General features: G+C 36.3%; 252 protein-coding genes, 6 tRNA genes and 4 pseudogenes (1 of these 262 only partly in view). 172 read left to right on the top strand and 90 right to left on the bottom strand.

Going from position 1 to position 227,836, the window contains the following annotated elements; all coding sequences use genetic code 11:
* The 4 genes in view from rsmB to BN1208_RS00595 are tightly spaced (at most 25 nt apart) and all read left to right on the top strand, a layout consistent with a single transcriptional unit that may run on beyond the window.
* A protein-coding gene (rsmB, locus tag BN1208_RS00580; RefSeq protein WP_046486738.1) for a 16S rRNA (cytosine(967)-C(5))-methyltransferase RsmB crosses the window boundary here: on the top strand, positions 1-476 show its 3' portion. Its footprint begins 805 nt before the window's first position; 476 of the gene's 1,281 nt are visible here — the last part of the coding sequence; its start codon lies beyond the left edge, outside the window; its stop codon occupies positions 474-476.
* A gap of 25 nt (positions 477-501) precedes the next feature.
* Complete coding sequence (locus tag BN1208_RS00585; RefSeq protein WP_162197749.1) at positions 502-1,032, top strand: DUF4390 domain-containing protein; 531 nt, start codon at positions 502-504, stop codon at positions 1,030-1,032.
* Entirely contained in the window at positions 1,029-3,164 is a 2,136-nt protein-coding gene (locus tag BN1208_RS00590; RefSeq protein ID WP_046486740.1) for a sensor histidine kinase, read from the top strand. Before BN1208_RS00585 ends, BN1208_RS00590 begins: the two co-directional genes overlap by 4 nt.
* 2 nt (positions 3,165-3,166) lie before the next feature.
* Positions 3,167-4,453 (top strand): sigma-54-dependent transcriptional regulator, encoded by a 1,287-nt coding sequence (locus tag BN1208_RS00595; protein ID WP_046486743.1) that lies wholly within the window; start codon positions 3,167-3,169, stop codon positions 4,451-4,453.
* A gap of 1 nt (position 4,454) precedes the next feature.
* Here BN1208_RS00595 and xth read toward each other — a convergent pair whose 3' ends face one another.
* Genes xth through BN1208_RS00665 form a run of 14 tightly spaced genes read right to left on the bottom strand, consistent with a single transcriptional unit; the run spans position 4,455 to position 16,315 of the window.
* On the bottom strand, positions 4,455-5,228 hold the full coding sequence (gene xth / locus BN1208_RS00600) for an exodeoxyribonuclease III (protein ID WP_046486745.1): 774 nt from the start codon (positions 5,226-5,228) through the stop codon (positions 4,455-4,457).
* A 5-nt stretch (positions 5,229-5,233) separates the two neighbouring features.
* Entirely contained in the window at positions 5,234-7,258 is a 2,025-nt protein-coding gene (locus BN1208_RS00605) for a M3 family metallopeptidase (protein WP_173424749.1), read from the bottom strand.
* 23 nt (positions 7,259-7,281) lie between these two features.
* Positions 7,282-9,012, bottom strand: a complete 1,731-nt coding sequence (gene ptsP, locus BN1208_RS00610) for a phosphoenolpyruvate--protein phosphotransferase (RefSeq protein ID WP_046486750.1) — start codon at positions 9,010-9,012, stop codon at positions 7,282-7,284.
* Positions 9,013-9,018: 6 nt separating this feature from the next.
* Entirely contained in the window at positions 9,019-9,288 is a 270-nt protein-coding gene (locus BN1208_RS00615) for an HPr family phosphocarrier protein (protein WP_046486752.1), read from the bottom strand.
* A complete protein-coding gene (locus BN1208_RS00620; RefSeq protein WP_046486754.1) occupies positions 9,282-9,680 on the bottom strand; it encodes a PTS sugar transporter subunit IIA in 399 nt (132 codons plus the stop codon). Before BN1208_RS00620 ends, BN1208_RS00615 begins: the two co-directional genes overlap by 7 nt.
* 8 nt (positions 9,681-9,688) lie before the next feature.
* The gene (gene rapZ / locus BN1208_RS00625) at positions 9,689-10,528 is read right to left on the bottom strand and encodes an RNase adapter RapZ (protein WP_046486755.1); all 840 of its coding nucleotides are present in this window, start codon (positions 10,526-10,528) and stop codon (positions 9,689-9,691) included.
* Between the two features lie 2 nt (positions 10,529-10,530).
* Positions 10,531-11,112 (bottom strand): phosphoenolpyruvate carboxykinase (ATP), encoded by a 582-nt coding sequence (locus BN1208_RS00630; RefSeq protein WP_052734591.1) that lies wholly within the window; start codon positions 11,110-11,112, stop codon positions 10,531-10,533.
* Positions 11,112-11,438 carry a ribosome hibernation-promoting factor, HPF/YfiA family gene (gene hpf, locus BN1208_RS00635; RefSeq protein ID WP_046486759.1) on the bottom strand — a complete coding sequence of 109 codons (327 nt, stop codon included), beginning with the start codon at positions 11,436-11,438 and terminating at the stop codon, positions 11,112-11,114. The genes BN1208_RS00630 and hpf overlap by 1 nt, the downstream gene beginning before the upstream one ends.
* Positions 11,439-11,459: 21 nt before the next feature.
* Entirely contained in the window at positions 11,460-12,869 is a 1,410-nt protein-coding gene (rpoN, locus tag BN1208_RS00640; RefSeq protein WP_046486762.1) for an RNA polymerase factor sigma-54, read from the bottom strand.
* Positions 12,870-12,895: 26 nt separating this feature from the next.
* The gene (gene lptB, locus BN1208_RS00645; RefSeq protein ID WP_046486763.1) at positions 12,896-13,618 is read right to left on the bottom strand and encodes an LPS export ABC transporter ATP-binding protein; all 723 of its coding nucleotides are present in this window, start codon (positions 13,616-13,618) and stop codon (positions 12,896-12,898) included.
* A 9-nt stretch (positions 13,619-13,627) separates the two neighbouring features.
* A complete protein-coding gene (lptA, locus tag BN1208_RS00650) occupies positions 13,628-14,182 on the bottom strand; it encodes a lipopolysaccharide transport periplasmic protein LptA (RefSeq protein ID WP_052734592.1) in 555 nt (184 codons plus the stop codon).
* Positions 14,182-14,811 (bottom strand): LPS export ABC transporter periplasmic protein LptC, encoded by a 630-nt coding sequence (gene lptC / locus BN1208_RS00655; RefSeq protein WP_046486766.1) that lies wholly within the window; start codon positions 14,809-14,811, stop codon positions 14,182-14,184. The genes lptA and lptC overlap by 1 nt, the downstream gene beginning before the upstream one ends.
* On the bottom strand, positions 14,808-15,335 hold the full coding sequence (locus tag BN1208_RS00660) for a KdsC family phosphatase (RefSeq protein WP_046486768.1): 528 nt from the start codon (positions 15,333-15,335) through the stop codon (positions 14,808-14,810). The genes lptC and BN1208_RS00660 overlap by 4 nt, the downstream gene beginning before the upstream one ends.
* Positions 15,335-16,315 (bottom strand): KpsF/GutQ family sugar-phosphate isomerase, encoded by a 981-nt coding sequence (locus BN1208_RS00665; protein WP_046486771.1) that lies wholly within the window; start codon positions 16,313-16,315, stop codon positions 15,335-15,337. The genes BN1208_RS00660 and BN1208_RS00665 overlap by 1 nt, the downstream gene beginning before the upstream one ends.
* 90 nt (positions 16,316-16,405) lie before the next feature.
* Here BN1208_RS00665 and BN1208_RS00670 point away from each other — a divergent pair, with 90 nt between their 5' ends.
* Genes BN1208_RS00670 through BN1208_RS00680 form a run of 3 tightly spaced genes read left to right on the top strand, consistent with a single transcriptional unit; the run spans position 16,406 to position 20,016 of the window.
* Positions 16,406-18,379, top strand: a complete 1,974-nt coding sequence (locus BN1208_RS00670) for a cation:proton antiporter (protein ID WP_046486773.1) — start codon at positions 16,406-16,408, stop codon at positions 18,377-18,379.
* Positions 18,380-18,382: 3 nt separating this feature from the next.
* Positions 18,383-19,396: an NAD(P)/FAD-dependent oxidoreductase gene (locus BN1208_RS00675; protein WP_046486775.1), complete on the top strand. Its 1,014-nt coding sequence runs from the start codon at positions 18,383-18,385 to the stop codon at positions 19,394-19,396.
* 59 nt (positions 19,397-19,455) lie between these two features.
* Entirely contained in the window at positions 19,456-20,016 is a 561-nt protein-coding gene (locus BN1208_RS00680; protein ID WP_082092864.1) for an SOUL family heme-binding protein, read from the top strand.
* A 28-nt stretch (positions 20,017-20,044) separates the two neighbouring features.
* Here the strand turns inward: BN1208_RS00680 and BN1208_RS00685 are convergent.
* The 7 genes and pseudogenes from BN1208_RS00685 to moaC form a co-directional block, all read right to left on the bottom strand.
* A pseudogene (locus tag BN1208_RS00685) lies at positions 20,045-20,230 on the bottom strand (cyclic pyranopterin monophosphate synthase MoaC); the annotation flags it as partial.
* A gap of 327 nt (positions 20,231-20,557) precedes the next feature.
* Positions 20,558-20,872: a hypothetical protein gene (locus BN1208_RS00690; RefSeq protein ID WP_046486782.1), complete on the bottom strand. Its 315-nt coding sequence runs from the start codon at positions 20,870-20,872 to the stop codon at positions 20,558-20,560.
* A gap of 124 nt (positions 20,873-20,996) precedes the next feature.
* Complete coding sequence (locus tag BN1208_RS07100) at positions 20,997-22,856, bottom strand: AAA family ATPase (protein WP_052734593.1); 1,860 nt, start codon at positions 22,854-22,856, stop codon at positions 20,997-20,999.
* On the bottom strand, positions 22,843-23,040 hold the full coding sequence (locus BN1208_RS00700; protein ID WP_046489141.1) for a helix-turn-helix transcriptional regulator: 198 nt from the start codon (positions 23,038-23,040) through the stop codon (positions 22,843-22,845). The genes BN1208_RS07100 and BN1208_RS00700 overlap by 14 nt, the downstream gene beginning before the upstream one ends.
* A gap of 72 nt (positions 23,041-23,112) precedes the next feature.
* Positions 23,113-23,538, bottom strand: coding sequence for a hypothetical protein (locus tag BN1208_RS00705; protein WP_046486784.1), 426 nt, complete (start codon positions 23,536-23,538; stop codon positions 23,113-23,115).
* 12 nt (positions 23,539-23,550) lie between these two features.
* Complete coding sequence (locus BN1208_RS00710) at positions 23,551-24,525, bottom strand: tyrosine-type recombinase/integrase (RefSeq protein WP_046486786.1); 975 nt, start codon at positions 24,523-24,525, stop codon at positions 23,551-23,553.
* A 38-nt stretch (positions 24,526-24,563) separates the two neighbouring features.
* Positions 24,564-25,079, bottom strand: coding sequence for a cyclic pyranopterin monophosphate synthase MoaC (moaC, locus tag BN1208_RS00715; protein WP_046486787.1), 516 nt, complete (start codon positions 25,077-25,079; stop codon positions 24,564-24,566).
* Positions 25,080-25,143: 64 nt separating this feature from the next.
* On the opposite strand from moaC, the gene BN1208_RS00720 reads away from it, so the two are divergent.
* From BN1208_RS00720 to ahpF, 3 genes are all read left to right on the top strand, one after another.
* Positions 25,144-26,580: a beta-barrel assembly-enhancing protease gene (locus BN1208_RS00720; RefSeq protein ID WP_156157759.1), complete on the top strand. Its 1,437-nt coding sequence runs from the start codon at positions 25,144-25,146 to the stop codon at positions 26,578-26,580.
* Between the two features lie 149 nt (positions 26,581-26,729).
* Complete coding sequence (ahpC, locus tag BN1208_RS00725) at positions 26,730-27,296, top strand: alkyl hydroperoxide reductase subunit C (RefSeq protein WP_046486793.1); 567 nt, start codon at positions 26,730-26,732, stop codon at positions 27,294-27,296.
* Between the two features lie 63 nt (positions 27,297-27,359).
* A complete protein-coding gene (ahpF, locus tag BN1208_RS00730) occupies positions 27,360-28,913 on the top strand; it encodes an alkyl hydroperoxide reductase subunit F (protein ID WP_046486795.1) in 1,554 nt (517 codons plus the stop codon).
* A 2-nt stretch (positions 28,914-28,915) separates the two neighbouring features.
* Here ahpF and BN1208_RS00735 read toward each other — a convergent pair whose 3' ends face one another.
* A complete protein-coding gene (locus BN1208_RS00735; protein WP_046486798.1) occupies positions 28,916-29,518 on the bottom strand; it encodes an HdaA/DnaA family protein in 603 nt (200 codons plus the stop codon).
* A gap of 122 nt (positions 29,519-29,640) precedes the next feature.
* Here BN1208_RS00735 and purM point away from each other — a divergent pair, with 122 nt between their 5' ends.
* From purM to BN1208_RS00755, 4 genes are read left to right on the top strand one after another with little or no spacing between them, the layout of a single operon-like run.
* Complete coding sequence (gene purM / locus BN1208_RS00740) at positions 29,641-30,696, top strand: phosphoribosylformylglycinamidine cyclo-ligase (protein ID WP_046486801.1); 1,056 nt, start codon at positions 29,641-29,643, stop codon at positions 30,694-30,696.
* Between the two features lie 19 nt (positions 30,697-30,715).
* Positions 30,716-31,432, top strand: a complete 717-nt coding sequence (locus tag BN1208_RS00745; protein WP_162197750.1) for a DUF3108 domain-containing protein — start codon at positions 30,716-30,718, stop codon at positions 31,430-31,432.
* Entirely contained in the window at positions 31,422-32,435 is a 1,014-nt protein-coding gene (locus tag BN1208_RS00750) for a DUF3108 domain-containing protein (RefSeq protein ID WP_046486806.1), read from the top strand. Before BN1208_RS00745 ends, BN1208_RS00750 begins: the two co-directional genes overlap by 11 nt.
* A 2-nt stretch (positions 32,436-32,437) precedes the next feature.
* Positions 32,438-33,694: an RsmB/NOP family class I SAM-dependent RNA methyltransferase gene (locus tag BN1208_RS00755; protein ID WP_046486809.1), complete on the top strand. Its 1,257-nt coding sequence runs from the start codon at positions 32,438-32,440 to the stop codon at positions 33,692-33,694.
* A gap of 4 nt (positions 33,695-33,698) precedes the next feature.
* Here BN1208_RS00755 and ampD read toward each other — a convergent pair whose 3' ends face one another.
* Positions 33,699-34,265 (bottom strand): 1,6-anhydro-N-acetylmuramyl-L-alanine amidase AmpD, encoded by a 567-nt coding sequence (gene ampD / locus BN1208_RS00760; protein ID WP_046486812.1) that lies wholly within the window; start codon positions 34,263-34,265, stop codon positions 33,699-33,701.
* A 37-nt stretch (positions 34,266-34,302) separates the two neighbouring features.
* On the opposite strand from ampD, the gene BN1208_RS00765 reads away from it, so the two are divergent.
* Positions 34,303-35,304: a sodium:calcium antiporter gene (locus tag BN1208_RS00765; protein ID WP_046486814.1), complete on the top strand. Its 1,002-nt coding sequence runs from the start codon at positions 34,303-34,305 to the stop codon at positions 35,302-35,304.
* Between the two features lie 19 nt (positions 35,305-35,323).
* Positions 35,324-35,770 carry an RDD family protein gene (locus BN1208_RS00770; protein WP_046486815.1) on the top strand — a complete coding sequence of 149 codons (447 nt, stop codon included), beginning with the start codon at positions 35,324-35,326 and terminating at the stop codon, positions 35,768-35,770.
* Here BN1208_RS00770 and lptG read toward each other — a convergent pair.
* Entirely contained in the window at positions 35,718-36,788 is a 1,071-nt protein-coding gene (gene lptG / locus BN1208_RS00775; protein ID WP_046486819.1) for an LPS export ABC transporter permease LptG, read from the bottom strand. The two genes, BN1208_RS00770 and lptG, sit on opposite strands and share 53 nt — an antisense overlap.
* Positions 36,785-37,879, bottom strand: coding sequence for an LPS export ABC transporter permease LptF (lptF, locus tag BN1208_RS00780; protein ID WP_046486822.1), 1,095 nt, complete (start codon positions 37,877-37,879; stop codon positions 36,785-36,787). The genes lptG and lptF overlap by 4 nt, the downstream gene beginning before the upstream one ends.
* A gap of 45 nt (positions 37,880-37,924) precedes the next feature.
* Between lptF and BN1208_RS00785 the strand changes: the two genes are divergently transcribed.
* Together BN1208_RS00785 and BN1208_RS00790 are read left to right on the top strand one after the other, a co-directional pair.
* The gene (locus BN1208_RS00785; RefSeq protein ID WP_046486824.1) at positions 37,925-39,406 is read left to right on the top strand and encodes a leucyl aminopeptidase; all 1,482 of its coding nucleotides are present in this window, start codon (positions 37,925-37,927) and stop codon (positions 39,404-39,406) included.
* Positions 39,407-39,412: 6 nt separating this feature from the next.
* Positions 39,413-39,829: a DNA polymerase III subunit chi gene (locus BN1208_RS00790; RefSeq protein WP_046486827.1), complete on the top strand. Its 417-nt coding sequence runs from the start codon at positions 39,413-39,415 to the stop codon at positions 39,827-39,829.
* Here BN1208_RS00790 and gcvH read toward each other — a convergent pair whose 3' ends face one another.
* Positions 39,830-40,210 (bottom strand): glycine cleavage system protein GcvH, encoded by a 381-nt coding sequence (gene gcvH, locus BN1208_RS00795; RefSeq protein ID WP_046486830.1) that lies wholly within the window; start codon positions 40,208-40,210, stop codon positions 39,830-39,832.
* Positions 40,211-40,317: 107 nt separating this feature from the next.
* Here gcvH and BN1208_RS00800 point away from each other — a divergent pair, with 107 nt between their 5' ends.
* Entirely contained in the window at positions 40,318-41,238 is a 921-nt protein-coding gene (locus BN1208_RS00800; RefSeq protein ID WP_046486833.1) for a serine hydrolase, read from the top strand.
* Here the strand turns inward: BN1208_RS00800 and topA are convergent.
* The 3 genes from topA to BN1208_RS00815 all read right to left on the bottom strand — a co-directional run bounded on the left by topA (position 41,235) and on the right by BN1208_RS00815 (position 45,557).
* On the bottom strand, positions 41,235-43,796 hold the full coding sequence (gene topA, locus BN1208_RS00805; RefSeq protein ID WP_046486836.1) for a type I DNA topoisomerase: 2,562 nt from the start codon (positions 43,794-43,796) through the stop codon (positions 41,235-41,237). The two genes, BN1208_RS00800 and topA, sit on opposite strands and share 4 nt — an antisense overlap.
* A 115-nt stretch (positions 43,797-43,911) precedes the next feature.
* Positions 43,912-44,814, bottom strand: coding sequence for a tRNA 2-thiocytidine(32) synthetase TtcA (ttcA, locus tag BN1208_RS00810; RefSeq protein ID WP_046486838.1), 903 nt, complete (start codon positions 44,812-44,814; stop codon positions 43,912-43,914).
* Positions 44,811-45,557, bottom strand: coding sequence for a pteridine reductase (locus tag BN1208_RS00815; RefSeq protein WP_046489143.1), 747 nt, complete (start codon positions 45,555-45,557; stop codon positions 44,811-44,813). Before BN1208_RS00815 ends, ttcA begins: the two co-directional genes overlap by 4 nt.
* A 52-nt stretch (positions 45,558-45,609) precedes the next feature.
* Here BN1208_RS00815 and BN1208_RS00820 point away from each other — a divergent pair, with 52 nt between their 5' ends.
* Entirely contained in the window at positions 45,610-46,749 is a 1,140-nt protein-coding gene (locus BN1208_RS00820; protein WP_162197751.1) for a class I SAM-dependent methyltransferase, read from the top strand.
* On the top strand, positions 46,746-47,441 hold the full coding sequence (gene trmB / locus BN1208_RS00825; protein ID WP_046486842.1) for a tRNA (guanosine(46)-N7)-methyltransferase TrmB: 696 nt from the start codon (positions 46,746-46,748) through the stop codon (positions 47,439-47,441). Before BN1208_RS00820 ends, trmB begins: the two co-directional genes overlap by 4 nt.
* Here trmB and yihA read toward each other — a convergent pair.
* Positions 47,400-48,038: a ribosome biogenesis GTP-binding protein YihA/YsxC gene (gene yihA, locus BN1208_RS00830; protein WP_046486845.1), complete on the bottom strand. Its 639-nt coding sequence runs from the start codon at positions 48,036-48,038 to the stop codon at positions 47,400-47,402. The two genes, trmB and yihA, sit on opposite strands and share 42 nt — an antisense overlap.
* Before the next feature lie 104 nt (positions 48,039-48,142).
* On the opposite strand from yihA, the gene BN1208_RS00835 reads away from it, so the two are divergent.
* From BN1208_RS00835 to rplQ, 78 genes and pseudogenes are all read left to right on the top strand, one after another.
* On the top strand, positions 48,143-48,757 hold the full coding sequence (locus BN1208_RS00835; protein ID WP_046486849.1) for a c-type cytochrome: 615 nt from the start codon (positions 48,143-48,145) through the stop codon (positions 48,755-48,757).
* Between the two features lie 134 nt (positions 48,758-48,891).
* Positions 48,892-50,778 (top strand): cytochrome c biogenesis protein ResB, encoded by a 1,887-nt coding sequence (locus BN1208_RS00840; protein ID WP_046489145.1) that lies wholly within the window; start codon positions 48,892-48,894, stop codon positions 50,776-50,778.
* 10 nt (positions 50,779-50,788) lie between these two features.
* Positions 50,789-51,922: a c-type cytochrome biogenesis protein CcsB gene (gene ccsB / locus BN1208_RS00845; RefSeq protein WP_046486854.1), complete on the top strand. Its 1,134-nt coding sequence runs from the start codon at positions 50,789-50,791 to the stop codon at positions 51,920-51,922.
* A gap of 40 nt (positions 51,923-51,962) precedes the next feature.
* Complete coding sequence (locus BN1208_RS00850) at positions 51,963-52,766, top strand: ABC transporter ATP-binding protein (protein WP_046486857.1); 804 nt, start codon at positions 51,963-51,965, stop codon at positions 52,764-52,766.
* Between the two features lie 2 nt (positions 52,767-52,768).
* Positions 52,769-53,557 (top strand): lipid asymmetry maintenance ABC transporter permease subunit MlaE, encoded by a 789-nt coding sequence (gene mlaE / locus BN1208_RS00855; RefSeq protein WP_046486859.1) that lies wholly within the window; start codon positions 52,769-52,771, stop codon positions 53,555-53,557.
* 18 nt (positions 53,558-53,575) lie between these two features.
* On the top strand, positions 53,576-54,043 hold the full coding sequence (gene mlaD, locus BN1208_RS00860) for an outer membrane lipid asymmetry maintenance protein MlaD (RefSeq protein ID WP_046486862.1): 468 nt from the start codon (positions 53,576-53,578) through the stop codon (positions 54,041-54,043).
* 27 nt (positions 54,044-54,070) lie between these two features.
* The gene (locus BN1208_RS00865) at positions 54,071-54,682 is read left to right on the top strand and encodes an MlaC/ttg2D family ABC transporter substrate-binding protein (protein WP_046486863.1); all 612 of its coding nucleotides are present in this window, start codon (positions 54,071-54,073) and stop codon (positions 54,680-54,682) included.
* The gene (locus BN1208_RS00870; RefSeq protein ID WP_046486866.1) at positions 54,679-54,963 is read left to right on the top strand and encodes an STAS domain-containing protein; all 285 of its coding nucleotides are present in this window, start codon (positions 54,679-54,681) and stop codon (positions 54,961-54,963) included. Before BN1208_RS00865 ends, BN1208_RS00870 begins: the two co-directional genes overlap by 4 nt.
* Before the next feature lie 48 nt (positions 54,964-55,011).
* A complete protein-coding gene (locus BN1208_RS00875; RefSeq protein ID WP_046486869.1) occupies positions 55,012-55,923 on the top strand; it encodes an ABC transporter ATP-binding protein in 912 nt (303 codons plus the stop codon).
* Positions 55,920-56,696 carry an ABC transporter permease gene (locus BN1208_RS00880; RefSeq protein ID WP_046486871.1) on the top strand — a complete coding sequence of 259 codons (777 nt, stop codon included), beginning with the start codon at positions 55,920-55,922 and terminating at the stop codon, positions 56,694-56,696. The genes BN1208_RS00875 and BN1208_RS00880 overlap by 4 nt, the downstream gene beginning before the upstream one ends.
* A gap of 3 nt (positions 56,697-56,699) precedes the next feature.
* Positions 56,700-56,942: a BolA family protein gene (locus tag BN1208_RS00885; protein ID WP_046486874.1), complete on the top strand. Its 243-nt coding sequence runs from the start codon at positions 56,700-56,702 to the stop codon at positions 56,940-56,942.
* Between the two features lie 16 nt (positions 56,943-56,958).
* The gene (gene grxD / locus BN1208_RS00890) at positions 56,959-57,270 is read left to right on the top strand and encodes a Grx4 family monothiol glutaredoxin (RefSeq protein ID WP_046486876.1); all 312 of its coding nucleotides are present in this window, start codon (positions 56,959-56,961) and stop codon (positions 57,268-57,270) included.
* 1 nt (position 57,271) lies between these two features.
* The gene (murA, locus tag BN1208_RS00895) at positions 57,272-58,537 is read left to right on the top strand and encodes a UDP-N-acetylglucosamine 1-carboxyvinyltransferase (protein ID WP_046486880.1); all 1,266 of its coding nucleotides are present in this window, start codon (positions 57,272-57,274) and stop codon (positions 58,535-58,537) included.
* A gap of 1 nt (position 58,538) precedes the next feature.
* A complete protein-coding gene (hisG, locus tag BN1208_RS00900) occupies positions 58,539-59,180 on the top strand; it encodes an ATP phosphoribosyltransferase (RefSeq protein ID WP_046486883.1) in 642 nt (213 codons plus the stop codon).
* A gap of 8 nt (positions 59,181-59,188) precedes the next feature.
* A complete protein-coding gene (hisD, locus tag BN1208_RS00905; protein ID WP_420885849.1) occupies positions 59,189-60,493 on the top strand; it encodes a histidinol dehydrogenase in 1,305 nt (434 codons plus the stop codon).
* A complete protein-coding gene (hisC, locus tag BN1208_RS00910) occupies positions 60,486-61,550 on the top strand; it encodes a histidinol-phosphate transaminase (protein WP_046486886.1) in 1,065 nt (354 codons plus the stop codon). The genes hisD and hisC overlap by 8 nt, the downstream gene beginning before the upstream one ends.
* A gap of 64 nt (positions 61,551-61,614) precedes the next feature.
* Positions 61,615-62,205, top strand: coding sequence for an imidazoleglycerol-phosphate dehydratase HisB (gene hisB, locus BN1208_RS00915; RefSeq protein ID WP_046486889.1), 591 nt, complete (start codon positions 61,615-61,617; stop codon positions 62,203-62,205).
* Between the two features lie 22 nt (positions 62,206-62,227).
* Entirely contained in the window at positions 62,228-62,860 is a 633-nt protein-coding gene (gene hisH, locus BN1208_RS00920) for an imidazole glycerol phosphate synthase subunit HisH (protein WP_046486892.1), read from the top strand.
* 11 nt (positions 62,861-62,871) lie between these two features.
* Positions 62,872-63,612 (top strand): 1-(5-phosphoribosyl)-5-[(5-phosphoribosylamino)methylideneamino]imidazole-4-carboxamide isomerase, encoded by a 741-nt coding sequence (gene hisA, locus BN1208_RS00925; RefSeq protein WP_046486895.1) that lies wholly within the window; start codon positions 62,872-62,874, stop codon positions 63,610-63,612.
* Positions 63,613-64,383: an imidazole glycerol phosphate synthase subunit HisF gene (gene hisF / locus BN1208_RS00930; RefSeq protein ID WP_046486898.1), complete on the top strand. Its 771-nt coding sequence runs from the start codon at positions 63,613-63,615 to the stop codon at positions 64,381-64,383. It abuts the gene before it with no gap.
* Entirely contained in the window at positions 64,380-64,766 is a 387-nt protein-coding gene (hisI, locus tag BN1208_RS00935) for a phosphoribosyl-AMP cyclohydrolase (protein WP_046486901.1), read from the top strand. The genes hisF and hisI overlap by 4 nt, the downstream gene beginning before the upstream one ends.
* Positions 64,767-64,770: 4 nt before the next feature.
* On the top strand, positions 64,771-65,097 hold the full coding sequence (locus BN1208_RS00940; protein ID WP_046486904.1) for a phosphoribosyl-ATP diphosphatase: 327 nt from the start codon (positions 64,771-64,773) through the stop codon (positions 65,095-65,097).
* Between the two features lies 1 nt (position 65,098).
* Positions 65,099-65,431: a histidine triad nucleotide-binding protein gene (locus BN1208_RS00945; protein WP_046486907.1), complete on the top strand. Its 333-nt coding sequence runs from the start codon at positions 65,099-65,101 to the stop codon at positions 65,429-65,431.
* Positions 65,432-65,445: 14 nt separating this feature from the next.
* Positions 65,446-65,643, top strand: a complete 198-nt coding sequence (gene tatA / locus BN1208_RS00950; RefSeq protein WP_046486910.1) for a Sec-independent protein translocase subunit TatA — start codon at positions 65,446-65,448, stop codon at positions 65,641-65,643.
* Positions 65,644-65,648: 5 nt separating this feature from the next.
* On the top strand, positions 65,649-65,873 hold the full coding sequence (gene tatB, locus BN1208_RS00955; protein WP_052734595.1) for a Sec-independent protein translocase protein TatB: 225 nt from the start codon (positions 65,649-65,651) through the stop codon (positions 65,871-65,873).
* Positions 65,870-66,586, top strand: a complete 717-nt coding sequence (tatC, locus tag BN1208_RS00960) for a twin-arginine translocase subunit TatC (RefSeq protein WP_046486912.1) — start codon at positions 65,870-65,872, stop codon at positions 66,584-66,586. Before tatB ends, tatC begins: the two co-directional genes overlap by 4 nt.
* A 126-nt stretch (positions 66,587-66,712) precedes the next feature.
* A complete protein-coding gene (gene petA / locus BN1208_RS00965) occupies positions 66,713-67,312 on the top strand; it encodes a ubiquinol-cytochrome c reductase iron-sulfur subunit (protein ID WP_046486914.1) in 600 nt (199 codons plus the stop codon).
* Positions 67,313-67,335: 23 nt separating this feature from the next.
* A complete protein-coding gene (locus BN1208_RS00970) occupies positions 67,336-68,628 on the top strand; it encodes a cytochrome b (RefSeq protein ID WP_046486916.1) in 1,293 nt (430 codons plus the stop codon).
* Entirely contained in the window at positions 68,628-69,329 is a 702-nt protein-coding gene (locus BN1208_RS00975) for a cytochrome c1 (RefSeq protein ID WP_046486920.1), read from the top strand. The genes BN1208_RS00970 and BN1208_RS00975 overlap by 1 nt, the downstream gene beginning before the upstream one ends.
* A gap of 2 nt (positions 69,330-69,331) precedes the next feature.
* Entirely contained in the window at positions 69,332-69,931 is a 600-nt protein-coding gene (locus BN1208_RS00980; RefSeq protein ID WP_046486923.1) for a glutathione S-transferase N-terminal domain-containing protein, read from the top strand.
* Positions 69,932-69,941: 10 nt separating this feature from the next.
* A complete protein-coding gene (locus tag BN1208_RS00985; protein WP_046486927.1) occupies positions 69,942-70,328 on the top strand; it encodes a ClpXP protease specificity-enhancing factor in 387 nt (128 codons plus the stop codon).
* A gap of 50 nt (positions 70,329-70,378) precedes the next feature.
* A tRNA-Thr gene (locus BN1208_RS00990) sits at positions 70,379-70,454 on the top strand.
* Positions 70,455-70,541: 87 nt separating this feature from the next.
* Positions 70,542-70,626: transfer RNA gene (locus BN1208_RS00995), tRNA-Tyr, on the top strand.
* A gap of 50 nt (positions 70,627-70,676) precedes the next feature.
* Positions 70,677-70,752, top strand: a tRNA-Gly gene (locus tag BN1208_RS01000).
* A gap of 22 nt (positions 70,753-70,774) precedes the next feature.
* Positions 70,775-70,849 (top strand) — tRNA-Thr (locus BN1208_RS01005).
* A gap of 43 nt (positions 70,850-70,892) precedes the next feature.
* Positions 70,893-72,083 carry an elongation factor Tu gene (gene tuf / locus BN1208_RS01010; protein WP_046486930.1) on the top strand — a complete coding sequence of 397 codons (1,191 nt, stop codon included), beginning with the start codon at positions 70,893-70,895 and terminating at the stop codon, positions 72,081-72,083.
* A gap of 22 nt (positions 72,084-72,105) precedes the next feature.
* Positions 72,106-72,181: transfer RNA gene (locus BN1208_RS01015), tRNA-Trp, on the top strand.
* Positions 72,182-72,200: 19 nt separating this feature from the next.
* Positions 72,201-72,545: a preprotein translocase subunit SecE gene (gene secE / locus BN1208_RS01020; protein WP_046486933.1), complete on the top strand. Its 345-nt coding sequence runs from the start codon at positions 72,201-72,203 to the stop codon at positions 72,543-72,545.
* 2 nt (positions 72,546-72,547) lie between these two features.
* Positions 72,548-73,098 (top strand): annotated as a pseudogene (gene nusG, locus BN1208_RS01025) (transcription termination/antitermination protein NusG).
* A gap of 71 nt (positions 73,099-73,169) precedes the next feature.
* Entirely contained in the window at positions 73,170-73,601 is a 432-nt protein-coding gene (gene rplK / locus BN1208_RS01030) for a 50S ribosomal protein L11 (protein ID WP_046486936.1), read from the top strand.
* A 1-nt stretch (position 73,602) separates the two neighbouring features.
* A complete protein-coding gene (gene rplA, locus BN1208_RS01035) occupies positions 73,603-74,292 on the top strand; it encodes a 50S ribosomal protein L1 (protein ID WP_046486938.1) in 690 nt (229 codons plus the stop codon).
* A 227-nt stretch (positions 74,293-74,519) separates the two neighbouring features.
* Positions 74,520-75,041 carry a 50S ribosomal protein L10 gene (gene rplJ / locus BN1208_RS01040; protein ID WP_046486941.1) on the top strand — a complete coding sequence of 174 codons (522 nt, stop codon included), beginning with the start codon at positions 74,520-74,522 and terminating at the stop codon, positions 75,039-75,041.
* Positions 75,042-75,080: 39 nt separating this feature from the next.
* Positions 75,081-75,461, top strand: coding sequence for a 50S ribosomal protein L7/L12 (gene rplL, locus BN1208_RS01045; RefSeq protein WP_046486942.1), 381 nt, complete (start codon positions 75,081-75,083; stop codon positions 75,459-75,461).
* A gap of 147 nt (positions 75,462-75,608) precedes the next feature.
* Positions 75,609-79,778 (top strand): DNA-directed RNA polymerase subunit beta, encoded by a 4,170-nt coding sequence (rpoB, locus tag BN1208_RS01050; RefSeq protein WP_046486946.1) that lies wholly within the window; start codon positions 75,609-75,611, stop codon positions 79,776-79,778.
* Between the two features lie 11 nt (positions 79,779-79,789).
* Positions 79,790-84,037: a DNA-directed RNA polymerase subunit beta' gene (gene rpoC, locus BN1208_RS01055; protein ID WP_046486947.1), complete on the top strand. Its 4,248-nt coding sequence runs from the start codon at positions 79,790-79,792 to the stop codon at positions 84,035-84,037.
* Positions 84,038-84,155: 118 nt separating this feature from the next.
* Complete coding sequence (gene rpsL, locus BN1208_RS01060; protein WP_046486949.1) at positions 84,156-84,533, top strand: 30S ribosomal protein S12; 378 nt, start codon at positions 84,156-84,158, stop codon at positions 84,531-84,533.
* A 33-nt stretch (positions 84,534-84,566) separates the two neighbouring features.
* A complete protein-coding gene (rpsG, locus tag BN1208_RS01065; RefSeq protein WP_046486951.1) occupies positions 84,567-85,037 on the top strand; it encodes a 30S ribosomal protein S7 in 471 nt (156 codons plus the stop codon).
* 28 nt (positions 85,038-85,065) lie between these two features.
* Positions 85,066-87,155, top strand: a pseudogene (gene fusA / locus BN1208_RS01070) (elongation factor G).
* 23 nt (positions 87,156-87,178) lie between these two features.
* A pseudogene (gene tuf / locus BN1208_RS01075) lies at positions 87,179-88,372 on the top strand (elongation factor Tu).
* Between the two features lie 52 nt (positions 88,373-88,424).
* Positions 88,425-88,733, top strand: a complete 309-nt coding sequence (rpsJ, locus tag BN1208_RS01080) for a 30S ribosomal protein S10 (RefSeq protein WP_046486954.1) — start codon at positions 88,425-88,427, stop codon at positions 88,731-88,733.
* 94 nt (positions 88,734-88,827) lie between these two features.
* Entirely contained in the window at positions 88,828-89,472 is a 645-nt protein-coding gene (rplC, locus tag BN1208_RS01085) for a 50S ribosomal protein L3 (RefSeq protein WP_046486957.1), read from the top strand.
* On the top strand, positions 89,472-90,098 hold the full coding sequence (rplD, locus tag BN1208_RS01090; RefSeq protein ID WP_046486959.1) for a 50S ribosomal protein L4: 627 nt from the start codon (positions 89,472-89,474) through the stop codon (positions 90,096-90,098). Before rplC ends, rplD begins: the two co-directional genes overlap by 1 nt.
* A complete protein-coding gene (rplW, locus tag BN1208_RS01095) occupies positions 90,095-90,406 on the top strand; it encodes a 50S ribosomal protein L23 (RefSeq protein WP_046486961.1) in 312 nt (103 codons plus the stop codon). Before rplD ends, rplW begins: the two co-directional genes overlap by 4 nt.
* Positions 90,407-90,415: 9 nt before the next feature.
* Complete coding sequence (gene rplB / locus BN1208_RS01100) at positions 90,416-91,249, top strand: 50S ribosomal protein L2 (RefSeq protein ID WP_046486966.1); 834 nt, start codon at positions 90,416-90,418, stop codon at positions 91,247-91,249.
* 5 nt (positions 91,250-91,254) lie between these two features.
* Complete coding sequence (gene rpsS / locus BN1208_RS01105; RefSeq protein WP_046486969.1) at positions 91,255-91,530, top strand: 30S ribosomal protein S19; 276 nt, start codon at positions 91,255-91,257, stop codon at positions 91,528-91,530.
* Position 91,531: 1 nt separating this feature from the next.
* The gene (gene rplV / locus BN1208_RS01110; RefSeq protein ID WP_046486970.1) at positions 91,532-91,867 is read left to right on the top strand and encodes a 50S ribosomal protein L22; all 336 of its coding nucleotides are present in this window, start codon (positions 91,532-91,534) and stop codon (positions 91,865-91,867) included.
* A gap of 11 nt (positions 91,868-91,878) precedes the next feature.
* On the top strand, positions 91,879-92,676 hold the full coding sequence (rpsC, locus tag BN1208_RS01115; protein WP_046486972.1) for a 30S ribosomal protein S3: 798 nt from the start codon (positions 91,879-91,881) through the stop codon (positions 92,674-92,676).
* Positions 92,660-93,076: a 50S ribosomal protein L16 gene (rplP, locus tag BN1208_RS01120; RefSeq protein WP_046486979.1), complete on the top strand. Its 417-nt coding sequence runs from the start codon at positions 92,660-92,662 to the stop codon at positions 93,074-93,076. Before rpsC ends, rplP begins: the two co-directional genes overlap by 17 nt.
* A gap of 1 nt (position 93,077) precedes the next feature.
* Positions 93,078-93,272 carry a 50S ribosomal protein L29 gene (gene rpmC / locus BN1208_RS01125; protein ID WP_046486982.1) on the top strand — a complete coding sequence of 65 codons (195 nt, stop codon included), beginning with the start codon at positions 93,078-93,080 and terminating at the stop codon, positions 93,270-93,272.
* A 2-nt stretch (positions 93,273-93,274) separates the two neighbouring features.
* A complete protein-coding gene (gene rpsQ, locus BN1208_RS01130) occupies positions 93,275-93,541 on the top strand; it encodes a 30S ribosomal protein S17 (protein WP_046486984.1) in 267 nt (88 codons plus the stop codon).
* Between the two features lie 163 nt (positions 93,542-93,704).
* Positions 93,705-94,073 (top strand): 50S ribosomal protein L14, encoded by a 369-nt coding sequence (gene rplN, locus BN1208_RS01135; RefSeq protein WP_046486987.1) that lies wholly within the window; start codon positions 93,705-93,707, stop codon positions 94,071-94,073.
* A 10-nt stretch (positions 94,074-94,083) separates the two neighbouring features.
* Positions 94,084-94,401: a 50S ribosomal protein L24 gene (rplX, locus tag BN1208_RS01140; protein WP_046486990.1), complete on the top strand. Its 318-nt coding sequence runs from the start codon at positions 94,084-94,086 to the stop codon at positions 94,399-94,401.
* An 8-nt stretch (positions 94,402-94,409) separates the two neighbouring features.
* Complete coding sequence (gene rplE / locus BN1208_RS01145) at positions 94,410-94,949, top strand: 50S ribosomal protein L5 (protein ID WP_046486993.1); 540 nt, start codon at positions 94,410-94,412, stop codon at positions 94,947-94,949.
* Positions 94,950-94,958: 9 nt separating this feature from the next.
* A complete protein-coding gene (gene rpsN, locus BN1208_RS01150; protein ID WP_046486995.1) occupies positions 94,959-95,264 on the top strand; it encodes a 30S ribosomal protein S14 in 306 nt (101 codons plus the stop codon).
* A 15-nt stretch (positions 95,265-95,279) separates the two neighbouring features.
* Entirely contained in the window at positions 95,280-95,675 is a 396-nt protein-coding gene (gene rpsH / locus BN1208_RS01155) for a 30S ribosomal protein S8 (protein WP_046486996.1), read from the top strand.
* Between the two features lie 11 nt (positions 95,676-95,686).
* Positions 95,687-96,220, top strand: a complete 534-nt coding sequence (gene rplF / locus BN1208_RS01160; RefSeq protein ID WP_046486998.1) for a 50S ribosomal protein L6 — start codon at positions 95,687-95,689, stop codon at positions 96,218-96,220.
* A 10-nt stretch (positions 96,221-96,230) separates the two neighbouring features.
* Positions 96,231-96,584, top strand: a complete 354-nt coding sequence (gene rplR, locus BN1208_RS01165; RefSeq protein WP_046487000.1) for a 50S ribosomal protein L18 — start codon at positions 96,231-96,233, stop codon at positions 96,582-96,584.
* 26 nt (positions 96,585-96,610) lie between these two features.
* Positions 96,611-97,123: a 30S ribosomal protein S5 gene (rpsE, locus tag BN1208_RS01170; RefSeq protein WP_046487002.1), complete on the top strand. Its 513-nt coding sequence runs from the start codon at positions 96,611-96,613 to the stop codon at positions 97,121-97,123.
* A gap of 4 nt (positions 97,124-97,127) precedes the next feature.
* Entirely contained in the window at positions 97,128-97,331 is a 204-nt protein-coding gene (gene rpmD / locus BN1208_RS01175) for a 50S ribosomal protein L30 (protein ID WP_046487004.1), read from the top strand.
* A gap of 9 nt (positions 97,332-97,340) precedes the next feature.
* A complete protein-coding gene (gene rplO / locus BN1208_RS01180) occupies positions 97,341-97,778 on the top strand; it encodes a 50S ribosomal protein L15 (protein ID WP_046487005.1) in 438 nt (145 codons plus the stop codon).
* Between the two features lie 10 nt (positions 97,779-97,788).
* Positions 97,789-99,111 (top strand): preprotein translocase subunit SecY, encoded by a 1,323-nt coding sequence (secY, locus tag BN1208_RS01185; protein ID WP_046487007.1) that lies wholly within the window; start codon positions 97,789-97,791, stop codon positions 99,109-99,111.
* Between the two features lie 10 nt (positions 99,112-99,121).
* Positions 99,122-99,340 carry a translation initiation factor IF-1 gene (gene infA / locus BN1208_RS01190; protein WP_046487009.1) on the top strand — a complete coding sequence of 73 codons (219 nt, stop codon included), beginning with the start codon at positions 99,122-99,124 and terminating at the stop codon, positions 99,338-99,340.
* Positions 99,341-99,373: 33 nt separating this feature from the next.
* The gene (gene rpmJ, locus BN1208_RS07170; RefSeq protein WP_082092808.1) at positions 99,374-99,487 is read left to right on the top strand and encodes a 50S ribosomal protein L36; all 114 of its coding nucleotides are present in this window, start codon (positions 99,374-99,376) and stop codon (positions 99,485-99,487) included.
* Between the two features lie 86 nt (positions 99,488-99,573).
* Positions 99,574-99,936 carry a 30S ribosomal protein S13 gene (rpsM, locus tag BN1208_RS01195; protein ID WP_046487011.1) on the top strand — a complete coding sequence of 121 codons (363 nt, stop codon included), beginning with the start codon at positions 99,574-99,576 and terminating at the stop codon, positions 99,934-99,936.
* Between the two features lie 20 nt (positions 99,937-99,956).
* A complete protein-coding gene (rpsK, locus tag BN1208_RS01200) occupies positions 99,957-100,349 on the top strand; it encodes a 30S ribosomal protein S11 (RefSeq protein WP_046487015.1) in 393 nt (130 codons plus the stop codon).
* 42 nt (positions 100,350-100,391) lie between these two features.
* Complete coding sequence (gene rpsD / locus BN1208_RS01205; RefSeq protein WP_046487017.1) at positions 100,392-101,021, top strand: 30S ribosomal protein S4; 630 nt, start codon at positions 100,392-100,394, stop codon at positions 101,019-101,021.
* A 30-nt stretch (positions 101,022-101,051) separates the two neighbouring features.
* A complete protein-coding gene (locus BN1208_RS01210; protein ID WP_046487018.1) occupies positions 101,052-102,038 on the top strand; it encodes a DNA-directed RNA polymerase subunit alpha in 987 nt (328 codons plus the stop codon).
* A 32-nt stretch (positions 102,039-102,070) separates the two neighbouring features.
* A complete protein-coding gene (gene rplQ / locus BN1208_RS01215) occupies positions 102,071-102,478 on the top strand; it encodes a 50S ribosomal protein L17 (RefSeq protein ID WP_046487020.1) in 408 nt (135 codons plus the stop codon).
* A 68-nt stretch (positions 102,479-102,546) separates the two neighbouring features.
* On the opposite strand, the gene rpmG is transcribed toward rplQ, so the two are convergent.
* The 4 genes from rpmG to coaBC form a co-directional block, all read right to left on the bottom strand.
* On the bottom strand, positions 102,547-102,702 hold the full coding sequence (rpmG, locus tag BN1208_RS01220; RefSeq protein ID WP_046487022.1) for a 50S ribosomal protein L33: 156 nt from the start codon (positions 102,700-102,702) through the stop codon (positions 102,547-102,549).
* Between the two features lie 9 nt (positions 102,703-102,711).
* Positions 102,712-102,948 (bottom strand): 50S ribosomal protein L28, encoded by a 237-nt coding sequence (rpmB, locus tag BN1208_RS01225; RefSeq protein WP_046487024.1) that lies wholly within the window; start codon positions 102,946-102,948, stop codon positions 102,712-102,714.
* 84 nt (positions 102,949-103,032) lie between these two features.
* Positions 103,033-103,485: a dUTP diphosphatase gene (gene dut, locus BN1208_RS01230; RefSeq protein ID WP_046487025.1), complete on the bottom strand. Its 453-nt coding sequence runs from the start codon at positions 103,483-103,485 to the stop codon at positions 103,033-103,035.
* A 1-nt stretch (position 103,486) separates the two neighbouring features.
* Positions 103,487-104,668, bottom strand: a complete 1,182-nt coding sequence (gene coaBC / locus BN1208_RS01235; protein WP_231854582.1) for a bifunctional phosphopantothenoylcysteine decarboxylase/phosphopantothenate--cysteine ligase CoaBC — start codon at positions 104,666-104,668, stop codon at positions 103,487-103,489.
* A gap of 142 nt (positions 104,669-104,810) precedes the next feature.
* Between coaBC and BN1208_RS01240 the strand changes: the two genes are divergently transcribed.
* Positions 104,811-106,808, top strand: coding sequence for a carbon starvation CstA family protein (locus BN1208_RS01240; RefSeq protein WP_046489150.1), 1,998 nt, complete (start codon positions 104,811-104,813; stop codon positions 106,806-106,808).
* A 6-nt stretch (positions 106,809-106,814) separates the two neighbouring features.
* Positions 106,815-106,994: a CstA-like transporter-associated (seleno)protein gene (locus BN1208_RS07440; protein ID WP_046487029.1), complete on the top strand. Its 180-nt coding sequence runs from the start codon at positions 106,815-106,817 to the stop codon at positions 106,992-106,994.
* Here the strand turns inward: BN1208_RS07440 and lgt are convergent.
* Positions 106,991-107,758 carry a prolipoprotein diacylglyceryl transferase gene (lgt, locus tag BN1208_RS01250; protein ID WP_046487031.1) on the bottom strand — a complete coding sequence of 256 codons (768 nt, stop codon included), beginning with the start codon at positions 107,756-107,758 and terminating at the stop codon, positions 106,991-106,993. The genes BN1208_RS07440 and lgt overlap by 4 nt on opposite strands.
* Positions 107,759-107,821: 63 nt before the next feature.
* Here lgt and ilvD point away from each other — a divergent pair, with 63 nt between their 5' ends.
* The 3 genes from ilvD to BN1208_RS01265 all read left to right on the top strand — a co-directional run bounded on the left by ilvD (position 107,822) and on the right by BN1208_RS01265 (position 110,992).
* A complete protein-coding gene (ilvD, locus tag BN1208_RS01255) occupies positions 107,822-109,675 on the top strand; it encodes a dihydroxy-acid dehydratase (protein ID WP_046487033.1) in 1,854 nt (617 codons plus the stop codon).
* Between the two features lie 8 nt (positions 109,676-109,683).
* A complete protein-coding gene (locus BN1208_RS01260) occupies positions 109,684-110,583 on the top strand; it encodes a D-hexose-6-phosphate mutarotase (RefSeq protein ID WP_046487034.1) in 900 nt (299 codons plus the stop codon).
* A gap of 88 nt (positions 110,584-110,671) precedes the next feature.
* The gene (locus tag BN1208_RS01265; protein ID WP_046487036.1) at positions 110,672-110,992 is read left to right on the top strand and encodes a c-type cytochrome; all 321 of its coding nucleotides are present in this window, start codon (positions 110,672-110,674) and stop codon (positions 110,990-110,992) included.
* A gap of 29 nt (positions 110,993-111,021) precedes the next feature.
* On the opposite strand, the gene BN1208_RS01270 is transcribed toward BN1208_RS01265, so the two are convergent.
* The 9 genes from BN1208_RS01270 to polA form a co-directional block, all read right to left on the bottom strand.
* Positions 111,022-112,437 carry an amino acid permease gene (locus BN1208_RS01270; RefSeq protein WP_046487038.1) on the bottom strand — a complete coding sequence of 472 codons (1,416 nt, stop codon included), beginning with the start codon at positions 112,435-112,437 and terminating at the stop codon, positions 111,022-111,024.
* Positions 112,430-113,338 (bottom strand): oxygen-dependent coproporphyrinogen oxidase, encoded by a 909-nt coding sequence (gene hemF / locus BN1208_RS01275; protein ID WP_046487039.1) that lies wholly within the window; start codon positions 113,336-113,338, stop codon positions 112,430-112,432. The genes BN1208_RS01270 and hemF overlap by 8 nt, the downstream gene beginning before the upstream one ends.
* Position 113,339: 1 nt before the next feature.
* Positions 113,340-113,882 (bottom strand): L-threonylcarbamoyladenylate synthase type 1 TsaC, encoded by a 543-nt coding sequence (gene tsaC / locus BN1208_RS01280; RefSeq protein WP_046487042.1) that lies wholly within the window; start codon positions 113,880-113,882, stop codon positions 113,340-113,342.
* A 1-nt stretch (position 113,883) separates the two neighbouring features.
* Positions 113,884-115,155, bottom strand: coding sequence for a phosphoribosylamine--glycine ligase (gene purD / locus BN1208_RS01285; RefSeq protein ID WP_046487045.1), 1,272 nt, complete (start codon positions 115,153-115,155; stop codon positions 113,884-113,886).
* A gap of 3 nt (positions 115,156-115,158) precedes the next feature.
* Positions 115,159-116,718, bottom strand: coding sequence for a bifunctional phosphoribosylaminoimidazolecarboxamide formyltransferase/IMP cyclohydrolase (gene purH / locus BN1208_RS01290; RefSeq protein WP_046487046.1), 1,560 nt, complete (start codon positions 116,716-116,718; stop codon positions 115,159-115,161).
* A 2-nt stretch (positions 116,719-116,720) separates the two neighbouring features.
* Positions 116,721-116,960, bottom strand: coding sequence for a helix-turn-helix domain-containing protein (locus BN1208_RS01295; protein WP_046487049.1), 240 nt, complete (start codon positions 116,958-116,960; stop codon positions 116,721-116,723).
* On the bottom strand, positions 116,960-117,970 hold the full coding sequence (dusB, locus tag BN1208_RS01300) for a tRNA dihydrouridine synthase DusB (RefSeq protein WP_046487051.1): 1,011 nt from the start codon (positions 117,968-117,970) through the stop codon (positions 116,960-116,962). Before dusB ends, BN1208_RS01295 begins: the two co-directional genes overlap by 1 nt.
* Positions 117,971-118,043: 73 nt before the next feature.
* Positions 118,044-118,778 (bottom strand): competence/damage-inducible protein A, encoded by a 735-nt coding sequence (locus tag BN1208_RS01305; protein ID WP_046487055.1) that lies wholly within the window; start codon positions 118,776-118,778, stop codon positions 118,044-118,046.
* 1 nt (position 118,779) lies between these two features.
* Complete coding sequence (gene polA, locus BN1208_RS01310) at positions 118,780-121,509, bottom strand: DNA polymerase I (protein WP_046487058.1); 2,730 nt, start codon at positions 121,507-121,509, stop codon at positions 118,780-118,782.
* Positions 121,510-121,530: 21 nt separating this feature from the next.
* Between polA and BN1208_RS01315 the strand changes: the two genes are divergently transcribed.
* The 4 genes from BN1208_RS01315 to BN1208_RS01330 are packed head-to-tail and all read left to right on the top strand — an operon-like array spanning position 121,531 to position 124,396.
* Positions 121,531-122,259, top strand: a complete 729-nt coding sequence (locus BN1208_RS01315; protein ID WP_046487060.1) for an LOG family protein — start codon at positions 121,531-121,533, stop codon at positions 122,257-122,259.
* A 50-nt stretch (positions 122,260-122,309) separates the two neighbouring features.
* Positions 122,310-122,654, top strand: a complete 345-nt coding sequence (locus BN1208_RS01320) for a DUF2782 domain-containing protein (protein WP_046487062.1) — start codon at positions 122,310-122,312, stop codon at positions 122,652-122,654.
* 32 nt (positions 122,655-122,686) lie between these two features.
* Complete coding sequence (locus BN1208_RS01325) at positions 122,687-123,607, top strand: homoserine kinase (protein ID WP_046487065.1); 921 nt, start codon at positions 122,687-122,689, stop codon at positions 123,605-123,607.
* 18 nt (positions 123,608-123,625) lie between these two features.
* Complete coding sequence (locus tag BN1208_RS01330) at positions 123,626-124,396, top strand: BPSS1780 family membrane protein (RefSeq protein ID WP_046487066.1); 771 nt, start codon at positions 123,626-123,628, stop codon at positions 124,394-124,396.
* Here BN1208_RS01330 and BN1208_RS01335 read toward each other — a convergent pair.
* From BN1208_RS01335 to BN1208_RS01345, 3 genes are all read right to left on the bottom strand, one after another.
* Positions 124,393-126,549 (bottom strand): UvrD-helicase domain-containing protein, encoded by a 2,157-nt coding sequence (locus BN1208_RS01335; protein WP_046487070.1) that lies wholly within the window; start codon positions 126,547-126,549, stop codon positions 124,393-124,395. The genes BN1208_RS01330 and BN1208_RS01335 overlap by 4 nt on opposite strands.
* A 92-nt stretch (positions 126,550-126,641) precedes the next feature.
* The gene (gene groL, locus BN1208_RS01340; protein WP_046487071.1) at positions 126,642-128,294 is read right to left on the bottom strand and encodes a chaperonin GroEL; all 1,653 of its coding nucleotides are present in this window, start codon (positions 128,292-128,294) and stop codon (positions 126,642-126,644) included.
* Between the two features lie 42 nt (positions 128,295-128,336).
* Positions 128,337-128,624 carry a co-chaperone GroES gene (locus BN1208_RS01345; RefSeq protein ID WP_046487076.1) on the bottom strand — a complete coding sequence of 96 codons (288 nt, stop codon included), beginning with the start codon at positions 128,622-128,624 and terminating at the stop codon, positions 128,337-128,339.
* A gap of 156 nt (positions 128,625-128,780) precedes the next feature.
* Between BN1208_RS01345 and BN1208_RS01350 the strand changes: the two genes are divergently transcribed.
* The 5 genes from BN1208_RS01350 to BN1208_RS01370 are packed head-to-tail and all read left to right on the top strand — an operon-like array spanning position 128,781 to position 133,465.
* The gene (locus tag BN1208_RS01350) at positions 128,781-129,857 is read left to right on the top strand and encodes an aldo/keto reductase (protein WP_046487079.1); all 1,077 of its coding nucleotides are present in this window, start codon (positions 128,781-128,783) and stop codon (positions 129,855-129,857) included.
* A gap of 3 nt (positions 129,858-129,860) precedes the next feature.
* Positions 129,861-131,165: an adenosylmethionine--8-amino-7-oxononanoate transaminase gene (bioA, locus tag BN1208_RS01355; protein WP_046487082.1), complete on the top strand. Its 1,305-nt coding sequence runs from the start codon at positions 129,861-129,863 to the stop codon at positions 131,163-131,165.
* Positions 131,166-131,199: 34 nt separating this feature from the next.
* Positions 131,200-132,564, top strand: coding sequence for a D-alanyl-D-alanine carboxypeptidase/D-alanyl-D-alanine endopeptidase (gene dacB, locus BN1208_RS01360; RefSeq protein WP_052734596.1), 1,365 nt, complete (start codon positions 131,200-131,202; stop codon positions 132,562-132,564).
* Positions 132,565-132,590: 26 nt separating this feature from the next.
* Positions 132,591-133,046, top strand: coding sequence for an FKBP-type peptidyl-prolyl cis-trans isomerase (locus BN1208_RS01365; RefSeq protein WP_082092866.1), 456 nt, complete (start codon positions 132,591-132,593; stop codon positions 133,044-133,046).
* On the top strand, positions 133,046-133,465 hold the full coding sequence (locus BN1208_RS01370; protein ID WP_046487084.1) for an OsmC family protein: 420 nt from the start codon (positions 133,046-133,048) through the stop codon (positions 133,463-133,465). Before BN1208_RS01365 ends, BN1208_RS01370 begins: the two co-directional genes overlap by 1 nt.
* A gap of 8 nt (positions 133,466-133,473) precedes the next feature.
* Here the strand turns inward: BN1208_RS01370 and BN1208_RS01375 are convergent, their stop codons facing one another.
* Genes BN1208_RS01375 through BN1208_RS01385 form a run of 3 tightly spaced genes read right to left on the bottom strand, consistent with a single transcriptional unit; the run spans position 133,474 to position 135,818 of the window.
* Positions 133,474-133,788 (bottom strand): DUF2322 family protein, encoded by a 315-nt coding sequence (locus tag BN1208_RS01375; RefSeq protein WP_046487089.1) that lies wholly within the window; start codon positions 133,786-133,788, stop codon positions 133,474-133,476.
* 3 nt (positions 133,789-133,791) lie between these two features.
* Positions 133,792-134,412, bottom strand: a complete 621-nt coding sequence (gene coq7 / locus BN1208_RS01380; protein WP_046487092.1) for a 2-polyprenyl-3-methyl-6-methoxy-1,4-benzoquinone monooxygenase — start codon at positions 134,410-134,412, stop codon at positions 133,792-133,794.
* Positions 134,409-135,818 carry a S41 family peptidase gene (locus BN1208_RS01385; RefSeq protein WP_046487097.1) on the bottom strand — a complete coding sequence of 470 codons (1,410 nt, stop codon included), beginning with the start codon at positions 135,816-135,818 and terminating at the stop codon, positions 134,409-134,411. The genes coq7 and BN1208_RS01385 overlap by 4 nt, the downstream gene beginning before the upstream one ends.
* Positions 135,819-135,936: 118 nt before the next feature.
* Between BN1208_RS01385 and BN1208_RS01390 the strand changes: the two genes are divergently transcribed.
* Positions 135,937-136,224, top strand: coding sequence for an Rdx family protein (locus BN1208_RS01390; RefSeq protein ID WP_046487100.1), 288 nt, complete (start codon positions 135,937-135,939; stop codon positions 136,222-136,224).
* Here BN1208_RS01390 and BN1208_RS01395 read toward each other — a convergent pair.
* On the bottom strand, positions 136,221-136,751 hold the full coding sequence (locus BN1208_RS01395; protein ID WP_046487105.1) for a C40 family peptidase: 531 nt from the start codon (positions 136,749-136,751) through the stop codon (positions 136,221-136,223). The genes BN1208_RS01390 and BN1208_RS01395 overlap by 4 nt on opposite strands.
* A 90-nt stretch (positions 136,752-136,841) precedes the next feature.
* Between BN1208_RS01395 and BN1208_RS01400 the strand changes: the two genes are divergently transcribed.
* The 6 genes from BN1208_RS01400 to BN1208_RS01425 all read left to right on the top strand — a co-directional run bounded on the left by BN1208_RS01400 (position 136,842) and on the right by BN1208_RS01425 (position 142,857).
* Positions 136,842-138,773, top strand: a complete 1,932-nt coding sequence (locus BN1208_RS01400; RefSeq protein ID WP_046487109.1) for a DNA repair helicase YoaA — start codon at positions 136,842-136,844, stop codon at positions 138,771-138,773.
* Positions 138,774-138,776: 3 nt separating this feature from the next.
* Entirely contained in the window at positions 138,777-139,466 is a 690-nt protein-coding gene (gene tsaB, locus BN1208_RS01405; protein ID WP_046487112.1) for a tRNA (adenosine(37)-N6)-threonylcarbamoyltransferase complex dimerization subunit type 1 TsaB, read from the top strand.
* A complete protein-coding gene (rimI, locus tag BN1208_RS01410) occupies positions 139,453-139,890 on the top strand; it encodes a ribosomal protein S18-alanine N-acetyltransferase (RefSeq protein ID WP_046487115.1) in 438 nt (145 codons plus the stop codon). Before tsaB ends, rimI begins: the two co-directional genes overlap by 14 nt.
* Entirely contained in the window at positions 139,890-140,405 is a 516-nt protein-coding gene (locus tag BN1208_RS01415; protein WP_046487118.1) for a hypothetical protein, read from the top strand. Before rimI ends, BN1208_RS01415 begins: the two co-directional genes overlap by 1 nt.
* Before the next feature lie 16 nt (positions 140,406-140,421).
* Positions 140,422-142,146: a proline--tRNA ligase gene (locus BN1208_RS01420; protein WP_046487120.1), complete on the top strand. Its 1,725-nt coding sequence runs from the start codon at positions 140,422-140,424 to the stop codon at positions 142,144-142,146.
* A gap of 228 nt (positions 142,147-142,374) precedes the next feature.
* Positions 142,375-142,857 carry a DUF1097 family protein gene (locus BN1208_RS01425; protein ID WP_046487121.1) on the top strand — a complete coding sequence of 161 codons (483 nt, stop codon included), beginning with the start codon at positions 142,375-142,377 and terminating at the stop codon, positions 142,855-142,857.
* Between the two features lie 44 nt (positions 142,858-142,901).
* On the opposite strand, the gene BN1208_RS01430 is transcribed toward BN1208_RS01425, so the two are convergent.
* From BN1208_RS01430 to BN1208_RS07445, 3 genes are read right to left on the bottom strand one after another with little or no spacing between them, the layout of a single operon-like run.
* Positions 142,902-143,771 carry a hypothetical protein gene (locus BN1208_RS01430; RefSeq protein WP_046487123.1) on the bottom strand — a complete coding sequence of 290 codons (870 nt, stop codon included), beginning with the start codon at positions 143,769-143,771 and terminating at the stop codon, positions 142,902-142,904.
* A gap of 30 nt (positions 143,772-143,801) precedes the next feature.
* On the bottom strand, positions 143,802-144,827 hold the full coding sequence (queA, locus tag BN1208_RS01435) for a tRNA preQ1(34) S-adenosylmethionine ribosyltransferase-isomerase QueA (protein ID WP_046487126.1): 1,026 nt from the start codon (positions 144,825-144,827) through the stop codon (positions 143,802-143,804).
* Positions 144,828-144,885: 58 nt separating this feature from the next.
* Positions 144,886-145,077, bottom strand: a complete 192-nt coding sequence (locus BN1208_RS07445; RefSeq protein ID WP_046487129.1) for a DUF2970 domain-containing protein — start codon at positions 145,075-145,077, stop codon at positions 144,886-144,888.
* A gap of 102 nt (positions 145,078-145,179) precedes the next feature.
* On the opposite strand from BN1208_RS07445, the gene BN1208_RS01445 reads away from it, so the two are divergent.
* The 6 genes from BN1208_RS01445 (at position 145,180) to BN1208_RS01470 (ending at position 150,234) form a co-directional block, all read left to right on the top strand.
* Positions 145,180-145,266, top strand: a tRNA-Leu gene (locus BN1208_RS01445).
* A 51-nt stretch (positions 145,267-145,317) separates the two neighbouring features.
* Positions 145,318-145,776, top strand: coding sequence for a DUF2244 domain-containing protein (locus tag BN1208_RS01450; RefSeq protein WP_046487132.1), 459 nt, complete (start codon positions 145,318-145,320; stop codon positions 145,774-145,776).
* Between the two features lie 111 nt (positions 145,777-145,887).
* Positions 145,888-147,030 carry a cytochrome c oxidase subunit II gene (gene coxB / locus BN1208_RS01455; protein WP_046489155.1) on the top strand — a complete coding sequence of 381 codons (1,143 nt, stop codon included), beginning with the start codon at positions 145,888-145,890 and terminating at the stop codon, positions 147,028-147,030.
* A 37-nt stretch (positions 147,031-147,067) separates the two neighbouring features.
* On the top strand, positions 147,068-148,663 hold the full coding sequence (gene ctaD / locus BN1208_RS01460; RefSeq protein WP_046487135.1) for a cytochrome c oxidase subunit I: 1,596 nt from the start codon (positions 147,068-147,070) through the stop codon (positions 148,661-148,663).
* A 121-nt stretch (positions 148,664-148,784) separates the two neighbouring features.
* Positions 148,785-149,330, top strand: coding sequence for a cytochrome c oxidase assembly protein (locus BN1208_RS01465; protein WP_052734597.1), 546 nt, complete (start codon positions 148,785-148,787; stop codon positions 149,328-149,330).
* Between the two features lie 31 nt (positions 149,331-149,361).
* A complete protein-coding gene (locus BN1208_RS01470) occupies positions 149,362-150,234 on the top strand; it encodes a cytochrome c oxidase subunit 3 (RefSeq protein WP_046487137.1) in 873 nt (290 codons plus the stop codon).
* A 44-nt stretch (positions 150,235-150,278) separates the two neighbouring features.
* Here BN1208_RS01470 and BN1208_RS07175 read toward each other — a convergent pair whose 3' ends face one another.
* Positions 150,279-150,497 (bottom strand): twin transmembrane helix small protein, encoded by a 219-nt coding sequence (locus BN1208_RS07175; protein WP_082092811.1) that lies wholly within the window; start codon positions 150,495-150,497, stop codon positions 150,279-150,281.
* A 27-nt stretch (positions 150,498-150,524) separates the two neighbouring features.
* On the opposite strand from BN1208_RS07175, the gene BN1208_RS01475 reads away from it, so the two are divergent.
* Positions 150,525-151,262: an SURF1 family protein gene (locus tag BN1208_RS01475; RefSeq protein ID WP_046487141.1), complete on the top strand. Its 738-nt coding sequence runs from the start codon at positions 150,525-150,527 to the stop codon at positions 151,260-151,262.
* A complete protein-coding gene (locus BN1208_RS01480) occupies positions 151,259-151,846 on the top strand; it encodes an SCO family protein (protein WP_046487144.1) in 588 nt (195 codons plus the stop codon). Before BN1208_RS01475 ends, BN1208_RS01480 begins: the two co-directional genes overlap by 4 nt.
* Here the strand turns inward: BN1208_RS01480 and BN1208_RS01485 are convergent, their stop codons facing one another.
* Positions 151,847-152,341, bottom strand: a complete 495-nt coding sequence (locus BN1208_RS01485) for a peroxiredoxin family protein (protein WP_052734598.1) — start codon at positions 152,339-152,341, stop codon at positions 151,847-151,849.
* Between the two features lie 90 nt (positions 152,342-152,431).
* Between BN1208_RS01485 and BN1208_RS01490 the strand changes: the two genes are divergently transcribed.
* From BN1208_RS01490 to BN1208_RS01505, 4 genes are read left to right on the top strand one after another with little or no spacing between them, the layout of a single operon-like run.
* Positions 152,432-153,427, top strand: a complete 996-nt coding sequence (locus tag BN1208_RS01490; protein WP_046487149.1) for a COX15/CtaA family protein — start codon at positions 152,432-152,434, stop codon at positions 153,425-153,427.
* Positions 153,411-154,319 (top strand): heme o synthase, encoded by a 909-nt coding sequence (gene cyoE, locus BN1208_RS01495; protein WP_046489159.1) that lies wholly within the window; start codon positions 153,411-153,413, stop codon positions 154,317-154,319. The genes BN1208_RS01490 and cyoE overlap by 17 nt, the downstream gene beginning before the upstream one ends.
* A 20-nt stretch (positions 154,320-154,339) precedes the next feature.
* Complete coding sequence (locus tag BN1208_RS01500; protein ID WP_046487151.1) at positions 154,340-154,813, top strand: c-type cytochrome; 474 nt, start codon at positions 154,340-154,342, stop codon at positions 154,811-154,813.
* 6 nt (positions 154,814-154,819) lie between these two features.
* Positions 154,820-155,632 (top strand): symmetrical bis(5'-nucleosyl)-tetraphosphatase, encoded by an 813-nt coding sequence (locus tag BN1208_RS01505; RefSeq protein WP_046487155.1) that lies wholly within the window; start codon positions 154,820-154,822, stop codon positions 155,630-155,632.
* On the opposite strand, the gene BN1208_RS01510 is transcribed toward BN1208_RS01505, so the two are convergent.
* Positions 155,633-156,568 (bottom strand): carbohydrate kinase family protein, encoded by a 936-nt coding sequence (locus tag BN1208_RS01510; RefSeq protein ID WP_046487157.1) that lies wholly within the window; start codon positions 156,566-156,568, stop codon positions 155,633-155,635. It lies immediately after the preceding gene.
* Positions 156,565-156,978, bottom strand: coding sequence for a CopD family protein (locus BN1208_RS01515; RefSeq protein WP_046487160.1), 414 nt, complete (start codon positions 156,976-156,978; stop codon positions 156,565-156,567). Before BN1208_RS01515 ends, BN1208_RS01510 begins: the two co-directional genes overlap by 4 nt.
* A gap of 203 nt (positions 156,979-157,181) precedes the next feature.
* Here BN1208_RS01515 and BN1208_RS01520 point away from each other — a divergent pair, with 203 nt between their 5' ends.
* The gene (locus tag BN1208_RS01520; RefSeq protein ID WP_046487163.1) at positions 157,182-161,045 is read left to right on the top strand and encodes a DUF3683 domain-containing protein; all 3,864 of its coding nucleotides are present in this window, start codon (positions 157,182-157,184) and stop codon (positions 161,043-161,045) included.
* A 1-nt stretch (position 161,046) separates the two neighbouring features.
* On the opposite strand, the gene BN1208_RS01525 is transcribed toward BN1208_RS01520, so the two are convergent.
* From BN1208_RS01525 to phoB, 3 genes are all read right to left on the bottom strand, one after another.
* Positions 161,047-161,748, bottom strand: a complete 702-nt coding sequence (locus tag BN1208_RS01525; RefSeq protein WP_046489160.1) for a hypothetical protein — start codon at positions 161,746-161,748, stop codon at positions 161,047-161,049.
* 8 nt (positions 161,749-161,756) lie between these two features.
* Positions 161,757-163,058, bottom strand: coding sequence for a phosphate regulon sensor histidine kinase PhoR (gene phoR / locus BN1208_RS01530; RefSeq protein WP_046487166.1), 1,302 nt, complete (start codon positions 163,056-163,058; stop codon positions 161,757-161,759).
* A gap of 66 nt (positions 163,059-163,124) precedes the next feature.
* On the bottom strand, positions 163,125-163,811 hold the full coding sequence (phoB, locus tag BN1208_RS01535; RefSeq protein ID WP_046487169.1) for a phosphate regulon transcriptional regulator PhoB: 687 nt from the start codon (positions 163,809-163,811) through the stop codon (positions 163,125-163,127).
* 137 nt (positions 163,812-163,948) lie between these two features.
* Here phoB and BN1208_RS01540 point away from each other — a divergent pair, with 137 nt between their 5' ends.
* The 3 genes from BN1208_RS01540 (at position 163,949) to nusB (ending at position 166,611) form a co-directional block, all read left to right on the top strand.
* Positions 163,949-165,619 (top strand): OFA family MFS transporter, encoded by a 1,671-nt coding sequence (locus tag BN1208_RS01540; RefSeq protein ID WP_046487171.1) that lies wholly within the window; start codon positions 163,949-163,951, stop codon positions 165,617-165,619.
* A gap of 81 nt (positions 165,620-165,700) precedes the next feature.
* Positions 165,701-166,150, top strand: a complete 450-nt coding sequence (gene ribH / locus BN1208_RS01545; protein WP_046487174.1) for a 6,7-dimethyl-8-ribityllumazine synthase — start codon at positions 165,701-165,703, stop codon at positions 166,148-166,150.
* Positions 166,150-166,611, top strand: coding sequence for a transcription antitermination factor NusB (nusB, locus tag BN1208_RS01550; protein WP_046487178.1), 462 nt, complete (start codon positions 166,150-166,152; stop codon positions 166,609-166,611). Before ribH ends, nusB begins: the two co-directional genes overlap by 1 nt.
* Here nusB and BN1208_RS01555 read toward each other — a convergent pair.
* From BN1208_RS01555 to BN1208_RS01575, 5 genes are all read right to left on the bottom strand, one after another.
* Positions 166,608-167,327: a UDP-2,3-diacylglucosamine diphosphatase gene (locus BN1208_RS01555; RefSeq protein WP_046487181.1), complete on the bottom strand. Its 720-nt coding sequence runs from the start codon at positions 167,325-167,327 to the stop codon at positions 166,608-166,610. The two genes, nusB and BN1208_RS01555, sit on opposite strands and share 4 nt — an antisense overlap.
* A 2-nt stretch (positions 167,328-167,329) precedes the next feature.
* Positions 167,330-167,815 carry a peptidylprolyl isomerase gene (locus tag BN1208_RS01560; RefSeq protein WP_046487183.1) on the bottom strand — a complete coding sequence of 162 codons (486 nt, stop codon included), beginning with the start codon at positions 167,813-167,815 and terminating at the stop codon, positions 167,330-167,332.
* A 20-nt stretch (positions 167,816-167,835) separates the two neighbouring features.
* Positions 167,836-168,408, bottom strand: coding sequence for a peptidylprolyl isomerase (locus tag BN1208_RS01565; RefSeq protein WP_223259366.1), 573 nt, complete (start codon positions 168,406-168,408; stop codon positions 167,836-167,838).
* The gene (locus BN1208_RS01570) at positions 168,392-169,525 is read right to left on the bottom strand and encodes a L,D-transpeptidase family protein (protein ID WP_162197752.1); all 1,134 of its coding nucleotides are present in this window, start codon (positions 169,523-169,525) and stop codon (positions 168,392-168,394) included. The genes BN1208_RS01565 and BN1208_RS01570 overlap by 17 nt, the downstream gene beginning before the upstream one ends.
* A 120-nt stretch (positions 169,526-169,645) precedes the next feature.
* Positions 169,646-170,593: a L,D-transpeptidase Cds6 family protein gene (locus BN1208_RS01575; protein WP_162197753.1), complete on the bottom strand. Its 948-nt coding sequence runs from the start codon at positions 170,591-170,593 to the stop codon at positions 169,646-169,648.
* A 250-nt stretch (positions 170,594-170,843) separates the two neighbouring features.
* Between BN1208_RS01575 and cysS the strand changes: the two genes are divergently transcribed.
* The 3 genes from cysS to BN1208_RS01590 are packed head-to-tail and all read left to right on the top strand — an operon-like array spanning position 170,844 to position 174,368.
* Positions 170,844-172,202: a cysteine--tRNA ligase gene (cysS, locus tag BN1208_RS01580; RefSeq protein ID WP_082092813.1), complete on the top strand. Its 1,359-nt coding sequence runs from the start codon at positions 170,844-170,846 to the stop codon at positions 172,200-172,202.
* A gap of 3 nt (positions 172,203-172,205) precedes the next feature.
* Positions 172,206-173,432 (top strand): bifunctional glutamate N-acetyltransferase/amino-acid acetyltransferase ArgJ, encoded by a 1,227-nt coding sequence (gene argJ, locus BN1208_RS01585; protein WP_046487192.1) that lies wholly within the window; start codon positions 172,206-172,208, stop codon positions 173,430-173,432.
* Between the two features lie 3 nt (positions 173,433-173,435).
* A complete protein-coding gene (locus BN1208_RS01590; protein WP_162197754.1) occupies positions 173,436-174,368 on the top strand; it encodes a Nudix family hydrolase in 933 nt (310 codons plus the stop codon).
* Positions 174,369-174,370: 2 nt separating this feature from the next.
* Here the strand turns inward: BN1208_RS01590 and BN1208_RS01595 are convergent, their stop codons facing one another.
* The 4 genes from BN1208_RS01595 to coaE are packed head-to-tail and all read right to left on the bottom strand — an operon-like array spanning position 174,371 to position 176,380.
* Positions 174,371-174,814 (bottom strand): copper chaperone PCu(A)C, encoded by a 444-nt coding sequence (locus tag BN1208_RS01595; protein WP_082092814.1) that lies wholly within the window; start codon positions 174,812-174,814, stop codon positions 174,371-174,373.
* Entirely contained in the window at positions 174,798-174,986 is a 189-nt protein-coding gene (locus tag BN1208_RS01600) for a DNA gyrase inhibitor YacG (protein ID WP_046487200.1), read from the bottom strand. The genes BN1208_RS01595 and BN1208_RS01600 overlap by 17 nt, the downstream gene beginning before the upstream one ends.
* Positions 174,983-175,750 (bottom strand): cell division protein ZapD, encoded by a 768-nt coding sequence (gene zapD, locus BN1208_RS01605; RefSeq protein WP_046487204.1) that lies wholly within the window; start codon positions 175,748-175,750, stop codon positions 174,983-174,985. Before zapD ends, BN1208_RS01600 begins: the two co-directional genes overlap by 4 nt.
* A gap of 21 nt (positions 175,751-175,771) precedes the next feature.
* A complete protein-coding gene (gene coaE, locus BN1208_RS01610; protein WP_046487207.1) occupies positions 175,772-176,380 on the bottom strand; it encodes a dephospho-CoA kinase in 609 nt (202 codons plus the stop codon).
* 95 nt (positions 176,381-176,475) lie between these two features.
* Between coaE and BN1208_RS01615 the strand changes: the two genes are divergently transcribed.
* The gene (locus BN1208_RS01615) at positions 176,476-176,826 is read left to right on the top strand and encodes a hypothetical protein (protein ID WP_046487210.1); all 351 of its coding nucleotides are present in this window, start codon (positions 176,476-176,478) and stop codon (positions 176,824-176,826) included.
* On the opposite strand, the gene BN1208_RS01620 is transcribed toward BN1208_RS01615, so the two are convergent.
* Positions 176,823-177,791 carry a polyprenyl synthetase family protein gene (locus BN1208_RS01620; RefSeq protein WP_046487212.1) on the bottom strand — a complete coding sequence of 323 codons (969 nt, stop codon included), beginning with the start codon at positions 177,789-177,791 and terminating at the stop codon, positions 176,823-176,825. The two genes, BN1208_RS01615 and BN1208_RS01620, sit on opposite strands and share 4 nt — an antisense overlap.
* A 165-nt stretch (positions 177,792-177,956) precedes the next feature.
* Between BN1208_RS01620 and rplU the strand changes: the two genes are divergently transcribed.
* The 6 genes from rplU to BN1208_RS01650 all read left to right on the top strand — a co-directional run bounded on the left by rplU (position 177,957) and on the right by BN1208_RS01650 (position 182,412).
* Entirely contained in the window at positions 177,957-178,271 is a 315-nt protein-coding gene (rplU, locus tag BN1208_RS01625; protein ID WP_046487215.1) for a 50S ribosomal protein L21, read from the top strand.
* Between the two features lie 14 nt (positions 178,272-178,285).
* The gene (gene rpmA, locus BN1208_RS01630) at positions 178,286-178,543 is read left to right on the top strand and encodes a 50S ribosomal protein L27 (protein ID WP_046487216.1); all 258 of its coding nucleotides are present in this window, start codon (positions 178,286-178,288) and stop codon (positions 178,541-178,543) included.
* A gap of 65 nt (positions 178,544-178,608) precedes the next feature.
* Positions 178,609-179,646: an Obg family GTPase CgtA gene (gene cgtA, locus BN1208_RS01635; RefSeq protein WP_046487220.1), complete on the top strand. Its 1,038-nt coding sequence runs from the start codon at positions 178,609-178,611 to the stop codon at positions 179,644-179,646.
* Positions 179,624-180,742: a glutamate 5-kinase gene (gene proB, locus BN1208_RS01640; RefSeq protein ID WP_046487222.1), complete on the top strand. Its 1,119-nt coding sequence runs from the start codon at positions 179,624-179,626 to the stop codon at positions 180,740-180,742. Before cgtA ends, proB begins: the two co-directional genes overlap by 23 nt.
* Positions 180,743-180,763: 21 nt before the next feature.
* Positions 180,764-181,264, top strand: a complete 501-nt coding sequence (purE, locus tag BN1208_RS01645) for a 5-(carboxyamino)imidazole ribonucleotide mutase (RefSeq protein ID WP_046487225.1) — start codon at positions 180,764-180,766, stop codon at positions 181,262-181,264.
* Positions 181,261-182,412 carry a 5-(carboxyamino)imidazole ribonucleotide synthase gene (locus BN1208_RS01650; protein ID WP_082092815.1) on the top strand — a complete coding sequence of 384 codons (1,152 nt, stop codon included), beginning with the start codon at positions 181,261-181,263 and terminating at the stop codon, positions 182,410-182,412. Before purE ends, BN1208_RS01650 begins: the two co-directional genes overlap by 4 nt.
* Positions 182,413-182,438: 26 nt before the next feature.
* Here the strand turns inward: BN1208_RS01650 and rpsT are convergent, their stop codons facing one another.
* Positions 182,439-182,702, bottom strand: coding sequence for a 30S ribosomal protein S20 (rpsT, locus tag BN1208_RS01655; protein ID WP_046487228.1), 264 nt, complete (start codon positions 182,700-182,702; stop codon positions 182,439-182,441).
* Positions 182,703-182,914: 212 nt separating this feature from the next.
* Here rpsT and murJ point away from each other — a divergent pair, with 212 nt between their 5' ends.
* From murJ to BN1208_RS01690, 7 genes are all read left to right on the top strand, one after another.
* Positions 182,915-184,450: a murein biosynthesis integral membrane protein MurJ gene (gene murJ / locus BN1208_RS01660; protein WP_046487230.1), complete on the top strand. Its 1,536-nt coding sequence runs from the start codon at positions 182,915-182,917 to the stop codon at positions 184,448-184,450.
* 9 nt (positions 184,451-184,459) lie between these two features.
* A complete protein-coding gene (locus tag BN1208_RS01665; protein WP_046487231.1) occupies positions 184,460-185,356 on the top strand; it encodes a bifunctional riboflavin kinase/FAD synthetase in 897 nt (298 codons plus the stop codon).
* Positions 185,357-185,361: 5 nt separating this feature from the next.
* Positions 185,362-188,133 (top strand): isoleucine--tRNA ligase, encoded by a 2,772-nt coding sequence (ileS, locus tag BN1208_RS01670; protein WP_046487234.1) that lies wholly within the window; start codon positions 185,362-185,364, stop codon positions 188,131-188,133.
* Positions 188,126-188,593: a signal peptidase II gene (lspA, locus tag BN1208_RS01675; protein ID WP_046487236.1), complete on the top strand. Its 468-nt coding sequence runs from the start codon at positions 188,126-188,128 to the stop codon at positions 188,591-188,593. The genes ileS and lspA overlap by 8 nt, the downstream gene beginning before the upstream one ends.
* A gap of 54 nt (positions 188,594-188,647) precedes the next feature.
* Positions 188,648-189,889: an exo-alpha-sialidase gene (locus BN1208_RS01680; RefSeq protein ID WP_231854583.1), complete on the top strand. Its 1,242-nt coding sequence runs from the start codon at positions 188,648-188,650 to the stop codon at positions 189,887-189,889.
* 5 nt (positions 189,890-189,894) lie between these two features.
* Positions 189,895-190,356 carry a TlpA family protein disulfide reductase gene (locus BN1208_RS01685; protein ID WP_052734601.1) on the top strand — a complete coding sequence of 154 codons (462 nt, stop codon included), beginning with the start codon at positions 189,895-189,897 and terminating at the stop codon, positions 190,354-190,356.
* A 184-nt stretch (positions 190,357-190,540) separates the two neighbouring features.
* Positions 190,541-190,960 (top strand): secondary thiamine-phosphate synthase enzyme YjbQ, encoded by a 420-nt coding sequence (locus tag BN1208_RS01690; protein WP_046487240.1) that lies wholly within the window; start codon positions 190,541-190,543, stop codon positions 190,958-190,960.
* Between the two features lies 1 nt (position 190,961).
* Here BN1208_RS01690 and BN1208_RS01695 read toward each other — a convergent pair whose 3' ends face one another.
* Together BN1208_RS01695 and gpmI are read right to left on the bottom strand one after the other, a co-directional pair.
* Positions 190,962-192,197 (bottom strand): murein hydrolase activator EnvC family protein, encoded by a 1,236-nt coding sequence (locus BN1208_RS01695; protein ID WP_046487243.1) that lies wholly within the window; start codon positions 192,195-192,197, stop codon positions 190,962-190,964.
* Positions 192,190-193,731 (bottom strand): 2,3-bisphosphoglycerate-independent phosphoglycerate mutase, encoded by a 1,542-nt coding sequence (gene gpmI, locus BN1208_RS01700; protein WP_046489169.1) that lies wholly within the window; start codon positions 193,729-193,731, stop codon positions 192,190-192,192. Before gpmI ends, BN1208_RS01695 begins: the two co-directional genes overlap by 8 nt.
* 86 nt (positions 193,732-193,817) lie before the next feature.
* Here gpmI and grxC point away from each other — a divergent pair, with 86 nt between their 5' ends.
* From grxC to BN1208_RS01720, 4 genes are all read left to right on the top strand, one after another.
* Positions 193,818-194,078, top strand: coding sequence for a glutaredoxin 3 (gene grxC, locus BN1208_RS01705; RefSeq protein WP_046487246.1), 261 nt, complete (start codon positions 193,818-193,820; stop codon positions 194,076-194,078).
* 106 nt (positions 194,079-194,184) lie between these two features.
* Positions 194,185-194,709 (top strand): protein-export chaperone SecB, encoded by a 525-nt coding sequence (gene secB, locus BN1208_RS01710; RefSeq protein ID WP_082092816.1) that lies wholly within the window; start codon positions 194,185-194,187, stop codon positions 194,707-194,709.
* A complete protein-coding gene (locus BN1208_RS01715; RefSeq protein ID WP_052734602.1) occupies positions 194,693-195,151 on the top strand; it encodes an SH3 domain-containing protein in 459 nt (152 codons plus the stop codon). The genes secB and BN1208_RS01715 overlap by 17 nt, the downstream gene beginning before the upstream one ends.
* A gap of 4 nt (positions 195,152-195,155) precedes the next feature.
* Positions 195,156-196,157, top strand: coding sequence for an NAD(P)H-dependent glycerol-3-phosphate dehydrogenase (locus BN1208_RS01720; RefSeq protein WP_082092818.1), 1,002 nt, complete (start codon positions 195,156-195,158; stop codon positions 196,155-196,157).
* A 2-nt stretch (positions 196,158-196,159) separates the two neighbouring features.
* Here BN1208_RS01720 and trmL read toward each other — a convergent pair whose 3' ends face one another.
* Positions 196,160-196,624: a tRNA (uridine(34)/cytosine(34)/5-carboxymethylaminomethyluridine(34)-2'-O)-methyltransferase TrmL gene (gene trmL, locus BN1208_RS01725; protein ID WP_046487248.1), complete on the bottom strand. Its 465-nt coding sequence runs from the start codon at positions 196,622-196,624 to the stop codon at positions 196,160-196,162.
* A gap of 186 nt (positions 196,625-196,810) precedes the next feature.
* On the opposite strand from trmL, the gene bioB reads away from it, so the two are divergent.
* The 5 genes from bioB to bioD are packed head-to-tail and all read left to right on the top strand — an operon-like array spanning position 196,811 to position 201,262.
* Positions 196,811-197,752 carry a biotin synthase BioB gene (gene bioB / locus BN1208_RS01730; protein WP_231854593.1) on the top strand — a complete coding sequence of 314 codons (942 nt, stop codon included), beginning with the start codon at positions 196,811-196,813 and terminating at the stop codon, positions 197,750-197,752.
* A 7-nt stretch (positions 197,753-197,759) separates the two neighbouring features.
* On the top strand, positions 197,760-198,947 hold the full coding sequence (locus BN1208_RS01735) for an aminotransferase class I/II-fold pyridoxal phosphate-dependent enzyme (protein ID WP_046487251.1): 1,188 nt from the start codon (positions 197,760-197,762) through the stop codon (positions 198,945-198,947).
* Positions 198,937-199,698 carry a pimeloyl-ACP methyl ester esterase BioH gene (bioH, locus tag BN1208_RS01740; protein ID WP_046487253.1) on the top strand — a complete coding sequence of 254 codons (762 nt, stop codon included), beginning with the start codon at positions 198,937-198,939 and terminating at the stop codon, positions 199,696-199,698. Before BN1208_RS01735 ends, bioH begins: the two co-directional genes overlap by 11 nt.
* A 2-nt stretch (positions 199,699-199,700) precedes the next feature.
* Complete coding sequence (gene bioC / locus BN1208_RS01745; protein WP_046487255.1) at positions 199,701-200,570, top strand: malonyl-ACP O-methyltransferase BioC; 870 nt, start codon at positions 199,701-199,703, stop codon at positions 200,568-200,570.
* Positions 200,570-201,262 carry a dethiobiotin synthase gene (gene bioD, locus BN1208_RS01750; protein ID WP_046487258.1) on the top strand — a complete coding sequence of 231 codons (693 nt, stop codon included), beginning with the start codon at positions 200,570-200,572 and terminating at the stop codon, positions 201,260-201,262. The genes bioC and bioD overlap by 1 nt, the downstream gene beginning before the upstream one ends.
* Here bioD and nadD read toward each other — a convergent pair.
* The 10 genes from nadD to BN1208_RS01800 all read right to left on the bottom strand — a co-directional run bounded on the left by nadD (position 201,237) and on the right by BN1208_RS01800 (position 213,261).
* Positions 201,237-201,896 carry a nicotinate-nucleotide adenylyltransferase gene (gene nadD, locus BN1208_RS01755; RefSeq protein WP_052734603.1) on the bottom strand — a complete coding sequence of 220 codons (660 nt, stop codon included), beginning with the start codon at positions 201,894-201,896 and terminating at the stop codon, positions 201,237-201,239. The genes bioD and nadD overlap by 26 nt on opposite strands.
* Positions 201,897-201,899: 3 nt before the next feature.
* Positions 201,900-203,159, bottom strand: a complete 1,260-nt coding sequence (locus tag BN1208_RS01760) for a glutamate-5-semialdehyde dehydrogenase (RefSeq protein WP_046487261.1) — start codon at positions 203,157-203,159, stop codon at positions 201,900-201,902.
* 39 nt (positions 203,160-203,198) lie between these two features.
* Complete coding sequence (gene holA / locus BN1208_RS01765; RefSeq protein ID WP_046487264.1) at positions 203,199-204,227, bottom strand: DNA polymerase III subunit delta; 1,029 nt, start codon at positions 204,225-204,227, stop codon at positions 203,199-203,201.
* Between the two features lie 3 nt (positions 204,228-204,230).
* Entirely contained in the window at positions 204,231-204,716 is a 486-nt protein-coding gene (locus BN1208_RS01770; RefSeq protein WP_046487267.1) for an LPS-assembly lipoprotein LptE, read from the bottom strand.
* 3 nt (positions 204,717-204,719) lie between these two features.
* Positions 204,720-207,173, bottom strand: a complete 2,454-nt coding sequence (gene leuS / locus BN1208_RS01775) for a leucine--tRNA ligase (protein ID WP_046487270.1) — start codon at positions 207,171-207,173, stop codon at positions 204,720-204,722.
* A 3-nt stretch (positions 207,174-207,176) separates the two neighbouring features.
* A complete protein-coding gene (adk, locus tag BN1208_RS01780) occupies positions 207,177-207,827 on the bottom strand; it encodes an adenylate kinase (protein ID WP_046487272.1) in 651 nt (216 codons plus the stop codon).
* Positions 207,828-207,894: 67 nt separating this feature from the next.
* Complete coding sequence (rsmA, locus tag BN1208_RS01785) at positions 207,895-208,659, bottom strand: 16S rRNA (adenine(1518)-N(6)/adenine(1519)-N(6))-dimethyltransferase RsmA (RefSeq protein ID WP_046487275.1); 765 nt, start codon at positions 208,657-208,659, stop codon at positions 207,895-207,897.
* The gene (pdxA, locus tag BN1208_RS01790; protein ID WP_046487279.1) at positions 208,656-209,639 is read right to left on the bottom strand and encodes a 4-hydroxythreonine-4-phosphate dehydrogenase PdxA; all 984 of its coding nucleotides are present in this window, start codon (positions 209,637-209,639) and stop codon (positions 208,656-208,658) included. The genes rsmA and pdxA overlap by 4 nt, the downstream gene beginning before the upstream one ends.
* Positions 209,640-209,648: 9 nt before the next feature.
* Positions 209,649-210,965, bottom strand: a complete 1,317-nt coding sequence (locus BN1208_RS07420) for a peptidylprolyl isomerase (RefSeq protein ID WP_082092868.1) — start codon at positions 210,963-210,965, stop codon at positions 209,649-209,651.
* A 7-nt stretch (positions 210,966-210,972) separates the two neighbouring features.
* Positions 210,973-213,261 (bottom strand): LPS-assembly protein LptD, encoded by a 2,289-nt coding sequence (locus BN1208_RS01800; protein ID WP_052734604.1) that lies wholly within the window; start codon positions 213,259-213,261, stop codon positions 210,973-210,975.
* A 192-nt stretch (positions 213,262-213,453) separates the two neighbouring features.
* Here BN1208_RS01800 and BN1208_RS01805 point away from each other — a divergent pair, with 192 nt between their 5' ends.
* From BN1208_RS01805 to BN1208_RS01835, 7 genes are all read left to right on the top strand, one after another.
* On the top strand, positions 213,454-214,434 hold the full coding sequence (locus BN1208_RS01805) for an aminoglycoside phosphotransferase family protein (RefSeq protein ID WP_046487281.1): 981 nt from the start codon (positions 213,454-213,456) through the stop codon (positions 214,432-214,434).
* 4 nt (positions 214,435-214,438) lie between these two features.
* On the top strand, positions 214,439-215,122 hold the full coding sequence (gene murU / locus BN1208_RS01810) for an N-acetylmuramate alpha-1-phosphate uridylyltransferase MurU (RefSeq protein ID WP_046487284.1): 684 nt from the start codon (positions 214,439-214,441) through the stop codon (positions 215,120-215,122).
* A gap of 7 nt (positions 215,123-215,129) precedes the next feature.
* A complete protein-coding gene (locus tag BN1208_RS01815) occupies positions 215,130-216,440 on the top strand; it encodes an aminopeptidase P N-terminal domain-containing protein (RefSeq protein WP_046487288.1) in 1,311 nt (436 codons plus the stop codon).
* On the top strand, positions 216,437-217,597 hold the full coding sequence (locus BN1208_RS01820) for an FAD-dependent monooxygenase (RefSeq protein ID WP_046487292.1): 1,161 nt from the start codon (positions 216,437-216,439) through the stop codon (positions 217,595-217,597). Before BN1208_RS01815 ends, BN1208_RS01820 begins: the two co-directional genes overlap by 4 nt.
* On the top strand, positions 217,594-218,760 hold the full coding sequence (locus BN1208_RS07105) for an FAD-dependent monooxygenase (protein WP_052734605.1): 1,167 nt from the start codon (positions 217,594-217,596) through the stop codon (positions 218,758-218,760). Before BN1208_RS01820 ends, BN1208_RS07105 begins: the two co-directional genes overlap by 4 nt.
* Positions 218,761-218,816: 56 nt before the next feature.
* The gene (locus BN1208_RS01830; RefSeq protein WP_082092819.1) at positions 218,817-219,479 is read left to right on the top strand and encodes a DsbC family protein; all 663 of its coding nucleotides are present in this window, start codon (positions 218,817-218,819) and stop codon (positions 219,477-219,479) included.
* Between the two features lie 173 nt (positions 219,480-219,652).
* Positions 219,653-219,856: a cold-shock protein gene (locus BN1208_RS01835; protein WP_046487297.1), complete on the top strand. Its 204-nt coding sequence runs from the start codon at positions 219,653-219,655 to the stop codon at positions 219,854-219,856.
* Between the two features lie 42 nt (positions 219,857-219,898).
* Here BN1208_RS01835 and icd read toward each other — a convergent pair whose 3' ends face one another.
* On the bottom strand, positions 219,899-221,137 hold the full coding sequence (gene icd, locus BN1208_RS01840; RefSeq protein ID WP_046487301.1) for an NADP-dependent isocitrate dehydrogenase: 1,239 nt from the start codon (positions 221,135-221,137) through the stop codon (positions 219,899-219,901).
* Between the two features lie 20 nt (positions 221,138-221,157).
* Here icd and BN1208_RS01845 point away from each other — a divergent pair, with 20 nt between their 5' ends.
* From BN1208_RS01845 to BN1208_RS01855, 3 genes are all read left to right on the top strand, one after another.
* Entirely contained in the window at positions 221,158-221,694 is a 537-nt protein-coding gene (locus tag BN1208_RS01845) for a pseudouridine synthase (protein ID WP_046487304.1), read from the top strand.
* Positions 221,695-221,802: 108 nt separating this feature from the next.
* Positions 221,803-222,888: a chorismate synthase gene (aroC, locus tag BN1208_RS01850; protein ID WP_046487309.1), complete on the top strand. Its 1,086-nt coding sequence runs from the start codon at positions 221,803-221,805 to the stop codon at positions 222,886-222,888.
* Positions 222,888-224,057 (top strand): MFS transporter, encoded by a 1,170-nt coding sequence (locus BN1208_RS01855; protein WP_046487312.1) that lies wholly within the window; start codon positions 222,888-222,890, stop codon positions 224,055-224,057. Before aroC ends, BN1208_RS01855 begins: the two co-directional genes overlap by 1 nt.
* Before the next feature lie 2 nt (positions 224,058-224,059).
* Here the strand turns inward: BN1208_RS01855 and folE2 are convergent, their stop codons facing one another.
* From folE2 to xseB, 4 genes are read right to left on the bottom strand one after another with little or no spacing between them, the layout of a single operon-like run.
* Entirely contained in the window at positions 224,060-224,851 is a 792-nt protein-coding gene (gene folE2, locus BN1208_RS01860; RefSeq protein WP_046487314.1) for a GTP cyclohydrolase FolE2, read from the bottom strand.
* A 35-nt stretch (positions 224,852-224,886) separates the two neighbouring features.
* Positions 224,887-226,725, bottom strand: a complete 1,839-nt coding sequence (gene dxs / locus BN1208_RS01865; RefSeq protein WP_046487318.1) for a 1-deoxy-D-xylulose-5-phosphate synthase — start codon at positions 226,723-226,725, stop codon at positions 224,887-224,889.
* A 1-nt stretch (position 226,726) separates the two neighbouring features.
* A complete protein-coding gene (locus BN1208_RS01870; RefSeq protein ID WP_046487321.1) occupies positions 226,727-227,614 on the bottom strand; it encodes a polyprenyl synthetase family protein in 888 nt (295 codons plus the stop codon).
* Complete coding sequence (gene xseB / locus BN1208_RS01875; protein ID WP_046487323.1) at positions 227,607-227,825, bottom strand: exodeoxyribonuclease VII small subunit; 219 nt, start codon at positions 227,823-227,825, stop codon at positions 227,607-227,609. Before xseB ends, BN1208_RS01870 begins: the two co-directional genes overlap by 8 nt.
* Between the last annotated feature and the right edge of the window lie 11 nt (positions 227,826-227,836).

Raw genomic sequence — 227,836 nt, forward strand, 5'->3', positions numbered from 1 at the left:
TGTCTATTGACCACCAAAAAGATCGCCTATATAAAGTAAAGGAAAATTTGGAGAGATTGCATCTTCACGCGCATTTAAAATGTTCAGATTTAACCGCAGTAAATACATGGTGGAATGAAAAATTATTTGATCGTATCTTACTAGACGCCCCATGTTCTGCATCCGGCGTAGTAAGGCGTCACGTAGACATTAAATGGTTAAGAAGGCCTCGTAATATTGAAATGTTTGCTAAACAACAAAAGGCTATGCTTGAAGCTATGTGGCAGCTATTAAAAAAGGGTGGTAAATTACTTTACGCGACATGCTCAATCTTTAATGGCGAAAATCAGAAGGTTATTGATCGTTTTATTAAAGACCATATAGACGCAAAAGAAGTAAAATGGTCTGTTGATTCAGAATATAGCAAATATGAGAATCAATTAATACCAAGCGAAAACCATGACGGATTCTTTTATGCATTGCTTGAAAAAAATTAAATTAAGCATTTTCTTTAGCTTTTGGATGATCTTGTTTTTTTCTTCATCTACTATTGCGTCCGACAATAGCTTGATTATCAAAACTGCTGAAATCAATAGCCAATTCGAAGCATATTTTTTAAATGCTGATTTTGATTTATCTTTTAATGATGATTTAGATGAAGCCATAAAAAAAGGTATTCCTATTAATTTTATTATTGAATTTGAGCTAAAGAAGCCCAGAAAATATTGGTTTGATGAGGAAGTCACTAAAAAAACAAAAGAAATTCTATTAACATACCATGCGCTATCAAAACAATTTACTCTTACTGAGTCTGAAAATCGCCTTATTGCTTTTGATAATTTAACTCAGGCAAAAAATGAGCTTAAAAAAATAAAAAATTGGCGTATTTTTGATAAATCACAGATTGATGACACTGAAAAGTACTCGGCTTATCTTCAGGTTAAATTAGATCAGACTAAATTACCAAAACAGCTTCAAGCAGATATAACCAGCAATCAAGAGTGGCAATTAGCTTCTAAACAATTTCAATGGACTTTCGTAAATAAAAAATGAGATATCTGATTGCCATTACTACTTTAGTTGGTGCGTCACTCTTATTTCTTTTGTCAAAAGCAAGTTCAAGTTCTGAATTTATTTCAGGCAGCTCCTATACAGTTGTTCTTATATTAAGTGGCATTTTTATTTTGAGTTTGATTGCAATCATTGCAAATCAGATTAAGAAATTATTTGGAAACATTAAAAAAGACGTAATGGGGAGTCGTTTATCCATGCGTCTTGTTATTTCCTTTACCCTTATGGCAGTAATACCAGGTTTAATTGTCTATTTAGTTTCAGTTAATTTCTTAACACGTTCAATTGAGTCATGGTTTAACGTCAAAGTTGAATCAGCCTTAGATGGTGGTTTGAAGCTAGGGCAGAAAGCATTAGACATTATGTTAGCTGATCTAGAATTAAAGGCAGGGCGCATGGCACTGACACTCTCGTCAATGCCTACGACATCTCAATATGCTGCACTTAGTGACCTTCGAGAAAAAACAGGTGTTCAAGACGCCACAATCATTTCTGACCAAGGAAAAATTATTGCTGTGTCAAGCAATGATGCAGAATCATTTTTACCTGTTTTGCCGACATTAATACAATTGAAGCAGGCAGAAAATAATATCTACGGAAAAATCGAGCCGATAAAAAATAAAGGTCTTTATTTGAGAGTTTTGGCACCAATTAATGGAGCTGCAATCTCGAACGAAAGATTAATTTTACAAATTTTACAACCAGTTCCAGACTCATTGACGACCCTTGCTGAATCAGTACAGGATGTATTCCAAGACTATCAGAAGCTTTCATATAGTCGAGATTCATTGAAAGTCATTTTTTCGATCACCTTAACGCTTGTACTTATGCTTGCTATTTTGACTGCTGTCGCTATCGGTTTTCTGCTTAGTAGAAAACTATCAGAACCACTTGCACTCCTCGCTGAAGGCACTAAAAAGATTGCAAAAGGAAATTTTAAGACCATGCTTCCTGAAAAGGGTAAAGATGAGTTAGGCGTTCTTGTAAGATCCTTTAATAGTATGACAAGACAGTTAGACCAGGCTACCCAAACATCAGAAAATAACCAGATAAGACTCGAGTCTGCTAGGTCATATCTTGAAACTGTATTGGCTCATTTATCTTCGGGCGTAATCATTATTAATGATGATATGGAAATCAAATCATTTAATATTGCCGCCTCTAAAATTTTGCAGATAGATTTATCTAAGAATACAAATCAATTAATAACTTCAATTTCAAATAAAAATAAATTATTAAACGATTTTGTTGTGAGTATTCAAGAAGAAATTAAAGTAGCGAGGAGCAAGAAGCACTTTGAAATCATCAAGCAGTTTGAAATTAAATATGAAAAAAATAATCAAGTACTTTCGCTACAAATTACTCCCCTACCCCAAAATAAGATTAAGAACTATGTCTTAATGATAGATGATATAACTATGATGATTCAGGCCCAAAGAGATGCAGCATGGTCAGAAGTTGCAAGGAGGCTTGCGCACGAAATTAAAAATCCACTTACACCTATTCAACTTTCAGCAGAAAGAATTAAGCATAAATTAGGCTCTAAATTAAACAAAGAGGACACAGATATTCTAGATAAGGCTGTTTCAACTATTGTTAATCAAGTTGATGCAATGAAAACTATGGTAAATGAGTTTAGCGAATATGCACGGGCCCCTAAGTTGAGTCTTGAATTAACAGATATTAACAAAACTATTAAGGAAATTTCTCATTTATTTGAAAATTCAGGGATTAAAATAACAACGACATTATTAAAAGGATTGCCTAAAATAAAAGTAGACGTAAATATGATGAGACAGGTCCTTATAAATCTGATTCAGAATGCACAGGACGCTATGATAAATAATACAAAAAAGCCGAGTATTAAAATTAATACAAATAAATATAAAAACTATCTTATCTTATCCATTGAGGATAATGGCCCAGGCTTTTCAGCAGATATACTTAAAAAAGCATTTGAGCCATACGTCACGTCGAAGTCGCATGGCACTGGGCTTGGTTTGGCCATAGTGAAAAAAATTATTGAAGAGCATGAGGGCACCATTGTTGTAGAAAATATAAAAAATGGTGGTGCTAATATCAATATTCAACTGCCGATATCTAAAAGTAAATAATTATGAGTATAAAAAAAATATTAGTAGTTGATGATGAGCTGGGCATAAGAGAATTGCTCAGGGATATTCTTATCGATGAGGGCTTTGAAATTTTTGTAGCTGAAAGTGCTACAGAAGCTCGCGAGCTTAAAAAAAGTAAAATGCCTGATTTGATCTTACTAGATATATGGATGCCTGATTGTGATGGCATCACACTCCTTAAGGAGTGGGTAAATGAAAAGTTTCTTACCAGTCCAGTTGTCATGATGTCAGGTCATGGAACAATTGATACCGCTTTGGAAGCAACTAAAATCGGTGCTTTTGATTTCCTCGAAAAGCCTATTACACTTCAGAAGCTTTTAAAGACAGTCAATGAAGCTTTAAAGTATGCAAATAATCTTCCAAAAATAGAAATTAACTTACTAAACATTGGCAAGAGTAACGTGATACAAGACCTTAAAAAAAGACTTGATAAACTCGTTTCCTTAAAAACACCACTTCTCCTTATAGGCCCTCAAGGAGGTTGCGCCAAAATTTGTGCGCAATACTTACATCCAAAAAATCAACCCTGGATTGATGTAAAAGATTTTGAAGTTGTTTCGAATGCACCGGCTGATCTTCTTGATCAACATAGAGGTGGATCAATCTTTTTAAATGAAATTTCCCATTTGACTAAATCTCAACAAAAAGGCTTAAATCTACTGATTAGCAAAGCGGTTAATTATGATGTAAGAATTATTTGTGCAACTTCAAAATCACTTACCCAGGCAGAGGATGTTGATTTTGATAAGCGTATTTTAAATGAACTATTACCTGGTTCATTATTGCTTCCTTCAATTAATGAGCATAAAGAAGATATTCCAGAATTGGCTTCATCTATTTTGACAATGCATCTCACAAAATCTGATAAATCTGATTATAAAGTTTTTGATGTTGCTGCTTTAAATATGATGCGAGCTATGAATTGGTTAGGCGATATAGAGGAGTTAGAAAGCTTTGTGTTTAATTTAATGCAAACTAGCTTGCTTGAAAAAATTACCGCAGAAGATGTTAAGCGCGTTGCAAATCAATTTAATTTGTTACATGATAAAAATAAATCATCAAAAAAAAGTAAGGGTACTCATGATCAAGGGTTAGATGAAATTTTTAATAAATCACTAAGAGATGCTCGTGATGAGTTTGAAAGAATGTACTTTAAACACCACCTAAATAATGATGATCAGAGTATGGTAAAACTTTCAGAAGTGTCTGGCGTAGAAAGAACCCATCTTTATAGAAAGTTAAAACAGCTAGGAATCAAGGTAAAGTAAATTAAAGTTCTACAATAACGGGTGTATGGTCCGATGGACGTTCTGACTTTCTTGGTTCCTTGTCAATTAAAGATTGTTTCGTTTTATTTGTTAGATTCTTATTTGTGAGTATGTGATCAATGCGCATACCAAGATTTCTTCTGAATCCAGCCATTCGATAATCCCACCAACTATATTGAATTTCAGTAGGATTCATTGCCCTAAAATTATCTGACAATCCTAAGTCAATAATTTTTTGAAAAGCATCCCTTTCTTTTGGGCTTACAAGAATATTATTCTTCCAGGCCTCTGGATCGTGACAATCGATATCTTGAGGCGCAATGTTAAAATCGCCCGCAATAATAATGTCTGGAAAAGATACCATTTCATTTTTAAGCCATACAGTAAAATGTTTTAACCAGTCGAGCTTATATTGGTATTTGTCTGAATCTACAGATTGCCCATTAGGAACATACACACAAACTATTCTTATTTTTCCATAGTCCGTATTTACAGTTGCAGCAATCAATCTCTTTTGCTCATCTTCGAAGTCGGGCATATTATTTTGAATATCAAAAAGCTCATATTTACTTATAATCGCAACCCCGTTATATGTTTTCTGCCCATTGTGAATAGCATGATAGCCAAGGGCACTTATTGCATCATGAGGGAATTTAGTATTTTCTTGTTTTGTTTCTTGAAGTAGTAGAAGATCAGGCTGCACTTTTTTAACCCAATCTTCGACTTGGCCTAGTCTTACAGTGAGAGAATTCACATTCCACGTTGCGAGCTTCATAACATTTAAGCCATACCGCTATGTCTCAGCAAGGCGTCAACAGTGGGCGCACGACCCCGAAATGCAACAAAAGATTCCATAGCGGATCTAGAGCCACCTTTCGATAAAACCTCTTCTTGAAATTTTTTGCCAGCATTGCTCGACAAAATACCTTCTTCTTCGAATAAACTGAAAGCATCAGAAGCTAAGACTTCAGCCCATTTATAACTGTAGTAACCTGCTGCATACCCACCAGCAAAAATATGAGAAAAGCTATTAGGAAAACGGTTCCAGGCTGGAGGTCTTACAACGGCAATTTCGTCCCGAATAGTTTCGAGTAGTTTTAAGGAGTTAATTTTATTCTGATCGTTATATTGAGTGTGCAATCTTATGTCGAATAAAGAAAACTCAATTTGTCTTAAAGTTTGCATGCCTGACTGGAAGTTTTTAGCTTCAATCATTTTTTTAAACAAAGCTTCAGGTAGGGGGCTCTTGTTGTCCACATGCTCAGTCATATGTTTTACTACATCCCATTCCCAGCAAAAGTTTTCCATAAATTGACTGGGCAATTCAACAGCATCCCATTCAACACCCTTAATTCCTGAAATACTGTATTCATCTACTTTAGTCAGCATGTGATGAAGCCCATGACCGAATTCATGGAACAGAGTAATGACATCATCATGGGAAAATAAAGCTGGTTTATTTTCAGAAGGGGATGAAAAATTACATGTCAGAAAGGCTACTGGATGTGATGATTCGAAAGAGTTTTTATATCGAGATATAGCTTCATCCATCCATGCCCCACCTCGTTTATGATTTCGTGCATATAAATCAAAATAAAATTGACCAACTAACTCATCACCATCATTTTTTATGGAATAAAAACTTACATCTTTATGCCAAGTAGGAGCATCTGTTTTAATAATTTTTAATTTAAAGATAGTTTCAACTACTTTAAATAAACCCTTCAGAACGCGATGTTCAGGAAAGTATTGTTTTACTTCATTTTCCGAAAAACTATATTTGGCTTGTCGAAGTTTTTCAGAAACATAAGCGATATCCCAGGCTTCTAATTTTTCTATACCTAACGTTTTAGAAAAAGCACTAAGCTCTTCCATATCTTTCAAGGCAAAAGGCTTTGCTTTGTTCGCTAAATCCATAAGAAAACTTACAACTTCTTCATTTGATTTCGCCATTTTAGTAACAAGAGACATTTCAGTAAAATGATTGAAGCCAAGTAATTTTGCTGATTCATAACGTAGAGCGAGTATTTCATCTATAAGTTTTGTATTGTCAAACTTAGGGGATGAAAGCTCAGATGCGCGGGTAGCATAACCCCGGTAGAGTTTTTCTCGTAAATTTCTATCCTCAGCATATTGCATCACTGGCAGGTAGGATGGAAAGTGTAGGGTGAATTTGTAACCTTCTTTTTTATCTTCAATAGCTTCACTCTGAGCTTTTTTAATATTTTCTTCAGGAATGCCCTGAAGATCATGAGCGTCACCCACAAAAATAGAAAATTCATTGGTAGCATCTAAGATGTTTTCCTCGAACTGCGTTGAAAGTTTTGCAAGTTTTTCTTGAATAACCTTAAATCGTGCTTTTTCTAATTCATTAAGTTCTGCACCGCCTAATTTAAATTCACGAAGAACATTATCAATAATGCGCTTTTGTGATGGCGTAAGTGATTCGAATATTTCGCCATCTTTAAGAGACTGGTATTTTTTATAAAGCGCCTCGTCTTGAGAAAGGTTTGTATAAAACTCAGTCAGCTTTATCAGATTATCGTTATAGGCTTTTCTTAAATCATCAGAATTGACGACTGCATTAAGATGCTCAATTTGTCCCCATGCTCTTGAAATTTTTTCACTAACCATTTCAATAGGTTCTACAAAATTTTCCCATGAAATAGAGCCGCCCATCACCTTAAGAGAGTGAATCAAACTATTCGCTTCTTTGAGAATGCTCTCAATAGCTGGCGAAATATGGCTAGGTTTAATTTGATCGAAAAGGGGAAGGCTATCGCGGAATAATATAGGGTTAGTCATCATTATTAAAAATTAGTTATCTATTAAGATTGATTAATCTTCTTTAGTAAAGTTTCAATTTTATCGACTTCGCTTAACTTAAGTAACCTAAGAACAGAAGTTTTCATGTTTTTGATCGAGCTATTTAAAACTTGTTGTTTTACACTGAGAATATGTGAAGGGTGCATTGAGAGTTGTTCAACACCCATACCGATCAATAGTTTGGTAAGTTTAGGTTCACCAGCCATTTCACCGCAAATAGCGATAGATTTTTTATATTTATGAGCGGACTTTATTGTAAGAGCAATCAATTTTAGAACAGCAGGATGAAGAGGGTTGTAAAGATGTGACACTGCTTCATCGGTGCGGTCAATCGCAAGCGCATATTGAATTAAATCATTTGTACCGATAGATAAAAAATCGAGTTCTTGAGCAAAAATATCTGCACTGATTGCTGCAGCTGGTATTTCAATCATACCTCCAATAAGAATCTTTTCATTAAACCTTACTTTATCTTTTCTTAAGCTTGCTTTCGCCCTTTCTAGAAGAAGTTTGGTTTGCCGAAGCTCACTGATACTGCTTAGCATAGGAAAAAGAATTTTAATATTTCCAAATTGAGAAGCCCTTAAAATGGCACGAAGTTGCGTTATAAAGATTTTGGGTTCGGACAAGCACAATCGAATCGCTCTTAATCCTAACGCTGGATTCGGGCTTATTTTTTTGTTAACTAGTGCTGTTTGTTTATCAGCACCTGAATCTAAAGTACGAATAGTGACAGGCCTTTTACCCATCGCTTCAGCTACTCTCTTATAGGCTTGAAATTGCTCTTCCTCATCTGGCATATCATGTCTATTCATAAATAAGAACTCTGTTCTAAATAGACCCACTCCGGCAGCACCTGAGGCATTTACAGAGAGAATGTCATTCGGAACTTCAATATTTGCTAAGAGGTTAATTAACGCCCCATCTTTAGTGATTGATTTTTTTGTCTTAATACGCTGAAGCTTTTCTTGTTCCTCACCCCAAGAATCTTGGAGTGTTTTATAGTAGTTTTGAATTTCTTGAGTTGGATTAACAATCACAACACCTTGAGCGCCATCAACAATAATTAAATCGTTGTCACGTATTAAAGTTCTAGCATTCTGCAATGCCACAATTGAGGGTATATTTAAACTTCTTGATAAAATTGCAGTATGGGAAGTTATACCACCACCCTCTGTGATAAAGGCTGCGTATTTGTGATTCTTAAAGTGCAGCGCATCCGCTGGCGAAATGTCATGAGCGACTAAAATTGTTAATTTTTCTTTATTTTTTACAGCAGCTTGATTCGAATGGCCTAAAAGTATTTTAATAACTCTTTCAACAACCTGAATAACATCTTGTCTTCTTTCCCTTAAATATAGATCTTCGATTTGATCAAATTGATTTACTACGCTATCCATTTGCTTTTTGATCGCCCATTCTGCATTGCATTTTTCATTCTCAATAATAGTTTTTGGCAATGAAGACAATGACTTATCTTTTAATATCATTAAGTGTGTATCAATAAATGCACTTAACTCTCCTGGCGAATCAGAGGGTAGTTGAGATTTAATTTTATTGAGATCAATTTTGACGGCAGTAATAGCATCCTCAAATCTTTTGATTTCGTGAGGAATATTTTTTATCTCAATATCATATTGAACAACTTCAAGAAGAGCATTGGAAATCAAATGTGCTTTACCTATAGCGATTCCATTTGAAACACCAGTACCGTGAATGCTAAATGGAGTCATCTTGCTTTATTCTCCCTCACCGAAAAAATCATTGATAAGAGTAACGATAGAATTCAAAGCTTCTTTTTCATCAGGACCTTCTGTCGTAATTATGACATTTGAACCTTGGCTAGCCGCAAGCATCATTACCCCCATAATACTTTTTGCGTTTACTTTTTTATCATTTTTTTCAATCCATATATCTGAGTCAAATTGATTGGCTATCTGCGTAAGTTTTGCAGAGGCTCTTGCATGCAAACCTAGCTTATTAATGATTTTAATAGAAAGTGTTAGCAAGATTGATTGGATTGAATATGAATGATGCCATCTTGAGCGCCTTGGATTGCCTTGGCAATGAGAGCATCGAAAGACTCATGGCGATAACTAATGCTGCGGATAAGCATAGATAAATTTACACCCGCAATTGCACTCACTCTTCCTGGCTTAATTATTTTAGTAATAATGTTACAAGGTGTTGCTCCAAATATATCTGTCAAGATTAAAACGCCATCACCTTGATCTAAGAGATTAATTCTTTCCGATATTTGCTTAAACATATTTTCATGTTCACAATCATTTTCGATTGAGAGAAATTCTAGAAATAATGGCTGATCCCCAAGAACATGTGTTGCGCATTCAATAAGAGATTTTCCGAGTTCGCCGTGCGTGATAAGAAGAATACCAATCATAAGTTCTTTTAATGGTTAATATCTCTGTGACGAATAGTCACTTGAGATTTTGGGTTAGAAAAGTTAGTAAATAATTTATTCGCAATATAAACGGAGCGATGTTTGCCACCAGTACATCCAATAGCTATATTTAGAGAATGTCTTTGTTCTATTTTGAAAGCACTTAGCCATTCCTTTACAAAGTGATTAATATCTTGAAACATCTTATCAACCTCTTTGAAGTTTTCAAAAAAATCTATAACAGGCTTGTCTATCCCGGTTAAATTTTTTAGATTTGATTCGTAGTGTGGATTAGGAAGGCAGCGCACATCAAAGATAAAATCTGCATCAAGTGGGATGCCAAACTTATATCCGAATGAACTAAGTTGTAAGGCCAGACGATCTTCTTTTAGCTGAATTAATTCACTCAATGCTGTCTTCAATACATTGACAGACATATTGCTAGTATCAATTTTGTAACCAATTTCAGCTAAAGGTGCGAGCATGGAACGCTCTTTTTCTATAGCTTCATCAAGGGATAGCTTTTCATTTGCTAATGGATGTCTCCGCCTAGTTTCGCCAAATCGTCTAACTATAGATTCTGTAGAGGATTCTAAATAAATAAGCTTCGTTTTGATAGATAAAGACTCGATTTCTTTAATAACATGAGGTAATTTTTCAATATCTATACTCCTAATATCAACACTTATAGCAACCTTATCTTGATGTTCATGATTAAGATGTTGAGAAATGCTAGATAAAAGCGTGACTGGTAAATTATCAATACAGTAAAAATTATTGTCTTCTAGAGCATTTAGGGCAATGCTTTTACCCGAGCCTGACAATCCTGAAATAATAATGACTTCCATAATTAATGATCTAAACTTAATTGAAGATTAAGCTTCTGTGAAAGATTCTTTGTTGCATTAGATCCCCTATTAAGTAATATGTAGTTTTTAACTACAGTTTCAATTAAAAGGCTTACATGTCTTGTTTTATCTATAGGGAGCTCTATTTTAGGAACAGTAATATCAAAAAGCTTAAAAGAACCTATATCCATATCTAGTCTCGGGTAGAGTATTTTTTTTTGGAATGATTTCAATTCAACCACTAAAAAAAGCTTTTCTTTTTTGATTATGCTTTTATCACCGAATAATTTTTTAATATCAAGTATGCCTAAGCTACGAACCCCCATTACATTGGCAAGGAGTGATGGCGCTTGGCCTATGAGTGTATTTTCATCTTGTTTGAAAAATTCTACACTATCGTCAGCAATAAGCTTATTGCCTCTGTAAATTAAATCAAGTGCAACCTCACTTTTACCAATACCTGATTTGCCAACGATTAATATACCTTTACCTTTAATTACAACAAAAACACCATGTGCATGTTTTGTAGCTTGAGGGACTTTAGATTTTAATGGGTTTAAATTAAAAATTTTTGATAAATACATTATTCTATCGACTGGTGTTTTAAGCCGCCTTCAACTCGGTGGTGATCCTTATGTAATTCTTTATATTTAATGACTTGGCGATCTAATTTACTCGATAGTAAATCAATGGCGGTGTACATACTTTCACCTCTGCATTCAGCATGAATATCGCTCTTTGGAAGATGAATAGTAGCCTCTACAATGTGTTCTAGTTTAATTACTGTGAGTGTGACCTTTGCATCAATTACATGATCAAAATGGTGGAAAATTTTAGCTAATTTAGTTTGAATATATTCCTTTAATGACGGAGTGATTTCTAAATGATGGCCAGTTAAATGAATATTCATATTATTTCCTTAAGGTTAGAGTTATAAAATTTTTCTAAGGTTGGTTGGAGCAATATTTAGTATTTCTCTATATTTCGCCACAGTTCTTCGTGCAATATTAATATCCTGATTCTTTAATAATAAAACAATCTCGCTATCTGAAAGTGGTTTTTTTGGATCTTCTTGTTTAATAACTTCTTTAATTTTAGCCCTAATTGCAGTAGATGCAAGTTCATTACCTGAGCTATTGTCAATTGAACTTCCAAAGAAAAATTTGAGCTCATAAATGCCCCGAGGCGTATTAATATATTTGTTTGATGTAACTCTAGAGATGGTGGATTCATGAAGACCAACTTCTTCAGCAATCTCTCTTAAAATAAGAGGCTTCATCATAGATTCACCATAATCTAAAAAATCTTTTTGATGTTTCATGATGGCTTCTGAAACTTTAAGAATTGTGACAAACCGCTGTTGTATGTTTTTCACAATCCATTTTGCTTCTTGTATTTGACTAGATAAATGATGAGCTGAGTCAGCTTGCGAATTTTTGATTAGGTCTCGATAAATATGATTTAAGCGAAGCTTTGGAATTGCTTGTTCGTTTAATGAAACTTGCCAATTAGCCTTTACTTTTTTTACATTAACTTCATGTTGAACGAAGTGATGACTTTCAATGGTGGAAAATATATTTCCAGGTTTTGGGTTAAGACTTTTAATTACCTTCTGAATTTCTCTTAGCACTTCATCTTCACAGCCTAATATTTTTTTAAGCTTAACAAAGTCACGAGAGGCCAGAAGGTTTAGATGAGATTTAATAACTTTAATGGAAAGTATGTGAATCGGACTTTCTTCCTTACTTTCAAGTTGAAGCGTCAAGCATTCAATAAGATCTCTTGCGCCAATTCCAGGTGGCGCTTGTTTTTGAAGTAATTTTAGTAAGGATTCTATTTCTTCAATACTTACTTCATACTCCTTTGGAATACTTGATAAGAAGTAATCTAGAGGCTCTTCCAAATAGCCATCTTCATTGATTGAATCTATTAGAAGAGAAATAATTGCTTGATCCTTCTCGCCAATTGGAATTAAATGAAAAATATCTTCAAGGTATTGTTTTAGGGTTTGTGCCGCAGACTCTCGATACTCATTTGAATCGATATAATTATTATCTTTTGCGTATTCTTCATCCCAATTAATTTCGTGTTCATAAATAGGATCTTGGATTTCTTGATCGTTTAAAATTTCAAATGAAGTTTCTTCCTGAGGAGTTATCGCAATATCTTTACCGTCTTCCTCATCTTCCTCTAGCATTTCAATTAAAGGGTTCTGTTGAATGAGAATTTCAAGTTCTTGATTAAGCTCCACAGATGACATCTGGAGAAGCTTAATAGACTGTTGAAGTTGAGGAGTAAGCGATAAGTGTTGAGACGCTTTAAATTGAAGATTTTGTTTCATCGCTTAAATAGCGCTAATCTAAATAGTTATAGATAAAAATCCTTACCTAAATAAACATCTTTAACATTTTGATCGTTAGCAAGAGTTTTAGGTAGTCCAGATGCAAGAATTTTCCCTTGATTTACAATATACGCGCGATCACAAATACCTAAAGTTTCACGAACATTATGATCTGTAATGAGAATGCCAATTTTTTGTTCGGCGAGATATTTAATGATTTTTTGAATATCAATGACCGCAATTGGATCAATACCTGCAAAAGGTTCATCTAATAGAATAAATGCGGGATCAGAGGCAAGGCATCTAGCGATTTCAACACGACGTCTTTCGCCCCCGGAAAGGCTGATTGCAGGATTGTTTCTAATATGACTAATACCTAATTCCTGAAGAAGCCCTTCAAGTCTTGCATTCATTTTTTCGCGAGTTAAGTCTTGCAATTCTAAAATAGCTAAAATATTTTCAGCCACCGTCATTTTTCTAAAGATCGAAGGTTCTTGAGGAAGGTAAGAGAGACCTAATTTTGCACGACTATGAATAGGCATTTTTGATATATTTGCACCATCGAGTGAGATACGTCCTCGATCGCTTGGAATAAGCCCTACGATCATATAAAAACTTGTTGTTTTACCAGCACCATTGGGCCCCAGCAATCCTACGATTTCCCCACTCTTGATAGTTAAAGATACATCTTGAACGACAGTTCTTTTTTTAAAAGTTTTTTTAAGATTTTCAATGACTAATTCACTCATAGCGACTTGTTATTCCTGTGGTTTTTTCTTGGGCTGAATAATTGCACGCGTTCTGCCACCCGGTACAGTCTCACCTGCTTTATTTTTAGTGTTACCTGACATTGCTTTTGCAAATTCAGCATTTGCGTCGTACATGATGTAATCGCCCTGAACAATATCCCCGCCTTTTTTTACCCACGCTTTACTATATAAATGAACTTTATCCATACGACCATCATATTCAATTCTCTGAGCGCTGCCCTCAATATATTCATTTTTACCTTCTTGTTTTTGTTTGAAGGTTGTGGGATTACCAACACTTGTACTATGTTGAAAGCCTTGATTGTCTTCTCGGATGGTAAGTTCATCGGCTTTAATAAGCAGTGTGCCTTGTGTCAAAATGACATTACCAGAATAAATACTTTTATTCTTTGAGTCATCAGATGTCATTGTGTCAGATTCAAGCTCGATAGGCTTATCTCGGTCTGCCTTTTCTGCAAAGACGTAAGATGAACTGATGCTAAAAATGCATAAGTAAGCAAAGAGAATTTTCAGTGACGATATTTTAAAAAAAGATAAGCGCATTATTTCTTTAGATTTTTATTTTGAGTAATAGGTTGCACGTTTAAATTATTTTTTTTAACAGGCTTTTCATAATGCACACGAACTCTCGCTAATAACGTCATTATTCCATTCTTTTTGTCATAATTCATGCCAATTGCATTAACGACTGTTTTGGGGTCTTGAGTGATGCGAACAGGCCTTTTTGTAAATGCTTGGTCTTTGTTTGGCAATATAGTCAATTGATCTGTAAAAAGCTCCATTTTTGGCTTTGTTTCAGTTTCGAGGCGAGCCACTTTTACATTGTCAATTATTTGCACTTCTTCGCCGTCGGTCGAAACAAAACCAATGCCACCTTCAATTTTTGAGCTAGGCACATTATTTTTATATCTAATAAAAAGAGGTTTTTTAAGTCGCGTCGTGTCATCTTGCGGGTAATGGGTCATTTCATTTGCAGATAAAATGAAATGAATAGACCCATTTGATTCAGTTTGCGTTGTTTTGAAATTTGTTAAAAAATAATCGGGGCTGTTGCTTAGTTTATTTCCTCTTTTTTCACTTTCATTTTCAACAGAAACTTGAACCCAGTAAGAAATAAAAGCTAAGATTGCAGCAAAAAAAATAGGAAATAAAACAGAGAAACGATTGATCATTTAAAGTAAGGTGCAACGATTTCATCATAAGTGCCTTGAGCCTTCATAATAAAATCACAGGCCTCTCGAACGGCACCATAGCCGGCAATCTTTTCTGTCACAAAATGCGCAATTTTTTTTACTTCATCGTGGCCTGCAGGCACAGAAATAGCGAGACCCGATTGCAACATAGGAGGCAAATCTACAATGTCATCTCCCATAAATGCACATTCTTCAGACCTGAATCCTGTTTTCTTAATGAGATCAGCAAACGCTTCTTTTTTGTCTGAAATGCCTTGGTAAAAGTAATCTACCTCTAAATTTTCAGCGCGAATAAGAACACTATTTGAATTGCGGCCGGTAATAATTGCAAGTTTAACCCCGCTTTTTTTAAGTAATCGCATACCTAAACCATCTTGTGTATTAAACATTTTATACTCTTGACCATCATCCCCAATGAATAGCGAACCATCTGTCATTACACCATCAACATCAAAAATCATAAGCTTGATTTTTTGTGCACGTTCTTTAAGGGTTGAATCCATCAAATAACTTTCGCTTTAAAGAGATCATGCATATTAAAAGCACCTACTAATTTATTCTCTCTATTAACCACAAGAATGCCATTAATTTTATTGAAATCCATTAAGTTGATTGCATCAATAATGATTTGATCATCAAATATTGTCTTAGGATTTTTGTTCATAATTTCTCTAATGGACTGTTTTTCGTAATCTATTTTTTTAGAAAGCTGTCTTCTTAAATCGCCATCAGTAAATATGCCAATAGGCTCGGAATGAGGATTAACTATTGCTGTAAAGCCTAAGCCCTTAAGAGATATCTCAAGCACTGCATCAGAAAGTAATGCATCTTCTTTGATGGAAGGCACTTTATCAAGGTCTCTCATAATGTCTCGCACCCGCACAACTTGTCTTTTGCCCAAACTGCCGCCTGGATGCGATCGAGCAAAATCTTCAGCGGTAAATGCTCTTTGATCAAGAACACAAATGGCTAATGCATCTCCTAAAGCAAGAGATGCTGTTGAGCTAGCGGTAGGGGAAAGCCCTAAAGGGCAGGCCTCTTGAGATACATGAGCGCTTAAATGAATTTTGGATTCCCTTGCAAGCTCAGAATCACTATTGCCTGTAATTGAAATAATTTTTGCGCCGATTCTTTTTATGACTGGTAGGATAGATAAAAGCTCATCGCTCTTACCAGAATTTGATAGAAAAATGACTACATCATTAGATGTAATCATGCCTAAATCGCCATGACTTGCCTCTGCAGGGTGCATAAAGAAGCTTGGGGTGCCAGTGCTTGCGAAAGTAGAGGCTAATTTTCTTCCGATATGCCCCGATTTGCCCATCCCACTTACCACAACTCTGCCATCACAATGTAAAATGAGTTGAACAGCGTTGACGAAATGATCATCAAGCCTATTCGCTAAAGATAAGATTTCTTGTGCTTCAATTTCAAGGACTTGGCGAGCGCGTTCAAGAGTATTTTTTGATGATGTCTTAGTCATAATGACATTGTAGAGGGTAATGGATACTCGTGTAAAAGGGTTTATAAATGCTTTAAGCCTAAAAATTATTGATTAATCTTGGATAAATGAATGTTTGACTCCCTACCCTTAGTTCTTATTTTGTTAGTAAGCTCAGTTCTATTAGTTGGGCTATTCCGATACTTGAAATTGCCCGCAATGATTGCCTATTTTGTCGTAGGTATAATTTTAGGACCTCATTTGATTGGGGTGCTTCCTGATTCAGAGTCGAGTCGGCATTTTGCTGAATTCGGTATTGTATTTCTAATGTTCAGTATTGGACTTGAGTTTAGCCTGCCTAAACTTTATTCGATGAGAAACATCCTTTTTGGTTTAGGTGGTGCACAGGTACTTATTACTTTATTTGCTTCAATTAGTCTTGCGTGGTGGTTTGGACTTCATTTAACTTCAGCTTTTGTCATTGGCAGCGCATTTACTATGTCATCAACAGCTATAGTTTCTAAGATTCTAATGGAGCGTGTTGATTTAAATTCAAGACATGGCCGATTAGCCATTGGTATTCTGCTCTTTCAAGATATAGCCGTTATACCCATTTTAATATTGATTCCAGCACTTGGCGCGTCATCAAGCGATATTGGCGGTATATTTTTGATGTCACTTTTAAAGGCTATTTTTTTATTTTCTATCCTTTTTAAATTTGGTAGGCCTTTAATGAATTCTTGGTTTGCTGTTGTAGCGAACCAAAGGTCGCGTGAATTATTCATCATGAATGTGTTGATGATCACACTTCTATTTTCTTTCGCCACAAAAATGGCTGGATTGTCTTATGGTATTGGAGCATTTTTAGCCGGCATGCTCATTTCTGAAACCCGCTATCGCTATCAGGTTGAATCAGATATTGCGGCTTTTAGAGATATTTTATTAGGCCTTTTCTTTATTAGTATCGGGATGTTACTTAACCTTCACCAAATAGCTTCGAATATTGGCTATGTGATTTTAATTACCTTAGGCTTTATTTTATTTAAAGCTGTTGTGATTACGTTTCTTACACGATTATTTAATTATGAGATCGGGGTGGGTATTAGAACAGGCCTTATTTTGGCACAAGCAGGGGAGTTTAGTTTTGTGATTTTAGCCCTTGCTAGAGAAGAGCATGTTATAGGAGCTCACGCATTTCAAATTATTTTGGCTGCATCATTATTTTCAATGATATTGGCCCCTTTTATTATCAAGTATAACGGCCGTATAGCGCGTTATTTATCAAAAAGTTATAACCGTAACAGTGACGATACAGTCCAAGCAATTCAATCTATAGGACGCACCTTGAAAGAGCATGTAATTTTATGTGGCTATGGAAGAAGCGGACAATATTTAGGGCGTTTTCTAAAAGAAGAAAATATTCCTTTTATTGCCATTGATATAGATTCAAGCCGGGTAAATGATGCCGCTTCAGGAGGCGAGCACGTTATGTATGGTGACGCAAGTCGAAGAGTCGTTTTAGAGGCTGCTGGGATTAAAACAGCAAAAGCGCTTGTTATTACTTACGCAGATTTTCGAGGGGCTATGAAAGTACTTCATATAACTCAAGAAGCTTACAAGAATATACCCGTCATTGTTAGAACGCGAGACGATATCCATATGGATGAAATTAGAAATGCAGGAGCCAGTGAAGTTGTCCCAGAAATTTTAGAGGGTAGTTTAATGCTGGCCTCCCATGCGTTAGTTGTTTTAGGTGTTCCTTTAAATCGAGTCGTAAAGCGTATCCGGTCTTTTAGAGAAGAGCGTTACAAAATGTTTAGAGGTTATTTTGCCGGTATCTCAGATGCAGAAGCTGAAGTAACAGAGCCACAACTGAGACTTCATGCGATTGAAATTACAAAGGAATCTCATATTCATTCATGGAAACTTAATCAAATTCCATTTGCCACGCTTAATGTAGAGCTTAAGTACTTGAGACGTCCTAATATGTTAGAAGATATAGAGCCGAGAGATGACATTGTTCTATCTTCAGGGGATGTTCTTGTTGTGCTAGGTGTTGCAAATAAACTTAACGCTTTAGAGAAATACGTACTGACTGGCAAATAAAGTATGACAAAAAAAGTTGCTGTCATTGGCGGCGGTATCGTGGGATGTATAACTTCATTTTTTCTCATTGAAAAAGGATATGAAGTCACTTTAGTTGATCAGAATTCTATAGGTCAGGAGGCTTCGTGGGCTGGGGCTGGAATTCTCTCACCTTTATTGCCTTGGAATTACGAAGATAGCGTGAATGATCTTTGTTTTGGAAGTGCTGATTTTTATCATCAACTTTCTGAAATTCTAAAAAAAGATACAGGCATTGACCCTGAATGGATTGAGTCAGGAATGTTGATACATGATGAGCATGATAAAAATCTCGCGATGAATTGGTGTCACACAAATTCTATTGAAATTAAACAAATTCAAATAGAAAAAACATCATGCTTGCTTTTGCCGCATGTTGCCCAAATTAGAAATCCTCGCTTATTAAAAGCCTTAAAAATATACTTAATTAAAAATAATGTCGTCATAATGGAGAATCAAAAAGTTAGCCCCATTTCTGATTCAAATAACTTTGTTCACCATCTTCAAATAGAAAATAGCATCAATTTGGAAGCGGATTATTATGTTGTAGCCTCAGGGGCATGGAGCTCGAATGTTTTAAATGAAATTGAGATGCCAAAAATTAGACCTATTAGAGGGCAGCTTATTCAATATCCTGCCATTAAAGAAAAGTTGCCATACATTCTTTATAAGGATGATTTTTATTTGGTGCAAAGGCAAGATGGTGTTGTACTTGCAGGGAGCACGAAAGAAGACGTTGGTTTTGATAAGGGCATTACAGAAGAGGCTAGAAATTCTCTCCAACAGAAAGCGGAATCTTTACTGCCTATTTTAAAAAATTACAAAATTGAAAATCAATGGAGTGGTCTGAGGCCAGGCTCGGATGGCAATGTGCCTATGATAGAAAAGCATCATAAATACAATAATGTGTACTTAAATGTAGGCCACTATCGATATGGATTGACGATGGCTCCAAAAGCAGCAAGAATAATTAGTGATTTAATAACTTTAAATGGATAAGCATAATGCGGTTAAATATTTTTACATTTTTACTTTTATTAATCACAAGCTTTAATACTATGGCGATTGAAGAACCAGAATATATCAGCATTGAAAAAAAAGATGCATTTGAGGTTAGAGAGTACCAGCCTAAATTAATTGCTCAAGTTCTAGTTACAGGGACATTCGATACAGCATCAAGCAAAGGATTTCGTTTGCTTGCTGATTTTATTTTTGGAAATAATAAAACAAATGAAGGATCAAAAAAAATTGATATGACAGCCCCGGTAATTACTCGGGATGCTTCCGAGAAGATAGAAATGACAGCGCCAGTTATTTCTGAAGAAACTGAGAGAGGTTGGTATGTTAGTTTTAATATGCCAAAGCAATTTACAAAAGAGACTCTTCCTATCCCAAATAATCCAGAAGTTAAAATTGCTGAAGTACCCGCAGAAAAATTTGCAGTTATTACATTCTCTGGTTTGGTGCGAGAAAAAAAATATGCGGAGATGTTAAGTTTGCTTAATGAAGAAATGAAAAAAAGAAACTTAGAGCCAAAGGGCCCTGCAATACTAGCTCGCTATAACCCACCTTGGACCCTGCCATTTCTTAGAAGAAATGAATTAATGTTTAGATTTTAAAAATAATCACTTCTTTGGAGCAAAACTTCTATTTCTTCATTTGAACCGCTTTCTTAGGTTTAACTTTAACCTCTCGCTTATAAAGACCAGAACGTCCCCCAGACTTTTCCACTAAGTGGATATTTGAAATAGCCATCGTACGGTCTACTGCTTTCACCATGTCATAAATGGTGAGGAGGGCGATACTGACTGCAGAAAGGGCTTCCATGGAAAGCTAGTCATATCAAAGAATTCAGCTTGTTCTGTCTTTTTCCTGTGTGATTAAATTGATGCCCAAGCTGAAGGACCAAAAGGACCATAGAAGGACAAGACTTAGATTACCACAAAGCGGCTTTCTGATGGGTGCTAGAACCTGAAGACCCCACCCATGGGGTACCCCAACCCATTTTTAAATGAGCCTCTCCGCCAACACACTTACTCTGGGATCTTCTTAAATGACTACCTTCAATTTAGAAAACACCCGCCATGCAAAAATAAAAAGGTAAATCAAAAAAATATTTATAAAATTTCTAAGGTTTTGGTTAGTAAACTTTAGCTATACTTAAGATCTTACCTCTACATCTATTCCGTCTCCTTTTAGAGCTTTGACCGCGGGGTAAACGTAGTATCCAAAATCGTATGCTAATTTCTCTGGCAGCCCTTTAAGAAAACTTGGTATCTCGTGTGATATACAAGGGGAATTGAAAGAATATGGATCCCCCATGCCTCTTTTGTAATCTTTTATTTTCTCCACAGAATCAATTCCGATTTCCCACCAATCCCTTAAATTTTCTAATTTATAAATACCATTAAATAATGGGTGTTTTTCTCTTTCTTTTAAGCCATCTTTAAATGCTTGCTCACACAAGTTCTTCATACAAATCTCCTTTTAAATATTTATTTAGTGTCAACAATATCAACCCCTATAGGGTTGATTGATATTATTGAGTGTGACCGTAGTCACAAAACTCACGATTTGCCTGTTTTTGACTTTCTTGATATTAGCTAGTCCATAAATAATCCTTCCCATCTTCTGATCCTGTATGAATAAATCCATTAGAAATCAAAGATTGCAAAGCTGTTCTAGCCTGGTTTCTTCGTTTACTTTGTTCTGTCGTGGTAAAAGCTTTAGATATCTCTTCCACTGCATCTTCTACTTCAATCATTTTTGTATCTGGCATTTGGAAACATTTACCAGAGATAGGGGATAAGATTAATAAAAGCTCAACCTTTGAATGCGCAATCTTTTGATTCTTACCAGTTGGTTTAGGCTTGCTGAATAAAACCTTTTCACCAGGCGTAACTACGCAAGATGTAATAGGAGATTGATCTTCATCCTGACCTAAGGTGATTTCTTTAAGTGAATACTTGTATGTCTGACCGTCTGCCGAGTCCTTACTCTTTTCTATACGCCATTCTTTTTGGGTATAACTTTCACTAGAAACCTCAATGGACGTATCTAAGGCAGCTCGGATACTACTAGACCCTCTTAAGCCACGATTAACATCCTTGCCACTATGGTGGACAATTAAGGTTAAGGAGTTTGTTTCTCGCTGAATAAATTTGAGATGATTTAAAACTTGGCTAATCTCTTTGACTGAGTTTTCATCAACACCCGGACTAGCTTGATTTAAAGTGTCTATAACTATTAAGCCGTTAACAAAGTTAGCTTCTTGAAGACTTGCAACTAAGTCACTTACATCAGCAAAGTTAAATAAGTTAATGTCGTCACGAATTAGAAAAAATCTTTTTGGGCGAATTTTATTTTGTAATACCCAAGCATTTACTCGCTTGATAAAACCTTGTAGCCCCTCGAGCACAATATATATAACTGGGACACACTTTATTTTTAAACCAAACCACTCAGTTTTACATGCAATTGACAATGAAAGATCTAAAGCGAGGAATGACTTACTTGAACCTGATGGACCATAGATACATGCTAGACCTTGTGCAGGAAGAACGTCTTTTACAAGCCAATCAATCTTAGGTAGTTTTTGAATGTCTGATACAGATAATAACTGGTATCTTTTTTCTTCTTTTATTTGGGGCGATTCAGATTGATGTTTATTTAAAATACTATTAATAGTTCTTTCAACTTCATCATCAGGCATCGGCGGGATATTTGATTGATTCCAAGCTATGCACATTTCTCTTGCTTCAGTGGGATTGAATTTATTGTGAAGTAAATGCCCTAGGAACTTTGTTAGCGCATCATTTCTACCAAGACCTTTTGATCCACCTTGTGTTATTCCACCTTTTAACAAATCTTTAAAGCTAACATTACCTAATTGATTTCTTTGATCACTGTGAAGCTGATTTTTTTTATCAAACTCTAGAATTTCATCAACTATAATTGGTTGACCGTTAATGACTTCTTTTCGAGCAAACTGTTGACGATCAGGTGGGCAAGACCAATCCAAGAATAATCTGCTCTTATCTTTAACAGCTGTATCAACCTGACCTAATAGAAATAGATTTTTCTTTATGAAGCCATTAAACAAGCTTTGATATTCATCAGGGTTAACATCCCTGTCGGTATTGATAATGACTCTATATTTATTTTGTCCATTTTCAGGATTGTGTGAATATGTCGTAGTGATTAATGCTTCATAAGGTGAAAGACTCTCAACTAATTGATCAAATGTTAATGTTGTGTGGTCAAGATCGTATTTTACACAGTGCATTGTTATGACATTAATATCTTTTCTTTCGTAGGGCTCTCTGAGTTGATAAAATCCTGTTGATGTTGCTCGAGTTTTTTCGCTTACAATTTGAAGGTTACTATTAGCAAACTGAGACCAGTTGATATTAATTGGGGTACCTTTAGTACCTAAACCTTTATATTTAGTGAGGTACATTAGTATTTCCTATCTTTAATGAGATCCAATGATTGATTTCATTATTTGCCCAGCCAACTGACTTTGCTGTAAGTTTAACTTGCTTGGGGAAGTCGCCACTAGACATAAGCTTGTAAATCGTTGAGGGTTTAAGTCCAACAATAGAACAAACTTCTTTAAGCTTTAAAATTCTTAGATCTTCCATATAAATCTCCATAACGTTGTTGTTATGGTTATATTAGGAGTCTGAGAAACTTAAATTGGTAGCAGTACGTACCTATTTAGAAGATTTGAAATACTCTAAAAGTTTTTGAAGTGGGAAAGATTTTGGAGGTGGAGTTGCGCCAGATTTAATTCGGATATTCTTTTCGATTTCTAATTTAACAACTGGATAATAATATTTTCTTAGTTGCTGATCGTCCTCAAGATGAAAGCCGAGACCGTACTTATCAGCTTTTCTTGCAAAAGCAGTAGCATTATCTAAATAATCATTTTTGTTTGTCATTAGAGGCTTTAGATTGTAGTTATGGTCTACAAAGTCATCGATCATCCTTAAAACCATTTTGTTTACATGAAATCTAAATTCTTTAACTTTATTAGATCCGTGACCTTTGATATTCCAATCATCTTCCATTATTTCAATATCAAAGTCTTCACAATGAATAATTTCTATTGGTTTAGGCGGTATTTTTTTTCTTGGCATAGTCTTTTTATACTACCCCATTTTTATTACGAGATCCTCAGCTTTAATATGAACATATCTTTGAAGCATCTTTAATTCTTTATGACCACTTATTGATGCTAGCTCCAAGATATTAGTGAATTTGACAGACAGCTTTGTGAGAGCCATATGTCTGAGATCATGGAAGTGAACATCATCTACTTTCGCTCTCCTAGCCGCCCTTAAAAAAAAGATTGAAACTGTTCCTTTATTAAGAGGAAAGACTCGCCCTTCAATATCTCTTGGGAGTAATTTGAGAGTCTTAATAGCCTTTGTTGAAAGTGGAACGTATCGTGAATCACCATTTTTCGTGAGCGGTAAAAATGCCACAGATTTCTCAAAGTTAATATTCATCCAAAGTAGTGACATTAACTCGCCTCGTCTCATAGCAGTTTCGAGAGCGAATTCACAAAGCGGTTTCAAGAAGGGATTTATTTTTTCTAATTCGTGTAGCATGCGACTCATCTCTGCATCGTTTAAAACTCTTTCACGACCTTTAGGCTGAGATGGTTTTCTAATTTGTGCTACAGGATTAATAATACCTAGCCCCCATTCACGTCGCGCGTGGTTAATCATGCTGGATATATATGCCAGTTCTCTAATGACCGTGTTGGGTTTTATTTCTTTAAGTCTCTCGTCTCGGTAGTTAGCAATTCTATTTGGGGTTAGCTCAGTAAGATTAAGTTCAGCTATAGGGTTTCTCATCATCTTTCTTAATCTGTAAGTATCTTCAGGCGCGCCTCTAAGGGTTGGTGTTACTTCTTTAAGGTACTGTTGGATTAAATCTTTGAATAAAGTCTTTTGTGCATAGCTTGTGTTGATATAACTTCCGCGATCTATTTCTATTTCAATACTTCTTGCCCACTTCTCAGCATCTGGTTTATTGAGGAAGGACTTTGCTAAGTCTTTCTGACCATTACGTTGAACTCTTGCTTGCCATCTATTATTTCTTAATCTAAAACTCGCCATTTTCTCTCTCCAAAAAGGACAGAAAAAGGACAGCGCTATTATTTCTTCGTTTTAACTACCTTCTTAAGTTTTGCCTTAACCTCTCTTTTGTAAAGCCCAGAGCGTCCCCCAGACTTTTCCACCAAGTGGATATTTGAGATTACCATCGAACGGTCTACTGCTTTCACCATATCATAAATGGTGAGGAGGGCAATGCTAACGGCTGAAAGGGCTTCCATTTCAAGTCCTGTTTGTGCAAGACATTCACAGGAAGATTGACACACAATCGTATTATTTTTTTTATCAATCTTAAATTCAATATCAATTTTTGTAAGGTTGATTGAATGACAAAGCGGAATGAGCCCCCAAGTTTTTTTTGCAGCTTGAATTCCTGCAATTTTCGCAGTGTTTAAAACATCACCTTTTTTAATCAAATTAGCTTGAATGAGCTTTAAAGTGTCTTTGTTTAGTTGAATTGTGCCTTCGGCTATTGCTTTTCGATGGGTAATTGCTTTGTCAGTAATATCTACAAGTTGCGCATTACCTTTTTGATTAATATGAGTTAGTTTTTTCATAAATTTAATTAGTTTATCTTCTCAAACATAGATGTAAGTGATTATTAATCTAGGTATCATACCAATGATGAAATTTAAAATTACATTATTAGCTAGTTTTTTTTGTTGCCTGTCCGTTTTTGCCAATGAATTGCCTGATCTGGGTGACGCATCTCAGCTCATTATATCTGCTAAAGAAGAGCAGGCTATTGCCAAAGCAATTTTAAAGGAAGTGGCAGTTAGCCCTGAAATTGTTCAAGATATTGAGGTGATTGATTATCTGAAAAATTTGGGCGATAGATTAGTCGCATATAGCCCCAACAAAAGACAACAGTTTAATTTTTTTGTAGTTAATGAATCTTCAATTAATGCTTTTGCAATGCTTGGAGGGGTAGTTGGCGTTCATACAGGCTTAATTTTGGCTTCAAATAGTGAATCAGAGGTTGCTAGTGTGTTGGGCCATGAAATTGCTCACGTGACACAAAGACATTTGCCAAGAATGATTGCCCAACAAAAGAATGATTCAATTAAAACTGTATTAGGTATTGCTTTAGCTCTTCTTGTCGCAAGAGCCAATCCTCAGTTGTCAGCTGGAACAATGACTGCTGCCTCAGCCATGGGAGTGCAAAAACAATTGGACTATACAAGAGAGCATGAAAAAGAAGCAGACCGGGTAGGTTTTCAAATTTTGACTGACGCGGGTTTTGATGGTCGATCAATGGTTTCATTCTTTAATACTCTCCAAAGAGGCTCTCGTTTTTCAGAAGGAGCGGCACCTAGCTTCTTAAGAACTCATCCTATTACAACTGATCGTATAAGCGACATTTCAAACAGAGTCAAAGAAAGTCGGTATAGGCAAATACCTGATAACCCTGATTTTATATTTATCAAATCAAAATTGAGAGCTACAAATGGCACCCCTCAATCAGCGGTAGATACCTTTGAAGGAAGCATTAAAGATAAGCGTTATATGAATGAGGCTGCTGAGCGATATGGGCTGGCAATTGCTTATATGAGAAAAAGTGACTTTGTAAGGGCTCGGCAAGAAGTCGAGTGGCTAAAAATGAACTCTAAAAAAAATGCACTGATTGAAACGCTTGCATGTAAATTAGAAGTTTCCACGAATCAACCAACCCAAGCATTAAATCATTATTTAAAAGCGCTAAATATATACCCTAACTATAGAGCTTTAATTTATGGACTAGCAGAACATTATCTAATGACCAATGAAACTGAAAAATCTATCAGACTTATTAACGAAAAGTTAAATACTTATCCTGAAGATAGCTATTTCTATGAATTACTTTCGAAAGCTTATGCAAAAGAAGGGAAAGAATTGCTTCAATATCAAGCTCAATCCGAGGCTTACTATCGTAAATTTAATTTACCGAGAGCAATAGAGCAAATGGACTTCGCCGCTAAATCTAAAGACGGTAATTTTTATCAAAAATCGATTGTGGAGTCGCGCTTAAAACAACTTAAATTTGAGAGTAGCTTCGAAGACACCAAAGATAAAAAATAAAATCATATTTCCTTTCTTCTTTAAATCTTAAATATATTATTTGCTGTGATAAGTATTATAAATTATAGTTATAATAACAATTGATTTTACATATTAAATAGACCTACCTATAATCATCATTTTTCAACCAACCAAAGAAGGAGAAGACGATGTCTTCGTTAGTTAATACTGAAGTAAAACCGTTCAAAGCAACAGCATTTCACAATGGTAAGTTTGTTGATGTTACAGAAGCAAATCTTAAAGGCAAATGGTCAGTTGTAATTTTTATGCCAGCTGCATTTACATTTAATTGTCCAACAGAAGTTGAAGATGCTGCTGATCATTATGCAGAATTTCAAAAAGTAGGTGCAGAAGTCTATATCGTGACGACTGACACTCATTTTTCGCATAAAGTTTGGCACGAAACTTCACCAGCAGTTGGTAAGTCAAAATTTCCATTAGTTGGAGATCCTACACATCAATTAACACGTGCATTCGAAGTACATATTGATGAAGAAGGCCTTGCCTTACGTGGTACTTTTATTATCAATCCAAAGGGTGAAATTAAAACCATGGAAGTGCATGACAATGCGATAGCTCGTGATGTCAAAGAAACATTACGTAAGCTTAAAGCCGCACAATATGTAGCTAATAATCCAGGCCAAGTATGTCCGGCTAAATGGCAAGAGGGTGCTAAAACAATAGCTCCATCACTAGATCTCGTAGGCAAGATCTAATCACAAAAAAATGAAACCCAGGCCATAAGGGCCTGGGATTTCATAAACATCTTAGGGAAGTAAATGGCTCTCGATATAACAATTAAAAATCAATTAAAAGATTACATGGCTAGGCTTGTCAATCCGATTAAGCTTCTGGCAAATCTTGACGAGACAGCTTCATCTCAAGAAATGCTCGAGATGTTAGATGAAGTTGCTTCTTTGTCAGAAAAAATAACTTTAAATAAAGAAACAGATGTTTCTAAAAGAATTCCCTCTTTTGAAGTCAATCGAGAAACAGATCTTACGGGTATAACTTTCGCAGGCATTCCCTCGGGACATGAATTTACGTCATTTGTGTTGGCTTTGCTTCAGGCAGGCGGACATCCAATAAAGATAGACGCTGAAAAAATAGAGCAAATTAAAAATATTCAAGGCAAGTTTCATTTTGAAACTTATATTTCGTTGAGTTGCCATAATTGTCCTGATGTTGTTCAGGCGCTGAATGCAATGTCTATTATTAATTCACACATTTCGCACGTCATGATAGATGGCGCATTATTTCAGAAGGAAGTAGAAGATAAACAAATTATGGCTGTACCTACTATCTTTCTTAATGGTAAGCCTTTTGGTCAAGGAAGAATGGAGCTTGATGAAATTGTAAATAAGATCGACTCAAGTGCTAGCTTAAAAGAAGCTGAGAAAATTTCCAAAAAAGAGACATACGATATTTTAATTGTTGGCGGTGGTCCAGCTGGAGCTTCAGCTGCTGTATATAGTGCACGAAAAGGCCTTCGAACAGGAATCGTGTCCGAGCGTTTTGGTGGGCAAGTGATGGATACTTTAGGCATAGAAAATTTTATTTCAGTCAAAGCTACAGAAGGGCCAAAATTAGTAACAGCTCTTGAAGAACACGTGAAGGAATACGATGTTGATATTATGAATTTACAGCGTGCAAAGAGTATTCAAAAAAATGATGAAAATGCTTTATTTGAAGTCGAGCTAGAAAATGGTGGACAGCTTAAAAGCAAATCAGTGATTGTTGCAACAGGTGCAAGATGGAGGGAATTAAATGTTCCTGGCGAAAAAGAATTTAAAGGTAAGGGTGTAGCTTATTGCCCACATTGCGATGGACCTTTATTTAAAGGTAAACACGTTGCAGTCATAGGTGGAGGAAACTCTGGCGTTGAGGCTACTATTGATCTTGCAAATATCGTAGGGCATGTCACGCTTTTTGAATTTGCCCCAGAACTCAAAGCTGACGATATCTTACAAAAGAGACTCTATAGCTTGTCAAATGTAGATGTCATATTAAATGCACAAACCTTGGAAGTCCTTGGCACTGATAAAGTGAATAGCATGATTTATCTTGATCGAAAAACAAACGAAAAGAAAACGATTCCACTTGAAGGCATTTTTATTCAAATTGGACTTTTGCCAAATACTGACTTTGTAAAAAATACTGTAGATCTCTCTAAGTTTGGAGAAATTATTATTGATAGTCATGGGCAATCTTCATTGAAAGGACTTTTCGCAGCTGGGGATGCCACTACCGTGCCTTATAAACAGATTATTATTGCAATGAGCGAGGGCGCTAAAGCTTCCTTAGGAGCTTTTGATTACTTGATTCGCCAATAAGTTTATATCTTATTGGCTGCAATAATTTCTTTAAGTAGCGGAAGAGTAATAGGCCTTTTGTAACTTAAAGACCATTTATCTAAATCTTCTAAAATAGAAAATAAATTTGGCATATCTCTTTTTAGATACCTTAAGCAATAGTCAATAATATCCGCGTTAAGTTTTATACCCCTTTCATCAGCGTGCCTTAGAAGTGCTAACTTTTTTTCTTCATCTGAAAGAGCTATCACTTCATAAGTTACTCCCCAAGCAAGCCTAGTTGCTAAATCATCTCTTAATTTCATCTGGAGCGGTGAATAAAGCCCTGACACCAACATGTTCTGATGAGATTCTTTGCATCGATTATATGTGTTGAATAATTCAATTTGACCTGAGTCATCAAGCAAATGAACATCATCATGAATCACAAATCCGTGATCAGACGCAATATGAGCCAAATGAGATTTGCCCGAACCTTCGTTACCCCAAAGATAAATGAATTGAATAGGCAGTTTATGAGAGATGATTTGCTTTAAGGTGTGAATCACTTCGATATTTTGACCAACCACAAAATTTTCAAAAGATTGTTTTGGGGTAGGAGATAGAGCTAATAGCATCTGTTTCATGTCTATGAGAAAGCTTATTTAGGTAAAGATAGCCTTAATTATGCACATCTTTAAAATATATTTCGGTTAAAATTTCAATTATAACGACTAACCCAAAAGTTTAATGAAAGAGAGCTAATCTTTTGAATAAAGATGATACAAGAAAAGATAATCAATCCATCACTTATAGAGATGCAGGGGTAGATATTGAGGCGGGGGATGCGCTTGTTGAAAGAATCAAGCCATTTGCAAAAAAAACTATGCGAGCCGAGGTTTTGGGGGGTATTGGAGGTTTTGGGTCCTTGTTTGAAGTACCTAAAAAATATAAAGAGCCTGTCCTAGTTTCCGGTACAGATGGGGTAGGCACAAAACTTAAATTGGCATTCGAACTAAACAAACATGACACAGTTGGGATTGATTTAGTTGCCATGAGTGTTAACGATATATTAGTGCAAGGCGCTGAACCTTTATTTTTTCTTGATTATTTTGCATGTGGCAAACTTGACGTAGAAACAGCATCGCAGGTTATTAAAGGTATTGCAGAAGGCTGTGCTCAGTCTGGATGTGCGCTTGTGGGTGGAGAAACAGCAGAAATGCCAGGCATGTACCCTGAAGGCGAGTATGATTTAGCTGGTTTTGCAGTAGGCGTTGTAGAAAAAAGTGAAATTATTGATGGCAAAACAATTAGATCTGGCGATGCAGTTATTGCCCTTGCATCTAGCGGAGCTCATTCAAACGGATATTCACTGATTAGGAAAATTATTAGTAATGAAAAGGTTGATTTTTCATCGCCTTTTGATGGAAAAACATTAAGAGATATTGTAATGGAACCCACTAAACTCTATGTCAAATCTATTCTTAAGCTTAAAGAGACAATCAAGATTAAAGGTATGGCCCATATCACGGGCGGAGGCATTACAGAAAATATCCCACGGATTTTAGGGGAAGATTTAATAGCGGAAATTCAATCATCAAGCTGGCCACTGCCAAAACTTTTTCAATGGCTACAAGATAAAGGAAATATTTCTAGTGCAGAACTTTATCGCACATTTAATTGTGGAATAGGTATGGCTATTATTCTTGACCAAAAAGATGTAGCTCGTGCAAAGGAAATCTTAGAAGAGTCACAAGAGACTGTTTACGAAATAGGCATCATTAGAAAACGTGAAGCTAATGAACATCCTACTATGGTGATTTAATTTAAACATGAGCAGATTATTGCCATTCAAAAAGTGGCTAGCAGTTTTTCTGTGCTTATTTGGTACGATAGCTTTCTCAAAAGAATTCCCCAATATTTTAGAGTTGAAATACGAACTCACCCAAAACGGGGAGTCACTCGGCACAGTCATTGAAAAATTTATGATTGATGAGACAGGTCACTATCATATAGAGAGCATTACAAAAGGGATTGGTCTTTACGCTCTATTTGGAGATCGCGTATTGATAAGTGAAGGTAAGATTTCATTTGAAGGTTTAAAGCCGAAACGCTTTGAAGTCCATCAAGGAAGTAATGCGAGTAAAAATGCAACCGTAGATTTTGATTGGGATAATCAAATATTAATAACTCGCTATAAAGGTAGTGAAACGAAAGAAAATATAGGAAATAAAACACAAGATTTGATTAGTTATTTATATCAATTTAATTATGAAAATTTTGACGAACCTATGATTGAGTTTGTAGCAGCTACTGGTAAAAAATATAAAAAATACCAATTCAGGGTTGTGGACAAAAAAGTCGAACTTTCATTAGGTAACGTAAATTTTGAGACCACCTCAATTCAAAGTATCGCCGAAAAAGATGGTAAGCCAGAAACTCAAATATGGTTGAACAATAAGCTTTATAAGCTGCCTATTCGTATTCGCTACCAGGAAAAAAATGGCTCAACATTAGAGCAAAATTTGGTCCAGGCAAATATAGATCTCAATGGACTTTAATCGTATTAAAAAATTACTGAAAAGTAATCATGTAAAATTTTTGTCAGCTATTTTTGTTTCAATTTTAATTCATCTTTTTTTATTAGGCGGTATCGATATATACAACCCATTCTTTTTAAAAGAGTCGGATAGTCTAAATATCGTTATTGAAAGTCATCTTGAAAGCCCTTTAAAAAATGATCAATCAGAAGTAGCTCAAAAGAAATCATCTCCCCCTAAAAAGAGCATTAAGAAAAATAAGGAACTAGATAATAGTTCGATAAAAAAAGAGGGAGGCAAAGAAAATGATTTAGATCATAACCTTCAAGGCAATGATGTAACTCAAATTTCAAATGGAGAGGAAAAAAAAGAAATTCAATATAAAAAAGTGATTATTGATTATCATGTAAGAAGAAGCATCGATGGCTCAGCTATTGGCGCTGCAAAAACAATTTATTTACTAGATCAGGATAATCGCTACAGCATCAGGAATGAAGTTGAGGCAAAGGGGTTTGTATCTCTTTTTTATTGGAATAAATTAGTACAAACGAGCGATGGGTTTGTCACTTCAGAGGGCTTGAAGCCCCTTAATTATCATTATCAATTTGGAAGCAAAATAGATAATGCTGCAGTATTTGATTGGGAATCTAAAAAAATAATTACAACAACGAATGGAAAAACAAATGAGTTTGAAATGCTAGAAGCTTCGCAAGATATGTTGAGTTTCATGTATCAATTCATGTTTGAACCCCCTTTAACAAAAATGAAACTGTTCATTACAAATGGTAAATCTTATAAGCCATATGATTATGCTTATATTGGAGATGAAATTATCGAAACTGACATTGATAAGATAGAAACTATGCATATAGCAAAATTTAATTACACTAACGAAGAAAGAATTGATCTATGGCTTGCAAAAGATTATAGATTTATTCCGATAAAGATAAGAAAAACAGAAAAAGATGGAAGTATCTTAGATCAATCCGCTAAAAAAATAGAAATTGAAAGTTTAGGTTTATAAATATGTTAAATCTCAATTTGGTACAGCACTGTGCAAATATTTTGGGTGAAATATTAGATTTTCATGGCCCTGCAGATATGAAATTGAGTAATTATTATAGGGAACATGGTGAACTTGGCCAAAAAGATAGGGGAGAAATCGCTGAATGTATCTGCGGTATCATCAGGCGGCTCAGATTTTTAAAGAAAATAAATGAAGACGATAGTAATTATAAAAAGCTGGTGATTGCTTGGCTAATCAAAACTGAAGGTAGAAGTATTCGTGAACTAGAGCACGGGCTCAGTAAAGATGAAATTGAGTGGGCTAAATCACTAAAATCAAGAAACACTGAGAACTATACCTGGCCTGAGAAATTAAGCTTGCCAGATTGGCTTTGGGATTTATTGGTTGAACAGTATGGCTTAGAAGAAGCAATAGATCTAGGAAGAAGTTTCCTTGAGCCAGCTAAATTAGATATGAGAGTTAATACAATAAAAATAAGTCGAGATGACCTAGTTGATCAGCTTGCAAAAGAAATAGCCGATATTGAGGTTATGACTTATTCACCATCGGGGATCAGAATTGCTCGGGGAACGTCACTAAGTCGCAATAAATTATTTTTAGAAGGAAAGATTGAAGTACAAGATGAAAGTAGTCAAATACTAAGTTTCCTGGTAGATGCAAAAAGAGGAATGATGGTTGCAGATTTTTGTGCTGGCGCAGGAGGCAAGAGTTTGGCAATAGGTGCCATTATGAAAAATACGGGACGTATATATGCTTATGATATTTCTGAAAAAAGAATTATTAATTTAGGTAAGCGACTGAAAAAATCTGGATTATCTAACTTATTTGCACAAAAAATTAAAAATGAAAAAGACGCAAAGTTAAAAAAATTACATGGAAAATTTGATCGAGTGCTTGCTGACGTTCCTTGCAGTGGCACTGGAACATTTAGAAGAAATCCAGATTTAAAATGGAAAAATTCTATTCAAGACTTAGACGAGCTTAACTTGAAACAGCTAGCCATTCTAGATGAAGCTAAAAAACTAGTAAAAAAAGAAGGCCGATTAATTTATTCCACATGCAGCCTTTTAAAAAGAGAAAATGCGCTTATTATTGAAAGTTTTTTAGAGAAGAATAAAAATTTTAAAATAATTTCAGTTAATGATATTTTGATAAAAAATCAAATACCTCTTTCTACAGGTATTTTTTTGGAGCTGACTCCGCATAATCAGAAAACAGATGGATTTTTTGCGGCAGTATTAGAGCGTATTGATTAAAAAATTAACGTTTATACTTTAATTTTTCAGTGTAAAGTTCTATTTTTTTCCAGTCAAAGTAAGGCCCTGGATCTGTTTTTCGTGATGGCGAGATATCAGAGTGTCCCACAATAGATTCAATCGGGTATTGTTTGACTATGCTTTGAATGAGTTTTTCTAGGCATTTGTACTGCTTAGATTCAAAACTATCATAGTCGCTACCTTCCAGTTCAATCCCAATCGAAAAATCATTGCAATTATTAACATGATTCCAAGTCGAATCACCTGCATGCCACGCGCGATCTAAACATGACACAAATTGAATGAGCACACCATCTCTCCTAATCAAGAAATGAGATGATACTTTTAGGCCTGAGATAGATTTAAAGTATTCGTGACCGTCAGGGTTAAGTTTATTTGTAAATAAATCAATGATATTATTGCCCCCATAAATTCCGGGTGGGAGACTAATGTTATGAATTACAATCAAATTAATATTAGACTTATTCGGCCTATTATCAAAGTTAGGCGATAATATAATCTCTGCTTGTTTTGCAAATCCTGCATCGTTTATCAATAGAGATGAAAGCATTGTTAATTTAAGTAGTATTTAAAATTAAAGGAATGAAATGATTTTCTTACAATTATTTTTAATGTTATTAGTTATTCTAGTCGCAGCTGAGATATTTACCAATGCACTTGAGCATTTAGGGGAAAAATTAAAAATTTCGGAGGGCGTCACAGGATCAATTTTTGCAGCTATAGGAACAGCGCTTCCAGAAACGTTAGTTCCTCTATTAGCACTTTTGTCTTCTCATGGAGACGCCAAGACTAATCACGATGTTGGGGTAGGAGCAATTTTAGGCGCCCCTCTGATGCTCTCTACTTTAACAATGTTTATTATGGCTATTTCTGTAATTGGCCATAGAGGACTTGGAGGACATCTAAAACCTGAAAAAACAGGGTTGATTAGGGATTTAGATTTTTTTATATTCTCATTTATCTTCGCTGGAATAGCTTTATTTATTCCTCATACGTCCGAACTCGCTAGAGGGTTAATAGCATTTTTAATGGTTTTTTCATATTTTATATATATTTTAATGACTATTCGAGCATCAAAAAAACTTGTGAGTGAAGGCCACTCAACTGAAGCATCGAATCCTATGTTTATGGAAAGAATTGGTTTGCCAAATAATTATTTGATTATTTCTATTCAATTACTTATTGGCTTAGCTCTTCTGATATTTGGTGCAAAAGGATTTATTTCTGGCATTGAAGAGACTTCATCTATATTGGGAATTTCTGCACTTATTTTATCGATGTTAATTATTCCAATAGCGACAGAGCTTCCTGAAAAAGTGAATAGTATTTTTTGGATTCGCAAAGGTAAAGATACACTTGCATTTGGAAATATAACTGGCGCGATGGTATTTCAAGGAACACTCCTTCCTGCAATTGGCATACTTTTAACGCCGTGGGAGCCAAGAAAAGAAGTTTATTTATGTATCTTTATAACGCTACTTTCTTCTTTGTGGATCAGAACTCTGATTCACAAATCTAATATAAAAGTTTGGCATTTAGGCATAAATGGCATCTTTTATTTTATCTACCTATATTTTGCACTTCATTGATTGATTTAGTTTTTTATTTGTGAAAAAAGATAATCCGCCGCTCATTCGAGTTTATGGTTCTTTAATATATGAATTATTCGCTCTAGTACCCATATGGATGGTGGCAGGATTTATTTTTATATATTTCTTTGATGATTTTTTCGGTGCATATCGCAGGCTAATATTTCAGATTTATTTATGGCTTATCTCAGGATTTTATTTAACTTATTGCTGGACCAAATCAGGACAGACTCTGGCAATGAGAGCATGGAAATTAAAAATAATTTCTAGGCACGGAGCCCTAAGTAATAAATTAGCATGGAAGCGTTATATTTATGCAACCTTTGGAGCGCTTATGGGAGGCATAGCCTTCATATGGGCACTTACAAATAAGAAACATTTATATCTTCATGATCAAATTTTGAATAATCACTTTATTGATGTTCGGTTTTATAAATCATCATCACACCGATTGAAAAAAAGATAAGCGTAGGTATTACAGCACAAGATAGAGGGTGCCAGTCGTTAAGAAGTCCAATATGCCTGAATCCTGAATTCATGATCTGGTAGAAAATACCAAAAAGAATGCCTAGAAATATCTTTACATTTTTACCGCCAGAGCGTTCTTGAAAAAATCCGAATGGAATTGCAAACAATACCATTGCAATAGATGCTAGTGGATAAATTAATTTTTCCCATAAAGCTATTTCATATCTAGTAACTTTTTGTCTATTATTTTTCAGATATTTAATAAAATGTATAAGGCCCATTGATGACATTTTTTCTGGAGAGATAAGCAGAACATTCATCATTTCAGGTTTTATAAGTGATTTCCAATTTGCACTTTTGAGCGAATTCGTAGAAATCTTATCTTGACTAAAAATTGTTTGATCAACATCCTCAAGCTTCCACTCAGATTCTTTAAAGTTACCTTTTTTAGCGTTTGTAATTGTTCTTAGGTGAAAATTATTATCGAATTCATATATATGTATATTTGATAAGCTTGTATCTGGCAAAACATGCTCAACATTAATAAAGCTATTGCTATCTTTAATCCATAAACCAGATCTAAATTCTTGAGTCACAATAGACTCTTTGGCTGTAATTTTTATTTCTTGCGCTTTTTTTTCTGTAAAAGGAGTCACGAGATCTCCCACCGCAAATGTAAATAAAGTAAAAAATAATCCGGTAAATACGAGTGTAAGTGCTATGTGCTTTATCGAGTATCCGCTTGAACGTATAACAGTTAATTCAGAATTTTCAGAAAGCTGCCCGATAGCATACATAGATCCAATAAGGACTGCGATAGGGACGATTTCATAAACATGCCCTGGGATACTAAAAACAACATAACTAAAAATACTAAGTAAGCTATACGTTCCCTTGCCTAAATCATTCATTTCTTGAATGAAATCAAAAAAAGATAATATACCTATAAGCCCAATCATGATCCCGAAAATTGGCAAAACAAACTCTAAATTAAGATATCGATACAAAATTTTCATTTTGTATTTAAGATACTTTTTAAGTTAAATAACGGCTGATTGATTGACCGTCTATAAGTAAAATAAATGGCTACAAATAGAAAAATAAGATGAATTGGCCAAAAACCAATTGTTACACTTACTTTTTTAAGGGTGATGAATGTATTCATGATAGCTAAAAGATTATTGTAGATAATAAAAATTAACACAGCAAAAATAATATTAAGAGATCTTCCTGCCCGAGGATTGGTAAAGCTTAAGGGAATAGCTAAGAAAACTAATAGAATGCATGAAATGGGAGATGCAATCCTCCACTGAAGTTCTAATCGGTCCCCTAGAGTATTAGATTTAATTACATCAGAAAGTTTTTTACTATCAATACTTTCTATATAAGGCTCAACAGGTTGTTGGGCAGTCAATATGCCATATTGATCAAATTCAGTAGTAGAAAACTCTTTTGTATTTGGAATGCCCTCGTACCTTCGGCCTTTTTGTAAAATAATATAGTTATCACCTTTGCTTGAAATTTCTCGATGACCATTGCTAGCAATCACCACGCCTAATTTATTATTGTGCTTTGTTTGTACAAAAATATTTTTTACAGAACTTCCTAATTCATCAAAGCTTTCAATATAAAATACTCGATCTAAACTTTTTGATTCTTTAAACGTCCCTGGATTAAGCCTTGACAATTCATCGCGACTTTTTAATTGGTTCTTAAATTGATCGGCAGTTCTGACCGCCCAAGGGTTTAAAAAAAGTGAAAGAAATGCCACCATGAATATTGCCGGCAAAGCAAAAGAAGCAATTGGTTTAATAATCTTTGCGAGACTTAAGCCAGAGCTAAGCCAGATAATCATTTCTTGGTCACGATACCATCGAGAAAGCGCAAGAAGTACTGCTAAGAAAATAGACAAAGACAAAAGAAGGGGGGAATATTTGATAAGATTAAGCCCCAGAATTGTCATGATTGAATCATTCGGGATAGCACCCTTAGCTGCATATCTGAGATAAAATGTAATTCTTTGGGCCATTACTATACTCATAAGTACCAAAAGTGCCGTAACTGAATTAACAAGCAGTTCTTTTTTTAACGAGCTTCTAAATAGCATTGATTTTTCCCGTTTTTAAAATTCGAGAATATTTAAGGAATATATATGAAATTTAGCATAAAAACAGATCACCCGGAGAAACAACGATCAGATGTATTAGTTCTCGGAGTTTACGACTCACTTAAGGTTGCATATGACAAACCAATTTTAAGCATATCTACGATTAACTATATTGCTTCTATTTTGAAACATGGTGATATGAGTGGTAAAGCTGGCTCTTCTCTTATTTTATATAATGTACCTGGAATAAAGATCCCAAAAATACTTTTAATAGGCCTAGGTAAAGAAAAAGAGCTAGATGGGAAAAAATACTGTGCCGCAGTAAGAGCTATGATTTATGCACTTAAGAAAATGGACGTTAAAACAATTTCATCTTATATACAAATTGCTCCAGTTATAGAAAGTGATATTGCTTGGAATATTGAGCACTTTATAAACGAAGTTATGGACGCGAGTTATGAATTCGCTGAGCTCAAAACAATCAATAAAAAAACTAAAAAAACTTTTGATTTTCTTGTGAATGTAGATAAGAAAAATCAAAAAGTCGCTGAGGCAGCGCTAAAGAAATCCTTTGCATTAGCAAAAGGGATTGAGCTTACAAAAACGCTTGGCAATCTCCCACCTAACATATGTACACCCACTTATTTGGGCAAAAAAGCTCAAGAAATTGGAAAAGAGCATGGCATGAAGATTGATGTTTTAGATCAAAAACAAATTGAAAAATTAAAAATGGGTTCTTTCCTTGGTGTAGCTAAGGGCAGCAGACAGCCCCCAAAATTTATTATACTTCAGCATAATAAAGGTAAAAAAACACAAAAACCCATTATTTTGGTAGGCAAGGGCATTACGTTCGATGCAGGTGGCATATCAATTAAACCTGCAGGTGATATGGATGAAATGAAATACGATATGTGCGGAGCGGCTAGCGTCCTCGGTACCTTTGAGACGATTGGCCTATTAAATCTCCCCATGAATGTCATTGGAATAATTCCAACATGTGAGAATTTACCTGATGGATTAGCTGTGAAACCCGGAGATATTTTAACCAGTATGTCAGGCCAAACAATTGAAGTATTAAATACTGACGCTGAAGGAAGATTAATCTTATGCGATGCATTAACTTACGCAGAGAGATTTAATCCAGAGGTCGTAATTGATATTGCAACTCTCACAGGGGCATGTGTAATTGCTCTTGGGCATCACGCTTCAGCCTTGTATAGCAATGACGATAAGTTAGCTAAAGATCTTGAGTCAGCAGGTCAAATATCTATGGATCGTGTATGGCGTATGCCGTTGTGGGAAGACTATCAATCACAACTCGATAGCAACTTTGCAGATATGGCTAATATTGGCGGAAGAGCAGGAGGTAGTATTACTGCGGCTTGCTTCTTGTCTAGATTTGCAAAAAAATATAAATGGGCTCATTTGGATATTGCAGGAACTGCATGGAAATCCGGAAAAGCTAAAGGAGCCACGGGAAGGCCGGTTGGATTATTAACACAATATATTTTAAATAAAATATATTAAACTTTCATGACCTATATAGATTTTTATTTTAATGTAGAAAATAAATTTAATAAAATTCACGAAATCTTAGAAAAAGAAATTTTTCGAAAAAGAAAAATATATATATCAGTAAGTGATTTAAAGGGCGCTGAGCTATTAAGCGACTTTCTTTATTCAGCTGCAGTCACTTCATTCCTACCGCATATGATAGGAAGTAATGAAGAGAGCGCGCCTGTTCATATTGATTGGGAACATAAATCTTTAAGTGATGACTTTATGGTTAATTTAAAGTCAGATATTCCACATTCTTTTTCAAGGTACTTGAGGCTTATTGAGATTGTGTCCAACGACGACGAAGACAAGAAAAAAGCAAGAGATCGTCTAAAGTTTTATCGTGATCGCGGCTACGAGATTAAGCTGATTGATGTTACAAAAGAAATTTAATTAGCGAGTGAGTTCGGAGTATTGAGAAGCGTCTAAAAAAAGCTCTTTGTTATTTATGTCATCTTGAGATGACATTTTACAAATCCAAGTTTCATAGGGCTTGTCGTTAATTGACTCTGGAGATTTTTGTATATTAGGGTTAATTTCCATCATCACACCATTGAGCGGCCCTATTAAATCAGAAGCTGTTTTGACTGACTCAATCGTACCAAAGGCAATATCTCTTAAGATCTGACTTTGTAATTTGGGGAGCTCTACAAAAACGACATCACCTAAAAGATTTTGTGCGAAATCAGTAATACCAATTTCATAAATAGCATCCCCAATGGATTTAATCCAGAGGTGTTCACGTGTATAGATAAGTGTATTTGGAATATTCATAATAAATTAGTTAAAAGCAATTTTATCTTTAAATACATTAAGTTAATGACAAATATGTTTTTTTTGTTTATTATCGCGTAAATTTAGTATGAATAGGAGATTACAGAATGAGAGAACGTATCAGACTTTTTTTCATCCTAAGCATTACTTTTTTTCTTGCATTACCTTCAATCACAGTCCAAGCAAAACCATCAAAAGCAGAGATAGCTCGCATATCTCGAGCAGATACCAAAACCAATAAAGACGGCCTTTTAAGGGTAGCCTCTTCAAACGCTCTTATTGTAAATCAAAATACTGGCGAAGTATTATTTGCTAAAGATACTGACGCTTTAACTTCTATTGCTTCAGTTACTAAGCTGATGACTGCTATGGTAACTTTAGATGCAAATCTTTCTATGGATGAAGAGATTGCCATCACCAATGAAGATGTAGATACGGTAAAAAATTCAAGTTCAAAATTGCCAGTGGGAACAGTCTTGCCCCGCTCAGAATTGCTTAAAATTGCTTTGATTGCTTCTGATAATCGTGCAGCATCGGCTTTGGGTAGAAATTATCCAACAGGAAAAGCTGGTTTCGTAAATGCCATGAATATTAAAGCATTACAACTTGACATGACGCGCAGTGAATTTGCAGACCCTACAGGGCTTAATAATCATAATATGTCGACAGCTGAAGATCTTGTAAAGATGGTAAAAGCCGCATACCAATACCCTGAAATTCGAGAAATTACAACGACAGCTTCATACGAAGCTTACGTTAAAGGGCATCGTGCGCCAGTAAATTTTAGTAATACTAATGGACTGATAAGAAAGAGTGACTGGATTATTGGCTTATCAAAAACTGGCTTTATCCAAGAAGCTGGAAGATGCCTAGTCATGCAAGCTATGATAAGTGGACAGCCTATGATTATAGTATTACTTAAATCTTATGGAAGTGCTACTCGAACTGCAGATGCAAATAGAATTCGTAAGTGGATCGAAAAAACCTCTTCAATTTCTCATTTAAATCAATCTAAACAAGACAGCTAAACTTTTTTAGCTTTTATAGCTTTCTTCTTTGCTGCAGGTTTTTTAATAACTTCTTTTTTCTGAGATGTTTTCTTAACAGTTGTTTTTTTAGCTACTGTTTTCTTTTTGCCCTTGCTCGAAGCTTCTTTATGAGTAATTAGTATTAGAGCCTCTTCCAAAGTAATTTTTTCGATATCCTGATCTTTTGACAAGGTAACTTTAGTAGAGCCTTTTTGAAGGTAGATGCCATAGCGACCATTAAAAATTTCAACCGAAAGGTTTGCTTCGGGATCGTTACCCAAAATTCTTAAAGGAGCATTTTTAGCAATAGCTTCTGCTATTAGCTCAAGAGCTCGATCCAGTGTGATATCAAAAATAGATTCGGATCTTGGAATAGATTTAAATTTGCCATCATAATTTACATAAGGTCCAAAACGTCCAATATTTACAATCACTTTTTTGGCAGTTTCAGGGTGGAGACCTAACTCTTTAGGAAGAGATAGAAGATTTAATGCTATATCTTCATTTAAATCACTCAATGAGGTTTCTTTGGGAACACTAACGCGCTTAGGTTTCTTTTTGCTATCTTCTTCTTGAACACCTACTTGAAGATAAGGTCCATAGGGACCTACCAATAGAAGAACATCTTTTCCGGTTTCAGGATCTTTGCAAACAAGAACAGGCTCATTAGTAGCGCTTGAATCACCATTTACATTTCTTGTGTAATCACAATCTGGGTAGCCTGAGCATCCAATGAACTTACCTCTCCTACCAAGTCTAGAGAATAAAGGTTTGCCGCATTTAGGACAGTCTTCATTAATAGCTTCTTGTGTAATTTCAGCTCGATCGATATTTGATTTTTCAATAATTGTTTTATTGAAGTCATCCCAAAAGCTTTTAAGAAGCGGAATCCATTCTTTATTATTATCTGCAATTTCGTCTAAAGAGCTTTCAAGACCAGCAGTAAAATCATAATCTACATAGCGGGTAAAATGCTCAGTTAAAAATTTATTAACTACACGACCTACATCAGTAGGCATAAATCTTTTTTTATCGAGAATGACATATTCACGATCTTGAAGTGTTGAAATAATACTTGCATAGGTAGAAGGTCTCCCAATGCCGTACTCCTCCAAAGATTTGACTAGGCTGGCTTCAGAGTATCTGGGCGGTGGCTCAGTGAAATGTTGATCACCATAAATTTTATCAATAGTTAGAATTTCACCAGTTTCAAGTGGAGGTAATTTAAGAGAGTCTTCATCTTCATTTGAAGCGTCATCTAAGCTTTCAGTATAGATAGCAATAAATCCTGGGAATATAAGCGTTTGCCCCGTCGCCCTAAATAAATTTGCTTCAGAGCCAATTGCAAGATCAACACTCACCGCATCAAACTTTGCTGGCGTCATTTGGCTAGCTAAAGATCGCTTCCATATCATTTCGTATAACTTAAATTGTTCAGGAGACAATTTACCGATAAGGCTCTGGGGTGTTCGACTAATATCTGTTGGTCTAATAGCTTCATGTGCCTCTTGCGCATTTTTTGATTTTGTTTTGTAAAAAATAGGCGCTTTAGGTAAATAATCTGCTTCAAAATTTGACTGAATGTATCCTCTAATTTGATTCATCGCTTCATTTGAGAGGGAGAGTGAATCAGTCCTCATGTAAGTAATTAATCCTACGGCACCGCTGCCAGTATCAAGGCCTTCATATAGCTGCTGGGCAATTCTCATGGCTCGGCTCGTTGTAAAACCCAGTTTGCGAACTGACTCTTGTTGAAGTGTTGATGTTGAGAATGGGGGCGCAGGGTTGCGCGTTCTCTGTTTTTTTTCAACGCGCGTTACTTTTGTTTTTCCAGCACTTTCTAGAAGCAATTTACCAACAATATTTTCGTGATCTTCTTTTGAAGTAATAGTAAATTGCTCCACTTTTTTATTGTCGAGCTGAACGAGTTTTGCTTGAAATTTATTTTTAGACTTAATAGAATCTAAATGAATCGTCCAATATTCTTGGCAGATAAATTTTTCTATTTCAATTTCTCTTTCAATAATAAGCCTTAGTGCTGGGCTCTGAACTCTTCCCGCCGATAATCCTCTTCTGATTTTCTTCCAAAGTAGAGGTGATAAATTGAAACCTACAAGATAGTCGAGCGCTCTTCTAGCTTGCTGAGCGTTGACAAGAGGCATTGATATATCTCTAGGATGTTCAATGGCATACTCAATAGCTGATTTTGTAATTTCCTGAAAAATGACTCTTTTAATTAACTTATCTTTAGTTAATTTTTTTTCATTGAGTATTTCCAGGATATGCCATGAAATGGCTTCTCCTTCTCTGTCAGGATCCGTAGCTAGATAGACTTCATCAGATTTTTTTACGGCCCTTGCGATTTCATCAACATGCCTGGAGTTTCTTTCAATAATTGCATAATTCATTTTGAAATTATTATCTGTTTCAACGGCACCTGTTTTTGGAATAAGGTCACGTACATGACCATAAGATGCCAAAACTTCGAATTTATTGCCAAGATACTTTTGAAGAGTTTTGGCTTTAGATGGTGATTCAACAATTAAAAGTTTAGACATTAGGGGTTTCTAGATCAAAAATTTGGGTGAATAATAAATTTAAATCTTGATATACACAAGGTGACTATACTAACTTAGTTAAATAAATTACGTTAATTAAATTTAAATAATGATTTTAAGAGGCAATATTCTCTGTAAAAAAAGCAAAATTATTTAAGTCTGCATTAAGATTTCTGATTAAGTCTTCCGTAAAAAGAAGGTCATCCTTTTCTTCTTTGCTGGATTGATTAAGATTTTCGAAGTCATATAGTCGCCGGTCTCCTAAGTGTGAGGGTTCAACATTAGATATGGCTTTATATATATTGTTAACTCGTCCCGGTTGCTCTTTCTCCCATTCTATCAACATCCCTTTTATTTTTTTCCTTTGAAGATTTTCTTGTGAGCCACATAAATTACAAGGAATAATAGGAAAATTCATTCGAGACGCATAGCTTGAGATCTCTTTTTCTGAGCAGTAAGCTAAAGGCCTAATAATAATATTTTTACTATCATTGGAGATTAGCTTTGGTGGCATTGCTTTTAATTTAGAACCAAAAAACATATTAAGAAAAAGTGTCTCAACAATATCATCACGATGATGGCCCAAAGCAATTTTATTAATATTAAGTTCTTTTGCTGTCCTATAAATAATTCCGCGTCTTAAACGAGAACATAAAGAGCAAGTAGTTTTACCACTTGGTATTTTTTCTTTAACGATTGAATAGGTGTCTTCAGTAATAATAAGATGTTCAACGCCTAAATTTTTTAAAAAATTAGGCAATACGTCTGCTGGAAATCCTGGTTGTTTTTGATCTAAATTCATCGCAATAATATCAAAATGAATAGGCGCTCTCTCTTTTAGAGCTAGTAAAAACATCAGCAATGAATATGAATCTTTTCCACCGCTCATACATACGAGGACTCGATCATTATTTTCAATCATATTAAAATCAGTTATTGCTTTGCCAGTTAAGCCAATAAGTTTATTGCGCAATTTGAGAAAGTTATTGGTTGCATCAATTGGCACTTGCGTAATCATAGCGAAATAGATCTTCCGCCATCGACGGCTAAAATATGTCCTGTAATAAATGGAGCGTCCAGCACTAAAAATTTAACTGCCATTGCAACATCTTCCGGTGTACCCATTTTTTTTAATAGCGTTTGAGAAATAACTCTTTGTTTATAAATATCGTTAAATTCTTCATTATTTTCAGGCCACAAAACTGGACCTGGAGCAACAGCATTAACCCTTACATCTGGACTTAATTCTTGAGCTAAGGATTTTGTTAATGTAGTAAGGCCTGATTTGGCAATACTATAAATAATATAATTTTTCTTTGGTTTATCTATATGGGTATCTGTAATATTTATAATGCAGCCCTTAGTTTTAATAAGTTGATCTGCTGCAAGTTGAGATAAAAATAAAGGCGCCTTCAAATTGCTGCCAATAAGATCATTCCAATTTTTTTCATTCATTTGACCAATTTCGGTGGGGTAATAACTTGAGGCATTATTTATGAGGATATCTAATCTGCCATATATATTAATTGTTTGCTCGATTAGACTGGGTAATACATTCATATTCACAAGATCAGCTTGAACAATACTTGCGGAATCTTTACGAATTTTATTAAGTTCCTCTTGTAGCTTTTTTGCTTCATCAGCTGAATGACGATAGTGAATCATTAAATCGATATCCGATTCATGAAGTATTTTGCAAATTGCCTGCCCAATTCTTTTGGCGCCGCCAGTAACTAGAGCAATTTTTCTAATAGATTTCATAGGTTTATGTATAAATGATTTCACTCTATTATAATCTATACCTATGCCATCCATGCCTATAGCCTCGGAAATTGAGATTCAATTAAGCGAGCAATTAAAAACAAAAATCATTCAATCTATTCATTCTAATGATGGATGGATAAGCTTTGATCGCTTTATGGAGCTTGCACTTTATGACCCTGAATTCGGTTACTACACTGGAAGTTTAAGAAAGTTTGGTGAAAAAGGTGACTTCGTTACAGCCTCTGAAATATCAAGTTTTTTTGCAAAAACAATTGCTATTCAGTTTAAAGAAATTTTTCGTTCATTAGATAAAAATATAATTGAAATTGGAGCTGGATCAGGCAAGTTTGCACTTGAAGTGATCCAGTCCTTGGATAGCGAAAATATTGACCATTATTTTATTTTGGAAATAAGTCATTCATTGAGAAAGCACCAATACGACCTTTTAATAAAACATTTGTCCCCACATTTGTTCAGCAAGGTGCTTTGGATTGATGAAATTCCCCAAGAATATAAAGGAATTGTTTTCTGTAATGAACTTTTAGATGCACTACCAGTAGATTTGATAAAAAAAGTGTCAGGTATTTATTATCAAAAAGGGGTTGGTCTAGAAAATGATCTATTTGTTTGGAAAGATAAGATCATCAAAGACCTATCTATTTATGACCACATTAATCTAGAAAGTCTTCCAGACAATTATCTTATAGAAGATGCAATTCATATTAAAAGTTGGATTAATAAAATCAACGAATCTATTGCCAAAGGCGTTGTAATAATTATTGACTATGGCTTCAATCACAGTGAATATTTTCACGAGCAAAGATCTCAAGGAACGCTCATGTGCCATTTTAAGCATCATGCTCACGATAATCCCCTTATTCAGGTTGGAATCCAGGATATTACAAGCCATGTTAATTTTAGTTATGTTGCAAGAGAGGCTTCTAATTTAGGGCTCCATATTAATGGCTTTATTTCTCAAGCAAATTTTCTTATTAATTGCGGCATATTAGAGTTACTTAAAACCGTAAATATAGAAGATAGCGCTTTATATATGAAATCAGTATCGGAAATTCAAAAACTACTATCCCCTTCAGAAATGGGTGATTTATTTAAAGTCATGACAATGGAAAAGAATATGGATATAAATTTTATAGGGCTTAAAAATAATAATAAAGTCACAAAGTTATGATTAATCAGGATAAAGAGAATATTAAGAGACGGCCTATTAGAAGTTATATTCTAAGGCAAGGAAGAATTACAAAGGCTCAGACAAATGCTATTCATGAAAGCTTTCAAAAACATGCTGTGATTTTTGAGAATAAACTAATCGATTTCAATGCTGTATTTGAAAATAAGAGTAGAGATCTTATATTGGAAATTGGATTCGGTATGGGAGCTTCTACTGCCGAGATTGCGAGATCTAATTTGAATAAAAATTATATTGCGATTGAAGTCCACTCGCCGGGCATAGGCAATTTACTTAAGCTAATTCAAGAAAATAATATTTCTAATGTGAAAATTATTCAACATGACGCTGTAGAAGTTCTTAATTCAATGATAAAGAACGACTCCCTAGATGGCATTCATATTTTCTTTCCTGATCCATGGCCTAAAAAAAGACACCAGAAAAGAAGGCTTATACAATTAAATTTACTAAAACTTATTGCACAAAAGATTAAGAAGGGCGGTTATTTGCATATCGCAACAGACTGGGAAGATTATGCTTTTTGGATTATTGATCTTTTGGATAAAGAAGAATTATTGCAAAAGACGTCTGATGATTTTTTCAAAAAACCTGATTACCGTCCTTTAACGAAATATGAAAATCGAGGCATTAAACTAGGCTACAAAGTTTGGGATATGATTTACAGGCGTATTTAACCATTTGCCAACGACCGTTTCAACCTCATCAACGCCTTGTTTTTTTAAGCTGGAAAAAAGCTGAACCGTGCATTCAATACCAACGGACGCCCCCCACTTTTCATCAATTTCTTTTTGAACGCTACGAAGTATTTTATGTGAGGCTTCACGAGAAAGTTTGTCTGCTTTAGTTAATAAAATATGAATAGGTTTTTTATTTAACGAAAACCACTCTAACATCTGTTGGTCAAGAGGGGTAAGAGGATGCCTTATGTCCATAACTAAAACAAGGCCAAAAAGGCAAGATCGTTCAGACAGATAAGTTGCTAGAATTTTTTGCCAATGATCTTTGATAGCTTGAGGTACTTTGGCATAACCATAACCCGGCAAGTCGACTAGAAAACGATTTTCCCCCAGAGAAAAGAAATTAATAAGTTGTGTTCGCCCTGGTTGCTTACTTACAAAAGCAAGACGATTATGATTGGCAAGCGTATTAATAGCGCTAGATTTTCCTGCATTTGATCTTCCAGCAAAAGCAACCTCAATGCCAGTAGGTGGAGGCAAATCACTTAAATGGTGAGCAGATATATAATATGATGCGTTTTGAAAAATAGCCATGCGCTTTACCTAACCTGTTCAATCCAATCAAAATGCTATCACGAGAATGGGATTTTAGATAAAATGGAGGTCTTGAATCTACTTTAAATACGGAGCTTTACGCAATGAGTGGTCGAAATGCTTTTTTCATTATCATCTTATCTTTTTTAATTTCAAATACTGTGTTTTCAGAAACAATTGCTCAGAAAACTCCACCGAAAGCAGTTGCAAATGTATGTGCGGCGTGTCATGGGGCCGATGGAAATAGTGCAATTTCAGCTAACCCAAAATTATCTGGACAGCATCCGGAATATCTTTATAAACAGCTAACTAATTTTAAATCAGGCGCGCGCGCAAATGCTGTTATGTCTGGTATGGCAGGGATGCTATCAGATGCTGATATGCATTTAGTGGCAGAATATTATTCAAAACAAACCTTAAGTTTGGGCCAAGCTAAAACAAATGGTTCAGGATCTTTAGGAGAAAAAATCTACCGAGCTGGTATTCAAGCTAATGCTGTCCCAGCATGTGCCTCATGTCATGGGCCAACTGGCGATGGGCTCCCTGTAAAATATCCACGTTTAGGCGGGCAACATACAGAATACGTTTTAAATCAATTAAGACAGTTTAGGTTAGGTGCTCGGGCAAACGATGAAGCAAAAGTGATGCGAACTATTGCGGCAAAGTTAACTGATCAGGAAATGGAAGCAGTAGCTGATTATATTCAGGGCTTAAGATAAGCCCTTCTTATCCTTATTTAATGACTGCAACTTCTCCCCAGTTTTCGCAGTCAAAACTCCTCATTTTTTAAAAATAAGTCATTTTGAAATCTACAGCATTTAATTCCAGAAAAATAAACCAATTGCTAAGCTCAATGAGCTTTGCAGTCTCGATGCTTGTATTTTTGGGCATCGCATCAATCATAGGCACAATTCTTAAACAGAATGAGCCTTATGAAAATTATATTATTAAATTCGGCCAATTTTGGTTTGTTTTTTTTGAAAAAATTGGACTCTACGATGTTTACCAAAGCATTTGGTTTTTAACGATCCTTCTTTTTTTAGTCATATCCACAACCCTTTGTGTCACTAAAAATACCCCTATTATTTTTAAAGATTTTTTATTATTTAAAGATTCTTTAGAGGAAAAATCACTTTTATCGTTTACACATCATCTTATTTTAAAGAACACAAAGAAGGTCAATCTTTCTCGGGTCATTAATTACTTAAAACTAGAGAAATTTAAAGTTAGAGAAAAATCAAAAGACAACGGCGATATTTTGATTGTTGCTAAAAAAGGAGACTTTCAGCGTCTAGGCTATATCTTTACTCATGTTGGCGTAGTTGTAATCTGTTTAGGTGGCTTATTGGATGGTAATTTATTCTTTAAAGCCCAAGAGCTACTTGGTTATAAAAAAATTGAAACGCTTGATATTTCAGCTTCAAAAGTCCCGGAAGTAAGTAGGCTAAGTATTACCAATCCCTCTTTTAGAGCAAATATGACTCTAGCCGAAGGATCTTCAGATAACGTAGCTTTTGTAAGAAAGAAGGATGGTTATCTCGTCCAAGACTTGCCTTTTAAGATAACTCTAAAAGATTTTAGAATTGAACATTATTCGACAGGTATGCCAAAGTCATTTGAAAGTGATTTGATTATTTCTGATCCTGAACTTTCTCAAGACATAACAAAGACAATCACTGTTAATCATCCTTTTTCCTATAAGGGGATTTCTATATATCAATCAGATTTTCAAGATGGAGGGACAAATCTTGATATTAAATTGTGGAATTTATTAAATTCGAATGCCCCGCAAAAAATAAATGCAAAGATTTTTGAGAAAATTAAATTAGATAAAGATCAACTTACCTATGAATTTAATGATTTTAGGAAATTTAATATCTTAAATTTAAAGGAGGGCGTAAAAGAAAAGCCAAGAAACGTCGGGCCTAGCGTTACCTATAAAATCAGAAATAATTCAGGTCAGGCCCGTGAGTATATTTCTTATCAGGTTCCTATGCTCATCGATGACAGATCATTTTTTATTAGTGGGATGAGAGAGACGCCTCAAGAAGAATTTAAATATTTAAAGATACCCGCAGATAAAAAAGGTTCTATTGCAGAATTCATCTCATTCAAAGAAGCCCTCCAAAATAAAATTTTGATTGAAATGGTTGCAAAAAAGATGGCAAATCAATCTGTAAAATCAAATAACAATTTGTCTGTTAAGCAATCTTTCGAAGATAGTGTTAATAAAATCATGACCCTATTTGTTGAGGGAGGTTTTTCGAATATTGCTCAAAATATCGATAACAATATTCCTGCCAATGAAAAAGAAAAAGCAGTGCAGGCTTATTTAAAGATTATAGATATTGCATCAATAGAACTTTATAAAAATCATTTTTATCTTTCAGATAAAGAGATAGACCAGTCTGCAATTAGGTTTATTCAAGAGGCTTTAAATGCTTATAGTGATATGTTTCTATTTGGCTCACCCTATTATTTTGAGCTCACAAATTATGAGCAAAAAGAGGCAAGCGGACTTCAGCTTACAAAATCTCCTGGGCAGTTTTGGGTTTATCTTGGCTCCCTGAGTTTAGTGCTTGGTATTTTCTCAATGATCTATTTGCATGAAAGAAAATTATGGCTCCTAATCAAAGCTAAAGGAGGGGCTATAATTGCAGTCAGCTCCAATAGAAAAAATATAGATTTTGAACTTGATTACAAAAAAGTTAGTCTAGCAATTAAGAAAATTATTCAATAAAAGGTTAGCCATGTTCACTAAATTATTTAAATCATCAAAAATATCATTTGTAATATTAAATGTTTTATATCTTTGCTTGTTATTGGGCGGCGCTTTATATGCATTAAAGACATTTAGTAGCTATATGGATATTTACGAAAAGGCAATTTTACTGAGTAGTGTTGGATTTTTTAGCTGGCTTGGCTGGAATTGGAATCATTTTAAGAAAATTATCATACTAGTATTTGCACTGAGCCTTTTTGCAATCCAACTCTATTTAGGAGTGCTAACAAGTAACGAGCATGTCTTTTTATTAAAATATCTTTTATCGAGTCAATCAGCCATTATGTGGATGAATGTTTTTTTTGTTTTGGCACTGGTGCTTTATTGGCTAGGATTACTTGCAAAAAATAATTTACTCGATGATATTGCATCCTCCTTCACATCTACAGCAGTTTTATTTGGATTCACAGGACTTTTGGTCAGATGGTACGAGTCTTATTTAATAGGATTAGATATTGGCCATATCCCAATTAGTAACCTATATGAGGTATTTATTTTATTTTGCTTAATCACATCACTTCTTTATCTATTTTATGAAGAAAAATTTAATACTAAAAAATTAGGTGCATTCGTATTGATTGTAATAAACGCTGCTGTAGGATTTATCTTATGGTACACGTTTGATAGGCATGCTGATGGTGTTCAGCCCTTAGTCCCAGCCCTTCAATCTTACTGGATGAAAATACACGTCCCTGCTAATTTTATTGGGTATGGCGCTTTCTCCATAGCAGCAATGGTATCTATAGCCTACTTACTTTCAGCTAAAAAAATATTAGCCTCTTATCTACCAAAGCTAGCTGTTCTTGATGATCTTATTTACAAATCGATTGCAATTGGCTTTATATTTTTTACCGTCGCAACTATATTAGGTGCTATATGGGCAGCAGAAGCCTGGGGCGGTTATTGGTCATGGGATCCTAAAGAAACTTGGGCTTTAATCGTATGGTTAAATTATGCAGCTTGGCTTCATTATAGAATCGTTAAAGGGTTGAGAGGCACTGTCTTAGCATGGTGGGCACTGATCGGTCTCATTATTACGACCTTCGCTTTTTTAGGTGTCAATATGTTTTTGTCAGGACTGCATTCATACGGAGAGCTCTAATCCCGTGTAAAATGGTGATTTTTAGAATCCATATCTAAATATGACCCAAAAAAATATTGTTGAAATTGAAAAATTATCTTTTGGCTACGATAATCGTATGCTTCATAAAGATATCAATATGGTTTTTCCTCGTGGCAAAGTCACAGCTATTATGGGTGGAAGTGGTTGTGGCAAAACGACTATTCTTCGTTTGATAGGCGGTCAAATCAAACCTAAATCTGGCCATGTCAAAGTGGACGACAAGATTGTTCATAAGCAAGATAGGCAAGGCATTTATGAATTGCGAAGAAAAATGGGTATGCTTTTCCAGCACGGTGCACTTTTTACTGACTTGTCTGTATTTGACAATGTGGCATTTCCAATTCGTGAACATACAAAATTACCTGAAAGCATGATTCGCGATTTAGTGCTTATGAAACTTAACGCTGTAGGTCTGCGAGGCGCTCATAAGCTCATATCCACTGAACTCTCAGGAGGCATGGCAAGACGAGTTGCACTTGCAAGAGCCATTGCATTAGACCCGGATATTATTATGTATGACGAGCCTTTTGCAGGATTAGACCCTATTTCTATGGCAGTGATTTGCGACCTTATCAGAACGCTCAATGATGCCTTGGGAGCAACTTCAATTATTGTGACGCATGATGTGGAAGAAGCTTTTTCTTTTGCGGACTATATTTATTTTATTGCTGGTGGAGTCGTCGCCGCAGAGGGCACACCGAAAGAACTATCAAAATCTAAACTTCCTTTTGTGCATCAATTTGTTCATGGTGAAAAAGATGGCCCCGTACCATTCCATTACAATGCACCTAGTTACAAAAAAGATATTTACGAGCCTGTTTAATTATGAACCCAATTTTTAAAACTTTAAGCAGTTTAGGCAATCAAGTGACTTCAAGAATTTGGCGTCTTGGCTCTGCAACCCGTTTATTTTTATTAATCTTAATTTATTCAGGCGAAAGTTTTAGACGTATTCATTTAACAATCCGCGAAATTTATTTCACCGGGGTGATGTCTTTAATTATTATTATAGTGTCTGCTTTCTTTGTAGGCATGGTCTTGGGTTTGCAAGGGCATTACACACTTCAAAAATATGGCTCGTCAGAATCTATTGGTGTTTTGGTGGCATTAGCGCTTTTAAGGGAGCTAGGCCCCGTTGTAACCGCACTTTTATTTGCTGGGAGAGCTGGGACTGCAATCACTGCTGAAATTGGATTAATGAAGGCTACCGAGCAATTATCTGCTATGGAAATGATGGCCGTGAGCCCTATTGCTAGGATTATTGGACCAAGATTTTGGGCGGGCGTTATTTCAATGCCTATATTAGCTTCCATTTTTTCAATGGTGGGTGTGATGGGGGGTTATTTGGTTGCAGTGCCAATTATTGGCGTGGATCATGGCGCATTTTGGTCACAAATGAATGTGAATGTTGATTTTAGATTTGATGTGATTAATGGACTGATTAAGAGCTTTGTATTTGGAGTTGCTTGTACAATCATTGCCCTATATGAAGGCTTCGACGCTCCCCCAACCGCCGAAGGTGTTAGTCGAGCCACTACAAGAACTGTCGTAACTTCTTCGCTGACTGTTTTGGGATTAGATTTTATTTTAACTTCGTTTATGATTGCGCATTAATATAGGACTGGAGCAAATATGGATAAAACAACATTAGATATTTGGGTAGGTTTATTTGTGGCGATTGGCATTGCGGCACTTATGGGTCTCGCTACGAAAGTAGGTAACCTTACAAGCAATTCGCTGGGTGAAACCTATGCGGTCACAGCAAATTATGAGAATATTGGAGGCCTTAAACCAAGAGCGCCTGTTAAGAGCTCAGGTGTCGTCGTTGGTAGTATTGATAACATCAAATTTGATACGAAAACTTATCAAGCGGTTGTGACTTTAAAAATAGACAAAAGATATCCGTTTCCTAAAGATACTTTCGCAAATATTTATACATCAGGATTATTAGGTGAGCAATATATTAGTTTGGAAGCCGGAGGTGACGATCAATTTCTGAAAGAGGGAGATCGCATTTCTAAGACTCAAGATGCGGTTGTATTAGAAAAACTCATCAGTCAGTTCTTGTATAATAAAGCCACTGAAGAACCAAAAAAATAACTAAAATTTAAAAGGAATTTTAAATACATGAAAAAGTTTTTATTAGTGATTTTAAGTTTAATGATGTCAATGAGTATATTTGCTGCAGAGGCGCCTGATGTTTTTGTTAAAAAAATAGCCAATGAAGTTTTTGAAATTTTAAAAACGGATAAAGATTTAAGATCTGGCAATAAAGAAAAAGCTTATAAAATTACTGAAGAGAAGATATTACCTTATTTTAATTTTGATCGTATTTCTAAGCTTGTATTAGGTAAAGCCTATCCATCAGCAACAAAAGAAGAGCAAGAAGCCTTTAAAAAAGAATTTAGAACGATGCTTGTAAAAACTTATGGCAGCGCATTATTAAGATTTAAAGATCAGACGCTTAACTATAAGCCAGCGAGATTCGAACCGACAGACGAAGAGGTGTTAATCAAGACAGAGGTACTGCAGCCAGGCGCCCCTCCTTTGCCTATTGATTATATGCTTGAAAAAGATGGTAATTCATGGAAAGTTTTTGACATTATTATTGAAGGTGTGAGCTTAGTAACAAATTATCGCGGTCAATTTGGTAATGAAATTAGACAAAATGGCATAGCTTCTCTTATTACAAAACTTGCCGAGAAGAATGCTAATTATGATAAGACCGCTAATAAATGATCAACTTTAATAAAAGTCAATGGAATTTAAGTGGCGATCTTACAATTGAAAAAATACCTACTATTATTGAGTTAATTAAAAAACAAAAAACAGATAAAAAAACGATAATTGATTTTTCAAAAGTGACTTCAATTGACACTTCAACCTTAAGTTTAATTTTTGAATTACAACGAGAGGCTAAAAAAAATCAATCACATTTTACTTTCAAGAATTTACCAAAGAATTTAAACAGTCTTGCTAAATTATACGGAGTGGAAGATCTCATATCTTCCCTCCATTAAACACTTCTTCTTAAATTTTATTTTAAGAAACCTCCAGTATTTATTTCAATGAAAAAAGTCATTATATTTAATAAGGTTAAAAAGAACTTCGGTAAGTTAGAGGCTCTCAAAGGTATCGATTTAGTTATTGAAGAAGGCGAATTTTTTGCGTTGCTGGGGCCAAATGGTGCCGGCAAATCAACGCTCATTAATATTCTGGCAGGTCTCGCAAAACCATCTTCAGGTTCAATCAAAGTAATGGGGCATGACGTCATTCAAGACTATCAAAATGCGAGAAGATCGCTTGGTGTCGTGCCTCAAGAATTAGTATTTGACCCTTTTTTTAATGTACGTGAAATGCTGAGATTTCAAGCTGGCTATTTTGGTAAGGGTCGAGAAAATGATGACTGGATCGATGAGGTAATAGAAGGGCTTGATCTTCAAGAAAAGGCTAATACAAATATGAGAATGCTTTCTGGTGGCATGAAAAGGAGAGCTTTAATTGCGCAAGCACTTGTGCATAAACCCCCTGTCATTGTCTTAGATGAGCCCACCGCAGGTGTAGACGTAGAGCTTAGAAAAAGGTTATGGCAGTTTATTAAAAAACTGAATCAAAAAGGTCACACTATTGTTCTGACTACACATTATTTAGAAGAGGCTGAGACGTTATGCAGCCGAGTAGCGATGATGGACCAAGGCAAAGTAGTTGCGTTGGATAAAACGAGAAATTTATTAAAGCGCTTTTCAGCAAAAAATTTAAATTTACGTTTAGATCTCAAGAATAAAAAAATCCCAGTAAGCGTTCAAAAGTTCATACAGTCGTCAGATCACAGTTTCATAACTTTCTTACTTGAAGAAATAGCAGAAGTAGAATTTATTATGAGTGAATTAAAAAAATCAAAGATTAAAATATTGGATATGGAGCTTACTAATTCAGATTTAGAAAAAGTCTTCTTGAAACTTACTGGAAGTAAAAGATGATCAATTTTAAAAATGAATTTTTGGGGACGTGGACACTTCTCAAAAAAGAACTATTAAGATTTTGGCGGGTAGTTTTTCAGACAGTGGCAGCCCCAGTTATTACTGCAGTTCTTTACCTACTTATTTTCTCTCACGTCTTAGCAGATCATGTAAAAGTTTACGATAATGTTGAGTACACTGCGTTTCTTATTCCAGGATTGATTATGATGTCTTTATTGCAAAATTCCTTTGCAAATAGCTCATCAAGTCTTATTCAGTCGAAAGTCATGGGGAATATTGTATTTATTTTATTAACACCTATCACCTATCTTCAATTTTTCTTAGCCTTCTTAATAGCCTCAATTGTGAGGGGTATTTTCGTAGGCGTTTGTATTTACGTATTTGCTCTTTTATATGTAGATTTACCTATGTTGCACCCGTGGATTATTTTTGGATTCGCAATGCTTGGGGGTGCTTTACTCGGAACATTTGGCATCATTACAGGTATATGGGCGCATCGTTTTGACCAGATGGCAGTTTTCCAAAATTTTGTGATCATGCCATTATCCTTTTTATCGGGGGTCTTTTATTCAATTCATTCCTTGCCACCTTTTTGGCAAAAGTTATCCCAGCTTAATCCTTTCTTTTATATGATTGATGGTTTCCGATACGGTTTTTTTGGGCAATCCGACGTTGCTCCATTGTTAAGTTTTTCAATCGTAACCTTCTTTTTCATTGTGTTAGCTTCCATTACCTTAGGAATGTTAAAATCCGGCTATAAATTAAGAAGTTAAAACATGACCGCTGACGATATTAAACAATCGATTATTGTAAAACTTGAGTGTGAGTTTATTGAAATTTTAGGTGAGGATGGCACTCATTTTGAAGGCACGATTGTGAGTCGATTATTTGAAGGATTAAATCGCGTTAAACAACACCAAATGGTATTTAATGCTTTAGGCGATAAGATGAAAAGTGACATTCATGCTTTATCTATGAAGACCTATACATTAAATGAATGGAATCAATTAAAAACGTAATTTTGAGGAGTAAAGCATGAGTGCGCAAGATAAGATACAAAAAACGATTAATGAACATAATGTAGTTTTATACATGAAAGGAAGTCCCAAATTTCCTCAGTGTGGGTTTTCAAGCCTAGCAACTCAAATTTTAGATGCTTGTGATACTGATTTTCATGCCGTTGATGTATTGCAAGACCCGGAAATCAGAGAAGGCATCAAAGTGTTTGCTAATTGGCCAACTATTCCACAGCTTTATATTCATGGGGAATTTATTGGCGGTGCTGACATTATTAAAGAGATGTATGAAACTGGAGAATTATTAAAGCTATTAAAGGCTAATTCATAACTTGGATAAGTTAGTTATTCAAGGACAGTCCCCTCTTCATGGCGAGCTTGAAATATCAGGCGCAAAAAACGCAGCCTTACCTATACTTATTGCATCCCTTCTTACTGAAGACACATTATCGTTAACACATGTACCTCATCTTCAAGACGTTAATACAGCTAAGTCTTTACTTAAATATATGGGCGTTGATATCCAGGTTGAAAACGACAAAACTGAATTAACTGCAAAAGAAATTACTAATAAAAATGCACCTTATGAGCGAGTTAAAACAATGCGCGCTTCTATTCTTGTTTTAGGCCCTTTGCTTGCAAGATTTGGTGAAGCTCGAGTTTCATTGCCGGGAGGTTGTGCCATTGGATCTAGGCCTGTTGATATCCATATCAAAGGGCTTCAGGCAATGGGCGCAAAAATAGATATTCATAATGGCTATATTGAGGCTTCGACAAAACATTTACTAAAATCGAAGTTACAAGGCTGTAAATTTTATATGGATATTGTTACTGTTACAGGTACCGAGAATTTAATGATGGCTGCCTCATTGGCTGAAGGGGTCACTATTTTAGAGAATGCTGCTAAGGAACCTGAAGTTGTAGATCTTGGGCAATGCTTAAATAAAATGGGTGCAAAGATTAAAGGTCTAGGGACTGACGTGATTACAATTGAAGGTGTCGACTCTCTTCATAAAGCAAATCATGACGTGATATTTGATAGAATTGAAGCAGGCACATATTTAGCAGCCGTTGCAATGACGGGCGGTGACGTAATTTTAAAAAATGTACAGCATAAATACTTAGATGCAATTACGCTAAAATTGATAGAAACCGGCGTTAAAATTGAATCACATGAAAATTCAATACGTATTAAAAGCGATGGAAAATTGAAGGCGGTAAGCTTAAGAACTGCGCCTTACCCTGCCTTTCCTACGGATATGCAAGCACAAATGATGGCATTAAATACTATTGCAGAAGGTGTATCAGAAGTCACCGAAACTATATTTGAAAATCGTTTTATGCATGTACAAGAGCTTATTCGCATGGGGGCACAAATCGACATTAGAGGAAATACGGCAATCATCCGAGGCAAGGAATATTTAGAGGGAGCTTCAGTAATGGCAACAGATCTAAGGGCCTCCGCAAGCCTTGTTATTGCAAGTTTGGCAGCAAGAGGACAAACTACGATTGAGCGTATTTATCATCTGGATCGTGGGTATGAAAAATTAGAGGATAAATTCAATCAACTAGGCGCCAATATTAAACGGATTCATTAAGATGAAAATTACAATTGCTTTATCTAAAGGAAGAATATTTGAACAAACTATCCCTCTTCTAGAGAGGATAGGGATTACTTGTAATGAGAATCCTGAAACGTCAAGAAAACTTATTTTAGATACCAATCAAAAAGATATAAAACTTATTATTGTAAGAGCGACAGATGTGCCAACTTATGTTGAATATGGTGCAGCTGATATTGGCATTACTGGCAAAGATATTCTTGATGAGTATATGGGCGAAGGACTTTACCAGCCCATTGATCTTAATATTGGACGTTGCAAAATGATGGTTGCAGCTAAACAAGATTTTGATTATGCAGGCGCTATTAAAAAAGGTGTGCGTTTAAAGGTGGCAACAAAATATGTAAAAACGGCCAAAGAGCACTTCGCAAAAAAAGGTATGCATATCGATTTGATTAAACTATATGGCTCAATGGAGCTAGCCCCCCTTGTAGGGCTTGCAGATGTCATTGTAGATTTGGTGAGTACAGGAAAGACATTAAAAGCTAATAATCTTGTTGCTGTTGAAGACATTTGTGATATCAGTTCTCGACTCATCATTAACCAAGCATCTTTAAAATTAAAAAGAGAGCTTTTACAGCCAATTCTTCGACAGTTTGAAAGTGCTCTCAAAGCATAATCGTACCTATGATTCAAATTAAAAAATTAAATACAGAAGATGCAAACTTTAAGGATCAGTTAAATAAGCTCATTTTCTTTGAAGCTGAAGATAATATTCAAATCGAAAAAACTGTCGCAGAAATTTTGAGTGATGTGAAAAAAAGAGGCGACCAAGCTGTGATTGAATATACTAAAAAATTTGATCATGTAGATTTTTCGCGCATGGAAGAGTTTGAAATTTCCAAAGAAGAATTAAATTTAGCTTTAGAAAATTTACCCGTATTGTCTAGAGAGGCTCTTGAGGAAGCTGCTAAGAGAGTTTTTGATTATCACAAAAAACAGTTAATCAGTTCTTGGAGCTTCACTGAAGATGATGAGACGTTACTTGGTCAAAAAGTTACATCATTAGATCGTGTAGGTTTATATGTTCCTGGAGGAAAAGCTGCATACCCTTCATCAGTATTAATGAATGCAATTCCAGCAAAAGTTGCAGGGGTTCAGGAAATTATTATGGTAGTTCCGTCACCTCGCGGAGAAAGAAACCAATTAGTATTAGCAGCTGCAGCTCTTGTTAAAGTTGATCGTGTATTTGCAATTGGTGGCGCTCAAGCAATAGGCGCTCTTGCCTATGGTACCCAAACAATTCCCCAAGTCGACAAAATTGTAGGACCAGGCAATGCTTATGTTGCAGAGGCTAAAAGAAGAGTATTTGGTGTGGTTGGTATTGATATGATTGCAGGGCCTTCTGAAATACTAATTATTGCAGATGAAAAATCTAATCCAGATTGGATTGCTATGGATTTATTTTCTCAAGCAGAACATGATGAGCTTGCACAATCAATTTTAATTAGCCCAAGCGCGGACTTTTTAACCCAGGTTCAAGAAAGTATTAATAAATTGATTGGAAGCATGCCAAGAAAAAATATTATTGAAACTTCTTTAACAAATAGAGGTGCAATGATCAAAGTAAAAACATTAGAAGAAGCTGCAGAGATTTCAAATTTTATTTCACCCGAACATTTAGAGCTCTCAGTAGAAGATCCAGATACCCTCGTTAATAGTATTAAACATGCCGGTGCTATTTTTATGGGAAGAAATACATGTGAAGCTGTAGGCGACTATTGTGCTGGACCAAATCATGTTCTACCTACATCAAGAACAGCAAGATTTTCTTCTCCACTTGGTGTTTATGATTTTCAAAAACGTTCAAGCCTAATTAAATTATCTAATCAAGGTGCTCGTATGCTTGGAAAAATTGCTTCAGTCTTGGCGAATGGTGAAGGACTTCAGGCACACGCAAAATCTGCAGAATATCGTATAGATAATGAGTAAATTTTGGAGCAAGGTTGTCCACGGCTTAACACCATATATTCCTGGCGAGCAACCTAAAATTCATAGTCTTGTTAAGTTAAATACGAACGAGAATCCTTATGGGCCGAGTCCAAAGGTTATTGCTGCAATTAAACAGTTTGCGGATGATACTTTAAAGCTTTACCCAGACCCAAATTCAGAAGCGCTTAAAAAATCAATTGCTGATTATTTTAAAGTAAAGGCTAACAATGTTTTTGTGGGTAATGGTTCGGATGAAGTTTTAGCCATGGCTTTTCAGGCGCTTTTAAAACATAACGCACCTATTTTATTTCCTGACATTACTTATAGTTTTTACCCCGTATACTGCAAGCTTTATGACATTGACTTCAAGGTCATACCTGTTAATAGTTCGTTTGAGATTGCATTGAATGATTATTTAATACCTAATGGAGGTATTGTTTTTCCAAATCCAAATGCACCTACTGGTATTCCTCTTACTTCAAACCAAATTGAAACTTTCCTTAAAAAAAATAATGACTCTGTAGTTATTGTAGATGAAGCTTATGTCGATTTTGGGACAGAGTCTGTTATTCACCTTACAGAAAAATATAATAATTTATTGGTTACACATTCTTTTTCTAAATCGAGATCATTGGCAGGATTAAGACTTGGTTATGCTATAGGGCATAGAGATCTAATTGAAGCATTGATGAGAGTGAAAGATAGTTTTAACTCTTATCCAATAGACCGATTAGGATTAATTGCAGGTATTGAATCCTTCAAAGATGATTCATATTTTAAAAATACTTGCCAAAAGGTTATTCATACGAAAATAAATTTTGTAGAGAAATTGACTGGCCTTAATTTTTCAGTACTTCCTTCAGGTGCTAATTTTGTTTTCGCTAAGCATGCTGCTGTAGAAGGAAAAATAATCGTAAGTAAACTAAGAGATCAAGGAATTGTGGTAAGGCGTTTTGATAATCCGATACGAATTTCCTCTTACGTTCGATTCACAATTGGTTCTGATGAGGAAATGGATTCATTATTTAAAGCCTTAAAACTTATCCTAAGCGCATGAAATAATTGATGTTAATTACATTTTTAATGAGTTAAAATATCTTATCTACTTTAAGTAAAAAAATATGACAAGATCAGCATCCGTTTCAAGAAATACAAACGAAACTAAAATTGAGGTAAGTATTAATCTTGATGGTCAGGGGAGTGCAAAACTCAATACTGGCATTGGTTTCTTGGATCATATGTTAGACCAAGTGGCGCGTCACGGTATGTTCGACTTAGAAGTCACAGCAAAGGGCGATCTTCATATCGATGCACATCATACTGTTGAAGATGTTGGTATAGTCCTCGGACAGGCTTTCAGTAAAGCAATCGGAGATAAAAAAGGCATTACCAGATATGGGACAGCCATTATTCCGCTAGATGAGGCATTATCTAGAGTTGTGCTTGATATCTCAGGCAGGCCTGGACTAATGTTTGATGTCGAATTCAAAAGGGCAGTTATAGGTGAATTTGATGTTGATTTAATACACGAATTTTTTCAAGGATTCGTAAATCATGCAAATATCACCATGCACATCGACAATCTTAAAGGCGATAACTCACATCACCAGGCAGAAACTATATATAAGGCATTTGGAAGAGCCCTTAAAATGGCCGTTTGTATTGATCCAAAAATTTCTGGCATAACCCCCTCAACCAAAGGTAGTCTATAAACCTTTTTTCACCAAAATAATAATGATCGCAATCATTGATTATGGAATGGGAAATTTAAAGTCAGTATTTAATGCCTTTAAACAAGTCTCACCCGAAGCTGATATTAAAGTCACAAGCAATCCTGCTGACATTAAAAAAGCACATCATGTCGTTTTCCCAGGTCAAGGTGCTATGCCTGACTGCATAAGAGAGCTTGATGAAAGAAATTTAAGATCCTCTGTGATAGATGCGGCAAAAACAAAACCTTTTTTAGGAATATGTATTGGTTTGCAGATGCTATTTGATACAAGCGAAGAAGGTAATACGGATGGCTTAGGATTGTTGAGCGGCACTATTAAACGATTTAATAATGAAAATACAGCGGACGAAAGCGGCCATAAGTTAAAAATTCCGCATATGGGGTGGAATGAAGTGTCACAAACAAATGATCATCCTTTATGGAAAAACATTAGTAATAACGATCGATTTTATTTTGTTCATAGTTATTATTTAGAGTCTAAAGATAAAAATATCGTGTCAGCTGAAACTTTATATGCACAAAAATTTTGTTGTGCTATTGCTAAAGAAAATATTTTTGCGGTGCAATTTCATCCAGAAAAAAGTTCTACTGCTGGCTTACAGCTTATAAAAAACTTTGTTCAATGGGCGGTATAGGTTTTTAGTTTATGTTAATCATTCCAGCAATTGATCTAAAAGATGGTAAGTGCGTTAGGCTTAAGCAAGGCTTAATGGAAGAATCAACTATCTTTTCAGAAAACCCTGGGGAAGTAGCAAAACAATGGACAGACCTGGGTGCTAGAAGATTGCATCTGGTTGATCTAAATGGCGCTTTTGCAGGCAAGCCAGTGAATGAATCGGCGATTAAAGCAATTGTAAAAGAAGTTGATGGCGCGATTCCAATTCAATTAGGTGGTGGTATTCGTAATCTCGATACAGTAGAAAAATACCTTAATAGCGGCGTTGACTACATCATTATAGGAACAGCTGCGGTTAAAAATCCTGGCTTCCTGCATGAAGCATGTTATGCATTTCCTGGACAAATTATTGTGGGTCTTGATGCAAAGGAAGGGGAAGTGGCTATTGATGGGTGGGCTAAATTAACTGGACACAATGTAATTGAACTTGCAAAAAAATTTGAAGGATATGGTGTTGAAGGAATCATCTATACAGATATTGGACGTGATGGGATGTTAAATGGATTAAATATTGAGGCGACCGAAAAATTAGCTGAGGCGCTAACCATCCCTGTCATTGCTAGTGGTGGGGTGACCAATCTAGAAGACATTAGAAACTTATCTTCAATTGCTTATTCGGGGGTCATTGGAGCAATTACAGGCAGAGCCATATACGAGGGCACGCTTGATTTTAAGGCAGCACAAGCACTCGCAGATGAGCTTATTAAATAAATGTCGCTTGCCAAAAGAATTATTCCTTGTCTGGATGTGACTGATGGCAGAGTAGTTAAAGGTATTAATTTCCTTGAGTTACAGGATGCAGGGGACCCTGTGGAAGTTGCAAAAAAATATAATGAACAGGGCGCTGATGAATTAACTTTTTTAGATATCACAGCAAGTTCAGATAATAGAGGTTTAATACTCCATATTATTGAAAACGTTGCAAAAGAAGTTTTTATCCCCCTCACTGTAGGCGGCGGTGTTCGAACTCTAAAAGATGTAAGAAATTTACTCAATGCAGGTGCTGACAAAGTCAGTATTAATACGTCAGCAATTGTTAATCCAGATATTGTTTATCAAACTTCATCCCGTTTTGGTTCCCAGTGTATTGTTGTTGCAATAGATGCAAAGTTAACAGATCAAGGGGGTAAATCTTTTTGGCAAGTATTTACGCATGGGGGCAGAAATGCTACTGGGCTAGATGCAATTGAATGGGCTGCGAAAATGGCTTCATTAGGCGCAGGTGAATTATTAATTACGAGCATGGATCGAGACGGAACAAAAAAAGGTTTTGATCTCGAATTGATTAAGTCAATATCTGATAAAGTGGATGTGCCTATTATTGCTTCCGGAGGCGTTGGTGATCTTCAGCATCTTGTAGACGGTATAAAAATAGGTGGGGCTGATGCAGTCCTAGCAGCAAGTATATTTCACTTTGGAGAATATACAATCGATGAAGCAAAAGCGTTTATGAAGTCTAATCATATAGAGATTCGTCAATGAGCTGGATACATTCAATAAAATGGGACTCTGATGGCCTAGTGCCGGTGATTGCTCAAGACTATAAAACAAATAAAGTTCTTATGTTTGCATGGATGAATGAAGAGGCCTTAGAGCTCACACAAAAAAATAAGAGAGCTTTTTATTGGTCAAGATCTAGGAAAAAAATTTGGGAAAAAGGTGAAGAATCGGGGCATATACAAAATGTTCGCGAGATAAGACTTGATTGCGATGGCGATGTGGTCTTGCTAAAAATTGAGCAAGTTGAAAATATTGCTTGTCATACCGGACGTGAAACTTGTTTCTATCAAAAATTAGATGATAAAGGCATATGGATAAATGATCATGCCGTGATCAAAGAACCTAAAGATATTTATAAAAAATAAAGATATGAACACTATTTTAAAAAAACTTACCGAAACACTCGAAGCTAGAAAAAAAGATGATCCGACTAAATCATATACAGCTTCTTTGTATCGTGACGGGTTAGAAGCTATTTTAAAAAAAGTAAATGAAGAAGCTTTTGAAACAATCATTGCTGCGCGGCAAGGAGATGATAAGGAGCTTATTCATGAAGTCGCTGATCTTTGGTTTCATACCTTAGTATTAATGGCACATAAAAATTTAAGCGCAGAAGATATTTTGAATGAACTTGCAAGAAGAGAGGGCACTTCAGGCATTGAAGAGAAAGAAAGCCGCTCTTCAAAAGTAAAATAATATGACATGCATTTTTTGTAAAATTATTGACGGCTCTATACCAAGTAAAAAAATATTTGAGAATGATGAGTTGATTGCTTTTCATGATGTACATCCTATCGATAAAGTACACTTTCTCATTACACCTAAAAAACATATTGAAAATTTGATAACCTGTAGTGAAACTGATAAAGATATCTTATCAAATATGCTTTTATTAGCGCCTAGGTTAGCAAAAGAGTTAGGATTAAAAGGCTTTCGTACAATGATCAATTCAGGCGCCGAGGGTGGTCAAGAAGTTTTTCATATGCACTTTCATGTCTACGGTGGAAGTTCAAAACTAGCAAAAATTTAATAAAGGGGATTGTTATGGGATTTTCAAGCATTACACATTGGCTAATAGTTTTATTAATTGTCTTCTTAATATTTGGTACAAGTAAATTAAGAAATATTGGAAGCGATTTAGGCGCTGCAGTTAAGAACTTTAAAGATGCAGTTAAAAATCAAAATACACCAAAAAGTAAAGCATCAACTCGAAAGACTACAAAAACTCGAGCTAGAAAATAAGCTTTATGTTTGATGTTTCATTTTCAGAGTTAGTCGTTATTTTTTTTGTAGCACTTATGGTTATTGGCCCAGAAAAGCTTCCTAAAGTTGCTAAGGTCTTGGGCAAGCTTACTGGAAGAGCTCAAAGTTATATTGGGAAGCTTAAAGAAGAGATTGAGCGAGAAGAAAAGTTTAAAGAGCTTCAAAAAATTCAGCGTGAAATTAAAAAAAAGTCGATTAAATCTCGGTGACTCACTTTAAACCTTTTATTCAGCAACTCATTGAATTAAGAAATACTCTGTTTAGAGCTGCGGTTAGTTTCATTATTATTTTTGTATGTTTAAGTTTCTTCGCAAATGATATCTATAGTTTTTTCTCAGAACCACTTATTGATAAATTAACAGACGGTAATAAGTTGGTAAGCACAGGGCTTACCTCAACATTTATAGTGCCAATCAAAATTACAGCCTTCGTTTCATTTTTACTCTCACTCCCTTTTATTTTTTATCAGTTTTGGCGTTTTATTTCCCCTGGGCTTTATAAAAAAGAAAAAAAATTAATTTTATTTTCATTCGTGAGTGGTTTCATATTGTTCTTTATTGGAATGGCTTTTGCTTATTACCTCATTTTTCCAATAATATTTAATTTTTTTATTTTGATGACGCCAACAAATGTAAGTCTGATGATAGATATTTCAAATTATCTGGATTTAATTTTATCCTTGCTCATCTCCTTTGGATTAGCATTTGAAGTACCGGTAATTATTATTATATTAGTGACATTAGGATGGGTAAAAGTTAAAACATTGGAAGAAGCAAGACCCTATATGATTGTGATTGCCTTTATCATTAGTGCTATTTTGACACCGCCTGATGTTATCTCACAATTTTGCTTAGCTATTCCATTATGGTTTTTATATGAATTAGGCTTATTTGCATCAAAACGAATTACCTTAAAGGCTTGATAAGCTTTAATTTAGTTTTGCCTGCTATTTAGATTTCGAATGAAACTTTGTATAATAAAGCAACTTTCGCAAAGTTAATGTCTCTCAACCATATTAATTTCATTAAAACATACTTACATTAAGATCATGGCAAATCATCAAGACGACAAAATAGATAAAAAGAAAAGAAGTTTCTTAATTGCAGCTACCACTGTAACTGGTGCAATTGGTGCAGGAGCAATTGCCGTTCCATTCTTATCAAGTATGACGCCAAGTGAACGTGCTAAGGCAGCCGGAGCTCCTGTTGAAGTTGATTTAAGTAAGATTGAGGCAGGATCTATGATTACGACTGAATGGAGAGGTCAGCCAGTTTGGATTATTAATCGCTCTAAGACAATGTTAGATGATTTGAAAAAAAACGACCTCAATCTTTCCGATCCTAATCTTGATGTAATTTCTCAGCAGCCAAGTTATTGTAAGAATGCGACAAGATCTCTTAAGCCAAATTTGCTTGTTCTAGTTGGCATTTGTACTCATTTGGGTTGTTCACCAACTGCAAAATTAGAAACGCAAGGTGATATGGGCGAAAATTGGAGTGGGGGATTTTTCTGCCCGTGTCATGGCTCTAGATTTGATTTAGCTGGTCGAGTATTTAAGGGGTCACCAGCGCCAATAAATCTAGTAGTACCACCACACAAATATATAGACGAAAAAACCATTTTAATTGGTGAAGACAATATTGGATAAGTTGTATTTAAAAGGTATAAACAATGAATAAAACAAAAATTAATAACAGTGGTTTATTGGCATGGGTAGATGAAAGATTCCCACTATCATCTCTAATTACCAATCACCTCACCAAGTATTACGCACCTAAAAACTTTAACTTTTGGTATTTTTTTGGGGCACTTGCTCTTCTTACCCTCATCCTTCAGCTTGTCACTGGACTTTTGTTGACTATGCATTACAAACCTGACGCAGAATTAGCATTTGCATCAGTTGAATATATCATGCGAGATGTTTCATTTGGATGGCTAATAAGATATATGCACTCTACAGGAGCATCTTTATTTTTTGTCGTTGTGTACATGCACATGTTTAGAGCTTTAATCTATGGTTCTTATAAGAATCCAAGAGAACTTTTGTGGCTCTTTGGTGTGGCTATTTTTCTTTGTTTAATGGGGGAAGCTTTTTTTGGATATCTTCTACCTTGGGGCCAAATGTCATACTGGGGCGCGCAAGTCATTGTAAATCTATTTTCTACTATTCCGTTTATAGGTCCAGACTTATCCGAGTGGCTCAGAGGTGATTACTTGGTATCAGATGCAACACTAAATCGTTTTTTTGCTTTTCATGTGATTGCTCTTCCTATAGTGCTATTAGGCCTAGTTTTTTTTCATCTTGTAGCATTGCATGAAGTTGGATCCAACAATCCCGATGGCATTGACATTAAAAAAAATCTGGATAAAAAAACAGGTATTCCTTTAGATGGAATTCCATTTCATCCCTATTACACAGTCAAAGATCTTATAGGTGTTTCTACTTATTTAATTATCTTTGCCTTAATTGTTTTTTACTTGCCCGAAATGGGAGGATACTTCCTTGAAGCTAATAATTTTATTCCCGCGAATCCCTTAGTCACTCCTGCGCACATTGCTCCAGTTTGGTACTTCACACCTTATTATTCAATCCTTCGTGCAGTTCCACCTATATTGAATTCTCAATTTCCAGGTGTTGCTGCCATGGGGCTATCTGTAATTATATTTGCATTTTTGCCATGGCTCGATAGAAGCGAGGTCAGATCAATTCGATACAAAGGAATTTTATTTAAACGTTGGATTGCATTATTTGTAACAAGCTTCATTGTTTTGGGTTATCTAGGCACTGAGCCATCAAACGTTTGGGGGCAATTCTCCAGTGCAATACCTTTTATTGGTGGAGTTGATAAAGCTACAATAGCTGCTCGAATCTTTACAGTTTCATACTTTGCCTTTTTTGTCCTAATGCCTTATTACAGCAAGAGAGATAAAACAAAGCCCGTTCCTTCTAGAGTTAAGTATTGATGAAATCTCTAACTAAATTTTTTTTAATAGGATTATTTTTTTGTGACGTTGGACTCGCAAATGATGGCCCAATTTTAGAAAAAGCACCTATTGATTTAACAGACCAACAATCTCTTCAAAGAGGGGCAAAAACATTCATTAATTATTGTTTGAATTGTCACAGCGCTAATTACATGAGATATAACCGTCTCAATGATATTGGTTTGACTGATAGTTTGATTAAAGAAAATTTACTTTTTACAGCTGAAAAAGTAGGAGAGCCAATGAAAGTCGCCATGAATAGAGAAGATGCTAAGGTTTGGTTTGGAGCAAATCCACCGGATCTATCTGTTGAGGTAAGAGCTAGAGGTTCGGATTGGGTCTATGGCTATCTTAGAGGGTATTATCGAGACCCCACCAGACCAACTGGTTGGAATAACACTGTCTACGAAAAAACAGCTATGCCGCACATTTTGTGGAAGCTGCAGGGGGATCAAAAGCTAGATGAAAAGTATCAAACTTTAGAGATCGTTAACCCAGGCACGCTTTCGGTGAAAGAATATGATGCGTTTATAGGAGATCTTGTAAATTATCTTACGTTCATGTCAGAGCCCTCAAAATTAAAAAGACTCGATATGGGGTATTATGTTTTGATATTCCTTGGCTTGTTATTACTTTTAACAGTCAAACTTAAGAAAGAATTTTGGAAAGACATTAAATAATTATGATGAAATTATATTCAGGATCAATTGATCCTTTTAGCCATCGCTGCAGAATTGTTTTATTTGAAAAAGGTATGGACTTTGAAGTTGTAGATGTTGACCTAGCTAATAAACCGGAAGATTTAGCTATATTAAGCCCGCATAATTCTGTTCCCGTTTTAGTAGAAAGGGACCTTGTATTAACAGACGCTAATATTATTAATGAATATATTGATGAGCGATTTCCTCATCCTCAACTTATGCCAGCAGACCCAGTAATGAGAGCAAGAGCACGTTTATTTTTAAGTGATTTTGAGAAGCAATTATTTGTGCATATTCCCGCTTTAGAATCTTCTGATGAGACTACTAAGGAGATTGCAAAAAAACATGTGCGTGATAATTTACTTTTAATCGTCCCCATTTTTTCTAAACAGCAACATTTGTTGAGTGACGAATTTTCGATGTTAGATGTTGCTATTGCTCCCTTATTATGGCGATTGGGCCATTATGGTATTGAGCTTCCGAATCAAGCAGCACCATTGCTTAAGTATGCGGAGAAATTATTCTCAAGACCACTTTATGCTGATGCAATGACACCTTCAGAAAAAGCGATGAGAAAATAATTTAGCATCAATGGCAAAGTCAGCCTCAACTAAACCTTATCTTGTAAGAGCAATTTATGAATGGTGTGTTGCTGAACAATACACACCTTTTTTGCTTGTAAAGATAGATCAAAATACTTTAGCGCCCAGAGCTTTCATTAAAGATGGAAAAATTCTTCTTAATCTAAGCCCTGGTTCTATAAAAGATTTGCTTATGGGGGATGAAGCAATAACCTTTACAGCGAGATTTAATGGCGCCCCTGAAAATTTATACCTGCCTATTTCCACTGTTGAGGGGATTTACGCTAAAGAAAATGGCGAAGGACTGTTCTTTGAAGCTAAAGAAGATCAAGAATTAGGTTCAACCGAAACAAAAAAAATCCCCAATAAACCTAAATTAACCCTAGTTAAGAACTAAAAAACTAGTTCAAATTTAAATAAATTGGTATAGTAGCGCCTCCTGATAACGCCGGATTAGCTCAGTTGGTAGAGCAGCGCACTTGTAATGCGAAGGTCGTCAGTTCGATTCCGACATCCGGCACCATCTTAAGTTTGTATTTATTTCTTATCTATAAGTCCCTCACTAGTTTGACAAAAATCAAAAAAACCAACATAATTTAGGGTTCGGTTTGGAGGGGTGGCCGAGTGGTTAAAGGCGACGGACTGTAAATCCGTTCTCTCTGAGTACGAAGGTTCGAATCCTTCCCCCTCCACCATGAGTAATAGCCTCTTTATGAGGTGACGTGGAGATCAGATCCATGGGTGTGCGGGTGTAGCTCAGCTGGTAGAGCATTAGTTTTCCAAACTAAATGTCGCGAGTTCGAACCTCGTCGCCCGCTCCAGATATATTGAGAATTTGGACACGCCCATGTGGCTCAGTGGTAGAGCACTCCCTTGGTAAGGGAGAGGTCGCGGGTCCGATTCCCGCCATGGGCACCAGTAGGTATTTTTGAAGAATGTAATTAATTAAGGATATAACATTATGGCAAAAGGCAAATTTGAACGTACCAAACCCCATGTGAACGTTGGCACAATTGGTCACGTTGACCATGGTAAGACAACACTTACAGCGGCAATCACAACGATTCTTGCTAAGAAATTTGGCGGAGAAGCTAAGGCTTACGATCAAATTGATGCGGCGCCAGAAGAAAAAGCGCGTGGTATTACAATTAATACAGCACACGTAGAATACGAAACAGCAAATCGCCATTATGCGCACGTTGACTGCCCAGGCCATGCTGACTATGTTAAAAATATGATTACAGGTGCAGCGCAGATGGACGGCGCAATCCTTGTATGTTCAGCAGCTGACGGCCCAATGCCTCAAACACGTGAACATATCCTGTTAGCTCGCCAAGTAGGCGTACCTTACATTGTGGTCTTCTTAAATAAAGCAGACATGGTGGATGACAAAGAATTATTAGAGCTCGTTGAAATGGAAGTGCGTGATCTTTTAACGAAGTATGACTTCCCAGGCGACAAAACACCGATCGTCATAGGTTCTGCAAAATTAGCACTCGAAGGCGACCAATCTGAAATTGGTGAGCCATCAATTTTTAAATTAGCTGAAGCACTTGATTCTTATATACCAATGCCAGAACGTGCAATCGATGGTGCATTCTTAATGCCAGTTGAAGACGTGTTCTCAATCTCAGGTCGCGGTACTGTAGTGACTGGTCGTATTGAGCGCGGCATTGTTAAAGTAGGTGATGAAATTGAAATCGTAGGTATCAAACCTACACTCAAAACAACATGTACAGGCGTTGAAATGTTCCGTAAGTTACTTGACCAAGGTCAAGCAGGCGACAACGTAGGTGTGTTGTTACGTGGTACAAAACGTGAAGAAGTTGAACGTGGTCAAGTATTAGCTAAAGCAGGTTCAATCACACCACATACAAAATTCGCTGCAGAGATCTATGTGCTTGGTAAAGATGAAGGTGGTCGTCATACACCATTCTTCAATGGTTACCGCCCACAGTTCTACTTCAGAACAACAGATGTTACAGGCGCTGTTGATTTACCAGCAGGCACAGAAATGGTAATGCCAGGTGACAACGTATCAATCACAGTAACACTCATTGCACCAATCGCGATGGAAGAAGGCTTACGTTTTGCGATTCGTGAAGGTGGCCGCACAGTAGGTGCCGGTGTTGTTGCTAAGGTGATTGAATAGTTTTAAAGATAAATTTTATTTTAGGCCAGTAGCTCAATTGGTAGAGTATCGGTCTCCAAAACCGAGGGTTGGGGGTTCGAGACCCTCCTGGCCTGCCATTAAAAGAAAGAAGTATTAATGACTGATAAGTTAAAAATTGTTTTTTCATTCTTACTTTTTGTAGCGGGAATAGTTGGGTTCTATCTATTGAGTGGTCAAGCCTTAGTGCTAAGAATATTAGCTATTCTTGCTGGACTTGGATTTGCAGGGATAGTTTTTTGGAAAACAGCCCTTGGTCAAAAAACATTTGGATTTATTAATGAATCCATTGTTGAAGCTAAAAGAGTTGTTTGGCCAACAAGAAAAGAAACAATACAAATGACAATTACTGTATTTATTCTAGTTGCTGTGATGGCAGTCTTTTTGGCATTAGTAGATATAAGTTTTTCATACATGATTAATTGGTTATTGGGACGGGGTTAGTAATGACAATGCGCTGGTATGCTGTCCAAGCTTTTTCTGGATATGAAAAGTTAGTTCAAAAAGGATTATTTGAAAGAATTGAGCGATCAAATCTTCAAAATCTTTTTGGCGAGATTTTAGTGCCTATAGAAGAGGTTATTGAAATGAAAGCTGGCCAAAAAAAATTAAGCGAAAGAAAACTATACCCAGGTTATGTTCTCGTACAAATGGAAATGAATGATGAGAGCTGGCATTTAGTTAAAAGTACACCAAAGGTAACTGCTTTCATTGGTGGGAGTGCACTAAAACCAACACCGATTAAAGATAAAGAAGTAGAAATTATTTTACAACGCATGGATGAGAGTAAAACTAATCCAACGCAAAAACTTACCTTTGAAAAAGGTGAGTCAATTCGTGTTATTGATGGGCCATTCAAAGAGTTCTCAGGAACAATTGAAGATATTAATTACGAAAAAAGCAAACTTAAAGTATCTGTCGTAAAGTATCTGTCGTTATTTTTGGTAGAGCAACACCAGTGGAGCTTGAGTTTGGCCAAGTAGAAAAAGAAGTTTAGTAGTAAAGCAGTAAAAATTAACTAGGGAGCTTTTTTAAAAAAAGCGTTTGCACCTAATTTAGGAGAATGAAATGGCAAAGAAAATCGTTGGCTATATAAAGCTTCAAATTCCAGCCGGCAAAGCGAATCCAAGTCCACCAGTAGGACCTGCGCTAGGCCAAAGAGGCTTAAATATTATGGAGTTTTGTAAAGCTTTTAATGCTGCTACACAAACTGTTGAACCCGGACTACCTATTCCTGTTGTGATTACCGCTTTCGCTGACAAGAGTTTTACCTTTGTTATGAAAACGCCACCCGCATCAATTTTAATTAAAAAAGCAGCAAAATTAGAAAAGGGCTCACCAAGGCCACACACAGACAAAGTTGGAAAAATTACCAGAGCGCAAGCTGAAGAAATTGCTAAAACAAAAATGGCAGATCTTACAGCTTCCGATATGGATGCTGCAGTGCGAACAATCGCTGGCAGTGCTCGAAGCATGGGCATAGAAGTGGAGGGTGTATAAAATGCCATTAAATAAAAGAATTACAACATTAAGATCTAAAGTTGATCGTGATAAATCATATCCCGCTCAAGAAGGTCTTCAACTCGTTAAAGAAACAGCAACAGCAAAATTTGATGAATCAGTAGATGCAGTGATTAACTTAGGTATTGATGCTAAAAAATCTGATCAACTCATTCGCGGTGCATTAGTTCTTCCTAACGGGACAGGTAAAACAATACGTGTTGCCGTATTTGCTCAAGGTGCTGCAGCTGAAGCTGCAAAGGCAGCAGGTGCAGATATTGTGGGATTTGATGATCTCGCTGAAAAAATTAAAGGCGGCATGATGGATTTCGACGTTGTCATTGCAACACCGGATGCTATGAAAGTTGTTGGCGCGCTAGGACAAGTTTTAGGTCCAAGAGGCTTAATGCCGAATCCAAAAGTAGGAACGGTAACGCCCGATACAGCAGCAGCAGTTAAAAATGCAAAAGGTGGGCAAGTTCAATATAGAACTGATAAAGGCGGCATCGTCCATTGCACTATTGGTCGAGCATCTTTCTCTGTTGATCAATTGAAAGGTAATTTAGCGGCATTGATTGATGTAATTAATAAAGCCAAACCACCCTCAACAAAAGGTATTTTTGTAAAAAAATTATCGGTGTCTAGCACTATGGGTGCTGGTGTAAGAATCGATTCAACAAGTTTAGTGTAAAGAATTAAAAAAAGCGAAAGCTTTTTTAAAAAGAACTTTGGGTTCACCGATATGAAAGTATCGGTGAAGCTTTCAAAGACCGTAGGTGCTAACAAGTCTAATTCTAGTGATCGTTTGCTAGAGCCTACGCAGATGGCGGTACCCCTAAAGGATAGCATCCTGATAAAGGTCGCCGTAATGTTGGTATTAAGTTTACTTAATACTTAATTTAACGGAAGGAGAAGACCTTGAGTCTTAATCTTGAACAAAAAAAGGCAGTCGTTGCTGAAGTTAATAAGCAAATCGCGGGCGCTCAAGCAGTTGTTTTAGCTGAAAACCGAGGTATTGGTGTTTCTGAGATGACAGCGCTAAGAGTTCAAGCCAGAAAATCAGGAGTATATCTTCGCGTCTTAAAGAACACTTTAGTTCGAAGAGCCGTAGATGGAACTGCATTCTCTGACTTAGCTAATGAAATGGTAGGTCCAATAGTGTATGGCATCTCAACTGATCCAGTTGCAGTTGCTAAAGTGCTAAATGATTTTGCCAAGTCAAACGATAAGTTTGTTATCAAATCAGGAGCAATGCCAAATAAGGTAATGAGCGCTTCAAATATTGCAGCATTAGCTTCATTGCCAAGTCGTGAAGAATTACTCGCAAAATTATTGGGAACAATGCAAGCGCCGATTGCGAAGTTTGTTCGTACGCTTAATGAGGTACCAACAAAATTCGTTCGTGGTTTAGCAGCAGTTCGCGATCAAAAACCTGCGTAATTTTAACGATTAATTTAAATTTTTTATTAGGAGTATTAAATGGCTATCTCTAAAGCTGAAATTTTAGATGCAGTAAGTGCAATGACAGTTCTTGATTTGTCAGAGCTTATTAAAGATATGGAAGAAAAGTTTGGCGTTTCAGCTACTGCTGCTGCTGTTGCAGCTGCACCTGCTGCAGCTTCTGCTGGTGGCGCTGCTGCTGCAGAACAAACTGAGTTTACTGTGATGTTAACTGCTGCTGGCGAGCAAAAAGTAAATGTTATTAAAGCTGTTCGTGAAATCACAGGTCTTGGCTTAAAAGAAGCTAAAGACTTAGTGGATGGCGCACCTAAGCCAATTAAAGAAGGTATTGCAAAAGCTGCAGCTGAAGAAGCACTAGCTAAATTAAAAGAAGCTGGCGCTACAGCAGAACTTAAGTAATGCTAATTAGCATGGCTGACAGCTCGCTGTCAGCCATTGCTTTTTTGTTTTAAAACATTTTTAGGTTAAAACTTATAAAAATTTATAAAACAATATTCTTCGATCTGAAAAGTTTATTGTTTTATAAAAATTACACCAGGAGACGCAATGAGCTATTCCTTTACTGAAAAAAAACGTATTAGAAAAAGTTTTGCTAAAAGAGAGCGTGTGCAAGATATACCATACTTGCTCACCATGCAGCTTGAGTCTTATGCAGCTTTTTTACAGAAGAATACGCATGCCGAACAGAGACTTAGCGAAGGCCTTCAGTCAACATTCAATTCAGTATTTCCTATCACAAGTCATTCCGGTAATGCCCGACTTGATTTTGTCACTTACAATTTAGGCGAGGAAGCGTTTGACGTTAAAGAATGTCAACAGCGCGGCTTAACATATGGTGTTCCATTGAGAGTCAAAGTTCGTTTAACTCTCATGGATAAAGAAGCATCAAAACCAACAGTGAAAGAAATTAAAGAGCAAGAAGTGTACATGGGTGAAATTCCACTTATGACAGACAATGGTTCATTTGTTATTAATGGCACTGAGAGAGTTATCGTATCTCAACTTCATAGAAGCCCTGGTGTATTTTTTGAGCATGATCGAGGCAAAACGCACAGCTCTGGAAAGTTATTATTTTCAGCAAGAATCATTCCTTATCGTGGCTCTTGGTTAGATTTCGAATTTGATCCTAAGGATTATTTATATTTCCGTGTGGATCGTCGCAGAAAAATGCCAGTCACAATTTTATTAAAAGCTTTAGGTTATTCACCAGAACAAATTCTAGAAACATACTACGATTTTGATTCATTCCATGTGACTGCTAAATCAATTGATTTTGAATTGGTCCCTGATCGTCTAAGAGGCGAGATTGCTAAGTTTGATATTGCTGATAAAAGAGGAAATGTGATTGTACAAAAAGACAAGCGCATTACTGTCAAGCATATTCGTGAGATGGAAAAAGCAGGCGTAAATAAAATTACAGTGGATAAAGATTTTATTTTGGGCCGCAAGCTTTCAAAAGCAATTGTAGATAAAAATACAGGCGAAGTCATTGCTAGTGCAAATGATGAAATCACAGAGTCAGTATTGGATAAATTTATTGAAGTAGGTGTAGGGCAAATTCATACACTTTATTCAAATGATTTAGATCATGGCGACTATATTTCTCAAACACTTACCTCAGATGAGGTCCCTGATCAATACAGCGCAAAAGTTGCTATTTATCGAATGATGAGACCTGGCGAGCCACCGACTGAAGATGCAGTTGAAGCTTTGTTCAAAGGATTATTTTTTAATGAAGACCGATATGATTTATCTAATGTAGGTCGCATGAAATTTAATCGAAGAGCGCATCAAAAAGCATACGAACAACATGCAAACTGGTTACAAAGATTTTATAAGCGCGTTGGCCCACAAGGCGAAACTGGTGCAAATATTTTATCGAACGATGATATCTTGGCTGTGATTGGTGTTCTTATTGAATTACGAAATGGTCGAGGTGAAATAGATGATATTGACCATCTTGGTAATCGAAGAATTCGCTCTGTTGGTGAGCTTGTAGAGAATCAATTTAGAACTGGACTTGTTCGAGTGGAGCGAGCAGTTAAAGAAAGATTAAGCCAAGCTGAGGCAGACAATTTGATGCCACATGACTTAATTAATTCAAAACCTATCTCAAGTGCGATTAGAGAATTCTTTGGTTCATCACAATTATCTCAATTTATGGATCAAACTAATCCATTGTCTGAAATTACGCATAAGCGAAGAGTTTCAGCCTTAGGCCCTGGAGGTTTAACAAGAGAGCGTGCTGGCTTCGAGGTCCGTGACGTTCATTCGACACATTATGGCCGTGTATGCCCAATCGAAACCCCAGAAGGACCAAACATTGGATTGATTAATTCACTCGCACTTTATGCAAGAACGAATCAATACGGCTTCTTAGAGACACCTTATAGACGTGTTGAAAATGGAAAAGTTACTGCAAAGATAGACTATCTTTCTGCGATTGAAGAAAGTGAATTTGTTATAGCCCAGGCAAATACTGAGCTTGATAATAAAGGACATTTTCAAGACGATTTAATTTCATGTCGCCATCGCAACGAATTTACGATGTCTTCTGTAGATCCTATTCAATATATGGACGTAGCGCCTGGCCAGATTGTTTCTGTGGCAGCTGCATTAATTCCATTTTTAGAACACGACGATGCAAACCGTGCGCTTATGGGCGCAAACATGCAACGTCAAGCAGTGCCATGCTTGAGAGCAGAAAAAGCAGTTGTAGGTACAGGTATTGAAAGAACAGTAGCAACTGATTCTGGCACAACAGTTCAAGCTAAGCGTGGTGGAATTGTTGATTATGTAGATTCAAGACGTGTTGTGATTCGCGTGAACGACGATGAAGCTGCTGATGGAGAAGTTGGCGTTGATATTTATAATCTAACTAAATACACAAGATCAAATCAAAATACCAATATTAATCAAAGGCCACTTGTAAGAATTGGCAACAAAATTGCAAGAGGTGATGTGATTGCTGACGGCGCATCAACAGACGTTGGTGAATTAGCGCTTGGACAAAATATGCTTGTTGGATTTATGCCTTGGAATGGTTATAACTTCGAGGATTCGATTTTAATTTCAGAGCGCGTAGTGGCTGAAGATCGATATACATCAATTCATATCGAAGAATTATCTGTTGTATCTAGAGATACAAAATTAGGCCCAGAAGAAATTACGCGCGACATTTCAAATCTTTCAGAAAGAATGCTTGGAAGGCTTGATGAGTCAGGCATTATTTATATTGGTGCCGAAGTTGAATCAGGCGATGTACTTGTAGGAAAAGTTACACCAAAAGGCGAGACACAGCTTACACCTGAAGAAAAACTCTTAAGAGCAATTTTTGGTGAAAAAGCTTCTGATGTAAAAGATACAAGTTTGAGAGTGCCATCAGGCATGTCTGGAACAATTATTGATGTTCAAGTATTTACGAGAGAGGGCATTGATAGAGATTCAAGAGCCGAACAAATTATTGATGATCAATTAAAGCACTTCAAACAAGATCTAGCTGATCAATTAAGAATTGTTGAAGATGATACTTTTGGAAGAATCGAAAGATTACTTACAAGTAAAGTCGCAACTGGCGGTCCAAAAGGCTTGAAAAAAGGCGAAAAAATATCTAAAGATTTTCTAGCTTCAATTAATAGATACGACTGGTTTGATATTCGCTTAGGTAATGATGACGCTTCAAAACAATTAGAAAGTTTGAAAGATAATTTAGCAACTGCTAAAGAACAATTCGACAAACGTTTTGAAGAGAAAAAAAGAAAATTAACACAAGGCGATGAGCTCCCTCCGGGCGTTCAAAAAATGGTTAAGGTTTACTTGGCAGTGAAACGTAGAATTCAGCCTGGCGATAAAATGGCTGGACGTCACGGTAACAAAGGCGTTGTTTCTAAAATTGCTCCTGTAGAAGACATGCCGCATATGGCTGATGGTACACCTTTGGATATTGTATTAAATCCATTAGGCGTTCCTTCTCGAATGAATATCGGCCAAATTTTAGAAACCCATCTTGGATGGGCAGCTAAAGGCCTAGGTCTTCGTATCGGAGAAATGCTCAGAGAAGAAGTAAAAATTACTGAAGTTCGTAAATTTTTAGATCAAATTTATAACGACGCTTCAGGTAAAAAAGAAGACATTAAGTCATTAAACGATGATGAAGTTGTAGAGCTTGCTGAGCATTTGAAAAATGGCGTTCCATTTGCCACATCTGTGTTCGATGGCGCATCTGAGTTAGACATTCAATATATGTTAGATCTGGCTTACCCAGATAGCGATCCAAAAACCAAACTGTTGCAATTCTCAGCTAACAAAACGCAAGTTAAATTGTTTGATGGCCGCACAGGCGAGGCGTTTGAAAGGCCTGTCACAGTAGGTTATATGCATGTACTTAAATTACATCATTTGGTTGATGATAAGATGCACGCACGTTCAACTGGACCTTATTCTCTTGTAACGCAACAGCCACTTGGCGGTAAAGCGCAATTTGGTGGACAACGTTTTGGTGAGATGGAAGTTTGGGCGCTGGAAGCATACGGTGCTGCTTATACCCTACAAGAAATGTTGACTGTTAAATCAGACGATGTTGCTGGTAGAACTAAAGTATACGAAAACATAGTCAAGGGTGAGCATAAGATTGATGCAGGTATGCCTGAGTCATTCAACGTGTTGGTTAAAGAAATTCGTTCACTCGCTATTGATATTGACCTCGATAGAAACTAAGGAGATCACAGATGAAAGCTTTATTAGACCTATTTAAACAGGTAACACAAGAAGAAGAGTTTGATGCAATTAAGATTGCATTAGCATCTCCAGAAAAAATTCGTTCATGGTCGTATGGTGAAGTTAAAAAGCCAGAAACGATTAATTACAGAACATTTAAGCCTGAAAGAGACGGTTTGTTTTGCGCAAAAATATTTGGACCTATTAAAGATTACGAATGTCTTTGTGGTAAATACAAACGCCTTAAACATCGCGGTGTCATTTGTGAAAAATGCGGTGTTGAAGTTACTTTATCTAAAGTGCGTCGTGAGCGCATGGGCCATATTGATTTAGCAAGCCCAGTTGCACATATTTGGTTTTTAAAGAGCTTACCAAGTCGTTTAGGTATGGTTCTTGATATTGCTTTAAGAGATATTGAGCGTGTTCTTTATTTTGAAGCATTCATTGTTGTTGATCCTGGCATGACACCTTTAACAAGAGGGCAGCTTCTTACTGAAGATGACTATCTTGCAAAAATAGAAGAGTTTGGCGATGAATTCACCGCAGTGATGGGTGCGGAAGCAATTAAAGAATTGCTCAAATCACTCGATATCAACAGTGAAATTGAAAAATTAAGAACTGAATTAGCTGAGACAGGCTCGGAAGCAAAAATTAAAAAAATTGCTAAGCGTTTAAAAGTACTTGAAGCATTTCAGAAGTCAGGTATTAAACCTGAATGGATGATTTTAGAAATTCTTCCTGTGTTACCGCCTGAGTTAAGACCATTGGTACCACTTGATGGTGGAAGATTCGCTACATCAGATCTGAATGATTTATATCGTCGAGTGATTAATAGAAATAATCGTTTAAGAAGATTGTTAGATCTTAAGGCGCCAGAAATTATTGTGAGAAATGAAAAGCGTATGTTGCAAGAAGCAGTTGATTCACTTCTTGATAATGGTAGACGTGGCAAGGTTATGACAGGCGCTAACAAGCGACCATTAAAATCTCTCGCCGATATGATTAAAGGTAAAGGTGGCCGATTTAGGCAAAATCTTTTAGGTAAGCGTGTTGATTATTCAGGACGTTCAGTGATTGTTGTTGGACCACAATTAAAACTTCACCAATGTGGTTTGCCGAAGAAAATGGCCCTTGAATTATTTAAACCATTTATTTTCCATAAGCTAGAAGTACTTGGCCTTTCTACAACTATTAAAGCTGCAAAGAAAAAAGTAGAAGAAGAGGGACCAGAAGTATGGGATATTTTAGAGGACGTAATTAGAGAGCATCCTGTTTTATTAAATAGAGCGCCAACATTACATCGTTTAGGTATTCAAGCATTTGAACCTATTTTAATTGAAGGCAAAGCAATTCAATTGCATCCCTTAGTTTGTGCTGCATTTAACGCCGACTTTGACGGTGACCAAATGGCAGTGCATGTGCCTTTGTCTCTTGAAGCCCAAATGGAAGCAAGAACTTTAATGCTTGCATCTAATAATGTTTTATCTCCAGCTAATGGCGAACCAATTATTGTTCCATCACAAGATATCGTGCTTGGTCTTTATTATATGACGAGAGACAAAATTGCTGCACGTGGTGAAGGTATGAAATTTAGTGATGTAGCAGAAGTTCACCGTGCTTTTGATAGCGGCTTAGTTGATCTTCATGCGCGCGTGACAGTTCGTATTAAAGAAACTGAATTAGGCCTAGATGGCACAACAACTGACAAAATAAATCGATATGAAACTACAGTTGGAAGAGCAATACTTTCTGAAATTCTTCCAGCAGGACTTTCTTTTGATTTAATTAATAAAGCATTAAAGAAAAAAGAAATTTCAAAATTAATTAATGCAGGATTTAGACGTGTCGGTATTAGAGAGACAGTAATTCTTGCAGATAAACTAATGTATATGGGTTATACCTATGCTACAAAAGCAGGTATCTCAATCAGTATTCATGACATGCTTGTGCCTCCAGAAAAAGAGCAACTCATCGAAGCTGCTGAAGCCGAAGTCAAGGAAATTGAAAATCAATACATTTCAGGCCTGGTGACGCAAGGCGAAAGATATAACAAGGTTGTTGATATTTGGGGTCGCGCCGGTGACAAAGTTGCTGATGCAATGATGAAACGTCTTAAAGAAGAGCCTGTTAAAAATGATGCCGGTGAAAATGTAAAAGGCAAAGATGGTAAGGATCTTTACCAAGAATCATTTAATGCAATTTATATGATGGCTGATTCCGGTGCTCGAGGATCTGCAGCTCAAGTAAGGCAGCTTGCAGGTATGCGAGGTTTGATGGCAAGACCTGATGGCTCAATTATTGAGACACCAATTACTGCTAATTTCCGAGACGGCTTAAATGTTCTTCAATATTTTATTTCGACACATGGCGCACGAAAAGGTCTTGCAGATACAGCATTGAAAACAGCTAACTCAGGTTATTTAACTAGACGTTTAGTTGATGTAACTCAAGATCTTGTTGTAACACAACACGATTGTGGTACAGAAGATGGTTTAGTCACGAAAGCGCTTATTAAAGGTGGTGAAGTTGTTGAACCATTAAGTGATCGTATTTTAGGTCGCGTAAATGCTCTCGATATTTACCATCCAGAAACTCAAGAAGTGGTTTATTCGAAAGGAACCCTGCTTGAAGAGGATCATGTTGAGAAAATTGATGCACTTGGTATTGATGAGGTTAAAGTAAGAACCGCACTCACTTGCGAAACACGACATGGTATTTGCTCTCAATGTTATGGTCGCGATTTAGGTCGCGGTAAATTAATTAGTCTCGGGGAGGCTATTGGTGTGATTGCAGCGCAATCTATCGGTGAGCCTGGTACTCAATTAACAATGAGAACATTCCATATTGGTGGCGCAGTTTCAAGAGCCGCATCAGTAAGTCAAGTTGAAAGTAAATCAAATGGAGTTATTCAATTTACATCTACCATGCGTTACGTTACCAATGCTCGAAATGAGCAAGTTGTAATTTCTCGTAATGGTGAATTAATTATTCAAGATGAAAGTGGCCGTGAAAGAGAGCGTCATAAAGTTCCTTATGGTGCAAATCTAGTTGTTCAAGATGGTAAGTCTATTAAAGCAGGCGGTGTTCTTGCAACATGGGATCCGCACACTCGTCCAATTATTTCTGAGTACGCTGGACAAGTTAAATTTGAAAATGTTGAAGAAGGTATTACAGTTGCAAAACAAATTGATGATGTCACAGGCTTATCATCATTGGTTGTAGTTGATCCTAAGCAGCGCGCGGGCCAGTCAAAAGGTTTAAGACCTCAAATTAAAATCTTAGACACTTCTGGAAATGAAGTTAAATTAGCGGGTAGTGATATATCTGTTAACGTAACTTTCCAGCTTGGTTACATCATTACAGTTAAAGATTCTCAAGAGGTAAAAGTGGGTGATGTGATTGCTCGCATTCCGCAAGAGTCCTCTAAAACGAGAGATATAACCGGTGGTCTTCCAAGAGTTGCTGAGTTATTTGAAGCAAGATCTCCAAAAGACGCAGGCATGTTAGCGGAAAGCACAGGTACAGTTTCATTTGGTAAAGATACTAAAGGCAAACAAAGACTTGTCATTACAGATCTTGAAGGCGTTTCAAAAGAGTTCTTAATTCCTAAAGATAAACATGTGACAGCGCACGATGGTCAAGTTGTTACTAAAGGTGAAACTATTGTGGATGGACCTGCAGATCCTCAAGACATTCTTCGCTTGCAAGGTAGGGAATCTTTAGCAAGATATATTATTGATGAAGTTCAAGACGTATATAGATTGCAAGGCGTTAAAATTAATGACAAGCACATCGAAGTAATTGTTAGACAAATGTTAAGACGTGTCCGTATCACCGATGCAGGCGAAACTTCATTTATTCTGGGTGAGCAAGTCGAAAGAGCAGAATTGTTAACTGAAAATGAATCGGTATTGTCGCAAGACAAAAAACCGGCTGAGTATGAATATGTGCTTTTAGGTATTACTAAAGCATCATTATCTACAGATTCATTTATTTCAGCAGCTTCATTCCAAGAAACAACTCGCGTTCTCACTGAGGCTGCAATTCTGGGTAAGCGTGATGAATTAAGAGGACTTAAAGAGAATGTAATCGTAGGTCGTTTAATTCCTGCAGGCACAGGTTTGGCTTATCATGAAACAAGAAAAGCTGCTGCTGCTGGGGAAAATATGGACCCTGTTGAGGCTCCTCTAGATCAGATCGATGTTCCAATGGAAGAGGCTCAGGAAACTAGCCCTGAAATTGAAGCACCGACTGAATGATAGGTTGACTTTATGCAGGAACCAAAATACAATTTGCGGCTTTTTGGGATCTTCGCGTTTAGCGAAGCGCTCAAATAGTCATTATTAATAGTAAGTTAGAAATTTAAGGATTTAGGCGATGCCAACAATTAATCAGTTAATTCGTAAACCACGAAAAAAAGTAGAGACTAAGAGCAAGGTCCCAGCTCTAGAATCTTCGCCTCAAAAAAGAGGTGTATGTACCCGTGTTTACACAACCACTCCAAAAAAACCAAACTCTGCCTTGCGTAAAGTAGCTAAAGTTCGTTTGACGAATGGTTACGAAGTGATTAGTTACATTGGAGGAGAAGGCCATAATTTACAAGAGCACAGTGTTGTTCTATTAAGAGGCGGACGTGTAAAGGATTTACCAGGCGTTCGTTACCATATGGTTCGGGGTAGCTTGGATACTGCTGGTGTTAAAGATCGTAAACAATCTCGATCTAAATATGGTGCTAAACGACCTAAAGAAGCTTAAATTTTTAGAATACTAAATTAAGGTAAACATAATATGCCAAGACGTAGAGAAGTTCCCAAACGAATTATTCTTCAAGATCCGAAATTCGGAAGCCAAGAGGTTTCTAAATTCGTGAATGTATTAATGACAAGCGGAAAAAAATCCGTTGCTGAAAGATTAATTTATGGCGCATTTGATCAAATTAAAACAAAAACCGGAAAAGATCCTATTGAAGTCTTTTCTCTCGCATTAACAAATTTAAGACCAGTAGTTGAAGTAAAAAGTCGACGTGTAGGTGGGGCTAATTATCAAGTGCCTGTTGAAGTTAGACCATCAAGACGAGTGGCTTTAGCTATGAGATGGCTAAGAGATGCAGCACGTAAAAGAGGTGAAAAATCAATGGATTTACGTTTAGCGGCTGAAATTGCAGAAGCTTCAGAAAATAAAGGCGCTGCAATGAAAAAACGTGAAGAAGTCCACAGAATGGCAGAAGCTAATAAAGCTTTCTCACATTTCCGTTTCTAAACTTATTTAATTAAAAGGTAATTCTAAAGTGGCTCGTATAACCCCCATTAATCGATATAGAAATATAGGAATTAGTGCTCATATTGATGCAGGTAAAACTACAACAACTGAGCGTATTCTTTTTTACACAGGGGTAAACCATAAGATTGGTGAAGTGCACGATGGTGCCGCAACTATGGATTGGATGGAGCAAGAGCAAGAACGAGGAATTACTATTACTTCAGCTGCAACAACTTGTTTCTGGAAGGGTATGGCAGGTCAATTTGACCAGCATCGAATCAATATTATTGATACCCCAGGACACGTTGATTTCACTATTGAAGTTGAACGATCAATGCGAGTTCTTGATGGCGCTTGTATGGTTTACTGTGCGGTAGGTGGCGTTCAGCCCCAGTCAGAAACGGTATGGCGTCAAGCAAATAAATATAAAGTTCCGCGTCTTGCTTTCGTAAATAAAATGGATAGAGCCGGCGCAAACTTTTTTAAAGTTTACGATCAAATGCGTTTACGTTTAAAAGCTAATCCAATTGCACTTCAAGTTCCTATAGGTGCTGAAGAAAAATTTGAAGGTGTTATTGATCTTATTAAAATGAAAGCTGTTTATTGGGATGAATCATCTCAAGGAATGAAATTTGATTATCGCGATATTCCTGCAGATTTAGTTGATACATGTAAAGAATGGCGGGAAAAAATGCTTGAAGCAGCCGCTGAAGCCAATGAAGAGCTAATGAATAGATATTTGGAAACTGGTGATTTAAGCGATGAAGATATCAAAAAAGGTTTGCGCATTAGAACGATTAATTTTGAAATCGTACCTATGTTATGCGGATCAGCCTTTAAAAATAAAGGCGTGCAAGCTATGTTGGATGCAGTGATTGAGTATTTACCTGCTCCTACTGATGTTGCAGCGCTCGTATGTGAAGACGCCAAAGGCCAACCTACAACTCGTAAAGCCTCTGATGATGAGCCTTTCTCAGCGTTAGCATTTAAAATCATGACAGACCCTTTTGTAGGTCAGCTTATTTTCTTCCGCGTATATTCAGGCGTTATTAAATCAGGCGATACCATTTATAACCCAATTAAAGGCCGTAAAGAACGTATTGGCCGTATTCTTCAAATGCACGCAAATCAGCGTGAAGAATTGAAAGAAGTTCGTGCTGGCGATATTGCAGCAGCTGTGGGACTCAAAGAAGCAACAACAGGCGACACTTTATGTGATATTAATAATGAAGTTGTTCTTGAAAGAATGATTTTCCCTGAGCCTGTTATTCACGTTGCAGTTGAACCTAAAACAAAAGCCGATCAAGAGAAAATGGGTATAGCTTTAAATAGACTTGCTCAAGAAGATCCTTCATTTAGAGTGAAGACAGATGAAGAAACAAATCAAACAATTATTTCAGGTATGGGTGAGCTTCATTTAGAAATTCTTGTAGATCGAATGAGAAGAGAATTTGGTGTTGAAGCTAATGTAGGTGCGCCACAAGTGGCTTATAGGGAAGCTATCAAGAAACCGGTTGAAATTGAAGGTAAATTTGTAAAGCAATCTGGCGGTAAAGGTCAATATGGTCATGTATGGCTCAAAATGGAGCCAAATGAACCGGGCAAAGGTTTCGAATTTATTGATGCAATTAAAGGTGGATCAGTGCCTCGTGAGTTCATTCCTGCGGTTGAAAAAGGATTACGAGAAACACTTCCTGCTGGTGTAGTCGCCGGTTATCCAGTTGTAGACGTTAAAGTAACTCTATTTGATGGTTCATACCATGATGTTGACTCAAATGAAAATGCATTTAAAATGGCAGCTTCGATGGCATTTAAAGACGGAATGCGTAAAGCAGATCCAATCCTTCTTGAGCCTATGATGGCAGTTGAGGTAGAAACACCTGAGGATTATTTTGGTGATTTGATGGGTGACCTGTCATCTAGACGTGGCATGATTCAAGGTATGGAAGATAATGCATCTGGCAAAGTCGTTCGCGCTGAAGTTCCATTAGCAGAGATGTTTGGATATTCAACAACCATGCGTTCCCTATCTCAAGGTAGAGCAACATATTCGATGGAATTTAGCATTACACAGAAGCACCAAGAAACGTAGCAGAAGCAGTCGTTAATAAAAAATAAGTTAAAAATCTGAGGATAACATTATGGCAAAAGGCAAATTTGAACGTACCAAACCCCATGTGAACGTTGGCACAATTGGTCACGTTGACCATGGTAAGACAACACTTACAGCGGCAATCACAACGATTCTTGCTAAGAAATTTGGCGGAGAAGCTAAGGCTTACGATCAAATTGATGCGGCGCCAGAAGAAAAAGCGCGTGGTATTACAATTAATACAGCACACGTAGAATACGAAACAGCAAATCGCCATTATGCGCACGTTGACTGCCCAGGCCATGCTGACTATGTTAAAAATATGATTACAGGTGCAGCGCAGATGGACGGCGCAATCCTTGTATGTTCAGCAGCTGACGGCCCAATGCCTCAAACACGTGAACATATCCTGTTAGCTCGCCAAGTAGGCGTACCTTACATTGTGGTCTTCTTAAATAAAGCAGACATGGTGGATGACAAAGAATTATTAGAGCTCGTTGAAATGGAAGTGCGTGATCTTTTTAACGAAGTATGACTTCCCAGGCGACAAAAACACCGATCGTCATAGGTTCTGCAAAATTAGCACTCGAAGGCGACCAATCTGAAATTGGTGAGCCATCAATTTTTTAAATTAGCTGAAGCACTTGATTCTTATATACCAATGCCAGAACGTGCAATCGATGGTGCATTCTTAATGCCAGTTGAAGACGTGTTCTCAATCTCAGGTCGCGGTACTGTAGTGACTGGTCGTATTGAGCGCGGCATTGTTAAAGTAGGTGATGAAATTGAAATCGTAGGTATCAAACCTACACTCAAAACAACATGTACAGGCGTTGAAATGTTCCGTAAGTTACTTGACCAAGGTCAAGCAGGCGACAACGTAGGTGTGTTGTTACGTGGTACAAAACGTGAAGAAGTTGAACGTGGTCAAGTATTAGCTAAAGCAGGTTCAATCACACCACATACAAAATTCGCTGCAGAGATCTATGTGCTTGGTAAAGATGAAGGTGGTCGTCATACACCATTCTTCAATGGTTACCGCCCACAGTTCTACTTCAGAACAACAGATGTTACAGGCGCTGTTGATTTACCAGCAGGCACAGAAATGGTAATGCCAGGTGACAACGTATCAATCACAGTAACACTCATTGCACCAATCGCGATGGAAGAAGGCTTACGTTTTGCGATTCGTGAAGGTGGCCGCACAGTAGGTGCCGGTGTTGTTGCTAAGGTGATTGAATAGTTTTTTAAAATTAATACCGTAAGGTATTCGCTCTTTGGAAAGGTAGTAAAAAATGCAAAGTCAGAAAATTCGTATACGTTTAAAGGCGTTTGATTATCGTTTAATCGATCAATCAGCCCAAGAAATCGTTGAAACAGCTAAAAGAACGGGGGCTGTTGTTAAGGGTCCTGTTCCGCTTCCTACTCGAATCGAAAGATTTGATATTTTAAGATCACCGCACGTCAATAAAACGTCGCGAGATCAATTTGAAATAAGAACTCATCAAAGATTGATGGACATTATTGATCCTACAGACAAAACAGTAGATGCTTTAATGAAACTGGATTTGGCTGCTGGAGTTGATGTAGAAATTAAGTTGTAAAATTTTAAAGCGTTAGGTATAATTCTGCGCTCTTTGCAGAAATCGGTCAATTGTAATCGGTTTCGTTTAATAATAATAATTTAAGGATACGATCATGAGCTTAGCGCTTATTGGTCGCAAAGTTGGTATGACAAGGGTGTTTACAGAGGATGGTACTAGCATTCCTGTAACAGTTCTTGAAGTCTTACCTAACCGCGTGACACAGATCAAAACAATCGCTTCGGACGGCTATACTAGCCTCCAATTAGCCTATGGTGCGACAAAAGCTACCAAGCTTGATAAGGCACTTACAGGACATTACGCTAAAGCAGGTGTAACAGCTGGTATTGGCTTACACGAAACTGCAATCAAAGAAGAAGATGTAGCGAATTTCCCTTTAGGTACAAATATCACCGTAGAAAACTTCAAAGAAGGCCAGCTTGTTGATGTTACAGGTACATCAATTGGTAAAGGTTATGCTGGTGTTATTAAAAGACATCATTTCAGATCAAATCGAGCATCACACGGTAACTCAAGATCACATAATGTTCCAGGTTCAATCGGTATGGCTCAAGATCCAGGCCGAGTATTCCCAGGTAAGCGCATGTCCGGTCATTTGGGCGCTGTGAGAGTTACTACACAGAACTTAGTCATTGTTCGTGTTGACACTTCAAAAAATCTAATCCTAATTAGAGGTGCAGTTCCAGGTTCCAAAGGCGGCGACGTTTTAGTTCGCGCAGCTGTGAAAGTGAGCAAATAATGGAATTAAAATTACTCGATAAAAACGGAAAATCCGCTAAGAAAAGCGTCACAGTTTCTGATGCAACATTTGGTCGTGAATTTAATGAGGCTCTTGTTCATCAGTTAGTTGTGGCATACATGGCTAATGCTCGCGTTGCAACTCGCTCACAAAAAACCAGAGGCACTGTAAAACACAGTACTCGTAAACCTTACGCACAAAAAGGTACAGGTAATGCACGTTCTGGTATGACTTCAAGCCCTATATGGCGAGGAGGTGGTAGAACATTTCCAAATTCACCTGATGAAAATTTCTCTCACAAAATGAATCGAAAAGCATATCGCGTTGGTATGAGATCTATTTTGTCTGAATTAGTAAGGCAAGAAAGGTTAAGTATTGTTGAGGAGTTTAAATTAGAGACCCCAAAGACAAAACAACTTGTCGATAAAATTAAAGATATGGGATATACGCAAGGCGTTTTAGTTTTAACAGATGCATTTGATGAAAATTTATATTTATCATCAAGAAATTTAACTAACGTTATGGTTGTAGAAGCGCAATATGCTGACCCAGTAAGTTTAGTTCAGTTTCCAAATGTTGTTGCCACAGCTGGCGCACTTAAAAAACTTGAGGAGATGCTAGCGTGAGTCAAATAGTTCATACACAAGATCGTATTATTCAGGTTATTTTAGCGCCACAAATTACTGAGAAAGCAACATTCATTGCTGACAAACATAATCAAGTGGCATTTAAAGTAAGAACTGATGCGACCAAATCAGAAATTAAAGCTGCTGTTGAATTAATGTTTAAAGTTGAAGTGAAGGCTGTGACATTACTCAATGTAGGCGGTAAGGTAAAAAGAGCAGGCCGTTCATTTGGTAAAAGAAATGATTGGAAAAAGGCTTATATAAGTCTTAAGCCAGGCCAAGAGATTAATTTTGCGAGCGGTGAATAAGGATAAAAAATGGCTTTAGTTAAAGTAAAACCAACCTCCCCAGGAAGGCGCGCAGTTGTTAAGGTTGTCAATCCAGACCTACACAAAGGCAAACCCTTCGCACCTTTAGTTGAAAAAAAGAATAAGCATGCCGGAAGAAATAGTCGCGGTGTTATTACAATTCGTCATCATGGCGGCGGTCATAAACAAAATTATCGCATGATTGATTTCAAACGAAATAAAGATGGCATTCCAGCAAAAGTAGAGCATCTTGAATACGATCCAAATAGAACAGCAAATATTGCACTTCTTTTATACGCAGACGGTGAAAGAAGATACATTATTGCTCCAAAAGGTGTGGCTGTTGGTGCCGAGTTAATAAGCGGCTCCGAAGCGCCTGTTAAAAATGGTAATGCTATGCCATTAAGAAACATTCCTGTAGGTAGTACTATCCACTGTATCGAATTACAACCTGGTAAAGGTGCGCAAATAGCGCGCTCTGCAGGAACTTCCGTACAGCTTTTAGCAAGAGAAGGTACATATGCTCAACTAAGACTTCGTTCAGGCGAAGTAAGAAAAGTGCATGTAGATTGCAAAGCAACTTTAGGTGAAGTCGGTAACGAAGAACATTCTCTCAGATCTATTGGTAAAGCAGGTGCTATGAGATGGAGAGGCGTTAGACCAACAGTGCGCGGTGTAGTTATGAATCCTGTTGATCACCCACATGGTGGTGGTGAAGGAAAAACTGCGGCTGGTATGCATCCAGTAAGCCCTTGGGGGACTCCAACTAAAGGCTATCGAACAAGAACAAATAAACGTACTGACAATATGCGCGTCAGTCGTCGTCCAGCGAATAAGAGGTAATAGATATGGCACGTTCAGTTAAAAAAGGACCATTCATTGATGCACATTTGGCTAAGAAAGTTGAGGTTGCCTCAGGTAATCGCGATCGTAAGCCAATTAAAACCTGGTCAAGAAGATCAACAATCTTACCTAACTTTATCGGTCTTACCATTGCAATTCATAATGGAAAACAACATATACCTGTAATGATTACAGAAAATATGATTGGACATAAATTAGGTGAATTCGCTTTAACAAGAACCTTTAAAGGTCATGCTGCTGACAGAAAGGCTAAGGTATAAAATGGCTACCGAAGTTTCAGCGATTCTAAAAGGCGTTCGTTTATCTCCTCAGAAAGCAAGATTAGTTGCTGATTTAGTCAGGGGAAAAAAAGTAGATTACGCGCTTAATATTCTTAATTTCAGCCCAAAAAAAGGTGCAGAAATTATTAAGCGAGTTGTAGAGTCTGCAATTGCAAATGCTGAGCATAATAATGGGGCTGATATAGATGAATTGTTTATTAAAACAATTTATGTGGATAAAGGCATTATTTTAAAACGTATCCGTGCTCGTGCTAAAGGCCGTGCAGGGAAAATAACAAAACCAACTTGTCACATTAAAGTGACGGTCGGCAACTAAAGAGAAAAAATATGGGTCAAAAAATTCATCCAATTGGTTTCCGCTTAAGTGTTCAAAAAAATTGGACATCGCGTTGGTATGCTAATAGTAAAAATTTTCCTGCAATGTTGAACAATGACATTAAGGTACGAGAATTTTTAAACAAAAAATTAGCAAACGCTGCAGTAAGTAAAATTGTTATTGAGCGACCAGCTAAAAATGCAAAGATTACAATTTACTCAGCAAGGCCTGGTATTGTAATTGGAAAAAAAGGTGAAGATATTGAAACATTAAGATCAAGTGTACAGGCGCTTATGGGCGTTCCAGTTCATTTGAATATTGAAGAAGTGCGTAAACCAGAGATCGATGCAACATTAATTGCACAAAGTATTGCCCAGCAATTAGAAAAACGTGTGATGTTTAGACGCGCTATGAAAAGAGCAATGCAGAATGCAATGAGGTTAGGTGCTCAAGGTATCAAAATTATGAGCGCTGGCAGATTAAATGGTATTGAGATTGCAAGAACAGAATGGTATAGAGAAGGCAGAGTGCCTCTTCATACATTAAGAGCTGATATAGATTACGGCGTGGCTGAAGCGAAAACAACCTATGGAATTATTGGCATAAAAGTTTGGGTCTTTAAAGGTGAATTATTCGTAGACAACACAAAAGGAACTTCACAGACATTATTTGCTGTAAATCCAGCAGTTGAAAAAACTGAAGAAGAAAAAAAACTCAGAAAACCAAGAATCAAAAAAGATGAAACAGTAGCAAAAGAACCAGAAAAAAAAGTGAGAAAGTCGAGGGCTAAAGATGTTACAACCGGCTAGACAAAAATTTCGTAAGATGCAAAAAGGCCGAAACAAAGGCATTGCAACAACAGGAAACAAAGTAAGTTTCGGTGATTTCGGTTTGAAAGCTATTGGACGAGGACGTCTAACAGCTCGTCAGATAGAAGCTGCGCGTCGAGTGATGACACGCCACATTAAGCGTGGTGGCCGAGTATGGATTCGTATATTCCCCGATCAACCAATTTCAAAAAAACCTGCTGAAGTTCGTATGGGTAACGGTAAAGGCAGTACCGAATACTACGTAGCTCAAATTCAGCCTGGAAAAATGTTGTATGAGATGGATGGAGTAACTGAAGCATTAGCGAGAGAAGCATTTAAATTAGCAGCAGCTAAGCTTCCAATTGAAACAACCTTTATTACTCGTCATATCGGAGGCTAATATGAAAACAGCTGATTTAAGAAAAAAGACAACCGAAGAATTAGGTACCGAGTTATTAGAGTTAAGAAGAGCTCAGTTCTCATTAAGAATGCAATTGGCAACCCAACAATTAAACAAGGTTGATCAAATTGCGAAAATTAAACGTGATATCGCAAGAGTTAAAACAGTTCTTGGCGAGAAAGTTAAACAGGCTTAAATATGACTGATACAAAAAAAGTTATTAGAACCTTTACGGGCAGAGTTGTTAGCGACAAGATGGATAAGACAGTCACTGTATTGGTTGAAAGAAAAGTAAAGCATCCTTTGATTGGCAAGGTAATTGTTAAGTCAAATAAATTTCATGCACATGATGAAAAAAATGAAAGTAAAGAGGGTGATTTGGTCGTTATTACAGAAAACCGCCCTATTTCAAAAACTAAATCATGGGTCGTTAGTAAAATAGTTACAAAGGCAGTTCAGGTTTAGATATAAGAAGTTGAGAATAAGAAACAAATAGCTTATAATGCGAGACTTTTTTGGGGTTCATAAACTATTAAGTTTATAAGCTAACCCCCCAATACTGACCGTAGTATATCGGCTAATTTAAAAGCTGGCCTTAGTAATAACGGATTAAGTTGGAGATAAACTCATGATTCAAATGCAGTCAAGATTAGAAATTGCTGACAATACTGGCGCACGCTCAGTAATGTGCATTAAGGTATTGGGCGGCTCAAAACGACGTTACGCAAGTATTGGTGACATTATCAAAGTAAGTATTAAAGACGCAGCTCCTAGAGGCAAAGTCAAAAAAGGAGAGGTTTATACCGCAGTTGTTGTGAGAACAGCAAAAGGCGTTAGAAGACCAGATGGTTCGTTAATTAAATTTGATGCAAATGCCGCCGTTCTTTTAAACGCTAAATTAGAACCTATTGGAACACGTATTTTTGGACCTGTAACTCGCGAATTGAGAACAGAACGGTTCATGAAGATTGTTTCATTAGCACCAGAAGTTTTATAGGAGTATACGGATGAATAAAATTCGTAAAGGTGACAAAGTCATTTTAAATACAGGCAAAGACAAAGGCAAACAAGGCGTTGTTTTAAGCGTTCTTAAAACAGGGCATGTTGTGGTTGAAGGTTTAAACATGGTAAAGAAGCACACAAAACCTAATCCTGCTAAAAATATTCAAGGTGGAATAGTCGGCAAAGAAATGCCACTTAATATTTCTAACGTTGCTTTACTTAATAACTTGACTCAAAAAGCTGACAAAGTCGGAATTAAAAAATTAGATGATGGCAAGAAAATCCGTGTTTTTAAATCAAACAACGAAGCAGTTGACGCATAGGAAAAGAAATGGCTCGATTAAAAGAATTTTATAAAACAGAAGTCATTAAAAAAATGACTGACCAATTTGGTTATTCATCACCAATGCAAGTCCCCAGAATTGAAAAAATTACTTTAAATATGGGTGTAGGTGAAGCAGTAGCTGACAAAAAGATCATGGAACACGCTGTAGGCGACATGGAAAAAATTGCTGGGCAAAAAGCTATTGTCACTAAAGCTAAAAAATCAGTGGCAGCATTTAAGATTCGTGACGATTATCCGGTAGGTTGCAAAGTGACTCTTCGAAGAGATCGTATGTATGAATTTTTAGATCGACTTGTGACAGTTGCTATTCCGCGAATTAGAGACTTTAGAGGGATTTCTGCTAGATCATTTGATGGTCGTGGAAATTACAATATGGGTGTTAAAGAGCAGATCATTTTTCCTGAAATTGAATACGATAAAATCGACGCATTAAGAGGGATGAATATCACAATTACAACGACAGCTAAAACTGACGAAGAAGCAAAAGCATTGTTATCTGCGTTTAGTTTTCCATTTAGAAACTAGGTTTAGACTATGGCTAAAATGTGCATGATAGAACGTGAATTAAAACGACGTAATATGGTTGAAAAATTTAAGACCAAACGTGCTGCTTTAAATCAAATTATCTTAGATATAAACGCATCTTCAGAGCAAAAACAAGAAGCGAGACAGAAGTTACAAAGTTTACCCCGTAATTCAAGTCCAGTTAGATTAAGAAATCGTTGTTCTCTAACAGGTCGTCCAAGAGGCGTCTACAGTAAGTTCGGGATTGGTCGAAGTAAATTAAGAGATTTAATGATGCGAGGCGAAGTGCCTGGCGTGATTAAAGCAAGTTGGTAATAGGAGAAAAATAATATGAGTATGAGCGATCCAGTTGCCGATATGCTAACCAGAATTAGGAATGGTCAAGGTACTAATAAAGTATCTATCACCATGCCTGCATCTAAATTAAAAAAAGCTATCGCAAACGTTTTAAAAGATGAAGGCTATATCGAGAATTTTGCTGAACACGAAGTGCAAGGCAAGCCAGTATTAAATATTGAATTGAAATACTACGCCGGCAGACCTGTTATTGAAAAAATTGAAAGAGTAAGTAAGCCAGGTTTACGAGTTTATAAAGCAAGCCAAAGTATTCCAGAAGTAATGAATGGTCTTGGTGTGGCAATCGTGTCAACATCTAAGGGAGTTATGACAGATAGAAAAGCAAAGGCTGCAGGTATTGGCGGCGAAGTGCTTTGCTATGTGGCTTAAGGAGAGAATATATGTCACGTATAGCTAACGCACCCGTAACGATTCCTCCTAAAGTAGAGGTTTCAATTAATGATTTGAATATTTCAATTAGTGGGCCGATGGGCAAATTAAATCAGTTCATTACATCTAACGTTAAATTAAATAATGACGGTCAAGTAATTACATTTGCAGCTGCTGATGAATCTCAGCAAGCAAATGCAATGGCTGGCACAATGCGTGCACTTGTTGCAAACATGATGAAAGGTGTTTCTGAAGGATTCGTAAGAAAACTAACTTTAATTGGTGTTGGATATAAAGCTCAGGCGCAAGGTGCAAATCTTAATCTCGATTTAGGTTTTTCACATCCCGTTAATTACAAAATGCCTGAAGGCATTAAAGTTGAAACGCCAAGTCAAACTGAAATTATTTTAAAAGGTTCTGATAAGCAATTAATAGGTCAAGTTGCTGCTCAAATTAGAGCGTATCGACCACCAGAGCCATATAAAGGTAAAGGCGTTCGTTATTCAGATGAGAACGTAATTATCAAAGAAACTAAGAAAAAATAAAGGTTGAGATATGTATAATACAAATCCCCGTTTACGTCGCGCCAAGAAGACACGAGCAAAAATCGCTGAGCTTCAAGTGACAAGACTCAGTGTTCACAGAACAAATACAAACATTTACGCCCAAATCATAAGTGCTGGCGCGAATAAAGTTTTAGCAAGTGCCTCTTCACTTGAAGCAGACATTAAAAAAACTTTAAAGAATGGCGGCAATATTGAGGCAGCAGCTCAAATAGGCAAACGTATAGCTGAAAAAGCAAAAAAAATCGGAATTACAAATGTGGCATTTGATAGATCAGGTTATCGCTATCATGGCAGAGTTAAAGCTTTAGCAGATGCTGCTAGAGAAAACGGCTTATCTTTCTAACCCCAATAATTTAAATAGGTCAAAACATGGCAAAAGATTTAGAAAATCAACAAACGCAAACAGACGGTTTAAGAGAAAAAATGATTGCTGTTAACCGGGTTACTAAAGTAGTTAAGGGCGGCCGAATCATGAGCTTCGCTGCGTTAACTGTTGTAGGTGATGGAGACGGTTCAGTTGGTATGGGAAAAGGAAAAGCAAGAGAAGTGCCTGTGGCCGTTCAAAAAGCAATGGACGAAGCTAGAAGAGGCATGCTCAAAGTAAAACTAAATAATGGCACCTTGCAACATGCAGTAATAGGCGAGCATGGCGCTGCAAAAGTATTCATTCAGCCCGCTTCAGAAGGTACTGGTATTATTGCTGGTGGCGCTATGAGAGCGATTTTCGAAGTAATGGGCATTACTAATGTTTTAGCAAAATGTATTGGATCAACGAATCCATATAATGTTGTCAGAGCAACATTGAATGGACTTGAATCAATGAATACACCGGCTGAAATTGCTGCTAAACGCGGTAAATCAGTAGAAGAAATTAGAGGCTAATCAAATGGCAAAAATAAAAAAAGAAATTACAGCTGGTTTAAAAGTTACATTAATTAAAAGTTTAATTGGTAGAACTGAACCTCATCGGGCAACGGTGAAAGGATTAGGTCTTAGAAGAATACATCATACAGTTGAGTTGCAAGACACTCCTGCGATTCGAGGCATGATTAATGCAGTGAATTACTTACTTAAAGTCGAAAAGATATAAAGAGAAATTATGAAACTAAATACATTAAAACCAGCAGTTGGTTCTAAAAAAGTAGCAAGACGTGTTGGCCGAGGTATTGGTTCCGGTCTTGGAAAAACAGCTGGACGTGGCCATAAGGGACAAAAATCCAGAGCTGGTGGATTCCATAAAGTCGGTTTTGAAGGCGGTCAAATGCCGATTCAAAGACGTCTTCCAAAACGTGGATTTAAATCATTAACACAAAAATTAACTGCACGCGTTAGAACAAATGAACTCAATTTAGTTGAGTCAGACAATATTGATTTGCTCGTATTAAAAGCGGCAAAATTAATTTCCGATAATGCAAAGACAGCAAAAGTATATTTGTCTGGCGAAGTGAAAAGAAAATTAACAATCCAAGGTTTATTGCTAACTAAGGGCGCTCGAGCTGCGATTGAAGCGGCTGGCGGAAAAGTAGTAGAAGTTTGAGAATTTAATTTTGGCTCAAGATAATTTATTAGGTGCTTTAGGTAAGACAAGCGAATTAAAAAATCGCATATTGTTTGTTTTAGGTGCCATTATTGTTTATAGACTTGGCGCTCATATTCCAGTACCTGGGATTGATCCGCTTGAGCTTAAAAAATTATTTGATTCACAAAGCGGTGGCATCTTGGGAATGTTTAATATGTTCTCTGGAGGTGCGCTAAGTAGATTCACCTTATTTGCATTAGGGATCATGCCTTACATTTCTGCATCGATCATTATGCAATTATTAACTGTAGTCTCGCCTCAGCTTGAACAGTTAAAAAAAGAAGGCGAAGCAGGTAGAAGATCAATAACAAAATATACGAGATACGGCACAGTGATGTTAGCCGCATTTCAGGCGCTTGGAATCTCAATTGCGCTTGAGTCTCAACCAGGGTTAGTACTTGATCCGGGATTGGCTTTTAGACTCACATCAGTTGTAACTTTAGTCAGTGGAACAATGTTCCTTATGTGGTTAGGCGAGCAAATCACTGAAAGAGGTATTGGTAACGGTATCTCAATTATTATTTTCACAGGTATTGTGGCTGGATTGCCAAGTGCATTGGGAAGTACACTTGAGCTAGCTAGAACGGGTGCATTTTCAATACCATTAGTTTTCTTCTTGTTTGCGGCAACTATTTTAGTAACAGCGCTGGTGGTTTTTGTTGAAAGAGGCCAGAGAAAAATCACTGTTAACTATGCGAAAAGACAAGTTGGCAACAAGCTATATGGGGGCCAAACCTCTCATTTGCCTTTAAAACTAAATATGGCGGGTGTCATCCCACCTATTTTTGCATCAAGCATTATTTTATTTCCAGCGACTTTAGCTGGTTGGTTTGGATCTAGTGAAAAAATGTTGTGGCTTAAGGATGTTGGAGCTGCGATTTCACCAGGACAGCCTATTTATATTTTTCTATTCGCAGTAGCGATAGTGTTTTTCTGCTTTTTTTACACCGCTTTGGTTTTTAATCCAAAGGAGACAGCAGATAATTTGAAAAAAGGCGGTGCGTTTGTTCCTGGTATTAGACCGGGAGAGCAAACAGCAAAATATATCGACCAAATTATGGGTAGATTAACTTTAGTAGGTGCTGTGTATATAACGCTTGTATGTTTATTGCCAGAGTTTCTAATACTTAAGTTTAATGTTCCTTTTTATTTTGGAGGTACATCGTTATTAATTATTGTAGTAGTGACGATGGATTTTATGACCCAGGTTCAATCTCATCTGATGTCATATCAGTATGAGGGATTACTTAAGAAAGCTAACTTTAAAGGCGGCGCTAATGCGCTTAGATAGCCTTTAATCAATGGCAAAAGAAGATACGATTGAGATGCAGGGGGAGATTATAGAAAATCTTCCAAATGCAACTTTTAGAGTTAAGTTGGAAAATGACCATATTGTATTGGGTTATATATCAGGAAAAATGCGTATGAACTATATTCGTATTCTTCCAGGAGATAAGGTGACGGTAGAAATGACACCTTATGATTTAACCAGGGCAAGAATTACGTTCAGGGTTAAATAAGTAATATTTAATTAAAATTTAAGAGGTATAAAAATGAGAGTTCGCGCATCCGTAAAAACATTATGCCGAAACTGTAAAGTTGTTAGAAGAAGAGGTGTTGTGAGAGTAATTTGCTCAGATCCTCGACATAAGCAACGACAAGGATAAGGGTGGGTTGTTAATTGTTAAAAATTCAACAACCTGTTAAAATATAAGGCTTTTTATTTAATTTGCCATTTTTTTTGGAGTAAGTTATGGCCCGTATTGCTGGGGTGAATGTACCCGATCATCAACATGCAGAAATTGCTTTAACAGCAATTTATGGCGTTGGAAGAAACACCGCAAAGAAGATCTGTATTGCGGCAGGAATCATTGCGACTGCTAAATTAAAAGATTTGAACGATGCTGACGTGGAAAAGCTTCGTGATCAAGTTGCGAAAATTAAGGTTGAAGGTGACTTACGAAGAGAAGTCACAATGAACATTAAACGATTGATGGATCTTAGCTGTTACCGAGGCGTAAGACACAGAAGAGGTCTTCCAGTAAGAGGCCAAAGAACTAAAACTAATGCAAGAACAAGAAAAGGCCCTGTTAAAGCAATTAAACAGGCTAAATAAAAAAGGTTTAAGGATTATTTATGGCAACAAAAGCTAATGTTCGTGTAAAAAAGAAAGTTAAGAAAAATGTGGCAGAAGGTATTGCTCACATTCACGCATCTTTCAATAACACAATCATCACAATTACAGACAGACAAGGTAATGCATTGTCTTGGGCAACATCTGGCGGTGCTGGATTTAAAGGCTCAAGAAAAAGTACACCTTTTGCAGCGCAGGTTGCAGCTGAGGCAGCAGGTAAAGCGGCTCAAGAGTGCGGTGTAAAAAATCTTGAAGTAAAGATTAAAGGACCAGGTCCTGGAAGAGAATCTGCAGTGCGTGCACTTAATGCTGCAGGATTTAAAATCACGAGCATTCAAGATGTGACACCAGTGCCACACAATGGTTGCCGTCCACCTAAGAAAAGAAGAATTTAATAAGTTGAGCATTGAATTGCTCATTGAAACAGGAGAGTTATTTTGGCAAGAAATCTAGATCCTAAATGTCGTCAATGTAGAAGAGAAGGCGAAAAACTTTTTCTCAAAGGCGAGAAATGTTTTACTGACAAATGCGCTATTGAAAAGCGTAATTTTCCTCCTGGCCAACACGGACAAAGAAGAGCGAGCCGCTTATCAGATTATGGCGTTCAATTAAGAGAGAAACAAAAGCTCAGAAGAATCTACGGAATCTTAGAAGCACAGTTTAGAAGTTATTACGCTGAAGCGGATAGAAAAAAAGGCATTACCGGTGAAAATCTTCTACAGCTTTTAGAGTGTAGATTAGATAACGTTGCTTACCGAATGGGTATCGGCGCTTCACGAACAGAAGCAAGACAAATTGTAAGACACAACAGTCTTCTAGTAAATGGCCGAAGAGTGAACATCCCTTCATATCAAGTTAAGCCGGGTGATGTTCTATCAGTCGCAGAAGCATCTAAGCAACAATTAAGAATTAAAGGTTCAATTGAAGCTGCAGAGCAAAGAGGTTTTCCTGAGTGGATTGAAGTTGACGTAAAAGGTCTTAAGGGTACGTTTAAAAACAAACCGCTACGCGATGATTTGCCAGCAACAATTAATGAATCGCTCGTTGTTGAGCTTTATTCGAAATAATTAAATAAGAATTATTGATAAGGATACATAATGCAAAATAGTCCTACAGAATATTTAAAACCAAGAATCGTAAATGTTGAAGTTATAAACCCGGTAAGAGCTCGCGTAACTCTAGAGCCTATGGAAAGAGGTTTTGGCTTTACGTTAGGTAATGCATTAAGACGCGTTTTATTGTCTTCAATTCCTGGCTTCGCAATTTCCGAAGTTAAGATTGATGGCGTAGTTCATGAGTATTCAACTTTAGATGGCGTGCAAGAAGACGTGGTTGATATTCTTTTGAATTTAAAAGGTGTTGCATTAAAGCTTCATAATAAATCTGAGACAACTCTCACATTAAACAAAACTACCGAAGGTCCGGTGACAGCTGCTGATTTTGAAACAAATCACGATGCTGAAATTATCAATCCAAATCATTTAATTGCACACCTTACAAAAGGCGGAAAATTAAATTTAGAAGTTAAAGTTGAAATGGGTAGAGGTTATCAACCAGTTCCAGCAAGAAGAAAATCAAATCAGGAAGATAAAACTCTAGGTTTTATTATGGTAGATGCTTCTTTTAGCCCGATCAACAAAGTAAGTTATTTTGTTGAGAGTGCTCGTGTAGAACAAAGAACAGACTTAGACAAATTGATCATGGATGTTGAAACGAACGGCGTTATTGATGCTGAACAAGCAATTAGAGACGCTGCTAGAATTTTAATGGGACAACTTTCTGTATTTGCAAACTTGGAAAGTGCTTTAACTGAAGTTGAAGTGAAGCAAGCGCCTCAAGTCGATCCAGTCTTATTAAGACCTGTTGATGATTTAGAGCTCACTGTTAGATCAGCAAACTGTTTAAAAGCAGAAAATATTTATTACATTGGCGATTTAATTCAACGAGGTGAAAATGAGCTTTTAAAGGCTCCAAATCTTGGAAGAAAATCACTTAACGAGATTAAAGATGTTCTCGCTTCTAAAGGCTTAACTTTAGGTATGAAATTAGAGAACTGGCCTCCAGCAGGTTTAGAAAAAGCGTAATCATTAAATAAGAAAAATTTGAGGGTAAGAGTATGCGTCACGCAAATGGTCATAGAAAACTAAATAGAACGAGCAGTCATCGACAAGCAATGTTGAGAAATATGGCTACCTCTCTATTAAAAAATGAGATTATTAAAACTACATTACCAAAAGCTAAAGAGCTTAGAAAAGTAGCTGAACCTCTTATTACGTTAGCAAAAAATGCAACCCTATCTAATAGACGTTTAGCCTTTAGCCGTTTAAGAGATAGAGATATTGTGACTAAGTTATTTGCTGAGTTAGGTCCGCGTTATAACACAAGAAAAGGTGGCTATTTAAGAATATTGAAGTGCGGCTTCAGAGATGGAGATAATGCGCCTATGGCCTTTGTTGAGCTTGTAGATAGACCTATTGTTGAAGTTGCAGCACCTGCTCCTAAAGAAGAGGTAGTAGCAGAATAAAGTACGATCAGATAAATAAAAAAGCCAGCTAATGCTGGCTTTTTTATTGTCTTTGTTAAAGCTTAAAATTATTTAATTTTTGCTTCTTTATAAATTACATGTTTTCTAACGACAGGATCAAATTTTTTGATTTCCATCTTGTCAGGCATGGTTCGTTTATTTTTTGTTGTGGTATAGAAATGTCCAGTACCAGCACTAGACTCTAATTTGATTTTTTCACGCATATATATTCCTTAAATTTTCTGGCCAGCTGCACGCATTTTTTTAACAATAACATCAATGCCTAGTTTATCGATTGTTCTAAGCGCTGCATTAGTAATTCTCATTGAAACCCAACGATTCTCAGTTTCAACCCAAAATTTACGGTTTTGTAAATTAGGTAAAAAGCGTCTTTTGGTCTTGTTATTGGCGTGAGATACGTTGTTTCCAGACATTGGTTTTTTGCCGGTTAATTGACATACGCGAGCCATAATTTAAATCCTTTATTTGTTACAATAATTTCGAAAAAGAGTGTTATTAAACCACATAACCCACTGTCTTTTCAAGTGAATTCGTTAATTTTTACCTGTACTTCCAAAGCCACCTTCACCTCGGTCTGTCTCAGGAAATTCTGCTACAAGGTTAAATTTAGCCTGGATAACCGGCACGATGACCAGTTGCGCGATACGCTCCATAGGATTGAGCAGGAAGGCGTTCTCGCCACGATTCCAGCAAGAAACTAACAATTGACCTTGGTAATCTGAATCTATCAGACCTACCAAATTACCTAAAACAATACCATGTTTATGCCCTAAGCCGGATCTAGGAAGAATGAGGGCTGCATAAGCAGGGTCCTTAATAAATATAGAAATACCAGTGGGTATAAGAAAAGTTTCGCCGGGATTAATCGTTTGTACGTGCTCAGTACATGCTCTTAAATCGAGACCTGCTGAACCTGGTGATGCATAATTAGGCAGCATTTCCTCGATACGTTTATCCAAAATTTTAAAATCAATTATTAGGCTCATGTTATTTGTCCGAATTTATACGATGAGCTATTTCTTCTAAAATAGCTTTTGCTGCAACCATTTTATTTGATTTTGGTAAATCAATAACATCGTTTTTGCCAATTATTGAAACTTTAGTATCTTGTAAACCCATAGACTCATGAATTAAATTTGCCACAATTAAATCTAAATTTTTGGTCTTTAGTTTTTTTTGTGCATTTTCAATGAGATTTTCACTTTCTGCAGCAAAGCCTACTTTAAAGATTTTGTTTTTAGATAATCCTACTTCTTTAAGAATGTCGATTGTAGGTTTGAGCTGAAGCGTCATATCTAAATTGTCTTTTTTTAATTTCCCATTGAATTTTTCTTTGGGAGTGAAATCAGAAACAGCTGCAACACTTATAAAAATATCTTGTCCATCGATATGCTTAAGGACAGCTTCATGCATCGAATGTGCATTACTTGCATCAATAACATTTATATTTTTTGAAAATTTTTGATTGCCTGACTTAATTACAGTGACTGATGCACCCATAGATTCTGCAGCATTAGCGATTGCAGAGCCCATGTTGCCCGAGCTAAGATTTGTAATCGCTCTCACGTCATCGATCATTTCAATTGTGCCACCAGAAGTAATTAATATCTTTTTGTTTTTGAGGATTTTAGGTGTGAGATGATTTTGAATTGTTATGAATAATTCTTCAGTATCCATCATTCTTCCAAACCCTATATCACCGCAAGCTTGCTCCCCTGAATCGGGACCAAAAAACAACACACCATCTTTTTTCAATTGTGAAACATTACGTTGAGTAGCTTCATTGGCCCACATATGAACATTCATGGCAGGAGCAACGGCAATGGGGCAAGTTCTTGCTAAGCATAAGGACGATAAAAGGTCGTCAGCAAAACCATGCGATAATTTTGCTAGGAAGTTAGCGCTGGCAGGCGCAATAACAATGAGATCGTAATCCCTTGATAATTCTATATGCGACATCCCATTATTAGCATTGCTTTTCCATAAACTCGTTAAAACTTCTTTGCCTGATAGAGCCTGAAACGTAAGAGGCGTTATGAAATGACTCGCAGATTCTGTCATAACAATTTGAACGTCAAAGTCGTTTTTAACGAGAAGGCGAGTTAATTCAGCTGCTTTGTATGCAGCTATGCCTCCTGTAACGCCGATGATTATTTTATGAGATGCCAAGATAAGATTTACGCAGTCGCGATGAATTTAGTTATTTTAATTTTTATTAATTACATATAATTAATAGGTTGAGTGGGAAGTTAGTATATCAAAGATATATAAGGCAATAAATTAATTTAGATATCAGATCGGATACATTGTGATTAAAAAATACTTTAAAAATATAATTTGGATTCTACTAGCTATATTAGGGGCTCTCGCATTTTCAACAATTGCACTGAGTCGCAATGAGAGTATCAACGCCGTTTGGTTTATTACTGCTGCTGTATGTATATACATGATTGCTTATAGATTCTATGCAAGCTGGATTGCAGCAAAAGTTCTAGTCATTGACGAGCATAGAAAAACACCAGCTCTGAGACTGCAGAATGACAAAGACTTTATTCCTACAGATAAATGGATTGTATTTGGCCACCATTTTGCCGCGATTGCTGGGCCAGGCCCTTTGGTTGGCCCTACGTTAGCAGCCCAGTTTGGTTATCTTCCTGGCATGTTATGGATATTAATAGGCGCTGTATTAGGAGGCGCTGTTCAAGATATGACCACATTATTTTTTTCGACGAGGCGCAACGGAAAAAGTTTAGGACAAATGGCAAGGGATGAAATTGGTGTAATTGGTGGAACTGCTTCATTGATTGGTACATTTTTAATCATGGTTATTTTGATTGCTGTTTTAGGGTTGGTGGTTGTGAATGCTATGAAGCATAGCCCTTGGGCAACATCAACAGTTGCCGCAACAATACCTATCGCAATTTTTATTGGGATTTATTTAAGGTCCATTAGGACAGGCAGAGTCCTTGAGGCCTCATTAATTGGATTCGGATTATTACTTTTGGCCGTTTTTGCTGGAGGATTAATTGACCATTCCCAGACGCTACGAACTTATTTTGATCATGATAGTTTGACGTTGGCTTGGGCTATTATTTTTTACGGCTTTGCAGCAGCAGTTCTTCCGGTTTGGCTTTTGTTAGCGCCGAGAGACTATCTATCGACATTTGTAAAATTAGGTACGGTGATTGTTCTAGCGGTTGCAATTATAACCTTACAACCAGAAATCAAAATGCCAGCTCTGACCCAGTTTACAGATGGTACAGGCCCTATTTTTGGTGGCAGTCTATTTCCCTTTGTTTTTATTACCATCGCGTGTGGATCAATTTCTGGATTTCACTCTTTAATCGCTTCAGGCACAACACCTAAACTACTGGATAACGAAAAATATATTCCAATGATTGGATACGGTGCGATGCTTTTAGAATCTTTCGTAGCTATTATGGCCTTAATAGCCGCAACAGTATTAGAGCCAGGTATCTTTTTTGCAATTAATAGCCCTGTGGGAGTTGTTGGATCAGAAGCTGCCGATGCCATTCAAAAAATAAACTCATGGGGATTTAAAGTGACAGTTGAGGAAATGGAATTGCTTGCAAAAAATATGGGTGAAACATCACTTTTTGCTAGAACTGGCGGAGCCCCTTCATTAGCGGTGGGTATGGCAAATATATTTGGCAAGGCATTTGGTACAAACTTATTGGCGATGTGGTATCACTTTGCCATCATGTTTGAGGCAATATTTATTCTCACTACTTTAGATGCAGGCACTCGCGTTGGAAGATTTATGTTACAGGATATGATTGGCAACATTTACCCGAAGTTTGGTCAAACTTCATGGATGCCATCAATTATTTTAAGTAGCGCAATCGTTGTAAGCTGTTGGGGATATTTTTTATACATCGGTGTGATAGATCCTAATGGCGGTGTAAATATTCTATGGCCTTTATTTGGTATTGCGAATCAAATGTTGGCAGCGATTGCATTATCTGTAGGCACTGGCATTCTTATTAAATCGAACAAATTAAAATACGCTTGGGTCACCGGACTACCTTTAATTTGGTTAATTATTGTAACCACTACTGCTGCTTATCAGAAAATATTTAGTCAAGATATTAGAGTTGGATTTCTGGCAGCAGCTAGAGATCTGACAGATAAAATAAATATTGGGCTCATCGAGGACAGTAAAATTTCCATTACTCATCAGTTAATTTTTAATCAAAAACTAGATGCTTTTATTACTCTCTTCTTACTTATTATTTTGTGGACAGTAGTGATTGATATGTTAAGAATTTTATTTTTAAAAAAGAATTAATAAGTCATGCTAAAAGCAATTAAATTAATATATGTATTTTTACGAAGATTATCAGGAGATGATCTCTATGATCTTTATGTGATGAATCATAAGCAGTGTTCAAATAAACATAAGCTCATGAGTAAACAACAATTTTATCAAGCAACACTTGATAAAAAATGGAGTGGCATAAAACGCTGTTGTTAGCTTTTTTTAAAGAGATAAATACCAGCGATGAGCATAGGAATAGATAGCCATTGTCCCATTGAAAGATTGAGGAATAGTAGCCCTAAGAAATGATCGGGTTCCCTTGTAAATTCAACTAAAAATCTAAAAGTTCCGTATAGCATCAAAAAAACAGCAGATATCTGGCCTGTTTCCCTTTTCTGTTTTGAATAAAACCAAAGGGCTATAAACATGATAAAACCTTCAAGAAAGCATTCGTATAGTTGAGAAGGATGCCTTGCTAAGCTGTCTACATTAGGGAAGATCATACCTAAGAAAAATTGTGTGGGTCTTCCCCATAACTCTGCATTAATAAAATTTCCAATGCGACCAAATGCAAGACCAAGAGGAACCAATGGCGCGATGAAATCTAAAATCGACAGTAAAGATACTTTATATTTTTTGGCTAAAAGTATCATGGCGATAACTACACCTAAAAATCCGCCATGGAATGACATGCCACCTTTCCATAATGCAATGATCTCAATTGGCTGATTTATATAGTATTGCAATTGATAAAACAAAATATAACCTAATCGCCCGCCTGCAATAACGCCAATAGCACCATAAAAAAAAGCATCATCCAACATCTTTTCATTCCAAGATAGCCATAGACGCGTTCTGATTTGAACTTTACCTAACTGAAGAAATCCCACAAAAGCCAAAAGATACATAATTCCGTACCAATGAATTTGAAACGGTCCAAGATTAACTGCTACAGGGTCTATTTGGGGATGAATAAGCATAAGTTTGTTGTAATTATAAGTTAAAATAATTGTTTAAATTGATTGTAATTTTAAGAGGTCATTATGCCCGTATATCGCTCTAAAACGACTACTCATGGCAGAAATCAAGCTGGTGCCCGCGCACTTTGGCGCGCCACAGGCATGAAGGATGGTGATTTTACAAAGCCAATTATTGCAGTTTGTAATTCATTTACACAGTTTGTTCCAGGGCATGTTCATTTAAAAGATATAGGGCAGCTTGTAGCAAGAGAAATTGAAAAACATGGCGGTGTTGCAAAAGAGTTTAATACCATCGCAGTAGATGACGGGATAGCTATGGGGCATGACGGTATGCTATACAGCCTACCAAGCCGAGATCTAATTGCAGATAGCGTCGAATATATGGTTAATGCTCACTGTGCAGATGCCATTGTTTGTATATCTAATTGCGATAAGATAACGCCCGGCATGCTTATGGCAGCGCTCAGAATTAATATTCCCGTGGTCTTTGTTTCAGGCGGCCCTATGGAAGCGGGTAAGGTCAATTGGAATAGTGGAATCAAGAAATTAGATTTAGTAGATGCAATGGTAGCAGGCGCTGATACAAGAGTCTCTGATAAAGAATCCGATGAAATTGAACGATCAGCATGTCCAACATGCGGTTCTTGTTCAGGAATGTTTACAGCAAATTCAATGAACTGTTTAACCGAAGCCTTAGGATTAAGTCTGCCCGGTAATGGAAGTACTTTAGCAACTCATGCAGCTAGAAAAAAATTATTTCAAGAGGCTGGAAGAGTTATTGTTGATTTAGCGAAGCGATATTACGAAGGTGAAGATGAAAGTGCACTGCCTAGAAATATTGCAAGTTTTAAAGCTTTTGAAAATGCTATGACTTTAGATGTGTCTATGGGAGGCTCAACAAATACAGTTCTTCATTTGCTTGCGGCAGCTCATGAGGCTAAAGTAAATTTCACGATGAAAGATATAGATCGTATTTCAAGAAAAGTGCCTTGCTTAGCAAAAGTAGCGCCTGCCACAGATAAGTTCCATATGGAAGATGTTCACAGAGCAGGAGGTGTGATGGGAATTTTAGGAGAGCTTGACCGTGCAACTCTAATTCATAGGGATATTCCTACTATTCACTCTAACACTTTAGGTGAAGCAATAGATCATTGGGATATTGTGACGACCAAAAATGAGGAAGTAAAAAACTTTTATCGTGCAGCGCCAGGAGGTATACCTACTACGATTGCGTTCAGCCAGAGTATGCTTTATCCAACTTTAGACGACGACAGAACCTCTGGATGTATTCGAAATAAAGAAAACGCCTATAGCCAAGATGGTGGACTTGCAGTACTTTTTGGAAATATTGCACGTAATGGCTGCATTGTTAAAACAGCAGGTGTTGATGAGAGTATTTTGAAATTTAAAGGACGTGCGCGTATTTTTGAATCACAAGACGAGGCAGTTACTGCTATTTTAGGGGACAAGATTATTGCAGGTGATGTAGTTGTTATTACATATGAGGGGCCAAGAGGCGGACCTGGCATGCAAGAAATGCTTTATCCAACCACTTATTTAAAATCAAAAGACCTTGGTAAAGTTTGTGCACTTTTAACTGACGGAAGATTTTCTGGAGGAACTTCTGGATTAAGTATTGGCCATGTCTCCCCTGAAGCTGCTGAGCAAGGGGAAATTGCATTAATTGAAGAAAACGATCAAATTGAGATTGATATTCCAAATAGAACAATTAATTTAATGATTGACGATGTAATCCTTCTTCAAAGAAAAGATAAGATGAATGCTGATGTTAAGAATGCCTGGAAACCTAAACCAAGAATAAGAAAAGTTTCTCAAGCATTAAGAGCTTATGCATTAATGACTACAAGCGCTGATAGAGGAGCTATTCGGGATATTTCAAAGTTAGAGGAAATTTAATTTTTAAAATGATAAGTGAAAAATATATATCAGCTGCTGAAAGCTACAAGATTACACAAAATGAAATTGGTTTAAAATTTATTACGATTGATAATAGGCTTGCTTCAGCAAAGATTGCGCTTCAAGGCGCTCATATTATGCAATGGAAGCCACACGATATAAAAAATGAAGTGCTCTGGCTTTCAAGTAATACGAGATATATGCATGGAAGATCTATTCGAGGTGGCGTACCTATCTGTTGGCCTTGGTTTGGCGCTCACCCTACAGATGGAAGCTTTTGTCCGCATGGATTTGCTAGAGTTATTCCATGGCGTATTAATGAGGTTATTGATTTGGAAAGTGGAGCTACTAAAGTGACATTTGTAATGCTTCCAACGCCCGAAGTGAATAGACAGCTTTCATATCAATTTAATTTAGAATTTTCTATTACGATTGGTAGTTCAATCCATCTTGATCTTAAAACAACGAATTTATCTGAACAACCTTTCTTGATTGGTGAGGGATATCACACTTATTTTCAGATAAGTGATATTGAAAATATTGAAGTGACTGGATTAGAAAATAAAATCTATTCAGACAAAGCGAGGGGATATAAAAAATTCACTCAAGAAGATCAAATTAAATTTGATGCTGAATTTGATAGAGTTTATTTAAATACAAAAGATACATGTGTGATTCATGATAAGGGATTTGATCGAAAAATTATTGTACAAAAAGAAAACAGTGAATCAACAGTAATTTGGACGCCGTGGGATAAAAAAGTTAAAACTATGGTTGATATGGGGACTGAAGATGAATGGAAAAAAATGATCTGTGTGGAAAGTGTTAATGCGCTAGAAAATAGTGTTATGGTCTACCCGAATGAGTCTCATAACCTAATAGCTGAGTATTTAGTTCAAGAATATTAATAGTATAATTTTATTTAAATTGCTTTTAATTCAAATAAAATTAGGAGTATTATAATAATTGTAAAATCAATTTAAGGGCGGAAATAATATGAAATCAGTGATTCTAAGTATGGCAGTGGTTAGTATGTTTATAGCAAATCAAGCTCAGGCTGCAGATGCTAAAGCTGCTGAAGCATTAGCTCAAAAAAGCGGATGTTTAGCTTGTCATGCCGTTGAAAAAAAAGTGCTTGGACCATCTTATAAAGATGTTGCAGCGAAATATAAGGGCGACAAAGGTGCTGAAGCAAAATTAGCAGCCAAGATTAAAGCAGGTGGTAGTGGTGTTTGGGGCCCAGTTCCAATGCCGCCTCACCCTCAAGTTAAAAATGAGGATATCAAAACAATCGTTTCATGGGTTTTATCACTTTAATTAAGTTTTGAACCTAAAAAAAAACCGGCTTAGGCCGGTTTTTTATTTAGGTGACTATGTTTTATTGAATAAGTAAAATAAAAAACAACTCCAATTAATACCCAAATTAAAAATCTTTTCCAAGTTTCAACCGGCAAGAAAAACATTAAAGCGCCACATGAAAAAATTCCCAAGAGAGGAATAAGAGGATGCCATTTATTTTTAAAAGTTGCCTTATTATTTTTATGAAGTTTTCGTATAAAAATGACACCCAGTGAAACAATCACAAAGGCAGCTAATGTTCCAATATTCACTATCTCAGCTAAAGTGCCAAGTGGTATAAATCCAGCAATTAATGAGATTAATAGCCCACAATAAACAATAACTTTTATAGGGGTGTTGGTATTTTTGTTCACTTCGCATAAAGAATGAGGAAGTAACCCATCTCTGCTCATTGCAAAAATAATTCTTGTTAAAGCGTAATAAAGAACAAGCATTACGGTTGTGAGTCCGGCAATAACACCAGTAGAAACAACAGCAGAAGCCCATTGAAAGCCAATCTTTTGGAGCGCATAAGCAACAGGAGAAGATACATTTAGTTCTTGATATGGAACAACACCTGTAAGCAATAATGAAACAATAATGTATATCACAGTACAAAAAGCAAGTGAGCCAATAATACCTTTAGGCAGATCTCTTTGTGGATTGATTGCCTCTTCAGCGGCGGTTGAAACCGCATCAAAACCAACGTACGCAAAAAAAACCAAAGAAGCGCCTGCAAGAACACCAACAGTTTTTCCATCAGGTAATGTCGAAAACCATCCATAAGGCATAAAGGGATGCCAGTTAGCCGGATTCACATTGAACATAGCAACTGAGATAAATAGCGTGATGGTTAAAAGTTTTATAAAAACCATCACAGCATTAAATTTAGCACTTTGCTTTGCTCCAATAATAAGCAAGGACATAATTATTAGTATAATGACCATTGCTGGAAGATTAACTATACCGCCTAATGAAGGAGCTTTAGATAATGCTTCTGGAAGGCTTAGACCCATAGCGGTAAGAGCGTTATTGAAATATCCAGACCATCCATTTGCAACTGCAGCAATAGACATTCCATATTCCATGAGTAGAATCCAGCCAATAATCCATGCAAAGAATTCACCAAAAGCAACATAACTATAACCATAGGCGCTTCCACAGCCACCAATCGATGATGAAAGTTCTGCATAAGCCAATGCTGCAAAAGCGCAAGCAAAGCCTGATACTACAAAAGATAAAATAACTGCAGGACCAGCTTGATTAGCAGCCGCAATACCAGTTAAAACAAATATACCTGTTCCAATGATGCACCCTATACCTAGCAATGTAAGATCCAATGCACTCAGACATTTTTTTAAATGCGCTGGATGTTTATGGTTAATATTTTTTTTTCGAAGAATTTTTTTAAATAGATTATTCATGACTTAGCCAATCTTTATTCGTTAAAAAATATGTATATAATTTTTCTTCTTTGCTACCTGTTTCTGGTTTCCAATCATATTTCCATTGAACAATTGGCGGCATCGACATTAAAATTGATTCAGCTCTACCATTAGATTGCAAACCAAATAGAGTGCCACGATCAAATATCAAATTAAATTCTACATAACGACCACGTCGATACAACTGAAAGTCTCTTTCTTTCTCTGTAAAATGAATATCTTTTCTTCTTTGAAGAATTGGTAGATAAGCATTTAAAAAAACATCACCTACGGATTTGTTTAAATTGAAAGACTTATCAAAACCTAAACTATTAAAATCATCGTAAAAAATACCACCAATCCCTCTAGGCTCTTTACGATGCTTTAGATAGAAGTATTCATCACAATTCTTTTTAAATTCTGAATAAAGTTTTTTATCATATGGATCAAGCATAGTTTTCAATGTTTGGTGAAAATGTACTGCATCTTCATCGAAGCCATAATAAGGGGTTAAATCCATACCACCGCCAAACCACCATATATCGTCAAGACCCTCTTTTTTTGCAATAAAAAATCTTACATTCATATGCACCGTCGGGGCATATGGATTTCTAGGGTGCAAGACTAGTGATAACCCCATAGCTTCCCATTTTCTATTTGCTGCTTCTGGATGAGCAGCACTTGCCGAGCCTGGTAACTTGTCACCTACGACATGCGAGAATCCAACACCAGCTCTTTCAAATATATTTCCATTTTCTAAAAGGCAAGAAGTCCCACCGCCACCTTCTTTTCGTTGCCATGAGTCATTAATAAAATTTTTCCCATCAACAATTTGAAGTGTTTCGACAATATTTGTTTGAAGATTATTAAAGTACTCAAAAACTACATTTGAATTAATCATATTATTTTCTAATTATTTTTCTACTAACAAAATCTTGAATCGTTGTAGGTTTTTTTTCACTACCAATATTCCCATCAATAATCTTCACTTTACTCCTAAACAAATTTTTACATGCCCTAATAGTTTTGATGGATTGTTTATGGCTTAAGTTAGCACTTGTTGAGGTGATTGGAAAGTTGATTGAATTTAATAAATTCAAAGTGCTTTTAACTTTAGGGAGTCTTATAGCAATATTATGACTGCCCCCTTTTAACCATGAGGGACAATAATTAGACGCAGGTACTAACCAAGTATGAGGGCCGGGCCATTTATCCATCATTTCTTTTTTTTGTGTCTCTGACAGATCTTTCATATATGCTCGCAAATGATTTATCTTGGAGCCAATTAAAATAAAACCTTTTGATCGAGACCTTTTTTTTAACCATAGAATTTTTTCTACCGCATATTTATTTTTTGGATCACAACCCAATCCATAACAGGACTCAGTGGGATAGGCTATAACACCACCTTGTTTTAGATAACGGATTAAGCGTTGGTTAGCCAATTTAATTATTATTTAATGCTCTGTAACCTATATCTTGTCGATATTGGGCGCCATTAAATTTAACAGTACTGATAGCCTCATAAGCTTGAATTTGCGCCTCTTTTAAAGAATTACCAAGCGCAGTGACGGCTAAAACTCTGCCGCCTGAAGTTAGAAGTTTATTATCTTTGTATATAGTGCCTGCATGAAATATATAACTATCAGGAATAATGCGATCTTCAATATGAATTTCATCATTTAGCTTTGGGGACTCAGGGTAACCTGCCGACGCTAAAACAACAGCTAGTGCTGTTCTTGTGTCCCATTCGATTTCTAATGAATCAATTTGTCCGAGAGCTGCCGTGTATAGAATTTCAAACAAATCACTTTTAAGCCTCATGAGAATGGGTTGTGTTTCAGGGTCTCCCATTCGACAATTAAATTCTAATGTTTTTACATCACCCTTTTTAGTAATCATGAGACCTGCGTAAAGGAATCCAGTAAATGGAATGCCATCTTTGCCCATACCATTAATAGTGGGGTAGATAATTTCATCCATGACTTTAGAATAAATTTCTTTAGTAACTATAGGTGCAGGAGAGTATGCTCCCATACCGCCTGTGTTAGGCCCCATATCATGATCTAAAAGTCTTTTATGGTCTTGACTTGTAGCAAGCGGGAGAATTGTTTTGCCATCACATATCACCATAAAGCTAGCTTCTTCACCTTCAAGAAATTCTTCAATTACAATTTTCGCTCCTGCATCTCCAAATTTATTGTCTACAAGCATAAAGTCAATTGCATCATGAGCTTCATCGACTGTCAGCGCAACAACGACACCTTTTCCAGAAGCAAACCCATCCGCTTTAATAACAATGGGCGCGCCATGCTCATTAACATAGTGATGCGCTTCATCTGGCATTTTAAATGTTCTATATTTTGCAGTAGGAATGTTGTGCCTATACATAAAATCTTTGGCAAAATCCTTAGAGCTTTCAAGTTGAGCAGCTTTTTGAGTGGGTCCAAAAATATTCAAATTTTTAGATCTGAATAAATCAACAATGCCTTTGGAAAGCGGTAGCTCTGGACCAACAATAGTGAGGTCAATTTTTTCTTTAATTGCAAAATCTGAAAGAAGATTAATATCGGTCAGATCAATATTGTTGAATTTTGGATTGAGGTGAGTTCCGCCATTGCCTGGCGCAATAAAAATAGCATTTATTTTTTGGCTATGAGAAAGTTTCCATGCCATTGCATGTTCTCTACCGCCACTTCCAATGACTAGAACTTTCATAAACTAATGCCTAAAGTGCCGATATCCAGTAAATAACATTACAAGACCTAAATCATCAGCTGCAGAGATGACCTCCTCATCTCTTAAGCTTCCGCCTGGCTGAATAACGCAATTTGCACCAGCAGCGGCAATGACATCAATCCCATCTCTAAAGGGAAAGAAAGCGTCTGAAGCGACCACAGAATTTGTTAAATCAAGATTTGCATTCTGTGCTTTTATAGAAGCAATCTTGGTACTATCAACTCTACTCATCTGACCTGCGCCGATACCTATGGTTTGATTGTTTTTACAAAATACAATGGCATTTGATTTAACATACTTAGCAACTCGCCATGCAAAAAGCATGTCAGCTATTTGTTCTTCATTAGGTTTAAGTTTAGAAACTACTTTGCAATGATTAATATCTATATTGAAATTGTCTGGTGATTGAACAAGTAAGCCACCACCAATTTTTTTCAATTCAAAAGCATTAAAGCTATTATCGAGCGAAACTTTTAATAATCTAATATTTGGTTTTGATTCAAATATTTTAAGTGATTCAGTATCGTAAGATGGGGCGATTACAACTTCGACAAATTGAGTAATAATTTGAGATGCAGTATTTTTGTCTAACGAAACGTTGGAAGCAATAATGCCGCCGAATGCCGAAGTTGGATCAGTTAAAAATGCTTTTTTATAAGCATCGAATAAGTCTTTTGAAGATCCGACGCCGCAGGGATTAGCATGTTTTACAATCACGCAAGATGGTAGCTTAAAGCCTTTAACACATTCCCAGGCTGTATCCGCATCATTTAAGTTATTGTATGACAGCTCTTTACCCTGCAATTGTTGAAAGCTTGCTAGTGAGCCTTTATTGGATATTTCATCTACATAAAAAGATGCACTTTGATGTGGGTTCTCACCATAACGTAAATCTACTTTTTTATTAAATGCGAGGTTAAGTTTGTTAGGGTAAGTTATATTTTTATTTATATCCAGTCCGTTAAGATAATTCGAAATAGCTGAATCATATTTTGCAGTATGCTCAAAAGCTTTCTTGGCCAAACTCAATCTCAAGTCTAGATCAAGTGACCCATTATTTTGCCTTAAAGCATCTTCAATAAGTTTGTAGTCCGCTGCATCAGTAACAATCGCTACACCATTATAATTTTTTGCTGACGATCGAATCATTGCAGGACCACCGATATCAATATTTTCAATAGCTTCAGAAAGCGGGCAATTTTCTTTAGATATGGTTGTTTCGAATGGATACAAGTTCACTACTACTAAATCGATTAAAGGTATATTCGATTTAGCCATTGTTTGCAGATGATTTTTGTCATCTCTCTTTCCAAGTATGCCGCCATGTATCTTTGGATGAAGTGTTTTAACTCTACCATCTAACATTTCTGGGAAGCCAGTGTAATCAGATACTTCAATGACAGGAATATTATTATCAGCAAACAATTTTGCTGTACCACCAGTAGATAAAATTTCAACTTTGTATTTAATTAGCGTCTTAGCGAATTCGATAATACCTTTTTTGTCTGAAACGCTTATGAGGGCTCGTTTGATTTCAATCATGACTAAATATCAATCTTATGTTGTTTTAATTTTTTTCTAAGCGTATTTCTATTAAGGCCAAGGATTTCTGCAGCCTTACTTTGATTGCCTTTTGAAATACCCATGATGTAACTAATGAGTGGCTTCTCTACCATACCAATTACCATATCGTAAACATTCGTTGGGTGTTCGCCGTCCAGATCTTTGAAGTATTGATCTAGAGATTCGTTTACACAATCAGAAATATCTGTCTTCTTTTCCATTAAGCTACCAACATTTCTTCTTCATACTTTATATAAGGAGATTCGATCGAAAGAAAATTAAAATAATCTTCGATAGTTTTAATTTGTGCATCGACTGTTTCAATTGTATTCATATAGTGTCTAAAATTTGCAGAATTTTTTAATCCTTTTGTGTACCAAGAAATATGTTTTCTAGCAATTTTTAATCCTGCATTTTCACCATAAAAGCTATAAAGTTCATTCACATGAGCAATGGTAGTATTTTTGATTTCATCAATAGACGGATTATCTAAATGCATTCCTGTTTTAAGATAGTGATCAATTTCTCTAAAAATCCAAGGCTTGCCCTGAGCTGCTCTACCGATCATTACCCCATCTACACCCGTATAATCTAAAACATATTTAGCTTTTTCCGGTGAAGTGATATCGCCATTGGCAATGACGGGAATCTTTACTGACTGTTTCACTTCGGCAATGGTGTCATATTCAGCTTCACCCATATATAAACAAGCCCTCGTTCTGCCATGAATAGCTAATGCTTTAATGCCAATACCTTCAGCAATTTTTGCAATCTCTATAGCATTACGATTTTGAGTGTCCCAGCCAGTTCTTATTTTTAGTGTGACTGGAACATTTACAGACTTTACAACGGAAGATAATATTTTTTGCACAAGTGGCTCATCTTTAAGAAGCGCTGACCCAGCCATCACGTTACATATTTTTTTTGCAGGACATCCCATGTTGATATCGATAATTTGAGCGCCATGATCCACATTAAATTGAGCAGCCTCCGCCATCATTTTAGGATCAGCACCAGCAATTTGAACTGATATTGGATCTACTTCGCCTTCGTGATTGGCGCGACGAAGAGTTTTTTGGCTGCCATATAGAAGTGAATTTGATGTCACCATTTCACTTACTGCCATGCCAGCACCAAACTTTTTACAAAGTTGGCGGAAAGGGCGATCTGTGACGCCTGCCATGGGGGCGACTACTAGATTATTTTTAACGGAAATGGAGCCTATTTGCACTGTCGTATATTTACTTAGGGAAAGTTGCCTATTTTATAGGCAAATGGCTTTTTATAAAAGTGAAGACTTCAAATTACTTATGCCATTCATAGCCTAAATTAACAATTTTGACTTGTATTTCTAGCATGGCTTCAGCGACTAATTTCGATGGGCCTTTAACACCAAGCTCAATAGTCTTCATAGGTTTTAATTTCGGCAGGCTAAAAAGTTTAATTTCTGGATATTTTTTTACAATCTCATTCATCAAATCAATCAATTTACTCTCACTTACATCATTTATCCAAATCGAAGCTTCAGCAAAGTCATTTTGATTTAATAGTTGTCTATAGTGAGTATTGAGAATCCATTCAACCATTGGCCAGGCCATTTCTGGGAAGCCTGGTAGGAAATGATGACCATTAATTTTAAATCCTGGGATTTTATTAATCTCATTTGGAATCAATAATGCGCCCTTTGGAATATCTGCCATCAAGATCCTTTTAGGATATGCTCCCTCACCAAACTGTTCTTCAATCAGTTTCACAGCCTCATCATTTCTGGTTAAGTGAAGTTCAAAAGCGTCTGCAGCAGCCTGCCTTGTAAAGTCATCTGGTGTTGCACCAATACCACCAAAAGAGAAAACAATAGTATTGGATTTTATTGATTGTCTGATTGATTGAATAATATCTTTCGAATCATCTTGAATGTATTTCACCCAAGACAATGAAAGGCCATATTTTTTTAATGTTTTTTTTAAGTATTCAAAATGTTTATCTTGTCTTTTGCCAGATAAAATCTCATCGCCAATAATTAAAGTACCAAATTCCATTCTAGTGTGCCGTATCCCAATTCAATCCAACGCCGATATCTACGATAAGAGGAATATCAAGATTTGCAACGCCCTCCATTAAGAGAGGTAATTCTTTTCGTAAAATATTGATTTCGTCTTGAGGCACTTCAAACACAAGCTCATCGTGTACCTGCATAATCATTTTTGTTTTTAAGTGTGTGTTTTGAGAAAGCCATTGATCGACTGAAATCATCGCTAACTTAATGAGGTCAGCAGCAGTGCCCTGCATGGGGGCATTAATTGCTGCTCTTTCTGCTGCAGCTCTTCTAATACCATTCGAGCTATTAATTTCTGGAATCCATAATCGTCTGCCAAAAAATGTTTCTACATAACCTTTATCTTTAGCAAATAATTTTGCTTCCTCCATGTAACGTTTAACGCCAGGGTATCTCGCAAAATAAGTCTCAATATAATTTGAGGCCGCACTGCGCTCAATACCAAGTGATTTTGATAAACCGAATACACTCATGCCATAAATCAAGCCAAAATTAATCACTTTTGCATAGCGCCTTTGTTCTTGGGAAACACTACCTAGGTCGCAACCAAAGATTTCAGCTGCTGTTGATTTATGAATATCTTCATTATTCTTGAAAGCTTCAAGCAATCGTTTATCTTGAGATAAGTGAGCCATGATTCTTAACTCTATTTGAGAATAGTCCGCAGATAGAATGGACGAGCCTTCATTCGCAATAAATGCTTCTCTTATTTTTCTTCCTTCCAGGGTTCGGATTGGGATATTTTGTAAATTAGGATCTGAACTTGCAAGACGCCCTGTAATTGCTACGGCCTGGTTGTAGCTTGTATGAATCCGCCCAGTGTTGGCATTAATCATTTTTGGTAGTTTATCTGTATAGGTTGATTTAAGCTTAGATAGACTCCGATGTTCGAGTAATAATTTGGGTAAAGGATAATCTAAGGCTAAATCTTGTAATACTTCTTCATCCGTAGAAGGAGCACCTGAAGGTGTTTTTTTCAAAGATTTAATACCTAGCTTATTAAATAAAATATCTTGTAATTGTTTAGGCGAGGCGAGATTGAAAGGCTGTCCTGCTAATTGATAAGCCTCTTCTTCTAGCAGTAGAATTTTTTTACCAATTTCATGACTTTGTGCATTTAATTTTTTGTCATCCACAAGCACACCGTTTCTTTCGATCTTTAAAAGGACTCCAGCGGCAGGCATTTCAATATTTTCATAAATAAATTTAAGTGACACATCGCTTTCAATTGTAGGATTAAAGAATTGATTTAATTGTAAAGTGACGTCGGCATCTTCAGATGCATAATGAGATGCTACATTAATATCAACCTGATTGAATTTAAGTTGATTCACGCCCTTGCCAGCAACATCTTCATAACTGACACAGGTGTGACCTAGATGCCTTAAGCTTAAATTATCCATGCCATGGTTTTGATGACTTTCCGTCACATAGCTTTGTAACATTGTATCGTGCATAATGCCTTTAAGATGTATGCCGTGATTTAAAAATACATGCGCATCATATTTAATGTTTTGACCAATTTTTTTAATTTTTTCATCTTCTAACATGGGCTTCAGTAAATTTAATATAGTATCAATTGATAACTGTTCCGGAGCTCCAGGATAATCATGCGCTAAAGGAATATAAGCTGCTTCCCCGGCATTTACTGCTATCGATATACCTACAATTTTTGCCTGCATAGTGTCGAGCGAGTTAGTTTCTGTGTCGACACAGATATATTTTTTTTCTTTAATTTTTTCTAGCCATACATGTAATAGATCTTTGTCGAATATTGTGTCGTATTTTATTTTAGAAATAAAATGACTAGGCGATTTGATAGATATTTTTTCTTCACTACTTTTACCTGATAAATTATTCTCAGAGCTACCTTCTTTAATTTCGTTAAGCCAATTCTTAAATTCAAATCTCTGATATAAATTTTCTAAAGTGGATGGGTCTTGCGCTTTAGGTTTGAAATTATCCCAATTTTTGTCGATATCAAGATCACATCGAATCGTAATAAGATCCTTAGCTTTAGGAATCCAATCGAGCGCTTTCCTTAAATTTTCACCGACGACACCTGAGAATTGAGCAGCATTATTTACGATATTGTCGAGTGTTTGATATTCATTAAGCCACTTCAATGCAGTTTTAGGACCTACTTTTTCAACGCCAGGGACGTTATCTGAGGTGTCTCCAATAAGCGTTAAGTAATCTATAATTTGATTAGGCATCAGCCCAAATTTGTCTTTGACACCTTCGATATCAAGTTTTTCATTCGTCATCGTATTAATTAAAGTGACATGTTTATTAACAAGCTGAGCTAAATCCTTATCGCCTGTTGAGACCACGACATTAAATTGATGTTGAGTGGCTTCCTTACATAAGGTACCAATCACATCATCAGCCTCAACACCCTCTTGAATCAGAATCGGCCAGCCCATCGCTGTAATGGCTTCATGAAGCGGCTGAATTTGAGCTCTTAAATCATCAGGCATCGCTGATCGATTAGCCTTATACTCTGGATAAAGATCATTCCTGAAAGTTTTTCCTTTTGCATCAAAAACGCAAACGCTATAATCAGAAGGGAACTCTTTGTGGATTTTTCGGAGCATATTTAAGACGCCATAAATAGCTCCAGTAGGTTCTTGGCGACTGTTTCTAAGATCAGGCAATCCATGAAACGCCCGATAAAGATAAGAAGAGCCATCGACCAATAATAGTGTTTTCATTGTTTAACTTTGAAAGTTTTTATGTCAGCAGATAAAAAGATACCTAAATTTAACGGCCCAGAATTGTTTGATGAAACTCATAATGAAAGTGAATCCTGGTATGCATTTGAAATTATGTCAGAATTTGTTGGCGCTACCGAAAAACTTAAAAAAATAACCCCTGCCGTATCCGTGTTTGGAAGTGCTAGGGTTAGCGAAGATCATCCTTATTACAAGCTCACCGTTGATATAGCAGAGGCGTTATCCAACTCCGGGTTTAGCGTTATTTCTGGCGGCGGCCCCGGCCTTATGGAAGCTGTTAATAAAGGAGCTTCTTTAGGCAAGGGCCCTAGCATCGGGCTTAATATTAATTTGCCCCACGAACAAAAATCGAACGACTACCAGGATATTTCGATAAATTTTAAATATTTTTTTATGCGTAAAGTGATGTTTATTAAGTACGCTTCAGCTTACGTCGTCTTGCCAGGGGGATTTGGAACGCTTGATGAATTAATGGAAGTGATCACACTTATTCAAACGGGTAAATCAAGAAAAATTCCTATCATTTTAGTAGGGAAGGTGTTCTGGTCCGGCTTACTAGACTGGTTAAAAGACAAAATCGTAAATGAGGGTATGGCTGAATTAAAAGACTTGAATTTGATCCAAATTCTTGAGGGGCCTAAAGAGATTGTGGATGCGATATTTAGCCATTATGAATCGATTGGTTTTACGCTAACGCCCGCAGAGAGAAAAGCTCAGCTTTACTTGTAAATTATCAAATAAACCATACCATCTATAGGTTTTTTGCTAGAATCTTGTGTATGAAAATACAAAACACAATTAAAGCTTCTTTATTGGCGACTGTCTTCATGAGCTTAAATGTCATGGCTGAAAAAAAACTTGAGCTTTTAGAAGAAGTGAAGCCACCACCAAAGAATTTTGAAAGCGATATTGTGGATGAGCCTCAAATTACCATCACCAAAAAAGGGACTGATACGGTCGAAGAATACCGTATTAATGGTGAACTTTATATGATGAAAGTAACACCCCCCGCTGGTGGACCTTCATATTATTTATTGAAGGAAGATCAAGATGGTAGTTGGGCAAAATTTGATGGTCCTAGCCAGCCTCTCAGTGTGCCTAAATGGGTAATATTTAGATTCTAAATTTTTTTGAAAGGGCTTTAAGCCCTTTTTTTATGTCAGTTTACACATCAGTTAATATAAAAGAATTAAAAATCTGGCTTCAAGATTATGCTTTTGATGATCTCACTGATTATCAAGGTATTAAGTCTGGGATAACGAATACCAACTATTTTTTGATGACGGCGCACGATCGTTTTGTTTTAACGCTGTTCGAAAAAAATACTATAGAAGATCTCCCTTATTTTGTAGATCTGATGTCCCATCTAGCGACACATTCATTTTTATGTCCCAAGCCTATACTTAAAAAAAATGGCACAGCTTTAAGTATTTTAAAAAATAAACCCGCTTTAATCGTGACATGTTTAAAGGGTAAAGAGGTCACTAACCCTGAAGTCAATCATTGTAAAGCTGTCGGTAAAAGTCTCGCAGAGCTTCACGTGAAGTTAGCCAATTTTGTAGCTCAACATCAAAATACAAGAGACCTTAGCTGGATAAAAAAAACGGCTGAAACTTTATTTAATGAGTTACCTCAAGATGAGAGTAAATTATTAAGAGAAGAGATTCTTTACCAAGAAAAGCAAAATTATAAGCTTCCTAAATCTACTATTCATGGAGATCTATTTAAGGATAACGTTCTCTTTTTAAATGATGAGGTATCAGGCTTTATTGACTTTTATTATGCTTGCACAGACTATCTTATTTTAGATGTGGCTATAGCAGTAAATGATTGGTGCGTAAATAGCGATGGTTCTTTTGATGAGTCAAGACTGAATGCTTTCTTAGATGCTTATAAGAAGATAAGATCTTTTAATGATAATGAAGATCGAGCTTGGAATGATGTATTAAGATTAGCGTCTCTTAGATTCTGGGTTTCAAGACTTAACGATTTCTATCATGCGGAAGAAGGCGAACTCACCTTCATAAAAGACCCTAACCATTTTAAGAAAATTTTAAAGAAACGCATTAGCGGATAAATTTTAAGGTAAATTGATATGAAAAAAATTACATTCCGAGATTCCATTCGCTGGAATAAAGAAAGCTTCAAACTCTTCAAAAAGACACCCAATCAATCATTGATGCTTAGCTTAGCTTACCTTTTTATTTTTATGCTATTGCCTTCAATGCCTATGATTCAAATCTTTTCAATTGCATCTATATTGATTTGGCCAATATTTTTGGTATTCGCAGTTAACTTCTACAAGACTCACGACAAAAATAAGGAAGAAAATTTTTTAGCGGTATTTGAAAAAATTAAACCTAGGCTTGCAACATTGCTAATGCTTGGCCTCATTTGCTTAATTTATGCGGCTATGGTGACGATGGTTTTAAATTCTGAAATGCAGGGCTTTATTAAACTATCAGAGAATAATAATGAGCTTGTGACAGTAATTAATAATTTTGTGCCCATGATTGGAAAATTAATCCTACTCCTTCTGCCGTTACTTATGGCGACTTGGTTCTCGCCAATGTTGATCGTTTATAACAACTATTCACTCTTCAAATCAATTAAATCTAGTATCGCCGGATGCTTAATGTATATTTTTCCTTTAGGTCTTTCATGGCTTATTTTTTCAACAATAGCGATATTATTTATGTTGTCATGTGGGCTATTAATTGGCGCACTCGCTTCACTCTTTCCCGCTATAGGGCCTTCATTAATGGGTGCAATTATTTTCTTTGCATTGCTTGTGATCACATCAGTGATGTTTGCATTTCAATATATTAGTTACCGAGATATTTTTAAGTCTGCTAAAAGCTACTAGTGCTTAAAGAGTTTTGCGTACTCCATCGCAAGCCATTTGGTACCTGCTTTAGTAAATTTAATTTGGATTCTTAAATCATCAGCATTACCTTCATAACCTAAAACGGTTCCCTGGCCAAATTTTTCATGCATGACAGATTCACCAATACGCCAAGTATGTTTTTGCTGGGTAGGTTGTGAATAATTTTCTTCAATCTGATCTATATTATTTTTAAAATTGGTTGTGTTAATGTTTTTAACAAGACTCTCAGGGATCTCTTCCAGGAATCTTGATGGCATACCATATCTTGTCTGGCCATGAAGCATTCTTGATAATGCATAACTTAGGTATAGTTTTGATCGAGCTCTTGTCACAGCTACATACATAAGCCTTCTCTCCTCCTCAAGCCCTTTGGATTCAAAAAGACTTTGTTCGTGTGGACATAAACCTTCTTCAAGGCCTGAAATAAAGACTACGTCAAATTCCAGCCCTTTGGATGAGTGAATCGTCATGAGTTGGATGGCATCTGAACCCTCGCTCGCTTGCATATCACCACTTTCTAAAGAGGAATAATTTAAAAAATCCCCAAGCGGATTTGTAGACTCATTATTATCATTATTAAGAAATGTTGCGGCTGCAGAAACCAATTCATTTAAGTTAGAGACTCTATCTAAACCATCTTTTTCATTAGTATAGTGGTCCTTAAGCCCTGACTCGTTAATAATGAGATCAATCACTTGTGGAAGCGTTAATCCTTCAAAACCGCTTTCAATATGTTTGATCAGATGGATAAAGTAAGGTAAGCCTTTTTTGATTGTGGGCGTTTGATCTGATGATTTCATCGCAGTATCCCAAAGGCTGCAACTATCTCGTCTAGAAATATCTTGAAGATCTTCTAATGACCGACTTCCAATACCGCGCGTTGGAAAATTTACAATTCTTAAAAATGCACTGTCATCATTTTTATTTGTAATGAGTCTTAAGTAAGCAATCGCGTGTTTAATTTCAGCACGCTCAAAGAAACGTAATCCACCATATACACGATAAGGTAAGTTGGATGAAAAAATATTATGTTCGAGAACGCGCGACTGCGCGTTGCTTCTATAAAGAATAGCAATATGATTGAGCGATACACCTTCCCTATGAAGCATTTTGATTTCATCTACAATAAACTTGGCTTCATCAATGTCAGTATGGCCTGTATAAATTCGGATGGGATCACCCTCTCCAGCGGAAGTCCATAAGTTCTTGCCTAATCTATTTTTGTTATGATCAATGATGGCATTTGCGGTGTTAAGAATGTTACTTTTAGATCTGTAGTTTTGTTCTAGCTTAATAATTTGTTTGACATGGAAATCTCTTTCAAGATCTTTCATATTGCCAACTCTAGCTCCTCTAAAGCTATAGATAGATTGATCATCATCCCCCACAGCAAATACAAAACTGCTGTTACCTGCAAGAAGTTTTAACCATTTATATTGAAGCTCGCTTGTATCTTGAAACTCATCAATAAGAATATGTTTAAATCGATCTTGATAGTGCTGGCGAATGGCTATATTTTTTTCAAAAAGTTCATAGCACCTTAAAAGCAATTCACCAAAATCAACCAAGCCTTCTTTTTGACATTGTTTTTCATATTCAAGATAGACTTCATTTAATTTTTTTGAATGTGTGTCGTAACTATCTACATGAGCAGCTCTTAAGCCTTCATCTTTGCAACCATTTATATAGTGTTGCACTTGTTTAGGTGCATAAGTTTCAGTATCTACATTCATTACTTTCATCGTTCTTTTAATTAAAGATAACTGATCTTGGCTGTCTAATATTTGGAATGTCTCAGGCAAGCCAGCATCTCTTGCATGTGTTTTCAGAAATCGATTACATAAACCATGGAATGTACCTACCCACATACCTCTTGTATTGATGGGAAGCTGCATGGTAATTCTTTGCAGCATTTCTTTTGCAGCTTTATTGGTAAATGTCACAGCGATAAGACCAAAAGGACTCACCACGTTTGTTTGAATAAGCCATGCAATTCTGGAAGTAAGTACTTTAGTTTTTCCGCTTCCTGCACCAGCGAGAATGAGTGCAGATTCATTTTGAAGTGTTACAGCTTCAACTTGTTTCTCATTCAAATCTTTGAATTGATTCTGGTTGGGAAGGGATGCGTTCATGAGGTGTAATGCTATCCTAATTTATTACTAGATAAAAAAAAGATTAAAAAAAAAGACCTCCTAAGAGGTCTTTTTTTATTAATGCTTTTGAGTTACATCATACCGCCCATACCACCCATGCCACCCATACCACCCATATCACCACCGCCCATTGCTGGAGTGTCATCTTTAGGAAGATCAGCGATCATACAGTCAGTTGTTAACATAAGACCTGCAACAGATGCTGCATGTTGTAATGCAGAGCGAGTGACTTTAGTAGGGTCTAACACCCCCATCTCAACCATGTCACCATAAGTTTCGTTTGCCGCGTTAAATCCGTAGTTGCCTTTACCAGCCACCACATTATTAACTACTACAGACGGTTCTACACCAGCATTAGCAACAATTTGTCTTAAGGGCTCTTCAACAGCACGAAGCACAATACGAACACCAGCTTCTTGATCTGCATTTTCACCTTTAACCTTTGCAATCGCATCACGCGCTCTAATTAAAGCAACGCCACCGCCAGCAACAATACCTTCTTCAACAGCAGCTCTTGTCGCGTGGAGTGCATCTTCAACACGTGCTTTTTTTTCTTTCATTTCAATTTCGGTCGTTGCGCCCACTTTAATTACAGCAACGCCGCCTGCAAGTTTTGCAACACGTTCTTGAAGCTTTTCTTTGTCGTAGTCGCTCGTAGCTTCTTCAATTTGTGTTTTGATTTGAGCAATACGTGACTTAATATTCTTCTCATCAGCAGCACCATCAATAATGATAGTGTTTTCTTTGCCCACTTCAATTCTTTTCGCTTGACCTAAATCTTCAATCTTAATCGTTTCTAATTTCAAACCTACTTCGTCTGAAATCACTGTAGCACCTGTAAGAATTGCAATATCTTCAAGCATTGCTTTTCTCCTATCACCAAAACCTGGCGCTTTAACAGCGACAGTTTTTAAGATGCCGCGAATATTATTTACAACTAAAGTAGCCAGCGCTTCACCTTCAATATCTTCAGCGATAATCAGGAGAGGGCGGCTTGACTTAGCTACTTGCTCTAGCGCAGGAAGAAGATCTCTGATATTAGATATTTTTTTATCATGTAAAAGAATAAAAGGATTATCTAATAATGCAATTTGTCGATCTGAATTATTAATGAAGTAAGGTGATAGATATCCACGATCAAATTGCATACCCTCTACAACATCTAATTCATTTGTTAAGCCTGAACCATCCTCAACTGTAATCACACCTTCTTTACCTACTTTATCCATCGCGTCTGCAATGATTTGTCCTATAGAGTGATCAGAGTTAGCTGAGATTGAACCCACTTGAGCAATTTCTTTACTTGTTGTGCATGGCTTACTTAATTTTTTAAGCTCAGCAACGCCAGCCTCAACAGCTTTATCGATACCTCTTTTAAGATCCATTGGATTCATGCCTGCAGCTACTGATTTCATACCTTCGCGAATAATCGCTTGAGCCAATACTGTTGCCGTAGTTGTGCCATCGCCTGCGATATCAGAAGTTTTAGATGCAACTTCTTTAACCATTTGCGCGCCCATGTTTTCAAATTTATCTCTAAGTTCGATTTCCTTTGCAACTGATACACCATCTTTAGTGATCGTTGGTGCTCCGAATGAACGTTCTAACACAACATTTCTCCCTTTAGGGCCGAGTGTGACTTTAACTGCATTTGCTAAAATATTTACACCGGTAATCATCTTTTGGCGAACATCGTCACCAAATCTTACGTCTTTTGCTGCCATTTTTTATTTCTCCAAAATATTTATGAATGAATGTTTAAGACTTTATTCAACAATGCCCATGATGTCTTCTTCACGCATCACAAGTAATTCTTCGCCATCAACCTTAACTGCTTGGCCAGCGTATTTTCCAAATAGAACTTTATCGCCCACTTTGACATCTAGCTTTTTAACACTGCCATCTTCTAGAATTTTTCCATTACCCACAGCTTGCACTGTGCCTTGGTCTGGTTTTTCTGTTGCGCCGTCAGGTATAACAATGCCTGATGCTGTTGTACGTTCTTCTTCAAGACGCTTTACAATTACGCGATCATGTAAAGGGCGAATTTTCATTTTATATTCTCCTAATAGTGTATTCTTTGAAAGTTAATCAAAATCGAAAACATGAGTGATTAGCACTCAATGTTATAGAGTGCTAATCATAGGGACGAAAGCCTAAAATTTCAAGTGTTATTTCGTTAAATATCTGAATTTAAACATTATTTTTATATGAGCTATTACATAGAAAAGCAAGATTATCGAAGGTTGGGGCAGTCGGATTTGCTTATTTCGCCCATTACTCTGGGCACCATGACTTTTGGCGAGCAAAACACAGAGTCCGAAGCATTTTTACAGCTCGACTGGGCAATATCACATGGCATTAATTTTATTGATACCGCCGAAATGTATCCAGTTCCACCTAAGGCAAATACTTTTACTGTAACCGAAACGATACTGGGCCATTGGCTCAAAAAACAAAAGAGAGAACAGATCGTTTTAGCCACCAAAGCTGCGGGACCAAGAAGATCATTAAATTGGATTCGCAATGGACCTAAAGCCTTAGATGAAAAAAATTTACGTGAGGCACTTGAAGGTTCATTAAAAAGACTTCAAACAGATTACATTGATTTATATCAACTTCATTGGCCCGAAAGAAATGTGCCTATGTTTGGCCAATATAAATTTGATCCCAGCGCTGAAATAGAAGAGTCAAAATTAAAAGAATGGGTATCCATTCATGAACAATTAGAAGCCCTTGAAAAGCTTGTGCAAGAAGGCAAGATTAAATATATTGGCATCTCAAATGAGCAATCCTGGGGTGTGATGGAATTTATTCGTATTGCGAGAGAAAAGAAATTACCTCTCATAGTATCAGTTCAGAATTGCTATAACCTCATCAACAGAGGAATGGAGTTTGGTATGACGGAAATTTTATACCGAGAAAAGATTGGATTTTTAGCCTATTCCCCCTTGGCGTTTGGACATCTCACTGGAAAATATTTAAAAGATATCGACTCTAAAGGGCGCGTGACACTTTTTAAAGGTTTCGCACAAAGATATGACAAGCCCAATGTCTTCCCCGCTGTGAAAGCTTACGAAATATTAGCATCGAAACATGGAATGACATTGACCGACATGGCCTTAGCATTTGTATACCATCACTGGTTTGTGACATCAACCATTATAGGTGCAACATCGATTGATCAATTAAGAGAAAATATTGAAGCATATAAGATAAAGCTATCTAAAGAACTTTTAGATGAAATTGAAATCATTCATCTTACTCATATGAACCCAGCACCTTAATGAATGAAAAACAAGCACTACATCGATAGAAGTTTAAAGAGCTTGTGGAATCCATGCACACAAATGAAAATTCAACAGGCGCAATCTATTATTCCGATTAGGCGAGGTAAAGGTGTTTGGCTATACGACTATGATGATAAAAAATATTTAGACGCGATAAGTTCATGGTGGGTTAATTTATTTGGCCACAACCAAAGTGAGATTAAAAAATTTATCACAGATCAACTCGATCTCGTTGAACACATCATGCTCGCAGGTTTAACTCATGAGCCAGTAATAAATCTCTCTGAAAAATTAAGTACCCTTACAAATCTGGGCCATGCCTTTTATGGTAGCGACGGATCTAATGCGATTGAAATTGCTATTAAGATGAGCGTGCATTATTGGAAAAACAGGAGTCAGCCAAAAAAAAATAAAATTATTTATTTAGAGAATAGTTATCATGGTGAAACGCTCGGAGCTCTCTCTGTGACGGACATTAAACTTTTTCGTAAAAATTACGCTTCACTAATTAAAAAAAACAATCTTATCAAGACACCAGACTGGCGATATGCATACAAAGGTGAGACAGCCGAATCTTATGCATTAAGATGTATTCAAGATTTAGAAATATATCTTCAAGAAAATCATCAATACATAGCTGCTTTTATTCTAGAGCCTCTTGTGCAATGTGCAACCGGAATGGGAATGTATCATTCAGTCTATTTAAAAAAAGCAAGAGAGCTTTGTACGCAATACCAAATTCATCTCATTGACGATGAAATTGCGGTGGGTTTTGGAAGAACGGGGAAAATGTTTGCATTCGAACACGCAAATATAAAACCTGATTTTATTTGCCTCTCAAAAGGATTAACCGGTGGATATCTTCCTTTGTCAGCTGTGCTCACAACGGATGAAATTTATATGGCTTTCTATGAGAATAAGATAGAAAAGGGTTTTCTTCATTCTCATAGTTACACCGGCAATCCTCTTGCCTGCAGTGCTGCATTAGGAACATTAAGTTATTTTGAAAATCATGATGTAATTAATCAAAATAATAAAACCTCAGCTTATATTTCAGAGCGCATAAAGATACTAGCAACATTACCTATTTCAAACATTAGAAATATAGGCATGATATGGGCATTTGATTTAGAAGAAGTCACAAAAAACACACTCAAAAAAATAAGCATGAAAGCGATTGATCGCGGCCTTTTAATAAGACCAATAGGTCAAACTATTTATTTTATGCCACCCTACGTCATTAATCATGATGAGATTAATTTCATGATTGATACGACGCTTGAAGTTATTGAGTCATCCTTATAAATTGCGAATACTATTTTTTATTTATGTCTTATGGATGACTAGCGCATTCGCAGATACGGATATCGATACAATAAATAAGATACTCAATCGTTCCGAGTTATTAAAAACGAATTACACGCTTTATATTAAAAATATTTCGAAACGCAATAAAGTGTTTAGTTATAACGAACAAAAAGCGTTCAACCCGGCTTCCTTAATGAAGCTTGTCACAACCTATACTGGATTGCAGATTTTAGGCCCACAGTTCCAATGGAAGACAGAGGTGCTTTACAAAGGTGCCTTAAAAAATAAACATCTTTATGGCGACCTTATTATTAAAAGTTATGGTGACGCTACGCTTACATATTCAGATCTTTCTGAAATTATCGAAAAAGTTCAACAAAAAGGTATTCAGCATATTCACGGCAATATTATTATTGAGGAAAGTTTTTTTGGAGAATTACAGAATCAGGATTTTATTGATGATAAGAAGTATCGTGCTTATAACGTAAATCCAAAATCTTTTGTCGTGAATCAAAATACTATCAACTTTAATTTTTCAATTGAAAATGAAAAAATTAATATACAAACCTTCCCTGAGCTTCAAATACTTAAAGTTATTAATCATTTAAAATTTACCGATCAGAGCTGTAATAGTTGGAAAGATAATCTTGGTTACGAGGTAGAGACAAAATTAAATGTTACGGAGATTACATTTAATGGTCGCTATGATAAGACTTGTGAGAGTAAAGATATTGATTTATCTGTCCTGAGTGCCAATCGCTTATCTAATGGTCTATTTGAAAAGCTTTGGAAGATCCATGGGGGAAGTATTGAGGGCGAGTTTAAAAATACATACCAAAATACCACAGATGCACTTAAGTTCTATGAGCATCTATCTAGACCCCTAAGTCTTGTCGTAAGAGATATCAATAAATATAGCCAAAATTTATTAGCTAGAAATCTATTACTTACTATGTTGGCAGAAAATAATGGTAATCCTATAACTGAAAATGAAGCGGGAAGATTCGCCAAAGAATCTTTGATGAAAGAAAAAATGAAACTTGATTCGCTCGAAATCGATAACGGTGCGGGACTATCAAGAAAAGCAAAAGTGAGCGCAGAAGATCTGGGCTTCTTGTTAGAAAGAGCATATGACAGTCTCTATATGCCTGAATTTGTAGCGTCGCTGCCTAATCTTGGCATAGACGGTACCTTAAAGAGTAGAGGAAAAAAATTATCTGTCGCTAAGCATGCTTATTTAAAAACCGGTAGCATTCAAAATGTCAACGCTATTGCAGGGTATATTTTTGATAAAAATAATGATGTGAAAGTTTTTGTATTTATAGCGAATGATCCTAAGGCGAACGAATCATCTAAAATACAAGATGAGCTGATTGAATGGACTTATCTTAATTAAACTTGAGGAATGTTAATATGCGATATATGAATGCAGTTAAATTTATCTTAGCTTTTGGTATTATTTTAATTAATATTGATTTAGTTTTTGCTGAATCAAAAATCTCACAAAAGGAACTGAAATTGGAAAAAAATATCACTACATTAGTCATTAAAGACACCACTCTAGGAAATGGACGACAAGCTGAAAAAGGCCTTGCAGTGACTGTTCATTACACCGGCTGGTTATACGACCCTAGTCAAAAGGATGGTAAGGGCAAAAAGTTTGATAGTTCATTAGATCGTAATGATCCTTTCGTATTCAATTTAGGCGGTGGTCAGGTAATACGAGGCTGGGATGACGGTGTAGATGGCATGAAAATTCATGGTAAGAGGACACTCATTATTCCTCCAGACATGGGCTATGGTGCTCGCGGGGCAGGCGGAGTGATTCCACCAAATGCCACTTTAATTTTTGATGTCGAGTTGCTCGGAGTTAAATAATGAAAGCTCGGGTTAAGTGGATTGAGAATGTATGTTTCATAGGGGAGTCCGAGTCAAATCACTCAGTGATCTTAGACGGGCCCGAGGAGTTGGGTGGCAGAAAATTAGGTATGCGACCTATGGAAATGCTACTTATTGGCATGGGAGGTTGCACATCATTTGACGTAGTCACCATTCTTAAGAAATCAAGACAACCTATTAGTGACTGTTATGCTGAAATTGAAGCTACGAGAGCTGAGACAGTGCCAAAAGTATTCACTAAGATTCATATTCATTTTGTGCTAAAAGGTAAGGGCTTAGATAAAGATCAGGTAGAGCGTGCGATTAAGTTATCTGCTGAAAAATATTGCTCAGCTTCGATTATGCTATCAAAATCAGTTGAAATTACGCACGATTTTGAAATTAAAGAAGAAGGCTAAACGCTAAATTAATTTTTAATAATTTTCAAATCAAGTGGCTCTTCATTTTCCATAATAGAAAGAAGACGATCAACATTTGGATGTTTACCAGGATTCTTTTGTGCATCTTCTGTGTGCTCTGAGTACAAATCAAGACCTTCAATTGCGGCGTCTAAAGTTATTGCACCAAAAAGTTTCCAAAGATGTTGATAGACTTTAATTGATCCTTGGCTGCCAGGCTTATTTTCGATAGCACCAACTAAAGTATTATTTTTATAAATCTCTATACGATCAATGTGATCTGAGTTGTCTAGCGTTAATAAGATATCGTTAAATTTTTGCATTGACTAAATTTTTGCAGAAAGTGTGGTCATCACTTTTGAGGTTAATGACATTGCTTTTTTAATCTTGTGAGGCAAGTCAATCCCACCTAATTCTTTTGCCTTGATTGCATGTTGCTCTTCATCATCTGCCATTACTTCTAAAATTTTATTAGTCTTAAGATCATTTTTAGATATTTTATCTAAGTGACTTGTTAAATGCTGTGTGACTTGTCGTTCTGTTTCAGCTAAAAATCCTAAGTTATATTTTTCACCTAACATACTTGCAAAAGAGCCCATTAAAAACGATCCTGTATACCAAATAGGATTAAGAAGGCTTGTTTTGCCACCCAGTTCATGAATTCTAGTATTACACCAATTCAGATGATCAATTTCTTCCTTAGAAGCTTTTTTTAAGGATTCTGCTCCTTCACCACGCGGATTAAAAAGAAGTTGTCCGCTATATAAAGCTTGAGCGCAAACTTCGCCTGTATGATTTACACGCATCAATTCGATCGTACGTTTTTTTTCGTCAGGGGTTAATTCGGCATCTTCAATGTGAAGATCGGGTCTTGGTCTTGAGCCCTTAGGTTTAGCAAATAAAACCTTCAGGCCCTTGTCAAACTCAATGATGAGGTCATCAATCATTTGTTTTGAATGATTTGAAGGCCTTTGAGGATATTCATAGCTTCTTGGAATTGCTTATCCGCTTTACTTGCAGGCTCAATCGGACCTGATGGTGTTTCGGAAGTTTTCTTTTTCTCTTCTTCAGGTTTTTTGACTGGAGGCGCTGAAGGCTTACTGTCTTTATCTTTAGGCACAGTATTAGCATCAGCATCTTTTGGATTTGAAAGATGGTTTGTGAGATCTGCTTCTTTAGTCATGAATGTAGGATCACTTCCATCATCGACAATGATATCAGGCACAATCCCTTTGGCCTGAATTGATCTGCCCTTGGGTGTAAAGTATCTTGCTGTCGTCATCTTGATCGCCGTACCGTTATTCATAGGCAGAATACTTTGTACAGAGCCTTTACCAAAACTTTGCATGCCTACGATCAAAGCCCTCTTGTGATCTTGGAGCGCACCCGCCACAATTTCAGATGCAGATGCTGATCCGTTATTCACTAAAACAGCCATGGGAGTTGTTCTAATATCTTCTGGAAAATCTTTGAGGTAATCGTCTTTACCGCCACCTTTAAGATAATCTCCTGGAACAGCTGTTAAGTTCATTTTTGAATCTGGTGCACGACCTTCGGTATAAACAACTAAGTCACCTTTAGGTAAAAAGGCTGCAGATACACCGACAGCAGCATTTAATAAGCCACCAGGATTATTTCTAAGGTCAAGCAAAATCCCTTTAAGAGGCGCTTTATTTTGCTGACGAAGGTTTTTTAAGAATTTCGCTAAATCTTCACTAGTATGTTCTTGAAATTGAGCGATGCGAACGTATGCGTAATTTGGCTCAACAAGCTTTCCTTTAACGCTTTGTGACTTGATGATGGCACGAACTAAAGTAAAAATTAAAGGTTTAGTTTCTCCTTTTCTTAATACAGTGAGAACAATGTTGCTACCTGGTTTACCACGCATTTTTTTAACCGAGTCATTAAGCGTTAAGCCTTTTGTAGAAGTGTCATCTAGTTTCATAATTAGGTCGCCGCTCTTCAGACCAGCTTTATAAGCTGGACTATCTTCGATCGGAGAAATCACTTTTACAAAACCATCTTCCATGCCGACCTCAATACCAAGACCACCAAACTCACCTTGGGTGGCTTGATTTAAGTCCTTAAAATCTTCAGTATTTAGGAAAGAAGAATGAGGATCAAGGCCTGTTAGCATCCCGTTGAGTGCTTCGTTAATAAGCTTCTTATCTTCTACAGGCTCAACGTAGTCAGATTTAATTTTGCCAAAGACTTCGGCAAAAGTTCTAAGCTCATCAATAGGTAAATTATTTTTTTCAGCTTTATCCGCAAAGACGGTTAAATTTAAACTGATCAGAACACCGATAATAGCGCCACAGGCTATAAGGGTAAATTTTTCGAATTTTGAGCGCATGAATGACTTTCGTAATAAGCTATTAAGCAGTAATTATTTAATAATAGAGCATTCTGTCTTTTTGTTTACCTTATATCAATAGGCTTTAATAAATATATTTTAAGAATAACTTTAAACCATGGGAACTAAATCTAAAACATATAAAATCGAGATTCAATTTTGTACGCAATGTGCCTGGCTTCCGAGAGCCTTATGGATGATGCAGGAGATATTGACGACTTTTCAAGGTGAAGTTATATCAGTCACATTAACCCCAAAGTCAGGCGGTATTTTTGAAATTTTCTTGGATAAAGAAAAAATCTATTCTAGATCAGACTTTGGAGGATTCCTGGATATTAAGGACGTTAAAAAATTGATTAGGGATAAGATTAGCCCAGGAAAAAACCTAGGTCATACCGATCTTTAGAGTGTTTCTGCCGGATCAACTCTTGTTGCGCCATTAAATCTTTTAAGCCAATAGTTTTTTGTAAGATTTTCGACGCGAATAGTTTTACCTGTACGTGGTGCATGAATAAATTCATTATTTCCCACATAAATACCAACATGAGAAAACTTAGATTTTCTTGTGTTAAAAAACACAAGGTCCCCTGGTTGTAAGTCTTCAAATTTAATAGTTTCACCCATCTTACTAAGCGATCTAGCGCTTGGCGGAAGGCTTAAATTTAAAGCTTGTTCAAAGACGTATTTTACAAACTGACTGCAATCAAAACCCGTTTCTGGTTTTGAGCCACCTAACTTATATTTAATACCCGTGAGTTCATAAGCTTTGTCAATGATGAGAGGGATTTTGTTAGCCCATTGCTTATCAGTTGTTGGTGTTAATTCTGAAGGCACCACTATTTCTTGACTGCTTAAATTTATTGAATCAACTTCCGCCCAAGAGGGGCTGGAAAATGAAAGTATTAAAAGGATGAGCAGCGCTTTGAAATTCATAGTTTAAAAATGATTTAATTTGAGACATTTTACCATTTCTAGAGCGTTTGTGAAATCACAGTTTCATCTGCATGAGATAATCATAAAATCATGAATGGACTATTTATTAAACAATTTTTTAGTGAAAAAGGCGAGCTATCTCAAAGCATTAAAGATTATCATGTGAGACAGGAGCAGGTCGACATCTCAGTATTGATTGATGTAGCGATCACAAATAAAAAAAAATTAATTGTCGAGGCGGGAACAGGTATCGGTAAAACTTTTGCATACCTTGTGCCAGCGTTTTTGTCTGGTGGAAAAATTATTATTTCTACGGCTACCAAAAATCTTCAGGATCAGTTATTCACTAAAGATATTCCTATGATTAGGGATGCATTAAAAGTCCCTGTGACCTTAGCCATGCTCAAAGGCCGATCAAATTATCTATGCCATTTGCGATTAGAAAACGCCATGATTGAGGGCGCTTTTATGACCAAAGAAGACGTCACCTATTTACATCTCGTTAATCAGCATGCAAAACATAGTGAAGATGGCGATCGAGCCGAATTAGATACCATTCCAGAAAGCTCTTCTATATGGCCCCAAGTGACCTCTACTAAGGAAAATTGCCTAGGTCAGGATTGCAGTTTTTATAAAGAGTGCTTTGTCATGAATGCGAGAAAAAAAGCATTAACCGCAGACGTTACGATTGTGAACCACCATTTATTTTTTGCCGACCTTAATATGAAAGAAGAAGGTATATCCGAACTTCTTCCAAAAGCTACGACAGTCATTTTTGATGAAGCGCACCAGATACCTGACATTGCTTCCATTTTTTTTGGAAAAAATATTTCAACAGGCCAAATCAGTGAGATTGTTCAGGATGGTTATCAGCTTTATTTAAAATATATGAAAGATATTTCAGATTTTGAACCGATTTTAAATGATCTCGAAAAAGCAAATAAAGATTTTAGACTAGTCTTTCCAAGAGAGTCTAATCGATATCCCTATCAAAAGATTTCTTCTTTTAATCGATTCAAATCTAGCTATCAAGAGCTGAGTGAAAAACTCAAAAAAACGATTGAATTATTAGCGCTTCATAAAGATAGGGATACGGAGATCGAAAAGTATTTTGATAGGACGAATGAAATAGCCTCAAGCTTTGATGGTTGGCTCGAGGATAAAGATAACAACTCAATTAAATGGGTTGAGGTTTATTCGCAGTCCGTTCAACTTAATAATACGCCGTTATCTATTGCTGATATGTTTGCAAAACATATTAATAATGAATCTACTTCATGGATCTTTACATCAGCAACACTTGCTGTAAAAACTAATTTTGATCATTTCAAAAACCAACTAGGTTTAATGGATGCAGATTCAGTCTCTAAAGAGAGCCCATTTAATTACACAGAAAAAGCTTTACTCTTCGTTCCCAAAGCAATGCCGGAGGCCAATCACGAGAACTTTAATTTTGCAGTTGTGAATCAAATTTACCCTTTCATCAAAGCAAGTAAGGGTAGAGCTTTTATCTTATGTACGACATTAAAATCGATGCGGGAAATATTTATACTACTTCAAGACAAAATTGAAACAGATCAATTAAATTATCCAATCTACCTTCAAGGGGATGGCTCAAGAAATCATCTTTTAAATAAGTTTAGAGAGCACGGTCACGCTATTCTTATAGGTTCCTTAAGTTTTTGGGAGGGCGTGGATGTAAAGGGCGACGCTTTATCATTGGTGGTAATAGATAAATTACCATTTTTTTCGCCAGAGGATCCCGTCCTTGCTGCGAGAATTGATAAAATCAACCAAAGTGGCAAGAATGCTTTTATGGAATATCAACTGCCTAACGCAGTTATTACTTTAAAACAGGGCGCAGGTCGATTAATAAGGGATGAGTTTGATAAGGGCGTTCTTGTGATATGCGACACAAGGGTTATTGATAAAGCTTATGGAAAAAGAATGTGGCAGAGTTTACCCCCTTTCGCTCGAACGCGAGACGATTTAGAAGTCATCCAGTTTCTAGAAAAAATTTAATTTATGAAAATTTTATCCTTAGATACCTCTACTGAATATATGTCTTTAGGTTTGAAGATTGATGAAGATTTTTATTCTGTCAATATCAAGGCTGGACAGAGCCATTCAGAAATTGTCTTACCAGAAATAAAAAAATTATTAAGCGAACATCAATTAACGACAAAAGATCTTGATGCTATAGCATTTGGCAGAGGGCCAGGCTCATTTACAGGTATAAGAATTGCCTGCGGTATCGCGTATGGATTAGGTTATGGTGCGTCGATCCCAGTCATTGGTGTTAATAATCTTTTGGCGCTTGCTGATAGCTCGGGCAAAAATAAAGTGATTAGTAGTATTGATGCCAGAATGGGTGAAATATATTTAGGTGTTTATATAAAAGATAGTGAAACATTTTCAAATCCCATCGTCGAAGGGGTTTATAAGCCCCATGAATTACCTCAGATTATAGAATCAGGCTGGACCTTGATTGGCAATGCAATCGAAACATATGAAAAAGAAATGAAAGATCATTTTGGCCAACAGATAGATGATCTTATAGACGGCCCATACGAGGTGGTCGCATCTATTTCAAAACTTGCAAAATCTTTCATTAAAAATAAAGCATTCGAGTTGATTAATGCCGAGCCTGTTTACTTAAGAAATAAAGTTGCCTTTACCACAGAAGAGCGAAAAGCATTTAATGCAATTCAGTAACTTTAAGGAGCATGATTTAAGTGCAATTGAATTGATTGAAAATGAAGTTCATGCCTACCCTTGGACGCGAGGTAATTTTTTAGATTCAATAAAATCAAGCCACACATGTTTGATGATGAAGCTCAATGAAGAAATCATAGGCTTCTCAGTCATGATGTTTGTATTAGACGAATGTCATCTGCTTAATATGAGTATAAAAAAAAGTATGCAAAAAAAAGGCCATGGGTCACATTTTCTGAAAGAAATGATTCAACGGGCAAGGTTAGCTCATTCGAAAACAATCTATCTTGAAGTGAGGATATCCAATCATGCTGCCATTCATTTATATGACAAATATGGATTTAATGAAATGAGCATCAGAAAAGACTATTATCGTGCTAAGGAGGGGCGGGAAGATGCAGTGTTAATGGGGCTCGTAATTTGATGGATGCTGATTATAAAAAAAGAATCTTAAAAGAGCTTGAATTATTTCCTTTGTGGAAGGAAAAAAACAAGCCCAATAAGGAACTTCTTTTAAATACAGATTTAAAGCCTATTGAGGCTGATGCATTTTTTGTATTCAAAATTAATTACACAGAAGGGTCCTTATTACTTTTGAGTCAAAATTTCGCATCGGGAACGGAAGAGATTGCTCAAGACTTGTTTTTAAATATTGCAAAATTTATTTCAACGACGATAGGCATAGACACATTCCAGAAGAGTCATTTATTAACGCTCACTAAAGATCAATTAAGTGAGCTTTGTTTAATGACCCGCCCAAAGCATGTATTAGCTTTTGGATTAAATAATGATTTGTTTGAAGAATACAAAACAAATGTTTTGATGAATAATGTCACTATGAACATTAAGCATACTGTTGATATTAATCATTTACTGCAAAACCCAAAAGATAAGAAATTGGTTTGGGAAAATATTTTAGATTTAATAAAAGCTTTTTAAATAAGAAAGAACATAAATGCTCGCATCAAAATTTTATATTTCAACCCTAAAAGAGGCGCCTTCAGAAGCTGAGCTTATTAGTCATAAGCTTATGATTCGCGCAGGCTTTATTAAGCGCCTAGGCTCAGGCTTGTATTCTTGGATGCCACTTGGTCTAAAAGTATTAAGAAAAATTGAAGCTATTGTGAGAACTGAAATGAACCAGGTTGGAGCGGTGGAGCTATTAATGCCAGCTATCCAACCATCCGAATTATGGGAAGAGACAGGTCGATGGGAGCTTTTCGGTCCACAGATGTTAAAGATTAAAGATCGCCATGATCGAAATTTTTGTTTTGGACCGACACATGAAGAAGTCATCACAGATATCGCCAGAAAAGAAATTAATAGTTACAAGCAGTTACCTATTAATTTCTACCAGATTCAAATGAAATTTAGAGATGAGATTAGACCTCGTTTCGGTGTGATGCGTGCACGCGAGTTTCTTATGAAAGACGCCTATTCTTTCCATGCATCAAAAACTTCATTGCAAGAAACCTATGACGCGATATATCAGGCTTATACCAATATTTTTAATAAGATAGGCCTTCAGTTTAGAGCAGTGAAAGCCGATACCGGAGCTATTGGAGGAGACGGGTCTCATGAGTTTCATGTCTTAGCTGATTCTGGAGAAGATGCGATCGCATATAGCTCGGTGTCTAACTACGCTGCTAATATTGAATTGGCAGAGGCTATTCTGCAAGATGATAAAAGACCAGATGCAAAAGAGTCGATGGTTAAATTTGATACGCCGAAACAAACAACATGTGATGACGTAGCAAAGTTAATCGGAGTCTCTATTCAAAAGACAGTCAAAACAATAGCACTTATCAACCAAACCAATGAGGTGAATGAGTTTTTCTTGGTCCTTATCCGCGGCGACCATGAGCTTAATGAGGTTAAATTAACTAAAGTTAAGGGTTTTGAGAATTTCCGTTTTGCAACAGAAGAGGAAGTAAAAGACCACCTTAAATGCCCACCTGGATTCATAGGGCCTGTAGGAGTTAAATCTTCTATAAAAATTATGGCAGACAAGTCCGTTGGTATTTTGTCTGATTTTGTCTGCGGAGCAAACGAACCTAAGCTTCATTTAAGGGGGGTTAATTTTGTGCGAGATGTCTCAGAGCCAATACTTTATGCGGATTTGAGAAAAGTAGTTGAAGGCGACGTGAGTCCAGACAACCAAGGAACGCTTCAAATATGTAGGGGGATTGAAGTGGGGCACATTTTTCAGTTGGGCAATAAGTACTCTAAAGCGATGAAGGCAGAATATTTAGATGAAAATGGCCAGACCCAAACTTTAGAGATGGGCTGCTATGGTATCGGGGTGTCACGCATTGTAGCTGCTGCAATTGAGCAATCTCACGATGACAAGGGTATTGTTTTCCCCATTAATATTGCTCCTTTCGAGGTAGTTATTGCGCCTATAGGTTACGACAAAAGCAATGAAGTTAAAGCTTCGGCACATAAAATTTATGACGCCCTTCGGGCAATAGGAGTGGACGTCTTGCTGGATGATCGAGGAGAACGTCCAGGCATTATGTTTGCCGAGATGGAATTGATAGGCATTCCTTATAGAGTCGTTATTGGTGACCGTAATTTAAAAGAAGGTAAAGTCGAGTTTCAAGGTCGATTGGATCAAGAATCTAAGTTAGTTGATGAATATCAGATAGTTAAAGAAATTAAATCTTTGATAGCCTCCTAAAAATGTAACCAATTTATCTATAAGCATATGATTTAATTGAGATATTTTTGTCAAGTATTTATTACAAAATAATTACAATTAAGGGGTGTATTTATTAAAAAAAAGGTTTAATATTCGGCAAGTAGTTAGTAATCGATGACCTGGAAGACTAGGCCCAATTGAGAACTAAGTGCTCAAGTACTATAGCTCTTTGATGTAAATATAAAGTCAACTAACTTAGGAGATGTTATGTCGAAATCATTAGCGTTAGCAATCAGTGTTGGTGTAATAGCAGGTCTTTGGACTTTCCTCGGAAGTGGGTATCTCAGCTTTGCAAGTATCGCGATTGGTTTTATAGCTTGGGCTGCTTCTGGCCTAGTTGGCAAATCAGACGCAATGCAAAAAACAGTTATCGGAATGACGTTCGGCGCAATTATTGCATCAGTTGCAGTTTATTTAGCGGGTGTTGAGTTGCCGCTTATAGGCTCAAACATTGCAGTAGGCGTTGGTGTAGCTGCACTCATTCTTGTATTAGTTGCTGATAAGGTGTCTCAAGTTGCTAATGTTGGCGCAAATGTTTTAGGTTTTGCGTCAGCTTTCACACTATCACCAAGCGCAGCTAGTATTGGTGCAATGGATTTATCTAATCCAGTAGCTATTGTTTTAGTCTCTAGTATCTTGGGCGTAGTTGCAGGTAATTTAGCAGGAAGACTTGCGGCTGCAATTAAATAATTGTTTTAAATGAAGTAAAAACGCACCCCTTGGGGTGCGTTTTTTTATTTGGAGTTGCTAGAAACTTTAAATCCATAATAGGTTCCGAATTCACCTTCAGATTCGTTATATATAAAAAATAGATTGTTTGTGTAACCAAGACCATTGTAATGATTGTGAGCTCTCAACTTTATATCTGTTGGCAAAGTAGATTTACCAACATATTTGCCCTTAGCATTAAAAATTAATATCGCCTTATGGTCCACGTCTAGAATAGCTAGCTCTTCTCCATCAATGCTCGTTGCCGCAATAAAGTTATCGCTTAAGTCATCAAATGCGACACCTGCTGATTTAAGATCTAGATTAATTTCCCCTACCTTATTCCCATCATTTGCATCAATAACGATTACCCTGTCACTCCTTTTTTGTTTAGCAAAGTAATGATTCTTTTTGGAGTCAAAAGAAGGCATCGTAGCCGAATCGCCAAACGCTGGATTAAAGCTAGACACTTCTTTAGATGTACCTTTTAAATTACCTTGTGGATCAAGGTCTAGAGAAAATATACCTGTGTTAGGTGCGAAGCCAGCTTCGCTCGAAATATTATAAGTGATGGTTGTAAGCTGGAAGGTTGCTTCATTATAAAAAATGGAGCGATTATCAAACCCTGCTTGTGTTGAAGCCAAGTACTTTCCAGACTGATCATAAGTATGAATAAGCGATTTAGAGATAGGCGCTTCGGTTTCAGAGCCTAAGGGAGCTAGGCCACCATCGGCGATGTAATATTTTTTTTGCCCTGGAATAAAAGCCACCGTCATAGGTCGTGTGGTGGGTTTCTTGGCAAGTGTAATCTTAACTTCTGATTTTGCTTCGGGAAGGACGTCCGCATAAATTACATAATTAAATATTAAAAAACATAGTGAAATAATAATTTTCATAGATCTATCTTTATAAAGTTGGTTATTAATTTAAGACCGCTCAATAAATGTAGCGTCGCCATAGCTAAAGAAGCGATATTCATTTTTAATAGCGTGCTGATATAGTTTCTTCATGGTATCACTTCCACTAAAAGCCGAGACTAAAATAAATAGGGTGCTTTTAGGTAAATGGAAGTTGGTGAGTAATGCATCCACAATTTTAAATGTATAGCCCGGTTTAATAAAGATAGAAGTTTCTTTAAATCCAGACTGAATCGTTTCCTCAGAAAATTTACTTTCAAGCGCTCTTAAAACGGTGGTGCCGATTGCAATAATCCTGCCATTCTTCGACTTGGCGTCATCAATCATTTGAATAGTTTTATCAGGCACATTAAAAGATTCGCTATGCATTTGATGGTGATCGAGATCATTTTCTCTGACAGGTTGAAAAGTACCAGCGCCAACATGCAGCGTTAGAAAAGTATATTTAATTTTTTTATCATTTAAGGCCTTAAAGATTTCATCCGTAAAATGGAGTCCAGCTGTAGGCGCTGCAACGGCACCGGACTCTTTCGCATAGATCGTTTGGTATCTTTTTTCATCGGATTTATCCGCACTTCTTTCAATGTAAGGGGGTAGGGGGATGTGCCCATATTTTTCGAGTATGTCGTAACTGGATAAATTTGAATTAAATTCAATATAAAAAAGATCTTTTTCTTTTCTTACAACCTTAACTGATACGTCTTCATTGATCTCAAAGATAGTGCCATCAAATATTTTTTTTGATGTTTTTAAGTGAGCTAGTGCATGATGGTTATCCAAGATACGCTCAATCATGATTTCAACTTTTCCGCCTGTGATTTTTTTCCCAAATAACCTGGCTTTAATCACACGTGTATCGTTGAAAATTAAAAGATCATTCGTATTTAATAAATCAACAAAGTCTACAAATTTTTTATCGCTGAATAACTTTGTATTTTTATTTAAAACAAGAAGTCGACTTGAATCCCTCTTTTGAAGAGGGGCTTGGGCAATAAGATGTTGGGGTAGATCAAAATCAAATTCTTCAATTAGCATAGAATATTTATGCGATTAACATTTTAAGAGGAGTTTTTAAATGATCTGAATATTGAAATTATTTAATAAGATTTAAAATAAAATTTACTAAAATTGCAAGCGTTAACAGCAAAAGAATAGCCACTAAAAAACCTATAATGAGAAAGTACTTTATCCCATGTTTTTCAACAAAAGCATCATCCTGAGAAAGTTTTCTATTATTTGATATACCGAAAAAAGCAAGTAGGATAGATTTAATGATATTGAGCACGGTATTTGTCTTTATGTTGAAGTTTAAATTTCTTCAATTTTAATATAGTTATCAGATATATGCCGATATTATCTATAATGTAAATCTTAGAAGCTTCTATAGGCCGGGATGGCGGAATTGGTAGACGCACGGGACTCAAAATCCCGCGTTAGTAATAGCGTGCGAGTTCGATTCTCGCTCCCGGCACCATAAATTATAAAATTATTTGAATTTTTTTCTTTTGTTAACGTCAAGCCAATTATGATTCAAAGCAAAAAGTTAAAAAAAGGCACTTTAGATGAATTTATTCTTCGCCCAAATCCATCTATGCCATGGAGAGTGATAAAAAAAATATACTTATTTTTCTTTATGTTTATCCTCATAATTTCTTCAATACTTTATAATGTTGGATTGTACTTAGCGATCCCTTTCTACGGCATTGAAGTTCTTTTGCTTGGATATGCTTTGTATTTCACTTGTCTTAAAAGTACCTTTTATCAAATTATAAGAATTAGTTCCCGCTTAATTGAAATTAAAACTATCCAAGGAAAAAAAATAATTAAAGAGGAATTTAATCGAGACTGGAGTAAATTTAGACTTGTGACAACATACTTCAATCGGCCTAGCTATATTGTAATAAGCGACCAGGGGAAAAATACTCGTGTCGGTGATTTTCTATGCGAAAGTGAGCGCTTAGAGTTATTTAAAAAAATCTCATGATTACAACTTTTCGTATTGATTTTAAAAAATCCTGCTGTTAACATGTTGTTCGGTAAATTTAGGATATTTGACTTTCACGGTAAGGGATATTAAATGCATTTGAACAAAATTATGGTTAGATTTTTACCAAATTTCACTGTTATCTTGTCGGCACTATTTTTATTAAGTCCCGAAATACTTCATGCTGCTTGGGGTTTAAATATGACGCCAGGAGCGACCCCTATAAGTAACGAAGTTTATGATATGCATATGACTTCTCTTTATGTAGTCACTGCCATTGGTATTGCAGTTTTTAGTGTGATGTTTTGGTCTATTTTCCATCATCGCAAGTCAAAAGGTGCTAAACCAGCAAAATTTTCTCACAGCACAACTGTTGAAGTGATTTGGACTATTATTCCTTTTGCTATTATTGTTGCACTGGCAATACCAGCAACTAAGCTTCTTGCAAAGATGGACGACACGTCAAAATCTGAAATCACTATTAAAGCAACAGGGTATCAATGGAAATGGAAATACGACTACATTAATGAGGACGTAACTATTTACAGCAACATGGCTTCTGATAGTGTAGATGCTAGTCAGATGAATTCAGGTATTGATCCTAACACTGCTGATAACTACCTCCGCAATACTGACACAGCCCTTGTGCTTCCTGTTGGTAAAAAAATTAGAATTTTGACAACAGCGAATGATGTGATTCATGCGTGGTGGGTACCTGATTTGGGCTGGCAAAGAGATGCTATTCCAGGTTTTATTAATGACAATTGGACAATGATTAATAAAGTAGGTGTTTATCGCGGGCAGTGTGCTCAAATTTGTGGCAAGGGACACGGATACATGCCTATTGTGGTAAAAGCTGTTCCAGAAAAAGAATATCAAGCCTGGATTGAGCAAACCAAGGTTGCATTGAATTCTAAAAATTCAGATAGTAACAAAGATTTTACATTGGCTGAATTAAAAGCAAAAGGGGAAGGTGTCTACAAAGCAAATTGCCTGGCTTGTCATCAAGCAAATGGTCAGGGTATTAAGGGTGTTTTCCCAGCAATCGACGGAAGCCCTCTAGCTAACCTAAAAGAGAACATTCCAGCTCACATTCACCAAGTTATTTATGGCAAGGGTAATATGCCTGCCTTTGGCGAACAATTGTCGGATTCAGACATCGCTGCGGTAGTGACATTTGTAAGAAATAACTGGGGAAACAAAACTGGGCATGTTATTCAGCCTAAGGACGTCTTAGCAGCAAGAAAGAAATAACTTAAAATTTAATTTTTTAATTTAGGAAGATTTTAGAATGAGCACAATAGCGCACGCAGATCACGATCATCACGATCATAAGCCCACAGGTATTAAACGTTGGTTGTTTTCAACAAACCATAAAGACATAGGTACGATGTACCTAGTATTTTCATTGATTATGTTCTTTGTTGGCGGGTCAATGGCGATGATTATTCGTGCAGAGTTATTTCAACCAGGACTTCAGTTTGTAGATCCACAATTTTATAATTCAATGGTTACTGTGCATGCGTTAGTAATGATTTTTGGAGCTGTGATGCCCGCCGGAGTGGGTCTTGCTAATTGGATGATACCTATTATGATTGGCGCTCCGGATATGGCACTTCCTCGAATGAATAACATGAGTTTTTGGATTATGCCTTTTGCTTTTGCGCTTCTTTTAGGCACATTATTTATGGAAGGCGGAGGCCCTGCAAGCGGCTGGACTATGTACCCACCTCTTGTTCTTCAAACAGGAAAAGCTTTTCCATATTTAATATTTGCAGTTCATTTTCTAGGCATCTCATCTATCATGGGCTCAATCAATATCATTGCAACAGTGTTTAATATGAGAGCGCCAGGTATGACGCTGATGAGATTGCCTTTGTTTGTCTGGACTTGGGTTATCACAGCCTTTTTACTAATTGCCTCTATGCCAGTTTTAGCAGGCGCTGTGACTATGCTTTTAACAGACAAATATTTTGGTACAAGCTTCTTTAATGCGGCCGGTGGTGGCGACCCAGTATTGTTCCAGCACATTTTCTGGTTCTTCGGACATCCAGAGGTTTACATCCTAGCCTTGCCTGCATTTGGGATTATTTCGCAAATTATTCCAACATTTGCTCGTAAACCTTTATTTGGTTATGCGTCTATGGTCTATGCGACTGCATCTATTGCGATTCTGTCTTTCTTTGTATGGGGCCATCACATGTTTACGGTCGGACTTCCTATCACTGGCGAATTATTTTTTATGTATATGACAATGTTAATTGCTGTTCCTACAGGCGTGAAAGTTTTTAATTGGGTCGCAACTATGTGGAAGGGGGCTATGACCTTTGAAGCTCCTATGTTATTTTCAATAGCCTTTGTTATCTTATTCACTATAGGAGGTTTTTCAGGGCTTATGTTAGGCATTACGCCGGTTGACTTTCAATATCACAACACTTACTTTGTTGTAGCCCATTTTCATTATGTTTTATTAACAGGCGCAGTATTTGCTCTTATGGCCTCTGTTTATTATTGGATTCCTAAATGGACTGGCAATATGTATGACGAGAAATTAGCTAAGATACACTTCTGGTTGTCGACTATTTTTGCGAATATACTTTTTTTCCCACAACATTTTCTTGGTTTAGCGGGTATGCCAAGAAGAATTCCAGATTACAGCGTTCAGTTTACAGATTTTAATATGATTTCGAGTCTTGGCGGCTTTGGGTATGGTATTTCACAATTGTTATTCGTGTATATAGTTATCAAATGTGTCTTAGGCGGTAAAAAAGCTACGAGTCAAGTTTGGGAAGGTGGACGTGGTTTGGAGTGGACTTTAAGCTCACCTCCGCCATACCATTCATTCACTACGCCTCCAAAAGTAACAAAGACTTTAATGGACTATTGATGGTAAAAAAAGTATTTCGAAATAATAATGAAATGGTTAAAAAAAGAAATACTCGATTTGCTTTAATTCTCGGACTTATTGCTTTTTCTCTTTACGCAGGGTTTATTCTAAGTTTCATGAAATGATTAAAGTTCGTAGCATTAAAAGAACAACAGTTCTTTTAACATCACTTACAATCGTAATGTTTGGTTTTGGTTACGCTCTTGTACCGCTATATGATGTTTTTTGCGAAGTCACTGGATTAAATGGAAAGACAGGGCGTATTTACAGCTCAGAAGCCTCAAAATTAGTTATAGACGATCAACGGTTTGTCACTATTAACTTTGACTCTAACATAAATGGTAATTTAGCTTGGAAATTAAAGGCTGATCAAAAGTTTTTAAAGGTAAATCCAGGTAAATTTTATACAGTCACCTATACAGTTGAAAATATGATTAATGAAGAGATTGTTGGGCAAGCAATACCCAGTGTTTCTCCTGGAATTGCATCACTTTATTTAAAAAAGTCCGAATGTTTTTGTTTTAGGAATCAAGTATTAAAACCTGGTGAGAGAAAAAAACTTATTGTTCGATTTGAGTTAGATAAGGATATCCCTAAAGATGTGGAAGCACTTACTCTTTCATATACTTTTTTTAGAGCTTTGAAAGATAGTAAAACAGCAACTTAAGCAATGTTTTAATTAATATTTAAGGAAATATATGGCCAGTAAAGATATTTATTTTGTTCCTGAATCAAGTAAGTGGCCTATAGTTGGCAGTCTTGCTCTGTTTACGTTATTTGCAGGTTCAGCAATGTTATTAAATCAATCACCCAATGCGAAGTATGTATTTATTGTTGGTATAGCAGCAGTAATCTATATGTTTGCAGGATGGTTTTCAAATGTAATAGCTGAAAGTCTTGCAGGAAAATATAACAAACAAGTAGATATTAGTTTCAGAATGGGTATGGGGTGGTTTATCCTATCAGAAGTTATGTTTTTTGCAGCTTTTTTTGGCGCTCTTTTTTACGCTCGCGTTTTATCTGTACCTTGGCTTGGTGGTGAAGGAAGTGGAGCTGTGACTCACCAGTTTTTATGGCCAGCATTTAAAGCTTCATGGCCTATGTCAGTTATGCCAGACTCAACCAATTTTACTGTTTATAAAGATATTGTCCCGGCATTTGGCTTACCTGCAGTTAATACTTTAATACTTTTATTAAGTGGGGTGACAGTAACGCTTGCTCATTGGGCTTTAAAAAAAGCACAAAGAAATTATCTAAATGCTTGGCTTGCTGTTACGGTTGCATTAGGTGGATTATTTGTGTACTTTCAAGCAACCGAGTACCACCATGCTTACACCGAATTAAGTTTAAAGCTTAATTCTGGGATATTTGGGTCCACATTCTATTTGCTTACAGGCTTCCATGGTTTTCATGTAACGATGGGGGCTGTAATGCTAGCGGTGATTTTATTGAGATCACTTAAGGGACATTTTACAAAAAATGAGCATTTTGCTTTTGAAGCTGTCGCATGGTATTGGCATTTTGTAGATGTAGTTTGGCTGGGATTATTTGTATTCGTATATTGGCTTTAAGCTAGCAGATTTAAAAAGTCCAATATTGATAGCGCTTTCTTATTTTAAATGCCATGAGGCTGAATCAGTCCAGAATAAAATCCGTAAAAAAGCAAGAAGAATAAAAGAAGAGAAAGACCAACTCTAAAGGAAAGTGAAGTTACCATTCTATTAGAGTTCCTTTTTTTATCTTTGATAAGAAAAAAAAGCCCACCCGAAAGAGACAGCAGGATAATTAATAGAATTGCTATTACAAGAATCTTAAATAATAATTCACTACTCATAAAAAAAGCCTTGCCTTCAATATAATTTTGAAATTTTCAATCTATAACATCAACTTTAATTATAAGTTAATACCTAGCCTGGTATTTATTATATTTTTTATTTTTTTTATTAAATTAGGGTTTTGGCAGCTCGATCGTGCCGACCAAAAAAAGATAATTAATATGGCATTTGTCGAAAGACAAAATCAGCCGCCAATACAATTAAATAAAGAAACTGTCCAAATGCCAATAAAGGATATTATTTGGCATAAAGTTTCTATGAGCGGCGAGTTTTTAAATGATAAGAATATTATTCTAGATAATCAAATTGTTCAAGAAAAAGCAGGTTTTTTAATTTACACCCCTTTTAAGATTTTAGATTCTAATAAAATTATTTTAATCAATAGGGGTTGGTATCCTCTATCCAAATCTAGAAATGATGTTCCTAATATACCCCCTATCAAAGAGATACAAACAATTGAGGGTGAAATTAGTAAAATGCCTTCTCCTGGTATTTCACTAGGAAAAGTTATAACTGAAAAATTAGATGAATCGTCTTTTAGGCTTCAGAAAATGGAATATCAAGTTTTAAGCTCTTTAATAAGTAAAGATTTAATGAGTTATGTAGTTAAACTAAAAAAACCGATTTTTGATAAGACCTATGTTTTAGATTCGAGTATGCCAGTCCCTGACAGTGATAAAAATTATGGTTATGCATTTCAGTGGTTTGCGATGGCATTTACTCTTTTAATTATTTTTATAAGATTAGGTGTAAAAAAGAAATGAAGTTAAGCAATATTCTTAAGTCAAGATTAAAGCTAATTGGTATTGCATTGTTATTTGTTGTGCCTGTAATTTATTCGTGGTACCAAGTTTTTTTTACAAATTTTAAGCCACATTCAAAGGGGGTTGAGCATGGACTCTTAATTAGCCCAATTATTCAGATTGGAGATTTAGAATTATATGAGCCGATAAGCAGTCAAACTCACCAATTAATTGGCAAATGGACATTGGTTTCTTTTGTTGGAAATAAATGTGACAAGGCGTGTGAATTCCAATTATATTCATTAAGACAAATTTGGCTTGCGTTAGGTAAAGATGGTAATAAAATTCAAAGGCTAGCTGTAGTCAAAGATAAAAATTTAATTTCACCCGAACAGATTAAATTGAGCCAAGGCCAGCTTTTATTGAAAAATGATAGTGATTTAAAAGACAGACTTAACAATCAGTTTAAATCTTACCCATACTTTGAGAGCGAGTCTATTTACCTCATAGATCCCTACGGTAATTTGATGATGCAATATAAAAAAGGAACAAATCCATCTGGAATGATTAAAGATCTAGAGCGATTAATAAGAATTTCAAAATAATTAGGAATTAAGATGTTTTTTCAAAAGAGCATTTAATTTATTAAAATCTAACTCACCTATGACTTTATCAATGATTTTCCCATTTTTATCAACAAGTATTGAAGTTGGCGTAAGGCGAATGTTTTCAAATGATCGTGCAATTTGACCATTAACGTCTAACACAACAGGGAAAGGTATTTTATTTTTTTGCGTAAAGTTTAAGACCTGATTTGGCGGGTCATAACTCATAGATATAGCGATAATTTCTAAACCTTGCCCTTTGAATTGATTGTAAGTAGCAACTAGACCCGGCATTTCTTTGATGCAGCCTGGACAATCGGTTGCCCAAAAGTTGATGATTGTGAAATTATTTTTAACTTGATAAAGCTTGATAGCCTCACCAGTGATTGAAGTAACTGCAATTTCAGGAACTTTTTTATTTGTAGTTGATAACAAAAAAAATAAGACTAGAAGAGTTAATAAAACGAGCAACAGCCAGATAGATTTTTTTGCCATAATTGGGTGAATGTTATAATTCTTGCAAGTTAGAGGAATTATTTCCCTTTAGTCTAATCCATATTAATAAAATTATATAGAAATTTAATTATGAATCTTTTTAAAAAAATTACCTTTTTTACAACAGTTATGACATTTTGTTTAATTGTTTTAGGAGCCTATGTAAGGTTAGCGGATGCTGGTTTAGGTTGCCCAGACTGGCCAGGATGTTTTGGAACACTAACTGTTCCAGAAAGCCAAATGGCTATTGAAAAAGCCCAGCATACTTTTCCAGGCCAAGTTATAGAAAATGACAAGGCTTGGAAAGAGATGGTTCATAGATATGTGGCAGGCCTATTGGGGCTTTTAATTTTAACAATTGGTTATTTAGCTTATAAAAATAAAAAATCTCTAAAAGTGAGTATCCTTGTTCCCTTCAGCCTTCTGGGCATTGTATTTTTTCAAGCTATGTTAGGAATGCTTACAGTTACACTTTTACTCAAGCCCATTATTGTAAGTGCGCATTTAATAGGCGGTATGACAACTTTAGCTTTACTTACATATATAAGTAACGAACATTACAACGAAAATTCAAAATTAATTCTAAAGCAAAGCATAATTTTTTATATGGCAAGGTTTGGCTTTATTTTGATTTTTATGCAAATTTTTTTAGGTGGCTGGACTAGCACTAATTATGCTGGTCTCGCTTGCACAGACTTTCCAACCTGCCATGGACAATGGATCCCTGATATGGACTTTAAGAATGCGTTTAATATTTTTAGAGATTTAGGTCAAACTTCTGAAGGGACTCCAATCAGTCTTAACGCTTTACAAGCAATTCAGTGGGTTCACAGAATAGGTGCTATAACTTTAGTTGTTTATTTTGGCTATTTATCATATGCATTAATGAAATATAAACAATTGAGATCTGAGGCGATGTTGTTATTAGCTATATTAGCAGCCCAATTTATTATAGGAGTTGCTAACTTGATTCTTCATCTCCCAATGGTTTTAGCTGTTAGTCATAATCTAACAGCAGCTTTACTGGTCGTCATAATAACAATAATAAATGCAAAAATTAAAAAACAATATGCTTTGGCTCCTTAAAAAAAATACTTTGAATCTTCGGATTGATTTAAAGAATTTTTTAGTTCTTTGTAAGTTACGAGTTAATTCTCTTATTGTTTTTACTGCTGTAATTGGAATGTTTTTATCTACCCCCGGTATGGTGCCATTTAATGTATTACTAAGTTCTATTCTTGGCATTGGTTTTGTATCGTGTGCAGCAGCAGCTTTTAATTGCTTAATTGAACAAAAAATAGATGCAGTGATGGCAAGAACAAAAGGAAGGCCTATTGGAACAGGACAATTGTCATCCGAACGTACTACAGTTTATGCAAGTATTCTGGGGGGTGTTGGATTAGCCATTCTTTATTATTACGTGAACTCCTTGACAATGTGGCTTACTCTTGCAACTTTTTTCTCTTACTCCGTCATTTATACAATTTTCCTCAAGCCTGCTACGCCAATGAATATTGTTATTGGTGGCGCTTCTGGTGCTATGCCGCCTATTCTTGGGTGGGCAGCGGTTAATAATACTGTTGGACCGGAAGCACTAATACTATTTTTAATTATTTTCTGTTGGACGCCACCTCATTTTTGGGCATTAGCACTTTATCGGAGAAATGATTATGCAAAAGTAGGTATACCAATGCTGCCTGTCACACACGGCGAATCTTTTACATTGTTGCAAATTGTTCTATATACAATCATTTTGATTATTGTGACTATGGCGCCATTTAGTCTTGGCATGAGTGGGCTTATTTATTTAATTTGTGCCACTATTCTTAATGCTGTTTTCTTGTATTATGTAATTATGCTTTTTAAAAATTACTCAGATAAGTTGTCCATGAAAACATTTAGATATTCTATTATTTATTTAAGCCTAATTTTTTCTGCGATGTTAATTGATCATTATTTTAAATTTACTCTTTATTAAGATTACAAAAGGATAGTTAAATGAGTTTAGAAAAAGAAAAAAATGTTTTATTTGAGTTAATGGCAATTATTGTCGGAGCAGTCGTAGGGGGAATTTTATTCATTTTATTCATAACCTATGATTTTAAGAGTGCCACTAGCTCTAATGTTATGGTGGAAAGTAAAATTAAAGAAAATATTCAGCCCGTTGCAAAGGTAGAATTAGCTCAGGCAGTTGCACAAGGAGCAGCTTCAGGGGGTAAATCAGGAGAGGAAGTCTACAAAGCTGTTTGTTTGACGTGCCATCAAGCTGGTATATTAAATTCTCCAAAACTTGGTGATGTACAAACTTGGGCTCCAAGAATAGCTCAAGGTTATGAAACACTCGTTCAGCATGCCATTAAAGGAATTCGCTCTATGCCAGCAAAAGGGGGCAATGCATCTTTGTCTGATAATGAAGTTGCAAGTGCAGTCTTATATATGACGAACTCATCAGGTGCTAACTTTAAAAAATAAATATTCATGGCAATTTACGCAATTGGCGATATCCAAGGTTGCTACTATTCTTTTCTAGACCTTCTAAAAATAATTAAATTTAAACGCGGCAGAGATCAACTTTGGCTCGCGGGCGATTTGATTAATCGTGGCAATGGATCGCTGGAAATATTGAGATGGTGCTATAAAAATAAATCGTCAGTGACCGCTGTTTTAGGCAATCACGATCTTCACGCATTAGCTATCAAATATAAGGTTATTGAGCCAGATGACGAAGATACTTTATCTCGTCTTCTTAAAGCAAAAGACTCAGATCTACTTTTTAAATGGTTGCGATCTCTCCCCTTAGTTCATTACGAAAAAAAACACTTAATGGTTCATGCGGGTTTAATGCCTCAGTGGACCGTTAAGGACGCTCTAAAATTCTCAAAAGAAGTAAGCGTGCAACTCCGCAGTAAAAAATATGTAGAATTTTTATCTTCCATATATGGCAATAAGCCGGATAAATGGTCTAGTACCTTAAGTAAGAATGATAAAGCCAGAATTATTATTAATGCGACTACGAGGTTGAGGGCTTTGTCTTCAGATGGAGCTATTGATTTTACCTATAAAGGTGAACTTAAGAATATGCCTAAAAAGTTAAAAGCTTGGTTTGATTTTCCTAAAAGAAAAACCAAAGATAATATTATTATTTTTGGTCATTGGTCAGCTTTAGGCCTTGTTACACGAGGAGATATTTATTCCATTGATACTGGCTGTGTTTGGGGAAGAGCTTTAACAGCCATCAGGCTTGATGATAAGACAGTATTTTCTGTAAAAGCTAACTCAAAAGATATCTAATTAATTATTTTCTTCGATTAATTTTTTTGTATAAAGTTTTTCAATATCGTCACGGGATGGGCGATGATTTTGGCCACCTTGATTTTGAATTTTAATTGCGCCCATCACAGAAGCTAACCGACCAGCAGATTGCCAATCCCATTTCTTAGAAATGCCATAGAGAAGGCCTGCACGATAAGCGTCGCCACATCCTGTAGGATCAATAGTTGATTCAACCTTAATGGGTTCAATCTTATATATTTTATGGCCAGCATAAATGACTGAGCCTTCTGCACCCATAGTCACAATTAATGCCTCTACTTTTCTAGAAATTTCTTCTATAGAAAGAGAGGTTTTTTCAGACAAGAGAGTTGCTTCGTAGTCATTCACTGCAATATATGAAGCGTCATCAATAAACTCTAAAAGCTCTTCGCGATCAAACATTGGCAGCCCCTGCCCAGGGTCAAACATAAAGGGAATATTAAGCGCCTTACATTCTTTGGCGTGATTTATCATGCCATCTTTCCCATCTGGCGCAATGATCGCCAAGCATACATCTTTCAATTCTTTAATTTTATTCTGGTGAGATTCCACCATGGCGCCTGGATGAAAAGCTGTAATTTGATTGTCACTTAGATCAGTCGTAATATATGCTTGCGCTGTATAAAGACTCTTAATTTCCTTGATATATGAAGCATCAATTCCATTTTGATTAAGCCAGTCAAAATAAACCGAAAAGTCGCTACCTACTGTTGCCATAATGACTGGATTTTCATCGAGAAGCTTAAGATTGTATGCAATATTTCCTGCAGTACCGCCAAATTCTTTTCTAAGTTCTGGCACATAAAAAGCCACACTTAATTTATGAATGCTTTCAGGTAGGATATGGTTTTTAAATTGGTCCTTGAATACCATAATGGTATCGAAAGCCATGGAGCCGCAGATGAGTATACTCATGCTGGTTTAAATTCGACTAAGTAAATGATGGCAACAAGAGCTATTACAGGCACTTCATTAAACCATCGAAAATAGATATGGCTATGCTTATTTTTATTGTTTTTAAAATCAATAAGATGTTTAAAGCATAGATAGTGATAAGCCAACAATAAGATTACGAGACCTATTTTAATTTGAAGCCATTGTTCAGTTACGCCATAAAGACCCCAAAGCCACACTCCGAAAAGTATCGTTAAAAAAGCGCCGGGTGTCATGATCCCGAAAAAAAGCTTTCTTTCCATGACTTTGAATCTTTCATGGCTAATTTTATCTTTACTCATGGCGTGGTAAACAAAGAGTCTCGGCAAATAAAAAAGGCCAGCAAACCAAGTCACCATAAATATAATATGAAGAGTTTTTATCCAGAGCATTTTGAGTGTATTTGAGAAATTAATCTGAACTTTATTAAAGGTATTAGGTTCATAAAATGGAAAGAAACAGGCCCTTTAAACCGAGTAAATTGAGCTCATATTTTAACTGAATTTTCTGCCTAAAGTTCAATAACCCTATGGGTTATAACGTTGTTAGCAATTCTGCTCCATGATATGCTCATGCTTAAATTAAATTTATTTAAATGAACGCCCCAATACTCAAATCTATTTTTAAAACTCAACCATTTCCAGTCAATCGATTGCGTGAAATACCCTATAACTATACTTCGTTCTCAGACCGAGAAATCGTCATTCGATTCTTGGGGGAAAATATATGGAACATCCTGAATGAATTGAGAGACGAAAGAAAGACAGGCCGATCTGCTCGGATGCTTTTCGAGGTACTGGGAGATTTGTGGGTAGTTAATAGAAATCCTTATCTTCAAGATGATCTTTTAGAAAATCCGAAGCGACTTAAAGCATTAGTGGATGCTATGTATCATCGTATCCATTCGATTGGTGAGCGAAGTTCAGGCAATGACAAAGTCATGGAGCTTTCTGAAGCAGCGCATAAAGCAGTTAAGACTTTCGAAAACGATTTCAAGTTGGTCAAAAAATTTAGAAGAAAAATTTTTTCTAAATTAAAAAAAATTACCAAAAAAGATAATATTCAATTTGATGGATTAGCAAGAGTATCTCATGTGACTGATGCAACAGATTGGAGAGTTGAATACCCATTTGTCGTAATTAACCCAGATCACGAAGAAGAGATAGCGCAAATTGTTAAAGCTTGTATTGACCTTGAGTTAACCATTATTCCTCGAGGGGGAGGTACAGGTTACACCGGCGGTGCTATTCCGCTCACCCCATTCTCAGCAGTCATTAATACCGAAAAACTTGATGATATAAGCAATGTCGAATATCAAAATTTGCCTGGCGTCAGTGAGCGTGTGCCTGTTGTGAGATGCGGAGCAGGGGTTGTTACAAGACGCGCTATGGAAATGGCAACGAATAGTGGGCTTGAATTTGCTTGCGATCCGACATCAGCAGATGCGTCTTGCATTGGTGGAAATATTGCAGTGAATGCTGGTGGTAAGAAAGCAGTACTTTGGGGTACAGCTCTAGATAACCTAGCTTCTTGGAAAATGGTTGACCCTGATGGCAACTGGGTTGAGATCGAGAGATTAGATCATAATCTTGGCAAAATTCACTATGTAGATTTGGTGCGTTTTAAAATTAGTCGATATAAGCCTGACGGCAAAGAATTAATTGCAGAGCCAGAAGTTTTAGAAATACCTGGAAGTAGTTTTAGAAAAATTGGATTAGGGAAAGATGTAACCGATAAATTTTTGAGTGGGCTTCCTGGCGTTCAAAAAGAAGGTTGTGATGGACTCATCACATCTGGCACTTTCATTCTGCATAAGATGCCTAAGTACGTTAGAACAGTTTGTTTAGAATTTTTTGGCAATGTCTCCCATTCTGTACCCGCAATTGTAGAAATTAAGGATTATTTAGATCAATCAGATAGTACGCTCTTGGCGGGATTAGAGCATATGGACGAGCGCTATATTAAAGCTGTTGGGTATAGCACCAAAGCTGCAAGGCAAGAACGTCCTCGCATGGTTTTAATCGCAGACATTGCAAGTGATGATGAAGATGCTGTAGGGTTGTCAGCCTCTCAAATTGTACAAATAGCTAATTCAAGAAATGGTGAGGGTTTTATAGCAGTTTCAGCAGACGCTAGAAAACGTTTTTGGCTCGATCGTGCAAGAACAGCTGCAATTGCAAAACACACAAATGCATTTAAGATCAATGAAGATGTTGTGATTCCTCTTCCTAAGCTTGGAGAATACTCTGATGGTATTGAAAGAATTAATATCGAGCTTTCAATTAAAAATAAATTAAAACTTTTAGATGAATTAGAAACTTTCATTGAGCATGATAAATTTATTTATGAAGAAGAAGGATTAAACTCTGATCCAGAATTAACCCAAGTGAAGCAAAAAATGAGTATTGATTTGATTCATGGGTTAAGAGAAAAATGGGGCCAGATGCTGGACAATCTTGATAGCCCACCCTCGACGCTGCTTGAAAGCAATAATGATATTGAAGGGAAATATGAAAGTATATTTAGAGCGCTTCAGTCTTATGAGCTAAGAATTTCTTGGAAAAGAGAACTCAAAGACCCTCTCCATGAAATTTTTAACGGAAGAGAGTACCAAGGTTTTTTACTAAAACTAGATCAAATACATAAAAATACCTTAAAGAGTAGGGTATTTATAGCACTTCATATGCACGCCGGTGATGGTAATGTGCATACCAACATTCCTGTTAATTCTGATGATTATCAAATGATGCAAGAAGCGCGCGACTCTGTCGTAAGAGTCATGAGCCTTGCTAAAAGTCTCAATGGTGTTATTTCTGGTGAACATGGCATTGGCATTACAAAAATGGAATTTTTAGATGAAGGTACAATTCAAGCCTTTGAGAAATATAAAAATAAAGTAGATCCCTTTGGGCATTTTAATAAAGGTAAATTGCTTCCAGGTTCTGGCTTAGAGAATGCTTATACACCAAGCTTTGGATTGTTAGAGCAAGAATCTATCATCATGGAACAATCTGCTATTGGGGAAATAGCAGATTCAATCAGTGACTGTTTACGTTGTGGTAAATGTAAGCCTGTATGCACAACACATGTGCCTAGGTCTAATTTACTTTATAGCCCAAGAAATAAAATTTTAGCGACTTCATTGCTTATAGAAGCATTTTTATATGAAGAACAAACAAGACGTGGTATTTCGATTAAGCATTTCGATGAATTTAACGATGTTGCTGATCATTGCACTGTTTGCCATAAATGCCTTAACCCTTGCCCAGTTGATATCGATTTTGGTGAAGTATCTATTGCTATGCGAAATTTCTTAAGAGAGCAGGGTAAGCGTCACTTTAGCCCAGGCACAGCATTAGCGATGAGTTATCTCAACATGAAAGATCCAGTCACCATTAAAATTATGAGAACTTTAATGGTCGATGTTGGATACAAAGTTCAACAAGCTGGCCATCACTTATTAAAAAAACTCGGCACTATTAATTTTTTCAAAAATAATCCACCTTCAACTATTGGTAAAGCGCCGATCAAGTCTCAAATTATTCATTTCTTAAATCGACCAATGCCTAAAAATATGCCAACTAAAACCTCTAGAGCGCTTCTTGGCATCGAAGATGATAAAGTCGTTCCAGTCATAAGAAATCTAGAAAAGATTAATGAAGATTCTGACGCAGTTTTTTATTTCCCCGGATGTGGTTCTGAAAGACTTTTCTCACAAGTAGGATTGGCAACTCAAGCGATGTTATATGAGGTTGGTGCAATTACCGTTCTCCCACCAGGCTACTTATGTTGTGGCTATCCTCAGACCTCTTCTGGTAACCATGATAAAGGTCAAAAAATAACTTCTGATAATCGTGTGCAGTTCCATAGAGTAGCGAATACACTAAATTATCTAGATATTAAAACGGTGATTGTTTCTTGCGGAACTTGTATGGATCAGTTACAAAAATATGAATTTGAAAAAATATTTCCTGGCTGCAGATTATTAGATATTCATGAATATCTCATGGAAAAAGGAGTAAAAATGGAAGGTGTTTCAGGTACTAGATATATGTACCATGATCCTTGCCATAGTCCAATGAAAACATATGCACCTTCTCAAGTTACGAATGCATTAATGAATACAAGTGTACCTTTGAATGATCGTTGTTGCGGTGAGTCTGGAACGTTTGCCGTAGGAAGACCAGATATTGCGACTCAAGTCAAAAAGAGAAAACTAGAAGAAATTGAAAAAGGGATTCAAAAAATAGGTATTGATCAACCAGAATCATTTGGGGAAGTCAAAATTCTTACTTCCTGCCCTTCTTGTTTACAAGGATTGGCGCGTTATGGAGAAGAAACAAATACAACAGCAGATTATATTGTGGTTGAATTAGCCAAGAATTTACTAGGCGCAAATTGGATGCAAAACTTTGTAGAGAGCTCTACCAAAGGCGGCATTGAGAAAATACTTTTATAGTTTAAATAGGTATGAATAAGCCAGTCGTAACATTTTGAATAATGCGCGTAATACCCCGCTCAGTTTTTTCAGATAATGTAAAAGCTAGAAAATCTGTTCTACCAATAATTTTTCCAAACTCTCTTTCAAAAGACAAATTACTTTCTTTTTCATTTATTTCATTCGCTAGCAAAAAGGATTTACCGGAACTGTCCTTGGCGTTAGAGAGTTTCCAAACAGCTGTTTCAATATTACGAGAGGCATTATACAAAAGCTGAGGGTCAACAGAGTCAAATAAATAAAATTCTTTTTTACCTCCATGAGCTTTGATAAGCATAGTGTAAATACCCACAATAAATGGGAGTACTTTGTCGCCTTTGTAGTCTTCGCTAAAGGTTAAGTCCATAGCATCAGTGCCTTGAGCATTATTAATAGCTTCAAAATTCCAATTATGATTTCCATTAAATACCCAATTCACCATTTTTTCAGGATCTTCAGATGTACTTTTTTTTAATTCAGAAGGATTCCTTTTATAAAGCTTAAGCATGAGAGTTTTTAAACTTTGAATATTTTCTCTAATCTCATGGTCAGCCATGCGGTCAAAATCCGTTTTCCCAAGCTGCCTTACAGACTGCCTATCTGATTCAACAATTTCTTTTGCATGTGAAATGGGCAGGGATATTGAAAATATTAAACAAAAAAAGAAATAATATAATTTATTCATTTTCTTCTTCATTTCTTAAGAGAGAGTCTCTCTTGCGGGAAAATAATCTTAAATTGACTGCCTTTCCCTACTTGACTTGTAATTTCTATTTGTGCCTGATGTCGAATACAAACATGTTTTACAATAGAAAGCCCTAATCCAGTGCCTCCAGTATTTCTGCCTCGATCACTATTAATTCTATAAAAGCGCTCTGTAAGTCTCGGAATTAGCTTTTGATCAATACCAATACCAGAATCTTGCACTTCAAAATAAGGATTTTGGTTCTTCATATCCCATATAACATTAATCGACCCACCTTTTTCGGTATAGCGTATAGCATTGCTTACAAGATTAACAAATGCACTATATATTTCTTTTTCATATCCTAATAAAGAAATATTTTTCTTAATGGACATATTAATTGTATGTAATTTGCCGGATATCAAATCTGAATCCTTCTTCAGGTTCTTGAAGAGATGGAGCATATCTATTTCTTTTTTTTCGGCAGGTGCTGCGTTTGATTCTATCGATGAAAGCTGAAGCAAGTCCTCAACTAGCTTATTCATTCGATCTGATTGTTCAAGCATCATTTGAAGATAAGAGTAGGTTTTTTCATTGAATTCATTTTTCATATCTGAAAGTGTTTCTAAAAATCCAACGATGACCGTTAGTGGCGTTTTTAACTCATGTGAAACGTTCGCAATAAAATCACGCTTAATAGAATCATTTTTTTCAATCTGTGCAATATCCCGGCAGATAAGAAGTTTTTGACTCGCACCAAAAGGTACCAGAAGTATTTCGAATGATCTGCTTGTATTGCGCCAAGAAATTAATTTAAGCGAGTCATTGTATATATTGGAATTGAGATATTCAGTAAAATTAGTTTCGCGCAATAAGTACTTAATAGGCTGATTAATATCTTTAGATAAATTGATACCAAGCATTTTTTCTGAAGGTTTGTTACACCATTCAATTTCATTATTTTGATTTAGAGCAACAATGCCGTCAGGAATAGCTTCTGCTGCCGTCATAAATCTGCCAAGTGTTGTAGTTAGTTCAGATTTGCTTCTCTTTTGTTTTCTATATTCTCGATAGAGTATGGCAAATATTTCTTCCCAGATACCCGATCCATCAGGGATAGTTGATAGATTTGGATTTTTAAGCCATTTGTTTAGACGGTAAATCCAATAAACATGAGAAAGTAAATAGATGGAGAGGCATAAGATAAAAAACAATGAAGCAACTTCTAAGCTTTTAAATCCCCACACAATAAGAGATAAAAAAGATATAAATAATAAAACCCAAAAAGTATTCCAACGGATATCTTGCAATGTTTTTTCTCGCTAAAAACGTACGAGTATTATAGCGAGTAATGCTTGCAGTGATCTAGATAAATTCTATTTTGTAGAGAGCCTGTAACCTGAGCCGCGAACAGTTTGGATTAAATTTTCATGCTGAGATTGGGTAAGAATATTTCTTAATCTTCGAATATGAACATCCACCGTTCTATCCTCAATAAAAATTTGACTTCCCCAAACCTTATCCAATAGTTGACTCCTTGAATAAACTCTTTCAGGGTTGCTCATAAAAAAATGAAGCAATCTAAATTCTGTTGGACCCATTTCCAGTGGCTTATTATTTCCGGTAACGCGATGTGATACAGGATTTAATTCTAGACCATTAATTTTTAATATATCTTCAGTAAGTTCGGGGGCTTTTCTTCTAAGCACAGCCTTGATTCGAGCATTAAGTTCTCTAGGACTAAAAGGCTTTGTAATATAGTCGTCAGCACCAATCTCTAAACCTTTAACTTTATCTAATTCATCACTTCGCGCTGTTAACATAATAATAGGGATTGTTTTAGTTAAAGCATTGCTACGTAATTTTTTTGCAAAATCGATACCTGACATACCAGGCAACATCCAGTCGAGCAAGATAATATCGGGAAGAGCTTCGTTAATCAGTTTTTCTGCATGTTCAGCACTTATAGCTCTTAGAGGATTATAGCCAGCCTGAGAGATATTAAGTGCCAAAAGCTCAAGAATTGGACCTTCATCTTCAACGATCAGTATATTGGCTTTCATAATTGCTTATATTAATGGATTGGTTATGATCGTATGACATTTATATGACACTTTAATGACAATATATAGTTTACAAAAAATAAGATGTTTTTTTAAAAATAATTTAATATTGAAATGTTGATTTTCGGGGAGTGTGTATGCCAAGTTTTTTTTCAAAAGAATATATCACTGCTAAGGCTTCTTATAATCGTTGGCTGGTTCCGCCCGCAGCATTAGCCATTCATCTTTCAATTGGTATGGCTTATGGATTCAGTGTTTTTTGGAAACCTTTAGGGAATGCCTTAATAGGTCAGGATGGCAAGGCTTTAGCTGCATGCTCTGCTGGGGCAGCAACCTTTGCAGATAAACTTCATGGAACACTTCGAGCTTTAACTGCGACAGACTGTAACTGGACTCAATTTGATTTAGGGTGGATGTACACCTTGTTCTTTGTTCTTTTAGGCTGTTCCGCAGCTTTTTGGGGAAGCTGGTTAGAGCGAGCGGGCCCCAGAAAAGCCGGGCTTGTTTCTACCTTATGCTGGTGTGGCGGATTATTGCTTTCCGCTTTTGGCATATATACGCATCAGCTTTGGATGATGTGGCTTGGAAGTGGCGTCATTGGTGGGATAGGTTTAGGCTTAGGATACATTTCCCCCGTCTCTACTCTAATTAAATGGTTTCCGGATAAAAGAGGTATGGCCACTGGCATGGCGATTATGGGTTTTGGAGGAGGTGCCATGATTGGTTCCCCGCTCGCCACAATGCTAATGACAAAATTTTCTACAAACATTAACGGCATGACTCAGCCTGGGATTTGGCAAACATTCGTAGTAATGGCCATTATTTATACTATTTTTATGATTTCAGGCTCTCTAGGCTATAGAGTGCCTCCATCAGGATGGAAGCCTGCAGGATGGAATCCACCTAACAATAAAAATAATAATATGATTTCGGTTAATCATGTGCATTTAAACAAGGCGCATCAAACGCCACAATTTTGGTTTCTGTGGATAGTTCTTTGCATGAATGTGTCAGCAGGTATAGGTATTATTGGAGCAGCAGCGCCAATGCTTCAAGAAACTTTTGGCGGCGCCTTAATTGGCCAGGCAGATCTAGGTTTTGCAGATCTTAAAAAAGATGAGTCTTTATTGGCACTTGCAGCCGCCGTAGGCGCAGGATTTGTAGGGTTAATTTCTTTATTTAATATTTTTGGGCGGTTTTTCTGGGCCAGCATTTCAGATAAATTAGGAAGAAAACTGACTTATATTGTATTTTTTACACTTGGTATCTTGATGTATGTCACCGCATCCTACATGACTGGATCTAAATCATTAGCGCTCTTTGCAGCATGTTTTTGTATTATTGCCTCTATGTACGGTGGGGGGTTTGCAACGATACCAGCTTACTTAGCAGACATGTTTGGAACTCAATTTGTGGGGGCAATTCATGGAAGAATCCTAACGGCTTGGTCAACTGCAGGTATATTGGGCCCTGTGATTGTAAATTATATGCATGATATGAGGGTTGAAGCACAGGTTCCTTTTTCAGAAATTTACGCACCTATTTTTTATATATTAGCGAGCATGCTTGCCATCGGATTTATTGCAAATCTTATGGTGAGACCTATGGACAATAAATTCTTTATGACCGATAAAGAGTTATTGGCTGAAAAAAAATTAGCACATGAAAAATTTATTTCAACAAAAGAAACTATTGGAAAGGCTGAAAAAACTCCACTAATCACTTTTCTTGCTTGGTCAGCTGTTGGTGTGCCTATATCTTATGGGATATGGAGCACTATACAAAAGGCTTGGATATTGTTTCATTAACTTATATAAAAGCTAAAGATAGCTCTCATATAAGTTAAAATTACTTTTTTATTTAAAAGTAATACTAAAGGACTTAGTGAATTGAGAGAGATTTTGAAAAATTCAAATGGAGAATTATTCTCTATTGGTATTGTGATGTCAGAATTTAACCCGCATGTTGGCGAAGCGCTAGTTAAGGCATGTCATCAAGAGCTTCTTAACCTTGGTGTAAAAGATGAGCGTATTGTATTAGCAAAAGTTCCTGGGGCCCTAGAAAGTCCTTTAGCTCTTAAAAAGATGGCGCAAACAAAAAAATTTGATGCACTTATTGCAATGGGCGCTGTAATAAGAGGCGAGACTTTTCATTTTGAAGTTGTAGCAAACCACTCAGCAAAATCAATTATGGATGTTCAATTAGAATTTAGTATGCCAATTGTTAATGCAATATTAACCACTGAAAATGATGAGCAGGCTATGGAGAGAGCCTCAGTCAAAGGCAAAGAAGCTGCTCAAGTTGCTATACAAATGATTCATTTATTAAAGTCAGTCTAATGCTAGAAGTGCAACCTATTAAAAAGAAAAAGAAGCTTGTTAATAATAGGCGTAAGTCTAGAGAGCTTGTGATGAAAAGTATTTATCGCGGTATCTTAAATCAGTTTGATATTAATCAGATTAAAAAAGACATCAAAGATGACCCTGATTATTTAAAGGCGGATGAAATTTTTTATCACCATCTTTTTGATGGCATCATGAATAATATGGATCAATTAAATAATGAAATTTCAAGTTTTATTGATCGACCTATTGAAAAGCTAAGCCCTATCGAGCATTCAATTCTGTGTATTTCAGTTTATGAGCTTATGCACGATGTACCAACCCCATATAAAGTGGCTATTAATGAAGGTGTTGAGTTAGCTAAGACCTTTGGTGGAATTGACGGGTATAAATATATTAATGGTGTGCTAGATAAAGTAGCCGAAAAAAGAAGACCGTTAGAGTTTCTAAAACATTAAAGCTGATACGTTTTGATACCATGCAAATCTAGAGTTAAATAACTCCCCTGTTCATACCAGTCACCTAAAACAACGCGTTGCATTTGATGGCCATCAAGATTAATTGAGTGATAGTTTGGTCTATGTGTATGGCCATGAATAAAAAAATCTGGGTAATTGAATTGAGTTAGGATTCGATTTACTTCTTCAGGATTTGCATCCATGATTTCTTCAGATTTATTTTTTTTATTTAATTCACTTTGCTTTCTAAATTCATTTGCAATGTGGATTCGCTCAGTAAGAGGTTTTTTTAGAAATTCATTTTTCCATGATTCATTTCTAACCTTGTTTTTGAAAGATTGATATTCGATGTCATCAGTACAAAGTGAATCCCCATGACTTAGAAGTATTTTTCTGCCATAAATTTCGATAAGTGTTAGATCTTTTAATAAAAGAGCTCCTGTTTTTTTTTCAAAGACAGGACCAATAAGAAAGTCCCTATTGCCGTGCATTAAAAAAACCTTAATGTGTCGACCTGTTAATGCTTTGATAGCCCTGATTATATTTTCATGCTGCTTTGAATCATCACCTATCCAATATTCAAAAAGATCGCCAAGTATGTATAGCGCATCGACTTGATTGGTTATTTTATTTAAAAAATTCAGGAAAGCATCAGCGATACTTGGACGACTTTCGCACAAGTGTATATCTGATACAAAGATAGTTTGATTAGGCAATATTAATCAATAGTAACATTGAGAATTGTGACTGCCTCTAAAGGAACATCTTGATGGCCGCCCGAATTACCTGTTGCGACTTTTTGAATTTTATCCACAATGTCAGTACCTTCAGTGACTTTTCCAAAAACGCAATAACCCCAGCCATCCTGGCCTGGGTGATTTAAAAAATCATTATTATTTGCATTAATAAAGAATTGGCTCGTGGCCGAATCGGGTATTGAAGTTCTAGCCATGGCAATGGTGTATTTATTATTTTTAAGACCATTATTAGCCTCATTTTTAATTGGTTTTTCAGTGGCTTTCTGTTTCATCGAGTCATCAAATCCGCCGCCTTGAATCATAAAGCCATCAATAACTCGATGGAAAATAGTGCCATTATAGTAACCATTCTTAGCGTAACTTAAAAAGTTTGCGACAGTAATGGGCGCCTTATCAGCATCAAGTTCTAAAATGATATTGCCGAAATTGGTTGAGAGTGTAATCACTTAAATTCCTTTATAAAATATTAGTTAATATGTTTTGCATTAATAATAATTACAGGCCTAATAGGCACATCAGAAAAGCCTTTAGAATTACCTGTTGGTAGCTGGCCAATTTTACGAACGACATTCATACCCTCAGTCACTTTGCCAAAAACACAATAGCCGATAGAGTTTGCCTCAGGACCTGTGTAGTTTAAAAAATTGTTGTCTATAAGATTTACAAAAAATTGAGCAGTTGCAGAGTTAGGATCGTTTGTCCTTGCCATAGCAAGAGTTCCTGCGCTATTCAGCAATCCATTATTTGACTCATTAACAATAGGAGGCTGCGTTGCTTTTTCAGACATCTCTCGAGTAAACCCGCCACCTTGGATCATAAAATTACTAATGACCCTATGGAAGATAGTTTCTTTATAAAATCCGTTATTTACATAATATAAAAAATTAGTAACTGTTTTTGGAGCCTTTTCAGGGTAGAGCTCAATCTTGAAGTTGCCTTGATTAGTTTCGAACTCAACAACTGGATTAGCTGCATGAGCTAAGGGTAAAAATAAGAAAAAAACAAAAACTAATTTGATTAAATTAAGTGCCGCCTTCATACATAATTCTCCATTCATTATTTTCATTAATCCAATACTGCCTTTTATTCATTTTGTTGTTAATTGCAGGGCTTTTATAATCTTGCACGAAATCCACTAAAACAATTTCATTTTCTGTATTCGGATAATCAAAGAATGAAATTTCAGATAGCTCAACAAAGACCTTTTGCTTTTGAGACTGAATGATTCTTTTTCTTTCGGCCCATGAGTCATAATCATCTTTTTCGCTAAAAAAGTTTTTTGAATAAAATTTTAGGTAGCTTTCAGTGTCTTGATTTTCCCATTTTTCTCTCCAACTTTCTATAGCACTAACCAGTGAAATTTTTTTCTCAGTCAAATTTTTATTGTAAGACTCTAAATCTTTTAATGATTGAAAAGAAATAATAATAGGAATTCTGTTGTTATCTAATACGGAAGATAACTTCATTAAATCTGGGTTACTCAATACAATACAACCGTCACTTGCCAGTGGTGTTCGATTATAAGTAGTCTTAGGCGTGCCATGAATCCATATGCCAGAGCCATTTCTTTTATTTTTTTTATCGATTTCATTTGGGTAACTTAAAGGGTAGGCTGCTTCCCCGTAAAAGTCTGATAATGATTCCCTGATTTTTTTTCCTGTAAAGTAAACGCCCACAGGTGTCTTTTTATCGCCTTCATATTGCTTGCCAAAGCCATTTTTACCGATGGACACATAATAATCATCTTTATAAGATAGCTTTCCATTAATATTTTCATATAGATAAAGCCGAGAACTGACTGCGTCCACATAAAAAAGATATTTAACTTTATTATTAAGTTGAGCAAAAATTTTCGGTTCATTCTGAAGATTTAGATTATTAAGGTATCTTTCAATTCTGACTTTTGCTTCATTTTTTAAATTTTCGACCTCTTCTTTTTTTTCACCTTTAGTCTCATCTCCCATACCATTAATTTGCTTTGCATGAGCTAGAAGTAAGTCCCCTTGAATTAGATAGGCTAACTTAAAATTTGGTGTTTGTTTGATAAGGGCGTCAATAGTTTCAAGCGCCATATCTACTTTACCTTCGGAAATTTCTACTAAAGATTTTACAAGCATCTTTTCTGGTGTTTCATAACTTAATTCAGTAGCATTCAAATTTTTATTCGAGACAAATATTTCTTCGCTTAGGGCTTGAGAGATATTAAAAAGAAATGCCAGGATTAATAAAAAGCAAAATTCTTTTATTAGGAATTTTTTGATGAAATTTTTCATCAATTATTGCTTGCCAGAATACTCTTGCTCAATAAACCAGGCTGAACCCTCTTTTCTTAAAATCAGAGTTTTGCTTGATATTTGACTTAATTTATTTGAAGCATATTTTTGTTTAAAAGTCACTTGTGCAAAACTATTGCCTTTACTTGAGATATTTGTCCCAGAAACTTCAATAGTAATTATGTCCTTACCTATAATTCTATTTCTTCTTGATTCTTGCCAGTCTGAAAAACTCTCTCCATTGGGTGTTTTGAAGTTAGGAGAATATTTAGCTAGGTAGGAAGTAATGTTTTTTGATGACCAAGCTTCAGCCCATTCTGTAACAAAAGATTCGATTTCAGAGTCACTATTGTTAGCCGTATTATTCTTAGTAGAAGGCATTTCCTGAGGCAAATTTTTTGGTGGCTGTGCATTAGAAGTTGGAGCGGGTGAAATTACTGCCTGAGTTTGCTCTGCTACTGGCTTCTTGATGACGTCATTAGTCGCTATTTGGACTGGCTGCGAGATAGGGGCAACTGGTGCTTTAATATCATTTGCATTAAATAGTTTTTTTATGAGAGATAGCTTTGTTTTAGCTTGTACATTTGTCTTATCAATTTCTAAAGCTTTGTTGTAGGCAACTGTTGCGCGTTTAGTATAAAGATCGCCCAAGTTGACATGAGCCGTTGAATAGCTAGGGTGAGTTTTGATGGCTGATTCAAGAGCTTTTTGTGCCTTATCATAGTCGCCTAGTTCAGCATAGAGAACTGCTAGATTATTAAATGGCTCAGGAAGACTAGGATGTTTTTCAGTAAGGTAAGTGAATGCTTGTATAGCTTCGTTGTATTTTCCAAGCTCAGCCTTCACAACGCCTTTAATAAAGATAATCTGAGGGTCATTAGGGTTCGCTTTAAGATATTGGTCTATTTGTTGAGCGGCTTTTTCTTTTTCACCCTTTTCAATTAGCTGCATAATCGATTTGAAATCATCGGCCGCGTTAATTTCATTTACTATGAAAAATGTAGATAAGGATAAAAGGATAAACAGTAAAAAACCTTTTAAATTCTTAATATTAGAACATTCGTTTTTTTGAGGCATGGTATGATTTACTTAATAAATTTAGCATAATTCTACCAAATAGCACCCTTATCATCTATATGTTATTTATGAATAAGCCCTTCACCATTCCTTTGTTATTCTTAAGCTCACAAGCTTATTTGCAATGATTAAAATCTATAACACCCTTTCAAAAAATAAAGAGACTTTTAAGCCTATCCAAGAAGGGCAAGTGAATATCTATGTATGTGGAATGACTGTCTACGACTTATGTCATATTGGGCATGCGCGTGTGATGGTTATTTTTGACGTGGTAAGGCGCTGGTTTGATATTTTAGGATATAGCGTGAATTACGTTAGAAATATTACTGATATAGACGATAAGATTATCAATCGCTCCATTCAAAACAATGAGTCCATAGAAAGTCTCACGCAAAGATATATAAGTGAAATGAATGCTGATGCGAAAGCGCTCGGTGTTATGAGTCCTTCAAAAGAGCCAAAAGCAACAGAGCATATTCAAGACATGCTTTCTATGATTCAGACATTGATTGAAAAGCAGTTCGCTTATGTTGCTAAAAATGGAGATGTTTTTTATTCAGTAAGATCTTTTAAGGAGTATGGAAAATTATCGGGCAAATCAATAGAAGATTTACGTGCGGGCGAGAGGGTTGATATCGACAGAAATAAGCATGATGAACTAGATTTTGTTTTATGGAAGTCCGCAAAACCTAATGAGCCCAGTTGGGATTCACCTTGGGGTAAAGGAAGGCCGGGCTGGCATATTGAATGTTCAGCTATGAGCTCTCATTATCTTGGCCATCATTTTGATATTCATGGAGGCGGGCAAGATCTTCAATTTCCCCATCATGAAAATGAAATAGCTCAATCTGAAGCTGTTCATGATTGCAAGATGGCTAATTATTGGATGCATAACGGTTTTGTACGAGTTGATGATGAAAAAATGTCTAAGTCTTTAGGAAACTTTTTCACCATTCGGACAGTGCTTGAAAAATTTGATCCAGAGGTAGTCAGATTTTTTATTTTAAGAGCACATTACCGAAGCCCACTCAATTATTCAGATGCACATCTTGATGATGCAAAATTAGCGTTACAAAGACTGTATGTAAGCTTAAGAGGTTTTAAGATTGAGGATTCTGATGTGGATTGGCGCCATCCATTAGCCCATAAATTCAAGGAAGCTATGGATGATGACTTTAACACACCAGAGGCTATCTCTATTTTATTTGAATTAGCAAATGAAATAAATAAAAGTAAATCTGCACCACTCGCTGATTTGCTTAGAGCCCTTGCGAAGACAATTGGCCTTCTCGAAAAAGATCCAGAGACCTTCCTGAAGGGCGATGAAAAAATTTCTCTTAATATTGATATGTTAATTTTACAAAGATATGAAGCGAAAACTAACAAAAATTTTAAGGAAGCAGATCGGATTAGATCTTTATTGCTTGAAAGTGGCATTGTTTTAGAAGATACCCCTCAAGGGACTATTTGGAGAAAAGAATAAGCTATGCCAGTTAACCTTAAAACACTCACAATCGATTCTATTTCCCCCATTAAAGGTATATCACTTGGGACTGCTAAAGCACATATTAAAAAACCTAACCGAAAAGATTTGCTTTTAGTCACTATTGCAGAAGGCTCAAAAGTTGCGGGTGTATTTACGCAAAATGCATTTTGTGCGGCACCTGTAATTCTTTGTAAGGAGCATTTAAAAAATGCATCTGGAATTCGTGCACTCATTATTAATACAGGCTGCGCTAACGCAGGCACTGGAGAAGAGGGTATTTTAAAAGCGAAAGAAACGTGCCAAGCTGTCAGCGAAATTCTGTCAATCAATTCAGAACAAGTTTTACCATTTTCAACAGGCGTTATTTTAGAAAGTCTACCTATTGATAAAATTAAAAGTGGATTGCCAGATACAGTAAAAAACTTAGATTCAGCGCATTGGATAGATGCAGCAGAAGCTATTATGACTACAGATATTGCTCCAAAAGCGGCATCGAGAAAAATAAAGATTCAAGATAGAGAAATTTTTATTTCTGGTATAAGTAAAGGTTCAGGGATGATTCATCCAAACATGGCTACCATGCTGTCATTTATTGCAACAGATGCTTCTATCAATCAAATCCTGCTTGATAAACTTCTTAAAGAGGTGACGCAGCAATCATTTAATTGCATTACTGTTGACGGCGATACATCTACTAATGATTCATTCATTCTCATTGCAACAGGGCAAGCAGGACATCATGAAATCAGCCAAGAAGACAAAGACTATAAGGCTCTTAAGGATGCCATTGGTGAAGTTGCAATTGAATTAGCGCAGGCCATTGTGAGAGATGGTGAAGGTGCTACGAAATTTATTACTATTCAAGTCGAATCAGGTCTTGATGATGCTGAATGTAGAAAAGTAGGCTTTGCAATAGCGCATTCTCCTTTAATTAAGACAGCTTTCTTCGCATCTGATCCCAACTTGGGAAGAATATTAGCTGCCATTGGCTATGCCGGCATAGAATCTCTTGATATCTCAAAAATACAATTGTATTTGGGAAGTATTTTAGTGGCAGAGAAAGGCGGTCGAGCAGCTACCTATTCTGAGGATCAGGGCAAGGGAGTTATGAAGCATCCTGAAATCAGTATGCGAATACTTCTTAATCGAGGTCATGCAAAGGCAACAATATGGACATGTGATTTGTCATATGACTATGTAAAAATAAATGCCGACTATCGCAGTTAAATTGTGAATATTGTGCGCGCAGCTGCAGCTGTTATCCAAAGACATGATGGATTTCTTCTGATGGCCCAAAGGCCTCCTGGACGCGGATGGAGTGGTTGGTGGGAATTTCCGGGCGGTAAGATTGAAATAAATGAATCACCCTTTGAAGCTCTTCAGAGAGAGCTTCAGGAAGAAATTAATATTTCTGCAAATGATGCGACGTTATGGTTTGAACGAAGTTACATCTATCCAGATAAAAAGGTCTATATCTATTTTTTCAAAGTGACTAATTGGACTGGTCAAATCACATCATGTGAGAATCAATTATTGGATTGGCAAGACCCATCAAGTGTATCAGTCTCCCCAATATTGCCTACTAATTTATTTGTGCTGAAATCTATTTTACTTCCCCCAATTTATGCGATTACAAATATCGAAGAGATGGGTGAGACATTATTTTTTGAGAGATTAAAAATTAAATTAGAAGAAGGCTTGAAGATGATACAGATAAGAGAAAATAATTTACCTTATCAAGACCTAAAAAAAATAGCTAAAAAGATCTTAGATCTGGCGAAGCCTTATCAAGCAAAAGTGTTAATTAATGAAAACGAAAATCTCGCATTAGATATTGGGGCCGACGGTGTTCATTATCCATCACATAGATTAATTAAATTAAAAGATCGGCCAGCCTTTTCAATATGCGGAGCTTCTTGTCACAACATAAAAGAGCTTATGATTGCGCAAAATTTAAATATATCATTTGCTGTATTTTCTCCAGTTCAAAAAACTGAATCACACCCCCTCGCTGAACTGATAGGCTGGGAATTATTTAGTGAATGTACAAATAAACTAGATATACCAATTTATGCCTTAGGTGGACTTAACCAAGCAAGCTTAAAAAAATCCTGGCAATCTGGCGGACACGGCATTGCAATGAAAACGGCAATTTGGAAATAAAATTATTTAATGGTCGCGTCAATTGATTTATCAAAAGATTGATTTTTTTTGTCTTTAAAATGAAATGTAAGTTTAATTTTTTCCCCAGTCTTCAGAGGACCTTTAAAATCCATGAGCATTAAATGACTACCACCGGATTTAAATTCAAAGAGCTTGTTATGATAGATTTTGATTTCATGAGCCATACGCATTTTCATAATGCCTTTCTCTTGGATAGTATTGTGCATCTCAATTGTTTTGATTTTTGGAGAAGTAACCAAAGTCAGTATTAAATCTTCATTACTTAAAAGTGACATATAGGCGACGCTCATGTCATCATTTGCTTCTGCAGAAGCAACCCAAGCATTTTCTATTTTTATATCTGGTGCTGCTAATATTTCTGTCGACATTAGAAATGTAATAACCAATAGGATAAGTTTTAATAATTTCTTAGATAGAGTCTTCATTTAAATCCTCGAGGTTGGTTTCAACAGGAATTTTATAGCCTTCATTGGCCCACTGACCTAAATCCATCAAGCGGCATCGTTCAGAGCAAAAAGGCCTAAAAGCATTAGATAAACTATATTCAACACCATGATTGCATTGGGGGCAGTTTACAAATGTAATCTTTGCGCTCATAACCAGCAAATACTGTATTTAAATTCAATATTTAATTTAACAGGCTCTTTTTTTAATTCTTCATTAAGCCGGTTGAAGAAAACATTGACCGTATATTTATTCGCACTAATTTCAGGATAAATATTTAAAGTCTTTTCAAGCTCAAGCAGGATGAGGTCGAATGTCTTAAGCGGATCAATGGTTTGTTGATGCTTGCCTTCTTTTGCTTTAACTGAATCTACGTGGCATTGATTTCTCAAAATTAATAGAATGATGGAGGCAGCATCTTTAAATACCATGAGAGGTTGCGCCCAGGATTTAAAATCCTCTAATTTTGATTTTCTTGTTTTGTGGGTTGCCCAGTAACGAAAATTTGGAAAATCAACATCTAGAAGCCCACCTGGAGAACTGATCCTTTTTTTTACCTCTTCTAAAAATAAATTGTTATTGAAATTAAAGCCGGGCTTTACATCTATATTTTCTAACTTTTTACGAGCTACTTGTATCTTTAGAATGATTTCTTTAGGATTGAGCTGCCCTTCTTTTAATGCTTGATTCTCTGAGAGGGTTGATTGTTTTTTTTCCTGCCTTTCAAGTTCCTGAAGAAAATCAATTTTTAAATCGGACCTTGATACAAGCTGGACTATTTCAAAAAGTGTATTGAAACAACTAAATTCAAAATAGTCATGTGTATTTTTTAATTGATGTTCAAATTTTTGATAGATCTCTTCAATACGAAGTAATCTTCGAATGCGCTCATTAAGGGGAAATTCAAATGTGATCATATGGGCATTATCGGGTTGATTTTATTTAACGGCAACTAAATTTAAATATTTTTTATGTAATGCTTTAATCGATTCTTCGAGCTTTTCAATTGAACCATCATTAACGACTACATCATCCGCTCTTTCGATACGGTAATTACGACCAACTTGTTGCTCGATGATTGATTGAATAACAGAGGTGTCAATTCCATCTCTTTTTTTAACACGTTCGATTTGATCATTTACCTTACAGTCGATAACAAGTGATCTTGAAATAAGGCTTGTGTATTGGTTTGTTTCAAATAGCAGTGGGATATCAATCACAACGTAAGATTCGTTGGATAACACATTTAGTCTTTTCATAACTTCTTCAAGAATTTTTGGATGAAGAATTTTTTCAAGATTTATTTTTTGATCTTTTTCTGAGAAGATAATTTCTCTTAATTTTTTTCGATCCAAACGATTGCCCTTATCGAATATAGCATCTCCAAATACTAATTTGATTTCTTGTATAGCTTGGTGGCTTGTGTCTGTAATTTCTTTTGCAATATTATCGAGATCAATCACTTTAATATTTAAAGATTCAAATATTTTCAGCGCTTCACTTTTACCTGATCCAATGCCGCCAGTCATCCCAATAATAAACATCATGTACCTTAAACTTTTTTAAATATTATGAATAAATTTACTTGAAATTATAGAATTAATCACCATTAATAGATCATGAATGATTTAAACTATGACTTATGAATGAATTGCAAAATATACCTAACAACTTAACTCCACCAGAAGAGCAATCTGCTTGGGCCGATTTAGTGATTTGTCGAGTAGAGGTTGATTTACCTAATTGGCTTTCACAGCTTGCAGGCGGCAACAATTGGCAAGTTTACTCTGAATCAGAATATGATCACTCCATTAGCTTCCTGTTGCGACAAGGCAAGAAGGAGGCCGAAGTGACTTTGTTCAACAATGGCTATGCGCAAGTTGATCTTAACGGCAAATCGATTTTTGATGGATCCATTACCTCAGGCGCCAATAAATGTGCGCATCTAAGTTATTACCGTGCCGATAATGGCGACCCTATTGTTCTAAATTAGTAATCTCTCGAGGTTACAAATTGTGTGAGCTCTAATAAAGCGTCTTTATACACAGAAGGTGCAATGTGTTGAATAAGCTTTTCAGCTTGTTCTATTTCTTCTTTTGCGAGTTGCCTTACGTAATCGAGCGCCTTAGTTTCTTCAACAGCATTCAAAACACTTTCTAACTCTGTTAACCCGCCATTTTCAATGACAGCTCTAATAATATTTTTTTGTTGGGCATTCCCTTTTTTCATAGCAAATAAAAGAGGTAGGGTAGGTTTACCTTCTGCAAGATCGTCCCCTAGATTTTTACCTATATCGTCAGGGTTGCCTGATAAATCGAGGACATCATCTATAAGCTGAAAAGCAATTCCCATATGCTTACCAAATTGGGCTAGCGCTTTAATATCAGAATCGTGAGCGCCACCGATAATGGCCCCCAGTTCGGCTGCAGATTCAAACAATTTAGCAGTTTTGTAATATACAACTTTTAAGTAATCCTCATCTTTAATAGAGGCGTTATGAATATTTAAAAGTTGCAATACTTCACCTTCTGCAATGGTATTTGTAGTGTTGGCTAATACTTCCATGACTTTCATATGATTGATTTTGACCATCATTTGAAATGCTCTAGAGTAAATAAAATCCCCCACCAAAACACTCGCAGAATTTCCAAAAATGGTATTTGCGGTTTTGTGATTTCTTCGTTTCGTGGATTGATCTACAACATCATCATGTAGGAGTGTGGCGGTATGAATAAACTCGATCACCGCGGCCAATTCATGATGCTCTTTTTGAATGGGACCAAATAAGCCACCCACTAAAAGTAGAGTGCTAGGCCTTAGTCGTTTACCACCCCCTTGAATAATATGCCCTGCAACTTGGTTGATCAGTGGCACTTCAGAATGAAGAGAAGAGCGAATAACCTCATTCACAGCTAATAAATCACTTTTAATTGGGGATAAAATGGCGCTAAGAGTCACAAAAACAAGGCTTAAATGTTATTAAAGACATATTTTAACATAGCGCTCTTTCCGTGGTTTGCGACCAAAAAACCCTTATCTTTATCCCCGAAGAGTTTGCTTAACAGGTCTAATTTAAGTATAATTCGCGATTCTTTTAAAGTTGTTAAAGTTTGAGGTTTTATCATGTACGCAGTAATTAAAACAGGTGGTAAGCAATATCGCGTTAATCAAGGCGATAAGCTTAAGATTGAAAAAATAGCAGGTGATGTAGGGGCGAATGTCGTTCTAGATCAAATTTTAACAGTCGTTGATGGTGATAATGTGACTATAGGCTCGCCCATTGTAAGAGGCGCTAGCGTTACTGCCACCGTAGTGAGCCACGGACGTCATGATAAAGTGACAATTTTTAAAATGCGCCGTAGAAAACACTACCGCAAGTCTCAAGGTCATAGACAAAGCTTTACTGAGATTCAAATCGATAAAATATCAGCTAAATAATTTAAGGATTAATCATGGCACATAAAAAAGCAGGCGGAAGTTCAAGAAACGGTCGTGACTCCCAAGCTAAACGCCTAGGCGTAAAGGCTTTCGGTGAGACAGTTGTTTCAGCTGGTAGCATTATCGTTCGCCAACGTGGCACCAAAATGCACCCTGGCGTGAATGTAGGCATGGGCAAAGATCACACTCTTTTTGCAAAGGCTGACGGTAAGGTAACCTTTACCATCAAAGGCGCATTAAAACGTAAAACCGTTAATATTGTTCCAGTCTAAGCAATCCTAAGATTCTTTAAAGCCCTGTCAGTTGATAGGGCTTTTTTATTTGGTAAATTGATAATATGAAATTCATAGACGAAGCAACCATTAAAATTTACGCAGGCGATGGCGGCAATGGCATTGCAACATTTCGTCGTGAAAAATACGAACCTATGGGAGGCCCAAGTGGTGGAGATGGCGGTCGGGGCGGCTCTGTATTTTTTGAAGCAGATCAAAATTTAAATACGCTTGTTGACTATCGCTATACCCGAACCTTAAAAGCACAAAGAGGTGAGAATGGACGCAGTGCGGAATGTTATGGCGCGAAGGGTGAGGATTTAATATTACGAGTGCCTGTCGGCACGGTGATCTCAGATAAAGCGACTGGCGATTCCTACGCTGATTTAAGCCATCATGGGGACAGGGCTCTTTTAGCCAAAGGCGGCAAAGGCGGTCTTGGCAATATTCATTTTAAATCGAGTATTAATCGAGCGCCGAGACAATGCACTAAGGGTGAGCCTGGAGAAGAGTTCGAGCTTTATCTTGAACTTAAAGTATTAGCCGATGTGGGTCTCCTGGGCATGCCAAATGCGGGTAAGTCCACCTTTATAAGATCTGTATCAGCTGCGAAACCAAAAGTAGCGGACTATCCTTTTACAACATTGCACCCTAATTTAGGCGTGGTGAGAGTAGGTGAGAATCAAAGTTTTGTGATTGCCGATATTCCTGGCCTTATTGAAGGCGCTTCAGAGGGCGCTGGTTTAGGACATCAATTCTTAAGACATCTTGCGAGAACTACAATACTCTTACATTTAGTTGATATCGCACCTTTTGATCCTGCGATCAATCCAGTTGATGAAGCGCGCGCGATTGTGAATGAATTAAAAAAATATGATGAGCTTTTATATCAAAAACCACGCTGGTTGATATTAAATAAAATTGATATGGTGGAAGATGTTGCAGATAAGGTGAAAGCATTTGTTAAATCTTTTGGTTGGTCAGGTCCTGTATATTCAATCTCCGCAATTAAGGGAGTTGGTTGTAAAGAGCTTACATATGACATCATGACCTTTATTGAAGAGAATAAAAAAATTCAAAATGAAATCGTTATTAGCGAATAGTCATCGCATTATTATTAAAGTGGGCTCTAGCCTACTCACCAACCACGGTGAAGGGTTAGATCAAAAAGCTATTGCTTCATGGGTAGAGCAGATCGCTCATCTTGTTAAATCAGGCAAAGAAATTGTTTTGGTTTCAAGTGGCGCCGTCGCTGAAGGCATGCAAAGACTTGGTTGGAAAGTAAGACCAACTTTAATTAATGAATTACAAGCAGCAGCGGCTATTGGTCAAATGGGTTTAGTACAAATTTATGAAAAGAATTTTTCACAGCACGCATTAAAAGCTGCACAGATTTTATTAACGCATGATGATCTTGCTGATCGGAAAAGATATCTCAATGCGCGCTCTACATTAAATACACTTTTAGAACTTAAAGTGATTCCAATTATCAACGAAAACGACACAGTAGTGACGGATGAAATTCGTTTTGGTGATAACGATACACTGGCTTCATTAGTCGCTAATCTTATTGAAGCCGACCTCTTAATCATTTTGACAGATCAACCAGGACTATTTTCCGAAGACCCAAGAAAAAATAAAGAAGCTAAGCTTATTCATCATGGTATTGCAGGTGACCTATCTCTAGAAGTAATGGCTGGTGGTGCAGGCTCTTCAATTGGTACAGGCGGTATGCTCACTAAAGTTTTAGCAGCTAAACGCGCATCTAGAAGTGGCGCGCATACGATCATTGCATCTGGTAAAGAAGCAAATGTTTTAATTCGACTGAATCAAGGTGAAACCATAGGGACTCATCTAGAAAGCAAACAATTAAAAGTTGCAGCAAGAAAACAATGGCTTGCCGATCATTTGCAATTAAGAGGTAAGTTGATATTAGATGATGGCGCTGTCGACGCACTTAAAAAAGAAGGTAAAAGTTTATTGCCTATTGGTGTTATTTCGGTTGAAGGAGATTTTGATCGAGGAGAAGTTGTGGTTTGTTTGGATACAAAGGGTGGAGAGATTGCGCGTGGACTCATTAATTATAATGCAGCCGAAACAAAAAAAATTATGGGCAAGTCTACAAATTTGATAGAAAATTTATTAGGTTATATTGATCAACCTTCTTTGATTCATCGAGATAATTTAATTTTACTTTAAGATTTTTAAAGGGAGTTTTGTATGTCAGAAAATAAAAAACTTGTCGCCATTATTATGGGATCTGACAGTGATTGGCCGGTGATGAAATTTGCAGCACAGATGCTTGCAGATTTTGATGTGCCTTATGAAGCTAAAGTTATTTCAGCGCATCGAACGCCAGATTTGATGTTTAAATTTGCTGAACATGCCTCACAAGAAGGTTATCAAATTATCATTGCAGGCGCAGGAGGTGCAGCTCATCTGCCTGGCATGGTTGCTTCTAAAACCACATTACCCGTATTAGGCGTTCCGATTCCTTCAAAACATCTTCAAGGCCAAGATTCTTTATTATCTATTGTACAAATGCCAAGAGGTATTCCTGTAGCAACTTTTGCTATCGGTGAAGCAGGGGCTGCAAATGCAGGCCTTTTTGCAGTATCTATTTTGGCGCATGAAAATAAAACATTAGCTAAAAAGCTTGAAGTGTTTAGAGAGAAGCAAGCTAAAAAAGTTATCGATATGAATTTGTCGGAGAAGCCTTGAGTCAACTAGATCAACCGCTTTTACCTTCAGCTATGCTTGGCATTCTTGGAGGCGGCCAGTTAGGTCGTTTTTTTGTGATTGCAGCCCATGAGATGGGCTTCAAGGTTACTGTATTAGATCCGGATCCAAAAAGTCCTGCAGGGGCTATTGCAGATATTCATTTATGTAAGTCTTATGATGATGTTTCGGCATTGGAAGTCATGAGAAACACATGTCAAGGCGTAACCACTGAATTTGAAAATGTTCCTGCAGACAGTATGGAATTCTTATCAAAAAAGATACATGTAAGCCCTTCACCAGAGTCTGTAAGAGTGGCCCAGTATCGCGTTCTTGAAAAAACTTTTTTAAAAGAATCAGGGCTTCCTGTAGGTCCTTTTGAAATCATTCGAGAAGACAAAGATATACCTTCAGATACTTCTTCTATTTATCCTGCTATTTTAAAAGTCGCTCGCTTTGGTTATGACGGCAAAGGTCAAGCAAGAGTTGCTTCACAAAAAGAAGTGATAGTGGCTTTTCATCAATTCTCAAGTCAGGAATGTGTTTTAGAAAAAATGCTTCCTTTAGATATGGAAGTTTCTTTAGTTTTGGCGAGAGATCAATTAGGCCATATGGAGACATTTAGTGTAGCGGAGAATATTCATACTAACGGTATTTTAGATATCTCCATTGTGCCGGCTCGCTCAACACAATTGATTAATGATTTAGTGGACCAACTTGCAAAGCAAGTAGCTCAAGCGCTTAATTATGTAGGCGTGTTGGGTGTTGAATTCTTTATTAGCGAGGGTAAGGTTTTTGTAAATGAGATTGCTCCTAGACCCCATAATTCTGGTCATTACACCATTGACGCCTCTGTGACGAATCAATTTGAACAGCAAGTGAGAGTGCTAGCAGGTCTTCCTCTTGGAAACCCTAGACTTCATTCATCCGCTGTCATGGTTAATCTCTTAGGTGATGTCTGGACAAAAAATGGACAAAAAGAACCTGACTGGGGTATGGCCAGTAATGAATCCGGTTTAAAAATGCATCTTTATGGAAAACATGAAGCAAGACCAGGCCGAAAGATGGGCCACTTTACCGTATTAGATAAAAACTTAGATATAGCTTTCGATAAGGCTATAAAGGTAAGAAAGCTTTTGGGGATTGCTTAGATCAAAGAGAGAATCTCTCTTTGAAATTAAGCCATTGATTTGATTGCTGCGTTTAAGCGTTGCTTATGACGTGACGCTTTGTTTTTATGAATAATCTTTTTATCAGCGATACGGTCAATAACTGAAACGTTTTCTTGGAAAGATGTTTTCGCAGCTGTTTTATCACCAGTTTGAATTGCTTTTAAAATCTTTTTAATTGCAGTACGCAAAGTTGAACGCAAACTTGCATTGTGAGCTCGTTGCTTCGTTGCTTGGCGGGCACGTTTTCTAGCTTGTGCGGTATTTGCCATGTTTATCCTTTAGTTAATATCTTTTATTACGAAGGCGAGAATTTTAGCGATATTTGAGGTTTTATACAAGATAAAACGCTCATTTTAGCCCTAAATTTAAGTCATATCCCCTTGATGTTCTAAGCTTATCAATATTTTTGTCGGAAACCTTGATAAAACGACCTCCATGTTAAAATCTTTGTAATTTAGTGACACTTAAATAGATAAATTCAATGAATCTTCTTAAAGCACTCGCAACCGTCGGAAGCATGACTTTCGTATCAAGAATTTTAGGTTTTGTGAGGGATAGCTTGATAGCCAAAATCTTTGGCGCGGGTATGGAAACAGATGCTTTTTTTGTGGCTTTCAAAATTCCCAATCTATTAAGGCGCATTTCAGCAGAGGGCGCTTTCTCCCAAGCCTTTGTCCCCATCCTTGCTGAGTATAAAAACAAACGTAGTTATGAGGCGACACACCTCTTGATTAATCATGTATGTTCATTATTAAGTCTTTTTCTAATAGCGATTACATGCATTGGTATTTTTGCGGCACCTTGGCTTGTCTATATTAGTGCGCCAGGTTTTATTGAGCATTCTGAAAAGTTTCAGCTCACTGTTGATTTATTAAGGATCACCTTTCCTTATATCTTTTTTATTTCCTTAGTGTCTATGGCTGGCGGCATTCTGAACACTTTCAATAAATTCTCAGTGCCTGCTTTAACGCCTGTATGGCTTAATTTGTCTTTTATTTTTGCAGCATTATTTTTTGCCGATTATTTTGATCGGCCTATTCTCGTATTGGCTTGGGCTGTATTTGTTGGAGGTGTCCTCCAGTTAATTTTTCAGATTCCCTTCTTAAGAGAAATTGGGTTTATTCCTAAATATCAATTGGATCTTAAAGATGAAGGTGTATGGAGAATTATTAAACTCATGGGACCTGCAATTTTCGGGGTATCTATTGCGCAACTATCTTTGCTTATTAATACTATCTTTGCATCATTTCTCGAGACCGGAAGTATTTCATGGTTGTATTATGCGGATCGACTCATGGAGTTTCCAGCAGGCGTTTTAGGAGTAGCACTGGGCACGATTTTACTTCCAAGTCTTTCGAAATCTTTTTCAGGCAAAGATCAAAAAGAATACTCAGGCTTACTTGATTGGGGGCTACGACTCACTTTTATTCTTGCAGCGCCTGCGGCTGTTGCATTGGCTGTGTTATCACTCCCTTTAATTGCAACCTTATTTCACTATGGCGCTTTTAATACGCATGACGTTTTGATGACCCAACAAGCTACCATTGCATACAGCTTTGGACTGATGGGCCTCATCATGATTAAAGTATTAGCACCTGGATTTTACGCAAGACAGAATATTAAAACGCCAGTCAAAATTGCACTATTTACTTTATTCTCGACACAGTTCATGAATATGATATTTATTGGGCAGTTTAAACATGCAGGTTTGGCGCTCGCGATTGGTTTAGGAGCATGCCTAAATGCAAGTCTTCTTTATTATCATTTAAGAAAAGGTAATTATTACAAACCACATGCAGGATGGGGGCAATTTTTAATAAAACTTTTTGTGGCTTTAGTTTTAATGGGCCTCACCTTGTTTTATTTAAAAGGAGATTCAACGCTTTGGCTTGAGTATTCTATTTCAAAAAGATTGATTTACTTAGTGATGCTCATTCTTGCCGGGTCTGTTGTTTACTTTGGTTCACTATGGATGATGGGATTAAGACTTCAATCATTCATTCGAAGAGCTATTTAAGTTTTTGTGATGCAAGTCTTTCGCCATTTTCCACTAAGTTTAGAAACGCCTATTGGCCTGACTATTGGCAATTTTGATGGTGTACATATAGGTCATCAAGCGCTTATTCAAAAACTTATAGAGGAATCTATAAGAAGAAAAATTACACCATCGGTGATGACTTTTGAACCGCATCCCAAAGAATTCTTTGTGCCCAAAAATGCACCTACTCGACTTACGAGCTTAAGAGAAAAGCTAGAGTTTTTTTTAAGCTGTGGCGTTCAAAATGTTTTTGTTTGTGCTTTTAATAAAAATTTTGCAGGTATTTCTAGTGAAGTGTTTATGCATCAAATATTAAAAGAGCAATTAAAAACAAAAATCATCATCGTCGGAGATGATTTCCGTTTTGGAGCGCAGCGACTAGCAGGCATAAAAGACTTAAGAAAAAGTGGATTTGAATTATTCGAAATTCCAGAAATTAATGTGAAAGGCAAGCGCGTATCAAGTACGTCAATTAGAGAAGCGCTTAATGCGGGCCGTATTAAGTCAGTCACTGCATTCTTAGGAAGGCCTTACACGATTAGTGGAAAAGTGGTTGAAGGTGACAAGCGCGGAAGGCAAATGGGCTTCCCAACTGCTAATATTCATATGAAGCATACGAGACCGGCGCTAACAGGGGTATATGCGGTAAAATTAGGAAATAGAAATGGCGTTGCTAATCTTGGAATCAGACCTACAGTTGCAGGCATCCCGAAACTTTTGCTAGAAGTTCATTTGCTTAATTTCAATGAAGATATTTATGGGCAGCATGTTCAGGTGACTTTTCTGGAAAAGATTAGAGATGAAATGAAATTTGAAAATATTAATGCACTCATTGAACAGATTAAAAAAGACGTAATACATGCAACACGTTTTTTTGAAAAATAAAATATATGACCGAAGAAAATAAATATCAACTAAATTTGCCAGACACGCCATTTCCCATGCGAGGAGATCTTGCTAAAAGAGAGCCTCTTTGGGTAAAGCGCTGGCAGGAACTTAAGCTTTATCAAAAAATTAGACAAAAAAGAAAAGGTGCTAAGAAATTCATTTTGCATGATGGCCCGCCTTATGCAAACGGAGATATTCATATTGGGCATGCTGTTAATAAAATCTTAAAAGATATTATTGTTAAATCCAAAACCTTATCTGGGTTTGATGCACCATATGTCCCAGGGTGGGATTGTCATGGACTTCCAATTGAGCTTGTTGTGGAAAAATTGCATGGCAAAGATATTGATCCTAAAAAATTTAGAGAACTCTGTCGCGAATATGCAGCAACGCAAGTTGAAAAACAAAAAAATGATTTTATACGTTTAGGCATATTAGGGGATTGGAATCAACCCTACCTCACAATGAATTTTGAAACCGAAGCGGATATCATGAGATCGCTCGGACATATTCATCAAAATGGATACCTCTACCAAGGAAGTAAGCCTGTGCATTGGTGTGTTGATTGTGGTTCAGCATTAGCTGAGGCTGAAGTGGAGTATGAAGATAAAACTTCACCTACGATTGATGTGGGGTTTAAAGTTACAGACGGCGATATTTTAAAAAATATATTCAATGTTAAAGAAGTAAAAGATACATTCGCAGTTATTTGGACAACGACACCTTGGACGCTTCCAGCAAACCAGGCTGTATGCGTTCATCCTGAATTAAATTATGGTTTATATAGCACTGAAAAAGGTAATCTTATCCTTGCTGAAGATTTGGCTGAAAAAAATCTTACGCATTATGGCTTTGAATCTTTCAAGAAATTAGCCTCATGCAAAGGTCAAGCTTTAGAGCACCTCCAACTCAGCCACCCGTTTTATAAAAAAAATGTACCTATCATATGTGGCGACCACGTTACTCTGGAAGCTGGAACTGGGCTAGTCCATACAGCCCCTGCACATGGGCTAGAGGACTATGCGGTTGGTATGCAATATCAATTGCCTGTAGATAATCCAGTCAATGAAGAAGGAAAGTTTTATTCTTTTGTAGAGCAGTTTGCAGGTGAAAGTATTTGGGAGGCCAATAAAAAAATTATTGAAACATTAGACGCGAATCAATGCTTATTTGCTTCTAAGAAATTATCACATAGCTACCCACATTGTTGGCGCCACAAAACACCAGTAATTTTTAGAGCTACACGCCAATGGTTTGTTGGCATGAATCAAGAAAATAATAAAAAGACATTACGTGAGAAAGCAAACGAAGCAGTCAGTCATACCACTTTCTATCCTGAATGGGGGAAGGCGCGCTTAGAGGCTATGATTAAAAATCGTCCTGACTGGTGCGTTTCGCGCCAAAGAAATTGGGGCGTTCCTATGCCACTTTTCGTTCATAAAGAAACTTACGAGTTACATCCACGCACCCATGAACTAACTGAATTAGTTGCTAAAGAAGTTGAGAAAGCAGGTATCGAAGCTTGGTTTAATTTAGATGCTAAAGCATTACTTGGCGAAGATGCTAATCAATATAAAAAAATAAGCGACACATTAGATGTATGGTTTGATTCAGGAACGACACATGCTTCTGTTCTAAAAAAACGTGAAGACCTATCTTATCCAGCTGATCTTTATCTAGAGGGTTCAGATCAACATCGGGGTTGGTTCCAATCAAGCTTACTCACAGGCTGTGCAATCGATGGAAGAGCACCTTATGAATCACTTCTAACGCATGGTTTCGTTGTTGATGGCAGCGGTCATAAGATGAGTAAATCTAAGGGAAATGTCGTAGCACCGCAAAAAGTCATGGATCAATATGGGGCTGACATTTTAAGATTCTGGGTAGCTTCCACAGACTATTCTGGCGAACTTACTATTTCAGACGAAATTTTAAAGCGAGTTGCTGAAGGGTATAGACGTATACGAAATACCTTACGCTTTTTGCTAGCCAACCTTGGCGACTTTGATGCTAAAAAAGATTTACTTCCTGTAAAGGAATGGCTATCGATAGATCGCTATGCACTGTATTTAACTCATCAGCTTCAAGAACGTATTAAAAAAGACTATACATCTTATGAATTTCATTTAGGCATGCAAAAATTTGTAAGCTTTTGCTCTGAGGATTTGGGTGGATTCTATCTTGATATTTTGAAAGATCGTCTTTATACATCAGCAGAAAATTCAAAAGCAAGACGAGCTGCCCAAAGCGCAATCTTCCATATTACACATTCCTTAATGCAATTGATGGCACCTGTTCTCAGCTTTACAGCAGATGAAATTTGGCAGATTCTCATGCCAGAAAGTGATGAGCTAGTATTTATGGATACATGGTATGACCTACCACCTCACGATTTGAACGCAAGGGAATTGCTTGCATGGGAGCATATTATTCATGTACGTGCAATTGCTAATAAAAAAATTGAAGAGTTGCGTGAAAAAGGATTAGTAGGCTCTTCACTTCAGGCTGAGATTGATATCTACGCTTCAGGTGAAATTTATCAATCTTTAGAGACGCTTCATGAAGATCTTAAGTTTTCGATGATTACTTCGCGTGCAAAACTTCATGAAAGACAAGGCGATCTTCATATTGATGTCTTTGCAAGTGAACATAAAAAATGTGATCGATGCTGGCATTATCGCGAAGAAGTTGGATCGCATCATGAACATCCAGCGATTTGCAATCGATGCATCAGTAATCTTTTTGAAAAAGGCGAACTAAGATCGCATGCGTAAATATCTTTCGATTGCTTTAGCGATTGTTATTCTGGATCTCATATCCAAACAATGGATATTTAATCACTTAGATTTAGGAAGTGCTTTAGTGTTGAACTCGTTTCTTAATATTGTGCATTTTCAAAATACGGGAGCAGCCTTTAGCTTTTTGAGTGAAGCCTCCGGTTGGCAGAGGTATTTCTTTATAGGTATTTCATTGGCCGCAATTTTTATCATTACCCGATTAATTCATCAGCGGTTAAAACAGCCACTATTGTGTTTAGCACTTTCTTTTATTCTTGGTGGAGCCATGGGAAACTTATGTGATAGAAGCTATTATGGTTTTGTCATCGACTTCATTTATGTTCACTACGATGCCTTTTATTGGCCAGCATTTAATGTGGCAGATAGTTTTATTTCGACAGGTGTCGGTTTAATTCTTTACGATGCATTTAAAAACAAAAAACCTTTATTGAGTTAATCATACGTGACCGGAAAAAACTAACAGACAGTAAAGGAGTAGATAATATTTTTAATGATCAAGCTTTTACTTCTCTCCCTTATTAACAAAGAACAGGCTATGCACAAATTAAATTCGATTATAAAGTTTTCAGAAAAAATAATATTTTTATTGCTAATCTTTTTCTGTAAGGCAAGTATTTCCCACGAAGGCCATAGTCATGGACCTTCAGTTGTGACCTCGATTTCTTTTGATCAATTAGGAACTCTATGGCGAGTGAGAGAGCAGCAAGGATTTGTTATTGTTGACTCATCAAATGATCAAGGGATTAATTTTTCGAAATCTATAAATGTAAATACCGAATTGCAGCAAATAGGAACATCAGGAGATGCAAAACCTAAAATTGCTATTGGCCCCGAGGGAAATATTTATGTCACATGGACTCAGACTCTTTCAAAGCCTTATACGGGCTATATATGGTTTGCAAAATCAAAAGATCGTGGCAAAACTTTTGAATTGCCTCAGATTGTTCATCAGGATAGGTCAGAAATTACACATCGTTTTGATGCTATCAATGTAAATAAAGATGGGCGAATTTTTGTAGCGTGGGTAGACAAGCGCGATTTAGAAAAAGCCAAACTGCAAAAAAAAGAAAAAGAGTATAAAGGAGCGTCCTTGTATTACGCTGTTTCAGAAAATTTTGGTGAATCATTTAAAATTGAAAGAAAAATTGTTGATAGTAGTTGTGAATGTTGCAGGGTTGCTTTAACTAATGATAGTAAAGGAAACGCCATTGCAATGTGGCGACAGCTTTATGATGGAGGCATTAGAGATCATGCAATAGCTAGGATTGATATGAATGATAATATTGTTGTTAATAGAGCCACTTTCGGTGGTTGGAAAATTGATGCATGCCCCCATCACGGCCCTGCAATATCTAGAGGAGGTGACTGGGGATATCATATGGCTTGGTTTGATGGGGGGGAGAAAGCAGGTTTATTTTATGGACGAATCGATGGCGATGCTTGGGTAAGCTCACCCGCTAAGAGGTTTGGAAATACTAACTTTCAGGCAGGTCACCCATCGCTATTAAGTATCAATGAAAAGGTTTATCTCGCATGGAAAGAGATAAATGAGTCTGGTAATTATATTGTTTTAGCTATTTCAGAGGATGGCGGGAAAAATTGGCTAGAAGCTAAAACAACCAAAAAGACTGAAGGGGCTTCAGACTATCCTGAACTTATTCAATTTAATAAGAAAGCTTTTCTATCCTGGAATACGATTAAAGATGGTTATCAATTATTGGCTCTTGAATAAGTTATATGAAATTAAAGATTCTTTTGTTCCTTTTGTTTTTTTCTAACTTTTCATTTGCATATGAATTTATGCCATTTGAGATCAATTCACGAAATGTTATTGAGAAAAAATATCTCAATCAGCCTTTAATCATTTCTTTTTGGTCAATTGATTGCCCCTATTGTATAGATGATCTTAAAAAGCTCGGTAAAGCTCTTAGTAAAAATAAAAATGTCAAATTAATAACAGTATGTGTAGATGGAAAAGAGTCTGCTAAAAAAGCTGAGAGAATTTTAAATTTGGCACACCTTCCTGAGCATGAACGTTATCTATATGCAGAAGTAGATGAAGATAAGCTTAGATATAGTATTGATCCAACTTGGTATGGTGAGCTTCCTAGGACATACTTTTATGATACAGCTCATCAAGTCACTCCTTTAAGTGGAAAAATCTCTAATTCATTTCTTGATGCATGGCTAAATAAATAGTTTTATAAGATGATCGAAATTTGTCAATTGATCGCCATATTAAAAGAAATCAATTCAATCTGAAACTGATAATCCTCTTGCTAAGCTAAATTTTAGCGGACCATTTTATGGAAAAAGATAAAATTAAAATTGACAGTGTTTCAGGTAAACTTAAATTTAATAAAGTTTAAATAAAGTCTTGCTCATGAAACAGGCCAGCCAAACATTGGCGATCCAAACTTCGGGTCGTCATTTTTATGATGTCACCCAAAAAGTTTTGGATTGGGTAGATCAATCAAATTTTAAAGAGGGCTTACTAACTCTCTATATCCAACACACTTCAGCGAGCCTTCTTATTAACGAAAATTATGATCCCGATGTTTTAGTTGATCTAGAAAGCTTCTTTGAGCGTTTGGTGCTTGATGGGGATCCATTATTTATCCATACAGCAGAAGGCCCAGATGATATGCCAGCGCACATTAGAACTGCTCTAACACAAACAAGTCTCTCGATACCAATTAAGCAAGGTAAAGTTGCCTTAGGCCAATGGCAGGGTGTTTTTTTGTACGAACATCGTTATCAATCTCACGATCGTCGCATCTTAATGCATGTGATTGGTGAATAAGTTATTTAATTGAAGTCCAGGCAAGGGGATCAAAAGGTTTACTGAGTTTTCTTAATTCAAAGTAAAGACCATTTGATTCATTGCCACCTGTATTGCCTACTAAAGCAATCACATCACCACCACTTACAATTTCACCTGTTTTTTTAATCGTTGATTGATTATTGCCATATAGGCTCATATAGCCTTCGCCATGATCCACAATAATAAGATTACCAAAGCCGCGAAGCCAATCTGCAAAGACAATACGACCCGTGGCAATAGATTTAACTTCATTACCTTCATTCGATTTTATAAATAAACCTTTCCAAGATAAGCCAGTATCTTCTCGCGGGGAACCGAATCGATTAATCACATCGCCTTTCACTGGTAAGCTTAATTTACCGCGTAATGTTTCAAATTTTTGACCTGAAAATGTTTCTGAAGGGATACTCTCATTACGCACAATAGGTGTTTTTGAAGATGACTTTTCTTCTCGTTTTGAAGGAACAGGCGCTGAAGGTAATTTTGCTAAGCGATCGACAAGGTCTGTTAATCTTTTTTCATCTCGAACTAATTTTTGAATTTCATTGCGTTGTTGATTAATTTTTGAAGACAAGCTTGCAATAAGTTTAGCGCGATCTTTCTTGTGAGATTCGAGTTCAGATTTCTTTACTTCTTCTTTTTGTTTTAATCCTGCAATCTCCTTAAGCTTTTGTGCAGTTTCAGCACTATAAGCTTCAATTTTTTTTAAGTTACCTTGCATTTGATAAATACTTTTAGCCCGAGCCTTCGCCACATATGAGTAGTATTGAATATTTCTTGCGACCACACTCGGATTTTCAGATTGAATAATCATTTGCAGATAGCCGGGGTCACCATGAAGATATTGCTGATAGATTTGTTCTCCCAACATTCTTCGCTGGAGATCAACTTGAGATTCTACTGAGTCAGATTGTGCTTTAAGCTCTTGAAGCTTAGTGTAATTTTTCTTCTGTTGAACTGATATTTCATAAAGCGAACGATTCGTATCGCTAATTTGTTTTTCACTTTTTCTTAATTGATCGGTCGCATCTTCTTGTGCTTTTTGTGTTCCACTCAATTCTTTTTTAAGTTGGTCAATTTTTTCATGAACGGCATTCAAGTTTTCTTTGGCTGAATCAGCTTTAGTTGCAGATAAAGCTCCATTAGATAAAAATAAAAGCGATATTAAAATGCATTGAACTAAAAAATTTAATGAAATATTTTTTACTTTAATCATTCAATTGGATTAAGTTTTGTCCTGTCATCTCGGATGGTTGTTTTTCACCCATGAGATGGAGCAGGGTGGGGGCAATATCAGAAAGTCTTCCGTTAGGTTTAATCGTAGCTTTTCGACCAATATAAAGAAAAGGCACCACATTTGTAGTATGTTGGGTATGGGCTTGTTTATTTTTATAATCTTCCATGAGTTCTGCATTGCCATGGTCTGCTGTAATAATGACTTCACCACCTATAGATTCCATAGCATTTACCACTTGACCAATGCATGTGTCGAGCTCTTCCATCGCTTTAATTGCAGCAGTAAGATTACCTGTGTGACCTACCATATCAGCATTCGCAAAATTACATATGATAGCGTGATATTTTTTACTTTGAATGGCGTCACCTAATTTTTGTGCAACTTCAAACGCACTCATTTCAGGTTGCAAATCATAAGTTGCTACCTGAGGAGATGGCACAAGAATACGATCTTCCCCTTCATAAACAGTTTCATTGCCGCCATTAAAGAAAAAAGTAACGTGTGGATATTTTTCTGTTTCCGCAATACGCAATTGTTTTAAACCTAATTTTGAAATGTATTCACCAAATGAATTATTCACAGATATTTGTTTAAAGATAACCGATGATTTTTTGTCATCTGGGTCGTATTGAGTCAAAGTGAAATAGTCGCTAATTTTAATTTTCTTTTGACGCTCAAAAGCGTTAAAGTTGTCTTGTAAAAGTGCGTCAGTAATTTGTCGTGCACGATCGGATCGATAATTCATGAAGACGACCGCATCGTTATCTTGAATAGTAATGGCTTTTTCATTTTCATCATGAATGGATGTAGGTTTAATAAACTCATCCGTTTCATTTCTTTCGTATCCTTCATGAATCGCATCTGCTGCATTCTTTGAGTGGATAGGAGACCCCAGCACTAATGCGTTATACGCTAATTCAACACGTGGCCAACGTTTATCGCGGTCCATTGCATAGTATCGACCTGAAATAGAGGCAATTTTTCCAACACCTATATCTTTTATATGAGATTCGAGTTGTTCGATGAAATGCAAAGCACTTTTAGGGGGTGTGTCTCGACCATCTAAAAAAGGGTGAATATACACATTTTTCAACTCACATTGCTTCGCTATTTTGAGCATGGCGTAGAAATGATCTAAATGGCTATGGACGCCACCATCAGAAAAAAGACCCAAAAGATGTAAAGCCTTGCCATTTTCTTTAAGTGATTTAAATGCGCTAATAAGAGATGTGTTTTTAAAAAAATCACCTGACGTAATGCTTGTGTTAATTCTCTCAAGATCTTGCTGAACAATTCGGCCAGCACCTATATTTAGATGGCCGACTTCTGAATTGCCCATTTGTCCTTTAGGTAAGCCCACAAATTCTTCAGAAGCATTTATAAAGCTATGTGCATATTTATCCCACAAACGATTCCAGTGAGGCATCTTTGCATTTTTAATTGCATTATGATCTTCGTCATCTCGATGACCAAAGCCATCCAAGATAATCAGTAACACAGGTTTTTTTAACATAATAGAAGACATGTATATGTGGCTTTAAAGATTAATGAATTATAATGCTTGTCATAGAATTTCACACTCCTTAACGTTAGTGCCCTATGAAATCAATCAAGATGTATACCAGTGCTTATTGCCCTTATTGCTCAAATGCTGAAAAGCTTTTGTCTAAGAAAGGTATTACGCAAATTGAAAAAATACGCGTTGACGAAGATTTGACTGTTTTAAAAGAGATGATTAAAAAAACTGGACGTCGCACAGTACCTCAAATTTACATTGGCGACTATCATGTGGGTGGATTTGATGATTTAAGATCTCTAGATTTAGAAGGTAAGCTTGATCCACTTCTTGGGATTTCTTAGAAAGATTAACCCTTATTTTATTTAAATATTCTCGATAAAAAGATAGAATGCAGTATTCGTTTAATTAAATAACAGCGGCTTTAAGGTCGCGTGACTGGAAAATAACATGGCAGAAAAAAAGAAAGCAGCTCCTAAATCAACTAAGGCAGAAAAAAGTGTCAAAATTGACCCTCAGGCAAACGGAAGTGCACAACCTGGTTTTGCTATCGAAAAACTTTTTCTTAAAGATGTTTCAGTTGAAGTGCCTAATTCCCCAGACATATTTACACAGCGTGAAGCGCCTCAAATTGCTATTGAATTAGGTAATTCAGGCACGCCTCTTGCTGATGGTTATTTTGAAGTTGCTTTAAAAATTACCGTGACATCTAAAATTGCTGATAAAACAGCCTTCCTTATTGAAGTGACACAAGCAGGTATTTTTGCATTACGTAATATTCCAGAAGAAAATCTTGAGATGATTATCGCGATTACTTGCCCTAATATTTTATTCCCATACGCACGCGAAGCTATTTCAGACTTAGTGATTAAGGCAGGTTTTGCGCCTGTTCTTTTAAATCCAATTAATTTTGAAATGCTCTATATGCAACAAAAGCAGCAAGCATCGGGTAATGCGGTTGACACAAAAAACTAAGTTTTTTTTCCGTTATTTTTTTGTATGGGTTGTGTGTGTCATATCGCAGCCCGCTTATGCCGAATTTCGATCTGTCATATCACCTAAAACCATTCTCTTTGAAGCGCCTTCAGCAACTACTAAAAGAATTTATTTGGTGGGCGAAGGCTATCCTTTAGAAGTTATTGTGAATTTAGGCGACTGGCTAAAGGTAAGAGATCCTTATGGAACCTTAAGCTGGGCCGAATCAAAAAATTTACAATCCAAAAGAACAGTGATTGTGAAGGTAGATAAAGCAAACATATACAAAGAGCCTGAATCTAAATCAGCGCTTATAGCTACAATCGAAAAAGATGTTGTCATTGAACTTTCAGACCCTCTTATCACCAATGGTTGGATTAAAGTGCGATACCAACAAGATTTTGATGGATACATTCAAACCTCTCAAGTGTGGGGAATTTAATTAATTGAAAATTGCAGTATTAGGCGCAGGCGCATGGGGGACAGCTTTGGCGATGCAAATCAGTCAAAAGCATCGAGTCACATTGTGGGCTAGAAATGCAGGTCATATCTCTGGTATGCGTAAAGCAAGATCAAACCCGCTTTATTTAGGTGACTTCTCTTTTAACGATCAATTGATGCTTGAAGATAATTTGCGTGAAGCGATTCATGATGCCGAGCTTATTTTGTCGGTCGTGCCCACCTCAGGTTTTAGAGCTATTCTAAAAGAGATAAGATCCTTAAATCATAAAGCCCCTGTCATATGGGCCAATAAAGGGTTGGAAGCAGGGACCGCAAAATTACCTCATGAAGTCGCTATGGAGGAATTAGGTGACCCTAAAAAAACAGGACAGCATTGGGGTGCTTTATCAGGCCCTAGTTTCGCAGCTGAACTCGTGAGATCTCTGCCTACCGCATTGACCTTAGCTGCAACAGACGAAGCATTTACACAAAGTTTAGCTTCTATTATTCATGGTAATAACTTACGCGTTTATACAAGTCAGGATGTGATTGGTGTTTCTATTGGTGGTGCTCTTAAAAATGTGATTGCTATCGCCGCAGGGATTTCAGACGGTATGGGATTTGGCAATAATGCGAGAGCCGCATTAATTACGCGAGGCTTGGCTGAGATCACGCGTTTTGGGATGAGCTTAGGTGGTCAAAAAGATACTTTTATGGGGCTTACAGGTGCGGGCGATCTAATTTTGACTTGCACTGGAGACTACTCAAGAAATCGTGAAGTAGGTTTAAGACTTGCAAAAGGCCAAACAATTGATGAAGTTTTGAAAGGGTTGGGTCATGTCGCTGAAGGCGTATTCACTGCCAAAGAGGTTGTTAATCGAGCAAAAGCGCTTCATGTCTCTATGCCTATTATGCATGAAGTGAATCAAGTGTTAAGTTTTAGTAAGTCGCCTAAGGAAGCTGTGATCGATTTATTAGGTCGCGAGCAAAAGTCAGAAATACACTAAGTCTAAGACCCCCCTTTAAATCCATTTTGTCGCCAAGCTTCGTAGAGAAGAATTGCGGCTGCATTGGATAAATTTAAGCTCCTGCTACTCTCCGTCATGGGGATCCTGATTTTTTTATCTTCATCAAATTGACTGCGAATCGACTCAGGCAAGCCTCGGGTTTCAGGCCCAAATAAAAAGATATCACCCCCTTGATAAGAAACCTCATGGAAGGGTGTTCCACCTTTAGTGGTGACGGCAAACATGCGACTTTCGCTATGAAGCAATTCGAACGCTGAAAAATTTGGATATGTTTTGACTGAGGCGTATTCGTGATAATCAAGACCTGCACGAACAAGCTGCTTGTCATCTAAGCTAAAGCCCAAGGGTTCAATTAAATGAAGTTGAGTGCCTGTATTGGCGCAAAGCCTAATTATATTTCCAGTATTAGGTGGGATTTCAGGTTCAAAAAGGGCGATAGAAAACATAAGATATAACAACTGATTAATTTTTATACAATTGTAACAAATTATAGTAAAATATCTTAACAATTGGTTTTTAATGATATTTTTACAATTAAATCATATAGATAGGGAATTGTCATGATTGAATCGCAGCCCAATATAAGTCAGCAACCTATTCAATTTGAACGAAAATCACCTAAAAAACCAAAAATGCCGCTAAAAGATCGCTGGTCAATTGCTGAAATCGAAGCTTTATACGCTTTATCTTTCAGCGACCTTATGTTTAAAGCCCAAACCATTCATCGCGAAAATTTTGATCCCAATAAAGTTCAAGTAAGCACGCTGTTGTCCATCAAGACGGGAGGATGTTCAGAGGATTGTGGTTATTGCCCTCAATCTGCCCGCTATGACACCAATGTAGAGAATGAAGCCATGATGCCTATTGATGAGGTGATCAAAGCCGCAAGAGCCGCAAAGCAAGCTGGCGCTAGTCGTTTTTGCATGGGCGCTGCTTGGAGAAGTCCCACGGATAAAGATTTAAAATCCGTGTTAGAGATGATTCAAGAAGTTAAAAAAATGGGACTTGAAACTTGCGCCACTCTTGGTATGTTAAAAGATGGACAAGCGCACAGGCTTAAAGAAGCAGGGCTTGATTATTACAATCACAATTTAGATACTGCGCCTGAATTTTATGGCGATGTGATTTCAACTCGCGTATATCAGGACAGGCTTGACACATTGGATCGCGTTAGAGAAGCTGATCTTCATGTATGTTGCGGTGGAATTGTTGGTATGGGTGAAAGTAGAACTGAGCGAGCAGGATTAATTGCGCAGCTCGCCAACATGGAAAAGCAACCTGAGAGTGTGCCAATTAATTTATTAACGCAAGTAGAAGGTACGCCTTTGCATGGAACTGAACCGCTTGACCTCTTTGAATTTGTTAGGACGATTGCTGTTGCAAGAATTACGATGCCAAAAAGCTATGTTCGACTATCTGCAGGAAGACAATCGATGCATGAGGGTATTCAGTCATTAGCTTTTTTAGCGGGTGCTAATTCAATTTTTTATGGTGAAAAGTTATTAACAACTGACAATCCAGATGTAAAAGTTGATCAAGCTTTATTTAGTAAGTTAGGTATTCATCCTATATAAGCTTCTGATGCTAGATCAAATTCATCGTGAACTTCAATCCTTAAAAGACAATCATCTTTTTAGAACAAGAAAATTATTAAGCGGAAGATTAGGGTCTAATCTTTCTTTCAATCATCAAAATTATTTAAGTTTCTGTTCGAATGATTATTTAGGCCTTTCACAAAATCAATTTATTCAGGATGCATTGATTGAAGGCATTCATTTATCTGGCAATGGTATGGGAGCCTCTCATCTCATTTCAGGTCATCATGAATTCCATGAAGCATTTGAAAATGCATTTAGTGAAGCGCTTTATTTTGAAAGAGCACTTTTATTTTCATCGGGCTATATGGCAAATATGGGGGTCATCTCAGCATTGGCCGGGAAAGATGACGCTATTTTTTCAGATAAGTTAAATCATGCGTCATTAAATGATGCCGCAATTCTCTCTCGCGCCAGCCATAAAAGATACCGACATAATGATATGAGCCATCTTGAAGAGTTAATTCGAGAATCAAAATCAAAAGTTAAAATCATTGTGACAGATGCTGTTTTTAGTATGGATGGTGATATTGCAGATATCCCTCATTTAATTCAATTAGCCGAAGCTTACGATACTTATCTTTATATTGATGATGCACATGGTTTTGGCGTATTAGGCAAAGAAGGAAAGGGTGTATTGCAACATTTTGCTGATCTAGAAAAAATTAACACACCATATTCATCAAGACTAATTTATATGGCAACGTTAGGAAAGTCTGCCGGCATTCATGGCGCTGTGGTTGCTTCGTCAAATAGTCTTATTGAATACCTAGTTCAAAAATCAAAACAATATATTTACACAACTGCCATACCAGCATTTCTTGCTTTTGGACTTAAAGAGTCATTAAATCAAATTTTAAATGCACACGAAGCTAGGGCGCATGTAAAAGATCTTGTAGCATCTTTTAGAATTCATATCAAATTAAAGAAGCTATCTTTAGGTAACTCATTAACACCTATTCAACCTGTAATTGTCGGAAATGAAATTAATGCATTAAGATTAAATAAATGGCTAATAGATAAAGGAATTTATGTGCCGGCGATTAGGCCACCTTCAGTGCCAAAAGGCACTTCAAGAATGAGGATATCATTTTCAGCATTGCATTCACATGAAGATGTAAAAAAAATAATAAAAAATATCATAGATTTTGAAAGTAATTTAGATGCACATTAAAAAAATAGGCCAAGGAAAAGATCTTGTGCTTATTCATGGCTGGGGAATGCATAGCGGTATATGGGAACCTATTATTGATAGATTTTCAAACCAATACACACTTCATCTTGTAGATATCCCAGGTATGGGAAAAAGTCACGTCATTAATCCTTATGATCTAGATCACGTAACTGAGGAAATAAGTAAAGCCTTACCACCCTCATTTGATATTTTAGGCTGGTCTCTAGGCAGTCTTATTGCAATTAAGATGAGTCTTATGTACCCCAAAAAAATTCATCGTATGGTTTTAGTAGGAGGCACGCCTTGTTTTATTAACCAGACAGATTGGAGTTATGGGGTAGATATCAGAGACTTTAATAATTTTGCTAATAATCTTTTTAAAAACTACAAGTCGACCATGATAAATTTTTACATACTACAACTCATGCATTCGAAAAATAGCAAGTTGATTATTAAAAAACTTAAAGAAATCGAGGCGGTAGAAAATCCACCCGAAATTAAATCATTACAACTTGGGCTTGATATCTTATTAAATAATGATTTGCGAAATGATATTAATAAAATTAAACATCAAACACTTTTAATCACAGGCGATATGGATCGCTTAACCCCAAAGTCTGCCTCTATATGGCTTGAAAGTCACTTGAAAGAAAGTCAACTAAAAATTATCAAAGGTGCATCACACATTCCTTTCCTTTCTCATTCGGATGAGTTTTTTAATTGCCTGGATCAATTTTTATTAGCAGCCTAATCATGACTAAAGATCATATTGATAAAAAAAGGGCTCAAGCAGCATTTAATAAAGCTTCGGTTTCTTATGAAGAGGCAGCAGTGCTTCAGAAGCATGTCCTAGGAGAAATGTTTCTTAGATTAAAATTACTCAAAATAAATCCAGAAATAATTCTTGATTTAGGCTGCGGGCCAGGCAATGCAGGCCCTGATTTAAAAGCTACCTATAAGCCCCGTGATCTTATTTATTTGGATTTTGCATATGACATGTTAAAAAAGGCAGAACAGAAAAATAAACATCATTTCTTGAAGTCTTTTTCAAATAAAACCTCACAGCAGTTTATCTGTGCTGATATGGAAGCTATCCCCTTATCAGAAGGTAGTATCGATATGATTTGGTCGAATTTATCACTTCAATGGTGTAATCATCTAGATCAGATATTTACTCAGATAGGAAAAATATTAAAGCACAACGGTCTTTTTATATTTAGCACTTTTGGACCAAGCACACTTCATGAATTAAGAGCTTCTCTCGCATCATTTTCCAAACACTCACATGTGAATCAATTTATCGATATGCATGATATTGGAGATGCGCTTGTGGGTTGCGGATTTTCTGACCCAGTATTAGATGTCGATCTTTATACACTTACTTACAGTACATTTAAAGAAATTATGTATGATCTCAAACATATTGGTGCTCGCAATGCACTAGAAGGAAGGGCTAAGGGCATGACAGGAAAGGGCTTTTTGTATCAATTAGAAAAATCATATGAAACATATAGGACTGATGAAAAATTACCTGCGAGTTACGAGGTTGTTTATGGACATGCGTGGAAAGTAAATAAGCCACTTGACGAATCCTCAGTCGTTAGATTTTATCCAAAGCAATAATGTATACATATTTCATCACTGGAACCGACACTAATATTGGAAAAACAGCAATCACTTGTAGTTTGATTGCTAAATTGACTGAAGAGGGATTTTGTGTGGGTGGAATGAAGCCTGTCGCCGCTGGGTGCCATATAGAAAATGGTCATATGATATCTGATGATGTTAAAAAGATTGCTGAGGTGAGCAATGCTGACATAAATATCAACGAAATTAATCCTTATCAATTTGAAGCCCCAATAGCACCTCATATTAGCTTTAAGAAAAATAAAAAAGAAATCGATATTCATCTAATTAAAAAGTATTTGCGATCATTTGAAAATAAGATGGATTATCTATTTATGGAAGGGGTGGGGGGTTACGCTGTGCCGTTAACAGAGAATTTTTCTACGGCAAATTTGATTGAAGCTCTGAATATACCCATTATTTTAGTTGTAGGTGTAAAGCTAGGCTGTATCAATCATGCTTTATTGACAGTTGAATCAATTCTAAATAAAAAACAAAAACTCTCTGGTTGGGTAGCTAATCGTATTGATGAGCATATGCTTGCTTATGATGAGAATGTATCTTTTTTAAAAGAAAATATTAAGGCACCTTGTTTAGGCGAAGTACCTTATCTTAAAAATTTTGATCCTTACAGAGCATCAAAATTTATTGATATTGCTAAGCTTAACGATAAAGTTGATTTATATTAATGTAGTCGGCAATTACTTCAGGCACGAGTTGTATAAGATTCTTATGCAAATGAATTGCGTTCCGAATTTGAGATGATGAAACGTCAGTATACTCAAATTGTTTCACCATAATTAAACCGTAAGCTGATGTTTCGATATCTTCTATCTTTTGAGTAAGTCTTTTATTCCATTCTTTTTTTAGATCTGGCGTTAATTGATCTGAGTGAATAGGCGATTCTCGTCTCTCAACAATTAATATATGGCAATAATTAAAAAGCTCATTCCATAAATGCCAGGATTCAAGTTTCAGAAAAGCATCACTTCCCATTAAAAAACATAAAGCCTGGTTTTCTTCTTTTTCTTGTGTAAGTCTTTTTAATGTTTCAATTGTATAAGAGGCCTGAAGATCGTTCTCATATTTTTTAATTTCTCGATCATCGGTCAAAAATCCTGCATAAGGCTTTAAAGCGAGATTAAGCATTTCTAAGCGATGCTTGTTCTCTAATACGATATTTTTATGAGGTGCTAGGCCGGACGGGATAAAAAGAACTTTTGACAAAGAAGCGAAGCTCTTCCAAGCTTGAGCTAATTTAATATGACCATAATGGATTGGGTTAAATGTACCGCCAAACACACCAATAAGCTTCAAAGACATTCCTTATTTGCGAGTATGACCGTTGCCTAATACAATATACTTTAGCGAGGTGAGCCCTTCAAGACCGACAGGACCTCTTACATGTAATTTATTCGTTGAAATACCTATTTCAGCACCTAGGCCATATTCAAAGCCATCTGCAAATCGAGTTGAAGCGTTTACCATAACACTGCTTGAATCAACTTCTTTCAAGAATTGCATCGCACGCTCATAATTTTCTGTAACTATAGCGTCGGTGTGATGAGAGGAATATTGATTGATATGATGAATAGCTTCATCGATATCAATTACAATCTTGCATGAAATGATTGCATCAAGATATTCAGTATAAAAATCATTCTCACTTGCTTTTTTAATACCCTTAACATGTTTCAATGTTTCCTTGCATCCGCGAACCTCCACCTTATGTTGATGCAGCATTTTCACAATTTTAGGTAAGAAATCGCGTGCAATATGCTTCGAAATTAAAAGTGATTCAGTGGTATTGCATGTACCCAATCTCTGAGTTTTAGAATTCTCAATAATTTTGAGCGTCTTATTTAAGTCTGCATCTTTATCAACAAAGACGTGACAATTTCCATCTAAATGTTTAATAACAGGAACAGTTGCTTCATCACTAATCATTTTAGTTAAGCTTTTACCGCCTCTTGGTATGATGACATCAATGTAATCATTAAGCTTAATCATGCCTTTGACGATAGATCTATCCGTAGAGTCGATTACCTGAACAGCCTTAATAGAAAGACCAGATTTTTTCAGCGCCTCATGAATAAGGCCGCTTAAAGCAATATTAGAATGAATAGATTCACTACCCCCTCTTAATATAATGGCATTTCCTGACTTAATAGATAAACTCGCCGCATCAATAGTCACGTTAGGACGAGATTCATAAATCATACCTATGACGCCAAGAGCAACACGCATTTGACCAACTTGAATACCTGATGGACGTGCATTCAAATGCATAATTTCACCAATAGGATCTCTCAGATCGACAATTTCTTGTATGCCGTTAATCATTGCATCAATGGTTTTACTCGAAATGATTAGGCGGTCGATAGAAGCACGATCTAATTTATTTTTTTTCGCCGCCTTTACGTCCTTTTCATTGGCTTTTAAAATGGTTGCGGCTTTTGAATTTAAAAGCTCAATGAGAAAAGTCAAAGCATCATTTTTTTGTTGAGTTGATACTTTAGCCATCAGGTGCGAAGCTTTTTTTGCTTCTAGACCGATATTTTTAAGGTATTGATTAGTGTTTGTCATGGATGAATTATACGCGTTAAGAAATTACCTTGTATAGGATCAAATTTTTCGACTTCGAGATGCTATTTTTGCAAGCCCTAGACAAAGTCTACCCGTTTCTAACCAGGCGTCGCCCGGGGAAACACCTTTTGATATTTTATCGATTTCAGATAACTTTTGAATAGCCGCCCTTAAATGCTTAACTGAAAAAAAAGATAGCGCTTTTTTAACGTAAGTAAGCTTATCTCCAAATATTCTTGATTTTGTAAGATAATTTTCTAAAGATTGACCTCTAAAATCAAGCTCTTTTATTTCAAGCATAGGTTTTAATACCCAAGAAAGAGAGCTTGTTATGCTAATTGGATTTTGACCCTCTTCTTTTAAACAATTGAGTGTCGACAAGGTTTTTATCTGATCACCATTTAATACATATTCAGTGAGTTCAAAAGTATCATAACGAGATACATTAGAGATAGACTGGGAAACTTTATCGTATGAAATTGATTGATTTGGGAAAAGCAATGCTAATTTATTCAATTCCTGGTCTGCAGCAAGCATATTGCCATGAACAAATTGACTGACAAGCTGAATACTTTCTTCATCTAGGTTTATTGATAATAATAAAGCTCTTTTTTTTAACCAAGAAGTAAGTTCACCCGGCTTAATCTCATCAAGCCTAATCATGCAAGATTTTTTTTCAAGTTCCTTAAACCATTTCTGCTGCTTTGTTTCCCTGTCTGTTTCGGGTAAGTGAACAATTAGTAGGTCGTCTTGAGAAAAATTTTGTAGAATCTCATAAAAGGATTCGCCACTTTCTGCATTTATTTTTCCTGAGGGAATGACGATTTCAATAATGCGCTTTTGAGAAAACAAACCCTGAGCAGAAAGGGATGAAGCGCATTGATCCCATTTAAAATAGCGATCAATAGTAAAAGTCAACTTTTCTAAGTAAGAATGTTCTTTTGCAAATTGACGAAGGATGTCGAAAGCTTCTTTTCGTGAGAGAGCTTCATCCCCCAAAAGAAGAAATTTTGATAGCTGATTTTTTTGAAGCTCCTTATGAAGTGCTTCCGAATCAAATGCCGCCATTAATTATTTTTTAATAACTTGAATTTGATTAAATAGACTTGTGATGGCTTCAATACGCATAGCTTCGTTAAGCTGCCTTTCTTCCTCTTCTTTACCAATAAGATTTGAATCACTGTAAGTAAAGTCCTTGCGTGTTTCTATTATGTTTTCTTGGCTCCAAATTTCACTGTCGCTAGTTTTAATACGATAACGAACTCTATAAAAAATTTCAAATTCTCGAACAAGGCCCTGGCCACTCAAAGACAGAATTCTTTTTTCACTTTCTTCGCTCAGGAGCTCAACTCTTAATTCTGGATTCTCTGTGGAGGAAACAATAGCTACTTTATTAGTATTTAAGATTTTCTTGAGATTTTTTGTGAGACTTAATTCTTTGCCTTCTAGACTAATTGTTTTAAATGATATTTCTGTCATCCCTCTCAAATGAAATCCACAACTTGTAATCACCAGAAGTAATAATATAGCTATAAGTTTTTTTTGTATAAAATTCATAATTTATCCTGTGACGATATTAATGAGTTTTTTAGGTACAAATATCAATTTCTTAACTTTACTTTCAAGGCTTATAAATCGCTTAACGTCCTCATTTTCGAGGGCCATGAGCTCAATATCTTTTTGTGTAAGATCAGCTGATACTAGCATATTTCCTCTAAGTTTTCCGTTCACTTGAATCACCATTTCATATTCGTTCTTAATTAATGCGCTTGGGTCAGCTTTAGGCCAAACCTCTTGATCGATCGCAGTATTAAAAAGATGATCCCATAAGGCATGACAAATATGAGGCACAAAAGGATTGAGTAACAAAATAACATTTTGTATCACTTCTTGTTTGACTGAAACTGTTATAGCATCTTCACCTTCCACTTTTGCAAAGGTATTCATAAGCTCCATCACAGAAGATATGGCTGTATTAAAACTATGTCTTCTTTGAATATCATCTGTAATTTTTTGTATGGTCTGATGTAACTCAAATCTTAAATTTTTTGTTTGAGCCGTGAGCTCTCCTTCTTTATAAGGCGCAATTTTACCTTTGGTATGATGATCATAAACAGCTTTCCAAAGCCGCTTTAAAAAGCGATTCGCTCCCTCAACACCACTATCGGACCATTCTAAACTTTGCTCAGGAGGGGCTGCAAACATAATAAAAAGTCTTGCGGTGTCAGCACCGAACTGATCAATAAGTGATTGAGGATCTACAGTATTGCCTTTTGATTTTGACATTTTGGTGCCATTTTTTAATACCATACCTTGTGTTAAAAGATTTTTAAATGGCTCTGAATGTTTAATGAGGCCAAGGTCTCTTAAGATCTTATTAAAAAAGCGTGCATATAATAAATGTAAGATGGCATGCTCAATACCGCCGATGTATTGATCAACAGGCATCCAGTAATCACTTCTTTCATCCACCATAGCATTTTGATTGTTATAACTTGGATAGCGAGCAAAGTACCAAGATGACTCTACAAAAGTATCCATCGTATCTGTTTCTCTTTCAGCTGGCTTGCCGCAGGAAGGACAGGTTGTTTTGTAAAAAGATTCATCTTGTTTGATAGGGGATCCAACACCATGCATAACGATGGACTCAGGCAGCACTACGGGTAAATCTTTTTCTGGCACAGGTACTTCGCCACATGAATGACATTTAATAATAGGTATTGGGCATCCCCAATAACGCTGCCTTGAAATTCCCCAGTCACGTAATCTAAACTGCGTTGTTTTTTTACCTTTATGGAGAGAAGTTAGTTTATTAACAATGGCATCAAATGCCTCCTGAAATTCTAAGCCATTAAATTCACCCGAATTAATTAACCGCCCATAATCAGTGTAAGCACCCTCTTCAAGGTTCATTGTTTTTGCATCAATCGGCTCAATAACTTGTTCAATGTTGAGGTTGTATTTTTTTGCAAAATGAAAATCTCTTTCATCATGCGCAGGAACTGCCATGACTGCTCCTGAGCCATAACTTATAAGAACATAATTAGCTATCCAAATCGGTACTTCTTTTTGTGTGATAGGGTGAATAGCTCGGAGCCCAGAGTCGATACCTATTTTTTCTGCAGTGGCAAGATCTGCCTCAGCAGCGCTGCCTCTTGAACATTCGTTAATGAATGCTTCAATTGTAGGATTATTTTTTTTAATTAATGAAGCAAGGGGATGCTCTGCTGCAATAGCTAAGTAAGTCACACCTAAAAGTGTGTCTGGTCGGGTAGTATAGATTTTAACGTGGTCAGCATGATCTTTAATAGAAAATTCAATTTCACAGCCATAACTTTTACCAATCCAATTTCTTTGCATGGTTTTGACTTGCTCTGGCCAGCCTTCAAGACCATCTAAATCCCTTAAAAGCTCATCCGCATATTCAGTAATTTTCATAAAATATTGAGGAATTTCTTTTTTCTCAATAACAGCGCCAGATCGCCATCCTTTTCCATCAATTACTTGTTCATTAGCAAGGACAGTTTGATCAACCGGATCCCAATTAACTGTAGAAATTTTTTTGTAAATTAATTTCTTTTTAAAGAGTTCAGTAAATAACCATTGCTCCCATTTGTAATACTCTGGTCGACATGTTGCAATTTCTCTTTTCCAGTCAATAGCAAGGCCCAGTTGTTTTAATTGGTGCTTCATGTAATCAATATTGCTATAGGTCCAAGCAGCAGGAGCAGATTTATTTTGTAATGCCGCATTCTCAGCAGGCAAACCAAAAGCATCCCAGCCCATGGGCTGTAATACATTAAAACCAAGCATGCGATGAAAGCGACTTAATACATCGCCGATCGTGTAATTTCTAACGTGCCCCATATGAAGTTTTCCGCTTGGATAAGGGAACATAGAAAGACAATAATATTTTGGTTTTTTAGAGTCTTCTGAAACAGAGAATGTAAGCTCCATATCCCAATAAGATCGAACTTTTTCTTCAATACTTTTAAAAGGGTAGTTGGATTGCATGTACTAATTAATTTGATCAAAAATTGTTTTTTGGATATCTTTAACATCACCGAGGCCATTAATCTTAATATAGCGAAGCTCTTGAATTTCAGACGCTGCCCATTTTGAATAATAATCAACAAGTGGCTTTGTTTGGCTGTGATAAACGTCAAGACGTTTTAGAATGGTTTCTTTTTTATCATCATCTCTCTGAATAAGAGGCTCACCTGTGATGTCATCCTGATCTTGAATTTTAGGGGGATTATTATGAATATGATAAATGCGACCTGAAGCAATATGCGTCCTTCGGCCGCTTAACCTATCTACAATAATGTTATCTGGCACATCAATTTCAATGACTATATCAATCCTAATGGAAGCCTGTTTCATTGCTTCGGCTTGAGGAATAGTTCTAGGAAAGCCATCTAACAAGAAGCCTTGTTTACAATCGCTATCTTGTATCCGCTCTTTAACTAATTCAATAATAAGTTGATCTGGAACAAGCGCGCCACTATCCATAAATTGTTTGGCTTCAAAACCTAATTTTGTGTTTGCTTTAATAGCAGAACGAAGCATGTCTCCAGTAGATATTTGGGGGATATTAAATTTGTCTTTAAGTATCTGGGCTTGTGTACCCTTACCGGCACCCGGCGCTCCTAGTAGAACAATTCTCATGTATCTCTCCTTAAGTCTTAATTATATCAGCCGATGTTGATTTCTCATGGCTATTAGCCTGTATAAATTAATCCAGATAATTTGAAATTTTTACGAAATCAGATACTGATAAATTTTCGGCTCTTAACTGTGGATTGATACCTATTTTCTCAAAGTCATTTTCGTTAATTAAGGATTTAAGTGTATTGCGAATAGTCTTTCTTCTTTGGGAGAAAGCTTCCTTAACAATCTTCCCAAACTGATTGATATTGTTAGCTATAAAAGGGTATTGCTCGTAAGGAATGAGCCTTACGAAAGATGATTCAACTTTAGGCTCCGGATCGAATGCCTCTTTCGGCACATGAACCAAATGCTCCATTGAAAAATAATATTGAAGCATCACTGATAGTCTCCCGTAATCGGAAGACGAAGGTGTGGCGATCATACGATCTACTACTTCTTTTTGTAACATAAAATGAAGATCTTTAATAATTACAATATTTTCAATACATTTAAAAAGGACAGGCGTTGAAATGTTGTAAGGTAAATTACCTACAATTCTTACTTTTTGGTCGAACTGATGAAAGTTAAAATTTAGAACATCCTCATTGAATATGGTAATTTTTTTTTTGGGGTATTCTTTTTCCATCCAACTTACAATATCTCGATCAAGTTCAATAGCTAACAGATGATTAGATTTCTCGAGAAGCGGTTTTGTAAGCGCCCCAAGGCCAGGCCCTATTTCAATAAGAGCATCATCTAGAAGAGGGTTGATTGATTGAATGATTGAATGAATAATCGAAGCATCTTTGAGAAAATTTTGCCCAAATTTTTTCTTAGCAATATGTTTCATACGTGAGATTTTTGAGCCAAATCGATTGCTAAATCAATTGCACTGTAAAAGCTATTTGGATCTATGTTGCCTACTCCAGCTAAATCGATAGCAGTTCCATGGTCCACTGAGGTTCTAATAATGGGAAGGCCAAGGGTAACATTTACACCTAAGCCAAAATTAGCATGTTTAAAAACTGCGAGACCTTGGTCATGGTACATTGCCAAAAAGCAGTCAGCTTTTTGGATATACTTTTCTGTGAAAAGCGTATCTGCTGGGAGAGGACCCTCAATCAACATCCCTTCTAATTTTAATTTGTTGATGACTGGCGTGAGAATATTAATTTCTTCTAAACCTAAAATGCCATTTTCCCCTGCATGCGGATTAAGACCTGCAACAAAAATTTTGGGGCTATTTATTTTAAATCGATGAATCAAGTCGCGATGAATTGTTCTTAGTGTTTGCTCGAGTTTTTCTGATGTGATCAAGCGACTCACTTGTGATAGCGGCACATGTGTTGTTACAAGTGCAACTTTCATAGTTTTAGAGGTTAACATCATAACTTCATTTTTGGTATCAGTATAATGCGCAATATATTCAGTATGGCCTGTAAAAGGCTGGCTTTCATTGATGATGCTTTTATGAATAGGAGCTGTGACAAGCGCATCAAAAGATTTATTTAAGCAGCCGTCTAATGCAAAGTTTAGGACATCAATAACATATTGATTATTTTTAGGATTAAGCAGCCCTGTCTGAATGTTTTCGCAAGCAGGAATATGATGTATGGAAAGTGAGTGATCGCCCTTATGCTCTATAGAAGTATTCTCATAAAATGTAATCGATTTATTGAGTTGAGCAGCTCTATCAGCTAACGCATTCTTATCGCCAACCACTGTAATAAATGCAGGAAATTTTTTTGTGCTAAGAAGTACACAAAGATCAAGCCCAATGCCTGAAGGCTCGCCTGAGCTTATGACGATATGTGGCTTAAAAGAAGTCAAGATATTAAATTAAAAGTTGTCTTCTAAGCGAAGCTCTACAAAAGAGCGGTCTCTTAATTCTTGCAGCCAATCTTGGTAAGCCTCTTCAGATTTTCGTATTTTGATTTGTTGTCTCGATTGAATGCGAGCTGATTCTTTCGACATATCTTGAGATCTTTTTTCAAGAACTTGAATAAGATGCCATCCAAATGGAGTTTTAATAGGATCGCTGATTTGATTTATATTAAGTTGTTTCATTGTTTTTTCAAATTCAGGCACAGTATCTCCTGGATTGATCCAGCCTAGATCCCCACCATTGGTTGCAGAAGGATCTTCCGAATATTGCTTTGCCAGATCCTCAAACTTTATACCATTTTCTAATCGCTCCTTAATTCCCATCAATTTTTGACGGCCCTCATTTTCAGAGGTAATTTCAGAAAGCTTAATTAAAATATGCCTTACATGTGTTTGCTCTATAACAAGAGGAGCGCTCGATCCTTTTTTATTGATTAATTTAAGGATATGAAAACCATTAGGACTTCTTAAAATTGGGGTAAGCAAGCCCACTTCTATTTTTTTAAGAGCATCCACAAATAATGTTGGTAAATCTGAAGCTTTTTTCCAGCCCAGACTGCCCCCCTCAAGCGCATTAGGTGTCTCTGAAAATGCTGCAGAGACTTGCGTAAAATTCTTACCTGATTGAATTTGTTTAGAAGCTTCTTCCGCCTTATTCTTTAGTTTTTCAAGCTTTTCAGGGGAAACGTCCTCAGGAACACGAATAAGAATATGGGCGACCTCATATTCATCCTGAATTTCTTTTGATTGAGCATTTAAGAAATTATCAATTTCACCATCCGTAATAACAATTTTGCTATCAACTTCACGCTCTTTTAATTGTGCAATTGTGATTTCATTTCTAATTTCTTCTCTAAATTTATAAAAATTAGTACCATCTTTTTCTAGCGTTTTTTTAAAATCAACCACATTAAGCTTATTTTTTTCTGCAATACGCTCAATAGTTTTATCAACCTGGGCGTCGTTGATTTTTAGTCCAGTTTGAAGAGCAAGTTGGATCTGAATGCTGTTAGCAATTAATCTTTCCATCACTTGTTTTCTTAAAACACTTTCAGAAGGAATTTCAATTTTCTGATTTTTTAAGTTGCTAATCACCGAATTGATTTTTTCTTGTAATTCTTTTTCGGTAATAACATCTTGATCAACTACAGCGATAATTCGGTCTAGTTTTTGAATGCTACTTTCTGTTTTTGAATAACCATAAGAGCTAATTGTCATGGCTAAAAGGATGAAAGCTATTTGGAAAAAAGATATTAATTTTTTAAGTTGCATATTAAGATTAGTTAAAGTTTGCTTGACGATTAACATCAGGAATTTGATTGACGTTTCTGAGGCCTGGAACATTCCTGTATAAAAAGTTGTTTAGTTTGTTAGCGTCCGAACCTATCGAACCAATACCATTTAACTCAAGCTGAATAAAAAATGCATAATTTGGATTGGGGCTTGTTGGCAATGATATTCTGTCAAAGATTGATCTTGCAACCCAGCAGCCGCCGTCATATTCTAATCCTGCTAAAACTTCAATAGTTTGCGAGCTCTTCAAATCGTAATTGTAACGACCAATAGAGTAGAATCGGTTTCCGAGAGGCCATTGACCCGCCGCATTTAAAACTTCTAAATCTTGATTATTATCAATAATATTATCAATCAATCGATAGCTTACATTGAGCATTTTTCCCGGCTCTGGATTATATCGACTTCCAAGCGTGCTTCTTAATAAACTGTTAGAGGTTGGGTCAAATTGAAACATTGCATCTAGATTAAGTGAATTTGGTAATTTTGCTGATGCACCCATAAAAATATCTGAATTTGCTTTTTTAGCTTCTGTAAGATCATTACCAAAGACTCTTCTGTCTTCAAAATAATATCTTTGAGCAATTATGGCAGATAATCTCTCCCTACCATTTTTATCTAAAAATTTAGATGTTAATGATGCAGTTAATTGATTTGCATCATTTATTCGATCTTGCCCATTATATTGATTCTCATAAAATAAAGTTTGCATATTTAAATCAGCAAGGCCTGAGTCAAAGTTAGGCAATACTGATTGATCTTTATATGGAATGTAGACATAAAATAATCTCGGCTCAAGCGTGTTTGTATAATTTTGATTTAAAAAATTTATATTTCTGTCGAGATAAACACCGCTATCCAAAGAGAAAATTGGTGTGACTATATCTTTGTTATTATCAGGTGAATTGTTAAGATTATAAGATCTAATATTTGCAGAAACTTTCGGTTTAATATATCCGTATTCAGAGGTTAGTGGAATAGTGATTGCTGGAGTCATTGTAAATCTGCTCCCAGTAATCTTTTGCGCATCTGTGAATGTTGATGCGAACTTATCATCCCTTTCAAAAAGAGTCCATTGTGACTTAAGGTCTAATATGAAATTATCGTAGTCTTTTTTCCCCGAGAGATTGACTTGTGGAAGCCTTTGATATGGGGAATTTGATGCATTTGTTAATGTTTGATATTTTTCAGTTAGTAAGTTTAATTTCCAAATATCACCCGAATAATTTAGATTTACTCTTTGAGGTAAATTAACCACGCTAGTAACTTGAATCATAGTGGCTAAATCAGAAAAGTAAGTATTATCTGATACTTTTTGAAGATCATAAGATCCTGACCAACCCCTACCAAATTGATGCTGATGATTAAGTTTTAAAAAATATCTATTATCTTGACCGCTAGATTGATCATGATTCATATATTGAAGTTGATTAATTCCTGAATAGTTTTCGGTTAGGTAGCGAAACTCACCATCCGCCAAAGGCCCTCTTTTACCTAAATACCTGGCTGTCAGAGTTGCATCCATATTAGGAGAAATATTAAAGTAATAAGGTGTACGAAACTCAAAACCACTTTTAGATGTAGTGCCGAAGGTCGAAGATAAGAAGCCAGATTGCCTATTTTTATTGAGAGAAAAGCTTGTACTAGGCATGTAGAATATCGGGACCCCTTTGAAATCAAGCGAGGCATGTGAGGCTTTTACTTGGTCTTTTTTTGTATCAATTTCCATATTTTTAGATTTAATATACCAGTCATTGGAATCTACCTCACACGTGGTTAATCTACTGGATTCAAGTTTTGTCTTATTTTCGCCTTCAAAAAAAATTGCTTTAGCATCACCTCGGAAGTCATAATAACGTTTGGTAACTTGAATGCCTTTTTGAACGATCGTTTCTTCTTTTTTATCAGACTTTATATTAAAGGTCACATCCTCCATCTTCCCAGTCTGGTCGCTTAATCTATAATTAAGCTTTGTGCCAGAAAGAGAAATTTTTTCTAGGTCTATGGATGTATTTCCTTGTGTAATGAGTTTTTCTGAAATTTGATCATACTCAATCACTTCAGCTTTGATAGTTTTATTGCCTTTTTTGAGAATAGCATTCCCTTTAGCTTTCATTTTTCTATCAAGAAGCGTTTCAAGGCTATCCCCTTCAATTTCCACTGATTCCTGAAAAATTTCTGAAGATTGTTTTTCGCTTACCAAGTCTTCAGCAGATGAAAGCTGAGGAAGAAGAAAAAACACTAGCCATATCGGTGAGATTGTTTTTCTATACATGGAATTTTGCTGAAGGAGCAAGTAGGGGTGCTATAGTTTTAATTTTGAATATTTCATAAACGTTAAAATCTCATATTTTAGATATTTTATCAACTTAAATTTATTAATAATCAGGTAGTTATATAACTTACTTCATTAAGCTAATTGCTTAAAACGTACAATTTTTTTTAAAATTTATAGGTATTTTTTATTGTGACTCGCGAAATTCAGATTGCTACGTGGTTAAATAAAGCACTTAAAAATCAAGAGTATACGATAAATCCTGCTTCTTCAGACGCTAGTTTTCGTCGTTATTTCCGTATTGTTTCAAATAATCAGTCTTATATCTTAATGGACGCCCCTCCTGATAAAGAAAATTCAAAGCCCTTTGTTGACATAGCAAATATTCTTTTTAAGGCAGGATTAAATGTGCCTAAGATTCATGAGGCAGACATGAAAGAAGGCTTTTTGTTATTGTCAGATTTAGGCAGTGACACTTACCTTGAAGAGCTCAATCATGAAAATGCATCATCGCTTTATAAAGATGCTTACTTAGCGCTTATTAAAATACAAAAAAATGCTGATACTTCATCACTTAAACTCTATGAGGATTCGTTGTTGATGCAAGAGCTTCGATTATTCCCTGATTGGTATGTAAAACTTCATAAATCTTATGAAATGAATGATTCGGAAAAAAACATTCTTAACTTAACTTTTGATTTACTTATCAAGAATATTCGGTCTCATACAGAAGTTTTTGTACATAGAGATTTTCACTCGAGAAACTTGATGTTTTGTAATGGAGAACAGGGTGAAAATCCAGGCATTTTAGATTTTCAAGATGCAGTGAAGGGATCTATTGTTTATGATCTCGTTTCTCTATTTAAAGACGCTTACATTGTTTGGGAAGAAGAACAGATTATAGATTGGCTAATTCGATACTGGGAATCGGCAAAGAAAAATGGGCTTAAAGTTCAGGAGGATTTCGCAGAGTTTTATAGAGATTTTGAGTGGATGGGTGTTCAAAGGCATTTGAAAGTATTAGGTATTTTTGCTCGCTTAAATTACAGAGATCATAAAGCAAATTATTTAAACGATTTGCCTACCGTTGAAAATTATTTACGAAGAGCCTGCGAACGCTACAGGGAATTGCGCCCTCTATTAAACATAATTAACAAATTAAGTTTGACATAACCTTATGAAAGCTATGATTCTAGCAGCGGGCAAGGGCGAAAGAATGCGCCCTTTGACTGATGAAATACCAAAGCCATTATTAGAAGTAGCTGGTAAGCCATTAATAGTTTGGCATATAGAAAAATTAGCCAAGGCTCATTTTAAAGAAGTGGTCATTAATCATGCATATTTAGGTGAAATGATTGAAGCATATCTTGGCGATGGTTCAAAATGGGGCCTTAAGATTCAATATTCTAGAGAAGGTAGTCCATTAGAAACAGCAGGAGGCATAAAAAAAGCACTATCGTTTTTGGGAGATGAGCCTTTTTTAGTGGTTAATGCAGACATATTTACTGACCTAGATTACATTACATTAAAAAATATGAACTTAGATAATTTTAAAGGTCACTTAGTTATGGTTAAAAATCCACCACACCATATGAAAGGGGATTTTGTTTTAAAACATAACAAGATTGAACTGGAGGGAAGTAATAAATTAACTTTCTCCGGCTTAGCTATTTATCGACCAGAAATCTTTGAAGAAATCAATATGGAGTCTGTTGCGAAGTTAGCGCCTATACTCAAGAAATTAATTGATGCGGGATGTATTTGTGGTGAGGAGTATCATGGGCTTTGGTTTGATATAGGCACACCAAAGAGACTGGAAGAAATTAATTTCTTTTTAAAAAATAATAATTTCACAAGCTAGATTAAATATGAGCAATAAAGATTATACAGAATTTAAAAAAAGGAGAGATGCTCTAGCCAATAAAATTGGTGATGGCATAGCTATCATTTTTAATGCTAGTGAAACCATTAGAAATCGAGATAGTCATTACCCTTATCGATCTGATAGCTATTTCCATTATTTCTCAGGATTTAATGAGCCACAATCTGCGCTAGTTATTTTGGGCGGAAAATCTCCAAAAACGATTCTATTTTGTCGTAACAAAAACGTTGATATGGAAATCTGGAACGGTTTCATATATGGACCTAAAGAAGCGAAAGAACTTTTTCTATTTGATGAAGCTTACGATATCAACTTACTTGATGAGATTGTTTTAAAAGAAATTCCAGGACACCAGAAAATATATCATCGAATAGGTCAAGATGTTTTGATCGATCAAAAAATTAATGATTGGATAAAACAATTAAAAGAAAAAGGTAGGGCTGGAGTTCGAGCGCCCCATGAAATTCAGGATATTAGTTATATAGCAGATGAAATGCGACTTATAAAAAGTGATTTTGAAATTGACATGATGCGACATTCAGCAAAGATTGCATCTTTAGCGCATAATCGCGCAATGAGATTTGTAAAGCCTCATATGTATGAATATGAACTTGAGGCTGAAATTATGCATGAATTCATGTCTCAAGGAATTCGTTCGCCAGCATATCAATCCATTATTGCCGCTGGGGGAAATGCATGCACATTGCATTATATTAATAATAACTCTGAGATTAAAGATGGGGATCTTATCTTAATAGATGCAGGATGTGAGTTAGAAGGATATGCATCCGACATAACAAGAACGTTTCCTGCAAATGGAAAATATACAAAAATACAAACAGATTTTTATCAAATGGTATTAGATGCTCAAAGTGCGGCCTTAAAAATGATATCTCCGAAACATCACTGGAATGAGCCTCATGAGGCAGCTTTATCAGTTCTAATTGATGGGTTTAGAGACTTTGGTTTATGCCAGGGAAGCCGCGAAGAAATTTATGAAACAGGGGCTTATAAAGAATTCTATATGCATAGAACAGGTCACTGGCTAGGCCTTGATGTCCATGATGCGGGTGAATATAAAAATGTTTCAAAAGAATGGAAACAGCTAACACCAGGTATGACATTAACTGTGGAGCCGGGTTGCTATATTCGGCCTTCTTCAAAAGTACCTAAGGAATTTTGGAATATTGGTATCAGAATTGAAGACGACGTTTTGGTGACGCAAGATGGTCATGAAGTACTTACTAAAGATAGTCCAAAAACAATAGAATCTATTGAAGCATTGATGGCAAAATGAAAAAGCCAGAATACCTCATTGTGGGGGCTGGTCCGGTTGGCCTAATTTTCTCTTTATTACTAGCAAAGCAAAATAAAAACTCGCATCTTTTAGAGTTAAGAAAAAAAAATGATGCAGGTTCAGATAATCGAGCATTAGCTCTCTCATATGGAACAAAACTCGTTCTTGAAAATCTTGGGATATGGACATTATTAGAAAAAAAGATTACTCCAATTCAAAGCATTCACACAAGTCAAAAAAATAGCTTCGGACGTACTTTACTATCTGCAGAGGAATATAATTTGCCGGCATTGGGTTACGTTGTCTCTTATGGAGATTTATCAAAAGCACTTGAAGAAGAAATTAATCAATCCTCATTAGTAAAAATTAGTTATGAATTTGAAGTCTCGGCTATTGAAAATAAAGAAGATAAATCTATTTTGTATGGCCGTACTAAAAATTCACCTCTCGAAACGCCACTTTTAATACTGGCTGATGGCGGAAAAAATAATACTGATTTAATTCAAAATCTTAAAAGAAAAGAAACCAGTTATAACCATACCGCGCTTGTTACAAAAGTGACTTCAGAAATTCCACCTAAAAGTGTTGCCTATGAGAGATTTACGTCTATGGGCCCTATTGCGCTTTTGCCGAATGGGCCTAAAGAATTTTCATTGGTATGGACAGGAAAAGATTCAGACATTCAAGCGCTAGCCAAGACAAAAAAAAATGTATTTTTAGAAAAATTACATGAGCACTTTGGAGATAGAGTTGGAAGATTTATCGATTGTGAGAAGTTTATTACCTTCCCATTAAGAAAAATTGTTCTTGCAGACTTTCCGAAATCCCACATAGTAGTCATCGGTAATTCCGCACAAACAATGCACCCAGTTGCTGGACAAGGTTTTAATACTGGAATCAGGGATGCTCATGCATTATCGAAATTAATGAATGAATCAGAGTCGGCTTATGTAGGGTCTGAATCATTTGTAAATCAATATTATACTTCTAGAAAGTCAGAGACAAAAAAGACGCTTTTTTTTACAGATTCTTTAGTAAATATTTTTTCAAATGACTTGGTTGGTCTATCCATAACAAGGGGATTTGGCTTATCCCTTTTGGATAACTTTAGGCCCATCAAAAAATTTTTAGTCAGTAAAATGAGTTTTGGAAAATGATTCAACCATCGAGTGATGTATTGATTTTAGGCTCAGGCATTGTGGGGATGGCTTCTTTAATCGCTATAGATAAATATGATATCAAGGCAACGCTATTATCAGAAGTAACAGCCCTTCACAAAAAAGAAGTTGACCCTAGATTTTATGCAATTACGCCAGGTGTTAAAACATGGCTAGAAAAAAATGGCGTATGGGCTTTTTTGCCTGAAAAAGAAGTATTTTCAGTGCGATCTATTACTGTTTACTCGGATAAGGGACTTTCATCTTTAAAATTTAATAATGATGATGTAGACATGAATGAGCTTGCATTTATTGTGAATCATGATGAGCTTGAAAAAGCATTTATTTATCGAGTAAGCGACATAAACCATGAGAAAATTAAAACAGACAAGATTGAGTCTCTAAGTGTAGGAGCGAAAGATATAAATATCACTTATGCGAATGACAATATACGCCAATTTAAATTGATCATTGGCGCTGACGGATCGAATTCTTGGCTTCGTAGCCAGTCATCTATAAATTTCAGGAATAAAGATTTTGATCAGACAGCAATAGTGTTTAATATTAAAACTTTAAAAGCACATCAAGGATGTGCTTATCAAAAATTTATGTATCACGGTATATTGGCATTACTTCCTATATATTTAGATGAATTTTCGGTTGTATATTCTTTAAATAATGAGATGCTTAAAGAATATAAAAGCTTTACCGATACTAAATTCATTCAAATGTTAAAAAATGAAATAGGTGAAGTGTTCGGAGATATTTCCTTAACAACAAAGCGCCAATACTTCCCTTTAAACATGAAGATTAATGAATCATTAATTTCAGATCGTATTTTACTTGTAGGAGATGCAGCTCACCAGGTCCATCCGCTTGCAGGCCAGGGTTTAAATTTAGGTTTAAGAGATGTAATAGAAATTGATAAATTATTAAGCTCAAATAAAAAATATCATCATGATCTTGGATTAAAGACTTTTCTTAAAAAATATAATCGCAATAGAAAGACTGATATATTAACCTTGAGCTATTTAACAGATAAGTTAAGCTCTCTTTTTATATCTAAAAATCATATTGTGGATTTTGTAATTAATTTTGGACTTAATAAAATTGATCAAAATCAGCTGATTAAAAAAATTCTTATAAAAAAAGCAATTCATTAAATGACGACTTTAAAAAAATTATAGTACTTCTCTTATCTTTACCTTCTTTTTATTTGATGGCAGATGAAGCCAATTTAAAAAAGATGATTGAAGCTTCTTACCCAAAATACAAGGTTGAGAGCATCAAGAAAACTTCTTACAGTGGACTCTACGAAGTTTTTATGGGCGGTCAAATTGTTTATACAGATGAAAAATTTTCATTTCTTATTGCAGAGGGCCGTATTGTTGACCCAAAAACAAAGAAGGATGTAACGGGAGAGCGCCTCGAAGATTTAACTAAAATCGATTTTTCATCGCTACCTCTTGCCTCAGCAATTAAAACTATCAAAGGTGACGGGTCTAGAAAATTAGTTGTTTTTTCAGATGTTGATTGTCCTTTTTGTAAAAGGCTTGAGCAGAATGAATTTACACATTTAAATAATATTACGATTTATACATTTCTCTTTCCAATTGAAAAGTTGCATCCAGATGCTAAGAATAAATCACGACTTATTTGGTGCGCTAAAGACCGCTCAAAAGCCTGGCTTGATTGGTCGTTAAATGAGGCGTTGCCTTCTGGCAAAGCAAATTGTGAAGCACCTACAGAACAAGTGCTTGAATTAGGCTCAAAGTTAGGGATCACATCTACGCCGACCCTTATTTTTTCTGATGGCAAGCGAATGTTAGGTGCTCAGTCTTATAAAGAGATAGAAAAAGTGTTAAACAGCATTAAATTATAAGGTCTTTTAGGCAACAAATAGCTTGACATTTATTCCTAAACAACGTAAAAAAGCTCCCAGGTGTTTGGTTTCGAGTTTTATTTAGCTAGCTTTAATTTATATTTAAGTAGTGCTTTAGTTCTTGATTCAAACTTTTGGGGGGCCTCCCTTGTTTAAAGTTAAGGATTTATGAAATGGCAACAGGTACAGTAAAGTGGTTTAATGATTCAAAAGGTTTTGGTTTTATTACTCCTGATGATGGTGGTGATGATTTATTCGCTCACTTCTCAGCAATCGTAGATACAGGATATAAAAGTCTTAAAGAAGGTCAAAGAGTAACTTTTGACGTTACAGACGGACCAAAAGGCAAGCAAGCTTCAAATATAAATAAAGCCTAGTTTCAAATTAAATAAATAAGCCCGCGAAAGCGGGCTTTTTTTTTACATATAACTTATGATGGCGTCAGCAAAGCTATCTGTGGATAGCGCATCTCCATTATTTAATTGTGATGAAAAATCTTGAGTGACTTTTTGAGCTACTAATGTTTTTCTAAATGCTGATAAGAGTATGCCAGCAGCTTCCGACCATCCCATATGTCTTAACATCATTTCAGCAGACAGAATAAGAGAACTGGGGTTGGCGATTTTTTTACCCGCAATGCTTGGAGCGGAACCATGAGTCGCTTCAAAAATAACAGTCGAATCTGATAAATTAGCACCCGGTGCAATACCAATACCTCCAACTTGAGCAGCTAATGCATCTGAAATGTAGTCTCCGTTAAGATTAAGCGTGGCTACAACATCATATTTGCTTGGGTGGAGTAAAATTTCCTGCAAAAAGGCATCTGCAATACAATCATTGATAATGAGGCCGTTATCACATTTAAAACCGGTTTTTCCTTCAATAGCTTTAGCACCAAACTCATCTCGGGCTAGCTCATATCCCCATTCTTTAAACCCACCTTCAGTAAATTTCATAATATTGCCTTTGTGGACCAGCGTCACCGATCTTTTTTTATGCTCAATAGCATACTCAATCGCTTTTCTTATCAGCCTTTGGCTGCCTTCTTTAGAAACAGGTTTAATACCTATAGCAGTTGATTCGGGGAAGCGAATTTTATTTTTAATACCCAATTCTGAAATCATTTGAATAATTTTCTTGGATTCCTCGGAGTATGCTTGCCATTCAATCCCTGCGTAAATATCCTCTGTATTTTCTCTAAAAATAACCATATTAGTTTTTTCAGGATTTTTTAGAGGGCTTGGCACACCATCAAAGTACTCAATAGGTCTTAAGCAGACGTATAGATCTAGTTCTTGTCTCATTGCTACATTAAGAGATCTAATACCTCCACTCACGGGCGTCGTGAGCGGGCCTTTAATTGATACAACGCACTCTTTCATAGCATCAAGAGTTTCTTGAGGTAGCCATGTATCATTGTCGTATGTTTTTGTAGCTTTTTCTCCCGCATAAATTTCCATCCAAGCAATTTCCTTTTCCCCACCATAAGCTTTTAAGACAGCATGATTGACGACTTTAAGCATTGCCGGTGTAATGTCTACACCAATGCCATCGCCTTCAATAAATGGGATAATGGGACGGTCTGGAACATTCAAAGATAAGTTTGAATTGACTGTAATTTTAGATGCATTTTTTGGAAAATTAATTTTACTAAGCATTCATACTCACTTTTATTTTAATGAAAATACTATTTAATAAGCCTTACGGTGTGGTTTGTCAGTTTAGTAAGCATGACAACCATAAAACCTTAAAAGATTTTATTCCAATACCTAATGTTTATCCTGCAGGAAGGCTTGACACTGATAGTGAAGGTTTAATTATTCTAACTGATGATGGGATATTTCAACATCAAATTAGTGATCCAAAATACAAAATGCAAAAAACTTATTGGGCTCAGGTTGAGGGCACACCAAAAGAGAGTGATTTAGAGGAATTAAGACAAGGCGTTGATTTAGGAGAATTTAAAACATTACCCGCAGAAGTAAAAATGATAAATGAACCTAAAATATTATGGGAAAGAATTCCGCCAATTAGAGAGAGAAAAATGATTGCCACAACCTGGCTTGAAATTAAAATATCAGAAGGTAAAAATCGTCAAGTAAGAAGAATGACTGGAAAAATTGGATACCCCACCCTAAGATTAATTCGTTTTGCGATTGGACCTTATAACTTAGATGAATTAGATCTTAGTGCCTATAAAATTCTCCATGATTAAAAAATTATTTTTGATTCATACCTTAAGGATTGGGATTAAAGGAGTGCTACCCCGTTAATAAGCAACCGATTATGATAAAATTTAGCTACATTTATTCGAAGCATATCTATGTCAGGTAATACTCTAGGTACTTTATTTACACTTACTTCTTTTGGTGAATCACATGGCGCAGCTATAGGCGGTATTGTGGACGGCTGTCCGCCAGGATTGGATTTGTCGGAAGAAGATTTGCAAATAGACTTGGATAGAAGAAAACCTGGCACCTCAAAGCATGTGACTCAACGCAAGGAAGAAGATAAGGTTGAGATTTTATCTGGTGTATTTGAAGGTAAAACAACAGGTGCACCTATCGGGTTTATTATTCGCAATACAGATCAACGAAGTCAAGACTATTCAAAAATTAAAGATGTATTCCGCCCCGGACATGCAGACTATACATACGCCCACAAATATGGAATAAGAGACTATAGGGGTGGCGGAAGATCAAGCGCTAGGGAGACCGCTGTTAGAGTTGCTGCAGGCGCTATTGCAAAAAAATGGTTACTTAAGAAATATGGAACTACAATCCGAGCATACTTGAGTCAAATGGGCGCTATTCAAATAGCATTTAAAAACTGGGAAGATGTAAATAAAAATCCATTTTTTTGCCCTAATCAAGATCAGGTAATTGAGCTAGAAGAATATTTAGATGGCATTCGTGCCGACAGAGATTCGGTAGGTGCAAAAATTACTGTGGTTGCTGAGAATGTGCCTGTGGGATTTGGTGAGCCTATTTTTGGAAGATTAGACGCTGAAATTGCTCATGCAATGATGGGTATTAATGCTGTAAAAGGCGTTGATATTGGCAAAGGCTTCGGCTCTATCATTCAAAAAGGTAGTGAGCATGGCGACGAACTGACCCCACAAGGTTTTTTGACAAATAATGCAGGCGGTATTTTAGGGGGCATTTCGACAGGCCAGCCTATTATTGCTCATGTGGCATTTAAGCCAACCTCAAGCATTCCTCAAGATCGAAAATCAATCAACACAAAAGGCGAAGCCGTTCTGATGCAAACAACAGGCCGTCATGACCCTTGTGTTGCTATAAGAGCGACGCCTATTGTTGAAGCTATGTTAGCTTTGGTTATTATGGATCAAGCATTAAGACATCGAGCACAAAACGCGGATGTAATTGTGCACACACCTAAAATTTAGTGAGTTCTAGCCATAATCTTCATTGGCGTTTATCGCGTTTTTATTTCTTTTATTATTTCTTCGTAGGTTCTTTTGTCCCTTATTGGGGAATTTATCTACAATCAGAAAATTTTTCACCTTCAAGCATTGGCATTCTTCTATCTTTATTCCAAATCAGTCGCATCGTTGCCCCTAATTTTTGGGGGTGGTTAGCCGACCATTCAGGTCATCGAGTTAAATGGATAAAGCTGACATCATTTCTAGGTCTCATAGGGTTTATAGGTGTTTTTTGGGCAAAGGGTTTTTTTTGGATCTTTTTAGTAATGTCAGCATTAAGTTTATTTACGAGTTCAACATTACCTCTTGCGGAATCTTTAACTCTCGCACATTTAGCAACTACAGATGGGCATTACAGCAGAATAAGATTATGGGGATCAATCGGATTTATTGTGGCGTCATTATTCTTAGGCTATTTAATAGATCTTCAAGGAATTAATATTTTATTGTGGGGTTTACTCATAACTCAAGCCATTATATTTTTCTTATCAAATACCATCCCTGAAGCTAAGGAGATTCACCACAAAAAAAACGATTTATCTATTTGGAAGATTATCAAAACACCATCTGTAGTAGCGCTTTTAATCGGATGCACTTTAATGGTTTCAGCTCACGGAGTGCTCTATAATTTTTATTCAATCTACCTAAAAGAGCATGGATATAGCAGTGCTATGATAGGATGGCTTTGGGCGGTTGGTGTTATTTGTGAAATTTTTATTTTTATGTTGATGCCAAAAATTTTACGTCGGTACTCACTTAAAACAATTTTATTAATAAGTTTATTTTTAGGTGTGATTCGATTTATTCTCATAGGAGCTTCTCCTGATCACTTCTATTTATTACTCATAGCACAAATGTTTCATGCTGCAACCTTTGGAAGTTTTCACGCAGCCTCAATTGAGGTTATTGCTTACTTTTTTAAAGGGCGAAATCAGTCAAGGGGGCAGGCAATTTATAATAGTGTAGCTTATGGAATTGGAGGAACTATTGGGGGTTTAGGCGGCGGTTATTTAATACAATATCTTGGCGGTCAGCTTGGTTTTATGATCGCTGCTATATCACCACTCATTGGATTTATAGTGATTTGGTATGGATTAAAATTAAAAATTAAAGGCAATAAAGTATTTGGCTAAGACTAGCCCTCAATCAATGCGTAAGCTGAATGATTATGAATAGATTCGAAGTTTTCAGACTCCACTACAAAGTGATTGATTCTTTTTTCTAGTTTTAGTTGAGCCGCAACGTCTCTTACCATATCTTCTACAAATTTAGGATTGTCGTAAGCTTTCTCAGTCACATATTTTTCATCAGGTCTTTTTAGTAGACCATAAAGCTCAGATGATGCCTGTTTTTCAATAAGCTCAATTAATTCTTCTACCCAAATAAATTTATTAATTTCAGCCGTAACTGTGACGTGAGATCTTTGATTATGCGCCCCATAATCTGAAATTTTCTTTGAGCATGGACAAAGGCTCGTAACGGGAACTACAACTTTGATTGTATTTTTGAATTTTCCATCAACAATTTTTCCAATAAAACTTACTTCATAATCTAAAAGACTTTTAACACCGGAAACAGGTGCAGTTTTATTAATAAAATATGGAAACGTCATTTCAACATCACAAGATTTTGATTCAAGCCGCTTAATCATTTCTCTTAAAATATTTTCAAAAGACTCAACAGAAATTTCTCGTTCATTCATGTTTAAGATTTCGACAAATCTAGACATATGAGTACCTTTAAAATTATGCGGCAAATATACATACATATTGAATGTTGCAATTGTATGTTGAGCGCCGCCCGTTTTATCTTTTACGAGTACGGGATGCTTTATAGATTTAATGCCAACTTTATCAATATCCAAACTCCTTAAATCAGTGGAGCTTTGAACATCTTCAATCGGGCAGACGTGGTCGCTTGTTGTCATAATAAAGAATTAAATATTAATACTTGAGTGTAGCACTAGGTTAATTTTTTCTCAATTGATTTAATGATAGATGCTGCATCTAACCCATATTTTTTTCGTAACTGTTCCTGGCTGCCTTGTTCGACAAACTCATCAGGAATGCCAATGCGAAGCGATTGGCATTTTAAATCATACTCACTGATGATTTCTAAAATAGCTGATCCAGCGCCACCTGAAATTGCGTTTTCTTCCAAGGTTACAAGGAGTTTATGTGAGGAGCCCAAATCTCTAATCAATTTGATATCGAGAGGTTTGATGAATCTCATATTAATCACAGTGGCATTGATCTTTTCCCCAGCCTTTAGAGCTTCATCTAAAGTATTTCCAAAAGCTAGTAGGGCAATCTTATTACCTTTTCTAATAAGCTCGGCTTTGCCGATTGGAATAGCAACCATCTTAGATTTAATTGATGATCCTGGTCCTGACCCTCTTGGGTAGCGAACTGCTGAAATTCCTTTAAATTTAAATCCGGTATAAAGCATTTGGCGACATTCATTTTCGTTGCTTGGTGCCATAATGACAATATTTGGGATACATCTTAAAAATGACATATCGAAACTTCCTGAATGTGTAGGCCCATCCTGCCCAACAATTCCAGCTCTATCGATAGCAAGTAGCATTGGAATGTTTTGCAATGCGACATCATGTATTAATTGATCATAAGCCCTTTGAAGGAAAGTCGAGTAAATAGCAATTACAGGTTTGTAATTTTCACGAGCAAGTCCGGCAGCAAAAGTGATTGCATGCTGTTCGGCGATACCTACATCAAAAAAACGGTCCGGAAATTTTTCAGCAAATTTATTTAGGCCGGAACCGTCTGACATAGCAGGAGTGATTGCACATAGCTTTTTATCAGTCACAGCCATGTCAACAATCCAGTCCCCAAACACATCGGTATAAGTAGCCTTTTTTGTTTTTAATGGCTGAGCGCCGTCATTCATGTTGAATTGACCTACACCATGAAATTTATTGGGATCAATCTCTGCAGGCTCATAACCAAAGCCTTTTTGTGTTGCTACATGAAGAAACTGTGGCCCTCGAAGTTCCTTAAGATTACTTAGTGTATCAATCAGCGCATTGAGATCGTGCCCATCAATAGGGCCAATATAATTAAAACCAAACTCCTCAAATAAAGTTCCTGGAATTACCATGCCTTTCATATGTTCTTCAGCGCGCTTTGCAAATTCAAGCATGGGAGGTATGACTGATAAAACAGCTTTACTTGAACGCTTGATGCTTCCATATAGATTGCCTGACATAAGCTTTGCAAGGTAATTATTAAGAGCACCTACGTTTTTAGAAATTGACATATCATTGTCATTTAAAATGACCAAGATATTATTGCTTGAGTCACCAGCATTATTAAGGCCTTCAAAAGCCATCCCGGCAGTCATGGCACCATCGCCAATAATTGCAATTGCCTTATGTTCTAAATTTTTCTTTTTGAGGGCTTCGGCCATGCCTAGAGCAGCTGAAATTGAGGTGCTTGAGTGACCAGTTCCAAAAATATCATAATCACTTTCTAATATTTTTGGGAAACCTGAAATTCCACCTAAAGCTCTTAAAGAGCCCATTTTCTTTTTTCTACCAGTCAGAATTTTATGTGGGTAAGTTTGATGTCCAACATCCCATATAAATTTATCTTGAGGGCAATCGAAAACATAATGGAGTGCTACAGTAAGTTCTATAACACCAAGATTTGATGAAAGATGGCCACCTGTTTTTGAAACGCTTTCGATAATAAAATTTCTTATCTCGTCACATAATATAACAAGCTCGCTACGACTGAGTTTTTTTAAATCTTTTGGTAAATTGATTTTATCAAGGAGATTCATGTCAGTGTGATCGTGTCATTATTAATTCAGCCATGCTAGCCAAATAATATGCTTTATCCCCGAAAGGTTTAATTACAGTTAAAGCTTCTTCATAATATTTAGCGGCTAATTCTTTTGATTTAGTAATACCTAGTAAAGATAAAAAAGTAGCTTTATTATATTTTTCATCCTTGCCAGGTGTTTTACCTAGAACTTCTTGGCTTGCCTCTTTATCAAGAATATCATCTTTAATTTGGAACATAAGACCAATTGATTTTGAATAAGTATCTATTATATCTAGCGTTTTTTTATCATAATTATTAGAAGCCAGCACTGCCATCAAACATGCACTATTAATAAGAGCCCCAGTTTTAAATCGATGCATCACCATAAGCTTATCTAGTGAGATTTTTTTGTTGGTGTTCTCAATATCTAACGCCTGGCCTTTTGCCATACCTTCAATACCAATAGCATTAGCAAGTATGTGAATGATCTGTAATTGATTTTTAGGGTTAATCTGAAGAGATGGCGAAGATAGAAGAGAAAAAGCGATTGACTGTAATGAGTCTCCAACAAGAAGCGCAGTGCTTTCGCTAAATTTTTTATGACAAGACAATTTTCCCCTTCTCAAATCGTCGTTATCCATGCAAGGCATATCATCATGTACTAAAGAGTATGCATGTATAAACTCTACGGCACATATAATATTTTCAATTGCAATTGGCGGCGCCTCAACAATTTCTGCGACTGCAAGAACAAGCAATGAGCGCATTCTTTTCCCGCCATTTAGAACACTATATTTTATAGCCTCATTTAAATGAGTTTCATCGCTAGCTTTAGGTAAGTTTTTTTCAAGCACAAATTCAACAAATGCTTGTTTTTGAAAAAGCCAGTCATGAAAGTCATTCATTGGTAGGTTTGAATTTTTCGAGGGTGTTCTCTGTAGAAAGCACCAAAACTTTTTGCTCGATTTCTTTTAGTGAGTCTTGGCATAATTTAAGAAGAAGCATTCCTTTTTCATAAGATTTGATCGAATCTTCTAATGCCATATCACCTTGTTCCATTTTTGAAACAATAGACTCAAGCTCTTTAAGATTTGCTTCGAGTGAATTTTTATCCATAAAATTTATCT

The sequence above is a fragment of the Candidatus Methylopumilus planktonicus genome (genome assembly GCF_000981505.1).
Taxonomy (GTDB): domain Bacteria; phylum Pseudomonadota; class Gammaproteobacteria; order Burkholderiales; family Methylophilaceae; genus Methylopumilus; species Methylopumilus planktonicus.

What these genes read in the sequence shown, in the direction of transcription:
- BN1208_RS00585 (WP_162197749.1), top strand. Translation starts at nt 502, where the DNA reads ATGATCTTGTTTTTTTCTTCATCTACTATTGCGTCCGACAATAGCTTG.
- BN1208_RS00590 (WP_046486740.1), top strand. Translation starts at nt 1,029, where the DNA reads ATGAGATATCTGATTGCCATTACTACTTTAGTTGGTGCGTCACTCTTA.
- BN1208_RS00595 (WP_046486743.1), top strand. Translation starts at nt 3,167, where the DNA reads ATGAGTATAAAAAAAATATTAGTAGTTGATGATGAGCTGGGCATAAGA.
- xth (WP_046486745.1), bottom strand. Translation starts at nt 5,228, where the DNA reads ATGAAGCTCGCAACGTGGAATGTGAATTCTCTCACTGTAAGACTAGGC.
- BN1208_RS00605 (WP_173424749.1), bottom strand. Translation starts at nt 7,258, where the DNA reads ATGACTAACCCTATATTATTCCGCGATAGCCTTCCCCTTTTCGATCAA.
- ptsP (WP_046486750.1), bottom strand. Translation starts at nt 9,012, where the DNA reads ATGACTCCATTTAGCATTCACGGTACTGGTGTTTCAAATGGAATCGCT.
- BN1208_RS00620 (WP_046486754.1), bottom strand. Translation starts at nt 9,680, where the DNA reads ATGATTGGTATTCTTCTTATCACGCACGGCGAACTCGGAAAATCTCTT.
- rapZ (WP_046486755.1), bottom strand. Translation starts at nt 10,528, where the DNA reads ATGGAAGTCATTATTATTTCAGGATTGTCAGGCTCGGGTAAAAGCATT.
- BN1208_RS00630 (WP_052734591.1), bottom strand. Translation starts at nt 11,112, where the DNA reads ATGTATTTATCAAAAATTTTTAATTTAAACCCATTAAAATCTAAAGTC.
- hpf (WP_046486759.1), bottom strand. Translation starts at nt 11,438, where the DNA reads ATGAATATTCATTTAACTGGCCATCATTTAGAAATCACTCCGTCATTA.
- rpoN (WP_046486762.1), bottom strand. Translation starts at nt 12,869, where the DNA reads ATGAAACAAAATCTTCAATTTAAAGCGTCTCAACACTTATCGCTTACT.
- lptB (WP_046486763.1), bottom strand. Translation starts at nt 13,618, where the DNA reads ATGAGTGAATTAGTCATTGAAAATCTTAAAAAAACTTTTAAAAAAAGA.
- lptA (WP_052734592.1), bottom strand. Translation starts at nt 14,182, where the DNA reads ATGCGCTTATCTTTTTTTAAAATATCGTCACTGAAAATTCTCTTTGCT.
- lptC (WP_046486766.1), bottom strand. Translation starts at nt 14,811, where the DNA reads ATGATCAATCGTTTCTCTGTTTTATTTCCTATTTTTTTTGCTGCAATC.
- BN1208_RS00660 (WP_046486768.1), bottom strand. Translation starts at nt 15,335, where the DNA reads ATGGATTCAACCCTTAAAGAACGTGCACAAAAAATCAAGCTTATGATT.
- BN1208_RS00665 (WP_046486771.1), bottom strand. Translation starts at nt 16,315, where the DNA reads ATGACTAAGACATCATCAAAAAATACTCTTGAACGCGCTCGCCAAGTC.
- BN1208_RS00670 (WP_046486773.1), top strand. Translation starts at nt 16,406, where the DNA reads ATGTTTGACTCCCTACCCTTAGTTCTTATTTTGTTAGTAAGCTCAGTT.
- BN1208_RS00675 (WP_046486775.1), top strand. Translation starts at nt 18,383, where the DNA reads ATGACAAAAAAAGTTGCTGTCATTGGCGGCGGTATCGTGGGATGTATA.
- BN1208_RS00680 (WP_082092864.1), top strand. Translation starts at nt 19,456, where the DNA reads ATGGCGATTGAAGAACCAGAATATATCAGCATTGAAAAAAAAGATGCA.
- BN1208_RS00690 (WP_046486782.1), bottom strand. Translation starts at nt 20,872, where the DNA reads ATGAAGAACTTGTGTGAGCAAGCATTTAAAGATGGCTTAAAAGAAAGA.
- BN1208_RS07100 (WP_052734593.1), bottom strand. Translation starts at nt 22,856, where the DNA reads ATGTACCTCACTAAATATAAAGGTTTAGGTACTAAAGGTACCCCAATT.
- BN1208_RS00700 (WP_046489141.1), bottom strand. Translation starts at nt 23,040, where the DNA reads ATGGAAGATCTAAGAATTTTAAAGCTTAAAGAAGTTTGTTCTATTGTT.
- BN1208_RS00705 (WP_046486784.1), bottom strand. Translation starts at nt 23,538, where the DNA reads ATGCCAAGAAAAAAAATACCGCCTAAACCAATAGAAATTATTCATTGT.
- BN1208_RS00710 (WP_046486786.1), bottom strand. Translation starts at nt 24,525, where the DNA reads ATGGCGAGTTTTAGATTAAGAAATAATAGATGGCAAGCAAGAGTTCAA.
- moaC (WP_046486787.1), bottom strand. Translation starts at nt 25,079, where the DNA reads ATGAAAAAACTAACTCATATTAATCAAAAAGGTAATGCGCAACTTGTA.
- BN1208_RS00720 (WP_156157759.1), top strand. Translation starts at nt 25,144, where the DNA reads ATGATGAAATTTAAAATTACATTATTAGCTAGTTTTTTTTGTTGCCTG.
- ahpC (WP_046486793.1), top strand. Translation starts at nt 26,730, where the DNA reads ATGTCTTCGTTAGTTAATACTGAAGTAAAACCGTTCAAAGCAACAGCA.
- ahpF (WP_046486795.1), top strand. Translation starts at nt 27,360, where the DNA reads ATGGCTCTCGATATAACAATTAAAAATCAATTAAAAGATTACATGGCT.
- BN1208_RS00735 (WP_046486798.1), bottom strand. Translation starts at nt 29,518, where the DNA reads ATGAAACAGATGCTATTAGCTCTATCTCCTACCCCAAAACAATCTTTT.
- BN1208_RS00750 (WP_046486806.1), top strand. Translation starts at nt 31,422, where the DNA reads ATGGACTTTAATCGTATTAAAAAATTACTGAAAAGTAATCATGTAAAA.
- BN1208_RS00755 (WP_046486809.1), top strand. Translation starts at nt 32,438, where the DNA reads ATGTTAAATCTCAATTTGGTACAGCACTGTGCAAATATTTTGGGTGAA.
- ampD (WP_046486812.1), bottom strand. Translation starts at nt 34,265, where the DNA reads ATGCTTTCATCTCTATTGATAAACGATGCAGGATTTGCAAAACAAGCA.
- BN1208_RS00765 (WP_046486814.1), top strand. Translation starts at nt 34,303, where the DNA reads ATGATTTTCTTACAATTATTTTTAATGTTATTAGTTATTCTAGTCGCA.
- lptG (WP_046486819.1), bottom strand. Translation starts at nt 36,788, where the DNA reads ATGAAAATTTTGTATCGATATCTTAATTTAGAGTTTGTTTTGCCAATT.
- lptF (WP_046486822.1), bottom strand. Translation starts at nt 37,879, where the DNA reads ATGCTATTTAGAAGCTCGTTAAAAAAAGAACTGCTTGTTAATTCAGTT.
- BN1208_RS00785 (WP_046486824.1), top strand. Translation starts at nt 37,925, where the DNA reads ATGAAATTTAGCATAAAAACAGATCACCCGGAGAAACAACGATCAGAT.
- BN1208_RS00790 (WP_046486827.1), top strand. Translation starts at nt 39,413, where the DNA reads ATGACCTATATAGATTTTTATTTTAATGTAGAAAATAAATTTAATAAA.
- gcvH (WP_046486830.1), bottom strand. Translation starts at nt 40,210, where the DNA reads ATGAATATTCCAAATACACTTATCTATACACGTGAACACCTCTGGATT.
- BN1208_RS00800 (WP_046486833.1), top strand. Translation starts at nt 40,318, where the DNA reads ATGAGAGAACGTATCAGACTTTTTTTCATCCTAAGCATTACTTTTTTT.
- topA (WP_046486836.1), bottom strand. Translation starts at nt 43,796, where the DNA reads ATGTCTAAACTTTTAATTGTTGAATCACCATCTAAAGCCAAAACTCTT.
- ttcA (WP_046486838.1), bottom strand. Translation starts at nt 44,814, where the DNA reads ATGATTACGCAAGTGCCAATTGATGCAACCAATAACTTTCTCAAATTG.
- BN1208_RS00815 (WP_046489143.1), bottom strand. Translation starts at nt 45,557, where the DNA reads ATGAAATCTATTAGAAAAATTGCTCTAGTTACTGGCGGCGCCAAAAGA.
- BN1208_RS00820 (WP_162197751.1), top strand. Translation starts at nt 45,610, where the DNA reads ATGCCTATAGCCTCGGAAATTGAGATTCAATTAAGCGAGCAATTAAAA.
- trmB (WP_046486842.1), top strand. Translation starts at nt 46,746, where the DNA reads ATGATTAATCAGGATAAAGAGAATATTAAGAGACGGCCTATTAGAAGT.
- yihA (WP_046486845.1), bottom strand. Translation starts at nt 48,038, where the DNA reads ATGGCTATTTTTCAAAACGCATCATATTATATATCTGCTCACCATTTA.
- BN1208_RS00835 (WP_046486849.1), top strand. Translation starts at nt 48,143, where the DNA reads ATGAGTGGTCGAAATGCTTTTTTCATTATCATCTTATCTTTTTTAATT.
- BN1208_RS00840 (WP_046489145.1), top strand. Translation starts at nt 48,892, where the DNA reads ATGAGCTTTGCAGTCTCGATGCTTGTATTTTTGGGCATCGCATCAATC.
- ccsB (WP_046486854.1), top strand. Translation starts at nt 50,789, where the DNA reads ATGTTCACTAAATTATTTAAATCATCAAAAATATCATTTGTAATATTA.
- BN1208_RS00850 (WP_046486857.1), top strand. Translation starts at nt 51,963, where the DNA reads ATGACCCAAAAAAATATTGTTGAAATTGAAAAATTATCTTTTGGCTAC.
- mlaE (WP_046486859.1), top strand. Translation starts at nt 52,769, where the DNA reads ATGAACCCAATTTTTAAAACTTTAAGCAGTTTAGGCAATCAAGTGACT.
- mlaD (WP_046486862.1), top strand. Translation starts at nt 53,576, where the DNA reads ATGGATAAAACAACATTAGATATTTGGGTAGGTTTATTTGTGGCGATT.
- BN1208_RS00865 (WP_046486863.1), top strand. Translation starts at nt 54,071, where the DNA reads ATGAAAAAGTTTTTATTAGTGATTTTAAGTTTAATGATGTCAATGAGT.
- BN1208_RS00870 (WP_046486866.1), top strand. Translation starts at nt 54,679, where the DNA reads ATGATCAACTTTAATAAAAGTCAATGGAATTTAAGTGGCGATCTTACA.
- BN1208_RS00875 (WP_046486869.1), top strand. Translation starts at nt 55,012, where the DNA reads ATGAAAAAAGTCATTATATTTAATAAGGTTAAAAAGAACTTCGGTAAG.
- BN1208_RS00880 (WP_046486871.1), top strand. Translation starts at nt 55,920, where the DNA reads ATGATCAATTTTAAAAATGAATTTTTGGGGACGTGGACACTTCTCAAA.
- BN1208_RS00885 (WP_046486874.1), top strand. Translation starts at nt 56,700, where the DNA reads ATGACCGCTGACGATATTAAACAATCGATTATTGTAAAACTTGAGTGT.
- grxD (WP_046486876.1), top strand. Translation starts at nt 56,959, where the DNA reads ATGAGTGCGCAAGATAAGATACAAAAAACGATTAATGAACATAATGTA.
- hisG (WP_046486883.1), top strand. Translation starts at nt 58,539, where the DNA reads ATGAAAATTACAATTGCTTTATCTAAAGGAAGAATATTTGAACAAACT.
- hisD (WP_420885849.1), top strand. Translation starts at nt 59,189, where the DNA reads ATGATTCAAATTAAAAAATTAAATACAGAAGATGCAAACTTTAAGGAT.
- hisC (WP_046486886.1), top strand. Translation starts at nt 60,486, where the DNA reads ATGAGTAAATTTTGGAGCAAGGTTGTCCACGGCTTAACACCATATATT.
- hisB (WP_046486889.1), top strand. Translation starts at nt 61,615, where the DNA reads ATGACAAGATCAGCATCCGTTTCAAGAAATACAAACGAAACTAAAATT.
- hisH (WP_046486892.1), top strand. Translation starts at nt 62,228, where the DNA reads ATGATCGCAATCATTGATTATGGAATGGGAAATTTAAAGTCAGTATTT.
- hisA (WP_046486895.1), top strand. Translation starts at nt 62,872, where the DNA reads ATGTTAATCATTCCAGCAATTGATCTAAAAGATGGTAAGTGCGTTAGG.
- hisF (WP_046486898.1), top strand. Translation starts at nt 63,613, where the DNA reads ATGTCGCTTGCCAAAAGAATTATTCCTTGTCTGGATGTGACTGATGGC.
- hisI (WP_046486901.1), top strand. Translation starts at nt 64,380, where the DNA reads ATGAGCTGGATACATTCAATAAAATGGGACTCTGATGGCCTAGTGCCG.
- BN1208_RS00940 (WP_046486904.1), top strand. Translation starts at nt 64,771, where the DNA reads ATGAACACTATTTTAAAAAAACTTACCGAAACACTCGAAGCTAGAAAA.
- BN1208_RS00945 (WP_046486907.1), top strand. Translation starts at nt 65,099, where the DNA reads ATGACATGCATTTTTTGTAAAATTATTGACGGCTCTATACCAAGTAAA.
- tatA (WP_046486910.1), top strand. Translation starts at nt 65,446, where the DNA reads ATGGGATTTTCAAGCATTACACATTGGCTAATAGTTTTATTAATTGTC.
- tatB (WP_052734595.1), top strand. Translation starts at nt 65,649, where the DNA reads ATGTTTGATGTTTCATTTTCAGAGTTAGTCGTTATTTTTTTTGTAGCA.
- petA (WP_046486914.1), top strand. Translation starts at nt 66,713, where the DNA reads ATGGCAAATCATCAAGACGACAAAATAGATAAAAAGAAAAGAAGTTTC.
- BN1208_RS00970 (WP_046486916.1), top strand. Translation starts at nt 67,336, where the DNA reads ATGAATAAAACAAAAATTAATAACAGTGGTTTATTGGCATGGGTAGAT.
- BN1208_RS00975 (WP_046486920.1), top strand. Translation starts at nt 68,628, where the DNA reads ATGAAATCTCTAACTAAATTTTTTTTAATAGGATTATTTTTTTGTGAC.
- BN1208_RS00980 (WP_046486923.1), top strand. Translation starts at nt 69,332, where the DNA reads ATGATGAAATTATATTCAGGATCAATTGATCCTTTTAGCCATCGCTGC.
- BN1208_RS00985 (WP_046486927.1), top strand. Translation starts at nt 69,942, where the DNA reads ATGGCAAAGTCAGCCTCAACTAAACCTTATCTTGTAAGAGCAATTTAT.
- tuf (WP_046486930.1), top strand. Translation starts at nt 70,893, where the DNA reads ATGGCAAAAGGCAAATTTGAACGTACCAAACCCCATGTGAACGTTGGC.
- secE (WP_046486933.1), top strand. Translation starts at nt 72,201, where the DNA reads ATGACTGATAAGTTAAAAATTGTTTTTTCATTCTTACTTTTTGTAGCG.
- rplK (WP_046486936.1), top strand. Translation starts at nt 73,170, where the DNA reads ATGGCAAAGAAAATCGTTGGCTATATAAAGCTTCAAATTCCAGCCGGC.
- rplA (WP_046486938.1), top strand. Translation starts at nt 73,603, where the DNA reads ATGCCATTAAATAAAAGAATTACAACATTAAGATCTAAAGTTGATCGT.
- rplL (WP_046486942.1), top strand. Translation starts at nt 75,081, where the DNA reads ATGGCTATCTCTAAAGCTGAAATTTTAGATGCAGTAAGTGCAATGACA.
- rpoB (WP_046486946.1), top strand. Translation starts at nt 75,609, where the DNA reads ATGAGCTATTCCTTTACTGAAAAAAAACGTATTAGAAAAAGTTTTGCT.
- rpoC (WP_046486947.1), top strand. Translation starts at nt 79,790, where the DNA reads ATGAAAGCTTTATTAGACCTATTTAAACAGGTAACACAAGAAGAAGAG.
- rpsL (WP_046486949.1), top strand. Translation starts at nt 84,156, where the DNA reads ATGCCAACAATTAATCAGTTAATTCGTAAACCACGAAAAAAAGTAGAG.
- rpsG (WP_046486951.1), top strand. Translation starts at nt 84,567, where the DNA reads ATGCCAAGACGTAGAGAAGTTCCCAAACGAATTATTCTTCAAGATCCG.
- rpsJ (WP_046486954.1), top strand. Translation starts at nt 88,425, where the DNA reads ATGCAAAGTCAGAAAATTCGTATACGTTTAAAGGCGTTTGATTATCGT.
- rplC (WP_046486957.1), top strand. Translation starts at nt 88,828, where the DNA reads ATGAGCTTAGCGCTTATTGGTCGCAAAGTTGGTATGACAAGGGTGTTT.
- rplD (WP_046486959.1), top strand. Translation starts at nt 89,472, where the DNA reads ATGGAATTAAAATTACTCGATAAAAACGGAAAATCCGCTAAGAAAAGC.
- rplB (WP_046486966.1), top strand. Translation starts at nt 90,416, where the DNA reads ATGGCTTTAGTTAAAGTAAAACCAACCTCCCCAGGAAGGCGCGCAGTT.
- rpsS (WP_046486969.1), top strand. Translation starts at nt 91,255, where the DNA reads ATGGCACGTTCAGTTAAAAAAGGACCATTCATTGATGCACATTTGGCT.
- rplV (WP_046486970.1), top strand. Translation starts at nt 91,532, where the DNA reads ATGGCTACCGAAGTTTCAGCGATTCTAAAAGGCGTTCGTTTATCTCCT.
- rpsC (WP_046486972.1), top strand. Translation starts at nt 91,879, where the DNA reads ATGGGTCAAAAAATTCATCCAATTGGTTTCCGCTTAAGTGTTCAAAAA.
- rplP (WP_046486979.1), top strand. Translation starts at nt 92,660, where the DNA reads ATGTTACAACCGGCTAGACAAAAATTTCGTAAGATGCAAAAAGGCCGA.
- rpmC (WP_046486982.1), top strand. Translation starts at nt 93,078, where the DNA reads ATGAAAACAGCTGATTTAAGAAAAAAGACAACCGAAGAATTAGGTACC.
- rpsQ (WP_046486984.1), top strand. Translation starts at nt 93,275, where the DNA reads ATGACTGATACAAAAAAAGTTATTAGAACCTTTACGGGCAGAGTTGTT.
- rplN (WP_046486987.1), top strand. Translation starts at nt 93,705, where the DNA reads ATGATTCAAATGCAGTCAAGATTAGAAATTGCTGACAATACTGGCGCA.
- rplX (WP_046486990.1), top strand. Translation starts at nt 94,084, where the DNA reads ATGAATAAAATTCGTAAAGGTGACAAAGTCATTTTAAATACAGGCAAA.
- rplE (WP_046486993.1), top strand. Translation starts at nt 94,410, where the DNA reads ATGGCTCGATTAAAAGAATTTTATAAAACAGAAGTCATTAAAAAAATG.
- rpsN (WP_046486995.1), top strand. Translation starts at nt 94,959, where the DNA reads ATGGCTAAAATGTGCATGATAGAACGTGAATTAAAACGACGTAATATG.
- rpsH (WP_046486996.1), top strand. Translation starts at nt 95,280, where the DNA reads ATGAGTATGAGCGATCCAGTTGCCGATATGCTAACCAGAATTAGGAAT.
- rplF (WP_046486998.1), top strand. Translation starts at nt 95,687, where the DNA reads ATGTCACGTATAGCTAACGCACCCGTAACGATTCCTCCTAAAGTAGAG.
- rplR (WP_046487000.1), top strand. Translation starts at nt 96,231, where the DNA reads ATGTATAATACAAATCCCCGTTTACGTCGCGCCAAGAAGACACGAGCA.
- rpsE (WP_046487002.1), top strand. Translation starts at nt 96,611, where the DNA reads ATGGCAAAAGATTTAGAAAATCAACAAACGCAAACAGACGGTTTAAGA.
- rpmD (WP_046487004.1), top strand. Translation starts at nt 97,128, where the DNA reads ATGGCAAAAATAAAAAAAGAAATTACAGCTGGTTTAAAAGTTACATTA.
- rplO (WP_046487005.1), top strand. Translation starts at nt 97,341, where the DNA reads ATGAAACTAAATACATTAAAACCAGCAGTTGGTTCTAAAAAAGTAGCA.
- infA (WP_046487009.1), top strand. Translation starts at nt 99,122, where the DNA reads ATGGCAAAAGAAGATACGATTGAGATGCAGGGGGAGATTATAGAAAAT.
- rpmJ (WP_082092808.1), top strand. Translation starts at nt 99,374, where the DNA reads ATGAGAGTTCGCGCATCCGTAAAAACATTATGCCGAAACTGTAAAGTT.
- rpsM (WP_046487011.1), top strand. Translation starts at nt 99,574, where the DNA reads ATGGCCCGTATTGCTGGGGTGAATGTACCCGATCATCAACATGCAGAA.
- rpsK (WP_046487015.1), top strand. Translation starts at nt 99,957, where the DNA reads ATGGCAACAAAAGCTAATGTTCGTGTAAAAAAGAAAGTTAAGAAAAAT.
- BN1208_RS01210 (WP_046487018.1), top strand. Translation starts at nt 101,052, where the DNA reads ATGCAAAATAGTCCTACAGAATATTTAAAACCAAGAATCGTAAATGTT.
- rplQ (WP_046487020.1), top strand. Translation starts at nt 102,071, where the DNA reads ATGCGTCACGCAAATGGTCATAGAAAACTAAATAGAACGAGCAGTCAT.
- rpmG (WP_046487022.1), bottom strand. Translation starts at nt 102,702, where the DNA reads ATGCGTGAAAAAATCAAATTAGAGTCTAGTGCTGGTACTGGACATTTC.
- rpmB (WP_046487024.1), bottom strand. Translation starts at nt 102,948, where the DNA reads ATGGCTCGCGTATGTCAATTAACCGGCAAAAAACCAATGTCTGGAAAC.
- dut (WP_046487025.1), bottom strand. Translation starts at nt 103,485, where the DNA reads ATGAGCCTAATAATTGATTTTAAAATTTTGGATAAACGTATCGAGGAA.
- BN1208_RS07440 (WP_046487029.1), top strand. Translation starts at nt 106,815, where the DNA reads ATGCTAAAAGCAATTAAATTAATATATGTATTTTTACGAAGATTATCA.
- lgt (WP_046487031.1), bottom strand. Translation starts at nt 107,758, where the DNA reads ATGCTTATTCATCCCCAAATAGACCCTGTAGCAGTTAATCTTGGACCG.
- ilvD (WP_046487033.1), top strand. Translation starts at nt 107,822, where the DNA reads ATGCCCGTATATCGCTCTAAAACGACTACTCATGGCAGAAATCAAGCT.
- BN1208_RS01260 (WP_046487034.1), top strand. Translation starts at nt 109,684, where the DNA reads ATGATAAGTGAAAAATATATATCAGCTGCTGAAAGCTACAAGATTACA.
- BN1208_RS01265 (WP_046487036.1), top strand. Translation starts at nt 110,672, where the DNA reads ATGAAATCAGTGATTCTAAGTATGGCAGTGGTTAGTATGTTTATAGCA.
- BN1208_RS01270 (WP_046487038.1), bottom strand. Translation starts at nt 112,437, where the DNA reads ATGAATAATCTATTTAAAAAAATTCTTCGAAAAAAAAATATTAACCAT.
- hemF (WP_046487039.1), bottom strand. Translation starts at nt 113,338, where the DNA reads ATGATTAATTCAAATGTAGTTTTTGAGTACTTTAATAATCTTCAAACA.
- purD (WP_046487045.1), bottom strand. Translation starts at nt 115,155, where the DNA reads ATGAAAGTTCTAGTCATTGGAAGTGGCGGTAGAGAACATGCAATGGCA.
- purH (WP_046487046.1), bottom strand. Translation starts at nt 116,718, where the DNA reads ATGATTGAAATCAAACGAGCCCTCATAAGCGTTTCAGACAAAAAAGGT.
- BN1208_RS01295 (WP_046487049.1), bottom strand. Translation starts at nt 116,960, where the DNA reads ATGGAAAAGAAGACAGATATTTCTGATTGTGTAAACGAATCTCTAGAT.
- BN1208_RS01305 (WP_046487055.1), bottom strand. Translation starts at nt 118,778, where the DNA reads ATGGAATTTGGTACTTTAATTATTGGCGATGAGATTTTATCTGGCAAA.
- polA (WP_046487058.1), bottom strand. Translation starts at nt 121,509, where the DNA reads ATGAAAACACTATTATTGGTCGATGGCTCTTCTTATCTTTATCGGGCG.
- BN1208_RS01315 (WP_046487060.1), top strand. Translation starts at nt 121,531, where the DNA reads ATGTCAGCAGATAAAAAGATACCTAAATTTAACGGCCCAGAATTGTTT.
- BN1208_RS01320 (WP_046487062.1), top strand. Translation starts at nt 122,310, where the DNA reads ATGAAAATACAAAACACAATTAAAGCTTCTTTATTGGCGACTGTCTTC.
- BN1208_RS01325 (WP_046487065.1), top strand. Translation starts at nt 122,687, where the DNA reads ATGTCAGTTTACACATCAGTTAATATAAAAGAATTAAAAATCTGGCTT.
- BN1208_RS01330 (WP_046487066.1), top strand. Translation starts at nt 123,626, where the DNA reads ATGAAAAAAATTACATTCCGAGATTCCATTCGCTGGAATAAAGAAAGC.
- BN1208_RS01335 (WP_046487070.1), bottom strand. Translation starts at nt 126,549, where the DNA reads ATGAACGCATCCCTTCCCAACCAGAATCAATTCAAAGATTTGAATGAG.
- groL (WP_046487071.1), bottom strand. Translation starts at nt 128,294, where the DNA reads ATGGCAGCAAAAGACGTAAGATTTGGTGACGATGTTCGCCAAAAGATG.
- BN1208_RS01345 (WP_046487076.1), bottom strand. Translation starts at nt 128,624, where the DNA reads ATGAAAATTCGCCCTTTACATGATCGCGTAATTGTAAAGCGTCTTGAA.
- BN1208_RS01350 (WP_046487079.1), top strand. Translation starts at nt 128,781, where the DNA reads ATGAGCTATTACATAGAAAAGCAAGATTATCGAAGGTTGGGGCAGTCG.
- bioA (WP_046487082.1), top strand. Translation starts at nt 129,861, where the DNA reads ATGAAAAACAAGCACTACATCGATAGAAGTTTAAAGAGCTTGTGGAAT.
- dacB (WP_052734596.1), top strand. Translation starts at nt 131,200, where the DNA reads ATGACTAGCGCATTCGCAGATACGGATATCGATACAATAAATAAGATA.
- BN1208_RS01365 (WP_082092866.1), top strand. Translation starts at nt 132,591, where the DNA reads ATGAATGCAGTTAAATTTATCTTAGCTTTTGGTATTATTTTAATTAAT.
- BN1208_RS01370 (WP_046487084.1), top strand. Translation starts at nt 133,046, where the DNA reads ATGAAAGCTCGGGTTAAGTGGATTGAGAATGTATGTTTCATAGGGGAG.
- BN1208_RS01375 (WP_046487089.1), bottom strand. Translation starts at nt 133,788, where the DNA reads ATGCAAAAATTTAACGATATCTTATTAACGCTAGACAACTCAGATCAC.
- coq7 (WP_046487092.1), bottom strand. Translation starts at nt 134,412, where the DNA reads ATGATTGATGACCTCATCATTGAGTTTGACAAGGGCCTGAAGGTTTTA.
- BN1208_RS01385 (WP_046487097.1), bottom strand. Translation starts at nt 135,818, where the DNA reads ATGCGCTCAAAATTCGAAAAATTTACCCTTATAGCCTGTGGCGCTATT.
- BN1208_RS01390 (WP_046487100.1), top strand. Translation starts at nt 135,937, where the DNA reads ATGGGAACTAAATCTAAAACATATAAAATCGAGATTCAATTTTGTACG.
- BN1208_RS01395 (WP_046487105.1), bottom strand. Translation starts at nt 136,751, where the DNA reads ATGAATTTCAAAGCGCTGCTCATCCTTTTAATACTTTCATTTTCCAGC.
- BN1208_RS01400 (WP_046487109.1), top strand. Translation starts at nt 136,842, where the DNA reads ATGAATGGACTATTTATTAAACAATTTTTTAGTGAAAAAGGCGAGCTA.
- tsaB (WP_046487112.1), top strand. Translation starts at nt 138,777, where the DNA reads ATGAAAATTTTATCCTTAGATACCTCTACTGAATATATGTCTTTAGGT.
- rimI (WP_046487115.1), top strand. Translation starts at nt 139,453, where the DNA reads ATGCAATTCAGTAACTTTAAGGAGCATGATTTAAGTGCAATTGAATTG.
- BN1208_RS01415 (WP_046487118.1), top strand. Translation starts at nt 139,890, where the DNA reads ATGGATGCTGATTATAAAAAAAGAATCTTAAAAGAGCTTGAATTATTT.
- BN1208_RS01420 (WP_046487120.1), top strand. Translation starts at nt 140,422, where the DNA reads ATGCTCGCATCAAAATTTTATATTTCAACCCTAAAAGAGGCGCCTTCA.
- BN1208_RS01425 (WP_046487121.1), top strand. Translation starts at nt 142,375, where the DNA reads ATGTCGAAATCATTAGCGTTAGCAATCAGTGTTGGTGTAATAGCAGGT.
- BN1208_RS01430 (WP_046487123.1), bottom strand. Translation starts at nt 143,771, where the DNA reads ATGAAAATTATTATTTCACTATGTTTTTTAATATTTAATTATGTAATT.
- queA (WP_046487126.1), bottom strand. Translation starts at nt 144,827, where the DNA reads ATGCTAATTGAAGAATTTGATTTTGATCTACCCCAACATCTTATTGCC.
- BN1208_RS01450 (WP_046487132.1), top strand. Translation starts at nt 145,318, where the DNA reads ATGATTCAAAGCAAAAAGTTAAAAAAAGGCACTTTAGATGAATTTATT.
- coxB (WP_046489155.1), top strand. Translation starts at nt 145,888, where the DNA reads ATGGTTAGATTTTTACCAAATTTCACTGTTATCTTGTCGGCACTATTT.
- ctaD (WP_046487135.1), top strand. Translation starts at nt 147,068, where the DNA reads ATGAGCACAATAGCGCACGCAGATCACGATCATCACGATCATAAGCCC.
- BN1208_RS01465 (WP_052734597.1), top strand. Translation starts at nt 148,785, where the DNA reads ATGATTAAAGTTCGTAGCATTAAAAGAACAACAGTTCTTTTAACATCA.
- BN1208_RS01470 (WP_046487137.1), top strand. Translation starts at nt 149,362, where the DNA reads ATGGCCAGTAAAGATATTTATTTTGTTCCTGAATCAAGTAAGTGGCCT.
- BN1208_RS07175 (WP_082092811.1), bottom strand. Translation starts at nt 150,497, where the DNA reads ATGAGTAGTGAATTATTATTTAAGATTCTTGTAATAGCAATTCTATTA.
- BN1208_RS01480 (WP_046487144.1), top strand. Translation starts at nt 151,259, where the DNA reads ATGAAGTTAAGCAATATTCTTAAGTCAAGATTAAAGCTAATTGGTATT.
- BN1208_RS01485 (WP_052734598.1), bottom strand. Translation starts at nt 152,341, where the DNA reads ATGGCAAAAAAATCTATCTGGCTGTTGCTCGTTTTATTAACTCTTCTA.
- BN1208_RS01490 (WP_046487149.1), top strand. Translation starts at nt 152,432, where the DNA reads ATGAATCTTTTTAAAAAAATTACCTTTTTTACAACAGTTATGACATTT.
- cyoE (WP_046489159.1), top strand. Translation starts at nt 153,411, where the DNA reads ATGCTTTGGCTCCTTAAAAAAAATACTTTGAATCTTCGGATTGATTTA.
- BN1208_RS01500 (WP_046487151.1), top strand. Translation starts at nt 154,340, where the DNA reads ATGAGTTTAGAAAAAGAAAAAAATGTTTTATTTGAGTTAATGGCAATT.
- BN1208_RS01505 (WP_046487155.1), top strand. Translation starts at nt 154,820, where the DNA reads ATGGCAATTTACGCAATTGGCGATATCCAAGGTTGCTACTATTCTTTT.
- BN1208_RS01510 (WP_046487157.1), bottom strand. Translation starts at nt 156,568, where the DNA reads ATGAGTATACTCATCTGCGGCTCCATGGCTTTCGATACCATTATGGTA.
- BN1208_RS01515 (WP_046487160.1), bottom strand. Translation starts at nt 156,978, where the DNA reads ATGCTCTGGATAAAAACTCTTCATATTATATTTATGGTGACTTGGTTT.
- BN1208_RS01520 (WP_046487163.1), top strand. Translation starts at nt 157,182, where the DNA reads ATGAACGCCCCAATACTCAAATCTATTTTTAAAACTCAACCATTTCCA.
- BN1208_RS01525 (WP_046489160.1), bottom strand. Translation starts at nt 161,748, where the DNA reads ATGAATAAATTATATTATTTCTTTTTTTGTTTAATATTTTCAATATCC.
- phoB (WP_046487169.1), bottom strand. Translation starts at nt 163,811, where the DNA reads ATGAAAGCCAATATACTGATCGTTGAAGATGAAGGTCCAATTCTTGAG.
- BN1208_RS01540 (WP_046487171.1), top strand. Translation starts at nt 163,949, where the DNA reads ATGCCAAGTTTTTTTTCAAAAGAATATATCACTGCTAAGGCTTCTTAT.
- nusB (WP_046487178.1), top strand. Translation starts at nt 166,150, where the DNA reads ATGCTAGAAGTGCAACCTATTAAAAAGAAAAAGAAGCTTGTTAATAAT.
- BN1208_RS01565 (WP_223259366.1), bottom strand. Translation starts at nt 168,408, where the DNA reads ATGAAGGCGGCACTTAATTTAATCAAATTAGTTTTTGTTTTTTTCTTA.
- BN1208_RS01575 (WP_162197753.1), bottom strand. Translation starts at nt 170,593, where the DNA reads ATGCAGCTAATTGAAAAGGGTGAAAAAGAAAAAGCCGCTCAACAAATA.
- cysS (WP_082092813.1), top strand. Translation starts at nt 170,844, where the DNA reads ATGATTAAAATCTATAACACCCTTTCAAAAAATAAAGAGACTTTTAAG.
- argJ (WP_046487192.1), top strand. Translation starts at nt 172,206, where the DNA reads ATGCCAGTTAACCTTAAAACACTCACAATCGATTCTATTTCCCCCATT.
- BN1208_RS01595 (WP_082092814.1), bottom strand. Translation starts at nt 174,814, where the DNA reads ATGAAGACTCTATCTAAGAAATTATTAAAACTTATCCTATTGGTTATT.
- BN1208_RS01600 (WP_046487200.1), bottom strand. Translation starts at nt 174,986, where the DNA reads ATGAGCGCAAAGATTACATTTGTAAACTGCCCCCAATGCAATCATGGT.
- zapD (WP_046487204.1), bottom strand. Translation starts at nt 175,750, where the DNA reads ATGATCACATTTGAATTTCCCCTTAATGAGCGCATTCGAAGATTACTT.
- coaE (WP_046487207.1), bottom strand. Translation starts at nt 176,380, where the DNA reads ATGATGTTTATTATTGGGATGACTGGCGGCATTGGATCAGGTAAAAGT.
- BN1208_RS01615 (WP_046487210.1), top strand. Translation starts at nt 176,476, where the DNA reads ATGAATGAATTGCAAAATATACCTAACAACTTAACTCCACCAGAAGAG.
- rplU (WP_046487215.1), top strand. Translation starts at nt 177,957, where the DNA reads ATGTACGCAGTAATTAAAACAGGTGGTAAGCAATATCGCGTTAATCAA.
- rpmA (WP_046487216.1), top strand. Translation starts at nt 178,286, where the DNA reads ATGGCACATAAAAAAGCAGGCGGAAGTTCAAGAAACGGTCGTGACTCC.
- cgtA (WP_046487220.1), top strand. Translation starts at nt 178,609, where the DNA reads ATGAAATTCATAGACGAAGCAACCATTAAAATTTACGCAGGCGATGGC.
- proB (WP_046487222.1), top strand. Translation starts at nt 179,624, where the DNA reads ATGAAATCGTTATTAGCGAATAGTCATCGCATTATTATTAAAGTGGGC.
- purE (WP_046487225.1), top strand. Translation starts at nt 180,764, where the DNA reads ATGTCAGAAAATAAAAAACTTGTCGCCATTATTATGGGATCTGACAGT.
- rpsT (WP_046487228.1), bottom strand. Translation starts at nt 182,702, where the DNA reads ATGGCAAATACCGCACAAGCTAGAAAACGTGCCCGCCAAGCAACGAAG.
- murJ (WP_046487230.1), top strand. Translation starts at nt 182,915, where the DNA reads ATGAATCTTCTTAAAGCACTCGCAACCGTCGGAAGCATGACTTTCGTA.
- BN1208_RS01665 (WP_046487231.1), top strand. Translation starts at nt 184,460, where the DNA reads ATGCAAGTCTTTCGCCATTTTCCACTAAGTTTAGAAACGCCTATTGGC.
- ileS (WP_046487234.1), top strand. Translation starts at nt 185,362, where the DNA reads ATGACCGAAGAAAATAAATATCAACTAAATTTGCCAGACACGCCATTT.
- lspA (WP_046487236.1), top strand. Translation starts at nt 188,126, where the DNA reads ATGCGTAAATATCTTTCGATTGCTTTAGCGATTGTTATTCTGGATCTC.
- BN1208_RS01680 (WP_231854583.1), top strand. Translation starts at nt 188,648, where the DNA reads ATGATCAAGCTTTTACTTCTCTCCCTTATTAACAAAGAACAGGCTATG.
- BN1208_RS01685 (WP_052734601.1), top strand. Translation starts at nt 189,895, where the DNA reads ATGAAATTAAAGATTCTTTTGTTCCTTTTGTTTTTTTCTAACTTTTCA.
- BN1208_RS01690 (WP_046487240.1), top strand. Translation starts at nt 190,541, where the DNA reads ATGAAACAGGCCAGCCAAACATTGGCGATCCAAACTTCGGGTCGTCAT.
- BN1208_RS01695 (WP_046487243.1), bottom strand. Translation starts at nt 192,197, where the DNA reads ATGATTAAAGTAAAAAATATTTCATTAAATTTTTTAGTTCAATGCATT.
- gpmI (WP_046489169.1), bottom strand. Translation starts at nt 193,731, where the DNA reads ATGTTAAAAAAACCTGTGTTACTGATTATCTTGGATGGCTTTGGTCAT.
- grxC (WP_046487246.1), top strand. Translation starts at nt 193,818, where the DNA reads ATGAAATCAATCAAGATGTATACCAGTGCTTATTGCCCTTATTGCTCA.
- secB (WP_082092816.1), top strand. Translation starts at nt 194,185, where the DNA reads ATGGCAGAAAAAAAGAAAGCAGCTCCTAAATCAACTAAGGCAGAAAAA.
- trmL (WP_046487248.1), bottom strand. Translation starts at nt 196,624, where the DNA reads ATGTTTTCTATCGCCCTTTTTGAACCTGAAATCCCACCTAATACTGGA.
- bioB (WP_231854593.1), top strand. Translation starts at nt 196,811, where the DNA reads ATGCCGCTAAAAGATCGCTGGTCAATTGCTGAAATCGAAGCTTTATAC.
- BN1208_RS01735 (WP_046487251.1), top strand. Translation starts at nt 197,760, where the DNA reads ATGCTAGATCAAATTCATCGTGAACTTCAATCCTTAAAAGACAATCAT.
- bioH (WP_046487253.1), top strand. Translation starts at nt 198,937, where the DNA reads ATGCACATTAAAAAAATAGGCCAAGGAAAAGATCTTGTGCTTATTCAT.
- bioC (WP_046487255.1), top strand. Translation starts at nt 199,701, where the DNA reads ATGACTAAAGATCATATTGATAAAAAAAGGGCTCAAGCAGCATTTAAT.
- bioD (WP_046487258.1), top strand. Translation starts at nt 200,570, where the DNA reads ATGTATACATATTTCATCACTGGAACCGACACTAATATTGGAAAAACA.
- nadD (WP_052734603.1), bottom strand. Translation starts at nt 201,896, where the DNA reads ATGTCTTTGAAGCTTATTGGTGTGTTTGGCGGTACATTTAACCCAATC.
- BN1208_RS01760 (WP_046487261.1), bottom strand. Translation starts at nt 203,159, where the DNA reads ATGACAAACACTAATCAATACCTTAAAAATATCGGTCTAGAAGCAAAA.
- holA (WP_046487264.1), bottom strand. Translation starts at nt 204,227, where the DNA reads ATGGCGGCATTTGATTCGGAAGCACTTCATAAGGAGCTTCAAAAAAAT.
- BN1208_RS01770 (WP_046487267.1), bottom strand. Translation starts at nt 204,716, where the DNA reads ATGAATTTTATACAAAAAAAACTTATAGCTATATTATTACTTCTGGTG.
- leuS (WP_046487270.1), bottom strand. Translation starts at nt 207,173, where the DNA reads ATGCAATCCAACTACCCTTTTAAAAGTATTGAAGAAAAAGTTCGATCT.
- adk (WP_046487272.1), bottom strand. Translation starts at nt 207,827, where the DNA reads ATGAGAATTGTTCTACTAGGAGCGCCGGGTGCCGGTAAGGGTACACAA.
- rsmA (WP_046487275.1), bottom strand. Translation starts at nt 208,659, where the DNA reads ATGAAACATATTGCTAAGAAAAAATTTGGGCAAAATTTTCTCAAAGAT.
- BN1208_RS07420 (WP_082092868.1), bottom strand. Translation starts at nt 210,965, where the DNA reads ATGCAACTTAAAAAATTAATATCTTTTTTCCAAATAGCTTTCATCCTT.
- BN1208_RS01800 (WP_052734604.1), bottom strand. Translation starts at nt 213,261, where the DNA reads ATGTATAGAAAAACAATCTCACCGATATGGCTAGTGTTTTTTCTTCTT.
- murU (WP_046487284.1), top strand. Translation starts at nt 214,439, where the DNA reads ATGAAAGCTATGATTCTAGCAGCGGGCAAGGGCGAAAGAATGCGCCCT.
- BN1208_RS01815 (WP_046487288.1), top strand. Translation starts at nt 215,130, where the DNA reads ATGAGCAATAAAGATTATACAGAATTTAAAAAAAGGAGAGATGCTCTA.
- BN1208_RS01820 (WP_046487292.1), top strand. Translation starts at nt 216,437, where the DNA reads ATGAAAAAGCCAGAATACCTCATTGTGGGGGCTGGTCCGGTTGGCCTA.
- BN1208_RS07105 (WP_052734605.1), top strand. Translation starts at nt 217,594, where the DNA reads ATGATTCAACCATCGAGTGATGTATTGATTTTAGGCTCAGGCATTGTG.
- BN1208_RS01830 (WP_082092819.1), top strand. Translation starts at nt 218,817, where the DNA reads ATGGCAGATGAAGCCAATTTAAAAAAGATGATTGAAGCTTCTTACCCA.
- BN1208_RS01835 (WP_046487297.1), top strand. Translation starts at nt 219,653, where the DNA reads ATGGCAACAGGTACAGTAAAGTGGTTTAATGATTCAAAAGGTTTTGGT.
- icd (WP_046487301.1), bottom strand. Translation starts at nt 221,137, where the DNA reads ATGCTTAGTAAAATTAATTTTCCAAAAAATGCATCTAAAATTACAGTC.
- BN1208_RS01845 (WP_046487304.1), top strand. Translation starts at nt 221,158, where the DNA reads ATGAAAATACTATTTAATAAGCCTTACGGTGTGGTTTGTCAGTTTAGT.
- aroC (WP_046487309.1), top strand. Translation starts at nt 221,803, where the DNA reads ATGTCAGGTAATACTCTAGGTACTTTATTTACACTTACTTCTTTTGGT.
- folE2 (WP_046487314.1), bottom strand. Translation starts at nt 224,851, where the DNA reads ATGACAACAAGCGACCACGTCTGCCCGATTGAAGATGTTCAAAGCTCC.
- dxs (WP_046487318.1), bottom strand. Translation starts at nt 226,725, where the DNA reads ATGAATCTCCTTGATAAAATCAATTTACCAAAAGATTTAAAAAAACTC.
- BN1208_RS01870 (WP_046487321.1), bottom strand. Translation starts at nt 227,614, where the DNA reads ATGAATGACTTTCATGACTGGCTTTTTCAAAAACAAGCATTTGTTGAA.
- xseB (WP_046487323.1), bottom strand. Translation starts at nt 227,825, where the DNA reads ATGGATAAAAATTCACTCGAAGCAAATCTTAAAGAGCTTGAGTCTATT.